Origin of the sequence: Rhizobium sp. BT04 (assembly GCF_030053135.1) — a bacterium.
GTDB classification, from domain to species: domain Bacteria; phylum Pseudomonadota; class Alphaproteobacteria; order Rhizobiales; family Rhizobiaceae; genus Rhizobium; species Rhizobium binxianense.
The window spans coordinates 781,065-1,004,140 of the sequence record NZ_CP125652.1 but is presented as its reverse complement, the minus strand read 5'-3'; the positions used below and the strand labels follow the sequence as shown (position 1 = coordinate 1,004,140).

216 protein-coding genes, 3 pseudogenes and 3 riboswitches (2 of these 222 cut by a window edge) are annotated in these 223,076 nt (G+C 61.7%); of the genes and pseudogenes, 114 read left to right on the top strand and 105 right to left on the bottom strand.

Translation table 11 applies throughout. The annotated features are described in order from the left end of the window. From QMO82_RS13490 to QMO82_RS13470, 5 genes and pseudogenes are all read right to left on the bottom strand, one after another. Window positions 1-486 (bottom strand): annotated as a pseudogene (locus QMO82_RS13490) (LysR family transcriptional regulator); it reaches 438 nt to the left of the window's first position. Window positions 487-616: 130 nt separating this feature from the next. Next, window positions 617-1,054 carry an EamA family transporter gene (locus QMO82_RS13485; protein WP_183607053.1) on the bottom strand — a complete coding sequence of 146 codons (438 nt, stop codon included), beginning with the start codon at window positions 1,052-1,054 and terminating at the stop codon, window positions 617-619. A 165-nt stretch (window positions 1,055-1,219) separates the two neighbouring features. Next, window positions 1,220-1,921, bottom strand: a complete 702-nt coding sequence (locus QMO82_RS13480; RefSeq protein ID WP_183607054.1) for a TIGR02281 family clan AA aspartic protease — start codon at window positions 1,919-1,921, stop codon at window positions 1,220-1,222. Further along, window positions 1,918-2,133 carry a DUF1289 domain-containing protein gene (locus tag QMO82_RS13475; RefSeq protein WP_183607055.1) on the bottom strand — a complete coding sequence of 72 codons (216 nt, stop codon included), beginning with the start codon at window positions 2,131-2,133 and terminating at the stop codon, window positions 1,918-1,920. Before QMO82_RS13475 ends, QMO82_RS13480 begins: the two co-directional genes overlap by 4 nt. Before the next feature lie 18 nt (window positions 2,134-2,151). Beyond that, window positions 2,152-2,934, bottom strand: coding sequence for an adenosylcobinamide-GDP ribazoletransferase (locus tag QMO82_RS13470; RefSeq protein ID WP_183607056.1), 783 nt, complete (start codon window positions 2,932-2,934; stop codon window positions 2,152-2,154). 168 nt (window positions 2,935-3,102) lie between these two features. Here QMO82_RS13470 and cobT point away from each other — a divergent pair, with 168 nt between their 5' ends. Together cobT and QMO82_RS13460 are read left to right on the top strand one after the other, a co-directional pair. Beyond that, window positions 3,103-4,119 carry a nicotinate-nucleotide--dimethylbenzimidazole phosphoribosyltransferase gene (cobT, locus tag QMO82_RS13465; RefSeq protein ID WP_047610212.1) on the top strand — a complete coding sequence of 339 codons (1,017 nt, stop codon included), beginning with the start codon at window positions 3,103-3,105 and terminating at the stop codon, window positions 4,117-4,119. Window positions 4,120-4,278: 159 nt separating this feature from the next. After that, window positions 4,279-4,662 (top strand): diacylglycerol kinase, encoded by a 384-nt coding sequence (locus QMO82_RS13460; RefSeq protein ID WP_183607057.1) that lies wholly within the window; start codon window positions 4,279-4,281, stop codon window positions 4,660-4,662. A gap of 1 nt (window position 4,663) precedes the next feature. Here QMO82_RS13460 and QMO82_RS13455 read toward each other — a convergent pair whose 3' ends face one another. Further along, window positions 4,664-6,199 (bottom strand): HAMP domain-containing sensor histidine kinase, encoded by a 1,536-nt coding sequence (locus tag QMO82_RS13455; protein ID WP_183607685.1) that lies wholly within the window; start codon window positions 6,197-6,199, stop codon window positions 4,664-4,666. A gap of 106 nt (window positions 6,200-6,305) precedes the next feature. On the opposite strand from QMO82_RS13455, the gene QMO82_RS13450 reads away from it, so the two are divergent. The 5 genes from QMO82_RS13450 to QMO82_RS13430 all read left to right on the top strand — a co-directional run bounded on the left by QMO82_RS13450 (window position 6,306) and on the right by QMO82_RS13430 (window position 11,113). Continuing rightward, the gene (locus tag QMO82_RS13450) at window positions 6,306-6,860 is read left to right on the top strand and encodes a thermonuclease family protein (RefSeq protein ID WP_183607058.1); all 555 of its coding nucleotides are present in this window, start codon (window positions 6,306-6,308) and stop codon (window positions 6,858-6,860) included. Between the two features lie 4 nt (window positions 6,861-6,864). Beyond that, window positions 6,865-7,497, top strand: a complete 633-nt coding sequence (locus tag QMO82_RS13445) for a uracil-DNA glycosylase family protein (RefSeq protein ID WP_183607059.1) — start codon at window positions 6,865-6,867, stop codon at window positions 7,495-7,497. Window positions 7,498-7,567: 70 nt separating this feature from the next. Next, entirely contained in the window at window positions 7,568-8,056 is a 489-nt protein-coding gene (locus QMO82_RS13440) for an Lrp/AsnC family transcriptional regulator (RefSeq protein ID WP_004678404.1), read from the top strand. A 693-nt stretch (window positions 8,057-8,749) separates the two neighbouring features. Beyond that, window positions 8,750-9,772, top strand: coding sequence for a porin (locus tag QMO82_RS13435; RefSeq protein ID WP_183607060.1), 1,023 nt, complete (start codon window positions 8,750-8,752; stop codon window positions 9,770-9,772). 444 nt (window positions 9,773-10,216) lie between these two features. Next, window positions 10,217-11,113: a LysR substrate-binding domain-containing protein gene (locus tag QMO82_RS13430; RefSeq protein ID WP_183607061.1), complete on the top strand. Its 897-nt coding sequence runs from the start codon at window positions 10,217-10,219 to the stop codon at window positions 11,111-11,113. Between the two features lie 40 nt (window positions 11,114-11,153). On the opposite strand, the gene QMO82_RS13425 is transcribed toward QMO82_RS13430, so the two are convergent. Beyond that, window positions 11,154-11,837, bottom strand: a complete 684-nt coding sequence (locus QMO82_RS13425) for a DNA alkylation repair protein (RefSeq protein ID WP_183607062.1) — start codon at window positions 11,835-11,837, stop codon at window positions 11,154-11,156. Next, on the bottom strand, window positions 11,834-12,703 hold the full coding sequence (locus tag QMO82_RS13420) for an NAD(P)-dependent oxidoreductase (RefSeq protein ID WP_183607063.1): 870 nt from the start codon (window positions 12,701-12,703) through the stop codon (window positions 11,834-11,836). The genes QMO82_RS13425 and QMO82_RS13420 overlap by 4 nt, the downstream gene beginning before the upstream one ends. Window positions 12,704-12,863: 160 nt before the next feature. Between QMO82_RS13420 and QMO82_RS13415 the strand changes: the two genes are divergently transcribed. The 10 genes from QMO82_RS13415 to QMO82_RS13370 all read left to right on the top strand — a co-directional run bounded on the left by QMO82_RS13415 (window position 12,864) and on the right by QMO82_RS13370 (window position 19,711). Continuing rightward, complete coding sequence (locus QMO82_RS13415) at window positions 12,864-13,076, top strand: hypothetical protein (protein WP_183607064.1); 213 nt, start codon at window positions 12,864-12,866, stop codon at window positions 13,074-13,076. Between the two features lie 175 nt (window positions 13,077-13,251). Beyond that, window positions 13,252-14,217, top strand: coding sequence for an aliphatic sulfonate ABC transporter substrate-binding protein (locus QMO82_RS13410; protein ID WP_183607065.1), 966 nt, complete (start codon window positions 13,252-13,254; stop codon window positions 14,215-14,217). A gap of 377 nt (window positions 14,218-14,594) precedes the next feature. Then, a complete protein-coding gene (gene ssuD / locus QMO82_RS13405) occupies window positions 14,595-15,770 on the top strand; it encodes an FMNH2-dependent alkanesulfonate monooxygenase (protein WP_171377659.1) in 1,176 nt (391 codons plus the stop codon). 78 nt (window positions 15,771-15,848) lie between these two features. After that, window positions 15,849-16,685: an ABC transporter permease subunit gene (locus tag QMO82_RS13400; protein WP_183607066.1), complete on the top strand. Its 837-nt coding sequence runs from the start codon at window positions 15,849-15,851 to the stop codon at window positions 16,683-16,685. 10 nt (window positions 16,686-16,695) lie between these two features. Continuing rightward, window positions 16,696-17,511 carry an ATP-binding cassette domain-containing protein gene (locus tag QMO82_RS13395; RefSeq protein ID WP_183607067.1) on the top strand — a complete coding sequence of 272 codons (816 nt, stop codon included), beginning with the start codon at window positions 16,696-16,698 and terminating at the stop codon, window positions 17,509-17,511. Between the two features lie 229 nt (window positions 17,512-17,740). Next, window positions 17,741-18,064, top strand: coding sequence for a helix-turn-helix transcriptional regulator (locus tag QMO82_RS13390; protein ID WP_183607068.1), 324 nt, complete (start codon window positions 17,741-17,743; stop codon window positions 18,062-18,064). Beyond that, window positions 18,061-18,471 (top strand): SRPBCC domain-containing protein, encoded by a 411-nt coding sequence (locus QMO82_RS13385; RefSeq protein ID WP_183607069.1) that lies wholly within the window; start codon window positions 18,061-18,063, stop codon window positions 18,469-18,471. The genes QMO82_RS13390 and QMO82_RS13385 overlap by 4 nt, the downstream gene beginning before the upstream one ends. Before the next feature lie 20 nt (window positions 18,472-18,491). Beyond that, on the top strand, window positions 18,492-18,764 hold the full coding sequence (locus QMO82_RS13380) for a hypothetical protein (protein ID WP_183607686.1): 273 nt from the start codon (window positions 18,492-18,494) through the stop codon (window positions 18,762-18,764). Then, on the top strand, window positions 18,745-19,215 hold the full coding sequence (locus QMO82_RS13375; RefSeq protein ID WP_183607070.1) for a DUF1801 domain-containing protein: 471 nt from the start codon (window positions 18,745-18,747) through the stop codon (window positions 19,213-19,215). Before QMO82_RS13380 ends, QMO82_RS13375 begins: the two co-directional genes overlap by 20 nt. Window positions 19,216-19,258: 43 nt before the next feature. Continuing rightward, window positions 19,259-19,711 carry a DUF1801 domain-containing protein gene (locus QMO82_RS13370; protein WP_183607071.1) on the top strand — a complete coding sequence of 151 codons (453 nt, stop codon included), beginning with the start codon at window positions 19,259-19,261 and terminating at the stop codon, window positions 19,709-19,711. Window positions 19,712-19,723: 12 nt separating this feature from the next. On the opposite strand, the gene QMO82_RS13365 is transcribed toward QMO82_RS13370, so the two are convergent. From QMO82_RS13365 to QMO82_RS13350, 4 genes are all read right to left on the bottom strand, one after another. After that, on the bottom strand, window positions 19,724-20,200 hold the full coding sequence (locus QMO82_RS13365; RefSeq protein WP_183607072.1) for an SRPBCC family protein: 477 nt from the start codon (window positions 20,198-20,200) through the stop codon (window positions 19,724-19,726). After that, window positions 20,197-20,538, bottom strand: a complete 342-nt coding sequence (locus QMO82_RS13360; protein ID WP_183607073.1) for a helix-turn-helix transcriptional regulator — start codon at window positions 20,536-20,538, stop codon at window positions 20,197-20,199. The genes QMO82_RS13365 and QMO82_RS13360 overlap by 4 nt, the downstream gene beginning before the upstream one ends. Then, a complete protein-coding gene (locus QMO82_RS13355; protein ID WP_183607074.1) occupies window positions 20,535-21,221 on the bottom strand; it encodes a glutathione S-transferase family protein in 687 nt (228 codons plus the stop codon). The genes QMO82_RS13360 and QMO82_RS13355 overlap by 4 nt, the downstream gene beginning before the upstream one ends. A gap of 103 nt (window positions 21,222-21,324) precedes the next feature. Then, complete coding sequence (locus tag QMO82_RS13350; RefSeq protein ID WP_183607075.1) at window positions 21,325-22,143, bottom strand: class I SAM-dependent methyltransferase; 819 nt, start codon at window positions 22,141-22,143, stop codon at window positions 21,325-21,327. 115 nt (window positions 22,144-22,258) lie between these two features. Here QMO82_RS13350 and QMO82_RS13345 point away from each other — a divergent pair, with 115 nt between their 5' ends. Next, entirely contained in the window at window positions 22,259-22,984 is a 726-nt protein-coding gene (locus QMO82_RS13345; protein WP_183607076.1) for a DUF2270 domain-containing protein, read from the top strand. A gap of 15 nt (window positions 22,985-22,999) precedes the next feature. Here the strand turns inward: QMO82_RS13345 and QMO82_RS13340 are convergent, their stop codons facing one another. The 4 genes from QMO82_RS13340 to QMO82_RS13325 form a co-directional block, all read right to left on the bottom strand. Further along, entirely contained in the window at window positions 23,000-23,266 is a 267-nt protein-coding gene (locus QMO82_RS13340; protein ID WP_085737484.1) for an usg protein, read from the bottom strand. A 219-nt stretch (window positions 23,267-23,485) separates the two neighbouring features. Beyond that, window positions 23,486-24,316, bottom strand: a complete 831-nt coding sequence (locus QMO82_RS13335) for an ABC transporter permease (RefSeq protein ID WP_183607077.1) — start codon at window positions 24,314-24,316, stop codon at window positions 23,486-23,488. Then, complete coding sequence (locus QMO82_RS13330; protein ID WP_183607078.1) at window positions 24,313-25,119, bottom strand: ABC transporter permease; 807 nt, start codon at window positions 25,117-25,119, stop codon at window positions 24,313-24,315. The genes QMO82_RS13335 and QMO82_RS13330 overlap by 4 nt, the downstream gene beginning before the upstream one ends. A 217-nt stretch (window positions 25,120-25,336) precedes the next feature. Then, window positions 25,337-26,110, bottom strand: a complete 774-nt coding sequence (locus QMO82_RS13325) for a transporter substrate-binding domain-containing protein (protein ID WP_183607079.1) — start codon at window positions 26,108-26,110, stop codon at window positions 25,337-25,339. Between the two features lie 320 nt (window positions 26,111-26,430). On the opposite strand from QMO82_RS13325, the gene QMO82_RS13320 reads away from it, so the two are divergent. Continuing rightward, a complete protein-coding gene (locus QMO82_RS13320) occupies window positions 26,431-28,629 on the top strand; it encodes an OmpA family protein (protein WP_183607080.1) in 2,199 nt (732 codons plus the stop codon). A gap of 96 nt (window positions 28,630-28,725) precedes the next feature. On the opposite strand, the gene QMO82_RS13315 is transcribed toward QMO82_RS13320, so the two are convergent. Then, window positions 28,726-29,484, bottom strand: coding sequence for an alpha/beta fold hydrolase (locus tag QMO82_RS13315; RefSeq protein ID WP_183607081.1), 759 nt, complete (start codon window positions 29,482-29,484; stop codon window positions 28,726-28,728). Between the two features lie 52 nt (window positions 29,485-29,536). After that, a complete protein-coding gene (locus QMO82_RS13310) occupies window positions 29,537-31,312 on the bottom strand; it encodes a cytochrome c biogenesis protein DipZ (protein WP_183607082.1) in 1,776 nt (591 codons plus the stop codon). A gap of 357 nt (window positions 31,313-31,669) precedes the next feature. On the opposite strand from QMO82_RS13310, the gene QMO82_RS13305 reads away from it, so the two are divergent. The 6 genes from QMO82_RS13305 (at window position 31,670) to maiA (ending at window position 36,423) form a co-directional block, all read left to right on the top strand. After that, window positions 31,670-32,716: an alpha/beta fold hydrolase gene (locus tag QMO82_RS13305; RefSeq protein WP_183607083.1), complete on the top strand. Its 1,047-nt coding sequence runs from the start codon at window positions 31,670-31,672 to the stop codon at window positions 32,714-32,716. Between the two features lie 120 nt (window positions 32,717-32,836). Then, complete coding sequence (locus tag QMO82_RS13300; RefSeq protein ID WP_183607084.1) at window positions 32,837-33,577, top strand: response regulator; 741 nt, start codon at window positions 32,837-32,839, stop codon at window positions 33,575-33,577. After that, window positions 33,574-34,896, top strand: a complete 1,323-nt coding sequence (locus QMO82_RS13295; protein ID WP_183607085.1) for an ATP-binding protein — start codon at window positions 33,574-33,576, stop codon at window positions 34,894-34,896. Before QMO82_RS13300 ends, QMO82_RS13295 begins: the two co-directional genes overlap by 4 nt. A 191-nt stretch (window positions 34,897-35,087) precedes the next feature. Then, the gene (locus tag QMO82_RS13290) at window positions 35,088-35,504 is read left to right on the top strand and encodes an organic hydroperoxide resistance protein (RefSeq protein ID WP_183607086.1); all 417 of its coding nucleotides are present in this window, start codon (window positions 35,088-35,090) and stop codon (window positions 35,502-35,504) included. A 102-nt stretch (window positions 35,505-35,606) separates the two neighbouring features. Continuing rightward, window positions 35,607-35,768 carry a hypothetical protein gene (locus tag QMO82_RS13285; protein WP_183607087.1) on the top strand — a complete coding sequence of 54 codons (162 nt, stop codon included), beginning with the start codon at window positions 35,607-35,609 and terminating at the stop codon, window positions 35,766-35,768. A 19-nt stretch (window positions 35,769-35,787) separates the two neighbouring features. Further along, window positions 35,788-36,423, top strand: a complete 636-nt coding sequence (gene maiA, locus QMO82_RS13280) for a maleylacetoacetate isomerase (protein WP_183607088.1) — start codon at window positions 35,788-35,790, stop codon at window positions 36,421-36,423. A gap of 48 nt (window positions 36,424-36,471) precedes the next feature. Here maiA and QMO82_RS13275 read toward each other — a convergent pair whose 3' ends face one another. Both QMO82_RS13275 and QMO82_RS13270 read right to left on the bottom strand, forming a co-directional pair. Beyond that, window positions 36,472-37,461 carry an aldo/keto reductase gene (locus tag QMO82_RS13275; RefSeq protein WP_183607089.1) on the bottom strand — a complete coding sequence of 330 codons (990 nt, stop codon included), beginning with the start codon at window positions 37,459-37,461 and terminating at the stop codon, window positions 36,472-36,474. Window positions 37,462-37,475: 14 nt separating this feature from the next. After that, window positions 37,476-37,871, bottom strand: coding sequence for a cupin domain-containing protein (locus QMO82_RS13270; RefSeq protein ID WP_183607090.1), 396 nt, complete (start codon window positions 37,869-37,871; stop codon window positions 37,476-37,478). A 154-nt stretch (window positions 37,872-38,025) separates the two neighbouring features. Between QMO82_RS13270 and QMO82_RS13265 the strand changes: the two genes are divergently transcribed. The 3 genes from QMO82_RS13265 (at window position 38,026) to QMO82_RS13255 (ending at window position 42,725) form a co-directional block, all read left to right on the top strand. After that, window positions 38,026-38,919: a LysR family transcriptional regulator gene (locus QMO82_RS13265; protein WP_183607091.1), complete on the top strand. Its 894-nt coding sequence runs from the start codon at window positions 38,026-38,028 to the stop codon at window positions 38,917-38,919. Between the two features lie 154 nt (window positions 38,920-39,073). Next, complete coding sequence (locus tag QMO82_RS13260; protein WP_183607092.1) at window positions 39,074-40,585, top strand: ATPase domain-containing protein; 1,512 nt, start codon at window positions 39,074-39,076, stop codon at window positions 40,583-40,585. After that, window positions 40,560-42,725: a hybrid sensor histidine kinase/response regulator gene (locus tag QMO82_RS13255; protein ID WP_183607687.1), complete on the top strand. Its 2,166-nt coding sequence runs from the start codon at window positions 40,560-40,562 to the stop codon at window positions 42,723-42,725. Before QMO82_RS13260 ends, QMO82_RS13255 begins: the two co-directional genes overlap by 26 nt. On the opposite strand, the gene mobB is transcribed toward QMO82_RS13255, so the two are convergent. Genes mobB through QMO82_RS13240 form a run of 3 tightly spaced genes read right to left on the bottom strand, consistent with a single transcriptional unit; the run spans window position 42,657 to window position 44,722 of the window. Continuing rightward, entirely contained in the window at window positions 42,657-43,178 is a 522-nt protein-coding gene (gene mobB, locus QMO82_RS13250) for a molybdopterin-guanine dinucleotide biosynthesis protein B (protein ID WP_183607093.1), read from the bottom strand. The genes QMO82_RS13255 and mobB overlap by 69 nt on opposite strands. Next, window positions 43,175-43,804 carry a molybdenum cofactor guanylyltransferase MobA gene (gene mobA, locus QMO82_RS13245; RefSeq protein ID WP_183607688.1) on the bottom strand — a complete coding sequence of 210 codons (630 nt, stop codon included), beginning with the start codon at window positions 43,802-43,804 and terminating at the stop codon, window positions 43,175-43,177. Before mobA ends, mobB begins: the two co-directional genes overlap by 4 nt. A gap of 9 nt (window positions 43,805-43,813) precedes the next feature. Continuing rightward, window positions 43,814-44,722 carry a DMT family transporter gene (locus QMO82_RS13240; RefSeq protein ID WP_183607094.1) on the bottom strand — a complete coding sequence of 303 codons (909 nt, stop codon included), beginning with the start codon at window positions 44,720-44,722 and terminating at the stop codon, window positions 43,814-43,816. A 338-nt stretch (window positions 44,723-45,060) separates the two neighbouring features. Between QMO82_RS13240 and QMO82_RS13235 the strand changes: the two genes are divergently transcribed. Further along, window positions 45,061-45,828 carry an SDR family oxidoreductase gene (locus QMO82_RS13235; RefSeq protein WP_183607095.1) on the top strand — a complete coding sequence of 256 codons (768 nt, stop codon included), beginning with the start codon at window positions 45,061-45,063 and terminating at the stop codon, window positions 45,826-45,828. Window positions 45,829-46,065: 237 nt separating this feature from the next. Here QMO82_RS13235 and QMO82_RS13230 read toward each other — a convergent pair whose 3' ends face one another. From QMO82_RS13230 to QMO82_RS13210, 5 genes are all read right to left on the bottom strand, one after another. Then, on the bottom strand, window positions 46,066-46,848 hold the full coding sequence (locus tag QMO82_RS13230) for an SDR family oxidoreductase (protein WP_183607096.1): 783 nt from the start codon (window positions 46,846-46,848) through the stop codon (window positions 46,066-46,068). Between the two features lie 264 nt (window positions 46,849-47,112). Further along, on the bottom strand, window positions 47,113-47,901 hold the full coding sequence (locus QMO82_RS13225) for an SDR family oxidoreductase (protein ID WP_183607097.1): 789 nt from the start codon (window positions 47,899-47,901) through the stop codon (window positions 47,113-47,115). A gap of 22 nt (window positions 47,902-47,923) precedes the next feature. Continuing rightward, window positions 47,924-49,402, bottom strand: coding sequence for a sugar ABC transporter ATP-binding protein (locus QMO82_RS13220; protein ID WP_183607098.1), 1,479 nt, complete (start codon window positions 49,400-49,402; stop codon window positions 47,924-47,926). 130 nt (window positions 49,403-49,532) lie between these two features. Further along, the gene (locus QMO82_RS13215) at window positions 49,533-50,462 is read right to left on the bottom strand and encodes a sugar ABC transporter substrate-binding protein (RefSeq protein WP_003569108.1); all 930 of its coding nucleotides are present in this window, start codon (window positions 50,460-50,462) and stop codon (window positions 49,533-49,535) included. A gap of 117 nt (window positions 50,463-50,579) precedes the next feature. After that, the gene (locus QMO82_RS13210) at window positions 50,580-51,560 is read right to left on the bottom strand and encodes an ABC transporter permease (protein ID WP_097619495.1); all 981 of its coding nucleotides are present in this window, start codon (window positions 51,558-51,560) and stop codon (window positions 50,580-50,582) included. A gap of 209 nt (window positions 51,561-51,769) precedes the next feature. Here QMO82_RS13210 and QMO82_RS13205 point away from each other — a divergent pair, with 209 nt between their 5' ends. The 4 genes from QMO82_RS13205 to QMO82_RS13190 all read left to right on the top strand — a co-directional run bounded on the left by QMO82_RS13205 (window position 51,770) and on the right by QMO82_RS13190 (window position 56,039). Continuing rightward, on the top strand, window positions 51,770-52,579 hold the full coding sequence (locus tag QMO82_RS13205; protein ID WP_183607099.1) for a transketolase: 810 nt from the start codon (window positions 51,770-51,772) through the stop codon (window positions 52,577-52,579). After that, on the top strand, window positions 52,579-53,535 hold the full coding sequence (locus tag QMO82_RS13200; protein WP_183607100.1) for a transketolase family protein: 957 nt from the start codon (window positions 52,579-52,581) through the stop codon (window positions 53,533-53,535). Before QMO82_RS13205 ends, QMO82_RS13200 begins: the two co-directional genes overlap by 1 nt. A 68-nt stretch (window positions 53,536-53,603) precedes the next feature. Then, window positions 53,604-55,067, top strand: coding sequence for an FGGY family carbohydrate kinase (locus QMO82_RS13195; RefSeq protein ID WP_183607101.1), 1,464 nt, complete (start codon window positions 53,604-53,606; stop codon window positions 55,065-55,067). Between the two features lie 21 nt (window positions 55,068-55,088). Further along, entirely contained in the window at window positions 55,089-56,039 is a 951-nt protein-coding gene (locus QMO82_RS13190) for a sugar-binding transcriptional regulator (RefSeq protein WP_183607102.1), read from the top strand. 156 nt (window positions 56,040-56,195) lie between these two features. On the opposite strand, the gene QMO82_RS13185 is transcribed toward QMO82_RS13190, so the two are convergent. From QMO82_RS13185 to QMO82_RS13175, 3 genes are read right to left on the bottom strand one after another with little or no spacing between them, the layout of a single operon-like run. Then, window positions 56,196-56,948, bottom strand: coding sequence for an ABC transporter ATP-binding protein (locus QMO82_RS13185; RefSeq protein ID WP_183607103.1), 753 nt, complete (start codon window positions 56,946-56,948; stop codon window positions 56,196-56,198). Further along, window positions 56,942-58,012, bottom strand: a complete 1,071-nt coding sequence (locus tag QMO82_RS13180) for an iron ABC transporter permease (protein WP_183607104.1) — start codon at window positions 58,010-58,012, stop codon at window positions 56,942-56,944. The genes QMO82_RS13185 and QMO82_RS13180 overlap by 7 nt, the downstream gene beginning before the upstream one ends. Before the next feature lie 5 nt (window positions 58,013-58,017). Further along, entirely contained in the window at window positions 58,018-59,154 is a 1,137-nt protein-coding gene (locus QMO82_RS13175) for an ABC transporter substrate-binding protein (protein ID WP_183607105.1), read from the bottom strand. Between the two features lie 115 nt (window positions 59,155-59,269). Between QMO82_RS13175 and QMO82_RS13170 the strand changes: the two genes are divergently transcribed. After that, the gene (locus tag QMO82_RS13170; RefSeq protein ID WP_183607106.1) at window positions 59,270-60,055 is read left to right on the top strand and encodes a class I SAM-dependent methyltransferase; all 786 of its coding nucleotides are present in this window, start codon (window positions 59,270-59,272) and stop codon (window positions 60,053-60,055) included. Between the two features lie 276 nt (window positions 60,056-60,331). On the opposite strand, the gene moaA is transcribed toward QMO82_RS13170, so the two are convergent. Continuing rightward, entirely contained in the window at window positions 60,332-61,378 is a 1,047-nt protein-coding gene (gene moaA, locus QMO82_RS13165; protein ID WP_183607107.1) for a GTP 3',8-cyclase MoaA, read from the bottom strand. 136 nt (window positions 61,379-61,514) lie between these two features. Between moaA and QMO82_RS13160 the strand changes: the two genes are divergently transcribed. Together QMO82_RS13160 and QMO82_RS13155 are read left to right on the top strand one after the other, a co-directional pair. Continuing rightward, entirely contained in the window at window positions 61,515-61,889 is a 375-nt protein-coding gene (locus QMO82_RS13160; protein ID WP_097619646.1) for a gamma-butyrobetaine hydroxylase-like domain-containing protein, read from the top strand. Between the two features lie 62 nt (window positions 61,890-61,951). Continuing rightward, a complete protein-coding gene (locus tag QMO82_RS13155; protein ID WP_183607108.1) occupies window positions 61,952-63,142 on the top strand; it encodes a low temperature requirement protein A in 1,191 nt (396 codons plus the stop codon). A 20-nt stretch (window positions 63,143-63,162) separates the two neighbouring features. On the opposite strand, the pseudogene QMO82_RS13150 reads toward QMO82_RS13155, so the two are convergent. Beyond that, window positions 63,163-63,786, bottom strand: a pseudogene (locus tag QMO82_RS13150) (nuclear transport factor 2 family protein). Window positions 63,787-63,835: 49 nt separating this feature from the next. Beyond that, window positions 63,836-64,300, bottom strand: a complete 465-nt coding sequence (locus tag QMO82_RS13145) for a MarR family winged helix-turn-helix transcriptional regulator (protein WP_183607109.1) — start codon at window positions 64,298-64,300, stop codon at window positions 63,836-63,838. Window positions 64,301-64,347: 47 nt separating this feature from the next. Here QMO82_RS13145 and QMO82_RS13140 point away from each other — a divergent pair, with 47 nt between their 5' ends. Further along, window positions 64,348-65,316: an alpha/beta hydrolase gene (locus QMO82_RS13140; protein ID WP_183607110.1), complete on the top strand. Its 969-nt coding sequence runs from the start codon at window positions 64,348-64,350 to the stop codon at window positions 65,314-65,316. Between the two features lie 35 nt (window positions 65,317-65,351). Beyond that, window positions 65,352-65,963 carry a pyridoxamine 5'-phosphate oxidase family protein gene (locus QMO82_RS13135; RefSeq protein ID WP_183607111.1) on the top strand — a complete coding sequence of 204 codons (612 nt, stop codon included), beginning with the start codon at window positions 65,352-65,354 and terminating at the stop codon, window positions 65,961-65,963. A gap of 237 nt (window positions 65,964-66,200) precedes the next feature. On the opposite strand, the gene QMO82_RS13130 is transcribed toward QMO82_RS13135, so the two are convergent. After that, window positions 66,201-67,268, bottom strand: coding sequence for a GGDEF domain-containing protein (locus tag QMO82_RS13130; protein ID WP_183607112.1), 1,068 nt, complete (start codon window positions 67,266-67,268; stop codon window positions 66,201-66,203). 351 nt (window positions 67,269-67,619) lie between these two features. On the opposite strand from QMO82_RS13130, the gene QMO82_RS13125 reads away from it, so the two are divergent. Beyond that, on the top strand, window positions 67,620-67,799 hold the full coding sequence (locus QMO82_RS13125) for a hypothetical protein (RefSeq protein WP_183607689.1): 180 nt from the start codon (window positions 67,620-67,622) through the stop codon (window positions 67,797-67,799). Window positions 67,800-67,970: 171 nt separating this feature from the next. Here the strand turns inward: QMO82_RS13125 and QMO82_RS13120 are convergent, their stop codons facing one another. After that, window positions 67,971-69,578 (bottom strand): fumarate hydratase, encoded by a 1,608-nt coding sequence (locus QMO82_RS13120; protein ID WP_183607113.1) that lies wholly within the window; start codon window positions 69,576-69,578, stop codon window positions 67,971-67,973. 260 nt (window positions 69,579-69,838) lie between these two features. Between QMO82_RS13120 and QMO82_RS13115 the strand changes: the two genes are divergently transcribed. Then, entirely contained in the window at window positions 69,839-70,672 is an 834-nt protein-coding gene (locus tag QMO82_RS13115) for a VCBS domain-containing protein (protein ID WP_183607690.1), read from the top strand. 135 nt (window positions 70,673-70,807) lie between these two features. Here QMO82_RS13115 and fumC read toward each other — a convergent pair whose 3' ends face one another. Further along, window positions 70,808-72,199 carry a class II fumarate hydratase gene (gene fumC / locus QMO82_RS13110; RefSeq protein WP_183607114.1) on the bottom strand — a complete coding sequence of 464 codons (1,392 nt, stop codon included), beginning with the start codon at window positions 72,197-72,199 and terminating at the stop codon, window positions 70,808-70,810. Here fumC and QMO82_RS13105 point away from each other — a divergent pair. Both QMO82_RS13105 and QMO82_RS13100 read left to right on the top strand, forming a co-directional pair. Beyond that, complete coding sequence (locus QMO82_RS13105) at window positions 72,198-72,527, top strand: hypothetical protein (RefSeq protein WP_183607719.1); 330 nt, start codon at window positions 72,198-72,200, stop codon at window positions 72,525-72,527. The two genes, fumC and QMO82_RS13105, sit on opposite strands and share 2 nt — an antisense overlap. Before the next feature lie 73 nt (window positions 72,528-72,600). After that, window positions 72,601-74,511 (top strand): murein L,D-transpeptidase, encoded by a 1,911-nt coding sequence (locus QMO82_RS13100; protein ID WP_183607115.1) that lies wholly within the window; start codon window positions 72,601-72,603, stop codon window positions 74,509-74,511. 120 nt (window positions 74,512-74,631) lie between these two features. On the opposite strand, the gene QMO82_RS13095 is transcribed toward QMO82_RS13100, so the two are convergent. Then, the gene (locus QMO82_RS13095) at window positions 74,632-75,342 is read right to left on the bottom strand and encodes an HAD family hydrolase (RefSeq protein WP_183607116.1); all 711 of its coding nucleotides are present in this window, start codon (window positions 75,340-75,342) and stop codon (window positions 74,632-74,634) included. A 247-nt stretch (window positions 75,343-75,589) separates the two neighbouring features. Here QMO82_RS13095 and rpiA point away from each other — a divergent pair, with 247 nt between their 5' ends. The 3 genes from rpiA to QMO82_RS13080 all read left to right on the top strand — a co-directional run bounded on the left by rpiA (window position 75,590) and on the right by QMO82_RS13080 (window position 77,248). Next, window positions 75,590-76,288, top strand: coding sequence for a ribose-5-phosphate isomerase RpiA (gene rpiA / locus QMO82_RS13090; protein ID WP_183607117.1), 699 nt, complete (start codon window positions 75,590-75,592; stop codon window positions 76,286-76,288). A gap of 15 nt (window positions 76,289-76,303) precedes the next feature. After that, window positions 76,304-76,867 (top strand): DUF2059 domain-containing protein, encoded by a 564-nt coding sequence (locus QMO82_RS13085; RefSeq protein WP_183607118.1) that lies wholly within the window; start codon window positions 76,304-76,306, stop codon window positions 76,865-76,867. A 96-nt stretch (window positions 76,868-76,963) separates the two neighbouring features. Further along, window positions 76,964-77,248, top strand: coding sequence for an acylphosphatase (locus QMO82_RS13080; protein WP_183607119.1), 285 nt, complete (start codon window positions 76,964-76,966; stop codon window positions 77,246-77,248). 45 nt (window positions 77,249-77,293) lie between these two features. Here the strand turns inward: QMO82_RS13080 and QMO82_RS13075 are convergent, their stop codons facing one another. After that, window positions 77,294-77,512 carry a hypothetical protein gene (locus QMO82_RS13075; RefSeq protein WP_097619517.1) on the bottom strand — a complete coding sequence of 73 codons (219 nt, stop codon included), beginning with the start codon at window positions 77,510-77,512 and terminating at the stop codon, window positions 77,294-77,296. A 181-nt stretch (window positions 77,513-77,693) separates the two neighbouring features. On the opposite strand from QMO82_RS13075, the gene gor reads away from it, so the two are divergent. After that, window positions 77,694-79,079 carry a glutathione-disulfide reductase gene (gene gor / locus QMO82_RS13070; RefSeq protein WP_183607120.1) on the top strand — a complete coding sequence of 462 codons (1,386 nt, stop codon included), beginning with the start codon at window positions 77,694-77,696 and terminating at the stop codon, window positions 79,077-79,079. 15 nt (window positions 79,080-79,094) lie between these two features. On the opposite strand, the gene QMO82_RS13065 is transcribed toward gor, so the two are convergent. After that, window positions 79,095-80,384: a VWA domain-containing protein gene (locus tag QMO82_RS13065; protein WP_183607121.1), complete on the bottom strand. Its 1,290-nt coding sequence runs from the start codon at window positions 80,382-80,384 to the stop codon at window positions 79,095-79,097. Between the two features lie 257 nt (window positions 80,385-80,641). Here QMO82_RS13065 and QMO82_RS13060 point away from each other — a divergent pair, with 257 nt between their 5' ends. Next, window positions 80,642-82,015 (top strand): class II 3-deoxy-7-phosphoheptulonate synthase, encoded by a 1,374-nt coding sequence (locus tag QMO82_RS13060; protein ID WP_183607122.1) that lies wholly within the window; start codon window positions 80,642-80,644, stop codon window positions 82,013-82,015. A 75-nt stretch (window positions 82,016-82,090) separates the two neighbouring features. On the opposite strand, the gene QMO82_RS13055 is transcribed toward QMO82_RS13060, so the two are convergent. Beyond that, entirely contained in the window at window positions 82,091-83,926 is a 1,836-nt protein-coding gene (locus QMO82_RS13055; protein ID WP_183607123.1) for an ABC transporter ATP-binding protein, read from the bottom strand. Window positions 83,927-84,210: 284 nt separating this feature from the next. Here QMO82_RS13055 and QMO82_RS13050 point away from each other — a divergent pair, with 284 nt between their 5' ends. Next, the gene (locus tag QMO82_RS13050) at window positions 84,211-84,609 is read left to right on the top strand and encodes a GFA family protein (RefSeq protein WP_183607691.1); all 399 of its coding nucleotides are present in this window, start codon (window positions 84,211-84,213) and stop codon (window positions 84,607-84,609) included. A 94-nt stretch (window positions 84,610-84,703) separates the two neighbouring features. On the opposite strand, the gene QMO82_RS13045 is transcribed toward QMO82_RS13050, so the two are convergent. Then, entirely contained in the window at window positions 84,704-85,234 is a 531-nt protein-coding gene (locus QMO82_RS13045; RefSeq protein ID WP_183607124.1) for a DUF1003 domain-containing protein, read from the bottom strand. Between the two features lie 177 nt (window positions 85,235-85,411). Here QMO82_RS13045 and QMO82_RS13040 point away from each other — a divergent pair, with 177 nt between their 5' ends. Both QMO82_RS13040 and QMO82_RS13035 read left to right on the top strand, forming a co-directional pair. Further along, window positions 85,412-87,091: an NAD+ synthase gene (locus tag QMO82_RS13040; RefSeq protein ID WP_183607125.1), complete on the top strand. Its 1,680-nt coding sequence runs from the start codon at window positions 85,412-85,414 to the stop codon at window positions 87,089-87,091. A 44-nt stretch (window positions 87,092-87,135) separates the two neighbouring features. Further along, window positions 87,136-87,963, top strand: a complete 828-nt coding sequence (locus QMO82_RS13035; RefSeq protein ID WP_183607126.1) for a PD40 domain-containing protein — start codon at window positions 87,136-87,138, stop codon at window positions 87,961-87,963. Here the strand turns inward: QMO82_RS13035 and QMO82_RS13030 are convergent. Together QMO82_RS13030 and QMO82_RS13025 are read right to left on the bottom strand one after the other, a co-directional pair. Then, window positions 87,960-89,021: a 3-deoxy-7-phosphoheptulonate synthase gene (locus QMO82_RS13030; protein WP_183607127.1), complete on the bottom strand. Its 1,062-nt coding sequence runs from the start codon at window positions 89,019-89,021 to the stop codon at window positions 87,960-87,962. The two genes, QMO82_RS13035 and QMO82_RS13030, sit on opposite strands and share 4 nt — an antisense overlap. 670 nt (window positions 89,022-89,691) lie before the next feature. After that, window positions 89,692-91,095 carry an MFS transporter gene (locus QMO82_RS13025; RefSeq protein ID WP_183607692.1) on the bottom strand — a complete coding sequence of 468 codons (1,404 nt, stop codon included), beginning with the start codon at window positions 91,093-91,095 and terminating at the stop codon, window positions 89,692-89,694. A 448-nt stretch (window positions 91,096-91,543) separates the two neighbouring features. Beyond that, window positions 91,544-91,731, top strand: a riboswitch (cobalamin riboswitch). A gap of 41 nt (window positions 91,732-91,772) precedes the next feature. On the opposite strand from QMO82_RS13025, the gene bluB reads away from it, so the two are divergent. Continuing rightward, window positions 91,773-92,462, top strand: a complete 690-nt coding sequence (bluB, locus tag QMO82_RS13020; RefSeq protein ID WP_183607128.1) for a 5,6-dimethylbenzimidazole synthase — start codon at window positions 91,773-91,775, stop codon at window positions 92,460-92,462. A gap of 30 nt (window positions 92,463-92,492) precedes the next feature. Here the strand turns inward: bluB and QMO82_RS13015 are convergent, their stop codons facing one another. Both QMO82_RS13015 and QMO82_RS13010 read right to left on the bottom strand, forming a co-directional pair. Beyond that, window positions 92,493-93,584, bottom strand: a complete 1,092-nt coding sequence (locus QMO82_RS13015; protein ID WP_183607129.1) for a DUF2865 domain-containing protein — start codon at window positions 93,582-93,584, stop codon at window positions 92,493-92,495. Between the two features lie 173 nt (window positions 93,585-93,757). Next, window positions 93,758-94,348, bottom strand: coding sequence for a demethoxyubiquinone hydroxylase family protein (locus QMO82_RS13010; protein WP_183607130.1), 591 nt, complete (start codon window positions 94,346-94,348; stop codon window positions 93,758-93,760). A 162-nt stretch (window positions 94,349-94,510) separates the two neighbouring features. Between QMO82_RS13010 and QMO82_RS13005 the strand changes: the two genes are divergently transcribed. Next, window positions 94,511-95,047 carry a ribonuclease H gene (locus QMO82_RS13005; protein ID WP_183607131.1) on the top strand — a complete coding sequence of 179 codons (537 nt, stop codon included), beginning with the start codon at window positions 94,511-94,513 and terminating at the stop codon, window positions 95,045-95,047. A gap of 66 nt (window positions 95,048-95,113) precedes the next feature. Here the strand turns inward: QMO82_RS13005 and QMO82_RS13000 are convergent, their stop codons facing one another. Then, window positions 95,114-97,426, bottom strand: coding sequence for an NADP-dependent malic enzyme (locus QMO82_RS13000; protein WP_183607132.1), 2,313 nt, complete (start codon window positions 97,424-97,426; stop codon window positions 95,114-95,116). A 252-nt stretch (window positions 97,427-97,678) separates the two neighbouring features. Between QMO82_RS13000 and QMO82_RS12995 the strand changes: the two genes are divergently transcribed. Then, the gene (locus QMO82_RS12995) at window positions 97,679-99,118 is read left to right on the top strand and encodes an FAD-binding oxidoreductase (RefSeq protein ID WP_183607133.1); all 1,440 of its coding nucleotides are present in this window, start codon (window positions 97,679-97,681) and stop codon (window positions 99,116-99,118) included. A 182-nt stretch (window positions 99,119-99,300) separates the two neighbouring features. Here QMO82_RS12995 and QMO82_RS12990 read toward each other — a convergent pair whose 3' ends face one another. Further along, window positions 99,301-100,050 carry a histidine phosphatase family protein gene (locus tag QMO82_RS12990; protein ID WP_183607134.1) on the bottom strand — a complete coding sequence of 250 codons (750 nt, stop codon included), beginning with the start codon at window positions 100,048-100,050 and terminating at the stop codon, window positions 99,301-99,303. A gap of 287 nt (window positions 100,051-100,337) precedes the next feature. Between QMO82_RS12990 and QMO82_RS12985 the strand changes: the two genes are divergently transcribed. Next, window positions 100,338-101,150, top strand: a complete 813-nt coding sequence (locus tag QMO82_RS12985; protein ID WP_183607693.1) for a UDP-2,3-diacylglucosamine diphosphatase — start codon at window positions 100,338-100,340, stop codon at window positions 101,148-101,150. A gap of 189 nt (window positions 101,151-101,339) precedes the next feature. Then, window positions 101,340-102,560 (top strand): MFS transporter, encoded by a 1,221-nt coding sequence (locus QMO82_RS12980; protein ID WP_183607135.1) that lies wholly within the window; start codon window positions 101,340-101,342, stop codon window positions 102,558-102,560. Here the strand turns inward: QMO82_RS12980 and dgcA are convergent. Further along, window positions 102,512-103,495: an N-acetyl-D-Glu racemase DgcA gene (dgcA, locus tag QMO82_RS12975; RefSeq protein ID WP_183607136.1), complete on the bottom strand. Its 984-nt coding sequence runs from the start codon at window positions 103,493-103,495 to the stop codon at window positions 102,512-102,514. The two genes, QMO82_RS12980 and dgcA, sit on opposite strands and share 49 nt — an antisense overlap. Window positions 103,496-103,580: 85 nt before the next feature. Between dgcA and QMO82_RS12970 the strand changes: the two genes are divergently transcribed. The 5 genes from QMO82_RS12970 to QMO82_RS12950 all read left to right on the top strand — a co-directional run bounded on the left by QMO82_RS12970 (window position 103,581) and on the right by QMO82_RS12950 (window position 109,028). After that, window positions 103,581-104,765 (top strand): ABC transporter permease, encoded by a 1,185-nt coding sequence (locus QMO82_RS12970; RefSeq protein ID WP_246718265.1) that lies wholly within the window; start codon window positions 103,581-103,583, stop codon window positions 104,763-104,765. Window position 104,766: 1 nt separating this feature from the next. Next, window positions 104,767-105,612 (top strand): ABC transporter ATP-binding protein, encoded by an 846-nt coding sequence (locus QMO82_RS12965; protein ID WP_085737424.1) that lies wholly within the window; start codon window positions 104,767-104,769, stop codon window positions 105,610-105,612. An 8-nt stretch (window positions 105,613-105,620) separates the two neighbouring features. Further along, on the top strand, window positions 105,621-106,991 hold the full coding sequence (locus QMO82_RS12960) for an MlaD family protein (RefSeq protein WP_183607138.1): 1,371 nt from the start codon (window positions 105,621-105,623) through the stop codon (window positions 106,989-106,991). A 24-nt stretch (window positions 106,992-107,015) separates the two neighbouring features. Continuing rightward, complete coding sequence (locus QMO82_RS12955) at window positions 107,016-107,627, top strand: ABC-type transport auxiliary lipoprotein family protein (protein ID WP_183607139.1); 612 nt, start codon at window positions 107,016-107,018, stop codon at window positions 107,625-107,627. 147 nt (window positions 107,628-107,774) lie between these two features. Further along, the gene (locus QMO82_RS12950; RefSeq protein WP_183607140.1) at window positions 107,775-109,028 is read left to right on the top strand and encodes a sensor domain-containing diguanylate cyclase; all 1,254 of its coding nucleotides are present in this window, start codon (window positions 107,775-107,777) and stop codon (window positions 109,026-109,028) included. 9 nt (window positions 109,029-109,037) lie between these two features. Here the strand turns inward: QMO82_RS12950 and QMO82_RS12945 are convergent, their stop codons facing one another. Then, window positions 109,038-109,913 carry a D-alanyl-D-alanine carboxypeptidase family protein gene (locus QMO82_RS12945; protein ID WP_183607141.1) on the bottom strand — a complete coding sequence of 292 codons (876 nt, stop codon included), beginning with the start codon at window positions 109,911-109,913 and terminating at the stop codon, window positions 109,038-109,040. Between the two features lie 364 nt (window positions 109,914-110,277). On the opposite strand from QMO82_RS12945, the gene QMO82_RS12940 reads away from it, so the two are divergent. Together QMO82_RS12940 and QMO82_RS12935 are read left to right on the top strand one after the other, a co-directional pair. After that, the gene (locus tag QMO82_RS12940; protein WP_183607142.1) at window positions 110,278-111,027 is read left to right on the top strand and encodes an aminoacyl--tRNA ligase-related protein; all 750 of its coding nucleotides are present in this window, start codon (window positions 110,278-110,280) and stop codon (window positions 111,025-111,027) included. A gap of 146 nt (window positions 111,028-111,173) precedes the next feature. Beyond that, on the top strand, window positions 111,174-111,842 hold the full coding sequence (locus QMO82_RS12935; protein ID WP_183607143.1) for a hypothetical protein: 669 nt from the start codon (window positions 111,174-111,176) through the stop codon (window positions 111,840-111,842). Between the two features lie 187 nt (window positions 111,843-112,029). Here the strand turns inward: QMO82_RS12935 and QMO82_RS12930 are convergent, their stop codons facing one another. After that, complete coding sequence (locus QMO82_RS12930; RefSeq protein WP_183607144.1) at window positions 112,030-112,590, bottom strand: cysteine hydrolase family protein; 561 nt, start codon at window positions 112,588-112,590, stop codon at window positions 112,030-112,032. 123 nt (window positions 112,591-112,713) lie between these two features. Further along, window positions 112,714-119,706, bottom strand: coding sequence for a hypothetical protein (locus tag QMO82_RS12925; protein WP_183607145.1), 6,993 nt, complete (start codon window positions 119,704-119,706; stop codon window positions 112,714-112,716). A gap of 461 nt (window positions 119,707-120,167) precedes the next feature. Here QMO82_RS12925 and QMO82_RS12920 point away from each other — a divergent pair, with 461 nt between their 5' ends. Next, window positions 120,168-120,551: an Hpt domain-containing protein gene (locus QMO82_RS12920; RefSeq protein WP_183607146.1), complete on the top strand. Its 384-nt coding sequence runs from the start codon at window positions 120,168-120,170 to the stop codon at window positions 120,549-120,551. A gap of 261 nt (window positions 120,552-120,812) precedes the next feature. Then, entirely contained in the window at window positions 120,813-121,133 is a 321-nt protein-coding gene (locus tag QMO82_RS12915) for a 2Fe-2S iron-sulfur cluster-binding protein (RefSeq protein ID WP_085737415.1), read from the top strand. A gap of 321 nt (window positions 121,134-121,454) precedes the next feature. On the opposite strand, the gene QMO82_RS12910 is transcribed toward QMO82_RS12915, so the two are convergent. After that, window positions 121,455-122,081 carry a DUF922 domain-containing Zn-dependent protease gene (locus QMO82_RS12910; RefSeq protein WP_183607147.1) on the bottom strand — a complete coding sequence of 209 codons (627 nt, stop codon included), beginning with the start codon at window positions 122,079-122,081 and terminating at the stop codon, window positions 121,455-121,457. 101 nt (window positions 122,082-122,182) lie between these two features. On the opposite strand from QMO82_RS12910, the gene folP reads away from it, so the two are divergent. The 3 genes from folP to folK are packed head-to-tail and all read left to right on the top strand — an operon-like array spanning window position 122,183 to window position 123,925. Then, a complete protein-coding gene (gene folP, locus QMO82_RS12905; protein ID WP_183607148.1) occupies window positions 122,183-123,052 on the top strand; it encodes a dihydropteroate synthase in 870 nt (289 codons plus the stop codon). Beyond that, window positions 123,049-123,414, top strand: a complete 366-nt coding sequence (folB, locus tag QMO82_RS12900) for a dihydroneopterin aldolase (RefSeq protein ID WP_183607149.1) — start codon at window positions 123,049-123,051, stop codon at window positions 123,412-123,414. The genes folP and folB overlap by 4 nt, the downstream gene beginning before the upstream one ends. Further along, window positions 123,407-123,925 (top strand): 2-amino-4-hydroxy-6-hydroxymethyldihydropteridine diphosphokinase, encoded by a 519-nt coding sequence (gene folK, locus QMO82_RS12895; protein WP_183607694.1) that lies wholly within the window; start codon window positions 123,407-123,409, stop codon window positions 123,923-123,925. The genes folB and folK overlap by 8 nt, the downstream gene beginning before the upstream one ends. Before the next feature lie 68 nt (window positions 123,926-123,993). On the opposite strand, the gene QMO82_RS12890 is transcribed toward folK, so the two are convergent. The 4 genes from QMO82_RS12890 to QMO82_RS12875 form a co-directional block, all read right to left on the bottom strand. Then, window positions 123,994-124,545 (bottom strand): hypothetical protein, encoded by a 552-nt coding sequence (locus QMO82_RS12890; RefSeq protein ID WP_183607150.1) that lies wholly within the window; start codon window positions 124,543-124,545, stop codon window positions 123,994-123,996. Window positions 124,546-124,755: 210 nt separating this feature from the next. Beyond that, window positions 124,756-125,835: a YcjF family protein gene (locus tag QMO82_RS12885; protein WP_183607151.1), complete on the bottom strand. Its 1,080-nt coding sequence runs from the start codon at window positions 125,833-125,835 to the stop codon at window positions 124,756-124,758. Beyond that, entirely contained in the window at window positions 125,832-127,307 is a 1,476-nt protein-coding gene (locus QMO82_RS12880; protein ID WP_183607152.1) for a YcjX family protein, read from the bottom strand. The genes QMO82_RS12885 and QMO82_RS12880 overlap by 4 nt, the downstream gene beginning before the upstream one ends. Window positions 127,308-127,384: 77 nt before the next feature. Beyond that, on the bottom strand, window positions 127,385-127,879 hold the full coding sequence (locus QMO82_RS12875; protein WP_171602640.1) for a histidine phosphatase family protein: 495 nt from the start codon (window positions 127,877-127,879) through the stop codon (window positions 127,385-127,387). Between the two features lie 276 nt (window positions 127,880-128,155). Between QMO82_RS12875 and dksA the strand changes: the two genes are divergently transcribed. Beyond that, entirely contained in the window at window positions 128,156-128,575 is a 420-nt protein-coding gene (gene dksA / locus QMO82_RS12870; RefSeq protein WP_003569003.1) for an RNA polymerase-binding protein DksA, read from the top strand. Between the two features lie 104 nt (window positions 128,576-128,679). Here the strand turns inward: dksA and QMO82_RS12865 are convergent, their stop codons facing one another. Further along, window positions 128,680-129,315 (bottom strand): DUF1062 domain-containing protein, encoded by a 636-nt coding sequence (locus QMO82_RS12865; protein ID WP_183607153.1) that lies wholly within the window; start codon window positions 129,313-129,315, stop codon window positions 128,680-128,682. Between the two features lie 404 nt (window positions 129,316-129,719). After that, a complete protein-coding gene (locus QMO82_RS12860; RefSeq protein WP_277544872.1) occupies window positions 129,720-130,805 on the bottom strand; it encodes a flagellar biosynthetic protein FliO in 1,086 nt (361 codons plus the stop codon). Window positions 130,806-131,104: 299 nt separating this feature from the next. Here QMO82_RS12860 and cckA point away from each other — a divergent pair, with 299 nt between their 5' ends. Beyond that, complete coding sequence (cckA, locus tag QMO82_RS12855) at window positions 131,105-133,708, top strand: cell cycle histidine kinase CckA (protein ID WP_183607155.1); 2,604 nt, start codon at window positions 131,105-131,107, stop codon at window positions 133,706-133,708. Between the two features lie 267 nt (window positions 133,709-133,975). Here the strand turns inward: cckA and QMO82_RS12850 are convergent, their stop codons facing one another. Both QMO82_RS12850 and QMO82_RS12845 read right to left on the bottom strand, forming a co-directional pair. Then, window positions 133,976-134,902 carry a pseudouridine-5'-phosphate glycosidase gene (locus QMO82_RS12850; RefSeq protein WP_183607156.1) on the bottom strand — a complete coding sequence of 309 codons (927 nt, stop codon included), beginning with the start codon at window positions 134,900-134,902 and terminating at the stop codon, window positions 133,976-133,978. An 88-nt stretch (window positions 134,903-134,990) separates the two neighbouring features. Further along, entirely contained in the window at window positions 134,991-135,935 is a 945-nt protein-coding gene (locus QMO82_RS12845; RefSeq protein WP_183607157.1) for a carbohydrate kinase family protein, read from the bottom strand. A gap of 229 nt (window positions 135,936-136,164) precedes the next feature. Here QMO82_RS12845 and recA point away from each other — a divergent pair, with 229 nt between their 5' ends. The 3 genes from recA (at window position 136,165) to QMO82_RS12830 (ending at window position 141,299) form a co-directional block, all read left to right on the top strand. Further along, window positions 136,165-137,253: a recombinase RecA gene (gene recA, locus QMO82_RS12840; protein ID WP_183607158.1), complete on the top strand. Its 1,089-nt coding sequence runs from the start codon at window positions 136,165-136,167 to the stop codon at window positions 137,251-137,253. Between the two features lie 153 nt (window positions 137,254-137,406). Continuing rightward, entirely contained in the window at window positions 137,407-140,061 is a 2,655-nt protein-coding gene (alaS, locus tag QMO82_RS12835; RefSeq protein ID WP_183607159.1) for an alanine--tRNA ligase, read from the top strand. Between the two features lie 386 nt (window positions 140,062-140,447). Further along, on the top strand, window positions 140,448-141,299 hold the full coding sequence (locus QMO82_RS12830; protein ID WP_183607160.1) for a GyrI-like domain-containing protein: 852 nt from the start codon (window positions 140,448-140,450) through the stop codon (window positions 141,297-141,299). Window positions 141,300-141,351: 52 nt separating this feature from the next. Here the strand turns inward: QMO82_RS12830 and QMO82_RS12825 are convergent, their stop codons facing one another. The 3 genes from QMO82_RS12825 to QMO82_RS12815 form a co-directional block, all read right to left on the bottom strand. After that, on the bottom strand, window positions 141,352-141,978 hold the full coding sequence (locus tag QMO82_RS12825; RefSeq protein ID WP_183607161.1) for a glutathione S-transferase family protein: 627 nt from the start codon (window positions 141,976-141,978) through the stop codon (window positions 141,352-141,354). A gap of 76 nt (window positions 141,979-142,054) precedes the next feature. Beyond that, on the bottom strand, window positions 142,055-142,501 hold the full coding sequence (locus QMO82_RS12820) for a GNAT family N-acetyltransferase (protein ID WP_183607162.1): 447 nt from the start codon (window positions 142,499-142,501) through the stop codon (window positions 142,055-142,057). 71 nt (window positions 142,502-142,572) lie between these two features. Continuing rightward, window positions 142,573-143,784 carry an NADP-dependent isocitrate dehydrogenase gene (locus QMO82_RS12815; protein ID WP_065280120.1) on the bottom strand — a complete coding sequence of 404 codons (1,212 nt, stop codon included), beginning with the start codon at window positions 143,782-143,784 and terminating at the stop codon, window positions 142,573-142,575. 186 nt (window positions 143,785-143,970) lie between these two features. On the opposite strand from QMO82_RS12815, the gene QMO82_RS12810 reads away from it, so the two are divergent. The 11 genes from QMO82_RS12810 (at window position 143,971) to QMO82_RS12760 (ending at window position 154,977) form a co-directional block, all read left to right on the top strand. Next, window positions 143,971-144,498 (top strand): hypothetical protein, encoded by a 528-nt coding sequence (locus QMO82_RS12810; RefSeq protein ID WP_183607163.1) that lies wholly within the window; start codon window positions 143,971-143,973, stop codon window positions 144,496-144,498. A gap of 112 nt (window positions 144,499-144,610) precedes the next feature. Continuing rightward, window positions 144,611-146,659, top strand: coding sequence for an FUSC family protein (locus QMO82_RS12805; protein ID WP_183607164.1), 2,049 nt, complete (start codon window positions 144,611-144,613; stop codon window positions 146,657-146,659). Window positions 146,660-146,663: 4 nt separating this feature from the next. After that, window positions 146,664-147,494, top strand: coding sequence for an RNA methyltransferase (locus QMO82_RS12800; protein WP_183607165.1), 831 nt, complete (start codon window positions 146,664-146,666; stop codon window positions 147,492-147,494). After that, a complete protein-coding gene (murI, locus tag QMO82_RS12795) occupies window positions 147,475-148,275 on the top strand; it encodes a glutamate racemase (RefSeq protein WP_183607166.1) in 801 nt (266 codons plus the stop codon). Before QMO82_RS12800 ends, murI begins: the two co-directional genes overlap by 20 nt. A gap of 73 nt (window positions 148,276-148,348) precedes the next feature. Further along, a complete protein-coding gene (locus QMO82_RS12790) occupies window positions 148,349-148,795 on the top strand; it encodes a GNAT family N-acetyltransferase (protein ID WP_183607167.1) in 447 nt (148 codons plus the stop codon). Between the two features lie 149 nt (window positions 148,796-148,944). Further along, on the top strand, window positions 148,945-150,459 hold the full coding sequence (locus tag QMO82_RS12785) for an ATP-binding protein (protein WP_183607168.1): 1,515 nt from the start codon (window positions 148,945-148,947) through the stop codon (window positions 150,457-150,459). 224 nt (window positions 150,460-150,683) lie between these two features. Continuing rightward, window positions 150,684-151,301 (top strand): 30S ribosomal protein S4, encoded by a 618-nt coding sequence (rpsD, locus tag QMO82_RS12780; protein ID WP_004676212.1) that lies wholly within the window; start codon window positions 150,684-150,686, stop codon window positions 151,299-151,301. A 72-nt stretch (window positions 151,302-151,373) separates the two neighbouring features. Further along, window positions 151,374-152,303 (top strand): glutaminase, encoded by a 930-nt coding sequence (locus QMO82_RS12775; protein WP_097612827.1) that lies wholly within the window; start codon window positions 151,374-151,376, stop codon window positions 152,301-152,303. A gap of 60 nt (window positions 152,304-152,363) precedes the next feature. Beyond that, window positions 152,364-153,236 carry a tRNA 2-thiocytidine(32) synthetase TtcA gene (gene ttcA, locus QMO82_RS12770; protein WP_183607169.1) on the top strand — a complete coding sequence of 291 codons (873 nt, stop codon included), beginning with the start codon at window positions 152,364-152,366 and terminating at the stop codon, window positions 153,234-153,236. Window positions 153,237-153,284: 48 nt separating this feature from the next. Continuing rightward, the gene (locus QMO82_RS12765) at window positions 153,285-154,112 is read left to right on the top strand and encodes an inositol monophosphatase family protein (protein ID WP_183607170.1); all 828 of its coding nucleotides are present in this window, start codon (window positions 153,285-153,287) and stop codon (window positions 154,110-154,112) included. Between the two features lie 40 nt (window positions 154,113-154,152). Then, the gene (locus tag QMO82_RS12760) at window positions 154,153-154,977 is read left to right on the top strand and encodes an inositol monophosphatase family protein (RefSeq protein WP_183607171.1); all 825 of its coding nucleotides are present in this window, start codon (window positions 154,153-154,155) and stop codon (window positions 154,975-154,977) included. Between the two features lie 128 nt (window positions 154,978-155,105). Here the strand turns inward: QMO82_RS12760 and dapF are convergent, their stop codons facing one another. From dapF to QMO82_RS12730, 6 genes are all read right to left on the bottom strand, one after another. Continuing rightward, window positions 155,106-155,924, bottom strand: coding sequence for a diaminopimelate epimerase (gene dapF / locus QMO82_RS12755; RefSeq protein WP_183607172.1), 819 nt, complete (start codon window positions 155,922-155,924; stop codon window positions 155,106-155,108). Window positions 155,925-156,126: 202 nt separating this feature from the next. Next, window positions 156,127-157,407, bottom strand: a complete 1,281-nt coding sequence (locus QMO82_RS12750) for a multidrug effflux MFS transporter (protein WP_183607173.1) — start codon at window positions 157,405-157,407, stop codon at window positions 156,127-156,129. Window positions 157,408-157,441: 34 nt separating this feature from the next. Next, window positions 157,442-158,647 (bottom strand): multidrug effflux MFS transporter, encoded by a 1,206-nt coding sequence (locus QMO82_RS12745; protein WP_183607695.1) that lies wholly within the window; start codon window positions 158,645-158,647, stop codon window positions 157,442-157,444. Window positions 158,648-158,784: 137 nt separating this feature from the next. Next, entirely contained in the window at window positions 158,785-159,120 is a 336-nt protein-coding gene (gene grxD / locus QMO82_RS12740; RefSeq protein WP_183607174.1) for a Grx4 family monothiol glutaredoxin, read from the bottom strand. A gap of 145 nt (window positions 159,121-159,265) precedes the next feature. Continuing rightward, the gene (locus QMO82_RS12735) at window positions 159,266-160,084 is read right to left on the bottom strand and encodes a c-type cytochrome (RefSeq protein WP_183607175.1); all 819 of its coding nucleotides are present in this window, start codon (window positions 160,082-160,084) and stop codon (window positions 159,266-159,268) included. A gap of 66 nt (window positions 160,085-160,150) precedes the next feature. Beyond that, entirely contained in the window at window positions 160,151-160,381 is a 231-nt protein-coding gene (locus QMO82_RS12730) for a hypothetical protein (RefSeq protein ID WP_027684531.1), read from the bottom strand. Between the two features lie 164 nt (window positions 160,382-160,545). On the opposite strand from QMO82_RS12730, the gene QMO82_RS12725 reads away from it, so the two are divergent. Next, on the top strand, window positions 160,546-161,760 hold the full coding sequence (locus QMO82_RS12725; RefSeq protein ID WP_183607176.1) for a hypothetical protein: 1,215 nt from the start codon (window positions 160,546-160,548) through the stop codon (window positions 161,758-161,760). 176 nt (window positions 161,761-161,936) lie between these two features. On the opposite strand, the gene QMO82_RS12720 is transcribed toward QMO82_RS12725, so the two are convergent. From QMO82_RS12720 to QMO82_RS12705, 4 genes are read right to left on the bottom strand one after another with little or no spacing between them, the layout of a single operon-like run. Next, window positions 161,937-162,653 carry a transporter substrate-binding domain-containing protein gene (locus QMO82_RS12720; RefSeq protein WP_183607177.1) on the bottom strand — a complete coding sequence of 239 codons (717 nt, stop codon included), beginning with the start codon at window positions 162,651-162,653 and terminating at the stop codon, window positions 161,937-161,939. A gap of 13 nt (window positions 162,654-162,666) precedes the next feature. Continuing rightward, entirely contained in the window at window positions 162,667-163,431 is a 765-nt protein-coding gene (hpaI, locus tag QMO82_RS12715) for a 4-hydroxy-2-oxoheptanedioate aldolase (protein WP_183607178.1), read from the bottom strand. Between the two features lie 7 nt (window positions 163,432-163,438). Next, window positions 163,439-164,221 (bottom strand): 2-oxo-hept-4-ene-1,7-dioate hydratase, encoded by a 783-nt coding sequence (gene hpaH, locus QMO82_RS12710; RefSeq protein ID WP_183607179.1) that lies wholly within the window; start codon window positions 164,219-164,221, stop codon window positions 163,439-163,441. A gap of 21 nt (window positions 164,222-164,242) precedes the next feature. After that, a complete protein-coding gene (locus QMO82_RS12705) occupies window positions 164,243-165,136 on the bottom strand; it encodes an intradiol ring-cleavage dioxygenase (protein WP_183607180.1) in 894 nt (297 codons plus the stop codon). Between the two features lie 252 nt (window positions 165,137-165,388). Between QMO82_RS12705 and QMO82_RS12700 the strand changes: the two genes are divergently transcribed. The 10 genes from QMO82_RS12700 to QMO82_RS12655 are packed head-to-tail and all read left to right on the top strand — an operon-like array spanning window position 165,389 to window position 172,755. Continuing rightward, window positions 165,389-166,123, top strand: coding sequence for a GntR family transcriptional regulator (locus tag QMO82_RS12700; protein WP_183607181.1), 735 nt, complete (start codon window positions 165,389-165,391; stop codon window positions 166,121-166,123). Beyond that, window positions 166,123-166,944 (top strand): sugar phosphate isomerase/epimerase, encoded by an 822-nt coding sequence (locus QMO82_RS12695; protein WP_183607182.1) that lies wholly within the window; start codon window positions 166,123-166,125, stop codon window positions 166,942-166,944. Before QMO82_RS12700 ends, QMO82_RS12695 begins: the two co-directional genes overlap by 1 nt. Before the next feature lie 48 nt (window positions 166,945-166,992). Then, complete coding sequence (locus tag QMO82_RS12690; protein WP_183607183.1) at window positions 166,993-167,661, top strand: amino acid ABC transporter permease; 669 nt, start codon at window positions 166,993-166,995, stop codon at window positions 167,659-167,661. Between the two features lie 9 nt (window positions 167,662-167,670). Then, on the top strand, window positions 167,671-168,321 hold the full coding sequence (locus QMO82_RS12685) for an amino acid ABC transporter permease (RefSeq protein ID WP_183607184.1): 651 nt from the start codon (window positions 167,671-167,673) through the stop codon (window positions 168,319-168,321). A 43-nt stretch (window positions 168,322-168,364) separates the two neighbouring features. Continuing rightward, window positions 168,365-169,189: a transporter substrate-binding domain-containing protein gene (locus tag QMO82_RS12680; protein WP_183607185.1), complete on the top strand. Its 825-nt coding sequence runs from the start codon at window positions 168,365-168,367 to the stop codon at window positions 169,187-169,189. Window positions 169,190-169,196: 7 nt separating this feature from the next. Then, window positions 169,197-169,970, top strand: coding sequence for an amino acid ABC transporter ATP-binding protein (locus QMO82_RS12675; protein ID WP_183607186.1), 774 nt, complete (start codon window positions 169,197-169,199; stop codon window positions 169,968-169,970). A gap of 18 nt (window positions 169,971-169,988) precedes the next feature. Beyond that, window positions 169,989-170,849, top strand: a complete 861-nt coding sequence (locus tag QMO82_RS12670) for a shikimate dehydrogenase (protein ID WP_183607187.1) — start codon at window positions 169,989-169,991, stop codon at window positions 170,847-170,849. A 15-nt stretch (window positions 170,850-170,864) separates the two neighbouring features. Continuing rightward, window positions 170,865-171,233, top strand: coding sequence for a 5-carboxymethyl-2-hydroxymuconate Delta-isomerase (locus tag QMO82_RS12665; protein ID WP_180695018.1), 369 nt, complete (start codon window positions 170,865-170,867; stop codon window positions 171,231-171,233). Window positions 171,234-171,265: 32 nt separating this feature from the next. Continuing rightward, on the top strand, window positions 171,266-171,715 hold the full coding sequence (aroQ, locus tag QMO82_RS12660; protein WP_183607188.1) for a type II 3-dehydroquinate dehydratase: 450 nt from the start codon (window positions 171,266-171,268) through the stop codon (window positions 171,713-171,715). Between the two features lie 2 nt (window positions 171,716-171,717). Beyond that, the gene (locus QMO82_RS12655; protein WP_183607189.1) at window positions 171,718-172,755 is read left to right on the top strand and encodes a Gfo/Idh/MocA family protein; all 1,038 of its coding nucleotides are present in this window, start codon (window positions 171,718-171,720) and stop codon (window positions 172,753-172,755) included. 328 nt (window positions 172,756-173,083) lie between these two features. Here the strand turns inward: QMO82_RS12655 and QMO82_RS12650 are convergent, their stop codons facing one another. The 4 genes from QMO82_RS12650 to QMO82_RS12635 all read right to left on the bottom strand — a co-directional run bounded on the left by QMO82_RS12650 (window position 173,084) and on the right by QMO82_RS12635 (window position 177,929). After that, window positions 173,084-173,317, bottom strand: a complete 234-nt coding sequence (locus QMO82_RS12650; protein WP_007826248.1) for a BolA/IbaG family iron-sulfur metabolism protein — start codon at window positions 173,315-173,317, stop codon at window positions 173,084-173,086. 19 nt (window positions 173,318-173,336) lie between these two features. After that, a complete protein-coding gene (gene purL / locus QMO82_RS12645) occupies window positions 173,337-175,568 on the bottom strand; it encodes a phosphoribosylformylglycinamidine synthase subunit PurL (RefSeq protein ID WP_183607190.1) in 2,232 nt (743 codons plus the stop codon). 235 nt (window positions 175,569-175,803) lie between these two features. Further along, window positions 175,804-176,385, bottom strand: a complete 582-nt coding sequence (locus QMO82_RS12640; protein WP_183607191.1) for an acyloxyacyl hydrolase — start codon at window positions 176,383-176,385, stop codon at window positions 175,804-175,806. 125 nt (window positions 176,386-176,510) lie between these two features. After that, window positions 176,511-177,929, bottom strand: a complete 1,419-nt coding sequence (locus QMO82_RS12635) for a PLP-dependent aminotransferase family protein (RefSeq protein WP_183607192.1) — start codon at window positions 177,927-177,929, stop codon at window positions 176,511-176,513. Window positions 177,930-178,009: 80 nt separating this feature from the next. Here QMO82_RS12635 and QMO82_RS12630 point away from each other — a divergent pair, with 80 nt between their 5' ends. Then, window positions 178,010-178,267: a DUF1127 domain-containing protein gene (locus QMO82_RS12630; RefSeq protein ID WP_183607193.1), complete on the top strand. Its 258-nt coding sequence runs from the start codon at window positions 178,010-178,012 to the stop codon at window positions 178,265-178,267. Between the two features lie 15 nt (window positions 178,268-178,282). On the opposite strand, the gene QMO82_RS12625 is transcribed toward QMO82_RS12630, so the two are convergent. From QMO82_RS12625 to QMO82_RS12595, 7 genes are all read right to left on the bottom strand, one after another. Further along, window positions 178,283-178,675 carry a hypothetical protein gene (locus QMO82_RS12625; RefSeq protein ID WP_183607194.1) on the bottom strand — a complete coding sequence of 131 codons (393 nt, stop codon included), beginning with the start codon at window positions 178,673-178,675 and terminating at the stop codon, window positions 178,283-178,285. Between the two features lie 43 nt (window positions 178,676-178,718). Then, window positions 178,719-179,390: a phosphoribosylformylglycinamidine synthase subunit PurQ gene (gene purQ, locus QMO82_RS12620; RefSeq protein ID WP_105006267.1), complete on the bottom strand. Its 672-nt coding sequence runs from the start codon at window positions 179,388-179,390 to the stop codon at window positions 178,719-178,721. Then, entirely contained in the window at window positions 179,387-179,941 is a 555-nt protein-coding gene (locus QMO82_RS12615) for an RNA 2'-phosphotransferase (protein ID WP_183607195.1), read from the bottom strand. Before QMO82_RS12615 ends, purQ begins: the two co-directional genes overlap by 4 nt. Window positions 179,942-179,985: 44 nt before the next feature. Then, window positions 179,986-180,228: a phosphoribosylformylglycinamidine synthase subunit PurS gene (gene purS / locus QMO82_RS12610; RefSeq protein ID WP_097619592.1), complete on the bottom strand. Its 243-nt coding sequence runs from the start codon at window positions 180,226-180,228 to the stop codon at window positions 179,986-179,988. Window positions 180,229-180,263: 35 nt separating this feature from the next. Beyond that, window positions 180,264-181,028 (bottom strand): phosphoribosylaminoimidazolesuccinocarboxamide synthase, encoded by a 765-nt coding sequence (purC, locus tag QMO82_RS12605; RefSeq protein WP_003568927.1) that lies wholly within the window; start codon window positions 181,026-181,028, stop codon window positions 180,264-180,266. 295 nt (window positions 181,029-181,323) lie between these two features. Next, window positions 181,324-183,621, bottom strand: a complete 2,298-nt coding sequence (locus QMO82_RS12600) for a bifunctional diguanylate cyclase/phosphodiesterase (RefSeq protein WP_183607196.1) — start codon at window positions 183,619-183,621, stop codon at window positions 181,324-181,326. 98 nt (window positions 183,622-183,719) lie between these two features. Next, window positions 183,720-184,274, bottom strand: coding sequence for an alpha/beta hydrolase (locus QMO82_RS12595; protein ID WP_097619594.1), 555 nt, complete (start codon window positions 184,272-184,274; stop codon window positions 183,720-183,722). Between the two features lie 177 nt (window positions 184,275-184,451). On the opposite strand from QMO82_RS12595, the gene QMO82_RS12590 reads away from it, so the two are divergent. Then, a complete protein-coding gene (locus QMO82_RS12590; protein ID WP_097619595.1) occupies window positions 184,452-185,255 on the top strand; it encodes a DUF2189 domain-containing protein in 804 nt (267 codons plus the stop codon). Window positions 185,256-185,357: 102 nt separating this feature from the next. Further along, complete coding sequence (locus QMO82_RS12585) at window positions 185,358-185,837, top strand: low affinity iron permease family protein (protein ID WP_183607197.1); 480 nt, start codon at window positions 185,358-185,360, stop codon at window positions 185,835-185,837. A gap of 112 nt (window positions 185,838-185,949) precedes the next feature. Here QMO82_RS12585 and purB read toward each other — a convergent pair whose 3' ends face one another. The 5 genes from purB to QMO82_RS12560 form a co-directional block, all read right to left on the bottom strand. Then, the gene (gene purB / locus QMO82_RS12580) at window positions 185,950-187,257 is read right to left on the bottom strand and encodes an adenylosuccinate lyase (RefSeq protein WP_183607198.1); all 1,308 of its coding nucleotides are present in this window, start codon (window positions 187,255-187,257) and stop codon (window positions 185,950-185,952) included. Between the two features lie 70 nt (window positions 187,258-187,327). Further along, complete coding sequence (locus QMO82_RS12575) at window positions 187,328-187,813, bottom strand: hypothetical protein (protein ID WP_183607199.1); 486 nt, start codon at window positions 187,811-187,813, stop codon at window positions 187,328-187,330. 28 nt (window positions 187,814-187,841) lie between these two features. Continuing rightward, window positions 187,842-188,570, bottom strand: a complete 729-nt coding sequence (locus tag QMO82_RS12570; RefSeq protein WP_097619599.1) for a DUF2259 domain-containing protein — start codon at window positions 188,568-188,570, stop codon at window positions 187,842-187,844. Next, entirely contained in the window at window positions 188,567-189,244 is a 678-nt protein-coding gene (gene rpe, locus QMO82_RS12565) for a ribulose-phosphate 3-epimerase (protein ID WP_183607200.1), read from the bottom strand. Before rpe ends, QMO82_RS12570 begins: the two co-directional genes overlap by 4 nt. Window positions 189,245-189,311: 67 nt before the next feature. Then, a complete protein-coding gene (locus QMO82_RS12560) occupies window positions 189,312-190,394 on the bottom strand; it encodes an ABC transporter substrate-binding protein (protein ID WP_183607201.1) in 1,083 nt (360 codons plus the stop codon). A 183-nt stretch (window positions 190,395-190,577) separates the two neighbouring features. Here QMO82_RS12560 and QMO82_RS12555 point away from each other — a divergent pair, with 183 nt between their 5' ends. Together QMO82_RS12555 and QMO82_RS12550 are read left to right on the top strand one after the other, a co-directional pair. Continuing rightward, complete coding sequence (locus QMO82_RS12555) at window positions 190,578-191,072, top strand: flavin reductase (protein WP_183607202.1); 495 nt, start codon at window positions 190,578-190,580, stop codon at window positions 191,070-191,072. A gap of 31 nt (window positions 191,073-191,103) precedes the next feature. Then, on the top strand, window positions 191,104-191,421 hold the full coding sequence (locus QMO82_RS12550) for a TfoX/Sxy family protein (protein ID WP_183607203.1): 318 nt from the start codon (window positions 191,104-191,106) through the stop codon (window positions 191,419-191,421). On the opposite strand, the gene QMO82_RS12545 is transcribed toward QMO82_RS12550, so the two are convergent. From QMO82_RS12545 to QMO82_RS12525, 5 genes are all read right to left on the bottom strand, one after another. After that, a complete protein-coding gene (locus QMO82_RS12545) occupies window positions 191,422-191,847 on the bottom strand; it encodes an NUDIX domain-containing protein (protein ID WP_183607204.1) in 426 nt (141 codons plus the stop codon). 7 nt (window positions 191,848-191,854) lie between these two features. Further along, entirely contained in the window at window positions 191,855-193,372 is a 1,518-nt protein-coding gene (locus QMO82_RS12540) for a DEAD/DEAH box helicase (protein WP_183607205.1), read from the bottom strand. A gap of 157 nt (window positions 193,373-193,529) precedes the next feature. Next, window positions 193,530-194,843 carry a peptidoglycan DD-metalloendopeptidase family protein gene (locus tag QMO82_RS12535; RefSeq protein ID WP_183607206.1) on the bottom strand — a complete coding sequence of 438 codons (1,314 nt, stop codon included), beginning with the start codon at window positions 194,841-194,843 and terminating at the stop codon, window positions 193,530-193,532. A 105-nt stretch (window positions 194,844-194,948) separates the two neighbouring features. After that, window positions 194,949-195,776: a ferritin-like domain-containing protein gene (locus QMO82_RS12530; RefSeq protein WP_183607207.1), complete on the bottom strand. Its 828-nt coding sequence runs from the start codon at window positions 195,774-195,776 to the stop codon at window positions 194,949-194,951. After that, window positions 195,773-196,246 carry a peroxiredoxin gene (locus tag QMO82_RS12525; RefSeq protein ID WP_183607208.1) on the bottom strand — a complete coding sequence of 158 codons (474 nt, stop codon included), beginning with the start codon at window positions 196,244-196,246 and terminating at the stop codon, window positions 195,773-195,775. Before QMO82_RS12525 ends, QMO82_RS12530 begins: the two co-directional genes overlap by 4 nt. A 124-nt stretch (window positions 196,247-196,370) precedes the next feature. Here QMO82_RS12525 and QMO82_RS12520 point away from each other — a divergent pair, with 124 nt between their 5' ends. Continuing rightward, the gene (locus QMO82_RS12520) at window positions 196,371-199,769 is read left to right on the top strand and encodes an AsmA-like C-terminal domain-containing protein (protein ID WP_183607209.1); all 3,399 of its coding nucleotides are present in this window, start codon (window positions 196,371-196,373) and stop codon (window positions 199,767-199,769) included. Window positions 199,770-199,951: 182 nt separating this feature from the next. Further along, window positions 199,952-200,236, top strand: a complete 285-nt coding sequence (locus QMO82_RS12515; protein ID WP_183607210.1) for a hypothetical protein — start codon at window positions 199,952-199,954, stop codon at window positions 200,234-200,236. Window positions 200,237-200,313: 77 nt separating this feature from the next. On the opposite strand, the gene tyrS is transcribed toward QMO82_RS12515, so the two are convergent. Beyond that, window positions 200,314-201,570 carry a tyrosine--tRNA ligase gene (tyrS, locus tag QMO82_RS12510; RefSeq protein ID WP_183607211.1) on the bottom strand — a complete coding sequence of 419 codons (1,257 nt, stop codon included), beginning with the start codon at window positions 201,568-201,570 and terminating at the stop codon, window positions 200,314-200,316. 130 nt (window positions 201,571-201,700) lie between these two features. On the opposite strand from tyrS, the gene QMO82_RS12505 reads away from it, so the two are divergent. Both QMO82_RS12505 and QMO82_RS12500 read left to right on the top strand, forming a co-directional pair. After that, window positions 201,701-202,819, top strand: coding sequence for an anhydro-N-acetylmuramic acid kinase (locus QMO82_RS12505; protein ID WP_183607212.1), 1,119 nt, complete (start codon window positions 201,701-201,703; stop codon window positions 202,817-202,819). Beyond that, window positions 202,816-203,343: a GNAT family N-acetyltransferase gene (locus QMO82_RS12500; RefSeq protein ID WP_183607213.1), complete on the top strand. Its 528-nt coding sequence runs from the start codon at window positions 202,816-202,818 to the stop codon at window positions 203,341-203,343. Before QMO82_RS12505 ends, QMO82_RS12500 begins: the two co-directional genes overlap by 4 nt. On the opposite strand, the gene QMO82_RS12495 is transcribed toward QMO82_RS12500, so the two are convergent. Beyond that, a complete protein-coding gene (locus tag QMO82_RS12495; RefSeq protein ID WP_183607214.1) occupies window positions 203,340-204,515 on the bottom strand; it encodes an acyltransferase in 1,176 nt (391 codons plus the stop codon). The two genes, QMO82_RS12500 and QMO82_RS12495, sit on opposite strands and share 4 nt — an antisense overlap. 145 nt (window positions 204,516-204,660) lie before the next feature. Then, a complete protein-coding gene (locus QMO82_RS12490) occupies window positions 204,661-205,338 on the bottom strand; it encodes an alpha/beta hydrolase (RefSeq protein WP_003559715.1) in 678 nt (225 codons plus the stop codon). A gap of 216 nt (window positions 205,339-205,554) precedes the next feature. Here QMO82_RS12490 and QMO82_RS12485 point away from each other — a divergent pair, with 216 nt between their 5' ends. The 8 genes and pseudogenes from QMO82_RS12485 to sufA all read left to right on the top strand — a co-directional run bounded on the left by QMO82_RS12485 (window position 205,555) and on the right by sufA (window position 212,869). Further along, window positions 205,555-206,721 (top strand): cysteine desulfurase family protein, encoded by a 1,167-nt coding sequence (locus tag QMO82_RS12485; RefSeq protein WP_183607215.1) that lies wholly within the window; start codon window positions 205,555-205,557, stop codon window positions 206,719-206,721. A 167-nt stretch (window positions 206,722-206,888) separates the two neighbouring features. Beyond that, window positions 206,889-208,358, top strand: coding sequence for a Fe-S cluster assembly protein SufB (gene sufB / locus QMO82_RS12480; protein ID WP_183607216.1), 1,470 nt, complete (start codon window positions 206,889-206,891; stop codon window positions 208,356-208,358). 1 nt (window position 208,359) lies between these two features. Beyond that, window positions 208,360-208,604, top strand: a pseudogene (locus QMO82_RS12475) (hypothetical protein). Window positions 208,605-208,684: 80 nt separating this feature from the next. Further along, complete coding sequence (gene sufC / locus QMO82_RS12470; protein WP_183607217.1) at window positions 208,685-209,440, top strand: Fe-S cluster assembly ATPase SufC; 756 nt, start codon at window positions 208,685-208,687, stop codon at window positions 209,438-209,440. 24 nt (window positions 209,441-209,464) lie between these two features. Then, window positions 209,465-210,739: a Fe-S cluster assembly protein SufD gene (gene sufD, locus QMO82_RS12465; protein ID WP_183607218.1), complete on the top strand. Its 1,275-nt coding sequence runs from the start codon at window positions 209,465-209,467 to the stop codon at window positions 210,737-210,739. Window positions 210,740-210,751: 12 nt separating this feature from the next. After that, window positions 210,752-211,993 (top strand): cysteine desulfurase, encoded by a 1,242-nt coding sequence (locus QMO82_RS12460; protein ID WP_183607219.1) that lies wholly within the window; start codon window positions 210,752-210,754, stop codon window positions 211,991-211,993. A gap of 12 nt (window positions 211,994-212,005) precedes the next feature. Beyond that, window positions 212,006-212,386, top strand: a complete 381-nt coding sequence (locus QMO82_RS12455) for an SUF system Fe-S cluster assembly protein (protein WP_003559708.1) — start codon at window positions 212,006-212,008, stop codon at window positions 212,384-212,386. Between the two features lie 93 nt (window positions 212,387-212,479). Further along, window positions 212,480-212,869 carry a Fe-S cluster assembly scaffold SufA gene (gene sufA / locus QMO82_RS12450; RefSeq protein ID WP_183607220.1) on the top strand — a complete coding sequence of 130 codons (390 nt, stop codon included), beginning with the start codon at window positions 212,480-212,482 and terminating at the stop codon, window positions 212,867-212,869. A gap of 63 nt (window positions 212,870-212,932) precedes the next feature. On the opposite strand, the gene QMO82_RS12445 is transcribed toward sufA, so the two are convergent. The 3 genes from QMO82_RS12445 to QMO82_RS12435 form a co-directional block, all read right to left on the bottom strand. Further along, a complete protein-coding gene (locus tag QMO82_RS12445) occupies window positions 212,933-213,238 on the bottom strand; it encodes a flagellar basal body rod protein FlgC (protein ID WP_183607221.1) in 306 nt (101 codons plus the stop codon). Window positions 213,239-213,404: 166 nt separating this feature from the next. Continuing rightward, a complete protein-coding gene (locus QMO82_RS12440; RefSeq protein WP_183607222.1) occupies window positions 213,405-214,445 on the bottom strand; it encodes a GH25 family lysozyme in 1,041 nt (346 codons plus the stop codon). Window positions 214,446-214,632: 187 nt separating this feature from the next. Then, window positions 214,633-215,217 carry a TetR/AcrR family transcriptional regulator gene (locus QMO82_RS12435; protein WP_183607223.1) on the bottom strand — a complete coding sequence of 195 codons (585 nt, stop codon included), beginning with the start codon at window positions 215,215-215,217 and terminating at the stop codon, window positions 214,633-214,635. A gap of 134 nt (window positions 215,218-215,351) precedes the next feature. Here QMO82_RS12435 and QMO82_RS12430 point away from each other — a divergent pair, with 134 nt between their 5' ends. After that, a complete protein-coding gene (locus QMO82_RS12430; RefSeq protein ID WP_183607224.1) occupies window positions 215,352-216,320 on the top strand; it encodes an SDR family NAD(P)-dependent oxidoreductase in 969 nt (322 codons plus the stop codon). Window positions 216,321-216,466: 146 nt separating this feature from the next. Here the strand turns inward: QMO82_RS12430 and QMO82_RS12425 are convergent, their stop codons facing one another. From QMO82_RS12425 to gcvT, 4 genes are all read right to left on the bottom strand, one after another. Beyond that, a complete protein-coding gene (locus tag QMO82_RS12425) occupies window positions 216,467-216,712 on the bottom strand; it encodes a DUF982 domain-containing protein (protein ID WP_183607696.1) in 246 nt (81 codons plus the stop codon). 132 nt (window positions 216,713-216,844) lie between these two features. Further along, window positions 216,845-219,709 (bottom strand): aminomethyl-transferring glycine dehydrogenase, encoded by a 2,865-nt coding sequence (gcvP, locus tag QMO82_RS12420; protein ID WP_183607225.1) that lies wholly within the window; start codon window positions 219,707-219,709, stop codon window positions 216,845-216,847. Then, window positions 219,709-220,071: a glycine cleavage system protein GcvH gene (gcvH, locus tag QMO82_RS12415; protein ID WP_183607226.1), complete on the bottom strand. Its 363-nt coding sequence runs from the start codon at window positions 220,069-220,071 to the stop codon at window positions 219,709-219,711. Before gcvH ends, gcvP begins: the two co-directional genes overlap by 1 nt. A gap of 22 nt (window positions 220,072-220,093) precedes the next feature. Next, window positions 220,094-221,230: a glycine cleavage system aminomethyltransferase GcvT gene (gcvT, locus tag QMO82_RS12410; protein WP_183607227.1), complete on the bottom strand. Its 1,137-nt coding sequence runs from the start codon at window positions 221,228-221,230 to the stop codon at window positions 220,094-220,096. 77 nt (window positions 221,231-221,307) lie between these two features. Next, window positions 221,308-221,389, bottom strand: a riboswitch (glycine riboswitch). 3 nt (window positions 221,390-221,392) lie between these two features. Further along, window positions 221,393-221,481, bottom strand: a riboswitch (glycine riboswitch). A 157-nt stretch (window positions 221,482-221,638) separates the two neighbouring features. Between gcvT and QMO82_RS12405 the strand changes: the two genes are divergently transcribed. Further along, window positions 221,639-222,019 carry a hypothetical protein gene (locus QMO82_RS12405; protein WP_183607228.1) on the top strand — a complete coding sequence of 127 codons (381 nt, stop codon included), beginning with the start codon at window positions 221,639-221,641 and terminating at the stop codon, window positions 222,017-222,019. A 73-nt stretch (window positions 222,020-222,092) separates the two neighbouring features. Continuing rightward, a protein-coding gene (locus QMO82_RS12400; RefSeq protein WP_183607229.1) for a copper chaperone PCu(A)C crosses the window boundary here: on the top strand, window positions 222,093-223,076 show its 5' portion. It continues 36 nt past the right edge of the window; the window shows 984 of its 1,020 coding nt (coding positions 1-984); its start codon is at window positions 222,093-222,095; its stop codon lies off the right edge, out of view.

The following is a 223,076-nucleotide window of genomic DNA, read 5'->3' as shown; positions in this document are numbered from 1 at the left end:
GCAGATTCGGCGCGTCAAGAAGCGTTCATCCTGCTGTCCGCGATCGAAGGTGAAGGCGACATCGATCGAGCCGTGCTGCAGTTGCGCCAGCAATTCGTTGCTGTTACCGATCTTGATCTTGAGGCCGACGTCTGGGTTCTTCTTACGAAAGAGTGACAACCAGGGCGCCAGCCGCTCGGCGGCGATGGTCTCGAGCGTACCCAAGGTGACGGAATGTTCGGCATTGCCGGCTGCAGCACTGATGGCTGCCTTCGCCTCGTCGTTTAGCGCCAGTATCTCTTCGGCTTAGGCCTTGAGGACCGCGCCTGCGGCTGTCGGGACGACGCCCTGTCGGGAGCGGAGGAAGAGTTCTGCGCCCAGTTCCTCTTCCAGCGCCTGTATCTGGTCGCTGAGGCTCGACTGAGCGAGATTGACCTCGGCAGCGGCGCGCGTGAGATTTTCGTGCCGGATCACCGCAAGGAATGTCTGCAATTGTCGTGGGTTCATGTCGGGCTCCGGTACGGCGCGCAGAGGCGCTGTGACGCAGGATATCAACAAAGCAGAACGCGCTGCAATGCAGGAGCATTTGGCGGCGAACTGCTCATCTTGCGCTGCTGCGTATTGCGCCAGTTTCCCGTCAGGCGCTGCTGACGAGCAGGGCGCCCGAGATGATGAGGAGGGTGCCGGCGACGAGCTTCATTGTGTCGAGCTCGGAGGCTTCGCCGAGAAAGACGGCGCCGATTGCCAGCGTCACCAGGACGTTGCAGCTCCAGATCGGGGCGAGTTTTGAGACCGGGACACCATAAATGAAAAGCGCAAAGCTGATGAGGCCGGTGCCGACGGCAAAGCAGGCGCCTGATGTGGCGGCAAAACCGAGACCTTCGGCGGTCCAGGGGGCAGGGCGACAGATGAGTGCGGCGATCAGGCCGGCGAGCGCGCAGGCGGCGCCGAAGGCGATCAGATAGACGGCAGAACCGGTGGCGGCTACAGCGCTCTGCTTCTGAAAGATGGCGGTGATGCCCCAGAACAGGGCGGGCAGAATGCCGCCGATGACGATCGGCCAGAGTGAACTCATCGCGAAACTCCTGTCGCACCCATGGGTCAAGACCTCGCCGCGGGCAAAGGCCGGTCGAACATGCGGTGCCACCAGACTAGGAGTTTCTTTTTGCTCTTTGTGGTCTTGTTGTTCTTGCGCTCAAGCTGGCAGATCCGGTCTCCGCCGTAAAGCGGCGGGCCGCAATTAGTCGCGCATGCGGAGTTCGTCAGTCTGCATCTGCAGCGAGCCCAGGGTTTCCAGGAAGCTCATGCCGAGCAGGCTCTGGTCGAGCCGGCCGTCCTCGGCGACGCTGGCTGCGACATTGTTGCGGACGATCGGGCCGATCGCCACCTGGTCGAGTGTGACGGGTGCCGCGCGGCCGCGGCCGTTGGCGGTCATGACGGTCATGGAATAGGTGAGGCGGGAGAGGTCGATGCCGATCCGCTCGGCATCTTCGTGCGACAGCGCCACCATGCTGGCTCCGGTATCGACGAGCATCTCGATCGTCTGGCCATTGACCGCGACATCGGCTTCGAAATGGCCGTTCAGCAGCTTGTGCAGGATGATCTCCTGGCCGCCCTCGCTTGTCGTGACGACGACGGCGTGGCCGGGAACGAGGCCGGCCAGCAGCCGGTTGCCGACGCCGAGCGCTTCCTGGCGATAGAGATAGACAGTGGCGAGCGCCAGGATGAGGACCAGCCAGATCATCATCTGGCGCATTGTTTCGCCAACGCTGCGCCGGCTCGCCCAGATGCCGGCCGACAGCATCAGCGCGATCGGCAGGAGATAGACGACACGGCCGAAATCATCGCTCTGCAGGCCGAGGATACGGCCGCTGTCATTGTTGACGATCAGCACGGCAAGGCCGATGCCGATGACGACGAGGAAGACGATGAGACGGATCATAAAGACCGCTCCGGCCCGGCGAGAGTTGTTTTCATGTGGTTTGACGCGGCGGCAACGCCTGCAAGCCTTGCCGGCAGCAGCGCCATGATCCGCCTTCGCTCGGTGTCGGAGTAACTCATCCAGCTGCCGATTTCCTGAAGAGTCCGGCCGCATCCGGCGCAAAATCCGGTGGCTGAAACCAGGGAGCAGACGTGAATGCAGGGTGTTTGCATGAGCGATATATCGGAGTTTCAAAGAGCCGTGGCAAGGGCGCAAAGGGTGGCGATTTCACAAATCTGCTGCGTCGCGCCCAGCGTGTCGCCGGTGTGGCCGGCAAGCTTGCGGCGGATGAAGGTGGTGAAGGCAAACCCGGCGATGCCGGTGGCGAGCAGGCTGGCGACGAGCGGCTGCAGGCCGAAGGCAGGCCAGATCAGAACGGCCGCGACGAGGCCGGCTGCGGCGAGCGCAAGCTGCATTGCCGCCTCGTCCGGCTGGCCTGTCGAGGCAGCTACGCCATCGGCCTTGGCCGGCGGCAGCCGCTGCCAGTGCCAGGCGATGGCGCCGCGGCTGAGAGCCGCGATGGCGGGAATGGCAAGGGCGGCGGCAAACGGCGAGGAATGGCGGGCGATAGCGGCAAGGGCGGCTGCGCGGATCGCGAAGGAGAGGATCAGCGCTATCGCGCCATAGGTGCCGATCCGGCTGTCCTTCATGATGACGAGGCTCTGCTCGCGGCTCTTGCCGCCACCGATGCCATCGGCCGTGTCTGCCAGGCCGTCCTCGTGCAGTGCGCCGGTGATAAGGACCTGGACGGAAAGCGCGATCAGGGCGGCCATCAGCGGATCGGCGCCGAGCCCCAAAAGCAGCAGGAGGGCGAGCGCGGGAACGACGCCGATGACGATGCCGGCAAAGGGAAATGCGCGCACCAGCCGGCCGAGCCTGCCGTCATAGCCTTTGAACAGCGATTGCGGCATCGGAATGCGGCTGAGAAAGGCGACGGCGCGGGCGGTGTCGACCGCATAGTCCTTGATCTTCATTCTGCTTCGTTCTGCCGGAGGTTTCGGCTTGTGGTCTCGGCTTATGGTCGCGGCGGCGCTTTTGGAGTTGTTCGCCTCGTCCGCCCGCTTTAAGAGAGTTGCCACCCGCAAGGAAGCTGATTTGCGTGGAAAAGACAAGAATACCGGATTCATAGGAAAACCGCACAGATGAGCGTTTCAGGCCTGCCGTTCGACGATTTCCGTACTCTGCTTCGTGACCTGCCGGGGCCGGATGCCCGGGCGCTGGTGGCCGCGCGCGAACGCGACGCGCAGCTGACCAAGCCGCCAGGCGCGCTCGGGCGGCTCGAGGAAATCGCCTTCTGGCTTGCCGCCTGGACCGGCCGCACACCTGCCGTCAACCGGCCGCTGGTGGCAATCTTTGCCGGCAATCACGGTGTCACCAGGCAGGGCATCACGCCCTTTCCGCCGGCGGTGACACAGCAGATGGTCGAGAACTTCGCCGCCGGGGGCGCTGCGATCAACCAGATCTGCGTCGCTTATGATCTCGGGCTAAAGGTCTTCGATCTGGCGCTCGATTATCCCACCGGCGACATCACCGAAGAGGCCGCACTTTCCGAGCGCGATTGCGCCGCCACCATGGCCTTCGGCATGGAGGCGATCGCCGGCGGCACCGATCTGCTCTGCATCGGCGAAATGGGCATCGGCAACACGACGATCGCCGCGGCGATCAACTATGCGCTCTACGGCGGTTCGGCACGCGACTGGGTGGGGCCCGGCACCGGTTCGGAAGGCGAGATGCTGGAGCGCAAGATCGCGGCGGTGGAAAAGGCGGTGGCGCTGCACAGCGATCATCTCGACGATCCGCTGGAGATCATGCGCCGGCTCGGCGGCCGCGAGATCGCGGCGATGGCGGGCGCCATTCTTGCCGCCCGCATGGAGCGCATTCCGGTGCTGATCGACGGTTATGTCGCAACCGCTGCGGCGGCGATCCTGAAAGCCGCCAATCCGTCCGCGCTCGATCATTGCCTGATCGGCCATGTCTCCGGCGAGCCCGGACATTTGCGCGCCATCGAAATGCTCGGCAAGACGCCGCTTCTGGCACTCGGCATGCGGCTCGGCGAAGGCACCGGTGCGGCGCTGGCCGCCGGCATCGTCAAGGCGGCGGCGGCCTGCCATTCCGGCATGGCGACCTTCGCCCAGGCGGGTGTGACCAACAAACATTGAGGCCGCGGTCGGCGCCGCCTATCCCGCGGTCGGCACCGTTGATCCGCCTGCGTTCGCTTGCGCCACCCAGGGGGATTCGCTATTTGCGTATTCGCTCATCGAAGGGGAGACGGCAAGCCTTCCCGGGTCTGTGACGCAACGGCAAGAGGAGAGGGCGTCTTGACCAAGCCTGCGGTGACGAAAGAGACCGGATTTCGGCATTTCCTCGCCGCGGCCAGCTATTCCTGGGCGGGCTTCCTGCGGGTGCTGAAAGAGGCGGCCTTCCGTCAGGAACTCGGTTTCTTCGTCGTTTCCATCGCCGCGCTGGCGCTCGTTGGCGCAAGTGTCGGCGAGATCGTCGTCGCGGTGCTTCTGTTTCTCGGGCTGTTTTCGATGGAGGCGATGAATACCGCCGTCGAAGAGGTGATCGACCGGATTTCGCCGGAGATTTCGATCGTCGGCAAACATGCCAAAGATCTCGGCTCCTTCGCGGTGACCTGCATGATCGCCGCCTGCTGCCTCTATCTCGGCTTCGTGCTCGGCAAGCACCTGTTTTTCGACTGATTTAGGCAAAACTCTTGCGCTTGCGCGCGACGGCCTGAGCTTCTTCGACGGCCGGCAGGCTCTGCAGCACGCGTTTGGCGGGCAGGATGGCGATGACCTCGGTGCCTTCGCGCAGCTTCGATTTCAGCAGGAACTGCCCGTCATGCTTGGCAAGAATCGCCTGGACGATCGGCAGGCCGAGGCCGGTGCCCTGTTCGGCGCTCTTGATGGCGATCGAGCCCTGGCCGAAGGCCGACAGCACGACGGGTATCTCTTCTTCCGGAATGCCGGGGCCGTTGTCCTTGATCGAGATGTACTGTCCGCCGCCGGCCGTCCAGCCGACCTTGACGTGGATCTCGCCGCCCTGCGGCGTAAACTTGACGGCATTGGAGAGAAGGTTCAGCACCACCTGGCGCATCGACTTCTCGTCTGCCCAGATGGCCGGCAGTTGCCGCTCGAATTGATCCGAAATGGCGATGTTCTTGGCGCGGGCGCGCAGCTGGACCATGCCGATGCAATCTTCGGTGATATCGAGAAGAGAGATCGCCTCCTCGCTCAGCTCGTATTTGCCGGCCTCGATGCGGGAGAGATCGAGGATCTCGTTGATGAGATCGAGCAGATGCTGGCCGGAACGGTGGATATCGCCAGCATATTCCTTGTAGGTCGGATTGGCGAGCGGTCCCATGACTTCTGCCGTCATCACCTCGGAGAAGCCGAGGATGGCGTTGAGCGGGGTCCTGAGCTCGTGCGACATGGAGGCAAGGAAACGGGACTTGGCGAGGTTTGCCTCTTCGGCGCGGCGGCGCGCCTCATCCGACATCGATTTCGCCACTTCGAGCTCGGCGATCAGGTCGTCCTTCTCCGACTGGTAGGAGAGGATCCTGAGGTTCGACTTGAAGAGCCGGTCGCTGATATAGTTGAAGAAGACGAGGGTGGTGGTGAAAAGTCCCGTCAGGCTAATTTCGAGCAGGTCGCGCGACACGCCGCTCTTGGCGGCGAGCGCCAGGACCGCCGGCGAGAAGGCGGCGAGCACGGCGGGCGTCAGCATGAAGTTCGACATCGCCGTGACGGAGAGCGCGATCAGCAGCGTCGCACCCTTATAAAGAATGAAGCTCGACGGCTCACAGGTGTCGCAGCCCTGCAGCGCGAAGATGGCCCAGCAGCAGCCGAGCAGGAATTGGCCGGCGAGCAGCAGGCGGCGCCACTTGCGGGCGCTCTCGGGGGTGATTTCCTGCCGGCGCGCGCGCCGCGCAAGCAGGATATTGCCGGTGTGACAGGTGAGCGTCAGCAGCGCCCAGAAGAGCAATTGCGTGTTTTGAGTGAAATAGACGCCGAGCGCGGTGATGATGACGACGAAGAGCGGCATGATCGTCGCGCCCTGCAGCATCGACGCCACATACATGTTGAGCACGTCACGGTCGAAGGAGGAATTGGACGCATGTCCGGACTGAAGACGTTCGCGCGTCTGCCGCACGGCCTTGGAAACGGCCTTGTTGCGGTGGCTGCGCGACCTGTCGACGATAATCTTGTCGGTCGATGTGCTGACGCCGGTACTCATGTGCACGTTGAAACTTCATCCCAGGGTGGATAAGAGCTTAACCGGCAATTCTTAAGAAGATGTTTGCCATCTTTGCCAAGGATTTGTTTTTTAAGGAGGCGAAAGCGTGACACGGAGCCTGCGCCTGATTCGCGACGGCGTCACCGCTTTTGCTCTGCTGGCGCTCTTGGCGCTGATTGCCGCCAAGCTCAACGATGCAGCAAGAATTGAACGTGCGGGTGCTTTTCATGCTGCCGACGGCGACAGTCTGACATTGGGAGGCGAACGGTTGCGGCTCGAAGGCATCGATGCACCGGAGCTCAACCAGAGCTGCGAACGGGCGGGGAAGGCCTGGGCCTGCGGGCGGGCGGCGCGCGAGGCGTTGCAGGGCTTCCTGGCATCGGGAACGCTTTGCCAGGGCAGCCGGCGCGACCGCTATGACAGGCTGCTTGTCATCTGCCGGAGCGAGGCGGGCGTCGACATCAACGCCGCCATGGTGCGCCGGGGCATGGCCATCTCCTATGGCGGGTATGGCAAGGAGGAGGCCGAGGCGAGGGCCGCGAAGGCGGGCCTCTGGGCCGGAGCTTTCGAGCGACCGCGTGATGTGCGCGATCACGCGCGCCGGAATTCCGCTTTCGACGGCGTCCTCAGGTTCATCCGGCAGATCGCCGGGTGGGAGTAAGTGCATGACCGACGAAGCCACGCTGGAGACGCTACGGGGCCAGATCGCCTCCTGCCGCATCTGTCGTGACAGGCCAGCGAAAGGTCCTGAATATCGGCTGCCGCACGAGCCGCGGCCGGTGGTCGTGATCTCCTCAAGGGCACGCATCCTGATCGCCGGGCAAGCACCGGGGCTCCGTGTGCATGAGAGCGGCCTGCCGTTTGATGATGCCTCGGGTGACCGGCTGCGGTCCTGGCTCGGCGTTGACAGGGCAAGCTTCTACGACCGCGACCGATTCGCCATCGTGCCGATGGGCTTCTGCTTTCCCGGCTACGACGAGAACGGCGCGGATTTACCGCCGCGCCGCGAATGCGCGCCGTTCTGGCGGCAAAGGGTGATTTCGGCGATGCCGCAGATCGAATTGGTGCTGGTCATCGGCCAGTATGCGCAGGCTTGGCATATGGCTGACCAAAGGCAGGACAATATGACCGAGACGGTCCGCGCATGGCGCGACGCCCTTCTGTCCGGCCGGTCACCGGCGGTGCTGCCGCTGCCGCATCCGAGCTGGCGCAACAGCGGCTGGCTGAAGCGTAATCCCTGGTTTGAGAACGAACTGCTCCCGGTCTTGCGAGTGCGGACGAAAATACTGCTTTCCTGAAACAAAATTCTTTTCGTTGCGCGGAATCGCGTTATACAAAGAAAAATAATTCGAAAGGACTGTTGTGCGCATGGACCGCCTCGACCGCAAAATACTGCGTCTGCTGCAAGAAGATTCGACCCTTGCAGTCGCCGATCTCGCAAAGAAAGTCGGGCTTTCGACGACGCCCTGCTGGCGGCGCATCCAGAAGATGGAGGAAGACGGCGTCATCAAGCGGCGAGTCGCCATCCTTGATCCGGAGAAGGTCAACACCAAAGTCACCGTCTTCGTGTCGATTCGCACGGCCACACATTCGATCGAATGGCTGCGACGCTTTTCCGAGGTCGTTGCTGAATTCCCCGAGGTGGTCGAATTCTACCGGATGAGCGGGGATGTCGACTACCTCCTGCGAGTCGTCGTCCCCGATATTGCCGCCTATGACGCTTTTTATAAGCGGATGATCGCCAAGATCGAGATTCGCGACGTCTCCTCAGCCTTTGCAATGGAGCAGATCAAGTATTCGACGCAGCTGCCGCTCGACTACATGATTCTGGAGAATGCCAAATCCAACGAGGACTGAGACCACCATGCGGCCTGCGGCCGCATGGTGCAATCGCGCGAGGCCGCATGGCGCAATCGCGCGAGGATTGTGCCGGCAGATGCAATCCGACCACATTTGAGCGCCGATCTAGCGAGTGTAGCGGCAGGCAGAATGTGTTGCGACTGCAGAAAAGCCCTAGAAATAGCGAAAAAACGCTTGAATCGCGCCAAATTCTCAAAAATAAATAGCCTGGTAACAAATACGAGGCTATGTTGAGCAGAACCGGTGAGTGGTCTGTCATCATTTCGTCTCATTGGTATCGAATTCAGGACACCATGTTCTAAACTGCTGCCTTGTATGTGTTGATTAGCCGGCGGTAGAGTTTTTATGTACTTCACCATTATGTTCGACGGGGGTCGAGCGGTGGAGAATTTGACAAATGGGGCATAGGGTTTTGCGGCTTGCGAGGGAAGATTTCCGTCGCGGAGCCGTTTGTTGTGTTTTTTCGTATAAATAATTGAAATTGTTGTATAAAAATCACGCCTACGGGGAAAGTAGCGTCGGTAGCCCCATCTCACGTGTATCGAGAATTGCTTGATAAGGCGGTGTATGGGATGACGGTTTGGCGGTTCGATCGATCCGCACGCCGAGATGGCTGTTCAAACTGGGCCGGCTTCAAATCGACTACCCGATTGGAAGCCAGCCCCGATCGACAAAGGAATGGATTGGTAAATGAACATCAGAATGGTTTTGCTTGCATCAGCAGCAGCATTTGCTGCATCGACGCCGGTTCTTGCAGCTGACGCTATCGTTGCTGCTGAGCCGGAACCGGTTGAATATGTTCGCGTCTGCGACGCTTACGGCACCGGCTATTTCTACATCCCGGGCACCGAAACCTGCCTCAAGATCGAAGGCTACATCCGTTTCCAGGTCGACGTTGGTGATCAGCCCCTCAATGGCTCGGCCAGCAACGATTCGGATTGGGATGCCAAGACCCGCGGTCAGGTTCAGTTCACGGCCAAGAGCGACACCGAGTACGGTCCGCTGACCGGCGTCATCGTCATGCAGTTCAATGCTGACAATGCCACCGACCAGGATGCCATCCTCGACTCCGCTTATCTCGACGTCGCGGGCTTCCGCGCTGGTCTGTTCTACAGCTGGTGGGACGATGGTCTCTCGGGTGAAACCGACGACATCGGCTCCATCGTAACGCTGCATAACTCCCTCCGCTATCAGTACGAAAGCGGCACTTTCTACGCTGGTATCAGCGTCGACGAGCTGGAAGACGGCTTCTTCAAGTCGGATGAAGGCCCGAACAACGTCGGCGTCGCGTTCGGCCTCGGCGGCACTGCCGGCGCGTTCAGCTACCAGATCACCGGTGGCTATGACTTCGACAACGAAGAAGGCGCCGTCCGTGCAATGGGTACGGTTGACATCGGTCCGGGTACGCTTGGCCTCGCTGCCGTATACTCTTCCGGCCCGAACTCCTACTACTCCGCAGCCGAATGGGCTGTCGCTGCCGAATACGCAATCAAGGCAACCGACAAGCTCAAGATCACCCCTGGTGTTCAGTACTACGGTGACGTCTATACTGCTGGCGACGACTTCAGCGACAACGATGCCTGGAAGGTCGGTCTGACGGTTGATTACCAGATCGTCGACAACTTCTACGCCAAGGCTTCGGTTCAGTACCTCGATCCGGATGAAGGCGACGACTCCACTTCGGGCTACTTCCGCCTGCAGCGTTCGTTCTAATCCACTTAGTGGATGCCCCCGGTTTTCGGGCCGGGGGCACTTCAAATCAGTTTCTGATCCGAGTGACCTCCGATCAGCTACGGGGACGGGTCCGGTCTTCCCTGCCGGGCCGTCCTTGCAGCGTTTTTAGCACGCAGTCTTCAAGGCATCTTTCAGGATAGCCTTTTCAGGTGGGTAGAAGCGGCACGTTTGCGTGCACGTCGGCTTTTTGGCAACACCGTTTCTCGCTGAACTTCCTTTTTTAATTTTCAAGCGCGCTGGATCGATCGACAGCATCATCGTGCGGACGGCAGCTGTTGGCCGATTCTCCTGTTCGCCGTTTGCCGCAACAGGTCGGGAAAAGAAAATCCAATGCCGACAATGTGATTACAGCTTTTGGGGAGAGGGGATACAACCCTTGCGGGGGGGCTGGCATTCATTCCTTTGCTCGGATAGCTTGTTCTTATGGACGATCTCAACGATTACTATTATTTCGCCGCTGTCGTCTCCAGCGGCGGTTTTGCTTCTGCAAGTCGCGATCTCAAGATACCGCGTTCGAAGCTGAGCAGGCGTGTCAGCCGGCTGGAAGACGGGCTTGGCGCAAGGCTGATAGAACGCTCGACTCGTCACTTCCGGGTGACGGAGATCGGTCAAGCTTTCTACGAAAGATGCCAGACCATCCTGCAGGAGGCCGATCGCGCCAAGTCAATCGTCAGCGAAGCTCAGTCCGACCCGCAAGGCGTGGTTCGGATGGCTTGTCCGCTCGGTCTCGTCGACATTTCGGTCGGCGGAATCCTGCCTGAATTCCTGGAGCGTTATCCGAAGATCAAGCTGCAGATCATCGGCTCCGACCGGCGTGCCGATCTGATCAACGAACGCATCGATCTTGAGGTGAGGGCGACCAACGAGCCGGAGACGCAGACGAGCCTGACGATGCGCAAGCTCGACCGTATCAGGCGTATCCTGGTCGCCAGTCCCTCGCTCGTCGAGCGTACCGGCGACCTGAATTGCGTGGACGAGCTCGCCGACCTGCCGACGCTGGCAATGACGTCATGGGTGTCGTTCCACACCTGGGAATTGATCGGCCCGAATGATGCCAAACAGGTGATTCGGCATCAGCCGCGGCTCACCTGCCGCAGCATGACCGCCATCCTCGACGCGGCCCGTGCCGGTCTCGGCTTTGGGCTTCTGCTCGAAAGTGCCTGCGAGGCGGACCTCCAGGCCGGGAATCTGGTGCGGGTGCTGCCGGAGTGGCAATCAGAGGAGAGCCAGTTCTATATCGTCTTCACGACCGCCAAGGGCATGCCGCCGGCGGTTCGGGTGCTGATCGATTTCCTGGTCGAAAAATCCAGACATCATTGACACGCAGCACCAGGCATCTCTATTCGAGCCGGTATTCTCCTTATCTCAACCGTGCCAATAGCTTTTCGCTGGTCAGTTCCCTGGCGGCATCTTTGCCGATCCAGCGGGCGGTTTTGTCGGGGCTTTCCGCCAGGGCCTTTGCGAGCGCCAGTGCCGGCGCATGGCAGGCGAGATTGCGCTTGCCGATGCTGCGCAGCGCCCAGTTGACCGCCTTGCGCACGAAGTTTCGCGGGTCGCCGGCATGGGCCTCGATCAGCGGCAACCAAGCGAGGATGGTCGCATCAGGTTCCTTCTTCAAGTGAACCGCGGCACCGGCCATCATGGCGAAGGCGGTGCGCCTGATAAATTCACGCTCGTCGGCGGCGAAGTCTGAGATGAGTTCATCCAGCCGGGCTTCAACGAAGAGATCGGCGGCGCAATCGACGATCTCCCAGGAGCTGAAATCATCGGCCCAATTTCGGGCTTCTTCCGTCGTCAACCGCTTCGTCTCGGCCGTGTAGAGGGCAAGCAGGCGGGCTTCGCGGATATCACTTCGCCAGAGTTGCATTGCCCTGACGTGATCCTTCTTCGCCAGTCTGGCGACCGCCTTGATATCGGGATTGGAGATACCGAAGGCGCGATCGGTGACGATGCCGAAGCGCGCCATGCCGGCGATATTTTCCTCCGAACGCAGCGTTTCGAGATGCGCGATCAGTTCGGCTGCGTCGGAGGCGGGCGTGATCATTTTTCGAGGCGGGCGAGCAAGGAGGATGTATCCCAGCGATTGCCGCCCATCGCCTGGACGTCGCCGTAGAACTGGTCGACGACGGCGGTGACCGGCAGCTTGGCGCCGTTGCGGCGAGCTTCGGTGAGCACGATGCCGAGATCCTTGCGCATCCAATCGACCGCGAAGCCGAAATCATATTTGCCGGCGTTCATGGTCTTGTGACGGTTTTCCATCTGCCAGGAGCCGGCCGCCCCCTTGGAGATCACCTCGACGACCTTTTCGATATCGAGACCGGCGCGCTTGCCGAAATGCAGCGCTTCGGCAAGCCCCTGGACGAGGCCGGCGATGCAGATCTGGTTGACCATCTTGGTCAATTGGCCCGAGCCTGCAGGCCCCATCAGACCGACCATGCGGGCATAGGCGTCGATGACCGGCCTGGCGCGTTCGAAGACGGCCTCGTCACCGCCGCACATGACTGTGAGGATGCCGTTTTCGGCGCCGGCCTGGCCGCCGGAGACGGGAGCATCGATGAAGTCGACGCCTTTTTCCTTTGCCGCGGCATAAAGCTCGCGGGCGACCTCGGCGCTGGCGGTGGTGTTGTCGATCAACACCGAACCCGGCTTCATGCCGTGCAGGGCGCCGTCCTTGCCCGATGTCACCGATCGGAGATCTTCGTCATTGCCGACGCAGACGAAGACGAAGTCGGCCCCGGCGGCGGCCTCGGCCGGAGTAGGGGCGGATTTGCCGGAGAATTTCTCGGCCCAGGCGGCGGCTTTTTCGGCGGTCCTGTTGTAGACGGTAACATCGTGGCCGCCCTTCGTCTTCAGATGACCGGCCATGGGAAAACCCATGACGCCGAGACCGATGAATGCGACTTTAGCCATATGTCCTATCCTTTACCTCAAGTGCAGGCCCGAGGATTAACTGAAACGGCGGGAGCAGAAAAGCCCGTGCCGACACTTCCTTCCGATTGCTGCATATGAGGCTGGCCACCGTTCGGAAACCCTCGATCGGAGAGAGGGCGCAATGTTTCCGGACGGTGACATGAGCGAAATTCCGACGATCAAGCCGCTGCGCAAAGGGGAGCTGTCTTTCAGTGCGCTGGAAAAGGGCGAACCGGTTTCGACGGTCTCGCCCTATTGGCGCATGGTCGATCCCGCAAACCTGCTTGCCAAGCGTCTTGCCGGCGGCCCCACCTTCATCCGGGAGCGTCCGGCCGCCGAAGGTTGGGGCGGAGGCGGAATAGTAACGGCATAACGGATGCGCGAAAAAAATCCGCTTAAAGGCGATTTCCGGGCCGCAAAATTTCAACAAAGGCCGAATATCGCAAATAAAATTGTCGATATAAATTATAGATTTCATCATCATGCACTCATCGCTGACAGGTCGGCCAGCCGAAAACAGGCTCGGCACTATCAAAAAGGGGAAAGTCATGATTTCACGTCGACAAACGCTCGGGCTTTTCGCAGCCGCCGCGGCCACGGCAATCCTGCCAGCCGTCAGGCCGGCGCGTGCTGCCGCCAGCGAGTTCCGTATCGGCTGGCAGAAGAACGGCGTGCTGGCGCTCGCTAAGCGTCGCAGCGCACTTGAGAAGCGGCTTGCCGATCGCGGCATTACCGTCAGCTGGTCGGAATTCACCTCCGGCCCGCCGCTTCTTGAAGCACTGGGCGCCGGCGCCCTCGATTTCGGCGCGACCGGCGATGTGCCGCCGCTGTTTGCCCAGGCGGCCGGCGGGCGGCTCTATTATGTCGGTCTCTACAAGGGCAGCCCGGCAGCCTCGGCCATCGTCGTGCGCAAGGATTCGCCGATCAAGACGCTTGAAGACCTCAAGGGTAAGAAGGTCGCCTTCAAACGCGGCTCCAGCGCCCACAACGTCACTGTCAAGGTTCTGCGTAAGGCGGGCCTGAAGCCTGAAGATGTCGAGCAGGTCGACCTTTCGCCGCCGGATGCCGCCGCCGCCTTCAAGAACGGCAGTATTGACGCCTGGTCGATCTGGGATCCTTATCTGGCGATTGCCGAAGCCGATCCGGAGACGCGTATCCTGACGACCGCCGAAGGCATTGTCGACTCCTACAGTTTCTTCCTCGCCAACCGTGATTTCACCGAAGCGAACGGGCAGGTAATCGTCGACGTGATCGATGAGCTTGCAAAGGTCGGCAAGTCGGCACAAGGCAATCTCGAAGCGACGGTGAAGGAGCTTTCCGAAATCACCGGTGTGCCGGCTGAGGTGACGCGCGTGACATTAACGCGCAAGGGCGCCGATCTTGGCAGCGTCGCGACCATCAGCGATGCCGCAGCCGCTTATCAGCAGTCGCTCGCCGACGAGTTCTACGGGCTCGGCATCCTGCCGAAGAAGCTTACGACAGGCGATATCGTCTGGCGTCCTAAGGCGAGCTGATTTTTCGGCCGGGGCCAAGTTTTTCGCGCGGCGACATGGAGAGGGCCTCCATGTCGCCGATCCGGAAAAATATTCTCCAAAATGGACTACAATAGCAAATTGATATTGTCGATCTAATTAGTGGTCTATGTCACTATTCTCACGATCCGTGGGTGGATGCCGGGAAGGTATCCATCCGATCGACAGGAATATTTCAGATGTTCACGCACAGACAGCCACCCGGCCTTCTCACGACCTCCGCCGCCACCGCGATCCTCCCAAGCATCCGCGCGGCGGCGGCGCCGCGCAGGCAGACGGTTTACGTATGTCGTCGCTGGCCAGGGGCCATCTCGACCGCGTGAGTTGATTTTCGAATTCGCAGCAAAGGACCGTCTTCCATGACCGCCACCTCAAATCCCATCAATTTCCTCTGGTTCATCCCGACCTCGGGCGACGGCACCTATCTCGGCTCCTCCGAGCTCAACCGAGCGCCCGAGATCGGCTACCTCACGCAGATCGCTCAGGCCGTCGACCGGCTCGGCTATTCCGGCGTGCTGCTGCCGACCGGGGTTGCCTGCGAGGAATCCTTCGTGACGGCGGCAGCCCTCGCCGCCAAGACCGAGAAGCTGCAGTTCCTGGTGGCGATCCGCCCCGGCACGGCGTCGCCTGCTTATTACGCGCGTCTTGCGACGACGCTCGACCGCATCTCCAACGGCCGCTTGCTGCTCAACATCGTTGTCGGCGGCAGCCCGGCGGAGCTTGCCGGCGACGGCATCCATCTCGAGCATGACGAGCGCTACGCCCATGCCGAGGAGTTCTTCACCGTCTTCGAGGAGCTGCTGGAAAAGGGAACGGCAAGCTTCGACGGCAAATACATCAAGGCGACCAATGCGCGCCTCGGCTTCCCCTCGGTGCAGAACCCGCGCCCACCGCTCTATTTCGGCGGGTCGTCGGATGCGGGTATCGATTTCTCCGTCGGCCGCGTCGACAAGTACCTGACCTGGGGCGAGCCGCCGGCACAGGTGGCCGAAAAGGTCGCCAAGGTGCGCAAGGCTGCCGGCGAGCGCGGCCGCGAGGTGAGCTTCGGCATCCGCCTGCATTTCATCGTCCGCGAAACCGATGAGGAGGCATGGGAGGCGGCCGAACGGCTGATCCGCCATCTCGACGACGATACGATCCGCGAGGCGCAGGAGCGTTTCGTCCACGAGTCCGACTCGGTCGGCCAGAAGCGCATGGCTGCCCTTCATGGCGGGCGCCGCGACAAGCTCGAAGTCTCGCCGAATCTCTGGGCCGGTGTCGGCCTGGTGCGCGCCGGCGCGGGCACGGCGCTTGTCGGGTCACCGAAGACGGTGGCTGCGCGCCTTCGCGAATATCAGGAGATCGGCATCGATACGGTAATCGGTTCCGGCTATCCGCATCTCGAAGAAGCCTATCGCGTCGCCGAGCTGCTTTTCCCCGAACTCGGCATCACCCGCGAACAGCAGCGCCTGGGCTTCAACAATGAGTTCGGCCGTAAGCAGGTCTTCGCCGGCGGCAGCCATGGCGGCAATCTGAAGGTCGTCTCCGGTTCCTGAGCTCGAACAGAGCGTGACATCGTCGCAAGCCGCTTACGGCTTGCGACATCCTGCTTTCGATAAGCGCGAGGACAATGCATGTCGACTTTCGATACTCCGTTCGTAAGGCCTGTCGCTTCCGAAAAGGTCGGGAAGGCGGGTTTACGCCTGCCGCTGCCCGGGCTGGAGAAGCTGACGCCTTATTTGGTGCCGGTGGCGATCGTGGCGTTCTGGCAGCTTGCCTCCTCTGTCGGCTGGATCTCGTCGCGCATCATGCCGTCGCCGGCCGATGTCGGCCTCGCCTTCTGGTCGACGACGGTTTCCGGCCAGTTGCCGAACGACGTGTTGGTGAGTGCCGGCCGCGCCTTTGCCGGCCTTCTCGTCGGCGGCTCGATCGGCTTCCTGCTCGGCATCGCCAACGGCGTATCGCGCATTTCCGAGCAGCTGACCGATACGACGTTGCAGATGCTGCGCACCATTCCGCATCTGGCGATGATCCCGCTCATCATTCTGTGGTTCGGGATCGGCGAGGAATCGAAGCTGTTTCTGACCTCGCTCGGCGTGCTCTTCCCCGTTTATCTCAATACCTATCACGGAGTGCGCAATGTCGATCGCGATCTGATCGAGATGGGCAAGGTCTATGGCATGGGCAACTGGACGCTGTTCCGCAAGGTGATCTTTCCGGGCGCGCTGCCGTCGATCTTCGTCGGCTTGAGATATGCGCTCGGCATCATGTGGCTGACGCTGATCGTATCGGAATCGATCGCCGCATCCTCAGGCATCGGTCACATGGCAAACGAAGCCCGCGAATTCATGATGACTGACGTCGTCGTGCTCGCCCTCGTCATCTATGCCGTGCTCGGCAAGCTTGCCGATGTCATCGCCCGGACGCTGGAGAGGCGGATGCTCGTCTGGAACCCGGTCTATCAGAAATAGGAGAGACGCGATGACATCGATCGCGCATGAGCGTTTTCACGCCGCCGCCGCTGAGCCAGCCTATGCACCTGCGACGGAGCGCATCGCGCCAGCGGCGATCAGCCTGAAGGGGCTTGAAAAGAGTTTTGGGACCAACCGCGTGTTGCGCGGCATCAACCTGCATATTCCGGCCGGCCAGTTCGTTGCCGTGATCGGCAAGAGCGGCTGCGGCAAGAGTACGCTGCTGCGCATCCTGATGGGCCTCGACGAGCCGAGTGACGGCGAATTGCATTTCGAGGATGCTGACGGCGTACAGGCGAGCCCGAATGCGCGTATCGTCTTCCAGGAGCCGCGGTTGCTGCCCTGGCTCAGCGTCGCCGACAATGTGGTGGTTGGGCTTGGCGACGGCATCGACAGGCGGGCGGCGCTGAAGGCGACGGAGGCCGTGCTTGCCGAAGTTCAGCTTGGGGAGAAGGCCGGCGAATGGCCGGCGCGGCTCTCCGGCGGTCAGCGGCAGCGTGTGGCGCTGGCACGGGCATTGGTGAGCCGGCCGGGCGTGCTGGCGCTCGACGAACCGCTCGGCGCGCTCGATGCGCTGACGCGGATCAGCATGCAGGAACTCATCAATCGCGTGTGGCGCGAACTCGGATTCACTGCCGTGCTCGTCACCCATGATGTCAGCGAAGCGGTGCATCTCGCCGATCGGGTCATCGTGCTCGACGAGGGGCGGATCGCGCTCGATCTTCCCATTCCTTATCCGCATCCCCGCCGGCACGGCCATCCCGGCCTCGCCGAACTCGAAGGCCGGCTGCTTGCCGCGATCCTCGGCACCGACGGCGGCCATTGATCCCAGCGCTGTTGGCAAAGCCGCATGATCTCGGCATGTGTCGACGCGGGCCATGACCGAATGTGAAAATGCATATTCGTTTGGCTATGAGAGGCTTTCGTGTCTCTGCCAGGCCTGCCGTTGCATGCGCGGATTCGGCAATAATAGCCTCAAGTCGCCTTGGTCCAGCTTGACTCACTCATATCTTGATGGCTATACGTTAATCTATAGCCGCTGGGATATGGATTGGATGACGGACGCTCAGGACGTGCTCTTCAGAACACTCGCTGACCCAACCCGGCGAGCTCTTTTCGAGCGGCTGTGCCGGGAAGGGGAGAAGACGGTCGGGGCTCTGACCGCCGGAGCCGGGGTCTCGCAACCGGTCGTCTCAAAACATCTCGGTATCCTGAAGCAGGCCGGATTGGTGCGCGACCGCCACGAAGGCAGGCAGACGCATTATAGCGCGCAGCTCGGCGCGCTGGCACCGCTGATCGACTGGACAAGCGAGATGGCGGGCTTCTGGCAAAGCCGTTTCGATGCCCTTGAGGATTTGCTGAAGAGGATGGATCAATGACCGATATATCGACCGAAACGCGTTCCGTCGTCATCGAACGGGACATTCCTTTTCCGGCCGAGAAGATTTGGCGGGCGCTGACCCAGCCGCATCTGATTGAGGAGTGGCTGATGAAGAGTGACTTTAAGCCGATCGTCGACCATCGCTTCAACTTCAATGCCGATTGGGGCTCCGTCGACTGCCGGGTGCTGGAGGTCGAGCCGAACAAGACGCTCGCTTATAGCTGGGACGCCTATGGCCTCGAAACCGTCGTCACCTGGACGCTCACGCCGACGAGCGGCGGCACACATCTGCGCATGGAGCAATCGGGCTTCGGATGGGATCAGCGGCAGGCCTATGGCGGCGCCAGGAGCGGCTGGCCGCAGTTCTTCGAAAAGCTGGAGCAGGTGCTGGCGCGGCTGGCGTGAGGCTGTCGCGCGGATCGTCCATTTTCAAGAGGAGGAGGTCGCATTCAAGTGGAACCCGGTTTCGGCGGATCCACCGCTGGCTTTCCATTGCCTTTACGCTGGCCGCCATCACCAATATCATCGCCATGGTGCAGCAGAGATCGGCCGTCCGGATGGGGCTCCTGCTGGGCGGGGTCTTGGCAATGCTGCCGCTCGGCCTGCTTCTGGTGACCGGTCTTTACCTGTTCATGCTTCCCTTGGGCAGAGCGCAACGGCGGATGGGAGTGAAGGGCGATGACCGGCAAGACGCCTAAGATCGGGGAGAAAGTCACGAAGAAGGCCGCCGTCAGGCCGGCCAGTGGTGAACCACCCCTTCTCTCGGGCGGCAATCCTCAGATTCCCAAGGGCTATGGCGATGCTCCGGTGCAGGCCTATATCGCCGCCATGCCGGGCTGGAAGAGCGACATCGGTCGTCGTCTCGATGCGCTGATCACGCGCACCGTGCCCAATGTGTATAAGGCGATCAAATGGAACTCGCCCTTCTACGGCATCGAGGGTGAGGGCTGGTTCCTCGGTGTTCATTGCTTTACGAAATACGTCAAGCTGGCTTTCTTTCGCGGCACGTCGTTGCATCCCCTGCCGCCAGGAGAATCCAAGCAGAAAGAGGTCCGCTATCTCGATATCCGCGAGGAGGACCCATTCGACGAGGCCCAGATCGCCGCCTGGGTGGAGCAGGCCAGCCGATTGCCAGGCGAACGGATGTAAGCGGACGTTAGGTTTCAGCACCGGAGCGAGGGGCGGGACAATCATGAAGAAAGCGACGGTAACCATGAAGAAGGGTGAAGCCGGGGACGAAAACGAGGGAGCTTCTCCCTCTCAACGAATCGACGACCGGATCAAGGAACTCGGCGATTGGCGCGGCGCGATGCTCGCCCGGGTTCGAGTGCTCATCAAACAGGCCGAGCCGGAGGTGATCGAGGAATGGAAGTGGCGAGGGGTTCCGGTGTGGGAGCGTTCCGGCATCATCTGCACCGGCGAGACCTATAAGAGCGCGGTGAAGCTGACCTTCGCCAAGGGCGCCTCACTGGAAGACCCTTCGGGCCTTTTCAACTCCAGCCTCGAAGGCAACACCAGGCGCGCCATCGATTTTCATGAGGGTGACGAGATCGACGAGGAGGCGTTGAAGGCGCTTATTCGCGCCGCCGCAGGGCTGAATAGCTCAGCAAAGGCTGCCGGTTCCCGAAAGAAATCAAGCGGCTGAGGCCAAGATCGCCTAATGGATCGGGCCTGCCTCGCGCTCGAGAAAAAGTTCGAGATTATCGAGGCCGATCTGGGTGCCCTGGAGGCGGGCGCCATTGTCGGCGTAGCCGTCGAGGAAGACCGCCTGCTCGGTGAAGACCATCCTGGTGCCGGCGGGTTCGGCTTCGAAAGCGACGGTTGCGAGGGAGGCGGAGATGCGGGTTTGCCCGAGTTTCATCTCATAGGCATAGATGATGCGGGCATCGGGCACGATATCGATATAATGGGCGTCGTAGGCGTGCAGGAGGCCGTCGGTATCGGCGACGTGGTTCCTTTCCGTGCCGCCCGGGCGGAAATCGAGCCGGTAGTCCAGCTGCACCCATTCACCGTGGCAGGCGAACCACTGACGTTTGGCCTCCGGCGTCGACCAGGCGCGGAAGACCCGGGCGATCGGCACCTTCAGGCGGCGCTCGATGATGAAAGTGGCGTGTTCGGCGGATCGTGTCGTCATTCGGGAAGCGTTTCCTTTTCCTCAGCGAGATATTGATCCAGCCTGTCAAAGGCGGCGCTCCAGCGGGTTTTTCGCTGTTCCACCCAGCGTTCGACGGCAGCAAGCGCATCCTGCTGCAGGCGGTAGGTCCGCACCCGGCCGGATTTTTCCGAGAACACGAGGCCGCTCTCCTCCAGAACCTGGAGATGTTTCATCACCGTCGGCAGGGCGACCGCAAGCGGCGCTGCCAGCTCGGTGACCGAAGCCGGCCCGCGGCCGAGGCGGTCGATCATGCCGCGGCGGCTGCGGTCGGAAAGCGCGTGGAACATGCGGTCGAGATCGGCCTGGCTGTCGATCATCCCGCCGCATCCTGGAAGCGGGCCGGCAGCCTGTCGTGATAGGGGTAGAATTTGAAGTAGGGGCGAGCCTCTTCCAGCGCCCTTGCAAAGGACGGGCGCGCCAGCAGCCGATCGTAGTAGCCACGAAGGTTCGGCTGATCCCGTGAAAGCGGGACCAGCGTCTCGGCATAGAAGAGGGCGGGCGCTGCGGCGCAATCGGCCATCGTGAAGTCGTCGCCCGTGATCCACGGCTTGTCGGCGAGCTGTTTTTCGATCATCGCATAGGCGGTGGCGAGCATCGCCCTGGCGGCGCCGATCTCGATCTCGTCTGCGGTGCCCTCGGGGCGCCGGCGATTGCTGACGAGCGCCTGCATCGGCGTCTGGACATAGTGGTCGAAGAACCGGTCCCAGAGGCGGACCTGCAGCGCCCGGTCGAGCTCCAGCGGCAGCAGGCGAACGGGGCCGGGATAATAGTGCTCGAGATATTCGATGATGATCGAGGTCTCGGGAATGGTGCTGTCGCGCGCCTCGTCCCTGAGCAGCGGCATCTTGCCGATCGGCCAGAAGCGGAAGAGATCGGCGCGCGAGTTCTCGTCGGATAGATCGACGATGCGATTGTCGAATGGCGTGCCGTTTTCATAAAGCGCGATCAGCACTTTGTGGCAGAAGGAGGCGAGCGGATGTCCATAGAAAACGAGCGACATGCGGCGACCTTTCCTATCGTTGCGGTAAACTTTACCGATCGACTAAGTATCAGGTCGGAAGAAATTGCGCAACGGATACTTTGCCAATCGCGCAACTATTCCGTCAGCCGATATATCTGGCGATCACCAGATGGCCGGGAGTGGGCTGGCCGTCTTCCATGCGCACGTTGATATCGGTTATTTCGACAAGTTCGAAACCGGTGGCTGCCAGACGTTCTCTCACATAGGCGTCGGCATGGGCGAAGCGCTGGTGCGGGCCGACCATGTAGGCGCGGCCGGCGAGGGTCTCCTCGGGCAGGGTCTCCGACGAGAAGATGAACAGGCCGCCCGGCGCCAGATTCTCGGCGGCGCCGAAAAACAGCGGTTCGAGCGCGCCGAGATAGGGCAGCACGTCGGTGGCGGTGATGATGTCGAAGGCTTCCTCGTCGTTGTCGTCGAGGAAATCCTCGACCTCGGCAACGAAGAGCGTCTCGTAGAGATCTTTCTCATGGGCGATCTCGACCATTTTCTCCGATAGATCGATGCCGGTCATGTCAGCGCAGAGATCGCGCAGGGCGCCGCCGGTCAGGCCCGTACCGCAGCCGAGATCGAGCAGCCGCTTGAACGGCCCGAGCTTCAGCGCCTGCAGTCGCTGGCGCACCAGCATCGGCACATGATAGCCGAGCTGCTCGACGAGCACGTCCTCGAAAACCTCGGCATGCTGGTCGAACAAGGTCTCGACATAGGCGTCGGGCGCCCTGACCGGTGTTTCGCCGCGACCCATCGCGGCGATGCGCACGGCGGCGCCACCGTGATCGTCGGGGTCGATTGCCAGGACTTCCTCATAGGCTGCCACGGCCGCGTCGACATCGCCGGCCTTTTCCAGCGCCAGCGCGCGGTTATAGGCTTCACCGAGGGCTTCTTCGTCGATCTTCTTTGCCATCGCAATTCACCGTCTCTTTGTTTCAGGCATGGCTCTAAGGCCGCTTTCGATGTTTTGCAATGGCGCGTTTGCAGGCGCAGAATGGCCGAAAAGAAGACGAAGGGAGGAACGAGCCATGAAAATGGAGGAAGACAAGACGTCATCGGTACGGGAAGGAGAGGGGGCGCGGCCATTGCTACTGCCAAGTACACCGGGCGAGGTTACCAACACGCTCATTCACTATTATCGCGGCGAACTCGGACGGATGACGAGTTGGCGCGACCGCATCGACCGGACCTCCAACTGGGCGATCACCGTCGTCGCGGCGCTGCTCTCGGTGTCGCTGTCGACGCCGACCTCGCATCACGGAGTGCTGCTTTTCGGGATGATGCTGGTGACGCTGTTGCTGATGATCGAGGCGCGGCGCTACCGTTTCTTCGATATCTACCGCGCCCGCATCCGCCAGATCGAGCGTTGCTATTTCGCCGAGATTCTGGCGCCCGAGGCCAGGAACGGCGGCGAATGGGCGATGGTGGTCGCCCGCAGCCTGCGCAAACCGCGCTTCCTGCTCAGCTATCAGGAGGCGATGCATCGCCGGCTCAAACGCAATTACGGCTGGATGTATTTCATCCTGTTGCTCGCCTGGTGCCTGAAGATCTCGACGCCGAAACTGCAGACGGAGGGCATGCCGGGGCTTCAGGCGCAGTCATGGGCCTATGTCATCGACAATGCCGTGCTCGGGCCGGTTCCCGGCCTTGCCGTCATTGCCACCGTCGTCGTTTTCTATCTCGGCATGCTCGCTTTCGCGCTTCGCCCGGACCGCGACGAAGGCGAATTCGGTCATGGCGAGGCGCATGTCTGACGTAGCGAGCTCCGATCAGTGCAGGATGAACTCGCCTTTCAGCGCCCGCCACTCGGTTGCCGAGATCAGCTTGCGGTGGACGTAGCGCACCGAATGCAAGGGCCCGTCGAGCTTTTCTTCCCAGAATTTCAGGAAGCCGCGCATTTCGGGAAAATCGGGGGCGAGATCGTACTCCTGCCAGACGTAGCTTTGCAGGATCGCCGGGTGATCCGGCAGGTGGTAGAGGATCTGGGCTGTCGTTAGACCGTAGCCTTGCAGTTGTTTTTCCATGTCCTTGTGCATCGTATTCCGCTTCTTCTCGTTCCCACTCGCGCGCTTATCAGCGCCACGTGATATGGAAACATGCGAGTGGTTAACGGAAACTTTACAGATACCTCATGAAAGAACAATTGATTTTTAATATCAAAGGCTTGGCAGCACGATGGAGAGAGTGCTGCCAGTCGCTTCTTGTCAATACATGCCGTTATCCCGAAACCGCGACACACGTTTGGCTGTCACGCATCAGCGCTTGAGATGCCGGGTCAGGCGACGCTCGATCCAGGCCCAGAGATGGCGCAATGCCTCGACGATGGAGAGGTAGAAGATCGCCGCCCAAAGATAGGTCTGGTAGTCGAAGGTGCGGGAGAAGGCGTAGCGGGTTTCGCCCATAAGGTCGAGCACAGTGATAATGGCGACGACTGCCGAGCCCTTGATCAGCAGGATGATCTCGTTGCCATAAGGGCGAAGTGCGACGATGAGAGCCTGCGGCAGGATGATCTTGCGGAAGGCGATGAACTTGTGGATGCCGAGTGCCGCGGCCGCCTCGCGCTGGCCGTGCGGTACGCTTTCGATAGCGCCGCGCAGGATTTCCGCCTGGTAGGCCGCGGTATTGATGGTCATGGCAAAAAGGCCGCAATACCAGGCGTCGCGGAAGAACCACCAGATGCCGACGGCCTCCAGCTGCGGCCGGAATATGCCGAGGCCGTAATAGACCAGGAACAGCTGGGCAAGCAGCGGCGTGCCGCGGAAGAAGTAGATGTAGCCGTAGGCCAGCCAGTTCAGCACCCGGCTGCTCGACAGGCGCGCCATGGCGAGCGGCAGCGACAGCAGGGCGCCGCAGACGACGGAGATGGCAACGAGGCTCAGTGTTATTCCGAGACCGTGCAGGTAGCGCGGCCCGTAGCGGGTGAACTTCTCAAGATCCCAGCCATTGATGACGGTGTAGACCAGCAGCGCGGCAAATAGCGCCCAAATAGCAACGAAGATATAGCCGGCGAGGCGGGCGGTCGTTATCGGCTTGGCCACTTTACGGGGCGCGGGCTGCGGCGGGATCAATGTTTCAGCGTAGCTCATCGCCGGACCTCCGAACGCTTGGCCCAGCGGTCGACATAGACAAGCAGAAAGGAGGAGAGGACGGCGAGCACCAGATAGAGGCAACAAGCCAGGCCATAAAAGAAGAAGGGTTCCTTGGTAACACGCACTGCGACGCTCGTCTGGCGCAGGATATCGGCAAGACTGATGATCGAGACGTAGGAGGTGTCCTTCAGGAGCACCATCCAGAGGTTCGTCAGGCCCGGCAGCGCGATGCGCACGAGCTGCGGCAGGATGATCAGGCGCAGCGTGCGGCCGTGATGCAGCCCAAGCGCGTCGCCCGCCTCATATTGCCCCTTGGGAATGGCGCGAAAGGCCGAGAGCAGCACTTCCGAACAATAGGCGGAGAAGACCACCGAAAGCGCGATGACGCCGGCAAAGAAGGCGTTGATCTCGACCGGCGGTCCGTCATAACCGACGAAGGTCAGCAAAGACTGGATCAGCATCTGCATGCCGTAATAGATGATGAAGAGCGTCAGAAGCTCCGGCAGGCCGCGGAAGATCGTGGTGTAGATGCCGGCCGCCAGCCGCAGCGGCTTTTCCTCGGACTGCTGGCCCAGCGCCACGAGAAAACCGATGATGAGGCCGATCGGCAAGGTGACGATCGCCACGGAAACGGTAACCTGCAAGCCGAGCGCGATCTCGTCGCCCCAGCCGGTATCGCCACACGCAAGAAGCGTCGACTGACCAAACCAGGTAAAGATGCCAACGGGTCCGCATAGCGGATCGAAAATGTGCACAAGTGAGCTCCAGAAGGAGCCAAGCGCGGAAAACAATCCGCCCATGCGAGAATTCCCCTCACGGCTTTTGCCGTTTTGATCTTGCCACCTTTGTCAAACAAAAATGGCGGAAGAGCAAGCCTTCCGCCATTACACCGCCGCGCGTCTTTTCAGACGCGCAAAGGACGCTGTAACATTTTGAATGGCTGCATAATTTTATCCTTAAATCGATTCCGATTTAAGGAATTATGCAGTAGCTTTCATCGGCCAAATAACGAATTTCTTATTCGCCGTAAACGTCGAAATCGAAGTACTTGTCCTGGATCTTCTTGTACTCACCGCTGGCGCGGATCGCGGCGATCGCGGTGTTGAGCTTTTCCTTGAGCGGATCGCCCTTCCGAATGGCGATGCCTGCGCCGTTGCCGTTGATTTCCTTGTCGACCGGCAGGGTCGTCAGGATCTTGCAGCAGGCGCCGGCGTCGGATTTGACCCACTCGGACAGCACCACGACGTCGTCGATGACGGCATCGACGCGGCCGCTGGCAACGTCGAGCTTGTATTCGTCAGCCGTCGGATAGAGCTTCAGCTCGGTGTCGGCGAGATGCTTCTCGGCGTAGTTGGCATGTGTCGTCGAGGTCTGCGCACCGATCACCTTGCCCTTCAGGCCGGCAACGTCAGTGATCGTCGAATCCTTCGGCACGGCAACGGCCGGCGGGGTGTTGTAGTACTTGTTGGAGAAGTCGACGAGTTTGAGGCGCTCCGGCGTGATCGACATGGAGGAAACGATCATGTCGAATTTCTTGGCGTTGAGCGCCGGGATGATGCCGTCCCAATCGGTGCTGACGAAGGAGCATTCGGCCTTCATCTGGGCACAGAGTGCCTTGGTGATGTCGATGTCGAAGCCCTGGATCGTGCCGCTGGCATCGACGAATTCGAAGGGCGGATAGGTCGAATCGGTGCCGATCACATACTTCTCGCCATCGGCCATGGCCGAACCGGCGAAAAGGGATATCGCCGCGATCGAGGCTGCCGCGAAAATACGGGTGGAGATATGCATGAAGATCCTCTCTGTTGGTAGCCGTCGCTCTTTTTCTCGTGGGCTGACGGCCGCAGCTCAACGGTCCAAGACCGCCTTGCGGCGATAATCAGACTTTTTTTCATGGAATTGCAACACAAATCCCATCGCAATTGAGCGTGCAAATAGCGGACGAGATGAACGCCGGCAGATTGCAACATTCACGCGAGGTTAATCTCGGGCTTCCTAGAACCGGAACAAATCGGCGACTCGGCGATTGCCATTTCGCCTCATTGCAACGCTAGGGGCGGAACCAGGGCCTGTCGGCCTTCAGGAAGCTCAAACAGGATCGAGGAAACCCGATGGGCATGAAATCAAGATTGTTCGCAAGCGCAGCTTTTCCGCTGCTTTCCTTCTCGCTGGCTTTGCAGCCGGTCTCGGCGATGGCGGCTGCGCACGGCGTTGAGACGCAGGCTGCGGCTATGCGGCAGGTCGAACAGGGCAGCTTCGAGGTGGCGCAGGACGCGCCTTCCGAGGAGGAACTGCTGAAGAAAAAGAAGAAGCAGAAGGAAGAGGCTCCGGCTGAACAGGCGCCGGCCGCTGAGAAGCCGGCGCAGCAGGAAGCGCCCGCCGAAAAGCCGAAGGCCGAGCGGAAGGAAGCGCCTGAACCCAAGGCAGAGCCGGAAGCGCCGAAGGCGGAAGCACCCAAGGCCGCGCCTGCGGAGCAGCCTGAAAGCAAGCCCGAGCGGAAGGCCAAACAACAGGCCCAGCCCGAGGCAAAGCCGGAGGCCGCGCCGCAGCAGGAAGAGCAGCCGGTAACGCAGGAAAAGCCCAGGAAGCCGAAGAAGCCAGAAGCCCAGCAGGCCGAGCCGGAGGCTCAGCCGCAGCCCGAACAGCAGCCGGCAGCAAACAAAGCTCAGCCGGAAACGGAACAGACACAACCTGAAGCCAAGCCGGAAGGCGGCAAGCGGGAAAAAGGGCAGGATAAGGCCCAGGGCCGGGATAAAGGCAAAGGCAAGACCGAGACTGCCGCTCCCGACGCGGTGACGCCGAGCGAAGAGCAGGCCAAGCCTGAAGCCAAGCCCGAAGCCAAGCCGGAGGCAAAACCTGCCGCCGAGGCGCCGGCCGAAAAGAAGCCGACAAAGGGCGAGGCCGCAGCACCCGCGGATAAAACGATCGAAGGCAAGACGACCGAAGACAAGGCGGCCGCCCCGGAAGCCGCGCCCGCAGAGAAGCCGAAGGACGGCGCCGCGGCAAAACCTGCCGGTGAACAGCCCGCCGGCGAGCAGCCGGCCGCGCCGGCGACCGACACTGCCAAGCCGCTGCCGGATGCCAGCGGCGGCCAGCAGGTGGAGCAGGCCATTCCGGCGCCTGAAAAAGCATCGCCCGAGGAGCTGGAGCGCCGCAAGAAGATTGCCGCAGATCCGGCCAAGAGCAATGAGACCGTCGTGCTGCCGGTCGAGAACGGTGCTGCCGTACTCGATAGCGACAAGGATGCCGACCGCAGCAAGGGCCGGGAAGGCCGCCGCGACCGCGACAGGCAACGCGCCGACAGCCAGGACGTCAAGGTGCCGACCTCGGATGCCGATGCGCAGTCCGCTACCGGCGCCAAAGCGCCGGCGCCGGTCAAGCTCGAAGCTGTGACCAGCGAGAAGGGCAGGAAGCTCGATGAGCGGCCGCGATTTGCCCGCCCGGATGGTGCGCAGTTCAGCGACAGCCAAGACAACAGCCGGGTGATCATCCAGTACGATAACCGGGTGATCGTACGCGGCGACGACGACAGGCGGTTCCTGCGTGACGGCGAGCGGCCGACCTACGAGGAACTGTCGGGCGATCGCTACCGTGAGACGATCATGCGGCCGGAGGGCTACCGCATCGTCACGATCCGCAATCGCTACGGTGACATCATCCAGCGGTCGCGCGTCGATGCCCGCGGACGCGAGCACGTGCTCTATTACTCGCAGGACCTCTATGAGGATCCGGACCGCGACTATTTCGAGGATCCGGGCGCCGACCTGCCGCCGATGCGGCTGCGCGTGCCGCTCAGCGACTATATCATCGACACCCGCAGCGACCCGGACCGGGATTACTACGAGTTCCTGAGCGAGCCGCCCGTCGAGCCGGTGGAGCGTGTCTATTCGCTGGACGAGGTGAAATATTCCGCCCGTATTCGCGACAAGGTGCGCCGCATCGACCTCGACACGGTGACCTTTGCGACCGGCAGCGCCGAGATCCCGATGACCCAGGCGCGCACCCTGCGCAAGGTCGCCGACGCGATCAGCCAGGTGCTGAAGAAGGATCCGAGCGAGACCTTCCTGATCGAGGGCCATACGGATGCCGTCGGGACTGAACAGAGCAATCTGGTTCTCTCCGACCAGCGGGCCGAATCGGTCGCCAACGTGCTTTCCGACGTCTACGGCATTCCGCCGGAGAACCTGGCAACGCAGGGCTACGGCGAGCAGTATCTGAAGGTCAACACGGCAGGCCCCGAACAGGAAAACCGCCGCGTGACCATCCGCCGCGTCACCGCATTGGTCCGCCCGGTCGCAGCCAACCAGTAATAGCGTTGCCCCTCTCCATTCGTGGGGAGGGGCACTTTTCTTGCTCCCTCTTCTCCCGGCTGGGGAGGAGAGACTCGGAGCAGCGCTTCGTCTCCTCTACTCACCGGCCTGCTTGGCTGCCTTTTCGATTACATTGGCGACCTTTTCCGCTTGGGAGGCGAAGACGGCGTGGCTGGCCTTGATCTCGGTCACGTCGCTGCCGGCGCGTTTTGCCATGTCACGCTCCAGCTCGGGATTGATAGAGCGATCCTCGGTGGCAACGATCGACCAGCTTTTCTTTGTCCGCCATGCCGGCTGGGTGATCTTGGCCGAGAAAGCCTGCTTCGAGGCGAAGACCTGTGATCTTGCCATGAAAGCGGCTTCGGCTTTCGGCAGGTCGGCGGCGAAATCCGCGGCGAAGGCGCCCGGATCGAGATAGAGATACTTGCCGTCCTTGGTTTCCTTGATATCCATGCTGCCGGCGGGCTTCGAGCTGGCGAGACCGAGCAGGCTTTCGCCCTTGTCGGGCTGGAAGGCCGCGACATAGACGAGGCCTGCGACATTGGGATCGTTGCCGGCTTCGGTAATGACCATGCCGCCATAGCTGTGGCCGACGAGCAGGCTCGGTCCTTGCTGGAGGTCGAGAACGCGCTTCGTCGCCGCCACATCGTCGTCGAGCGAGGTGATGGGCTGCTGGACAATGGTGACGTTGAAGCCGCGCTTTTCGAGAATCTCGGTCGTCTTGCGCCATCCCGAGCCGTCGGCCAATGCGCCGTGGACGATCACGATGTTCTTCACCGCGGCAGCCTCTGCTGCACAGGCGATGGCGGTGGTGGCGAAGGCAAGGGCTGCCGTGAAAAGAAGACGTCTGCTCATGGGTATGACTCCTTTGGTCGTTGTTGAGGGTCGGAATTGATCAGTCTGCGGCTCAGCCGAAGGTGAAGGCGTAGGCTTGCACCCCGGAATCGAGGAAGTGGATCTCGAAATTGCGGGCGCCGACCGTGCCGGACTGGCGGACGAGCTGGTAAAGCCTTGTGGCGATCACCGTGCCTTTGCCATCGGCATCGATATCGGAGCCGTGGTCCGGCCCGGGCGCCTTGCCGTCGACCGTCACCTGGAAGCGGATCGGTTTGCCGTTGGCGCCGGGTCCGAGAACGAGATGCAGATCGCGGGCGCTGAAGCGATAGGTAATGCCGCCGCCGGCCTGATCAAGCGTCGCCTGATCCTTGCCGACGGTCCAGGTTCCGGACAGGCCCCAGCCGTTGAGGCCGGGTTCGGCGATCGAATAGTTATGGGGCGCGTCGGCTTGCAGCCCTTCGGGCGAGGCAAAATTCGCCGCCTGTTCGTAGCCGAGATAGGTTTCGCCGGAGCGGATGTTGCCAAGGTCCGGACCTGCCTCCACGCCTTTGGCATCCGGTGCGACCGGCGCACTTGAAGGCATATGGCTGCCGGCCTCGCGCAACAGGTCCTGAATGGCTTTTTCGGTCCTGACATAGTTGCCTTCGCCGAAATGGCGATAGCGGATATGGCCCTCGGCGTCGATGAGATAGCCGGCCGGCCAGTAGCTGTTTTCGAAGGCCCGCCAGATTTTGTAATCATTGTCGATCGCGACGGGATAACTGAGCTTGAAGTCGCTGACCGCCTTCCTGACGTTGTCGATCTTCTTTTCGAAGGCGAATTCCGGAGCGTGGACGCCGATCACGACGAGACCCTGATCGGCATATTTTTCCGCCCAGGCCCTGACATAGGGGATCGTGCGAATGCAGTTGATGCAGGAATACGTCCAAAAATCGACGAGCACCACCTTGCCGCGCAGCTGCTCCGTGGTCAGCGGTTTGGAATTCAGCCACTCGACGGCACCGTCAAGCGAAGGCGCAGAGCCTTCGACGGGCAAATCGCTGCGGAAAGGCCTCTTCGCATCGGCCGCGGCGATCACCATGCCGTTGCTCGCCAGCTCGGAGGATGCGCCACTCAGCGGCTTTGCGTGTAGCCTGTCAAGCACGGCCTGTTCCAGCGATGCGGTGCTGGCATAGGAGAGCCGGGCGAGCAGGCTGGTATCGAGGCCGAGCGCGATGATGGCGACGCCCGCCAGCACGGCAGCGCCGAGCGCTTTACGAATCCGGTCGCCGAGGCCCAGCGAACGCTTCATGGCGGTGAATACCCTACCACCGACCAGCAAGGCGACGGCAAGTGAAGTCGCAGCACCGGCGGCATAGGCGATCAGCAGGAAGGTTGTCTGTAGATTGGCGCCCTGCGAGGCCGCCCCCGTCAGAACAAGGCCGAGGATCGGCCCGGCGCAGGGCGCCCAGAGCAGGCCGGTAGCAACGCCGAGTATAAGGGCGCTCTTGACCGTCGGCGCGGTTTGTCCGTTGCCCGTAGCGTTCACAAGGTTGTTGCCGAGATCGACGACCGGCCGGGCAAGCGTGCCTGCGATGCGCGGTGAAAGCAGGCTTGCGCCAAAGAGGGCAAGCAGGACGATCGCAGCAAGCCGGCCATACTCATTGGCGCGAATGGCCCAGCTGCCACCGACTGCGGCAAGTGTGGCGACCAGCGCGAAGGTGGCGGCCATGCCCGCCAGCATCGGCAGCGTGCTTCTGACGAAGGGCTGTCCGGCGCGGGCGAAGACGAAGGGGAGGATGGGCAGGATACACGGGCTGAGGATCGTCAGCGCGCCTCCGAGATAGGCAATGATCAGCAGTGTCATCATCGTTTCCTTTGAAACCGATTGATCGGGCTCTGGACGGCGATGGGGCCTGAACCAGCAATGGCGGGGATATGCCGGGCGGACGTATCCTCGATGTGTCCGGTTTGGCGGGGAAATGTACCGAACTATTGCGGCCGGGGCGGGCGATACAAAGCGATACAAACTGCCGCCCGGCGGTGGCCTGTGGCGAAAGCGCCGTGGCCGGTGAGAGGCTTTGCTCGGTCGGCACGATTGTATCAGAATGTATCGCGGCGGCCGGAAGCTACATGCGCATTCAAAAACCGACGGCCCGCGACATATGGGGGATACAAGCGCCAACTCATATCAGCACCGTGATCCATTCGACAGGAGAGACCGATGTCAGAGCAAATCAACCATCACCGCCGCCGCTTTTTCGGGATGACGGCAGTCGCCCTTGCTGCGGTCGAGTTCGGCGTGGCCGGCACGGCCGCCGCGCAATCGGCGCCTGCCATATCTCTGCCTGCCGCGAAGGCCGGAACCAATACATCCTTCGAAGCGCTGAAGCAGGTGAAGGCCGGCGTGCTCGACATCGGCTATGCCGAGGCGGGGAAGGCGGATGCCCCTGTCGTATTGCTGCTGCATGGCTGGCCCTATGACATCTACAGTTTCGTCGATGTCGCACCGCTGCTTGCCTCGGCAGGCTATAGGGTGATCGTGCCCTATCTGCGCGGTTACGGGACGACCCGCTTCCTGGACGACCAGACGCCGCGCAACGGCCAGCCGTCAGCGCTGGCTGCCGATATGATCGCGCTGCTCGACGCGCTCGATATCGAGAAGGCGGTCATTGCCGGCTACGACTGGGGCGGGCGAACCGCCAACATCATGGCGGCGCTCTGGCCGGAGCGTTGCAAGGCGATGGTCTCGGTGAGCGGCTACCTGATCGGCAGCCAGGAGGCCAACTTGAAGCCGCTGCCGCCGAAGGCCGAACTTGCCTGGTGGTACCAGTTCTATTTCGCTACCGAACGCGGTCGTCTGGGTTACGAGAGCAATACCCATGATTTTGCAAAGCTCATCTGGCAGACGGCTTCGCCGAAGTGGAACTTCGACGATACGACATTCGACAGGTCGGCCGCCGCCTTCGACAATCCCGACCACGTCGCCATCGTCATTCACAACTATCGTTGGCGCCTGGGACTTGTCGAAGGTGAGGCCAAATACGATGCCTATGAGAAGACGCTTGCCGCATTGCCGATGATATCAGTGCCGACGATCACCATGGAGGGCGATGCAAACGGTGCGCCGCATCCGGAGCCCTCCGCCTATGCCGGGAAATTCTCCGGCAGATACGAGCATCGCACGATCGGCGGCGGCATCGGCCACAACCTGCCGCAGGAGGCGCCCCAGGCCTTCGCACAGGCTGTCATCGATGTCGATCGCTTCTGATCGATGAGGCGGCCGCAGAGCCTCGTTGCTCCGGCCGGCCGAATATGCGTAGGTCGCGTCAGCCGCCTCGATGTCGAGGAGGAGGGCGCGGCGCTTCTATCGGTAAGGGAACATGGACATATGGATCATGTCGATCACATCCTGATCGTCGACGACGATCGCGAAATCCGCGAGCTGGTCTCGGGCTATCTGCAGAAGAACGGTCTGAGGACGAGCGTTGCCGCGGACGGGCGCCAGATGCGCAGTTTTCTCGAGGCCAATGCGGTCGACCTGATCGTGCTCGATGTGATGATGCCCGGCGACGACGGGCTGGTGCTGTGCCGCGAACTGCGCTCCGGCCGGCACAAGGCGATCCCGATCCTAATGCTGACGGCCCGCACCGACGAGATGGACCGGATCCTCGGCCTGGAGATGGGCGCCGACGACTATCTTGCCAAGCCCTTTGCCGCGCGTGAGCTGCTCGCCCGCATCAAGGCGGTGCTGCGGCGGACGCGGATGATGCCGCCCAATCTGCAGATCAGCGAGGCTGGACAGTTGCTGAGCTTCGGCGACTGGCGGCTCGATACGGTCGCCCGGCACCTTCTCGACAAGGAAGGGACCGCGATTGCGCTCAGCGGCGCCGAATACCGTCTGCTTCGCGTCTTCATCGACCACCCCCAGCGGGTGCTCAATCGCGACCAGCTTCTGAGCATGACACAGGGCCGCGACGCCGATCTGTTCGATCGTTCCATCGATCTCCTGGTCAGCCGGCTGCGTCAGCGCCTGGGCGACGATGCACGCGAACCGACCTACATCAAGACGGTGCGGAGCGAAGGTTATGTGTTTTCGGTTCCGGTCGAAATCTCGGAGCTGCGCCAATGAGGGCGGGGATACCCTTGTTCTCGGGTTTGATGTGGCCGAGCACGTTGCGGTCGCGGATCTTCCTGATCCTGCTGATCGGACTGGCGCTGGCCTACGGCCTGTCCTTCAGCGTGCTCTATATGGAGCGCTATATGTCGGCCAAAGCAGTGATGCTCGGCACGCTGGAGAACGACGTCGCGACCTCGATTGCCGTTCTCGACCGGCTTCCGCCAGGCGAACGCGGCGGTCTCCTGGACCGGCTTGGCCGCGGCAACTATCGTTTCGTGCTCGGGCCCGGCCTTCCCGGCGTGCCTGACACATCAAGCAAAGGGGCGGAAATCTCAGGGAAGATCGAGGAGGCTATCGGGCACCGCTTTCCGATCCGGATCGAACGAATTCCTGGCGATGTGAACCGGTTGCAGGCGCATCTGACGCTGAGCGACGGAAGCCCCTTGACGATCGACGTCACGCCTAAGGGCGTCATGCCGATCGCCGCGTGGCTGCCCTATGTCTTCATCGTCCAGATGGCGCTGCTGATCCTCTGTACCTGGTTTGCGGTTCGCCAGGCGATCCGGCCGCTCGGCGAGCTTGCCGCCGCCGCCGATGCTCTCGACCCGAACAAGGACGGTCCGGCCTTGAGCGAGGCGGGGCCGAGCGAGGTCGCGCATGCGGCAAGAGCGTTCAATAAGATGCGGGAGAGGATTGCCCACTACCTCGAAGAGCGCGTCCAGATCCTGGCGGCCATCTCGCATGATCTGCAGACGCCGATCACCCGCATGCGGTTGCGCGCCGACATGGCGGAGGATTCGCCGGAGAAGGACAAGCTGGTGCATGATCTCGGCGAGATCCAGCGTCTCGTTCAGGACGGAATAGCCTATGCGCGCAGCGCGCATGGCAACGGCGAGAAGAACGCCCGGATCGATCTCGCCTCGTTCATCGACAGCATCGCCTATGACTACCAGGATACCGGAAAGGCCGTCACCGTCGTCGGCCTGGTTCAGGGTGCGGCCTTCACCAAGCCGCATGCGCTTCGTCGCATCCTGTCGAATTTCGTCGACAATGCGCTGAAGTTTGCAGGCGCTGCCGAGATCAGCGTCGAGCGTAGCGCCGAAAACGATATCGTCATATCGGTCATGGATCGCGGCCCGGGAATTCCGGACGATATGCTGGAAGCCGCCATGCAGCCTTTCTTCCGGCTGGAGCAATCCCGCAACCGGGAGACCGGCGGTACCGGTCTCGGTCTTGCTATCGCCCAGCAACTGACGGCCAAGATCGGCGGATCGCTCCGGCTCTACAATCGCGCCGGTGGCGGTCTGGCGGCGGAAGTCACCATTCGTTGACGTCGGCAGTCACCGCAAAATTTCGAGATGTTTGTATGTAAAGATGTCTTCGATCTCGGATGCTACGTTTTGTGACATTTCGGGCGATTTCGGAAACATGGCGGATATATCCGTCGGTCAAACCACACTCCGTCAACCCGGCCGCGCAGCGCGGCCAGTCGCCTGGAGCGACGCAACACAAGGAGTGTTCCATGACAAAGATCGACAAGGTTCTCTATACCGGCAAGACCCACACGACGGGCGGGCGCGACGGCGCGTCGCACAGCGACGACGGCCAGCTGGAGATCAAGCTTTCGCCTCCGGGCAGCAACCGCGCCGGCACCAATCCCGAACAGCTTTTTGCCGCCGGCTGGTCTGCCTGCTTCATCGGCGCGATCGGCTTTGCCGCGGCCAATCAAAAGGTCAAGCTTCCCGCCGATCTTGCCGTCGACACCGAGGTCGACCTGGGAACGGCCGATGGCGGGTATTTCCTGCAGGCCCGTCTCAAGGTCAGCCTGCCGGGGATCGAAGCTGAGCTGGCACGAGCCCTCATTGATGAGGCGCACCAGACCTGCCCCTATTCGAAGGCCACGCGCGGCAATATCCATGTCGAATTGAGCGTTGCCTGACGCACTCTCTGCCCGCCGAAGGCCATAGGTTACGGCGGGTAGAGAACAGAAGCCGAAAGCAAACAGGACGAGGCCGACCGGGCCTCGCCGATGGAGGATCTGATGAGACTGATGATCATCTGCATTCTGGGCGCGATGGTTTTCGCCGCGCCCTGCATCTACGACGTAAGCTCGCAGGAGCCTTCGCCGCTTGCGGGCCTCGTGACGGCGGCATCCGCAGCGTCGTCTTCAGGGGAGCAACGGCCGTTCCAAGCCCTCTTTTAAGTCACCAGGGAGAAGACCCGTGAAGCTCTATCAGAATGAAATTTCCTCGGCGACGTCGAGAGTCCGCATCGCGCTCGCCCTGAAGGGATTGACGGCCGAGACACTACCTGTGACCATCCTCGGCGAAGAGGCCGAGAGCCGCCAGGCCGGATATCGCAGCGTCAATCCGCAGGGGCTGGTGCCGGCGTTGCTGACGGATAGCGGCGTCCTCATTACCCAGTCGCTGGCGATCGTCGAATATCTCGATGAGGTCCAGCCGCAACCACCGCTGCTGCCCGACACGGCGGAGGGCAGGGCGCTGGCGCGGTCGATCGCGCTGGCGATCGCCGCCGAGATCCACGCGCTGCTGCCGCCGCGAATCGGCCTGCATCTCAAATCGGCCTTCCAGGCCGATGCCGACGCCATTGCCGCCTGGAGCCGTCACTGGGTGGGCGAGGGAATGGCCGCTGTCGAGACGATGATCGCCGGCCGCAGGCAAGGCGCCTTCGCCGTCGGCGACCGGCCCGGTACTGCCGATATTTTTCTCTTCCCGCAGGCGATCAGTGCCCGGCGCATGGGCTTCGATCTCGCCCGTTGGCCCAATATCGCGGAGATCGTCGGCAGACTCGAGTCGATCCCGGCTTTCCAGGAGAATGCGCCGGCGCCAAGACGATGATGCGATCAATGAAGAAGCGGCCGCAAACGATAGCGGCCGTTTCTTTTCTCAGCGGTTGACCCTTGCCTGCAGATGTGCGGGATAACGATCGCCTTCCACCTTGATGGTGGCAAGCGTGTTTTCGATATTACCGAGATCCTCGGCCGTCAATTCGACCGCGGCGGCCCGGATGTTCTCCTCCAGGCGATGAGGCTTGGTGGTGCCGGGGATCGGCGCGATCCAGGGTTTTTGCGCCAGCAGCCAGGCCAGGGCGATCTGGGCCGAGGTGGCGTTTTTGCGCCTGGCGATCTCTACGAGAAGATCGACGAGCGCCTGGTTGGCTTTTCGCGCTTCTGGTGAAAAGCGCGGCACGATGTTGCGGAAGTCCTTGCTGTCGAAGGTGGTCGTCTCGCTGATCGCGCCGGTGAGAAAGCCTTTGCCGAGCGGGCTGAAGGGCACGAAACCGATGCCGAGTTCTTCGAGCGCCGGCAGGATTTCCTGCTCGGGTTCGCGCCACCACAGCGAATATTCGCTCTGCAGCGCCGTCACCGGCTGGACGGCGTGGGCGCGGCGGATCGTCTGGGCGCCCGCTTCCGAGAGACCGAAATGCCCGACCTTACCCTCGGCGATCAGCGCCTTGACCGTGCCGGCCACATCTTCGATCGGGACATCGGGGTCGACACGATGCTGATAGAAGAGGTCGATGACATCGGTCTTCAAACGCTTCAACGCCTGGTCGGCCACCGCGCGGATCTGCTCCGGCCGGCTGTTCATGCCACTCTGGCCGCCGTTGGCATCGAAGTTGAAGCCGAATTTCGTGGCAATCACCACCTCGTCGCGGAAGGGCGCCAGGGCTTCTCCGAGAAGCTCTTCGTTCTTGTAGGGACCATAGGTCTCGGCGGTGTCGAAGAAGGTCACGCCGCGTTCGAATGCGCGGCGGATCAGCGCGATCGCTTCCGGAATCGCTGTTGCCGGGCCATAACCATAACTCAGTCCCATGCAGCCGAGACCGATGGCCGAGACACGAAGTCCGCTCTTTCCGAGTTCACGTTTCTGCATTGCCGTTTCCTTTTCTAACCTTGGTACTGCGTGTCGATGACGTGCTCCATCCAGTCGACGACCTTGCCGTCGAGCTGTTCCTGAATGGCGATATGGATCATCGCCGTCGTCGGCGATGCGCCGTGCCAATGGCGTTCACCCGGTGCGAAGCAGACAACGTCGCCGGCGCGGACCTCCTCGACCGGGCCACCTTCGCGTTGCACGCGACCGCAGCCCGATGTGACGATCAGCGTCTGGCCGAGCGGATGGGTGTGCCAGGCGGTGCGAGCGCCGGGCTCGAAGGTGACGCTGGCGCCAGCCGCACGTGCGGGGCTGGTCACGGCAAACAGCGGGTCGACACGCACGCTGCCGGTGAACCAATCGGCCGCTCCCTTGGCCGAAGGCTGCGAACCGTTTCGCTTGATGTCCATTTGTCTTCCTTTCCAGTGTCGGGGCTGGTCCGCCCGGGGCAGACAGGTCCGCCCGGGGCAGACAGGTCCGCCGGGGATGACAGGATATTTAGCGCCTGCGTGTGGTCGCGATTAGATGGTATAAACGGCAAGAACCCATGAGAAAGTTTCATAAATGCCACGCCCCGCCGTCAACGACCTCATTGCCTTCCTCGCCGTTGCGCGTGCACAGAGCTTCACTAAGGCGGCGGGCAAGCTGGGTGTGTCGCAATCGGCGCTCAGCCACACCATCCGCGGGCTCGAGGAGCGGCTTGGGCTGCGATTGCTGACACGCACGACGCGCAGCGTCTCGCCGACGGAGGCCGGCGAACGCCTGCTCGTTTCCATTGGACCGCGGCTCGACGAGATCGAGAGCGAACTGGCTGCCTTGAGCGCGTTTCGGGAGAAGCCGGCAGGCACGATCCGCATCAATGCCGGCGAGCATGCGGCCGATGCCGTTCTCTGGCCCGCCCTGGAAAAGCTGCTGCCCGATTATCCCGATATCAATGTCGAGATCATCGTCGATTACGGTCTGACCGACATCGTCGCGGAACGTTACGATGCGGGCGTGCGGCTGGGGGAACAGGTGGCGAGGGACATGATTGCGGTGCGCATCGGCCCCGACATGCGCATGGCCGTGGTCGGCACTCCCGCCTATTTCGCCACCAGGCCGAAGCCGCTGACGCCGCAGGATCTTACCGATCACAATTGCATCAATCTGCGCCTGCCGACCTATGGCAGCGTCTATGCCTGGGAGTTCGAAAAGGACGGGCGCGAGCTCAGGGTTCGCGTCGAAGGCCAACTGGTTTTCAACAATATAGCCCTGCGGCTGAACGCAGTGCTGGCTGGTCTTGGGCTGGCCTATATGCCGGAGAACCTGGTCGAGGCGCATCTTGCCGATGGACGGCTGGTGCGGGTCCTCGAGGACTGGTGCCCGCCGTTTTCCGGCTACCATCTCTACTATCCAAGCCGCCGGCATACGTCGCCAGCCTTCGCCCTCGTTGTCGATGCGCTTCGCTATCGGGGATAGCCGCCCATCGCTCGAGCTGCGCAGACCGGCAGATATCCGAGCCATTGCGACGTTCAAACGATCGGCTCTTGCCGGAAGCGAAATCATGCCTGCCAGTGATTTGACATTCGATCACTCGCCGCTAATTCACACTTGAAATTGAAGGAAACAGTGAATGAATACTGCGGCACCTGCCACGAAAGCTCGGACCGGCGTGTCCGGTTTGGATACAGTTCTGGCGGGGGGCCTTTCGCCGGGGCACGTGTTTCTCCTGGAGGGAAATCCGGGGGCGGGCAAGACAACGATTGCGCTGCAGTTCCTGATCGAAGGTGCACGGCTCGGCGAGCAGGGGCTCTACATCACTCTTTCGGAAACCGAGAGCGAGCTTCGGGCCGGTGCTGCATCGCATGGCATGGTGATCGACGGCAATATCGAGGTCTTCGAGGTCGTGCCTCCGGAAAGCCTGCTGGACGCCGACCAACAGCAGAGCCTGCTTTATTCGTCGGATCTTGAACTCGGAGAGACAACAAAGGAAATCTTTGCCGCTTTCGAGCGGATCAAGCCACGTCGCGTGGTTCTCGATAGTCTGTCGGAGATAAGGCTGCTCGCGCAAAGCTCGTTGCGCTACCGCCGACAGATCCTCGCGCTCAAACATTATTTTGCCCGACAAGGAGCGACAGTGCTTCTGCTCGATGATCTGACGTCCGAGGTGCTCGACAAGACGGTGCACAGCGTTGTGCACGGTGTCATCCATCTCGAAGAGATGGCGCCGAGCTACGGCTCCGAACGCCGACGTCTCAGGGTCATAAAATATCGCGGACAGGCCTTCCGCGGCGGCTATCACGATTTCATTATCCAGACTGGCGGCGTGATCGTCTTTCCGCGGCTCGTCGCCGCCGAACACAGGTCGAGTTACGCCCGCGATCAGATTTCCTGCAATATTGCGGAACTGGACCTTCTTCTGGGAGGTGGCCTCGAGCGAGGTTCCAGTACACTCATCCTTGGTCCTGCCGGCACTGGCAAAAGCACGTTCTCGTTTCAATTCCTGGTGGCTGCGGTCGCGCGCGGCGAGAAAGTGGCGGCCTTCATTTTTGACGAGGAGCTGGGCCTGCTCTTCACGCGGCTGAAGGCGCTCGGAATGGATCTCGAAGCCATGCGGAACGCGGGTCATATCCACATCGAACAGCTCGATGCCGCCGAACTGTCGCCGGGCGAATTCGCCCACCGCGTGCGCAACTGCGTCGACAAGTCGGATGCGAAAACCGTGATCATCGATAGTATCAACGGTTATCAGGCTTCGATGCCAGATGAGAATTCGCTGATCCTTCATATGCATGAGCTGCTGCAATATTTGAACAGGCAGGGTGCCAACACCTTTCTCACCGTTGCCCAGCACGGGCTGGTTGGTGACATGAAGGCACCTGTCGACGTTACCTATCTCGCCGATACCGTCATTCTGCTGCGTTACTTCGAGGCGGCGGGAAAGGTGCGGAGGGCAGTCTCGGTGATCAAGAAGAGGACCGGCTTTCACGAGGATACCATCCGGGAGTATCGGATAGACGCTTCCGGCTTGAGGTTCGGCGATCCTCTCGTCGGGTTTCAGGGCGTGCTTCGCGGCGTTCCCGAATTTGTCACGACCTCAACGCCGCTCCTCGCGACCGATAGCGGGGATAGCGGCAATTCCTAATTCCAGCAAACCGAAAGCGTTGATCTACGCCCCCGCAGGTCGCGATGCCTGGGTGGCAAGATCGCTGGTCGATGAGGCCGGGTTGACGTCGATTGCCGCCGCCGATCTGTCTATGTTCGCGTCATCGCTCAGCGAGGACATCGCGCTTGGTGTGCTGACGGAAGAGGCCGTTCGCTCGAGCGATCTCAAGCCGATCGCCGCCTGGGTTTCGGCCCAACCGAGCTGGTCAGATCTGCCATTCATCGTGCTCACCATACGTGGCGGCGGGCCTGAACGAAATCCGGCCGCTGCCAGGCTTTCCGAGGTTCTTGGCAATGTCACCTTTCTGGAACGGCCGTTCCATGCGACCTCCTTCATCAGCGTTGCCCGGACTGCCTTAAAGGGGCGCCTGCGCCAATATGAAGCGCGAGCCCGGCTTGAAGCTCTCGGCGAAGGGGAGCGACGGTTGCAGACGGCGCTCGCTGCCGGTCGTCTGGGAGCCTGGGAGCTGGAGCTCTCCTCGATGGCCTTGTCCGCCTCGGCGACCTGCAAGGCAGTCTTCGGCCGAGGAGCGGATGATGATGTGACGCGCGACGATCTGATCGCAAGCATCCACCCCGATGACCGGGACGGTGTGCTCGCAAGTCTGCGCCGGACCATCGATACCGGGCACGACTATTCGATCGAGCACAGGACGATCTGGCCGGATGGATCACTGCATTGGACCGAGGTTCATGCGCAGCTCTACACCGACAGATATGGTTCCGCCAGGAAGCTCGTCGGCGTCTGCTCCGATACCACTGCCCGCAAGACCATCGAGGAAAATCTGCGACGGCTCAATGAAAACCTCGAAGAGCGCGTCAGGGAACGGACCAGGGAGGTCAACGCCGCTCACCAGACCTTGCTTGAGGAAGTCGCCCAGCGTGAAAGAGCCGAGGAGCAGCTTCGTCAATCGCAGAAGATGGAGGCAATCGGCCAACTGACGGGCGGCGTCGCCCATGACTTCAACAACCTGCTGATGGTCGTTCTCGGAAATCTGGAGCTGCTCGGCAAGCACGTGGCCGGAGATGCCAAAGCGATGCGTCTGATCGACGGGGCGCTTCAAGGCGCGCGGCGCGGGGCGGCGCTGACCCAGCGGCTGTTGGCTTTTGCCAGGCAGCAGGATCTGCAGGTCAAGCCTGTCGACCTGGCCGAGCTGGTCTCCGGCATGAACGACCTGCTGCGGCGTTCGGTCGGATCCTCGGTCAGCATCGAGACTATGCTGCCGGCGACCCTGCCGCCGGCGCTGGTCGATGCGAACCAGCTCGAATTGGCGCTGCTCAACCTTGCGGTCAATGCCCGTGATGCGATGCCGGACGGGGGGACGCTGTCTATTTCGCTGCGCGAGGAACAGGTTGCCGGCAATGGCGGCGATCTCGGCGAGGGAGCCTATCTCGTATTGGCGGTGGCCGACAGCGGCACCGGCATGGATGCGGAGACGCTGAAGAAGGCCGTCGATCCGTTTTTCTCGACCAAGGAACTCGGAAAGGGCACGGGCCTGGGTCTATCGATGATCCACGGACTTGCCGTTCAGCTCAATGGCGCACTTCTTCTGACAAGCCAGCTTGGGGTGGGAACGACAGCCGAATTGTGGCTTCCGGCGACCGAACGGCGCCCCGAGCGGCTGGCAGAGGCGGAGTTTACCGTCCCGCAGGCTGCATCCAGACTGAAGATCCTTCTGGTCGATGATGATGCCTTGATCGCTATGAGTTCAGTCGACATGCTCGAAGATCTCGGCCACGAGGTGGTCGAGGCAAATTCCGGCTCGGAGGCGCTCGAGCTGATCAGGGGCGGCCAGCATTTCGACCTTGTCATCACCGACTATTCGATGCCTGGTATGACCGGTGCACAGCTCGCTGAGGCCGCGCGGGACATTTTGCCAGCGCTGCCAATCGTGCTGGCCACCGGCTATGCCGATCTACCCGCCGGCACCGATATCGATCTTCCGAGATTGGGAAAGCCCTATAATCAGGCGCAGCTTGCCAGGGAAATCAGCAAGGCGATGGCAGGCGAAGCGGTTCCGGTTCCCAGATCAGCCAGCGGCGGCGGCGCTTCAGGACATCGCCTCTCCAAGCCCGACGATATCAGCGATGAAATCGGCGATGGCGCCTGTGTCGTCTAGATCGAAGACCGGTAGGGCCGTATCCGTGACGGCATGATCGGCGGCGATGGCGCAGATACGGGGATCGCTCGGCGCCAGCGGTTGACGATTGGCGGCCTCCAGGCGGCGCGCCTCGATCTTCGGGATCGGTTCGCGCTTGTAACCTTCGATGAGCACGAGATCGCAGGGGGCAAGACGGGCGAGGATCTCCTCGAACGCAGGTTCGGGCGCGCCGCGCAGCTCGTGCATGATGGCGTAGCGGGTGCCGGAAACGATCGTGACCTCGTGGGCGCCGGCCTGCCGGTGGCGGTAGCTGTCGGCGCCCACCTTGTCGATGTCGAAATCATGATGGGCGTGCTTGATCGTCGAGATCCTATAGCCGCGGCGGGTGAACTCCGTCACCAGCCGGACGGCGAGCCCGGTTTTGCCCGAGTTCTTCCAGCCGGCAATGCCGAAGATTTTCGGTGCGGTCATGCGCGAAGGGCCTCCAGCCAGCGTTCCGCCTCGACAAGATCGTCAGGCGTGTTGATGTTGAAGAAGGGATCGAGCAGGCTGGCGCGGGTCGGATGCAGCGGAAACACTACTTCCGTAACGTCATGCCGCAACAGGAAGTCGCGCACGCGGCGCTTCTCGTCGGTGGCGATCCAGGCTTCGAGATCGGCGGCGAGCGTCACCGGCCACAGCCCGAAGACCGGATGGCTGCGGCCTTCGGAGGCGGCGATGGCAATCTGCGACGGGCGTTCGAGCGATGCCGCCAGCCGGGCGACGAGATCGGTCGGGAAGAACGGGCAGTCGACCGAGACGGTGACGACATGGCTGATCGCGGGAAGGCCGGCGGCATAGACCATGGCCGCATGAATGCCGGCCAGTGGCCCCGCCTTGCCGGGAAAACGGTCGGGGACCACAGGCACATCCTCGGCGGCGGCATCGGCATTGACCGCAATGAGGGCAACCTGCTGCGAAAGGCGGGTCAGCACATGGCGCAGCAGGCTTTCGGCCCCGAGCATTGCGCCCGCCTTGTCGTGGCCCATGCGTTGCGAGCGGCCGCCGGCCAGCACGACGCCTGCTATATCGGATGTGTCGAGCGGGAATTCAGTCATCATCCTGCCTCAAACCGGTGAGCGCGGCGCGGATTCCTGCGCGATCGGGGGTACGCGGCGCTTGGCTTCACGATAGAACGTATAGAGGCCGGAAGCGATGACGATTGCAGCGCCGAGGAGCGTCCAGTTGTCGGGCACTTCGGCGAAGAAGAAAAAACCGAGCAGCGAGGAGAAGATCAGGCTGGTATAGCGGAACGGTGCGACGAAGGAGATTTCGCCGGTGCGCATGGCGAGGATGACCGACTGGTAGCCGACGAGCACCAGCACCGAAGCGAGCAGCAGATGCCCGAGCGAAGTCGCACTGACCGGCTGCCAGCCGCCGAGTACCGGGATCAGCAAGGCGCCGAAGAAGGAGATGGAGATGGCGGTGATGACGGTGATCATCAGCGAGGGAATCTCCGGGTCGATCGAGCGGGTGGCGAGATCGCGGCCGGCCGTCGTCAGCACGGCGCCGACGCAGAGCAGGGCGGCGGCGGTGAAACCTTCCGGTCCGGGGCGGATGATGATCATCACGCCGACGAGGCCGACGAGGATCGCCGACCAGCGCCGCCAGCCGACGGGCTCGCGGAAGAAGAGGGCGGCACCGAAAGTGACGACCAGCGGCAGCGATTGCAGGATCGCCGAGGCATTGGCGATCGGCATCATGCCGAGCGCGGTGATATAGGTGACGGCGGAAAACATCTCGCAGATGATGCGGACGAGGATGATCGGCTGCAGCACGACGCGCCAGGAGCGCAGAGCGCCCATTTTCCTGGCGATCAGATAGACGAGCAGGCTGGTGAAGAGGCCGCGCAGGAACATGATCTCGCCGGCGTTCATATAGGCGACCACCGATTTGGACAGAGCATCGCTTGCGGAAAAGCCGGCCATCGCCATGCTCATATAGATGGCGCCCTCAGTATTGCGTGACCGCGGCATGAAGAGATTCCCGTTACCTGTGCGCCCCTTCTTAGTCGGGAAGATACATGAAGGGAATCGGATGAATGTCACACCCGGGATAAATCGATGATGCGGCGCACAACGGTGCTGACGCAGCGGCAGGCGCGTGTTTGGAGGCCACGGCAAGGCACCGTTTTATAATGTGAATTCCGATTTCTCACGGACGATCCAGGCTTCCATCCGCCCTCGGCTGGCGAACGGATCGCCGGCCGAAGCATCGACTGTCGGCGGTTTTCGGCTGTCCACGCGGGAAACGGGTGGCTGCACGGCCCGATCTTTGAGATCTCGGATGCCTCGACAACTGAGGAGAAACGGACATGACACTTCTGAACGACAAGGTCGCGATCATCACCGGCGCAAGCTCGGGCATCGGCCGCGCGGCGGCGAAGCTCTTTGCGCGAGAGGGCGCGAAGCTCGTGGTCACCGCAAGGCGACAGCAGGCGCTCGACGCCGTCATCGCCGAAATCGAGGCGGAGGGCGGACAGGCTGTCGCCATATCGGGCGACGTCAGGGACGAGGCGCTGCAGGCAAGGCTTGCCGACATGGCGGTCTCGCGCTTCGGCGGGCTCGACATCGCCTTCAACAATGCCGGCATCCTTGGCGAGATGGGGCCGGTTGCCGGCCTCTCGCTGGAAGGCTGGCGCGAGACGATCGAGACCAATCTCACCGCCGCTTTCCTCGGCGCCAAACACCAGTCGGCAGCGATGGGAAAAGGCGGCGGATCGTTGATCTTCACCTCCAGCTTCGTCGGCCACACCGCCGGCATGCCCGGCATGGCCGCCTATGCGGCTGGTAAGGCGGGGCTGATCGGCTTCGTGCAGGTGCTCGCCGCCGAACTCGGCCGACAGAACATCCGCGTCAACGCCCTGCTTCCCGGCGGCACGGACACACCCGCCAGCATCACCAACGCGCCTGATGCCACGCCTGAGGTGCTCGCCTTCGTCGAGGGGCTGCATTCGCTGAAGCGCATGGCGCAACCGGAAGAGATCGCCAATGCGGCGCTGTTCCTGGCGTCCGACATGTCGAGCTTCGTCACGGGGACGGCGATGCTGGCGGATGGCGGGGTGTCGATCAGCCGGACGTAAAGTGTGAGGAAGAGGCGGGGATCGGCAGGCATGAGGTCGAGCCACTGGTAGCTCCTCCGGCGACGGATGTGATCGCGGGTGCCCAACCACCCGCCCTCATCCTTCGAGGCTCCGGCCTCCACACCTCAGGATGAGGGCTGATCGGGGGTGCCGCCGGCTGCGACCTCTCTCCAGCCTCGTCCTGGCCCCCCCGAAGGAGCCCCGAAGACGGGACTGGCCACCGTTGCTCCAGAAGGCTCAGGACATGATCAAACCACCGTCGACATTGATCGTCTGGCCGGTGATGTAGGCGGCGTCGTCGCTGGCGAGGAAGGTGACCAGGCCGGCGACGTCTTCTCCGGAGCCGGCGCGCTTCATCGGAATGCCCTCGACCCATTCCTTCATCAATTCGCCGGGAGCGTAGTTGCCGAGCAGTTTGCCCCAGGCCTGGTCGTTATAGGCCCACATATCCGTTTCGATGATGCCGGGGCAGAAGGCGTTGACGGTGATCTTCTCGGTGGCGACTTCTTTGGCCAGGCTCTGGGTGATGCCGACGACGCCCATTTTCGAGGCGGCATAGTGGGGCGTGTAGATGAAGCCGTCGCGGGCCTGGCCGGAGGCGGTGTTGATGATGCGGCCGCCGCGCTTGTGTTTGCGCATCCGCAGAATGGCCTCCTGGGCGCAGAGGAAGACGCCCTTGGTGTTGACGGCCATGACCTTGTCCCACTCGTTTTCGGTCAGATCCTCGATGCGGGCGATGGTGATGACGCCGGCATTCTGGATCGAGACGTCGACCGCGCCGAATTCCTTCTCGGCGGCATCATAGAGGGCAATGACGCCCGCCTTGTCGGTGACGTCGCCGATGAACGAGATCGCCGTGCCGCCTTCGGCCCGGATCCCATCGGCAACGCCATGGACCAGCTCCTCGTTGGCCGAGACCACGAGATTGGCGCCTTCGCGCGCAAAGCGCCTGGCGATCGCCGCGCCGATGCCGCGGCTAGCCCCGGTAATGACGACAGTCTTTTGCTCAAAGCGTTTCATGCTCTTTCCTTCCCAGTATCCGTCAACAAACAGCAAATCTGGGTGCGATCTGCGCTGTGATGCTTATTGGAGCTCGAACGGCTGCCCGAGATAATCTCGGGGAATTCAGGCCGTCTTGAGCGCCGATGACGACGCCCGACTCCTCTACCCGTTCTATCGGCGTGAAGGGCGGGCAAGACGACGATATCGCACGCCGTCTTGCCCGTTCCTTCAGCGCCTCGATCTCAGCCAGGGAGGAAGCGAGACCGTTCATTTTTTCAGTTATCACCAGCAGCAGAAGCCGCCGTCGACGAGAAGATCGACGCCGGTCACGAAACTTGCTGCATTCGACAGCAAGAACACCGCCGGTCCGACCATCTCGTCGACCGATGCCATACGCTGCATCGGCGTCTGCTCTTCGAAGAGCTTGGTCTGATGAACCATCTCCGGACGGGTGTTCATCGGCGTTGCCGTGTATCCGGGGGAGATGGTGTTGACGCGGATACCGCGGTCGACCCATTCCATCGCCAGAGACTTCGACATATGGATGACGCCCGCCTTGGAGGCGTTGTAATGCGCCTGGCTCAGCCCCCGGTTTACGATCACGCCGGACATGGAGGCGATGTTGACGATGGAACCGCGTCCATTCTTCAGCATGGCGCGGGCCTCGGCCTGGCAGGAAAGGAAAATGCCTTTGAGGTTGATGTCCATCAACGTCTGATATTGATCCTCTTCCATCTCTTCCGCCGAGTTCGCGTTAGCGATGCCTGCAGCGTTGACTGCAAGCGTCAACGCGCCGAGATCCGCTTCGGTACGGGCGACGGCCTCTGCAAGGGACGATTTGCTTGTGACGTCAGCTGCGATCTCAATCGAGCGGCGGCCGGCGGCGCGAATGTGTTCGGCCGTCCTGGCCAATCCGTCGTCGGTCCGGCGGTCGAGCAGCGCCACGTCGGCGCCGCATTGCGCAAGGCCGATGGCAATGCGCTGCCCAATGCCGCTCCCGGCTCCGGTAACGATGGCGACCTGGCCGCTGAGATCGAAAAGCTTCGGGGCGTTCAGAGTGATGTCGGACACCGCTCTTCCTTTCTCTGTCTGTTTAGATGGTGGCTAGCTCCATGACCGAAACGTCATTTGCCTGGTCACGATTGAGGATCCCCGCCTGCTTGCCTTGGGCAAGCACGAGAATGCGATTGGAGACTCCGAGAACTTCCTCGAGGTCCGAGCTTACGACGATGACCGCCACGCCCTGTTTGGCAAGATTGACGATGATGTCGTAGATGCCCGCCCGGGCGCCGACGTCGATGCCTCTCGTCGGTTCGTCGAGCACGACGACCTTGGGATCGCGCATAAGCCACTTGGCGATCACGACCTTTTGCTGGTTGCCGCCGGAAAGGTCCGAGGCGTATTGCTCTGCGCGGCCCTTTACGCCGAACTTGGCAACTGCCTTTTCTGCAAACGAGCGCTTGATGCGCGGCGTAATCCAACGCCCGCCCAGCTTGTCGAGATTGGCGTAGATAATGTTCTCGCTGATCCGGTGGCCGACGATCAGGCCCTGCTCCTTGCGGTCTTCCGGAACCATCACGATCCCCTTGGCGATCGCGTCGGCCGGATCGTGCAGCCTGAGTTCTTCGCCTTCCAGCTTGATCGAACCTGCACTGATTGGGTCCGCGCCCGAAATGGCGCGCACCAGTTCGGTGCGGCCGGCGCCGACCAATCCGGCAATCCCGAGAATTTCCCCGGCCCGCACCTCGAAGTTAACGTCACGGAACGCGTTATCAGGCGAGCTCAGCCCGGATACCTCAAGGACCGGACGGTCTGTCGGAACGGGCAGGGTGGGGAACAAGCGGTCAAGCGGGCGTCCGACCATGCTCTCGACGATCGTGCGCACCGGGGTCGCGCTGTCTGAGAATTCCTGCACGCGCTCACCGTCGCGAAGAACGACGATCCGGTCGGTGATCTGCTTGATCTCTTCCATGCGGTGGGAGATGTAGACGATGCCGACGCCCTCCGAGCGAAGCTTCCGCACCTGTTCGAAGAGAGCTTCCGTCTCCGCGCCGCCAAGCGCGGCTGTCGGCTCATCGAGGATCAGCAGCTTTGCGTTGAGAGCCAGCGCCTTGGCGATCTCGATGAGCTGCTGATTTGCTGTCGAAAGGCCGGCGACCGTTCGCGTTGCGGGTATGTGAAGGTTCAATCGCGCGAGCTGGTCCTGGGCCCGGCGAACCATTTGGGCACGGTCGACGACACCGTTCTTCATCGGCCAGCGTCCGATGAAGACGTTTTCCGCGATCGACAGCTGCGGCAGAAGCTGCAGTTCCTGGTGGATCAGGACGACGCCCTTGTCGATCGCTTCCCTAGGGGTGGCCGGGGCATAAGGCTGCCCCAGCCATGTCATTGATCCTTCGGACGGTGTGCGGGACCCGGCGATGATGCCCGATAGCGTCGACTTGCCCGCTCCGTTTTCACCGAGAAGTGCAACCACTTCGCCCGGATAGACGTCCAAGCTGACATTCTTCAGAACCTGGAGCGGCCCATACCACTTGGATATGCCCCTCAGGGAAAGAACCGGGTCAGTCATGGCACACCTCCTCAAGACCTCGACTTATTAGAGCGCCGTGCGTCCGTTTGGACGCACAAAGGACGCTCTAACGCTTTGAATCTACGCATCGTGCTTTCCGAAAATCGATTCCGATTTTCGGGCCGATGCGTTACGGATGGTTGGCGATGAAGCCTGCGACGTTTTCCTTGGTCGTCAACGTGGCATCCATGAGCTGGACCGGCGGCACCTTTTCTCCGGCGACAAGCTTGGCGGCATTTTCAACCGCATCGCGGCCCATTTTCTGTGTCTGCTGGGTCGCAGTTACGTTGAAGACGCCCTTGCTGAGGGCTTCGAGAGCTGCGGTGTCGCCATCGAAACCACCAACCACGATCTTCTGCGATGGATTGGCGACCTTGATCGCCTGGGCGGCGCCAAGGGCGAGACCGTCGGCCTGGGCGAACACGATCGAAACGTCCGGATTTGCCTGCAGCATATTCTGCATGATCTGGAAGCCTTCGTCCTGGCTCCAGATGTTCGAGAACTGCTCGGCGACAACCTTGACATCAGGATATGCTTTCAGAGATTCAGCACAGCCCTTCGAGCGATCGACCTCCGGCGTCGTGCCCTTCTGGCCGTGGATGATGACCATCTTTCCCTTGCCGCCGGCTTCCTTCAGGATGTAGTCGCACACCGCCTTGGCAGAGGCGACGGAATCCGTTGCAAGGAAGGTATCGCCGGGCGCTCCCTCGGCGTTGCGGTCAACGTTGACGACCGGAATACCAGCGCTCTTCGCGAGTTTGACCGGAACGGTCGCAGCCGCCGCACCTGCCGGAATGTAGATCAGCGCGTCGATTTTCTGAGTCAGGAGGTCCTGGATCTGGTTGACCTGTGTCGGGCCGTCGCCCTTGGCGTCAACCGTGATGACTTCGATGCCGCGCTTCTTGGCTTCGGCTTCGACCGATTGCTTGATCTGGTTGAAGAAGTTTGCCTGAAGGTTGGCAACGGCCAAGCCGAGCTTCTTCAGTTCCGCCGCGTGTACGGGGCCGAGCATGAGGCCGAGCAGTGCAGCAGACGCGAGCATGGTGCGCGCTATTTTCATTGTATTTCCTCCGTTGTTTGATGGAACCCTCGGGTATGTCCTCCCCCTCGGGGTATTGATCCGCCCCAACATTCTGGGGCGGAATTCCGGGTCCGCCAACACGGCGGACCCCGCTCGTCAGGCGCGACGCCGACGAATGGTCTCCGCGCCGACCGCGAGCACGATGACGATGCCGATGATCACCTGCTGAAGAAACGGTGAGACGTTGAGAAGGTTGAGGCCGTTGCGAAGCACACCGATGATCAGAACGCCGATCAGCGTTCCCCCGATGCCGCCCGCGCCGCCGGAGAGCGAAGTCCCGCCGATGACGACCGCGGCGATGGTGTCCAGTTCATAACCCAGGCCACTGGATGGCTGGACGGAATCCAGTCGGGCGGCGAGCACGACGCCGGCAAGTCCCGCAAGAACGGCACTCATGACATAGACGCCGATCGTCACGAGCGGGACGTTGATGCCGGCCAGGCGCGCGACTTCGGAGTTTCCGCCCACCGCATAGAGCATGCGCCCTTCGGATCGGAAGTGCAGGAAAAGCCAGGCCGCGAGAACAACCGCAAGCATCAGAAACACCGTGGCTGTCATGACGCCGAAATGGCGATCGATCGCCAGCATCATGAACCAGTCGGGGAATCCGACGATCTGCTGGCCGTCCGTGATCATGTTTGCAACGCCGCGAGCTGCAGACATCATTGCAAGCGTGGCAATAAAGGCTGGAACCCTGAACTGCGTCACCAGAAGTCCGACGATCAGGCCTGATACCGCCGAGGCGATCAGCGCAAAGGCGATGCCGACAGGCAGCGGCAGGCCGGCGACATTGGCGGTCCAGCCCATGACCATCATCGCCAGGGCAAGTGCCGAGCCGACAGAGAGATCGATGCCGCCGATGAGGATGACGAACGTCATTCCCACGGCCATGATGCCGAGAACAGTGATCTGGTCGAGGATGTTGAGGCCGTTTCGAACCGAAAGAAACGTGTCTGTGCTGAAGCTCAGAAAGACGCACAGCACGAGCAGTCCCACGAGTGGACCGGTCGCTCCCTTGAGCTTGCTCAACCACGCACCGGAGGAAAGCCTGTGTTCATTGATATCGAGCGCCACCATTGCTCCTCCCTCTGCGTAGGCTTGTATCCGATATTCGTTCAGGAGGGAATAAATATTCACACCTGCTGGAAAATTCATTAACAACTTGCTTTCCGGCTGTCAATAGGATTTGCTCTGGCGTCAGCTGCCGTCAGGCTCGCTTAAGGGCTTGACTAATCGGCTTCTTGTGCAAAAATATTGATGAATGAATATTTATGCAAGAGGAACTCATGGATACGACAGAACTTGAGCGCATCGCCCGCGAAATCCGATTGCGCGATCTTCAGGCGGTCTTCGAAGCGGGCGCCGGCCATATTGGCGGGGAAATGTCGGTCATCGACATTTTGACGGCGCTCTATTTCAGGGTGCTGAATGTCTGGCCGGATCAGCCCAAACATCCAGGCCGCGACAGGTTCGTTCTTTCAAAGGGACATACGGCATGCGCTCTGTATGTGACGCTCGCCAAACGTGGCTTTATCCCGGAGGAGGAGATTTCCACCTTTTTGCAGCCGTATTCGAGGCTGAACGGGCATCCAAATTGCAACAAGGTTCCGGGCGTCGAAACGAATACCGGGCCGCTCGGTCACGGTCTTCCGGTCGCCATAGGAATGGCGAAAGCCGCCAAGCTCTCAGGCGCGAAATATCACACCTATGTCGTCACCGGGGACGGTGAGATGCAGGAGGGTTCCAACTGGGAAGCGATCATGGCGGCCGCCCAGTTCAAGCTCGACAATTTGACGCTGGTCATCGACCACAACAGGTTCCAGCAGGGCGCGGCGCTGGCCGAAACCAATGATCTCGCGCCGCTGCGTCCGAAGCTGGAGGCGTTCGATTGGGAGGTCACCGAAATCAACGGGAACAATATGAGCGAAGTCGTTCCCGCTCTCGAACGCCGGGGGGCAAGACCACATTGCATCGTTGCCCATACCAACAAGGGCCATGGAATCTCGTTCATGCAGGACCGGGTCGACTGGCACCACAAGGTACCGAGCAAGGAACAATACGAAATCGCATTGGCAGAATTGTCGGAGGCCCTGTAATGAACGCGCCAATAAACCCACCCAAGCTTTACGATTGCCGCGATGCATTCGCTGCCACGCTTGAGCGGCTGGCTGCTGAAAACGAAACGATCGTTGCAGTCTGCAACGACTCGGTCGGTTCCTCCAAGCTCGGCGGCTTCAAGTCGAAATTTCCGGATCGCCTCGTAAACGTCGGCATCGCCGAGCAGAACATGGTCGGCGTTGGAGCAGGCCTTGCCAACGGCGGACGTCTTCCATTCGTGTGCGCCGCTGCTCCGTTTCTGACGGGGCGGTCCCTGGAGCAGATCAAGGCCGATATTTCCTATTCGAATGCCAACGTCAAACTGGTCGGCATTTCTTCCGGAATGGCCTATGGCGAACTCGGTCCGACCCATCACTCGATCGAAGACTTCGCCTGGACGCGGGTCCTGCCCAATCTGCCGGTGATTGCACCTTGTGACCGCATCGAAACCGCTGCCGCTGTTGCCTGGGCAGCGACCTATGACGGGCCCTGTTTCCTGCGTCTGTCGCGGGTAGGGGTGCCCGACCTCCTTCCGGAAGGCCATAAGTTCGAACTTGGCAAGGCAAATCTCCTTCGCCAGGGTTCCCAAGTCACCCTTATCGCCAACGGCACTTTGACTCATCGAATTTTGAAGGCTGCCGAAATCCTCGCAGGCCGCGGCATCGATGCCAGAGTGCTCAACCTTGCAACGGTGCGTCCGATCGACGAGGAGGCTATCATCGCCGCGGCGAAGGAAACCGGAGCGATCGTCACGGCCGAAGAACATTCGATCTTCGGCGGGCTCGGCTCCGCGGTCGCCGAAGTGGTGGTCGACAATGCTCCGGTCCCGATGAAACGTCTCGGCGTTCCCGGCGTCTACGCTCCGACCGGTTCGGCAGAGTTCCTGCTCGATGAATTCGGGATGGCGCCGTCCGCAATTGCCGACGCGGCGGAGTCGCTGATCAGGCGCAAGTAACTGGGATCGCGTGACCAGCCGGGACGCTTTTTCGCCGTCCCGGCCGGCACCGATCTGAGGAGGATGGAATGCGGGCAATTCTGGCAATCGACCAGGGCACGACCAATTCAAAGGCAGTTCTCGTTTCCGAAAAGGGAGAGATCGTCGGCAGAGGTTCGGCTCCTGTCGGCATCTCCTATCCGAAGCCGGGCTGGGTCGAACAAGACCCACGCCGGCTCTACGCATCGGTCTGCGAAGCGGTCGACGCCTGCCTGAAAGCCGGCCCCGATGTGGTTATCGAGGCCGTGGCCATTTCCAACCAGCGCGAGTCCGTCACGGCCTGGGATGCCGACACGGGAGAGGCGCTCGGGCCGGTGGTAAGCTGGCAGTGCCGCCGGACGGCACCGGATTGCGAAGCTCTCATAGCCGAAGGCCACCTTGACCGGGTGCAAGCGCTGACGGGCCTGCCATTGGATCCGATGTTCCCGGGTTCGAAATTCCGATGGCTGCTCGACCGTATTCCGGCCGGGCGATCGGTGCGGCTGGGAACGATCGACAGCTGGCTCGTCCACTGCCTGACGGGCGGGCGCCGGCATGCCTGCGATGCTTCCAATGCCGCCAGGAGCCAGTTGTTCGATCTCCGGGAGCAGAGATGGAGCGAGGAGCTCGGCGAGATTTTCGGCGTCGATATCGCGCTGCTGCCCGAGGTGCTCGACAGTTCTGCCGATTTCGGCAGAACGCTGGGATTGCCGGGAGTGCCTGATGGCACTCCCATCATGGCCGCGATCGGAGACAGCCATGCCGCCCTGTTCGGTCACGGAGCATTCAAGCCGGGCGACGGCAAGGTGACCTTCGGAACCGGCTCCTCTGTCATGACGACGCTTGCGCGATTCATTCCCCCGCGCAACGGCGTCACAACCACCATCGCCTGGCGTATCGGGGGAAGACCGACTTTCGCTTTCGAAGGCAATATTCTCGTCTGCGCCGCCAGTCTTCCCTGGATGGCTGATATTCTCGGCCTTGCGGATGTGGCGGCCCTTGTCGAACTTGCGGCGAGCGCCGAGCCGGGCGGACCCGGCTTCGTGCCGGCATTCGTGGGACTGGGCGCACCCTATTGGAACTCCGACGCCCGTGCCCTGTTCTCTCAGATCAACTTCAACACGACACGTGCGCAAATGGCTCGGTCGGTAACCGACTCCATCGCCTTCCAGGTGCATGACGTGATCGCGGCCATGCGGACGCAGAGCGGCGGCGCGCTCGGCGCACTCTATGTGGACGGCGGACCAAGCCAGAACCGCTTCCTGATGCAGTGTGTCGCCAACCTCATCGACCATCCGGTGATCCAATGCGAAGCACCCGAGGCGTCGGCTTTGGGCGCTGCTTATCTGGCGGGGCTGTCACTCGGCTTGTGGAGCGATCTCGATGTCGCGGAGCTGCCGCGAAACACGCAAACCATCGAGCCGCAACCCGTGGATCGCGCGGTCCTTCTCGATACCTGGAATGATGCGCTCGCCCGCTCGACGTCCCGCGAAACAACGGCTAAAGGTGAATAAAAATTCACTCTGGGATTAGCGATGACTCGCCTCAACGAACTCCGCCTCATTTCAAGGGTCGCCCAGATGTACCATATGGAGGGACGGCGACAGGCGGATATCGCCCAGCATCTTCGCCTGTCGCAGGCGACGGTGTCGCGCATGCTCAAGCGTGCCGAGGCTGAAGATATCGTGCGAACCAGCGTGATCCCTCCCGTCGGCACCTACAGCGAGCTCGAGGGCGCGCTTCGCGAGAAATACGATCTGCCGGAGGCGATCGTCGTCGAGTGCACGGAAGATCGGGACGGAGCCATCATGGCCCGTATCGGAGAGGCCGCGGCTCATCTCCTGGAGGTGACGCTTGCGCCAGGGGAGATCATCGGCGTTTCGAGCTGGAGCCAGACCATTTTCAAGATGGTCGAGAACATTCATCCTCAGAAGAGCGCTCAGGTGAAATACGTCGTCCAGACCCTTGGCGGCATGGGCGATCCTTCCGTGCAGACGCATGCGACGCAGCTGACCACGCGACTTGCGCGGTTGACTGGCGCCGAGCCGAAGCTGCTGCCTGTGCAAGGCGTTACGTCGTCCAGAGAGGCAAAACTTCTGATGCAGGCCGACCCGTTCGTCCGCGAGACGATGGACCTGTTCGGCAGCATAACGCTTGCGATCGTCGGAATCGGCGCCGTCGAACCGTCCGAACTTCTGGCACGCTCCGGCAACATCTTTTCATCTCGCGAACTGTCCGATCTCGCGGAAGCGGGAGCCGTCGGTGATATCTCGCTTCGCTTCTTCGATAAAAACGGCAAGCCGGTCAAGACACCCCTGGATGACCGGGTCATAGGCCTTCCGCTTGAGGATCTCGAACGGGTGGACCGGGTTATTGCGCTTGCCGGCGGATCCAAAAAGACCGAAGCCATCGCCGGCGCGCTCCGCGTGGGGGTCATCGACATGCTGGTTACGGACAAGTTTACCGCGCAGCGATTGATCGACTGACGGGGCAGGGTGGAGCCCCCGCCTCGTCCTTCGAGGCTCCGCCATCTGGGCTGCGCACTTCAGGATGAGGCTCTCTCGGGTGTCGGTACCTCGGGATAAGGTTCTCTTGGGCATGGCGCTTCAAGATGCGCTTCTTTCACGTTGGCCCTGCCAACCTCAATGCGCCGTTCCATCCACAATCACGTGATCATGGTCCATCGAGCATTTCTCCACCCGCGCCTCGACCCTGTAGATTTCCCGCAGCATCTCGGCGGTGACGACGTCCCTTGGGGTGCCGCAGGCGCGCATGCGGCCGTTGGCGATGACGAGGACTTTGTCGGCGAAGCGGAGCGCCTGGTTGAGGTCGTGGATGGCGATGAGGACGAGCATGCCCTTGGCGCGGGCCTGGCGGCGCATAAAATCGAGAACCTCGACCTGGCGGTGCAGGTCGAGCGCGCTTGTGGGTTCGTCCATCAGCATGATCTCCGGCTCGCGGACCAGCGCCTGGGCGATCGAGACGAGCTGGCGCTGGCCGCCGGACAGCGCGCCGAGATCGCGGAAGGCAATGGCCGTGATATCGAGCGCTGCCATGATCTGGTCGATGAATCGCAGATCGCTGTCGCCGACGACCCAGGACTGGCCCTGCTTGCGGGCGAGCAGGATTGATTCGTAGACCGTCAGCACCGCATTGGCCGAGATATCCTGCGGCATGTAGCTGATGGCGTTTTTCGTCTTCGAGCCTTCGACGACGACATGGCCCGGCCCCTTGAGCAGGCCGGTGATGCGCTTGAAAAGCGTCGACTTGCCGGCGGCGTTCGGACCGATCACCGCCACGACCTCACCTGAGGTCATGACAGGTGTCGTCACGTCTTCGACGAAGAGCTTGCGGCCGTGATAGGCGCCGACCGACTGCAACTGAAGCGCTACCATGACCGGCTCCTGTTCGAGAGGATGAGCGAGAAGAAGAAGGGTACGCCGACCAGCGCGGTGATGATGCCGATCGGAAAGACGACGCCGGGGATGATCGATTTCGAGACAATCGAGGTTAGCGACAGCAGCAGCGCGCCCGACAGGATCGAACCCGGCAAGAAGAAACGCTGATCCTCGCCGAGGATCATGCGCGCGATATGCGGCCCGACGAGACCGACGAAGCCGATCGTGCCGACGAAGCTGACGGGGACGGCGGCAAGCAGCGAGACGACGAGCATGGTCTCCAGCCGGATGCGGCGGACATTGACGCCGAAGCTGGCGGCCTTGTCTTCGCCGAGGCGGATCGCGGTCAGCGCCCAGGCATTGCGGGCAAAGAGCGGCAGTGCTGCCAGCAGAACGGCAAGCGTCACCCAGATCTTCGGCCAGGTGGCCTTGGTGAGGCTGCCCATCGTCCAGAAGACCACGGCCGACAGCGCCTGTTCGGAGGCCAGATATTGCAGGAAGGCGAGAGCCGCATTGAAGGTGAAGACCAGGGCAATGCCGAGCAGCACCACTGTCTGCACCGAGACGCCGCGGGCCTGCGAGATGAAATGGATGAAGAGGGTGGCGATCAGCGCCATGACGAAGGCGTTGACCGGCACCAGCAGCCCGGCCGCGACAGGCAGAAGCGGAACGCTGGTGACGATCGCCAGCGCCGCGCCGAAGCTTGCCGCCGCCGAAATGCCGAGCGTGAAGGGGCTGGCGAGCGGATTGGCGAGAATCGTCTGCATCTGCGCGCCGGCAACGGAGAGCGAGGCGCCGACGACGATCGCCATCCCGGCGACAGGCATGCGGATGCCCCAGACGACGGCGCGGATCTGATCCGAAACGGAGGAGGGGTCGAGGAGGGCGGAGACGACCTCGCCGAGATTATAGCGGGCCGGCCCCCAGGCGAGATCGACGGCGAAGGACAGACAAAGCGCTGCCGTCATGGCAAACAGGATCAGAAGCTTGCGCCGGGCAAGCGCGCGGTAGCGCTCTCTCCCGGCTTCCACTTCGATCGATCGTGCGGCGATCTCGGCCATCCCGATTACTGACCGGCCTTGGCGTCGACCCAGTAACCCGGCTGATAGGCGACTGGCAGGAATTTCTCGTGGAATTCCCTGAAGGTGGCATCGGGATCCAGATCGGCAAAGAGGTTCGGGTGGAACCATTTGGCCAGCTGCTGGACGGCGACGAACTGGTAGGGGCTGGTGTAGAACTGGTGCCAGATCGCGTGGACATTGCCGCCGGCAACTGCCTTGGAGCCGGTGAAGGCCGGGTTTTCCATCAGCGTGTTCAGGACCTTGCGGCTGTCATCGAGGGTCGCGGCGGCGTTCGGGCCGACATTCACATAATCCTTGGCGTTCTTGGTCTGGCTCCAGTTGGAACCGGTGACGACGACGACCTCAGGATTGGAGGCGACGACCTGCTCGGCGTTGATGGAGCCGGTGTAGCCGGGCAGGAAATCGGAGCCGAGATTGTGGCCGCCGGCCCAATCGACCATCAGGCCGAAATTATCGGGACCGAAGGTGCCGCAGCATTCCACGAGACCGGCGGCGCGGTACATGAAGACATTGGGCTTGGGCGGATTGGCGGCCTTTAGTCTGTCGGTGACGCGCGCCATCTGCTCTTTCCAGAAGGCAGCGACCGCTTCGGCGCGATCCTCATGGCCGAAGAGCTTGCCGAGTATCTCCAGGCTCGGTTCGGTGTTGGCGAGAATGTGCTCGCGGAAATCGATATAGACGATCTTCACGCCGATGCCGGCGAGCATCTCTTCGAGCTTCACCTCGTCGGCCGCCGTCTTGTTGCCGATCGGCAGCAGCAGCACGTCGGGATGCAGCTTGACGACCGTCTCAGTCTGCAGCGTGCCATCGGTCAGGTTGCCGAGGAAGGGCAGGTCCTTGCCCTTCGGAAACTTCTCGACATAGACGTTGAAGCCATCCTTGTCGGTGGTCCATAGATCGTTGCGCCAGCCGACGATCTTGGCGAAGGGATCTTCCTTCTCGATCGGGGCGACAGCGTAGAGCATGCGGCCTTCCCCAAGGATCACACGTTCGACCGGCTTGTCGAAGGTCACTTCACGGCCCGCCACATCCTTGATGGTGAAGGACTGCGCCCATGCCGAAAGCGGCATGAGGGCGGCAATCGCAGCCGCGGAGACTGCGAGCATTTTCACGAAATTCATCTGGAAATTCCCCCGATGTCTGAATAATGTCCGCAGCCATATGAAATATGACTTTGTGAATCAAGTTTTATGTTTTAGAGCTTTTCCAAAGTGATCCAAAGCCGGGATGCCCAAGATGAATTCTATGAATACGAACTACTCCATCCGCGACGAAATTCGCGACTTCTGGTCGGAAAGGGCAGCGACCTTCGACCAGAGCGTCGGCCATGAAATCTTTTCGGAAGCCGAGCGCAAAGGCTGGCAGCGGCTGATCAGAAAACATCTCGGCGAAGGGCAGGGACGCGCGGCCCTCGATCTCGCCTGCGGCACGGCCGTCATTTCGCATCTGATGCATGATGCCGGCTTTGCAGTCACCGGCCTCGACTGGTCGGATGCGATGCTGGCGCAGGCGCGCGCCAAGGCGAAGAAGCGCGGCACCGATATCCGCTTCGTTTCCGGCGATGCCGAAAACACCATGGAGCCCAAGAACAGCTACGACGCCATCACCAACCGGCATCTCGTCTGGACGCTGGTGGACCCGGCGTCTGCCTTCAAGGAATGGTTTTCCGTGCTGAAGCCGGGCGGCAAGGTGCTGATCGTCGACGGCAATATGGGCAGGGAAACCTGGGTCAAGGACCTGCAGAAGTTTTGGACGAAGCTGACCGGCAGGCCGGCGGCGAGCCACATGTCGCCTGAAATGATGGCGCGGCACCAGAAGATCCGCTCACGCGTGCATTTCGCCAAGGAGATGCCGGCCGAAGCGGTTGTCGATCTTCTGCGTAAGGCGGGCTTTACGGATATTGTTGTCGACCGGAAGCTTAGTGACATCCATTGGGCGCAAGCTCGGAAGATGCCGTTTCTGCGTGGGCTCGAGCGGTTGGTGCAGGATCGGTTTGCGATTTTTGCGCGTAAGCCTGGGTGATGGGGTTTCCCCTTCTCCCCAGCGGGGAGAAGGTGGCCCCGCAGGGTCGGATGAGGGGGCCGCACGGCACACCATCCATTGTTGCCCTTCGCTTACGCTCAGTGCATTCGCGGCGTTGCCGCTCACCCCCTCATCTGCCCTGAAGGGCATCTTCTCCCCGCTGGGGAGAGAAGAGGGAGCAAGCCGCACCGTATCCCGGCCCTTCGCGGGGCTCAGGGCGTTCGAAGCTGCAATCGATTCACTGGATCGATTGCTCCCGCTGTGCGGGACCGCTTCTCACCCACCCGTAACACTCATATGCCTGGCCACCGCCGGCCTGTTATGCGTGCGGTCGATGATGAAATCGTGGCCTTTGGGTTTGCGGGTGATGGCTTCGTCGATGGCGGCGTGGAGGAGGGCGTCGTCTTCGGTGGCGCGCAGGGCCGCGCGCAGGTCAGCGGCGTCGTTCTGGCCGAGGCACATATAGAGCGTACCGGTGCAGGTGAGGCGGACGCGGTTGCAGCTTTCGCAGAAATTATGGGTCATCGGCGTGATGAAGCCGAGGCGGCCGCCGGTTTCTTCGACCCTGGCATAACGCGCCGGGCCGCCGGTGTGGTAGTCGATATCAGTCAGCGTGAACTGCTTCTCCAGATCGGCGCGAAGCTCGGAGAGCGGCAGGTATTGATCCGTGCGGTCTTCTTCGATCTCGCCCATCGGCATGGTTTCGATAACGGTCAAATCCATGCCGCGGCCATGGGCGAAGCGCAGAAGCTCCGGCATCTCGGCATCGTTGAAATCCTTCAGCGCCACGGCGTTGAGCTTAATTTTCAGCCCGGCTTTCTGCGCCGCGTCGATGCCTTCCATGACCTTGGCGAAATCACCCCAGCGGGTGATCTTGCGGAATTTGTCGGGGTCGAGCGTATCCAGCGAGACGTTGATCCGGCGCACGCCGCAATCATAGAGCTCCTCGGCATGGCGTGAAAGCTGCGAACCGTTGGTCGTCAGCGTCAATTCGTCGAGGCCGGAGCCGATCTTCTGGCCGAGCTGGCGCACCAGATACATGATGTTCTTGCGCACCAAGGGCTCGCCGCCGGTCAGCCTGATCTTGCTGACACCCTTGGCGATGAAGGCGGAACAGAGCCGGTCGAGCTCTTCCAGCGTCAACAGATCCTTCTTCGGCAGGAAGGTCATATTCTCCGCCATGCAATAGGTGCAGCGGAAATCGCAGCGGTCGGTGACGGAGACGCGGAGATAGGTGACCGCCCGCCCGAAAGGGTCGATCATGGGGTGCGCATCCGCCGCCAGCGGCGATGCATCGCCTATCGTTCCAACTCTGCTGTTCACCTGTATCTCCGTACTCCAGTCAATGTGGGCATATGCTATTGTCGCGTCAAGGGAAACAGCCCATACGCGCATGCCAATTTCAGCTTGCGCTGAAAAAGATCAACGCCTACTCCTCGCATGAGAAGAGGACAAAATGATGAGCGATATCTGGCCGAGCGAACTCCGCGTTTCGAAAGACCGGCAGCGGCTGGCGGTGACCTTCAACGACGGTCAGAGTTTCGACCTGTCTGCCGAACTCCTGCGCGTGCTGTCGCCCTCGGCCGAGGTGCAGGGCCACGGACCGGGGCAGAAAGTGACGGTACCGGGCAAACGCAATGTCGCGATCATCTCGATGATGCCGACCGGCAATTATGCCGTCCGCATCGGCTTCGACGACATGCACGACACCGGTATCTACACCTGGACCTATCTGCGCGAACTCGGCGAACGGGGCGCTGAGCTGTTTTCGGCCTATGAGGATGAACTGAGGGAAAAGGGCATGAACCGCGACACAGCGGAAAAGCCGCGCTGACGGTCAGCTGATCGTCGCTATCATTTTCAATCGACGCATAATTCCAGCTATCGGGGGGCCATATGGCGAAGACGAACGGAAAGAACTGGCTGCGCGCCAAGGGCAGCGCTGGCGGCAGCAAGGTAAGCTTCCTCGAACTGTTCTTCGACCTGGTTTTCGTCTTTTCCATCTCGCAGCTTTCGCATGCGCTCGCCGCCCACTACACGCCGCTTGGCGCGGCCGAGGCGGCGCTGATGACCTTCGCCGTCTGGTGGGTGTGGATCTTCACCACCTGGGTGACGAACTGGCTCGATCCCGAGAAAATGCCGGTGCGCGGCATGCTGGTGGCGCTGATGATGCTCGGGTTGCTGTTGTCTGCCTCCATTCCTGAGGCCTTCGGCGACAAGGGGCTGCTGTTTGCCGGCGCCTACGTGGCGATGCAGGTCGGGCGCTCGCTGTTCACGACCTATGCGATGACCCGCGTCGACCGCGCCAACACCTTGAATTTCGTCCGCATCACCGCCTGGCTCGTGGCGGCAGGCGTCTTCTGGATCGCCGGCGGGCTGCTCGAGCACGAAGCCCGGCTGATCGCCTGGGTGATCGCGCTCGCAATCGAATATATCGGGCCGGCCGCGGGTTTTGCCGTGCCGGGGCTCGGCCGCTCGAGGCCAAGCGACTGGGATGTTTCCGGCGCACACATGGCCGAGCGCTGCGCGCTCTTCGTCATCATCTGCCTCGGCGAAGCGATCCTCGTTTCCGGTCGCACCTTTTCCGAGCTGCCGTTTTCGGGGCTGACCAGCATCGTCTTCGTCACCGCCTTCATCGGCACGGTCGCCATGTGGTGGCTGTATTTCCGCTTCGGCCACGGCCGCGCCGCCCACCGCATCGAACATGAAGAGACGCCGGGGAGCTTGGCGCGGCAGGCCTTCACCTATGGGCATATTCCCATCCTGGCCGGCATCATCGTCCATGCGGTCGCCGTCGAGTTCATGTTCTCGCATCCGCATGAGACGGGCGATCTCGGCATCGCCGCGGCGGTGCTCGGCGGTTCCGGCCTGTTCCTGCTCGGCAATCTCTGGTTCAAGGGCGCAACCAGCGGCCAGCTGCCGCTCTCGCATCTCGCCGGCCTCGTACTGCTGCTCCTGCTTGCCTTCGTTGCGCCGTTCATCGAGGTCTATCTGATGGGCGTGCTGGCAACGCTGGTGCTGATCGTCGTCGCGGCTTGGGAATATCGCTCGCTGACTGGTACAGAGGCGGGACCGGCGCTGCATTAGAGAGTCGGCGTCGCTAAAGATCATGTATCAGACAGAAACTCCTGCGGCGTAACGGCAAGCCCTTCCAGCCAGCGATTGCCGCGCTCATAGAGAGCTTCCACCTGCTTGCCCTTGAGACCCGGCATGTCGCGCTTTACGCGATAGCCGATCTGTTCCTATATATAGGCGAGATGCCGATATCCTTCGGGAAATGCCTGCAGCATCTCCCGGTCGATCTCGGGTATATCAGCGGGCGAAAGAGGATCGATCCTGTCTTTCTCATAGATCGGCTGCCGGATGACGATTGCCCAGCGGCCATTTCTCTTTTCGAGGAAATCATAGAAGCGCCCGGTGCAAACCACGTCGCAAGGGCAACCGTGAACCGATGCCCGCTGTGAGATCGTCATCTTGGTCTGAGCTATCGCCCGGTGCGCTCTGATGTCGATCGAACTGCCTCCGAGAAAATGGAGGATGCTGACGCTTTTGTTCCAGCCCTCCCTGCTGACACGGATAAACTCCGTCGCCGGCCCCTGGAACCAGGTCGCCATCATCCAGGCATCGTCGTGCCATACGGTCTGGAAACGTTCCCAGTTACCGGCATCCCGCCAGACCGCCCAGTTCTGAAGAAGCTCGCTTATTGCAAGTTTGTCATCCCATGCCGGCATCGTCGCCACCCCCGCTTGTGTGCTGCAGGCCTCGAAGATAGCTCCAGTCTCAATCGTCGCGCAAATCTCTCAGCAGCACGGTAATCAAGCGCTCCATCGATTGGGCAGTTGCCATGCATTGTTCGATCGGCTCTTCGGACAGCGTGCGTTCGATGAGGTCGGTCTGGATAGCCATGGCCGCCTCGGTCAGCTTGCGGCCCTCGGGACTGAGATGGAGGCGCAGCACGCGCTTATCCCGCTCGTCGCTGCGCCGTTCGATCAGGCCGCGCTTTTCCATCTGCGGCAGCAGCATGCTCATATTGGAGCGGCCGACCAGCAGCTTGCGCGCCAGCTCCTGCTGCGAGATGCCTTCGAAGCGGTAAAGATTGACCAGGATATCGAGATGCGGCGGCTTGATGTCGAGATCGGCGAGCGACCGGGCGAGTGATTGCTGCATCAGCTGGCAGGCGCGCGCCACCGCGATCCAGCTGCGAAAACGCGGATGATCCCAGGGAAGGGATTGATTTTTGTTCATCGTTGCACTTTATTGTTCAGTGTTGAACAGATTTTTGGATTCCCACTATGGCAAATTTCGCGCTCAAGGTCACCCGCCTCGGATTCTCGGCTCTGCAGGCGGTTTCGCCTGAACTGGCGGGCAGGGCGGCATTCCGGCTGTTCTGCCGGACGCCATCGGCACGGCCGAAGGGAGAGAAGGCGAAGGCCGCACTTGCTGCGGGTGCAGCCCGGCTTGCCCATGCCGAGCGCTTCACGCTGACGCTTGCCGGGGGACGCAAGGCGCATGCCACCCGGCTGAACGGCGGGGCGAGGGGCAGGCGCAAGCGCTATCTGGTGACGCATGGCTGGGGCTCGAGCGCCGACTATATGGCCGATCTCGTTTCGATGCTGGCGGCAACGGGGGCGGAGGTCGTGGCGCTCGATTTTCCCGGCCACGGCCGCTCGGGCGGGCGCTTCCTGCATATGGGGCTTGCGGTGGAAACCATCGCGGCGGCCGAGGCGCGGTTCGGCGCATTCGATGCGGCGATCGGCCATTCCTTCGGCGGTGCGGCGCTGATGGTCTCGGCGGCGGGCATGCTGCCCGACGCGGCACCCGTCACGGTCAGGAGACTTGCACTGATCGGCGCGCCGAGCGAGATGCGCTGGCTGTTTACCGATTTCGGCCGGATGATCGGCCTTCGCCCTGCGGCGCAAGCGGCGTTGGAAAATGTAGTCCATCTTGTCGCCGGGCGGAGACTTGAGGATTTCAATGCCGGCGAGGCGGCGGGTGCGATCGGCCGGCCGGTGCTCGTCATCCATGCCGAGGACGACAAGGAGGTGCCGCCTCTCCATGCCAGGCGCTATGCTGCTGCGGGCGAGAGTGTGCGGCTTCTCTGGGCCAATGGCTTCGGCCACCGGCGCATCGTGAGTGCTGCCCCTGTCTTTGCCGCGATCACGGCGTTTCTGGAAGAGGGTGACGCCAACGACGAACGCATCAAAAAAGATGCGGAGATCATTCCACTTTTTGAGCTTCCGGCGAGGCGCGCGGCATTGTAGCGTCCGCCCGGATATCAGCCGCGGCGGGACGCTTCATGAAAATCATCAGCAGTATTGAAGAGCTCAACACGATCTATGGCGCCGGGCTGTCACCGGCCTCCGTCAGCAAGGTGACGCAGCGGCTGACGCCGCTCTATCGTGAGATGATCGAGATCTCGCCCTTCGCGGCGCTGGCGACCGTCGGGCCGGAAGGTCTCGACTGTTCGCCGCGCGGCGATCTCGGCGGCGTGGTGCGCGTCGTCGATGACGAGACGCTGCATCTGCCGGACTGGCGCGGCAATAACCGCGTCGATTCGCTTTCCAACATCGTGCGCGATCCGAGGCTTGCGCTGATGTTCCTGATCCCCGGCTCGAACACGACGATGCGCATCAATGGCCGCGGCGTCGTCTCCGATGACGAGGCGCTGCTTTCGAGCTTCGTGATGGACGGCAAACATCCGCGCACCGTCGTCGTCATTTCGATCGACGAGGTCTATTTCCAGTGCGCGCGCGCCGTGATGCGGGCCGAGCTCTGGAATGGAGAACACTTCGCCGATCCGGCCAAACTGCCGACCCCGGGGCAGATGCTGAAGGCGGCAGTGGGGGATTTCGACGAGGAGACTTATGATCGGGAATGGCCGGGGCGGGCGGCAAAGACGATGTGGTAGAGGGTGTGATGTTGAGAGGTGGCCGTCCACCTCTCCTCCCTCATCAAGTCAGTTCAGCCGATGGCCGACATTGCGGTTTCGCTGGCGGATAGTATTCCCGACATGAGTGTCTGCGCCATGATCGGCTCCTTCCGCCACCCCGCATGCTCGGCCTTGAGCCGAGCATCCACGCGGCGTCCATCAGCAGGGGCTGGATCCCAGGCTCAAGGCAAACTCGCTGCCTGCGACCGATTACGCTCAGGTCTTATAAATCAGCCAGCTCTTGGTGAAATCCTTCTGCATGCCGTCCTGATAGAGGATGGTGCAGTTGCGGCCGGCATTCTTAGCGCCGTAAAGGGCGATGTCGGTCTTGCTGTAGAGTTCCCCTGCATCCTCGGCGCTGGAAGCCATGCAGATGCCGATCGAGACGGTAATCGGGCCGTAGTTCACCCGCGTGCGGGAATTCTTGAACGGGGTCGTTTCCAGCGTCCGGCGGATGCGTTCGGCGATCGCCGTGATTTCCTCTGATGTATTGCCGTCGATGATGAGAGCAAATTCCTCGCCACCGGCGCGGGCGACGAAGACGTCGCGTCGGACGTTGCTGCGGATGACGGAGGCGACGGTGGCAAGGATCTTGTCGCCGACCGGATGGCCGTAGGTGTCGTTGATCTTCTTGAAATTGTCGATGTCGGCGAGCAACAGCGCCGTCACCGGCCGCATGCCGGGATTGTTGAAGACGGCGGCGAGGCGCTCGTCGAAGGCGCGCCGGTTGGAAAGGCGCGTCAGCGAATCGGTATTGGCGATACGCTTGTATTCGTCGAGTTCCTTGCGGACCTGGTCCATCTCCTGCGAGCGTTGGACGACATCCTCGACAGTGCGTTCGCCATGCGCCATGGTGTCGCCGGTCGCCTGGCTCAAAAGTTCGATGGCGTTTTCGATCAATTCGACGCTGGCATTGCTCTTGGAGGTGATGCGCTTATGAGTCTCGCCGAGCAGCCTTGTATAGCTTTCCAGCGAGCTTTGCTCCTGTCGCAGGATCCGCAACAGGCCATCCAGCTCGCCTGATATGCGCGAATGGGCGTCGTCGAAGACGCGGACCGGGCTGTTGGTGAAATATTTCGCGCCGAGCGCGTCGAGTTCGGCCTGCGTCACCTGAGCGCCGAGGGCTGCAAGTTCCCGAGTGAGCGCCGGATTGGAGCCGATGTAGGCCTCGTAGAACAGTTCGTAATTGCGGGGTATCGGCGCAACGCCCATCGAGCGCATGGCATAGGTGATCTGTCCCGCTACGTCGGGAACCTGCACCTTGGGCGCGACAGCCGTATTCATCCGGCGATACTCCTCATATATTCAAAGGCAATATTCCATTTGGTAGCTTAAATTTCTTGGGAAAAGATTAAAGCGACATATACCAAAGATTACATACGACAACTGCACCATAGGCCAATACCTCAGGCAGACCTATGATTCTCCACGGAAAAACGTATCTTTGGCGGGACAGTGCATGCTCGTTACGCGGGAGCGGTGTCTGAAAAACTTACAGTTCTTGTCTGCGCCGGGGATCATATTCATCTTGTCGACAGTTGGTTTTGGCCGCCTGGTATTTCAGAACGGGTATTTTGCAACGATATTTCCTGGCGGCGGGACCCGATCACAGCCTGCAAAATCAGCCGTGAGATCATGAAAACGCCGCGTCATATTTCCTTTGCCATCCTCGCCGTCGCCGTCATGGCCTTAAGTGCCTTGCTGCTGGAACATACCGGCGTCTTCGCCGGAGCTTTCCGCACGGAGATCCTGGCGAGGGTGGATGACGGGGATGTGGTGAATGCTGCGGATATCGTGGACGGGGCGATACGGTAGGGACCGGCTGCGGAGGGGTGGCTTGGTTGGTGCGGTTGCCACTTGGCGTCGTTGTGCCGTGCGGCCCCCTTCATCCGACCCTGCGGGCCACCGACCTGGGTCGAGCCGCGGGTCTCGACCCGTCCTTCGGACCCTCCCCGCTGGGGAGAAGAGGGAGCAAGCAGCCACCAATCACCCCAGATTCAGTTCCTGGAAAAAGTCATTGCCCTTGTCGTCGATGACGATGAAGGCGGGGAAGTCTTCGACGTCGATCTTCCAAACGGCTTCCATGCCGAGTTCGGGATATTCGAACACTTCGACCTTGCGGATACAGTCCTGGGCGAGGCGGGCGGCGGGGCCGCCGATCGAGCCGAGGTAGAAGCCGCCATGCTTCTTGCAGGCCTCGCGCACGGCGCGCGAGCGGTTGCCCTTGGCGAGCATCACCATCGAGCCGCCGAAGGATTGGAACTGGTCGACATAGCTGTCCATGCGCCCGGCCGTCGTCGGGCCGAAGGAGCCGGAGGCGTAACCGGCCGGCGTCTTGGCGGGGCCGGCGTAATAGACCGGGTGGTTCTTGAGGTAATCGGGCATGCCTTCGCCCTTTTCCAGCCGCTCGCGGATCTTGGCGTGCGCCAGGTCGCGGGCGACGATGATGGTGCCTGACAGCGACAGGCGCGTCTTGACGGGATGCCTGGAAAGCTCGGCGAGCACGTCCGTCATCGGCCGGTTGAGATCGATGCGCACCGTCGATTCCGACAGTTTCGCTTCATCGATCTCGGGCATGTATTTCGACGGATCGGTTTCCAGCTGCTCGATGAAGATGCCGTCGCGGGTGATGCGGCCCTTGGCCTGGCGGTCGGCGGAACAGGAGACGCCGAGGCCGATCGGCAGCGAAGCGCCGTGGCGGGGCAGGCGGATGACCCGGACGTCATGACAGAAATACTTGCCGCCGAACTGGGCGCCGACGCCCATCTGTTGCGTCAGCTTGTGGATTTCCTTCTCCATCTCGATGTCGCGGAAGGCGTGGCCGCTGTCCGAGCCCTCGGTCGGCAGCTCGTCGAGATAGCGGGTCGAAGCGAGCTTGACGGTTTTGAGGTTCATCTCGGCGGAGGTGCCGCCGATGACGATCGCCAGATGATAGGGGGGACAGGCTGCCGTCCCTAACGTCAGGATCTTCTCCTTGAGGAAGTCGATCATCCGGTCGTGGGTCAGAAGCGAGGGCGTGCCCTGGAAGAGGAAGGTCTTGTTGGCCGAGCCGCCGCCCTTGGCGACGAAGAGGAATTCATAGGCGTCGGTGCCTTCCTCATAGATGTCGATCTGGGCCGGCAGATTGTTCTTGGTGTTCTTCTCTTCGAACATCTTGATCGGCGCCAGCTGCGAATAACGCAGGTTCTTCTTCTCATAGGCATCCATGACACCGCGGGCGAGGGCGGCCGAATCCCCGCCTTCGGTCCAGACCCTGCGGCCCTTCTTGCCCATGATGATCGCCGTGCCGGTATCCTGGCACATGGGCAGCACGCCGCCGGCAGCGATATTGGCGTTCTTCAACAGGTCGTAGGCAACGAAGCGGTCATTGTCGGTCGCTTCGGGGTCGTCGAGGATCGAGGCGAGCTGCTTCAGATGGCCGGGGCGCAGGAGATGGTTGATGTCGGCAAAGGCGGTTTCGGCGAGCAGGCGAATGCCCTCCGGCTCGACGGTCAGGATCTCCTGGCCCTTGAACGTATCGACCGAGACATGGTCGCCGCTGATCTTGCGGTAAGGGGTGGCATCCTTGCCGAGGGGGAAGAGATCGTCAGCCATCGAAGTGACCTTTCTGCTGGGCGTGCGTCGCTAGATTGGAACCGGTCTAAATCCGGCGCGGGGCAAATGCAATCGGGATGCGGCCGGAGTTCGGCCGGTTGAGACCATGGTCGCATGTGCTTTCGCAGCTGGTGCGGCACGTGCGGCGGATGAGGCGAAATAGCGAAATCGGCACGAGCCTCGATAAAAGACGACTCAAAGTTGCCTTCCGGTCGAGGCCAGTTCATATTCCCGGCAGCGTTAACCTGCCGGGGCTTCCAATGACAAATGCAAAGCCAACTGCTGTCGACGACCTTCTCGTTTTTTTCGAAGACAATTGGATCCGCGGGAATCTGCTGCGTCTGTCCAGCGATCCCGAGGGAGCGAACATGTATGCTCGCTTCGTCAATGGCGTGCGTATCGACGCCAAACATGGACCTGACCATGAAACGATCATCAAGGGCGAGTACGGAACCTTCAGAGTGAAGCCAGACGGCCACTTCGAATATGAGTTGGACTACACGCTCGACGTCGTGAAAAATTTAGGGAAATACGATCAGCTCATCGAGACGCTGAGCTTCAAGATGTCCGATGGCTCAGGGGGCACGGACGTCGGCGTGCTGACCCTTGCGATCGACGGCGTCGACGTAGGCGAAAAATACCACGAAGTCCTGGATTTCGACGACATGGGCGTCACCTCGAGGGCGGATAATTTCTCTCTGCCTGACTACCGCAACTTTGCACTTTCGGTGAACGGCAGCCACGACCTGACGCTTCTGAACGGGTATGTCTATGATACCATCCCGGGCGTCGACGCCATCACCGAGGACGGTTTCAGCGATACGGTCCTATCGCCCGGTTCTGCGCCCGTAAGCTTGAAAATGCTCGATGGCGGGGAATTCACCTTTCAGAGCGTTTCGATTGCCGAATTGTCGGCAGCGCCCTTTCACCTGACGCTCACCGCCCTGAACGATGGCCAGATCGTCTATCAACAGGAGCTTGAGGTCACCGGCCCCAATCTCGAGGTCAATCTCGAAGACATCGAAGAAATCCGTTTCGACTTCATGGGCAATTCTGTCGTGATGGACAATTTTTCGCTGTTTGCCTTGCTATAGGCTGGAGGGAGTCGAGGCGTTGCGGCATATCACCTTCTCCCCGCGAGCGGGGGGCCGAAAGACGGGTCGAGACCTGTGGCTCGACCCCGGTTGGTGGCGGCAGCCGGATGAGGGGCTGTGGCCTATGCGACCTTCCTACTTCGGCCCGATCATCGTTTCCGGCCGCACGATCGCGTCATACTCTTCCGACGTCACCAACCCGCTGGCGAGCGCCTCTTCTTTCAGCGTCGTACCGTTCTTGTGCGCGGTCTTGGCGATCTTGGCGGCTGCGTCGTAGCCGATCTTCGGGGCGAGTGCTGTCACCAGCATCAGCGAGCGTTCGAGGCCGGCCTTGATGTTGTCCTCGCGCGCCTCGATGCCGACGACGCAATTGTCGGTGAAGGAGACGGCGGCGTCGGCGAGCAGCTGCACCGACTGCAGGAAATTATAGGCCATCATCGGATTGTAGACGTTGAGCTCGAAATGGCCCTGGCTGTCGGCGAAGGTGAGTGCCGCATTGTTGCCGAAGATGTGGATGCAGACCTGCGTCATCGCCTCGCACTGGGTCGGGTTGACCTTGCCGGGCATGATCGAGGAGCCGGGTTCGTTTTCCGGCAGCGCCAGCTCGCCGAGGCCGGAGCGCGGGCCGGAGCCGAGCAGGCGGATATCGTTGGCGATCTTGAAGAGAGCGGCGGCGGCGGCATTGATGGCGCCGTGGCTGAACACCATGCTGTCATGCGAGGCGAGCGCCTCGAACTTGTTCGGCGCGGTGACGAAGGGCATGCCTGTTATATTGGCGATCTCCTGGGCGACCTTTTCGGCAAAACCAACAGGCGCATTGAGGCCGGTGCCGACGGCGGTACCGCCCTGGGCGAGTTCACAGAGGCCGGGCAGCGTCATCTCGATGCGCTTGATGGCGGAGCCGACCTGGGCGGCGTAACCCGAAAATTCCTGGCCGAGCGTCAGCGGCGTCGCATCCTGGGTGTGAGTGCGGCCGATCTTGATGATGTGGCTGAATTCGGTGACTTTCATGTCGAGGGCGGCATGCAGGTGCTTCAGCGACGGCAGAAGGTGATGAGCGATCCGTTCGGCGCAGGCGATGTGCATCGCCGTGGGATAGGTGTCGTTCGACGATTGGCTCATATTGACGTGATCGTTCGGATGCACCGGCTTCTTGGAACCCATGACGCCGCCGAGCATTTCTATGGCACGATTGGAGATCACCTCATTGGCATTCATGTTGGATTGCGTGCCCGAACCGGTCTGCCAGACCACCAGCGGAAAATGTTCGTCGAGCTTGCCGTCGATCACTTCCTGGGCGGCGTCGACAATGGCTTTGCTGAGGGCCGGATCGAGCTGGCCGAGCGACATGTTGGCACGGGCCGCCGCCTGTTTGACGATGCCGAGCGCACGTACGATCGACAGTGGCTGCTTTTCCCAGCCGATCTTGAAATTGCCGAGCGAACGCTCGGCCTGGGCGCCCCAATATCGGTCGGCGGCGACGTCGATGGGGCCAAAAGTATCTGTTTCGGTGCGGGTTGCGGTCATGAGCTTTGCCTTCCCTTTACATGCTATTTTCTGGCATCTTCGACAGGTGAGGTCTTATAGGTCGGAAACACCTACAAGAAAACCGTATGTCGCGTTAAATATTGAGGGATTATGTCATGTTTTTGCCGGTCCAGCGGCGTGCCTTTTAGGCCACTTTCAAAATTTTATGCGTCCGGGCGTTTTCGCCTCACTGGTCTGGCGGCGAAAATTCGGTAAAAAATTAACTAATAATTTCATAATTTTGTGTGAACTGCTGTGCGGCGCCGCGCAGGATCTCCGTCACACAAAATTGAGTCCGCCGGCGCTGGCGGCGCAGCCCGGTTTCTGATCAATGAGGCCCTACGCTGCTTGAGTTTCGCGGGATTTGATCTGAGAACAGCATGACCGGGACTGGAAGATATATGACGTTCGTTTTGAAAAGCGCGGCATCCGCATTGGCAATTTCCTGCGGATTAGCAGTGATGAGTGCCGTACCCGCGCATGCTTATACGCTGATGGATATGCTGCGCGGCGACAGGCAGCGGAGCCAGAGCACCATCTTTATGGATCAGGCGCCCGGCCGTCCGGTGCCGCGCGGCGCCGTCGGCGGCTCGCTCGGCGGGCTCGATCCGGAAGCGCCGCTGCCGAAGGTGAGCGGCCCGCGTTACTACACCTATAAAACCGAAACGCTGCAGTTCGTCGATACCGGCAAGTTCGCCGATCCCGTCGTCACCGGCGCGGTCGCCGACGTTTCGGCGAGCGGCGATGCCAACGCCGAACCCGCGGTGCAGCGCCGTTTCCTGGCGCAGGCCAAGGTGCGTGCCAATGCGGACGTCGCAAAGGCACTCGAAGCCTATTACAGCGACAGCCGCAATCCGCTCGTCTGGATCGAGGGCAACCAGATCAACGAACGCGCAAAGGCCGCGATGGCGGCCCTTGCCGGTGCAGCCTCCGTCGGTCTCGACCCGGCGGATTACGCCGTCCAGACGCCTGATATCGATCCGGCCAATCCCGATCCCGCCTTCCGCGACCGGGCGCTGACGCAGTTCGAGCTCGAACTCTCCGCCAAGGTTCTGGCTTTCGTGCAGGACACTGAGCGCGGCCGCATCGATCCGAACAAGATCTCCGGCTACCACGACTTCCAGCGCAAGGCGGTCAATCTGGCGCCGGTGCTGAAGCTTGCCCGCATGAGCCCCGATGTCGGCGCCTACATCGCCAACCGATCGCCCGATAGCCCGCAATTCCAGACGCTGAAGGCGGAGCTTGCCAAGCTTCGCGCCGCCGACGGCGGCAATGAGGAGCGAATCGTTGTTTCGCTCGACAAGCTGCTGAAGCCCGGTGAAAGCTCGCCGGAGATCGCTAATATCGTCAAGGCGATCGGCAAGCACGGTTCCGAAACGCTGAAGACGGATCACGCGGCAACGCTTGCTGCTTATGCAGGCAGCATCGACTATTCGCCCGATATCGTCTCGCTGGTCGAGGATTTCCAGAAGGAGCGTGGACTGAAGGCCGATGGCGTCATCGGCCAGGCGACGGTGCGCGCCATGACAGGCGGCGATACCAATGCCTCGAAAATCGACAAGCTCGTCGTCGCCATGGAGCAGGCGCGCTGGCTGCCGGAGGATCTCGGTTCCCGCTACGTGATGATCAATCAGCCGGCCTTCATGGCCTACTACCACAATGACGGCAAGGAACAGCTGTCCATGCGCGTCGTGGTCGGCGGCAAGAACAACCAGACCTATTTCTTCGACGACGAAATCGAGACGGTCGAGTTCAATCCGTTCTGGGGCGTGCCGCAGTCGATCATCATCAACGAGATGCTGCCGAAGCTGCGCTCGGATCCGAACTATCTCGACCAGCTCGGCTATGAAGTCGAGGTGAATGGCCATGCCGTCGCCTCATCTAGCGTCGACTGGTACGGTTCGACCGACAATGTTTCGGTGCGCCAGCCGCCGAGCAGCGACAATGCGCTCGGCGAACTGAAGATCCTGTTCCCGAACAGCCACGCGATCTATATGCACGACACGCCGTCGAAGAGCTTCTTCAAGCGTGACATGCGGGCTCTGAGCCACGGTTGCGTGCGCCTGTCCAATCCGCGCGCGATGGCAGCCGCGGTACTCGGCACGACGGTCGACGACGTCGCCAAGCAGATCGCCACGGGGCAGAACCATGCGGTGAAGGTGCCGCAGAAGATCCCAGTTTACGTCTCCTACTTCACCGCCTGGCCGAACAAGGACGGCGTGGTGGAATATTTCGACGACGTCTATGGTCGCGACGCCTATGTCGACAAAGCTTTCGACGCGACGAGCAAGGCGCGCGGCGCGCAGATCTGACGCAAGGTTTATCCGCTTATGGAGCGGGCGGTCTTCGGGCCGCCCGTTTTGTTTGGCGGTGTCTGCGTGCAAGAAATAAGAGGAGAGGACCACAATCGCAAAGGCATCGGCCTGGTCGTCTCAGACCGCGACCTTCGCCGCAAATTCCCGCAACAGTCTCTCCACCAGTTCCGGCGTCAGCTCATCGTAATGCATAATGATCTTATCCGGATCGAGGCTTGAGACCGGCACATCCGAATAACCAAAGGGCACGGCAATCGACGGGACTCCAGCATTCCTGGCGACGGCGATGTCGTTGATGCTGTCGCCTATCATCACGGTGCGGGCGATGTCGGCGCCGGCGCGGTCGATGGTGCCGGTCAAGTGGCGGGCGTCGGGTTTGCGCACCGGGAAGGTGTCGCCACCTGATATGGCGGCGAAATAGCCCGTGAGATCCAGCTTGTCGAGCAGACCGAGCGCCAGGCTCTCCATCTTGTTGGTGCAGACGGCGAGGCGGTAGCCGGCAGATTTAAGCCGGTCCATCGCGGCGACCAGGCCGGGATAGGGCTCGGTACGGCCGGGCATGTTGCCGGCATAATGGGCGACGAAACGCTCGACCAGCATCGGCAGGGCGTCACCTTCGAGCGGGTGGCCGCGCAGCCGGCAGGCGCGCTCGATCATCACGCGCGCGCCCTGGCCGACGAGATGGGTGAGGTCGTCATAGCTGACCGGTGCGAGGCTGAGGGCTGCGATCGTGTGGTTCAGGCTCTCGACCAGGTCCGCGTGGGTGTCGAGAAGGGTACCGTCGAGATCGAAGACGATGAGCGCCGGGCGAACGGGAGCAGGGGTCAAGGCTTGCCTCTTTGAGCGATGGGGCGTCCTGGGGATGGATCGCCCCAGGAGGAGGACGACGTGTCGTCCTTGGAATGATCGTTTCTGAGGTAAGCGATCGCGGGCCGGAAAGCAACGACCTGTGACGGCCGGGGAGGCCGCAGGCCTCTGTTTCGGCTTTTCATTTTCCGTGATGATTTTGACTTTCGTTTGCCAGGCGAGCCGTGTAAACAGCACATCCAACGCAACAATTCGGAGCTGGCGGCGCATGGATGCCCGCGAAATGAAGATCAAGGCCGCCGAGGCCGCACTCGCCCATGTCGAAAGCGGGATGCGTCTCGGCATCGGTACGGGCAGCACGGCGGAAGAATTCGTTCGTCTGCTGGCGGAGAAGGTTGCGGGCGGCTTCAAGGTCGAGGGCGTCCCGACGTCTGAAAGAACGGCGCGGCTCTGCGTCGAACTCGGTGTGCCGCTGAAGTCGCTCGACGAACTGCCGGCACTCGATCTGACGATCGACGGCGCCGACGAGGTCGATCAGGCGCTTAGATTGATCAAGGGTGGCGGCGGCGCGCTGCTGCGCGAAAAGATCGTCGCGGCCGCTTCCGAGCGGATGATCGTCATCGCCGACGAGAGCAAGCTGGTCGACACGCTCGGCGCCTACGCGCTGCCCATCGAGGTCAATCCGTTCGGACTTGTCTCGACGCGGATGGCGATCGAGAAGGTCGCGGCCCGGCTCGGTCTTTCCGGTGAACTCACCCTGCGCCAGTCCGGTGACGGAGAGTTTACCACGGATGGCGGCCATCACATCATCGATGCATCTTTTGGCCGCATTCCTGATGCAGAGGCGCTTTCGAGCGAGCTGAATTCCATACCCGGCGTCGTCGAACACGGGCTCTTTATCAATATGGCGGCACTTGCGATCATTGCCGGTCCTGCGGGTGCGCGCACGCTGCAGGCAAACAGATAACAGGAGCATACACTCATGATGAACATTGCAGGTCTTGGCCGTTTTGCCGCTGCGACCGTCGTTCTTTCCGGGCTTGCCTTCGGCTCCGCCGTCAAGGCGCAGGAGGTCTCCGAGGAGCAACTGAAGGCGTCTCGCGCGGCGATCGACGCCATCGGCGCCACGGCCCAGTTCGACAACATCCTGCCCGGTCTCGCCGAGCGCCTGAAAGCCGGCCTGATCCAGGATTCGCCGAACTATCAGGACATCATTTCCTCGACGGTCGACGCACAGGCGCTGAAGCTGGCGCCGCGCCGCGGCGATCTGGAGAAGGAGGCGGCACTCACCTATGCCAAGACCTTCACCGCCGACGAGCTGAAGGCGATCGCCGACTTCTATAATTCCGACGTCGGCAAGAAGCTGCTGCGCGACGGCCCGGTCGCCTCGCGCGAGACGGCGAAGGCTGCCGACATCTGGGCGCAGGGCATCTCCCGCGACCTGGAAAAGCAGAGCAACGCCGAGCTTTCCAAAGTCATCAAGGCGCCGCCGCCGGCACCCGACAGCCCGGCCGCTCCGGCTCCCGCACCGGCTGCCCAGCAGTAAGGCCTACCCCATCAAATTGCGAAAGCCCGGCATCGTCCGGGCTTTTTTGTTATGATGTGGCAAATACTGTCGGTGAGGCTTCAGGTGACTGCAGATATGCCCGATCGTTACAAGGCTGTCCGAGTGCGGATATCAGGCAAGGTCCAGGGTGTCGGATTTCGCATGTGGGCGCGCAACGAGGCGGTACGGCTCGGTTTGACGGGCTGGGTTCGCAACGAAGAGGACGGGGCCGTCGTCGCTTTGATCGCCGGATCCGATACCGCGATCTCGACGATGATCGAACGTTTCAACCACGGGCCTGCGGGATCCTGGGTCGCGGGCGTCGAGACTGAGGCAGCCGAGTCTGAGAAGAACCTGACGGATTTCAGCATCACCGGTTGAAAGCGGCAATCCGCCAAGGATGCGCATCTCGGATGCGGCGGACGCTCAGCCCCAATCCTTCGAGCTCTTGGCCAATTGCCATACGCCCGTTTCATCCGGCTCGACGCGCTTGTTGCCGCGGTAGAAGATCGGCAGTCCTGTTTTCTTGTCCATCGCGAAGCGGCTCGGCGTGAATTTTTCGTCCTCGTGGCCTTGGATGGCGAGGCCGAGCGCTTCCTTGAATTTGCCAGCCTTGCACAGGTTGGCGAAGAGAGTTTGATCCATCTTTTGCTCCGGCTTCTGTTCTACTCAGTGGATTGCCTGCCAGCCTCAGGCGATCGGGTCAACCGTTTGCCGGGAAGATTCGGCGAGGGGAACGGGATGACGCAGGAGTGGGCTTTTGTTTTCAGGGCGATCGCCCCTATATCAGGAGCATCCTTCCTGCGATTCCCTTCCGGAGCTCCTCATGTCTTCCTACGACTACGACCTCTTCGTCATCGGTGGCGGTTCCGGAGGTGTGCGCGGCGCACGTGTCGCCGCCTCGCTCGGCAAAAAGGTGGCGATCGCCGAGGAGTATCGCTATGGCGGAACATGCGTTATCCGCGGCTGCGTGCCGAAGAAGCTTTTCGTCTATGCCTCGCAGTTCCATGAACATTTCGAGGATGCCGCCGGCTTCGGCTGGACGGTCGGCGAAAGCAGCTTCGATTGGAAAAAGCTGGTGGCGGCAAAAGATGCCGAGATCGCCCGGCTGGAAGGCCTCTACAAGAAGGGGCTCGCCGGCGCCAAGGCCGAGATCCTCGAAACGCGCGCCGAACTCGTCGATGCTCATACGGTGCGGCTCGTGAAAACAGGTCAGACGGTGACGGCAAAGACGATCGTGATCGCCACCGGCGGACGACCGAACCCGCACGCAGCCCTTCCCGGCCACGAGTTCTGCATCTCCTCCAACGAAGCCTTTGATCTCGAAGAACTGCCGAAATCGATCGTCATCGCAGGCGGCGGTTATATCGCCGTCGAGTTCGCCAATATCTTCCATGGCCTCGGCGTCGAGACGACACTGATCTATCGCGGTGCCGAGATCCTGTCGCGCTTCGACGAAGATCTCAGGCGCGGGCTGCACGAGGCAATGGTCGCCAAGGGCATCCGCATCCTCTGCCACGACACGCTGCAGAAGGTTTCGAAGGAGGAGGACGGGCTCATTCTGGAGACGCTGAACAGCGGCACGCTACAGGCCGATGTGGTCATGCTGGCGCTCGGCCGCGATCCGAACACCGAGGGTCTCGGCCTCGAGGCGGCCGGCGTCGCCGTCGACGAGCGCGGCGCGATCATCGTCGACGAATATTCCCGCACCAATGTCGAAAACATCTATGCGCTTGGCGATGTCACCAACCGGGTACAGTTGACGCCGGTGGCGATCCACGAGGCGATGTGCTTCATCGAGACCGAGTACAAGAACAATCCGACCCGGCCCGACCACGAGCTGATCCCGACCGCCGTCTTCTCGCAGCCGGAGATCGGTACCGTCGGCCTTTCGGAAGAGGAGGCGGGCAAGCGTTACGGCGAGCTCGAAGTCTACCGCGCCCAGTTCCGGCCGCTGAAGGCGACACTTTCCGGCCGGCCCGAGCGGATGATCATGAAGCTGCTCGTCGATGCGGCGAGCCGCAAGGTGGTGGGCGCCCATATCCTCGGCCATGATGCCGGCGAGATGGCGCAGCTGCTCGGCATCACGCTGAAGGCCGGCTGCACCAAGGACGATTTCGACCGGACGATGGCGCTGCATCCGACGGCGGCTGAAGAGCTCGTCACCATGTATGCGCCGAGCTATCGCATTCGTGACGGGCGGCGCGTCTGAGCCCTCTCGGCGCGCTCAGCTGGTGATGCGCGGCGCACGGATAACCTTAAGGAAAAGCGCCTTCATCGCGTCGGTGATACCTTGGGTCGGCGTCACCTCGAAATAGAGGCCGGGCGAGGCGCATTCCTGCATCTTCGTCGGGATCTGGCTTTGGAAGGGGCTGATCCACGTATTGTACCAGCTGTTTTTTGGCAGAGGCAGGTAGGTGGTGTAGAGCACCGCGATCCTGACACCCTTGTCCTTTAGCGGCTGGCAGAAAGACGTGTCGATCGGCTCCTGGCAGCGGTTGCCGGTGAGCTTCTTGGTACAGCCCTTCGGCTTTTCGCTGTCGCCGACGCCGTCCGAAACGAAGAACAGGATTTTCTGCGGGGTCGCGGACGTGCTGCCGTCGCCGGGCGTCGTGATGATGGTTTTCATCTGCGTCAGCGCGTTGTCGAAGCTCGTCTGCTGGTCGTTGTTATAACCCTGCTTCGGGATGGTCATCAGGTCAACGGCGTCGGTATAGCTGCGCACCTGGTCGAGATCGTCCGTCGGATCGGATATGGTGGTCAGCCTTGCATCTTCGGCCTTAGTGCCGAAGGTATAAACGCCCATGCGGAACTGGTTGTTGGAAACCCGCGTGGACTTCGCGGTCAGCGTCAACTCCTTGGTCGCCTGGCGCACGACGTCGATGCGCATGCTGACGCCGAGCTTCTTGGCAAGATTGTAGTAGTTGTTTTTGTTTTCCGTTTCGTGGCAGGCGAAGGCGCAGCTATCGCTGGTGTTCTTTTCCATCGTCGCGACGTCGGTCGCGGTGGCGCCGACACCCATCGAGGGGGTGTTGTCGAGCAGGATGTAGAAATCCATGAAGGAGGCGGTCTGGTATTCGGCCGTTGCCGTGCCCGAGATCGTAATCGAATCCCTGCCGAGAACGCGCATGAAGGTGGTGGGCACGGTCGCCGTGAAGGAAACCTGGGAGCTCAGCCTGTTGGCGGCCTTGGTGACGTCAATGCCGAGATCGACCTTAACATCGGCCAGCTCGCCTGACATCTGCGACATGAAGATGTTGCGGGCGTCGGTCTTGCCAAGCGAGATCGTGCCGTTGCCGCTCATCGTCATGGCGGCGGCGACCGCGCCGGATTTTTCGGCGATCGAGCCGACGGCGGCGGCATCGGCGGCGGCGTAAAGCTGCGTCCTCAGGCTCAGCGCGTGGGCGAAATCCACCGCCATGCCTGCCGTACCGAGGAGCGGCACCATCAGCAATGCAGTCATGATACCGAAATTGCCCGAGCGGTCCGCTATGAAACCGGGCAGAAGGATCGCCATGACATGTCCCCAATGTTGAAACCCTTCTGCGGTTTTACATGCAAAGTCTAAAATATAGGGAAATCGACATAGTATATGTTGGTTTAATGGTAGAGTTGACGGCTTTTGCTACCTATATGCGAGCTTTCGCCGGCGGCGACAGCGCGGGCGATCGCGCTCTGGGTGATTGGCCTTTGCAAGGCCGATCTAAAGGTCTATAAGCCGCCGCAATTAAGGATAGGGGCATCCCGGGGACGGGTGCGAGTGAGGTGAGTGAAATGGCAGAGAATTGGACCCCGAGCAGCTGGCGGCAAAAGCCGATCCTGCAGGTTCCGGAATATCCCGACGCAGCCGCTTTGGCGGCAACGGAAGCCACGCTCGCCAGCTATCCGCCGCTCGTCTTTGCCGGTGAAGCGCGCCGCCTGAAAAAGCATCTTGCCAATGTCGCCGAAGGCAACGGCTTCCTGCTGCAGGGCGGCGACTGCGCCGAGAGCTTTGCCGAACACGGCGCAGACAATATTCGCGACTTCTTCCGCGCCTTCTTGCAGATGGCCGTCGTGCTGACCTTCGGCGCGCAGCTGCCGGTCGTCAAGGTCGGCCGCATCGCCGGCCAGTTCGCCAAGCCGCGTTCGTCGAATGTCGAGAAACAGGGCGATGTCACGCTGCCGGCCTATCGCGGCGACATCATCAACGGCATCGAATTCACCGAGGAGTCGCGCATTCCGAACCCGGAACGCCAGGCCATGGCCTACCGCCAGTCGGCAGCGACGCTGAACCTTCTGCGCGCCTTCGCGATGGGCGGTTACGCCAATCTCGAAAACGTGCATCAGTGGATGCTCGGCTTCGTCAAGGACAGCCCGCAGGGCGAGCGCTACCGCAAGCTTGCCGACCGCATCAGCGAAACCATGGATTTCATGAAGGCGATCGGCATCACCTCGGAAAATCATCCGAGCTTGCGCGAGACCGATTTCTTCACTAGCCATGAGGCGCTGCTGCTCGGCTACGAGGAGGCGCTGACCCGCGTCGATTCCACTTCGGGCGACTGGTACGCGACCTCCGGCCACATGATCTGGATCGGCGACCGCACGCGCCAGGCCGACCATGCGCATGTCGAATATTGCCGCGGCATCAAGAACCCGATCGGCCTGAAATGCGGCCCGTCGTTGCAGGCCGACGATCTGCTGCAGCTGATCGACATTCTGAACCCGGCGAACGAAGCCGGCCGCCTGACGCTGATCTGCCGTTTCGGCCACGAAAAGGTTGCCGAGAGCCTGCCGAAGCTCATTCGCGCCGTCGAGCGCGAGGGCCGCAAGGTCGTCTGGTCCTGCGACCCGATGCATGGCAACACGATCACGCTCAACAACTACAAGACCCGTCCCTTCGAGCGGATCCTGTCGGAAGTCGAAAGCTTCTTCCAGATCCACCGCGCCGAAGGCTCGCATCCCGGCGGCATCCATATCGAGATGACCGGCAAGGACGTGACCGAGTGCACCGGCGGCGCCCGCGCCGTTACCGCCGACGACCTGCAGGATCGCTACCATACCCATTGCGACCCGCGCCTTAACTCCGACCAGGCGCTCGAGCTTGCCTTCCTGCTGGCCGAGCGCATGAAGGGCGGCCGCGACGAGAAACGCCTGGTTGCCAACGGCTGAAACCAGCCGCTGAAGGAATGACGAAAAACCCGGCGCGATGCCGGGTTTTTTATTGCTGCGGAGGTGTCCAACCGCTCAGATGCTGGCCTGCACGCTGTGCAGATTGGCGTAGACTCCGTCCTGCGCCATGAGTTCGTCATGGGTGCCCTGTTCGACGATGCCGTCAGCCGTCAGAACCAGGATGCGGTCGGCATGGCGGACGGTCGACAGGCGATGGGCGATGACCAGGGTGGTTCTGCCATTCGCCAGGCTGAGCAGTGCCTGCTGCACCGCGCGCTCGCTCTCGTTGTCGAGCGCGCTGGTCGCCTCGTCGAAGATCAGGATTTCGGGATCTTTGAGGAAGGCGCGGGCGATGGTGATGCGCTGGCGCTGGCCGCCCGAGAGCTTGACGCCGCGCTGGCCGATATCGGTGTCGTAGCCCTGGGGCAGAGCCATGATGAAGTCGTGCGCGTTGGCCGCACGCGCAGCCGCTTCCAGTTCGGCCTCGCTGGCGCCGGCTCTGCCGTAGCGCAGGTTTTCCGCGACGGTGCCCGCAAAGAGGTAGACATCCTGCTGCACCACCCCGACATGGCTTCGGAGTGAGGCCAGCGTCACCTCGCGGATATCGGTGCCGTCGATACGGATGGCACCCGCCTCGACATCGTAGAAGCGCGGTATGAGCGCACAAAGCGTGCTCTTGCCGACCCCTGAAGGGCCGACCAGGGCAACGAACTCCCCGGGTGCGATGGTGAGCGACAGCGGTTCGAGCACGCGCGGGCCGTCGGCCTCATAGCCGAAGGCGACATCGGTAAAGCGGATTTCACCCCTTGGCGCCGGCATCGGCCGGGCTTCCGGCCGATCGGTGATATCGGGGGCGATCTCCAGGATCTCCATGGCTCTGATGAAGCCGGTATAGCCCTCTTGCCAGAGGCGCACGAAATTGGCGAGCCGCTTAACCGGATCGACCAGCACGGCGACGCAGAGCAGGAAGGTCAGCATATCGGGGACGGTCAGTTCGGCCGCCAGGATGCGTAAGCCCCCGACGATGATCACCAATATGGTGATGAGCTGGGCGAAGGTTTCGGTGCCGACCGAAAACCACGCTTCGCTGCGGTAGCCTTCGGCCCGGCTTTGCAGGAAGCGCCGGTTCTGCTCGGCGAAGCGTTCGCGCTCCAGTGCTTCGTTGGCGAAGGACTGGACGACGCGGATGCCGGCAAGAGCATCCTCCACCCGCTCGTTGACGGCGGCGATCTGCCGTTTGCTCGCCTCGAGCGCCCGGTTCATGCGCCGGTTGAAATAGAGCGCATAGGCCATCGCCACCGGGGTGAGCAGCAGGATGATGCCTGCCAATGGCGGATCGATGAAGAACAGCACAAGCATGGCCCCGCCGTATTTCAGCAGAGCGATCGAGAGATCCTCGGGGCCATGGTGAAAGAGCTCGCCGAGCCACAGAGAGTCATTGGTGATACGGCTCATCAACTGACCGGTGCGCTGGTGGTCGTAAAAGCTGAACGAGAGCTTCTGGCAATGCTCGAAGAGTTCCTGCCGGACCGTGGCCTCGATGCGGGCGCCCATGACGTGGCCGCGATAGTCGACGAAGAAGATCGCAGCGATCTGGACCGCGAGAACGGCCAGCATGATGCCGCCCATTGCCAGGATCTGTGCGAAGGCCTGCGGCGCGTCGGGCAGCGCCAGAAGCCTGCTGGTGACGATGTTGGCGCAGAGCGGCAGGGCGATCGCGGTGCCGGCGACGAGGATGGCGCACAGCAGATCCGCCAGCAGCAAAGGCAGATGCGGGCGGTAATAAGAGAGGAATTTGCGCATGCGCAACCAACGCCGGCCGCGGTCGGCGGCGGGATCGCCGCGGAAAAGGTTCAGGAAGGCGTTATGGCGTCGCGAGCTTTTCCTCGCGCGGGAGAACGAAATGTTCATGAAGCTGAATGTCCTTGTGGGGGATTTTTCCTTTCTGTTTGGACAGGGTCGCTCTCATGTCAGCCTCCCGGAGGTTGTATGAATAGATGCGGATTATCGCCGACAACGGCGATCGATTCAACCGGCGATGGGAGGAGGTTGCCGAGTGTTGTCGGCAGGCAACAGGGTGGCTCAAGCCAAAATCACCAGCGACCTTCAAGATTTCTGATGATTTTGTTGAGCGGTTTGGATTTGACGCCAGCGGTGATCGGCGGCAACGTTCAGTCGTAAACGGGAGAGCGATCATGACCGAACGGCATACAGGCGGCTGTCTTTGCGGCGCCGTGCGATTTTTGACTACGGCGAGGCCAGGACCTGTGGTCGGCTGCCATTGCTCGCAGTGCCGCCGGCAGACGGGGCTGTATTACGCCGCGGTCAACGTGCCGCGTCCCGCTCTTTCGATCGAAGGCGCTGAAGCGATCCGCTGGTACCGCTCGAGTGAAGAGGCGCAGCGCGGCTTCTGCGGGAATTGCGGCTCCGCGCTGTTTTGGCAGGGCGACCGATCGGCGGAGATTTCGATCATGGCGGGCGCTTTCGACGAACCGAGCGGGCTGGCCTTCGGCCACCACATCTACTGCGCCGACAAGGGCGATTTCTACGAGATAACGGATGGCCTGCCGCAATATGCGGTGAATTCGACTTAAGGCGCGTCGTATCGGATTGATGCTATGCGCTTTAAGTTTTTATCTGATGCATGTCGTGGCCCCAAAACCGCTGCACACTTTTGGGCGACATGCATTAGCCTTTGGCGGCAAGCGCAGCACTAAGGCGAGCCACGTCCTCGCGTAGCGCCGTGAGTTCGGTCAGCACGCTCATGTCGATCTTCTGGTGCAGGGAGAGCACTTCGAGTTCGGCCTTGAGATTGACTTCGTAATCCTTGGCGGCCTCGAAGCGGTCGCGTTCGGCCTGGCGGTTCTGCGACATCATGATGATCGGCGCCTGGATGGCGGCGATCATCGACAGGATCAGGTTCAGGAAGACGAAGGGATAGGGGTCGAAGGCGCCGGTCGCCAGGATGATGGTGTTGATCACAGTCCAGACGACGAGAAAGGCGAGGAAGGCGATGATGAAGGACCAGGAGCCACCGACGCGGGCGATGCCGTCGGCGACACGCTCGCCGAATGAGGCTTCGGCGGAGAAGGCGGCATTGACGTCGGTCGAGATGATCTTGCGCGCGTGCGCTTTTGCCAGCACGCGCTTCTCGATCGTGCCGAGCTCTTCGGCTGGCTTGTCGAAATGATGGTGCACGAAGTTCGAAAAGTTATTCATGGCTGTGTTTCCGATGCTGTCGCTTCCGGCGCAGTATTCCGCTCCGTCTGTAAATTGCAATGTGTATCGAGTCCCGCGGCGCTCTGGCGCACCCTTCATAAAAATTTCGTCACTGCCGGGTGGTGCTTTCGCAGCGAACATGTTGCCGTTGCGGAAGCTGCAGGCTAAATAAATGACATGACACAGGAAAACGCTCTCTCTGATATCTTCCGCATCGCCATCGGCCAGCTCAATCCAACGGTCGGCGACGTCGCAGCCAATCTCGCCAAAGCGCGTGAGGCGCGCGCTGACGCTGCCCGGGAGGGCGCACATCTGCTCGTCCTGACCGAGCTTTTCATCTCCGGCTACCCGCCGGAGGATCTGGTGCTGAAGCCGGCCTTCATCCGGGCCTGCTGGAAAGCGGTCGAGAGCCTGGCCGCCGATACCGCCGATGACGGGCCCGGCGTCCTCATCGGCTTTCCCCGGCAGGATGAGACCGGGCGCTACAATTCCGTCGCCGTGCTCGACGGCGGCAAGGTGATTGCTGTGCGCGACAAGATCGACCTGCCGAATTACGGCGAATTCGACGAGAAGCGGGTCTTCAACCAAGGCGCCATGCCGGGGCCGGTGAATTTCCGCGGCGTGCGGATCGGCATTCCGATCTGCGAGGATATCTGGGGCGATCTCGGCGTGTGCGAGACGCTGGCCGAAAGCGGGGCCGAGATCCTGCTGTCGCCGAACGGTTCGCCTTATTATCGCGGCAAGGTCGATATCCGCCATCAGGTGGTGCTGAAGCAGGTGATCGAGACGGGCCTGCCACTGGTCTACGCCGCACAGCTCGGCGGCCAGGACGAACTGGTCTTCGACGGGGCGAGCTTCGCCTTCAACGCCGATAAGTCTTTGGCCTTCCAGATGAGCCAGTTCGAGACCGCGCTTGCGGTGACCACCTGGAAGCGCGGCGAGGCCGGCTGGCATTGCGCCGAAGGGCCGATGGCGCATATCCCTGAAGGCGAGGAGGCCGATTACCGCGCCTGCCTGCTCGGCTTTCGCGACTACGTCAACAAGAACGGCTTCAAAACAGTCGTGCTCGGCCTTTCCGGCGGCATCGACTCGGCGATCTGCGCGGCCATCGCCGTCGACGCGCTAGGCGAGGAGCGGGTGCGCACCGTCATGCTGCCCTACCGCTATACGTCCGAGAATTCGCTGAAGGACGCGGCCGATTGCGCCAAAGCGCTCGGCTGCCGGTACGACATCGTGCCGATCGAAGAGCCGGTGACGGGATTCAGCGGTGCGCTCGCCAGCCTTTTCGAGGGCACGGACAGCGGCATCACCGAGGAGAACCTGCAGAGCCGTGCCCGCGGCGTCATCCTGATGGCGATCTCCAACAAGTTCGGCTCGATGGTGGTGACGACGGGCAACAAGTCGGAGATGTCGGTCGGCTACGCCACACTCTATGGCGACATGAACGGTGGCTTCAATCCGATCAAGGACCTCTACAAGATGCAGGTCTATGCGCTGTCGCGCTGGCGCAATGAGAATGTGCCGCCGGGTGCGCTCGGTCCCTCCGGCGAGGTGATCCCGCGGAACATCATCGACAAGGCGCCGTCGGCCGAACTGCGTCCCGACCAGAAGGATCAGGATTCGCTGCCGCCCTATCCCGTTCTCGACGATATCCTCGAATGCCTGGTGGAAAAGGAGATGGCGGTCGAAGAGATCGTCGCGCGCGGCCATGACGTGGCGACCGTCCACCGCGTCGAGCACCTGCTCTATCTCGCCGAATACAAGCGCCGGCAATCGGCGCCGGGCGTGAAGATCACCAAGAAGAATTTCGGGCGCGACCGGCGCTATCCGATCACCAACCGGTTCCGGGATCGCTAGCGCAATCGGGATCGCTGACGGCGTGGAGATTTTTGGGAGGAAACATGCGCAGCTCGGTCGAGATCTATAATGTCAGGACGGGCAGGGCGCGCGAAGTCTGGCAGACGGACAGGCTGGTTGAAGCGCCGAACTTTTCGCCTGATGGTTCCTATCTGCTGCTGAACGGCGACGGGCTGCTCTACCGGCTGCCGCTCGATGGCGGCGAGGTCACCAAGGTCGATACCGGCTTTGCCGTCAACTGCAACAATGATCACGGCATTTCGCCCGATGGCACTCAGATTGTTATCTCGGACAAGACCGAATTCGGCAAGTCGGCGATCTACGTCCAGCCGATCGAAGGCGGTACGCCGCGGCTCGTCACGCAAAACCTGCCATCCTACTGGCATGGCTGGTCGCCGGATGGCCGCCAGCTTGCCTATTGTGGCATCCGCGACGACCTTTTCGACATCTTTACGATCTCTGTCGACGGCGGCGCCGAGACGCGGCTGACGCATGGCGAGGGCCGTAATGACGGACCGGATTATTCCGCCGACGGGCAATGGATCTATTTCAATTCCAGCCGCACCGGTTTGATGCAGATCTGGCGCATTCACCCCGACGGCACCGGGCTGGAGCAGGTCACCTCGGACAATCAGGGCAACTGGTTCGCCCATCCGTCGCCCAAAAACGACAAGGTGCTGATCCTGTCCTACGACCCCTCGGTCTTCGATCATCCCCGCGATCTCGACGTGCGGCTGCGGCTGATGGACATGGACGGCGGCAATCTGAAGACGCTGTTCGAGCTGTTCGGCGGGCAGGGCACCATCAACGTGCCCTGCTGGTCTCCTGATGGCGAAGAATTCGCCTATGTGCGCTATTTCCCCACCGCCTAAACGCGAATCCGGCGCCGCTCGCGGGCGGATTGTGCCAGGTCTTCCAGCACCGCGACCGACATATCCCAGTCGATGCAGCCATCGGTGATCGACTGGCCGTAGACCAACGGCTTGCCGGGAAGGAGATCCTGGCGGCCGGCAACAAGGTTGCTTTCGATCATCATGCCCTTGATGTCGCGGTTTCCGGCGGCGATCTGCGCGGCGACGGATTTGACGACGCGCGGCTGGTTCATCGGGTCCTTGCCGCTGTTGGCATGGCTGGCATCGACGAGAATGCGCGGGGCAACGCCGAGCTTGACGGCTTCGGTGGTCACCGCTTCGACATCGGCCGCCTCATAGTTCGGCTGTTTGCCGCCGCGCAGGATGATGTGGCAGTCCTCATTGCCCTTCGTCGAGGCGATCGCCGCCTGTCCGTCCTTGGTGACGGCGGGGAAGTGATGCGGCTGCGATGCGGCCAGGATCGCATCGAGTGCGACGCGGGCGCTCCCGTCGGTGCCGTTCTTGAAGCCGATCGGGCAGGAGAGGCCGGAGGCGAGCTGCCGATGGATCTGGCTTTCGGTCGTGCGAGCGCCGATCGCGCCCCAGCTGACGAGGTCGGCAATGTATTGCGGCGTGATCGTGTCGAGGAATTCCACGCCGGCCGGAAGGCTCATGGCATTGATGTCGAGCAGCAGGCGCCTGGCAATCCTCAAGCCTTCCTCGATGCGATAGCTGCCGTCGAGATGCGGGTCGTTTATCAGGCCCTTCCAGCCGACGGTGGTGCGAGGCTTTTCGAAGTAGACGCGCATGACGATTTCGAGGTCGTCGGAAAAGCGATGTCGTTGCTCCTGGAGCCGCGCGGCATATTCCCGGGCGGCAACGGGGTCGTGGATGGAGCAGGGGCCGATGACGACGACCAGGCGATCGCCTTCGCCCTGGAGAATTTTATGGATCGCATCGCGATTGCTGGTCACGGTTTCGGTGACAACAGCGTCGCGGTGGATTTCCGCGAGGATATCGGCGGGTTTGGTGAGGGGCGTGATCTCGAGAATTCGCAGATCATCAATGGTATCGGACACGGTATGGCTCCTGTTTGGTCATACCGGGCGGAACAAAAAAGCCGCCAGGTAGACTAGCGGCTGTTCGGGTTGTCGTCGCGTCGACTTCAGTTACGCATAGACCCGCATCCGCTGGAAGCAGCGGTACCAATAAAATCGCGAGGCGTAGATCGAAGTGGTCGACATCAGGCGTATGTAGCGTCGCAACCGCATGATGTCACGCAGAATTTGCGGCCTGAAAATCCGGCTCCTGCGGGACGACCAATCGTTACCGCAGGAGGCAAAAAGCATATCGCCCAAAAGCGCGCAGCTTCTGGGCGATATGAACGCAGAAGCTGAGATCGAGAGCCTCGACGTTCAGGCCGACGGTGATGGCGCCGATCGGCCTTCCCTTGTCATCCGCTATTGCGACGCTTGCCTGCGACTGCAGCGTCTAGGTCGATTCGTCCTTTTCGATCTCATCGACGAAGACCATGTCCTTGCCGGCGCCGAAGGATCTTGGGAACTTGCTCGCCTCCTCCGTCAACAGTGCGTTGCGAGCCCGTTCGGCGTCGAACGAGGCGCTCTGCTCGGCAGCGGCCCGGGAAAGGCCTAGTCGCCTTTCTGCAAGGCGCTGAAATCATAAAGTAGAAGGGATGCCGGAGCACACGCGTGTTATTTCGCTATCACGCCCACTGGAGATCTGCCTCGATCAGCTGTTTTCCGCGATCGCCTCTTCGGGCTCGGCCTGCCGGTGTTTGCGGCGGCGCGTCGTCAGTTCTGCGCCGGCATCGCGCGGCAGGCGCAGGAAGGTGATGCAGGCCAGCGCCGAAATTGCCGAGACGCTGAAGAAGGCGATGTGGAAATCCAAAACCAGCAGCCTGCCGCCATGGAAGCTGCTGGAAATTTCGAGGATGCCGCCGGCAATCGCCACACCCATCGCCATGGAGATGCGCTGGGCAACGGCATTGATCGCGGTCGCCTGGCTGCTGTCGGCATTGTCGATATCGCCGAAGGCCATGGCGTTGACGCCCGAGAAAGCCATGGAGCGGAACAGGCCGCCGATCAGCAGGCAGGCCATGATCAGGAACAGCGGCGTTTCGGCGGTGAACAGGCCGTTGATGCCGAGGAAGATCGCCGCCAGCAAGGTGGTGATCGAGATCACGGTGCGGAAGCCGAAGGCATTGAAGGTGCGTGAAGCCGCGAATTTCGATCCCATCGAGCCGAGCGCGCTGACGAAGGTGACCGAGCCCGATTGCAGTGGCGTCAGGCCGAAGCCGAGCTGCAGCATCAGCGGCATTAGGAAGGGCAGGGCGCCGAGCCCCATACGGAAGTTCGAAGCGCCAAGGATCGCCGCCCGGAACAGGGGATAGCGGAACATTTTCGGATCGAGAAGCGGATAGGGCGCGCGGCCGGCATGCAGGAGATAGAGGAGGCCGGCAAGGACGCCGATCGCCACAGTGATGTAGCCGTAGACGACGGGCACGGCCGGCAGGCTGATGACCGACAGGCCGAAGACGAAGCCGGAAAAGCCGAAGCCGCAGAGGAAGAAGCCGGGAAAATCCATCGGCCGCGGACTGCGCGGCTCGACCGCCGGCAGGAAGCGCGTGACGAGGATGATGCCGAGCACGCCGATCGGGACGTTGATCCAGAAGATCCAGTGCCAGGTGAGATAGGTGGTGAGGAAGCCGCCGATCGGCGGCCCCATGATCGGGCCGATCAGTGCCGGAATGGTGAGCCAGGCCATGGCATCGACGAGTTCGTGGCGCGGCGTTCCCCGGACCAAAAGCAGGCGGCTGACCGGCGTCATCATCGAGCCGTCGGCGCCCTGGATCAGCCGTGAGACGACGAAGGCCGCGATCGAATGGGAAAAGGCGCAGGCAATCGAGCCGATCATGAAGACGAAGATCGCCAGGCGGAAGACATTGCGTGCGCCGAAACGATCGGACATCCAGCCGCTGATCGGAATGAAGATCGCCAGCGCCACGAGATAGCTAGTGACGGCCAGCTTCAGCGCGATCGGCGAGGTGCCGATATCGGCTGCGATCGCCGGCAGGCTGGTGGCGATCACGGTCGAATCCATCTGTTCCATGAACAGGGCGACCGCGAGGATCATGGGCGTCAGGCGGGGCACGGCAACCGGGATGCTGCGAGGGACTATATCGTCCATACGCCTTCGGTGGCGATAGGGCCATAGAAACTATCGATGAAGGGGTTTGCCGAGCCGCTTCAAACCGACGCGGGGCGGGCGGTGCGTTGGAGACAGACGCTTCAAGGGCAAGCAACAAAACCAGGCAGCCGCACGGTCATCTTAGCCGGGTGCACCAACGCCCAAGAGAGCCTCATCCTGAGGTGCGCAGGCCAAAGGCCGGAGCCTCGAAGGGCGAGGCGGGTGCACCGGCGTGGACGCGAAATAGTGAACGACGAAAGAAGCGGCGCTGCGGCGTGTCCTTCGAGGCCCCTACGGGGCACCTCAGGATGAGGAATCGCGGCGGATGCCGCGCCGTCCTCTCGACCGCGTGCCGGCGCCGCCTGCTCGCGGCTTGCCGCCACCGCACTTTCCTGAAATACATGCGCTGTCAGGTGCCCGCCGATGAGGCGGGAGAATCGGGAATCCGGTGCAAGACCGGAACGTGCCCAACGCTGTAAGGCCGACGCTTGCCGCATCACTACGCCACTGGCTTTTGCCGGGAAGGCTGCGGCAGACGGATGACGCCAAGTCAGAAGACCGGCCTGGCAAGATAGACCCAACCCGCGCGGACGGCGGGCGGTTGCGTTGTTGGGGATTTGACGATGCGACCCTTTGATGAGGATGCCCTTTTGGCGGCGTCCGGTTTTTCGCTGGCCGAACGCGAGGCCGTTTATCACGCGATCATGACGCGGCGTGACGTGCGCAGTCAGTTCCTGCCCGATCCCTTGCCCGACCATGTCGTGGAGCGGCTGCTGACGGCTGCTCATCATGCGCCCTCTGTCGGCTTCATGCAGCCGTGGAATTTCATTCTGGTGAAAAGTCCAACCGTGCGAGCGCGCATCCAGGATGCTTTTTCGAAGGCCAACGAGGAAGCGGCTTTGATGTTTGAGGGCGAGCGGCGGCAGGTCTACCGTTCCCTCAAGCTCGAAGGCATCGTCGAGGCGCCGCTCGGCATATGCGTAACCTGCGATCCCACCCGCAGCGGCAGCGTGGTGCTGGGGCGCACGCACAATCCCAGGATGGATAGCTATTCCACAGTCTGCGCCATACAGAATCTCTGGCTTGCGGCCCGCGCCGAAGGGATCGGTATCGGCTGGGTCAGTATCTTTCGCGAGGGTGACCTGAAGAGCATTCTCGGCATACCCGAGCATGTCGAGGTAGTCGCCTGGCTCTGCGCCGGTTTCGTCGACAAGCTCTACGACGAGCCGGAACTCTCCGTCAAAGGCTGGCGGCAGCGGCTGCCGCTCGAGGAGCTCGTGTTTCACGACGGTTGGGGACGGCGGGAGCGCTGAACAGCGTCGCCTCAAACCCGGCTCCGCCAATCACTGCTGTTGCGGCTGCGGGCCCGGCGATGCCGGATTGGCGAGGTCGATCGAGCCCTGATCTCCGGCGAGGAATTGCGGGCCGACCTGGCGGACCTTGTTCTGCGTGGGGTCATAGGGACGATCGGGAACGGATGGCTGCGGCGCGGCAGCGGCAGCATCCTTCGCCGGCGGATTGGTACGGATTGATGTGATCGAGCCCTGTTGCGGCGGTTCGCTCAAGGCTTGCTTGCCGCGCATCTCGTCGTAATAGGCGGTGAGATTGCAGGCGCAGGAGGACTTTTCGCCGGGCGTGCGGTTCTTGTAGGCAAAGGCGTTCTTCATGGCGCTGTAGGGCGTGCCGGTTGCGACCGAGATCATGTTCGAGGCTTCGGTGCTCGTCACGTCACGATAAAACAGTTCCGTCTCGATCCCCGGGCACATCTTGGCGCAAGTCTCAGCGTCGCGGCCGAAATCGACCGAAGTGGCGTTCGAGCTGATCGGGAAGAAGCCGCCGTCGCAGCTGCGCACGCACATGGTGCTGACCGGCGAGAGCATCTCGGCTCGCGGCAGGCCGTAACGCGGATCGACCTCTTCACCGCCGCCGAGCGGAATGAAGGTATCGGTGCGCATCGCCTGCTCCTCGACACTCGGGGCGGGGTCGGCGGCGCTGCGGTCGGCCGGGGGATAGAAGTTTTCGCTGTTGCAGCCATTGCTGTCGAGAGCGGCAATCAGTTCGCGGCGCTCGCCATCATCGCCGTTCTGGCCGGCCAGCTCGTTGCGGCGGTCCTGGAGATAACCGATATTGTCGATCATGCGGGCTTCGGCCTGCGACAGCTCGGCGCAATAATCGTCATTCTCGCCGCCGATCACGACCATGCTGCCCGAGGTGCAACCATTGCTGCGCAGCTCGGAGCGGACCTTGCGCAGCTCGAGGTTCTGCTCGGCCATGGCGCTGGCATATTGGCGCGCTTCCCGGCCGTTGCTATTGCCGATCGTTCGCGGCAGGTCGGCGAGGCGGCCGCGCAGGTCCTCGCAGACAGCACTCGTCTGCGCGGCGGCAGGCGTCGCGAAGGCAAGGAGGAGGGCAAGAGACAGGTTTCGGCGTTTCACGGCTCGTCCCGGAATGAACAAACGGTAGATGATCGAATGCGGCCTCGATCGCCGCACGTTGTCTCTTAACGTGTTTCTCTTAATAAGCTTGGAGAAAATCCTAGCGCATTTTCGTGATCTTATCCAGCAGACGCGGGCAATCTTCCGTAAGGGGAGGTCGGGACAGCTTCCCGCTAGATCTGCCTGGAGCGCGCCATTTCGGCGCGCATCCAGCTTGAGTCTCCCCATGTAGAGAGCCAGATCATCAGATCGGTGAGCGCGGCGACGATGGGCAGAAGCAGCGCATAGCTGACGCCGTGCCGTGTCTGATTTTTCTCGGCTTCGCTAAGGTGAGCCAATTCCTCTTCCTGAATCGAGGCAATAAGGCCATGCAACTGTGGATCGCGGGTGTCCAGGGATGCCAATTGATCTTCCAGATGACGGTGAACCGTGCTTTCAACCGCCTCGGTACAGATCCAGACCATGTTGCGCCCACCGAGGGCTGTCAGGAAACCGAGCAGATACCCTCCGAGGCTCCAGAATGCCATGACGCGGCATGGCTTGGCATGCCTTGAAGGCATTGCGTCGCGAAACAGGCGGCAATGCTCGATTTCGTCGTTCCGCATGTCACAAAGCGCCGGCACGATGTCAGGAAACAGCCGGCGGGCCATCCAGATCTGTGCCCTGTAGATACGAATTGCGCCGAACTCGCCGGCATGATTGACCTTGAGAATACGACGAACGGTTACTGCGCGCTTACCGGCACTGCTTGACGGATTGTCCATGATCCACGTTGCCCCACAGTTCCCTGTCGGCAATAGGCACTGTTGCCGCCACCATCGTCAATGGTTGACACAACGGATGAGGTACAATTCGAATGTCCGCTTCGGGGCGGGCAGGCAGTCGCAAATCGCGCTGGCGCAGCGAAGGCGAAAAGAGCGGAGAACATGACGAGCATTTCCAACGAGCTTCACGTCCCCGCGACAACAGTCGGAATATCGGAAGCCCAACGCGGCCTCCACCTCTTCGTTGACGGTTGCTACGAACCCGGTTCCGGGCAGGGGGGCTGGGCTTTTGTCGCTTATCGCGATGCCGTGGAAATCGCGTGCGGATTTGGTGGCGTCGAAGATTCCGCCAATAATTCAATGGAATTGATCGCCGTGCTTAAGGCAGTCCTGTGGATCAATAGTGAAGCAACGGGCGAAGCCGTCATCATCTGGTCGGATTCCATCTATGCCGTCAAAGGCTGCAATGTCAGGCGACATATCTGGAAGAACAACGGCTGGAAGAAAAGCAGCCCGAATGGGAATGCCCGGAGCCGAACGATCGCCAATGCGGAACTGTGGAAGTCAGTCGATCGTCAGCTATCCCGGAACGCCCTGGTGACCGTTGCCTGGTGCAAGGGTCATTCCGGCGTTGCCGGCAACGAACGCGCGGATACGCTTGCGGATAAAGGGCGCCTGTCGATGCAGGGCGCCCGATAACTGTTGCATATCAACCGGTTGCAGATGCTCGGGACAAGCCCGAGCATGACAAGATGAGGAACCTGCTTATGCCGGCTGCGATGCTTCGACGACAGCGAGGGCTGCCATGTTGACGACGCCGCGGGAGGTGACCGAGGGGGCGAGGATGTGGGCGGGCAGGGCGGCGCCGAGCAGGATCGGGCCGACATGCAGGCCGTCGGTCATCGACTTGACGACGCCGAGCGTGATGTTGGCGGCGTCGAGGTTCGGGAAGACCAACAGGTTCGCCTCGTCGTGCAGCGTCGTGTGCGGCATGACGCGTTTGCGCAGCGCCTCGGTGATGGCGCTTTCGCCATGCATCTCGCCGTCGACCTCAAGATCGGGCGCGGCGTCGCGCACGAGCTGCAAGGCATTGCGCATCTTCGTGGCGCTTTCGGATTCGCGCGAGCCGAAGTTGGAATGCGAGACGAGGGCAGCACGCGGGGTGATGCCGAAACGGCGGATTTCCTCGGCCGCCAGTACCGTCGACTCGGCGACTTCCTCGGCGCTCGGATTGAAGGTGACGTAGGTGTCGGTGAAGAAGGTGGCGCCGCGCTGCGAGATCATCAGGCTGAGTGCGGAGAAATCACGGACATCCTTGCGCTTGCCGATGATCTGGCGGACATCGCGCAGATGTTTTTCATAGCGGCCTTCCAGGCCGCAGATCAGCGCATCGGCCTCGCCGCGCCGCAACGCCAGCGCGCCGATGACGGTGGTGTTGGTGCGCACGATGGTGCGGGCCGCTTCCGGAATGACGCCGCGACGGCCGACGAGGGAGAAATAGAGATCGACATATTCGCGGAAGCGCGGATCGTCTTCCGGGTTGATCACCTCGAAATCCTGCAGCGGGCGGATGCGCAGGCCGTAGCGCTTGAGGCGCGTTTCGATGACCTGCGGACGGCCGATGAGGATCGGGTCGGCGAGACCTTCTTCGAGCAGCACCTGGGCGGCGCGCAGCACGCGTTCGTCTTCTCCTTCCGAGAAGATGACGCGCTTGCGTTCGGCGGCCTTGGCTGCCGTGAAGATCGGCTTCATGACGAAGCCTGAGCGGAAGACGAAGCGGTTCAGCTGGTCGAGATAGGCGTCGAAATCCTGGATTGGGCGGCGCGCGACGCCGCTCTGCTCGGCGGCCTTGGCGACGGCGGGCGCGATGCGCAGGATAAGGCGAGGATCGAAGGGCGAAGGGATCAGATAGTCAGGGCCGAAGACCGGGGTCTCGCCGGAATAGGCCCGGGCGGCGACGTCGGAGGGTTCTTCGCGGGCAAGCGCGGCGATGGCGCGCACGGCCGCCATCTTCATTTCCTCGTTGATCGTCTCGGCGCCGCAATCGAGCGCGCCGCGGAAGATATAGGGAAAGCAGAGGACGTTGTTGACCTGGTTGGCGAAATCCGAACGGCCGGTGCAGATCATCGCGTCAGGGCGGGCAGCACGGGCGAGATCCGGCATGATCTCCGGCGTCGGATTGGCGAGCGCCATGATCAGCGGCTTGTCGGCCATCTGCGCCAGCAATTCCGGTTTCAGCACGCCGGCGGCCGACAGGCCGAGGAAAACGTCGGCGCCGCCTATATTTTCAGCCAGCGTGCGGGTGTCGCTCTTCTGGGCATAGACGGATTTCCATTCGTCCATCAGTTCGGTGCGACCCTCATAGACGAGGCCTTCGAGATCGTGGACCCAGATGTTTTCGCGTTTTGCCCCGAGAATCACCAGCAGGTTGAGGCAAGCGAGGGCGGCAGCACCCGCGCCGGAGGCGACGATCTTGACGTCGGCGATGTTCTTGCCGGCAAGTTCCAGCCCGTTCAGGATCGCCGCGGCGACGATGATCGCCGTGCCGTGCTGATCGTCGTGGAAGACGGGGATCTTCATCTTTTCGCGCAGGCGGCGCTCGACCTCGAAACATTCCGGCGCCTTGATGTCTTCGAGGTTGATGCCGCCGAAGGTCGGCTCCAGCGAGGCGACGGTCGAAACCATCTGGTCGACGCTTGCCGCATCGATCTCGATATCGAAGACGTCGATGCCGGCGAATTTCTTGAAGAGCACGGCCTTGCCCTCCATAACAGGCTTGGAGGCCAGCGGGCCGATATTGCCGAGGCCGAGCACGGCGGTGCCGTTGGAGATGACGGCGACGAGATTGGCGCGCGAGGTATATTCTGCCGCCATCTCGGGATTGTCGCGGATAGCGAGGCAGGGGGCGGCAACGCCGGGCGAATAGGCGAGCGCCAGGTCGCGCTGGTTGCCGAGCGGCTTGGTCGCCTGGATCTCCAGCTTGCCGGGGCGGGGATAGCGGTGGAAGAAGAGCGCCTGTTCGTCGAGATCGCCGCTCGTCAGATTCTTTTCCGTCTTGGATTTTTCCGGGTGATCCATCGCCGCCTCCGTGCACGTCTTTTTTGGAGTTTCCTCCATACATCAATCGGGTACGGGGGACAGTATGGAAATGGGGGAAGGGCGAAGTTTTCATGAGGTGGGCAGAGGGGGTATCCACGCCATGGCCATTCGGCTTTCATGCCAAGCAGCAGCCGCAGTGAGCTAATCCTTTTGGGGAAACTTGTTTGACGACCTCAACGGGCGCAGGATGCCGCCGCGACGGTGCGGGGCGCCGGTCGCATGGAGGAAATCATGGACAATTTGAACCTGACGACCCTGCAAAGGGGTCAGACGATGGTCAATGACGTGGCCATCGATGCCTTTGCCGCCGGATTTCGCGGCAGTCTCCTGACCAGCAAAGATATGGATTACAACGAGGCGCGGGCGATCTGGAATGCGATGATCGACCGCCGACCCGGGCTTATCGCGCGTTGCGCCGGTGCTGCCGATGTCGTGCGGGCGGTGCGGTTTGCGCGCGACAACAATCTGCTCGTTTCGGTACGCGGCGGCGGGCACGGCATTGCCGGCAACGCCGTCTGCGAGGGCGGTATCGTCATCGACCTGTCGGCGATGAAATCGGTGCGGGTCGATCCGCAGACCAAGCGCGCCAGGATCGAGCCGGGCGCAACGCTTGCCGATGTCGACAAGGAAACGCTGGCTTTCGGGCTGGTGTTGCCGACCGGCATCAATTCCACCACCGGCATTGCCGGCCTGACGCTCGGCGGCGGTTTCGGCTGGCTGACCCGCAAATTCGGGCTGACGCTCGACAATCTGCTTTCGGTCGATGTGGTGACGGCCGATGGCGAGTTGGTGAAGGCGAGCGAGACGGAAAGGCCGGACCTCTTCTGGGCGTTGCGCGGCGGCGGCGGCAATTTCGGCGTCGTCACCTCCTTCGAGTTCAAGCTCAACCCGCTCAACCCAGAGGTTCTGGCCGGGCTGGTCGTGCATCCCTTTGCCGATGCGGAAAAGGTGCTCCGGGAATATCGGCAGGCGCTGGAAGCGGCACCCGATGAACTGACCTGCTGGGTGGTGATGCGCCAGGCGCCGCCGCTGCCTTTCCTGCCGGCCGAATGGCACGGCAAGGAGATCCTGGTGCTTGCCATGTGCTATTGCGGAGACATTGCCGCGGGAGAGAAGGCTGCGGCCAGATTGCGTGCGATCGGAAATCCGATTGCCGACGTCGTCGGCCCGGTGCCGTTTACCGGCTGGCAGCAGGCATTTGATCCGCTGCTGACGCCAGGTGCGCGCAATTACTGGAAAAGCCAGGATTTCGCTTCCCTCTCGGATGCGGCAATCGACGTGCTGCTCAACGCCGTGCGCAAATTGCCGGGGCCGGAATGCGAGATCTTTATCGGCCATGTCGGTGGTGCGGCCGGGCGCGTGCCCACCGAGGCTACCGCGTTTCCGCAGCGCAGTTCGCATTTCGTCATGAATGTGCATGCGCGCTGGCGGGAGACCGGGATGGACGGAAGCTGCATCGACTGGGCGCGGGAGCTGTTCGAGGCAACCAAACCGCATTCCGTCGGCACTGCCTATATCAACTTCATGCCGGAGGACGAGACCGATCGGGTCGAAAGCGCTTACGGCGCCAATTACAGCCGCCTTGCCGAAATCAAACGGCGTTACGATCCGAACAATCTGTTTCGGATGAACCAGAACGTCAAACCCACGGCGGCCGTGCGGGCCGCCTGAGGGGATCGATAGGGAACCCCGGCGGTCATCAAAATCCCTCCCCCTTGTGGGGAGGGCCTATCCGGGTCCGAACCGGCTACATATTGGACAGTATGGACCGGTGACATGGTCGACAGGTTTTGTGGTCGGCATTTCCGGGATTGTCGCAGCGCTTGAACCAATCGACGTAACCCGCCGAAGACCTATCCACCAGTCTTCGGCGTGATCGTCACGTCGGCGCCATAGGCATCGCGCAGTTCACCTTCCTGTCCCGGCAGCCGGTCGGCGGCCTGGTGCAGCAGGATCGACTCGTATCCTTGCGAGCGCGTCCCCTCGATCAGGGTGATATCCGCATTCCCAGGGTTGTCGGAGCGCTCGAACCACTCGACCGGGCGGTGCAGAAAATTCATTTCGACCGCCCGGTTGGTGACGCCATGACCGACGATGACGACGTTGTGGTCGCTATTTTCGGCGTCGTGCATGACGGTCTGCAGGAACAGGCGCACCCGCTGGGCCACATCCGCCCGGCTCTCGCCATCCGGCGGACGTGCGTAAAATTTGCCGCTGTTGCTGCGCAGCCTCGCCCATTTTTCGAATTCCTCGGGAAATTTCTGTTTCTGTTCGGCGTGGTCATAGATTTCGGTGAAGAGACCGAAATCCTGCTCGCGCAGCAGATAATCCTCCCTGACATCGCCGACAACGCTTTCCGGCAGGGCCGAGAGCAAGGCATCCTTGCTCTGCCGCGTCCTGAGGAACGGCGAGTACCAGATCTGCAGCCTGCCGAAATCCGCGCTCGGCAACGCCTTCAAATAGGAGGCGATTGCGCCGCCGGCTTCTACAGCCTGGCGATGGCCCCATTGCGTCAGCGGCACGTTGTGATCGCCGAATTGGCGATAGGCCTGTTCGTTGATGTTGCCGAGGGATTCGCCGTGGCGAACGAGAAAGAGACGCATCAGCCATCCCGCATGGTCGGATATGGAATCGCCGTCATCATGAACGCGCTCGATGCGGAGGGCAACATCGCCGTCGCACCGGACGGCGACACGTATTCTGCCCACGTGGCGACAGGCATTCTGCCTGCGCGACGACGGGCATGCTGCCCGCGCGACGACGGGCATTCTGTCCGCGTGGGATGAACAGTTTGCGGGGCTTTTCCCCGGCTTGTCATCTTCCTGAAACACGAGTCTGGTTTTGGAAGGCTAGATGAAAGATGGGGCATGAGCCGTAGCTCATGATAGACATGATGGAACCCAGACATTTCCGCACGCTCTTCATTTCCGATGTCCATCTCGGCTCGAAGGCCGCGAAGGCCGATTTCCTCTTGGATTTCCTGCGCCACCACGAGGCCGATACGATCGTGCTCGTCGGCGACATCGTCGACGGTTGGCGGCTGAAGCGCAGCTGGTACTGGCCGCAGGTCTGCAACGACGTCGTCCAGAAGCTGCTGCGCAAGGCGCGCAAGGGCACGCGTGTGGTCTATATTCCCGGCAATCACGACGAATTCCTGCGCGACTTCCCGGGGATGCATTTCGGCGGCATCGAGGTCGTCGAACGCATGATGCATGATGGCGCCGACGGCAAGAAATACCTGATCCTGCACGGCGACGAGTTCGACGTCGTCGTCCGCAATGCCCGCCTGCTCGCCTATCTCGGCGACTGGGCCTACGATACCGCGATCCGCATCAACATCCTGCTGGCGGCCGTGCGCCGCCGGCTCGGCATGCCCTACTGGTCGTTCTCGGCCTGGGCGAAGCTCCAGGTCAAGCATGCCGTCAACTTCATTGGCGAGTTCGAGCGCGTCGTGGCGGAGGAGGCCCGCAAAAGCGGCGCCGACGGCGTGATCTGCGGACACATCCATCATGCCATAATCCAGGACATGGACGGCATCCGCTACATCAATACGGGCGATTGGGTGGAAAGCTGCACGGCAGTCGCCGAGCATGAGGATGGCACCTTCGAGCTGATCACCTGGCGGGCGCTCGCCAGCGGCGTGCCGGCGGTTGCCGCCATGGAAATGCATAACGAAGGCGAACTGGCCCCCCAAGCTGCTTGATTTTGGCTGCTTGATTTTGACCGCCTGATTTTGCCGTCAGCGCATCGCCCGCGCTCTCGCGAATTTAGCCGTTACCGTCGGGGCGACCGCCCAATTTATTTTCTAAAACGTTACAGGACGGCTATTTCTCGCAATAGTCGCCTCCAGGGTGGTGTGTTAGGACAACGTCGAGTTTCCTTCAGGTCCCCCATGATTCCCGTTCAACATTCTCCGACAGGTGAGGGAGCGCCGCCGCGCTTCCGGCTGCTCAGCGCGCTTTCCTATTGCGCGCCGCTGCTCGTCAACGGCATCGTTCTGCCGTTCTTTCCCGTCTGGCTCGCAACCCACAGCTTCAGCGACCATGAGATCGGCATCATCCTTGCCATACCGATGGTGGTTCGCGTGCTGGTGGCGCCTGTCGTCGCCATGATCGCCGACCGTTTGAAGGAGCGCGCCGACGTGCTGCTCTGGTCGGGCGGCCTGTCGCTGCTGACGGCGATCGCGCTCTTCTGGACGACGAGTTTCTGGCCGGTGACGATCGTCTATGCGCTGCAGGGCGCCACTTTCGCGCCCTATCTGCCGGTCGTCGAATCCATCGTCATCTCGGGCGTGCGCCGCTGGGGGCTCGATTACGGGTCGATGCGCGTGTGGGGCTCGATCGCCTTCATCGTCTCGACGCTGGTCGGCGGCCAGCTGATCAGCCGGTGGGGCGGCGAGATGGTGCTTGATATCATGCTGTTCGGCTTTGCCATGACCGTGGTCATGGCGATCTTCTGTCCGCGCATCGGGCCGACGCGGCGCCGCGGCCAGCCGGTCAATATTCCAGCCGCCACCGGCAGCGGGTTGCGGGAACCGCACCTGTTGCTGCTGCTGATCGGCGTCGCCATTCAGCAGTCGAGCCATGCGGTGCTCAACGCGTTTTCGTCGATCTACTGGCACCATCTCGGCTTTTCCGGCACTGAGGTCGGCCTGCTCTGGAGCGCCGGCGTCGCTTCGGAGGTGACGGTATTCTTCCTGTCGAAGCGCCTCAACCGGCGCTTCAGCGCCTGGACGCTGATCCGCTTCGGCTGCGCCGTCAGCGTCTGCCGCTGGATACTGTTTCCGATGAATACCGGCTTTGCCGGTTTCTTCCTGCTGCAATGTTTCCACGGCTTCACCTACGCCTTCGTGCATACCGGGGTGCAGCGGCGGATCGTGGCGACGGTGCAGGAGACACAGGAATCCTCGGCGCAAGGCGCCTATTTCTTCTATGTCGGCATGGCGATGGCGCTGATGACGCTGGCATCGGGTTATCTCTATGCCTGGCTCGGCGTCGTCAGCTATTACGTCATGGCGCTGGTGGCGTTCTCCGGCCTCGGTCTTGTCATCTCGGCCTACTACCTTCAACCCCAGAGCGCGCTTTCGGGCGGAAAGACCAGGGAAGCGGCGTAGCGCAGGCCGAGCTCTCGGTCGCGGGCCAGCAGCAGCGGGCCATCGAGATCGACGAAATCGGCATTCTGGGCGAGCAGCACGGCGGGCGCCATGGCGAGCGAGGTGCCGACCATGCAGCCGATCATAATGCTGAACCCGAGCCGTTCGGCCTCGGCCTTCATCACCAGCGCCTCCGTCAGCCCACCCGTCTTGTCGAGCTTGATGTTGATCGCGTCGTACCGGTCGGCAAGGCTTGCGAGATCGCCGGTATGGTGGACGCTTTCGTCGGCGCAGACCAGCAGCGGCCGGCGGATTTCGGCGAGCATTCCATCGCGGCCGGCCGGCAGCGGCTGCTCGACGAGGGTTACACCGGCTTGCGCGGCGATGTGGAGATGGCGTTCCAGCACCGCTTCCGGCCAGCCTTCATTGGCATCGAGGATGATGGCGGCATCGGGCGCCGCGGCTCGGACGGCGCGGATACGGCTTTCATCGTCGCCGGTTCCGACCTTGACCTTGAGCAGCGCGCGGCCGGCATGTTCGCGCGCCTGGGCGGCCATTACCTCCGGTTCGCCGAGCGAGATGGTGTAGGCGGTGGTGAGCGGCCTCAATTTGGCAAAGCCGAGACGAGCCGCGACGCTTTCACCCGTTCGTTTCGCTTCCAGGTCCCAGAGGGCGCAGTCGACGGCGTTGCGGGCAGCGCCCGGCGGCATTGCCGAGAGCAGGTCGTGGCGCGAGATGCCGGCTTCAACAAGCGGACGCGTCGCCTCGATCTGGGCGAAAACGCTCTCCATGGTCTCGCCATAACGGCGGTAGGGCACGCATTCTCCGAGCCCCCGCGCACCGTTTTCGATGAGCATACAGGTGATTACTTCGGCCTCGGTCTTTGCGCCGCGCGAGATGGTGAAGGTCCCGGCAATCGGAAAGGAATTCATCTGGATATCAAGGGTGCGCGGCATTATTGCTGTCCTGCGAGCATGGAAATTGCAGTTTGCTTCTGTATATTGGCGCGTCGGCGTCGAACGATCCGTTCGCGATTCGGCAATGTCGCCGCAAGCCTTGAAAGACATAAGTATCTTGAACGCAGAGAATCGCAACGCTGCCTCGCTTGACGTGGACGACCAGGCCGATGGTTCGGGGCAGCATGTGCATCTCAGCGGCAATTGGCGCAGCGCCTATATCCATCTCGTGCTGCGCGACTTCGAAAAGCTCCTCCATCAGAAGACCGGCGACCTGACGGTCGACCTCTCTGATATTTCGGATATCGACACCGCCGGAATCTGGCTACTGTGTCGGCTGAAGAAGGAAGCGGAGGCGGCTGGACGGACGGTTCGCTTCGAAGGCACCAATCCGCATATCGACGAAATGCTTGCGATGTTTTCCGAGGAGCCGGCCAAACCCGAACCGGAGCAGCAGGAGAAGGTCTCGCTTGTCGCGCGCATCTTCGCGCCTGTGGGCAGGATGACCTACGACCTCTGGGACAATTTCGCCGCCTCCATGTATATCCTCGGCTCGGCGGTGCGCGGGGCGCAGATGAAGTTCGGTCGCGGCAGCGGCGTTTCGCCCGCCTCGATCGTCAACCAGATCGACCATATGGGCGTTCGCGCCGTTCCGATCATTCTTTTGATGTCGTTTCTGATCGGAGCGATCATTGCCCAGCAGGGCGCCTTCCAGTTGCGCTACTTCGGTGCGGAGGTCTTCGTCGTCGATCTTGTCGGCATCCTGCAATTGCGCGAAATCGGGGTGCTGTTGACCTCGATCATGATCGCCGGCCGTTCGGGCAGCGCGATCACCGCCGAAATCGGCTCGATGAAGATGCGCGAGGAGATCGACGCGCTGAAGGTGATGGGGCTGAACCCGATCGGTGTGCTGATCTTCCCGCGGCTGGTAGCGCTGACCATCGCGCTGCCGCTTCTGACGGTGCTCGCAAATTTCGCCTCGCTTGCTGGCGCGGCCGCCGTCGCCTGGGGTTATTCCGGCATCACCTTTGCCAACTTCCTGTCGCGCCTGCACGAGGCGGTGACGCTGTCGACGGTGCTCTCAGGCATGATCAAGGCGCCGTTCATGGCGCTTGTCATCGGCATCGTTGCCGCCGTCGAAGGGCTGAAGGTCGGCGGCAGCGCCGAATCGCTCGGCCAGCACGTAACGGCCGCGGTGGTGAAGGCGATTTTCGTCGTCATCCTGATGGACGGGCTTTTTGCGATGTTCTATGCAGCGATCGATTTCTAGCATGGCGGACCGCGTGGACGAGCAATCGAACGAAATCGAGAAAGACGGCGAGGGCAGGGACATCGTGCTTTCGGCGCGCGACGTCACCGTCGCCTTCGGCTCCAAGGTCGTGCTCGACAATCTCAATCTGAATATCTACCGCGGCGAGATCCTCGGTTTTGTCGGTGCGTCGGGCACCGGCAAATCGGTGCTGATGCGCACGGTGCTCCGGCTCTTGCCGCGCCGCTCCGGCACGATCAAGATCCTCGGCCAAGATTTCGACGAGCTCGACGAACCGCAGCGCAACGCGCTGGACATGCGGCTCGGAGTGCTGTTCCAGCAGGGGGCGCTGTTTTCGTCGCTGACGGTCAAGGAAAACATCCAGGTGCCGATGCGCGAATATCTCGACCTGCCGCGCTCGCTGATGGACGAACTGGCGCATCTGAAAATCCGCATGGTGGGTCTGGCGGCCGATGCCGCCGACAAATACCCGTCCGAACTGTCAGGCGGCATGATCAAGCGCGCCGCCCTTGCCCGGGCGTTGGCGCTCGATCCCGAACTCGTCTTCCTCGACGAGCCGACCTCGGGTCTCGATCCGATTGGTGCGGCCGAATTCGATGAACTGATCGCCAACCTGCGCGATAGTCTGGGACTGACCGTGTATATGGTCACACATGACCTCGACAGCCTGTTTTCGGTCTGCGACCGTATTGCCGTGCTCGGAAAGAAACGGGTAATGGTGGAAGGCACGATCGACGACATGCTGGCCTATGACGATCCGTGGGTGCAAGCCTATTTCAAGGGTAAGCGGGCGCGCTCGATCGTGCCGCAGGACGATGGCGCGCGCCACGGCGTGAGCGGGAAGTGACCGGATAAATGGAAACCAAAGCCAATTACACAATTGTCGGTTTTTTCACGGTGCTGGTGATCGCGGCGGCCTTCGGCTTCGTCTACTGGATGGCCGAATATGGCCGCGGCGGCCCGATGACGGAACTGATCGTGCGTATTCCGGGTTCCGCCAACGGCCTCAGCGTCGGCTCACCGGTGCGCTTCAACGGCATCCAGATCGGCTCGGTGCAGACATTGTCGATCGATGCCGACGATCCGCAATATTCGCTGGCCTTCACCCAGGTGCGCACCGATGCGCCGATCTACCCCTCCACCAAGGCCGCCCTAGAAATCCAGGGCCTGACCGGAGCTGCCTATATCGAACTGTCGGGTGGCCGCAAGGGCGAGGAAAGCATCCTTCAACATGCGATCGACAACGGCAAACGCGCCGTCATCGTCGCCGACCAGTCGAGCGTCACCAACCTGCTGGCGACCGCCGACAAGATTCTCGATCGGGCCAATGACGCGGTCGGCGAACTCCAGGGCTTCATCCAGGATTCACGCGCTCCGCTGACCGAGACGTTCAAGAATGCCGAGACGTTTTCGGATGCGCTGGCCAAGAATTCCGGCAATATCGATGCCTTCCTGCAAAGCGTCGGTGAGCTCTCCAATACGGTGAAAGCAGTCTCCGGCCGTGTCGATTCGACGCTTCAAGCTGTGGAATCGCTGGTCAAGGCTGTTGACGCTCAGAAGATCAACAATATCGTTTCCAACGCCGAGAAGATCACCGCCAACGTCGCCGATGCCTCGGGCGACCTCAAGGGGGCGATCCAGAAGTTCGACCAGACGGCCACCACCTTCAACGATTTCGGCAAGCAGGCACAGGCGACGCTCGACCGCGTCGACACGCTCGTCGCCCAGATCGACCCCGCCAAGGTGAAGGGTTCCGTCGATGACATCGCGCAGGCGACCAAGGATGCGCGCACCGCCGTCGCCTCGATCCGCGATGTCGCCGATACGGTTTCGGCCCGCAAGAAAGATATCGACCAGACGATCCAGGACGTCTCGCAGCTTACCAACAAGCTGAATTCGGCCTCGACCCGCATCGACGGCATTCTTATCAAAGTCGATGCGCTGCTCGGAACCGATAACACACAATCGCTGTTCGCCGAGGCGCGCGATACGCTGGAATCCTTCAAGAAAGTCGCCGACAACCTGAATGCGCGCATCGGGCCGATCGCCGACAATCTGCAGAAATTCTCGAGCGGCGGCTTGCGCGACGTGCAGACGCTCGTCAACGACATGCGCGGAACCGTGAATAATCTGAACGATACGATCACCAATTTCGACCGCAATCCGCAACGCCTGATCTTCGGCGGGGACACGGTCAAGCAATATGACGGCCGGACGCGGCGTTAACTGGGAAGTCAGGGGTAGCCTAATATGGTCGCATCGCATCTGTTGTCGCGCCGTTCATGGATCAGAGGAACGGTGATCGCGCTGCCGCTGACGGCGCTGATCCTTTCCGGGTGCGGCACCGCGGCCAAGAACGATACCTATGACCTGTCCGCTGCCGTCGACGGCGACGGACCCGCGGCCAAATCCCGCCAGGTCCTGATCGCCAGCCCGACGGCGCTGAAGGCGCTCGACAGCGAGCAGATCGTCATCCGCGTCTCGTCCTCGGAAATCCAGTATCTGTCGCGGGCGCAGTGGGGCGACAAGCTGCCGCGCATCGTGCAGTCGAAGCTGGTCGAGGCCTTCGAGAATTCCGGCAAGCTCGGCGGGGTCGGCATGCCGGGGCAGGGGCTGGCGATCGATTACCAGGTCGTCACCGATATCCGCTCATTCGAGATCGACGCTTCCAATGGCAATCAGGCGGTGGTCGAAATCTCCGCCAAGATCCTCAACGACCGCAACGGTTCGGTGCGTGCCCAGAAGCTATTCCGCGCCACGGCGCCGGCCGGCGGCGACAATGTTGGCTTCGTCAAGGGTCTCGATCGCGCCTTTTCCACGGTGGTTTCCGAGATCGTCAGCTGGACACTGCGCTCAATCTGAGATGGCGTTTCGCGACCGCTGCGTCGACATCAAGGGTTGCTGATTTCGAAAAATATTTGGTCCCGTCAGAATGGGGCTGCCATCGTATTCAATTTTTTCACGAATTTGTGGAACGCATCATGTTATCGCTGTCAGGAGGCATGCTGCATGGTGGTCGCACGAGTATTCGGAAAGTCGTCATCGGAAGCGCTCCAGCGCGAAAATGCTCGCCTGGCCGCGCTGCAGCAACTCGACCTTCTCGACACGCCGAGGGACGAAGGCTTCGAGCGGATCGTCCGGCTGATAAAGCAGATATTTTCCATCGACATCGGCATCGTATCGCTGATCGATGGGCACCGGCAATGGTACAAGGCCTGCTCCGGCCTGTCGGCCGACGAGGTGTCGCTCGAAGACACGTTCTGCCGCTGCGTGGTGGATTGTGACGAGCCTGTTATCGTCCAGGATGCCACCAAGGATACACGCTTTTCAAAACATTCCGCGGTGACGGGCGAGGATCATATCCGCTTCTATGCCGGCGTGCCGTTGAGGACGAAAGCCGGGCACATGATCGGAACGGTCTGTGCGATCGACCGCCGGCCAAGATCGTTCGGCACCAGAGACCTCAGCATTCTCGAGGAGCTGGCGGGAGCGGCGATGGACCGCATCGAGCTCATGCAGTCGGCCGCCACCGACAGCCTGACCGAGGCGATGACGCGGCGCGCCTTCAAGCAGGAAGCCGATCAGCTGATTTCGCTTGCTCTGCGGCACCAGCATGACCTGTCATGCATCGTCTTCGATATCGACCATTTCAAGCGGGTGAACGATACGCATGGACACGCTGCGGGGGACGAGGTTCTCAAGGCGGTTGCATCAATCTGCAAGACGACCCTTCGCGCCGGCGATCTGTTCGGGCGGATCGGAGGCGAGGAATTCGCCGTCGTCCTGCCGCATGTCGATCGGGAGGGGGCTGTCGCTGTCGCCGAAAAACTCAGAACCGCTATCGCCTCACAGCCGATCCGCGGTGATCATGGCGTTCTCCACGTGACGGCTAGCTTGGGAAGCTCGGCGCTCTCGATCGTCAGCAAGGAGATCGAGACCCTGCTGGCTCAGGCGGATGCCGCGATGTATCAGGCCAAACATGCTGGCCGGAATCGCTGCGTATCATGGAGTTCCATTCATGCCGATCACGCCATCGGCGCTCGGCGGCGTGTCCTGAAGGCGGGTTCGATATTGTTCAACGATCGCCGCTCGACCATCGACTGCACTGTCAAATCCATCGGCTCGGAGAGTGCGGGCATTTCGGTCTCCAATACGGCAGGTATTCCTTCGGAATTCATCCTTGCCATCAAAGGAGAAGGGTTCGAAACGAATTGCAGGGTAATCGCCCAAGACCGGCAGCACCTGGAAGTAGCCTTTAGATAGAAAGCAGCCCTACTTCGTCGGCTGCGTGTCCGTCATCGTCGCTCCGGGCTGTTTGACTGGCGTGGTGGATGCTGTGGCGGTCGAGGACGACGGCAGCGCGCTGTCCAGCAGGCTTGCCATCTTGTCGTCGCGCAGGCTCGCGGTCTTTTCGCCCATGACGACGCCGACAACGCGGCGGCCGTCCTTCAGCGCCGAGGTCACGACATTGTAGCCGGATGCATCGGTATAGCCGGTCTTGATGCCGTCGACGCCGTCATAGCGATACATCAGGTTGTTGTGGCCGCGCAGCTTCATGCCGCGGAACTGGAAGCCGCGCATCGAGAACAGCTTGAACTCCTCGGGGAAGTCCCGCATCAGCGAAATGCCGAGGGTCGCCATATCACGCGCCGAGGTGACCTGCTCCGGATCGGGGAGGCCCGAAGGATTCTTGAAGACGGTATTCGTCATGCCGAGCTGGCCTGCCTTGTCGGTCATCGCCTTGGCAAAAGCCTGTTCGGAGCCACCGAGCTGTTCGGCGATCGCCACGGCAGAGTCGTTGGCAGACAGAACGACGATGCTTTCGACCGCTTCGCGCAACGTCACCTGGCGGCCGGCGCCGACGGCGAGTTTGAAGGGCTCCTTGCTCTCGGCGTTTTCCGACATAGTCAGCTTCTGGTCCCAGGTGAGGCGTCCCTCGTGCAGGGCTTCGAAGGCGAGATAGAGCGTCATCATCTTGGTCAGCGATGCCGGATAGTTCAGCTCATCCTGATTGGAGGCTTCGAGAACCTGACCGGATTGCGCATCGACGACGAAACTTGCCTGGCCGGCTTGAGCCAACGTGAAAGCGCCCATCAGCAAGGCGGAAGAGAGCGCGGTGGCAAGGAGCCGGGAGGTCGTCTTGATCATCAATTGCGCTCTCTGTCGTTGGACGGTGTTGTTGGCCTAAACGCAAGCCGATCTAGAAAGTTTGTGACGGAATGAAGGACAAGGGGCAATAAAAAGAGGCCTATCCACAACTGATTGCTTTTGTCTCACCGTCGTCGGTTTTGACAATGGGACGCATCGCACTTAGAAAATTCCCATGAGCACGAAAAGCGCGCCTTTCTTTCGTTATATCCGCACCTGCGTGCAGGTTGCGATTGCGCGCGCTTTTGGCGGACGAGGTCTCCACGTCCAGCCGTGACGTCAGGGCGCTATCGGCGTCCGGCGCGCTGCTGGACGTAAAGCCCCCTCACCAGGTCAATCAAGGCTGCCCAAGGAGACAGGCACCGTGCTCAATCTTTATCATGTCAATTCGCTCGTCCATTGGGAGGAGCGCGAGATCCATCTGCGCGACCATATGATCGGCTTCTTCTCGCAAGAGGTCCGCGGTTTTCTGAGATCGGTCAATCCCGCCTGGGATGTGCGAAGGGTCGAGGCGCCGGCGCTGATACCGCGGTCGCTGGTCTCAAACGCCTATTCGAATGCCGATATCTGGGTGCAGGAACAGCTTTCCGCCGGCGATACCGCGCTGGTGCTGAGACCGGAGACCACGCCGTCGACCTATGCCTATATGCAGCATATTCTCGGCAATCACTCGAAGACGCAGCTGCCGCTCTGCGTCTGGCAGGCGGGCCGGTCCTACCGGCGTGAACAGGAGCAGCCGACGAAACATGTGCGGCTGAAGGAGTTCTGGCAGCTCGAATTCCAATGCGCCTTCACGGCCGACAGCGGCAACGACTATCATGCCGTCTGCCTCGAACCGGTGCGCCGGATGATCGCCTCGCTGATCCATCTGCCGACGCGCATCGTGCCCTCCGACCGGCTGCCGGCCTATTCCGAGGTGACGATGGATATCGAGGTCGACAATGGCTACAAATGGATGGAGGTCTGCTCGATCTCGCGGCGCACGGACTTTCCGCAGCGCTACCGGTCGCAGCCGAAGAAGGGAGCGGCCGTCGACCATGACGTTCTCGTCCTCGAAATCGCCATCGGCCTCGATCGCTGCGTTTACAACTGGGGCATAGCGGCCGATCGGTAGATGGGAAGCCGGGGCCGCATTGCGGTCCCGGTTTTCGCCGCTACAGTTGTTCACGAATTTCCGCAGCACTTTGAATTGCTGCATAATTCCGATTTAAGAAATTATACGATAGGAGACAGCGTTACGCTGCGAGGGGTGGGATTTCTATGATGCGCTCGGCAATGGTTTTGGTCGTCGGCATATGTGTGCTCGTTTTCTCACCCTTTTCCGCCTTTGCGTCATCCGGACGCTCCGTTCCGCGTTCGCTAGTTCCTCAGATGTTTCTGTATGAGGAGAAACCGGAGAAGGCACAGCCGACGACGGTTCCCGGTTCTGTCACCTGGTCAATCGATATGCGCACCGACGCCAGCGGACATTCCGATCCTGTTATCCAAGCGCACATCGCGGTGCCGAAGCGTCACCTCACTGCAGTGCTGACACTGGAACGGAATGCAGATCCCTCCGTTTCCGCAAGCCACCTCGTTGAATTGTCGTTTCGGATCGCGCCGGGATTTAAGGGAGGCGGAATTTACAGTCTCCGGTCCATGTCAATGAAGGCGACGGAAGGCGATCGCGGTGACACATTGATAGCCGTCCCCGCCAAGGTCACGGACAATCTTTACATGCTGGCGCTCAATGATCTGCCTGAGGCTCGTGCCAAGAACCTTGAACTGCTTGAACGCCAATGGATCGATTTGCCGATTTCCTATCAGGACGGCAAACGAGCACTGCTGACGCTTGAAAAGGGCGCCGACGGTGAACGTGTGTTCAATCAGGCCATCCAGGCTTGGGCGTCGGATGATCTTGCCGGGACTGCTGCCGGCAATGCACAATAGAAGATATCAGCAGTAAAATGACCTGCGCCGGCCTCTGAGGCAAAGACAGTCGTATCTCCTTGCCTGACGTGCATTCATTGAACAAGGGGGGAGAAGCTATGTGATTGTCTTCGGAAAAACGACTGTTGCCCGCGCGCTCGCGAGACGGCCTGCTTCCGATTCGATGTCGGCTGTTGCTGCTGGAGCTCTATGAAAAGACGATCTCGGCGGTGGGGCGGATTTCTACCATCGCCTTGCCCGCGTCAAAACCGTCGAGCGTTTCATTGTGGTGGGCGATAATCTCTGAGAAGGTCAGGGTCGCAGTATCGCCGGTGGTGTGACCATCGGCAATCAGCGTCACGTCATATCCGAGGGAAACGGCGCGTCTGACCGTCGTGTCGACGCAGAATTGAGACATGCAGCCGCCGATGACGAGGTGGGTGACCGACTGTTCGTTCAGACGTTCGGTGAGATCTGTCTCGAAGAAGGAGTCGGCGCTTTTCTTGCGGATGACGACCTCGCCCTGTTTCGGTGCGATCTCGTCGCGCAGCGCCCATCCTTCCGTGCCGACGGCCAATCGATGGCCCCTGTCGCCGTCATGTTGCACCAGCACGACCGGCGCGCCTGTCCGCCTCGCCTTTTCCTGGAGCGTTGCGAGCCGAGCGACGGTCTCGTCAATTGCGGCATCGACATGCGGCTGGCGCTCCGGCGTGGCTTTGCCGGAGAAAATTGCATTCTGCACATCGATGATCAGCAAGGCCTTGGTCATTTCGAACGCCGCACGATGAGGGTTTCTCGGTCGCGCCCTTCCGACAAACGAAAGCCGCTCGACATGTGTGGCGGTGGCTTCCCGTCCAATTCGGTCAAGTGCGATCGATGGTTACAAGCAGGCTCAGCCGAGCCTGCCTGCTGCATGGGCGAGCATGGTGTAGACCTTGCCCGTATCCGAGGTGAGGTAGGATTGCGTCACCGTCTGGTTCGGATCGGTGCGGGCGACGTCGGCGAGCAGCTTTTCGAAATCACCGATGTAGCGGTCGACGGCGGTGCGGAATTCCGGTTCGCGGTCGTATTTACGCTTGATCTCATCGAAAGTCTGCTGGCCCTTCAGCGTGTAGAGGCGACGGGTGAAGACGTCGCGCTCGCCGCGCTGGTAACGGCGCCACAGATCGACCGAGGCGTCATGATCGATGGCGCGGGCGATATCGACCGAGAGGGAATTCAGCGATTCGACGACGTGGCGCGGATTGCGGCTGTCGTTGCTGCGCGCGGCCGGTGCGGCGGTTTCCACCGGCCGGGCCGGGGCACGAGCAGACGCCTCGTCGGCGGCCTCCTCACGCGATGCGCCGCGCAGCAGATCGCTGATCCAGCCGCCGCTTTCCGGGCGAGCAGGCTCTTGGCGGACTGCTTCCTGGCGAGCGGGGGCAGGCTGCGGGGCGGCGCGCTGAGGGGCGGCAGCGGGTGCTGCCGGCGCGATCGTTCCGCGCAGGCCCGTCGCTTCGATCGAAGGGGGCACTACCGGCTGCTGCGGCTGAGTTGCGACTTGCTGGGTGACAGCCGGTTGCGCGGGACGCGGGGCCGGCTGCGCCTGGGCGAGGGTGCGGGCGACGGGCTGGGAGATCTCAAGCTGCTGGCTGGAGCGCCCGACAAGCTGGGAGATATCCTGCAGCGCCTTGATCTGCTCGGCGACGGCCCGGCGCATGGCCGAAGCGCTTTCCTTGGCTTCCTCGGGAAGATCGAAGGCGCCGCGCTTCAATTCGGCGCGGGTGGCGTCGAGCTCGTTGCGGATATCGGCGGCGGAGCGGCGAATATCATCGGTGGCGCCGGAGAAGCGGCCGACGGCTTCATCGATCGCTTCGCGCAACGCTTCCCGCATGTTCTGGGCGGCACCATCGGAAGCGCGGCCGGCTTCGCCGAGCATGCGCTCGACTTCCGACAGCGAGGCCGTCAGACCACCGCGAATGCGGTTGGAGAGATCGCCGGAGCGACGCTCGACATTGGCGAAGGTGCCGTCGATCGTCGTATTGGCCTCGTCGCCGGCCCGCGTGATCGCCTCGCGCATCGTCTCCGCCGCTTCCTGGGCGCGCTTCTCGGTTTCGGTGAGAATGCGGCCGATATCCGCTAGGGAGGACTGCACGCCCTGGCGCAGATTGCCGGAGACCTGGTTGGAGCGTTGCTCTGCCTGCTCGAACACAGTCTCGATCATGCCGCCGAGGCCTTGCATGGTCTTTTCGATCTCGGCGGAACGCTGGACGAGGCCGACGGAGAGCGTCTGCAGAGCGCTCTCGCGCTCCTCGAGCGTCGAGGCGAGGTTGGACTGGGCAGCACCGAGAAGCTGCGAGGCCTGGGTCAGGACCTTGGAGTGTTCGTCGAAGCGGCCGATGATGCCGCCGACCTGCGACAGCGTCTGGCCCGAAATGTCGGAGAGGCGGTCGACCTTGCCTTCGAGCAGCCTGGTCGAGGCGGAGACCATTTCAGCGGCCTTGGTGGCGGAGTCGGCAAAGCGCGTGGTCGTGTCGCCGAGACGGCCGTCGACGCTGGCCAGCTGCTCGGCGGCGCGGTTCATCATCATCGCCATTGCCGCGCTGCTTTCCGACATGCGCTGGACGAGGCCGTTGACGTTGCCGACCAGGCTGTTTTCGATGGCGCTTACGGCATTGGCGACGTTTTCGGTGCGGGCGGCAACGGCGCTGGCGAGCGCTTCGTTTTCGGCCCGCAGACGGTCGGCGCTGAGGTTGGCCGCGGCGGTGATGCGGGCGGCTGCCTGCTCGCCGGCATCGGTGTAGCGATCGATGATCGGGCGAGCCGTTTCGTCGAGGATGCGCGTCAGTTCGACCGAGCGTCCTGATAGCATCGAATTGAGATCGCGGGTGCGTTCTTCGAGCGTCGAGCGGATCGAATTGCCGCGCGCTTCGAGCGCCCGGTCGATCTCGGAGAAGGTCGTGTCGATCTCGCGGGCACGCTCCTCGAGATTGGAGCGAATGGCGCTGCTGCGGGCTTCGAGCGCCCGGTCGACATCCGCCATGGTGGCGGAAATCTCGCTGCCGGCTCCCGACAGCGTCGAGCGGATGGCATCGCCGCGTGCTTCCAGCGACTGGCCGGCATCCGACAACGCCTTGGAGATGGCGTTGACCTGGGTACCGACGATGGTCTCGGCTTCGGCGACCTTGTTGACGATGGCGTTGCCGGCTTCCGAGAAGGTCTGGGCGACGGCAGCGGCCTGGCTCGCCAGCCGGTTCTGGGCTTCGGCGACGCGGGTGACGATCTGCGACGAGCGCTCATCCATGGTGCGCGTGAATTCGTCGCTTTTCGTATTGAGATCCTCAGCGAATTGCTGGCCGGTCTTGCCGAGCAGTTCGGTGGTTCTCGTCGCTTCGCCTTCCATTCCCTGGGCTGCTTCGGCTACGGCGCTGCGCAACGTCGAGGCGAGGCCGGCGGCCTTGCCTTCGATGGTGCGGTTGACGGCTTCGAGGCCGACGGTCAACGCGCGGTCCATGGTGGAAAGGCGTTCCTCGATGCGTTCATTGCCGCGGTCGAGGGTTTCGCCGAGGCGCGCCGTGCGGCCTTCGATGGCGCCGGTCAGGCTCGTGGCCCGGCTGTCCAGCGTCTCGGCCAGATTGGCGGTGCGGCTATCGATCGCCTCGGTGAGGTTTGCGGCGCTGCCTTCGAGCGTCGCCGAGATGCGCTGCGTGGCGTCGTTGCTGAGCGCGCCGAGGCGGGAAATGCCGTCGGCGAGCACGCCGGAGAGCTGGCTGCTGGCCGTTTCGACCTTGTCGGCAACGCCGCCGACGCCGTCGCGGATGCGGGTCTCGATCGCCGCAAGGCCGGCTTCCACCCGCGATCCGGTTTCTTCAAAACGGCCGGTCAGGCTTTCGACCGACCGATCGAGATGAGTGGAGAAGTTCTGGGTGGAGCTTGAAATCGCGTTTGCCGCCTCCTGGAAGCGACCGGCGATCTGGCCGGCGCCGGCATGCATGCGATCTTCCAATGTCTGGGCGCCGGCATCGATGGCCTGGCGGATCGCCGCTTCGCGCTCCTCCAGCGACATCTCGAGCATGCTGACGCTGGTCGCCACCGAGGTGCCGATGCTGGTCGCCTGCTCGGTCAGCGTATCGCTGATCAGCGCGTGGGCCTGGTTCAGCGACAGGTCGATGGCGTTGGCGCGGTCCTCGAGCGTCGTGCGAATGCGTTCATGGGCGGAGTCGAGCCCGCGCTCGATGCGTGCGGCGGCCTCGTCGGCGAGGCCGCCGAGTCGCGCATGGGCATCGCTCAACCGGCCTTCGATGCGGCTGGTCAAGCCGCCGACGATATCTTCGAAGCGCGAGCCGCCGGCATCAAGAACGCCGGAGAGGGCAGCGCTATGCTGGGAGAGTGCATTCTCCAGCCGCTGCTGATTATCGGTATAGGCGGTACGGATCGCATCAGTCTTGTCGGCGAAGGCGCCGGCGACGCGCGTCTCGGCATTGGCAACGGCTTCCATCATGGAGTTGCTGCGGGCTTCAAGTGCGCTGTCGAAGCGGCTCTGGTTATCGTCGAGCGAAATTGCGAGCGCCATGGTCTTTTCGTCGAGCGCATCGGTGAGCCGGTCGTGACTTGCCGTTACGGCGCCGATGATCGCAGCCGTGCGGTGCCCCAAGGCTTCCTCGAGGCGGGCCTGGCCTTGGCTCAGCGAGGTGGCAAGGGCGGCGGCCTTCTGGTCGAGCACACCGTTCAGGCCTTCATGCGTGCCGGAGACCGCATTGGTGATCGCATCGGCGCCCGTCGTCAGCGTCTCCTCGAGACGGCTCTGGCTCTCGTTCAGCGAAATGGCAAGCGCCATGGCCCGGTCGTCGAGTGTCTCGGACAGGCGGTCGTGAGTGGCGGCCACCGCGTTGAGGAAGGATTCCGAACGGCTCTCCAGCGTGTCCTGCAGGCGGCTCTGACCCTCGTTCAGGGAGGCGGCAAGCGCCGCCGACTTTTCGTCGAGCGTCTGCGAAAGGCGGTCATGCGTGCCGGACACGGATTTGAGGAAGGCTTCGGAGCGTGCTTCCAGCGTGTCTTCGATTCGCGACTGGCTCTCATTGAGCGAGATGGCGAGCGTCATCGCCTTCTCGTCCAGCGTTTCGGACAAGCGCTCATGGGTGCCGGAGACGGCATTCAACAGGGCTGCGGAGCGGGTTTCGAGCGTCTCCTCGATGCGGGCATGGCCTTCACTGAGCGAGGTGGCAAAAGCTGCCGCCTTGCCGTCCAGTGTCTCGGACAGGCGGTCATGGGTGCCGGAGACCGAGTTCAGCAGGGCCGCGGAACGGGTTTTGAGCGTATCTTCGATGCGAGCCTGGCTCTCGTTCAAGGACGTGGCAAGCGCCGTCGTCTTTTCGTCGAGGGTCTCGGCAAGACGGTCGCGCGTGCCGGAAACAGTGTTCAGCAGCGCCTCGGCACGTGTTCCAAGCGCATCCTCGATGCGGGCATGGCGCTCGTCGAGTGAGGTCGTCAGGGCCGCCGCCTTGCTGTCCAGTGTTTGGGACAGGCGGTCATGGGTGCCGGAGACGGCATTCAGCAGGGCCGCGGAGCGGGTCTCGAGCGTATCCTCGATGCGGGCCTGGTTTTCATTGAGCGAAATGGCGAGCGCCATCGCCTTTTCATCGAGCGTCTCGGAGAGGCGGTCATGGGTGCCGGAGACCGCATTCAGTAGCGCTGCGGAACGGCTCTCGAGCGTATCCTCGATGCGGGCCTGGCTCTCGTTCAGGGAGATAGCGAGCGCCATCGCCTTTTCGTCGAGCGTCTCGGCAAGGCGGTCCTGGGTGCCGGAAACGGCGTTGATGATGGCGTCGGAACGGGACGTCAGCGCTTCCTCGAAGCGGCCGTGATGGCTGGTGAGCGCCTCGATCAGTGCGCCGCCGCGCTCGGCCATGACGCTGTCGATGCGGCCGTGGGCCGTGCCGAGCGCCTCGGTGATCTCAGCTGCACGCGCTGCAAGCGCGCCGCTCAGCTCCTCGGCGCGACCGCCGAAGGCAGCGGTCACCTGCTCGGTGCCTTCGGCAACGGCGGTCGTCAACTCAGTGGTGGTGGCGCGCAGCGTGTCGCGGAATTCGGCCGAGCGTGTCTGCAGATTGTTCTGTAGATCGGAGGTGCCGGATGCAAGCGCCAGCGCGATTTCGGAGGTAGCGCTCTGCAACGCCGAGGTCAGTTCACCGGTGCGGCTGGTGAGCGCGGTGGTGATTTCTTCCGCCCGGGCACCGACCGTGCTTTCCAGCATTTCATGGCCGGTGGCGAGTGCCGTGGCGAGCGCCAGCGACTGGTCTGTTATCGACGACCCGAGCCGGTCGATGCCGGAACTCAGGATGCCGTCGATCGAATCCGAACCGCCGGTCAGCGTCTCGTTGATGCGGGCGAGGCTCTCCATCAGCTTGGTGTCGAGCGAGCCGGTGCGTTTGTCGAAAGCGCTGGTGAATTCGGCGACGCGTTCGTCGAAGGCGGTCGACAGCTGGGCGACAGTCGTCTGCAGCCGTTCTTCGAAGAAACCGGAGCGCACGTCGAGATCCATGACGGCGTCGTCGGCGCTGGTCTGCAGGCTCTGGCGGAAGCTCGCGCCCTTTTCGTCGAGCGCGCTGTTCAGCTTCGACAGCACATCGTCGAGCGTCCCGCCGATGGTGCGTCCGCCTGACGTCAGGCTCTCATTGATCTCGCGGGTGCGGGCGATCAGGATCTCATTGAGCTGATGGGTGCGCTCGTTCAGCGCCGCGTTCAGCTTTTCGGTGCTGCTGTCCATAGTCGAGGCACGCGTCTCGAACTGGCTGAGCAGTCTTTCGCCATGGTCGTTGAGATTGACGGAGAGGGCTTCGAGGCGGTTGTCGAATTCGGTGGCGAGCGCGAAACCGGAAGCGTTCAGCGTCTGCAGCAGGCTGTCGGTCTTGGCGGCGAGCAGGCTGCCCATCGACTGCAGGGCGCTGTCCGATTTCTCCAGGATCGTCGCGGCGCGCGTATCGATCAGCGAGGCGAAGGCTTCGCCCGATGTGGCAAGCCGCACCGCGATCTCTTCGGTCGCAAGCGACAGCTCTTCCTTCAACTGATCGTGGACGCTGCCGATCGAGGTGCGGATGCGGTCGGCATGGTTGACGATCGCCTCACGCTCGGAACCGAGTTCGTGGACGAGACCGCGGACGCGCAACTCGTTGTCGGCATAGGAACGTTCAAGTGCATTGACTTCGGAATGGACGAGCGTTTCCAGCTCGGAGGCACGTGCGATGGTGCGCTCGATGCCTTCATTCATGGCCGAGACCTCACGGCGCACGGCCTGGCCGACGGTCATGATGCGCTCGGAAGCGATGGTTTCCGGCTCTGCCAGGCGCAAGGCCACCTCTGCCATGGAACGGGCAGCGTTGCGCATGTCCTGGGCGCGCGAGATCATGATGGCGAAAGCATAGAACATCATCACGGGAATGATGATGCCGACGAGGCCGGCGATGACGCCGGGCAGGGCGACGAGATCGGCGACTGAACGGATCTGCCAGATCTCGGGAGCATAAAGCAGCGACATCAGGCCGAGACCGGCCATGACCCAAAGCACGGAGAAGAGCGTGGCGGTGCGCACCGCCGAGCGGCTGGAGGCGCCGTCGAAGGATTTCAGGATCGAGGCGGGCGTATTGCGGCTGGCATCGTTGGCGGGCGCAAAGGTCGGCCCCCTGGACGCCTGCTCGCCGGCGGCACCGCGGCGGCTGCGGCGTTGCGCTTCTTCCTGGGCCTGCTGGTTGCGCGCATTTACTGGATCAGACACATTAGCCTCCGGAGCCCCTGGCGCGTCGCCGCGGCGAGACGGCACGTTATCTTTGCCGAAGTCGATTTGGAGCGCTTCGTCCAATGCCTTGAACGCTTTGTCCTCAATCGACTCGTTATATTTGTTGTTCGCCATTCGGTATGCCTCGTTACATCCGGCCGGTCCGGTAGCACATCCCGGGCTTCCGCCTCACCGGGGGACAACTTTGCCGTTCCAGCCTTCCATCCCAATGACGGACGGATAAGCATGTCATTTCAGAGTAGATAGCCGCTTTTTCAAACGGAAGGTATCAAAACACTACCATTATCCACTCGCTCGGCAAAGGCGCGTACCATAAACCCGCTCCACCAGTATCGTAGTGACACATCTGGGCTCTTCACACAATTAATGAAGGCTTGAGATTCACGGCTCGTTAACCTGTTGTTAACACCTTTGAATCTGCGACACCGGTTAAAAACCAATAATTTAGGGATATTTAACGGACGTTAACCATATGGCGAGATTTCCGCTCCGAATGTGCCGGAATTTAACGGGATGGCCACCCTCCTGACGCAGAACTGTTGCAACTGCGGACGATAGAGACGGGAGAATTGGCAATGGCAGCTCAGATGGCAGCATTGAACATCGTATTCGAGGCGCCGGATAATGCAAAGGGACCCTGTCCCTCAAAGGTCCGGCCGATCGATCTGGTCCATCTCGCAAAGCAGACCATGGGCGACAAGACGCTGGAAATCGAAGTCCTTCAGATGTTTGCGCGTCAGGCGCGCGCATGTCTGCAGGATATTGCGAGCGGTGAAACCATCCGCGTCGGCGCGGCCGCGCACCGCCTGAAGGGCGCGGCAAGCTCGGTCGGCGCGTTCCGCGTGTCGCAGACGGCCGAGGTCGTCGAGGAAACCGGCGGCGATGCCGGCGCGACGGCAGCGCTGGGTGCCGCCGTCATCGACGCCGAGAATTTTATCCTGAAGCTCTGCCGCGGCTGATCTCCAAGTCTTTCGTCTATGCATGTCGTTGTCCCAAAACCGATGCGCAGTTTTGGGCGACATGCCTAAGATGCCGTTCGAACGAGGCCCGTTGTTCCATTGCGGAACCTCGGGTCTTTTTGCGACCTGCTCCATGACGCTTTGAAGACGGCGGGCGAAAGCCCGATCTGCGACGCTATGACGAATTTCCGCAATGTTGACTGATGCGTCGAATTGTCGGAAGAAGATCCGCCCATCATTTGAAGACCGGAAATAGTCCTGATGCCAAAACTTACCATCGTTGCTTTCGACGGCACGCGCTTCGACCTCGACGTCGACCAAGGCTCCACCGTAATGGAGAATGCCGTGCGCAATTCGGTGCCCGGCATTGAGGCCGAATGCGGCGGCGCATGCGCCTGCGCGACCTGTCATGTCTATGTCGACGAGGCATGGACCGAACAGGTCGGTCAGCCGGAAGCGATGGAAGAGGATATGCTCGACTTCGCCTTCGATGTGCGCCCCACCTCGCGGCTGTCCTGCCAGATCCGCATGAAGGCCGCCTATGACGGGCTCGTGGTGCACGTGCCGGAACGTCAAGCCTAAGCGCGCTGCGCTTTGCTGACAGAAAATCTGCAGATGTGGATCTCACAAAAAAGACGCCTCGCGCGCTAGAGCGAGCGAGGCGAGGCGGGCGCATTACCTACGGATGAGGGAGGAACATCCGCGGCTTCGGAACGCGCCAGGAGAACCCAGCGATGAAAGTCCAGTTGCCGTAGCTGCACTTTCGAATGTGTTCATATTAACGCGTTCCGGTTGAGTCTGCCAGGATGAAAAATGACCATTCAATCGCTGGGGAGGGGGCAGGTTTCGCACAAGTTTCGTTGGGCAGCTAAGGTTTTCGCTCGCGTCCCGACTGAAAAAACCTTATTTTTCGCCGGCTCGGCCGTTGATTCGATTGTTCAGCAATCTCAGCATGCGCTTCTGGAAATTGACCGCCTCGACCCGGTCGAATCGGGCCTGCTGCCGATCGTGCTCTTCTATACCGCGAGCTGATTCGTCGGAGACGAGTTCCTGCATGGCTTCGCAACTGCGCTGTTGCGGCAGCGCGCGAATGGCGCGTTCCATGGCGCGGGCCTGATCGCGGGCGATTTCGGCATGACGCTCCTCGTGGCGCTTGATATCGCTCGACAGGGCATCCCAGATCATCGACAGCTCCTTGCTGGCGCCCTTGCGGCTGCTCCATCGCGGCAGGATGATCTGGGTGTGGACCGTGACCTTGACGTTGCCAACGCGGCAACGCCCGTTATCCTGGATATAGGTGGCTTCACCGCCAAAGCGGATCTTCGTTGCGCCGGGATGGCGTGCCGAGGAGCCGCTCGACGTCGGGCCGCGCCGGCTGAGTTCACGGTCGAGCTCATCGGCGGTTTTGCCGCTGATGCTGAAATAGGAATAGCTTTTCGATGCGATCACTTCTGCCGCCACCGGGCTGCAGACGGAAAGAGCAATGGAAAAGGCAATAAGAAGGACCATATAACGCACTGCAAGCGGCATTCTGAACGCAACCCGTGTTGAAATCGACAGGAGCTTGGGGCATAGCCACCACAAGCGCAATATCGGATGGCGCTTTTTTCGCGATCAATAGGATAAGTCTGGTGACAGGGCGCGAAGGCAGTTTATGGCGTGTCGGCCATGGCCGGGAGATCGAACTCGGCCGCCGTTCGGTGATCATGGCGATCATCAACGTGACGCCGGACTCCTTTTCCGACGGCGGACGTTTTGAAACCGTCGATGCGGCGGTCGAACAGGCGCTCCTGGCGGTGGACGAGGGCGCGGGGATTATCGACATCGGCGGCGAATCGACCCGGCCGAACGCTGCAACAGTCAGCCCTTCCGAGGAGCAGGCCCGCGTGCTGCCCGTCATCGAGGCGCTGCGCGGGCGCACCCGGGCGCTGATCTCGATCGATACCTATCGTGCCGAGACGGCACGGCTTGCGGTTGGCGCCGGCGCCCATATCGTCAACGATGTGTTCGGGCTGCAGAAGGAGCCCGATATCGCCGACATCGCCGCGGCCACCGGGGCCGGGCTCTGCATCATGCATACCGGCCGCGACAGGGCGAAGCTTCCCGATGTCATTGCCGACCAGGTGCATTTTCTCAAACGGTCGCTGGCGATCGCTGCGGCATCAGGCGTCAACAGCGACCGTATCGTGCTCGATCCGGGCTTCGGCTTCGCCAAGGAGACGGCGGAGGAGAACTTGGAACTGATGGCGCGGTTTTCCGAACTTTCCCGCTTCGGCCTGCCGCTGCTCGCCGGCACCTCACGCAAGCGCTTCCTCGGCGCGGTGACGGGACGTGAAGCGCAGGACAGGGATTCAGCGACGGCTGCATCAAGCGCTCTGCTCAGGCTTCAGGGGGCTGCGGTTTTCCGGGTGCACAATGTCGCAATCAACAGGGATGCGCTCGACATCGCCGATGCTATGCTGAATGCGCGCCAGGAATTCGAGAGGAAGCGGCCGACATGACCACCTACACGATCACGCTGCAGAACTGCGCCTTCTTTGCGCGCCACGGCGTGCATGACGAGGAGGAATTCCTCGGTCAGCGCTTCTTCGTCGATGCCGAGCTCGACGTCGTTGCCGGCGAGGCGCTGGAAAGCGATTCGATCAACGATACCGTCAATTACGGCATCGCCTTTGCCGTGATCGAGCAGATCGTCACGGGCAAGCGGCGCTACCTGATCGAGGCCCTGGCGCTTGATATCGCCAAGGGGCTTTGCGAGACATTCCCGCAGGTCCGGCGGGCGAAGATCACGGTGCGCAAGCCGAACGCGCCAGTGCCCGGCGTGCTCGATTTCGTGCAGGTGAGCATTGAACACTTTGCCTGAGGCTACATCGCAATCGGCCACACTCGGCCTCGGCGGTAATATCGGCGATCCCGTCAAGGCGATGGCGGCCGCACTGCAGCGGCTGGACGAACGGGATGACTGCAGGGTGACGGCGGTCTCGCGGCTCTATCGCACGCCGCCCTGGGGCAAGACGGACCAATCCTTCTTCTTCAACGCCTGCGCTGCCGTCGAAACCAAGCTCGATCCGGAAGCGTTGCTCGATGTCTGCCTGTCCATAGAGCGCGAGATGAAGCGTGAGCGTATCGAGCGCTGGGGACCGCGCACGCTCGATATCGATGTGCTGACTTATGGCGACGTCGTCCAGGAGGCGCCGCGGCTGGAGCTGCCGCATCCGCGCATGACCGATCGCGGTTTCGTGCTGATGCCGCTCGCCGATATCGCGCCGGGCCTGCTCGTCAGGGGCAGGGCGGTCAATGACTGGCTTAATGATGCCGAGGTCACCGGCATCGAGGTCGCCGACGACAGCCGCGACTGGTGGCGGAACGCCTGAAGCAGAGAAGCTGAAACGGAAAACGGCGGGAAACCCGCCGCTTCAGGAAAATCCGCTGTGCGATTTATCTACTGGATGGAGCCGACGGCCATCTCGTCGACCTGACGGGTCAGCGTCAGGCCGATGACCGGGATCATCTGGCTTTCGACCTTGACCGAAACGGTGACGTTCATCGTCTTGTCGTCGCGCACGCGGGCGATCATCGCGCCGTTCAGCTTGGCGCGGTTGATGCCGACGACGACGGTATCTTCGCTGACGGCGCCGGAGACGACGTCAAGACCCTTGCCGGCCGCGCCGTCGAGGAACTTGCCCTTGTAGGTCGAGCCCGACTGCGAGATGACCGCGGTCATCGGCTGCTTGAAGACACCGACGCGGCAGGTGCCGTCGAGCTTGATGCCGGCGCTGCTGTCGCCTGTCGGCTCGCCGATCAGGTTACAGGTGAACTTTGTGCCCTTGTATTTGCCGGCGACGATTTCGCCCGGGCCCTTCCATGAACCGGCGACGGAATCGAAGAACGCCTTGTCACGGGTTGCGGCAGTGGCTGCCGGAGCGACATCTGCGACGGGAGACAATGCCGCGGCGGCCAGACCGCATATAATGAGAAACTTGCGCGAATACATGGATTTTCCTTGGCAAACACCAGTCACGAACTGGCTGCAAGTTTTGCCGAATAATGGTTAATCCTTCCTTTCGATTGTGCCGAAATGCTCGGCGATACAGGGTTTTCGCGCGGCGACAATTTCAAACTGTCATCGCTATATCCTTGAATTTGCTGTAAGTATTTCGGCATTACGCGGGGGAAGGTGAAAGCTGCGGAATCGCGTGGTCGGTCAAGGATTGTTGTTGCGCGGTGACATGGAGGGCGTGAGATCGCCGATGAAATCACCGATTCCCGGCCGCTTTAGGGCGTGGAAGGCGAGCGGGCGGCAGAGATCCATCGCCGCGATTCCAATGCGGGCGGTCATCAGACCGTTGATGACGCCTTCGCCCAGCCGGGCCGAGAGCCTGGAGGCCAGCCCATGGCCGAGCACCTGCTGGACCAGGCTGTCGCCGACGGCGATCGAGCCGGTGACGGCGAGATGCGCGAGCACATCACGCAGTAGACGAAACATGCCGAGCGTACCGGGGCGGCCGCCGTATAGCTCGGCCATGGCGCGGATCAGGCGCACGGCCTCATAAAGCACGTAGAGCAGGTCGACGACGGCGCGCGGGCTGACGGCGGTGACGATGGAGACGCGCTTCGAGGCGTTGACGATCAGGGCGCGAGCCTTGCGGTCGAGGGGAGCGAGCAATTCACGCTCGGCCAAGGCGATCAGATGCGGGGGATCGATGACCTCGCCCTCGGTTGCCTTCAGTGTCGCACGGCCCTTCGATGTCTCGGGATTGGCGGAAAGCAGAGTGGAGAGCCGCACGACGACGGCGCGGGCCTTGGCCGGCCGGGTTTCGGCAATCGCAGCTTCCGCTTCGGCCTTGATTGCCTGGACGGCGGCAAGGCGCATCATGCCTGCTGTCTCGCGGATGACGAGGGCGAGCACGGCGAGGATGCCGACCGCGAGCATGGCAAGGGCGGCGTAACCTAGCCAGTCGGCGCGGGTGAAGAGATCGCGGATCAGGCTGTCGGTCCAGAGGCCGATGGCGAGAGACAGCAGGATGCCGAAGGCGCCGGCGGCGATCTTGCCGAAGGAGGTCCGGCGCTTGCGCGGCGCGGCAACGGGAACTGCGCTCAGATCCTTGTCGGGATTGAGGAAGGGATCGTCCTCATCTGCCGTGACGACGATATGTTCAGCGAAGCTTTCCGGCTTGCGCCGCTCACCTCCGTGGCGGCTGCTGTCGCGCCGCTCGGTGGCCTGATCCTCATAGGTGAAGGCGGCAGGTGGCCGGCGCGGCGGATCGGACGGGGGCTTGCTCATGCGAGACGGTCTCCGAACAGGAACTGCATGGCGCGATCGAGGCGGATATGCGGCACCGACAGTTTGATGCCGCCGCCGGTTTCCTCAAGCTGCGGCGGGCGGAATCTGACGACATTGACATCCGGCAGCTGCAGGCCTGTTGCACCCGAGGCGATGCGGTCGAACAGGCTCTCCGGATCCTCCGGCAGGTCGCCGGGGAAGATCGCGGTCTTTCTCAGGCCGTCGAAGCGCTCGGCCCCGATGGTTTCGCCCTCCATTGGCGTGCCGACGATAACAGGCAGGTCATGACCGTCGCGCTTGACGGATGCCTCGCGGGTGGCGCGCACCGAGGCGAGCGCCATGACGTCGATGCCGGCGCCGGCCATGCCGATTCGCTCGATGGCGCGATCGACGAGGCGGCGGGTCAGCGCGTCGAGCCGGTCGTGGCTTTCATGGTGGAGATGATCGGCTTTGGTGGCGGCGACCAGCACGCGGTCGATGCGCCGCCCGAGCAGCGAGGAGAGCAGCGAATTGGTGCCGGGGCGGAAACAGGCGAGCACATCGGTCAGCGCCCGCTCCAGATCCTGCACGGCTTCGGGGCCGCGGTTCATCGCCTGCAGCGCATCGACCAGCACGATCTGGCGGTCGAGGCGGGCGAAATGCTCGCGGAAGAAGGGTTTCACCACGACCGATTTATAGGCCTCGTAGCGCCGCTCCATCATTGTCCACAGCGAGCCGCGGCCGGGACGCCCGTCCGGTGGCAGCGCCAACGGCGCGAAGGTCAGCGCCGGCGATCCGTCGAGATCGCCGGGCAGAAGCAAACGGCCGGGCGGCAAGGTGGAGAGCGAGCGTTCGTCGGCCTTGCAGGCCTTGAGATAATCGGCAAAGGCCACGGCGAGGTCGCGGGCGACCATCTCGTCGGCGCCGGCCTGGATATCGGCAGCACGCGTCAGCGCCAGCCACCCCCGCGACAGTTCGGAACGGACGCCGGATTCGGCAAGCGCGATCGTTTCCTCGCTGAAGGTGCGGTAGTCCTTGCCGAGCAGCGGCAGGTCGAGCAGCCATTCGCCGGGATAATCGACGATGTCGATCGACAGGCGGCCGGGCGAAAACAGACGGTTCCAGCCGCTGGCGCTCTGATAATCAAGCGTGATTCGCAGTTCCGATATGGCGCGGGTCGAATCCGGCCAGATACGGTCCTTCACCAGCGCGCGGATATGATCCTCGTACTGGAAACGCGGCACGGCATCATCGGGCTGCGGCTCCAGCCGTACCGCCGAGACGCGGCCCGACTGCACCGGCTCGAACAGCGGCAGGCGGCCGCCATGCAGCAGATTGTGGACCAGCGAGGAAATGAAGACCGTCTTGCCGGAGCGGGAGAGGCCGGTGACGCCAAGCCGCACGGTCGGATTGACAAGGCCGCTCGCCCGGTCGGCGAGATTGTCGAAGGCGATGCGGGCGTCATCGGCAAAGGATGTCAGGCGTGGCGGCAAGGCACGATTCCGGTTGGTGACTGCCGGCAATATAGGAAGGGTCCGCCGCCCGCAAAAGAAGAGCGGCGCGAAAGACTTCAGACGACCACGAAATCCGTGAGGCGCCAGGCGGTGGCGGAAGCGTCGTAATCGACGACGGCAAGGCCCGCCGTCGGGAAGCCGCCGGGAAGGGCGCGGACCATAGCCTCATGGCCGATCAGCACCTCCAGCGCCTGTTCCATGGTCGGATTGTGGCCGACCAGCATGACGGCGGCCACCTCCTGCGAATCGACGATCTCGATATAGTTATCAACAGTGGCGTTGTAGAGCGCGTCGACATAACGAACCTCGAGCGAGAGGCCGATCGCCCTATACACCGCATCGGCCGTATCGCGGCAGCGCAATGCCGTTGAGCTGATCAGAAGATCGGGGCGATAGCCCTTGTCGGCAGCCTTGTCGGCGATGATCTCGGCATCGCCAAAGCCTTTTTCGTTGAGCGGCCGGTCGAAATCGCGCTGTCCGGGTTCGGCCCAGGCGGCCTCGGCATGGCGCAGGAGATAGATGCGGTTGGGCGGAGGCAGCGGTACGGTCATGGGCAAAATCCAGGATCGGGCGGGTCTTTTCAGTAGCGGTTGCGATCGGCTGCCGTCAATCGCCAGCCGTGCCATAGCTGCCTAAAACCTGGCCGATAACACGGCGTTTTGAAGGCGAAGAGAAAAACGGTGGCCGGAATAACCATGACAAAATAGATCGTTAGCCGAAAATTGTAACAGATTTAAAAATCTGTTTACCTGTCGTATTTGGCTTGAATCGCGACTAGCGCTTGGGATATACACCCGCCAGATGAGATGTTCTTCAGGAGAATCGCGTTGAGTGAGAAGATCGATCTTAGCAATTACGTTCCCTCGGAAGAGGAAGAGTTCATGAACGTAAACCAGCGTGCCTACTTCAGGACCAAGCTGGTTGCATGGAGAAATGATATCCTTAGAGAAGCGCGCGAAACGCTCGACCATCTGGCCGAGGAAAGCGCAAACCATCCCGACCTCGCCGACCGGGCGTCGTCGGAAACCGACCGGGCGATCGAACTTCGCGCCCGTGATCGGCAGAGAAAGCTGATTTCCAAGATCGACGCAGCACTGCAGCGCATCGAAGACGGCACCTACGGCTATTGCGAGGAAACCGGCGAACCGATCGGCCTCAAGCGTCTCGACGCCCGCCCGATCGCGACGCTGTCGATCGAGGCGCAGGAGCGCCACGAACGCCGCGAAAAAGTCTATCGCGACGAATAATGGTTTTCATGCAGACATGAGCAGAACAAGCGCCGCGATCTGATCGCGGCGCTTTTTCGTTGAGCCATCATCCGGTGTACCGGAGAGGAAGGTGGCTTCCGCGATTACAGCGGATCTCCTGTCGCCAGAGGTTTCCACGATTGCTCTCGCTCGGCCTCCATGGAGAGGTCGATCACCACAAGGGTGCCATTCCTGATCCGTCGCCGCATGATGTCTACTCGCTCAGGATCCGTCCGGACCATGCCTTCCGCGTGCAGGGCCTGCAGTCTCGAACGTGAAACCGTCAGCTCGGACGCCAGCAGACGGTCGAGGCGTGTGCTTGTTGGGAACGGGACCGCCAGTTCGATTGTTAGTCTCGTCCAATCTGCAGCTTCGTGTTGCATCTCCTTTGCGATTTCAAATTCGGCAAACTCATCCACACGCAGCGATTTGTGTCGGAGAGCATCGAGGTTGAAGGTCTCTGCCCGGATCCAGTCCGGATCGTTGGATTGCAGCGCCTCGAGGATTGCAGGATCGATGTCGCGGACATTCCGGCGCTCGAGGATCGGCCGGTTCCATGTCCTTTCGCAGGTCAGGCATTTGTAGATAAGCCAAGCGTCCAGCTTGCGGCCGTTGGCGTTGAGCCGGATCTTGCCGCTGGACTGGAAGGCTCTCATGCCTCCGCATCCACCGCATGCAATCCAAGGCTGGGGAGCTGTTTTGGGAATAATGGTCCATCGGACCCGAAGCGTATCGCACATATCGTCTTGGTCTTCCGTTCGGAAGTCCACCAAGATGGTGCGTGAGAAAACCCCTGCGGGCGCGGTGTGGCGATGTTGTGGGCGGCTGAAGAGCTGAGACAGCGGAGCTGCACATGGCACATTGTAACAATGCCAAACCGGTCTCTCGCCACCACCCGATGAACATGTTCGCATGCCGCCAGCGTGTCGCTATGCGGCAGGGGTGAAACTGGACTGAGACCGGTATTTACTTAGGCAAAGTGTAACCTCGAATGCGCCAACGCTCTTCACCCTGACCGATACCAGATGATCGGCATGATGGGGAGGCCCAGGGCATCCTCGATCTGAAAAGCCGCGGCATTGCGGCTTTTATGCAACTTTATGATGAATGCGACGGCGCGGCAACCCGACGAGCGCGGTTTTCCTCATTTATCGCGATTGACGCTCATTTCGCCGAAAATCCGGGCGACTTCCTTCTGCAGTTCCGTATCGGCGCCGGTGATGGGAGCAAGCTCGGGATCGCGGCGCGGCAGGTTGCCCGGCTGCGATACGGCTTGGCGGGGCGCCTGGTTCGCCGGCGGCGGCACGATGCGCTCGGCTGTCAGATTGTTCGACATCTCCTGTTCCAGCACCCGCTGGAAATCATGGCGGATCCCCGCTGCCGACTGCGTAGCCACATCGTCTTCGGCCGTACCAGGTGCGGCGCGCGCGGCCGCAGGCATGTGCTGAACAGGCGGGGTGGAGACCTCGGGTTCGATGCGCTGCTGCGGAAGCACACGCTGGCGGGCGGCATCGAGTATCTCGGCCGCACTTACGGTATCGTGAAACGGTGCGGGCTGCGCGGCTGGGGGAACGACGGGGCGCTCCGGCGGGCGCGGGGCGGCAGGCAGAGGAATGTCGCGTTCGGCCGACAGCGGCGCTGTCGCAGGGGTTGCCGGAAGGGGGCTCGTGGCCACCGGCGGTGCCGCGGCCGGCGGGGCAGGCGGTTGGGCTAACGGTTCTGGGCGCGGGCGCGGCTCTGGCGAAGCCGGCGCGGAGAAGGAAGGCTCGGCGGCCGGCTCGATTCGGGCTGCACCAAGGGCTGCAACTGGAGCGGCAACAGGGGCTGCGACTGGGGCGCGGGGCGGAGAAACCGGTGGCGTTTCCGGCCGCGCTGGGGATATCGGACGCTGCTCGACCGGTTGCGGGCGATTGACGCTTTCCGGCTGGTCAGCCGCTTCGGGCAGGATGCGGCTTTCGATGACGATATCGCTCGGGCCGCCGATCATGATCAGGTGTTCGACGTCATCGCGGCGGACCAGCACCAGCCGGCGACGGGCATCGACAGCTGCGGCATCCAACACCTGCAGGCGGGGCTGGCGGTTGCGGCCGCCGCGCACGAAGGGCGAGGGCGCCCGGCGGCGGATGACCCAGAGCACGAGGATGAGGAGGAGAAGCGCCAGACCGACGCCACCGGCGGCAAGCAGGAAACGGCTGCCATAAGCTCCGACAACATCATCCAACATAGTCACTCACTCCATTTCGCATTCGGCACATATTGACGACTTTTCCGTTCCTTAGGCAAGGGCCGCCGGCGCTGTCCAGTGACGGGAGAACCCGATTTCGTGTTCCGCTGCCTGGCGCGCGGCGATCTTGCTCACGGGCGCCGCGTCGGGCTTCAGGGGCAGATGGCGCTGTTGCCTGTGAATTCAAGCAGTCTTGCCGGCCACCGGTGTTTTTGCCGACGCGGCAAATTGCTAAGAAGGAAAGAGTGCCTGATTCCCGCTTCGTGTTCGTGCTAGGAAGTGGGAGGGGCTTATGCGAGGAATACATGACGAAACCGCGTCAGGCCGACGACTATAACGCACCGCTTGTGGATCGTGGGGGGCGTTCTGGCACGGTTTTGCGCATCCTTTTGCTGGCGCTCGTGTTGATCGCAGCCGCCGGCGGCTTCGTCTTCTTCAAAAAATCACTCGACAACGAGATCGTGCTCGGCGGCCTTGGTGTGCTTGCCATGGTCGGCATCTTCTTTCTGGTATCCTCAGTCATCGGCTTCATCGAGGTGATGCCGCAGCGCCAGTCCGACAGCCTGGCGCGCGCCTTCCTCAACAGCCATCCCGACGGGACTTTGATCACCGACGAAAAGGGTCGGATCATCTATGCCAATGCCGCCTACGGCGCCCTGACCGGGGCGCGCAAGGCGACCGAGGTGCAGACGCTGGAAACGCTGCTGTCGCGCCACCGCGAATCGAACGAGGCGCTCTACCGGCTGGTCAACGGCCTGCGCGAGGGCAAGGAAGGCCGGGAAGAGTTCCGCCTGCTGCGCGCCGTCGGGCCCGGCAGCAACAGTTCCGGCGCCCATTGGTACCGGCTGAAGGCGCGGCTGTTGCAGCCGGAGGAAAACGGCGGCAAGCCGCTGCAGATCTGGCAGATCACCGATATCACCACCGAGCGCGATGACCAGGAGCGGTTCTTCAAGGAGTTGCAGAACGCGATCGACTATCTCGACCATGCGCCGGCCGGGTTCTTTTCCGCCGGCCGGAAGGGCGAGATTTTCTATCTCAATGCGACGCTTGCCGAGTGGCTGGGTCTCGACCTCACCAAGTTCGTGCCGGGCTCGATGACGATCGGCGACGTCGTGGCGGGCGAGGGGCTGGCGCTGATTCAGTCGGTGCAGGCCGAACCGGGGCTGAAAAAGACGGTGACGCTCGATCTCGATCTGCGCAAGACCAACGGCCAGAGCCTGCCGGTGCAGATCATCCACAGCGTCACCTCGATGCGCGACGGCGCACCCGGCGAAAGCCGGACGATCGTGCTGGCGCGTGAAAAGAGCGATGCCGGCGGCCAGTCCGCTTCGGCCGCTGCCATGCGCTTTACCCGCTTCTTCAACAACACGCCGATGGCGATCGCCTCGGTCGACGGTGACGGGCGTATCCTGCGGACCAATGCGCCGTTCCTGAAGCTGTTCTCCGGCGTCGTCTCGCGTGACGACCTCGAAAAGGCGCCGCATCTCGAAACCATCGTCCAGGAGAGCGACCGGCCGCAACTGGCCGAGGCGCTGGCGGCGGCCAAGGACCGGCAGGGCGACATCGCGCCCCTCGACACCCGTACGCCGACCGACGAGGCGCGCTATTTCCGCTTCTATGTCAATGCGGTCATCGATCAGAGCGACGAGGCGCCCGAGGAAGCGGCAATCGTCTATGCCGTCGAGGTGACCGAGCAGAAAGCGCTGGAAGCACAGATGGCGCAGACACAGAAGATGAATGCAGTCGGCACGCTTGCCGGCGGCATCGCGCATGATTTCAACAACGTGCTGACGGCGATCCTGCTTTCCTCCGATCATCTGCTGCTACAGGCACGGCCCGCCGATGCCAGTTTCGCCGACCTGATGGAGATCAAGCGCAATGCCAACCGCGCTGCCGTGCTGGTGCGCCAGCTTCTCGCCTTCTCGCGCAAGCAGACGATGCGGCCCTCGGTGCTGAACCTCACCGATGTCGTCGGCGACCTGCGCATGCTGGTCGACCGGCTGCTCTCCGGCACCAACGTCAAGCTCGACGTGCAATATGGCCGCGACCTCTGGCCTGTCAAAACAGACCTCTCGCAATTCGAGCAGGTGCTGATCAATCTGTGCGTCAATGCGCGCGACGCGATGCCGGAGGGCGGCACGCTGACGTTGCGTACCAAAAACCTGACCGCCGCCGAAGTCTCCGCCTTCAACTATTCCTACATGCCGGCCGAAGACATGGTGCTGGTCGAAGTTGCCGATAACGGCACGGGTATCGCGCCGGAGATCATGGACAAGATCTTCGAGCCCTTCTTCACCACCAAGGATGTCGGCAAGGGCACCGGCCTCGGCCTCGCCATGGTCTACGGCATCGTCAAGCAATCGGGCGGCTACATCCAGCCGGAATCAGAAGTCGGCAAAGGCACGACGTTCCGTGTTTTCCTGCCGCGCCACATCCCGGAGCCGGCGGTGACCGCAGAAGCGGGTTCGATCGACGGTGCCATCGCCGGGGCCAGCCCGCAGCCCGCAGCCCAACAGCCGCAGCAGCCGGAGGACCTGACGGGATCGGCAGTCATCCTTCTCGTCGAGGACGAGGAAGCGGTGCGCCGCGGCGGCAAGCGCATGCTGGAAACGCGCGGCTATACCGTGCATGAGGCGGGCTCCGGCGTCGAGGCGCTCGCCATCATGGAAGAATTGGAAGGCAAGGTCGATATCGTCGTTTCCGACGTGGTGATGCCCGAAATGGACGGGCCGACGCTGCTTCGCGAGCTGCGCAAGACCTATCCCGACATGAAATTCATCTTCGTTTCCGGCTATGCCGAAGACGCCTTTGCCCGCAACCTGCCGCCGGAGTCGAAATTCGGGTTCTTGCCGAAACCGTTTTCGCTGAAGCAGCTGGCGGTGGTGGTGAAGGAGACGTTGGAAGGGTGAGTGACGCTTGTCCGAGGGTGAGCGTGGGTGTTGTGCCGTGTAAGCCCCCTCTGCCCTGTCGGGCATCTCCCCCACAGGTGGGGAGATCACAAGCGGCGACACCTTCGCATCAAATCAACGTTTCGCCGAGCTGCAACGGATATTGTTGGGGAAGCCAGCGCACCCAGCCAATCTCCCCACCCGTGGGGGAGATGCCCGGCAGGGCAGAGGGGGGCTGGAACGGCACCACCTATCTGGTAAGGCGATTCCGTTCGGCCCCGTCAACCCTCACTCACCCAGCGCCACCGCAATCTCAGCCGCAAGCCGCGCGTTATTCTCAACCAGCGCAATATTCGTCTTGAGGCTCTGGCCGTCCGTCAGGTCGAAGATGGTCGAGAGCAAATACGGCGTTACCGCCTTGCCGGTGATCTCGTCGCGTTCGGCGCTATCAAGAGCCCGCTCGATATAGATTTCCATCTCCTCGCGCGCGATCTCGTCGGCCTCCGGCACCGGATTGGCAACCAGCATGCCGCCGTCGATGCCGAGCTGTTCGCGTACCGTCTGGAAATTGGCGATTGCCGCCGGGCTGTTCAGCGCCAGCGGGCTACGGATGCCCGAGGAGCGCGACCAGAAAGCGGGGAATTCTTCGCTTTCATAGGTGACGACGGGAACGCCGCGGGTTTCCAGCACCTCAAGCGTCTTCGGAATATCGAGGATCGCCTTGGCGCCGGCGCAGACGACGATGACGCCGGTGCGGGCGAGCTCCTCGAGATCGGCCGAGATATCGAAGCTTTCCTCGGCGCCGCGATGCACGCCGCCAATGCCGCCCGTGGCAAAGACGCGGATACCGGCGCGGGCGGCCGCAATCATCGTCGCCGCGACGGTGGTGGCGCCGGTGCGGCGCTCGGCGATCGCGAAGGCAAGATCAGCGCGCGACACCTTCATCACTTCGGTCGCCTTGGCGAGCTGCTCCAGTTCGCCGGCTTCAAGGCCGATATGCAGCGTGCCGTGGATGACGGCGATCGTTGCCGGCACCGCACCCTGTTCGCGAATGATCGTCTCGACGCTACGGGCCATCTCGATATTGCCGGGATAGGGCATGCCGTGGGTGATGATCGTCGATTCCAGCGCCACCAGCGGCGCGCCGCGCTGCTTGGCGCTCGATACCTCCTTCGAATAGGCGATCGGCAGAAGAGGAGAGATGGGTTTGGTCATGGTCTTGTCCTGTGATCGACAGAGCATGATGCCGAAAAGTGCGAGCGGTTTTCGGACGACATCATGCTCAATTCTTCAATTCGCCGTTTCAATGCAGAATTCTGACCTCGGGAACAAGGGCAAGCGCCTCATTCAAGAGATCTGGCGTCAGATTTTCGTTGACGGCGTGCCGCGACTGCACCGTCAGCGTCGCGGCCGCGGTGCCGTGGCGCACGGCTTCTTCGAGCGGCAGGCCGAGCATCAAGGCGGCAATCGTGCCGGCGGCAAGAGAATCGCCGGCACCCGTGACATCGGCGACGGTCTCGGCGATCGGCGGCTGCAGCGTCACAGCGCGGCCGTCGCATAGTGCGACCAGTTCACGGCGGCCGCGGGTGACGACGGCGTTCTTGATGCCGATCTCGTTCAGAAGCGGCGGCCAGCCGGCGGCATTCTCCGGCTGCTGCCCGGTCAGAGCCCCCGCTTCTGCCTCGTTCAGGAAGAGGTAGTCTATATCCCCGATGCAGGGTTTCAGCCTGACGACCTTGGCCGGCGAGATGGCGATTGCCGCAGCGGGCTTCGCAAGGGAACGCGCCTTGGCGACGATTTCCGCGATCGTCTCTTCCGGCAGGTTGGCATCGAAAAGAATCAAATCATGGGCGGCGAAGGCCTCTCGCACCCAGCGGATCGAGAGACGCCGCGGCACGAAGAAGCGGTAAAGATCCATGTCGGCAAGGGCGATCACCAGATTGCCGTCCCTTTCGATGATCGCCGTGTAGCTCGGCGTCTTGCGGTCGAGGAAGACGAAGGGGCGGTCGTCGATACCGGCGACATCGGCGGCTTCGCCGACCATCTCGCCGATGGGATCGCCGCCGCGCGGCGAAATCATCGTTACCTGGAAACCGAGCCTTGCAAGGTTGCGCGCCGCATTGAAACCACCCCCGCCCGGCTCCTCGAACCATGTGCCGGGATTGCTGGCGCCAGGCGCCGTCTCGCCGGAGATGCGGCCGCGCCGATCGATATGGGCACCACCGAGAACGAGAATCTTTCTGTTCATTTCAGCCGCTCTCCTGAGGCTCGAAGCGCGAATCGATGCGATGGGTTTTGGCGCGCGCGTGTCGGTGCTTCAGACCTAAGTCGTTGCTTTTCATCGATAAAACAAATACAGAACACGGGCCATTTTACCTTTTTCTTTCAATTGTTTGATCGCCTATTGCGAGAATGGAACAAATAGGGTACAAACTCGACATTGCTTGAGCGGCTTCAATAACCTAAAGGTGGATCGGATGTCTCAAAATTCATTGCGGCTGGTAGAGGACAAATCGGTGGACAAAAGCAAGGCGCTTGAAGCGGCACTCTCACAGATAGAGCGGTCGTTCGGCAAGGGCTCGATCATGAAACTCGGCTCCAACGAGAATGTTGTTGAGATCGAGACGATCTCGACCGGCTCGCTTGGTCTCGATATCGCCCTCGGCGTTGGCGGTCTGCCGCGGGGCCGTATCATCGAAATTTATGGGCCGGAAAGCTCCGGTAAGACGACGCTTGCGCTGCAGACCATTGCCGAAGCGCAGAAGAAGGGCGGCATCTGCGCTTTCGTCGATGCCGAACATGCGCTCGATCCCGTCTATGCCCGCAAGCTCGGCGTCGATCTGCAGAACCTTCTGATCTCGCAGCCCGATACCGGCGAGCAGGCGCTCGAAATCACCGATACGCTGGTGCGCTCCGGCGCCGTCGACGTTCTCGTCGTCGATTCGGTTGCCGCACTGACGCCGCGCGCCGAAATCGAAGGCGAGATGGGCGACAGCCTTCCCGGCCTGCAGGCGCGCCTGATGAGCCAGGCGTTGCGCAAGCTTACCGCTTCGATTTCCAAGTCGAACACCATGGTGATCTTCATCAACCAGATCCGCATGAAGATCGGCGTCATGTTCGGTTCGCCTGAGACAACGACGGGCGGCAATGCGCTGAAGTTCTATGCCTCCGTGCGCCTCGACATCCGCCGCATCGGGGCGGTCAAGGAGCGCGAAGAGGTGATCGGCAACCAGACCCGCGTCAAAGTCGTCAAGAACAAGATGGCGCCGCCCTTCAAGCAGGTCGAGTTCGACATCATGTATGGCGAGGGTGTTTCCAAGACCGGCGAACTGGTCGATCTCGGCGTCAAGGCCGGCATCGTCGAAAAATCAGGCGCCTGGTTCTCCTATAACAGCCAGCGTCTCGGCCAGGGCCGCGAAAATGCCAAGACCTTCCTGCGCGACAATCCGGATCTTGCGCGCGAGATCGAGCTGTCGCTGCGCCAGAATGCCGGGCTTATCGCCGACCGCTTCCTGCAGAACGGCGGACCGGATCCCGATGACGGTGATACCGCCGCCGAGATGTGAGTTTTTCTGCCAGTCCCTTTGAAAGTCCAAGCCGGCCGCATTCCTGATGAGAATGCGGCCGGTTTTGTTTGTCTGCTGGACAGTGGCGGAGGCGAACGTTAAAAGCCGATGAATTTAAATTTACCTGCCTTCGGCAGCATTGAAGGGCATAGCATGAGCGGTGTGAACGATATCCGGTCGACCTTCCTCGACTATTTCAAGAAGAACGGCCACGAGATCGTTCCGTCGAGCCCGCTCGTGCCGCGCAACGACCCGACGCTGATGTTCACCAATGCCGGCATGGTGCAGTTCAAGAACGTCTTCACCGGCCTTGAGAAGCGTCCTTATTCGACTGCGACAACCTCGCAGAAATGCGTGCGCGCCGGCGGCAAGCACAATGACCTCGACAATGTCGGCTATACCGCCCGGCACCTGACCTTCTTCGAAATGCTCGGCAACTTCTCCTTCGGCGACTATTTCAAGGAGAATGCGATCGAGCTTGCCTGGAAGCTCGTCACCGAAGGTTTCGATCTGCCGAAGAGCCGCCTGCTGGTGACCGTCTACTCCGAAGACGAAGAAGCAGCGACGCTGTGGAAGAAGATCGCCGGTTTCTCCGACGACAAGATCATCCGCATCCCGACCTCGGACAATTTCTGGCAGATGGGCGATACCGGCCCCTGCGGCCCGTGCTCTGAAATCTTCATCGACCAGGGCGAGAATGTCTGGGGCGGCCCTCCCGGTTCGCCTGAGGAAGATGGCGATCGATTCCTGGAGTTCTGGAACCTCGTCTTCATGCAGTTCGAGCAGACCGCACCCGGTGAACGCACGCCACTGCCGCGCCCGTCGATCGACACCGGCATGGGCCTGGAGCGCATGGCCTGCATCCTTCAGGGCGTCCAGAGCGTATTCGATACCGACCTCTTCCGCACGCTGACCGGCACCATCGAGGATACGATAGGCGTCAAGGCGGAGGGCAGCGCCAGCCACCGCGTCATCGCCGACCACCTGCGCTCCTCTGCCTTCCTGATCGCGGACGGGGTGTTGCCGTCGAATGAAGGCCGCGGCTATGTGCTGCGCCGTATCATGCGCCGCGCCATGCGTCATGCGCAGCTTCTCGGCGCCAAGGAACCGCTGATGTACAAGCTGCTGCCGACACTGGTGCAGCAGATGGGCCGCGCCTATCCGGAGCTGGTGCGTGCCGAGCCGCTGATCTCGGAGACGCTGAAGCTTGAGGAAAACCGTTTCCGCAAGACGCTGGAGCGCGGCCTGTCGCTTCTCTCCGACGCGACCGCGGACCTTGCCAAGGGCGACATGCTGGATGGCGAGACCGCCTTCAAGCTCTACGACACCTATGGTTTCCCGCTCGATCTGACGCAGGATGCGCTGCGCGCCCGCGAGATCGGCGTCGACATCTCCGGCTTCACCGATGCGATGCAGCGCCAGAAGGCCGAAGCCCGCTCGCACTGGGCCGGTTCCGGCGAGAAGGCGACCGAAACCGTCTGGTTCGAGCTCAGGGAAAAACACGGCGCGACCGAATTCCTGGGCTACGACACCGAAATGGCTGAAGGCGTCGTCCAGGCGATCGTCAAGGACGGCGCGGTTTCGACCGAGGCCAAGGCCGGCGACAAGGTGCAGATCGTCGTCAGCCAGACGCCGTTCTACGGCGAATCGGGTGGCCAGATGGGCGATACCGGGGTGATCTCGTCCGACCACGGCAAGGTTGAGATTTCAGATACGCAGAAGAGGGGCGAAGGCCTGTTCGTGCATCTGGGTACTGTCATCGACGGCGTGGTCAGGGATGGCGATGCTGTCGCGTTGACGGTCGATCATGCTCGCCGTTCGCGCCTGCGCGCCAATCACTCGGCAACCCACTTGCTGCATGAGGCGCTGCGCGAAGTGCTCGGCACCCATGTGGCACAGAAGGGTTCGCTGGTCGCACCCGAGCGCCTGCGTTTCGACGTCTCGCATCCGAAGCCGATGTCAGCCGAAGAGCTGAAAATCGTCGAGGATATGGCCAACGAGATCGTGCTGCAGAATTCGCCGGTTACCACGAGGCTGATGAGCGTCGACGATGCGATCGCCGAAGGCGCGATGGCGCTGTTCGGCGAGAAATACGGCGATGAAGTGCGCGTCGTGGCGATGGGCGAAGGTGTGCGTGGCGCCAAGGCCGGCAAACCCTATTCGATCGAACTCTGCGGCGGCACGCATGTGGGAGCGACCGGCCAGATCGGCCTGATCCGCGTTCTCGGCGACAGTGCCGTCGGCGCCGGCGTTCGCCGTATCGAAGCCGTCACGGGCGAATCGGCGCGCGAATATCTGGCCGAACAGGACGAACGTGTGAAGGCGCTTGCCGCCTCGCTCAAGGTGCAGCCGGGCGAAGTGCTGTCGCGCGTCGAAGCGTTGATGGACGAGCGCCGCAAACTGGAGAAGGAACTGGCTGACGCCAAGCGCAAGCTCGCCATGGGCGGCGGGCAGGGTGGTTCGGGCGATGCCGTGCGCGAAGTCGCCGGCGTCAAGTTCCTCGGCAAGGCGATTTCAGGCGTCGATCCCAAGGACCTGAAGGGCCTTGCCGATGACGGCAAGACCAGCATCGGTTCCGGTGTCGTAACGCTCATCGGCGTTTCCGAGGATGGCAAGGCAAGTGCGGTCGTCGCGGTGACGCCGGATCTGGTCGACCGCTTCAGCGCCGTTGATCTGGTGCGTGTCGCTTCTGCCGCGCTTGGCGGCAAGGGCGGCGGCGGGCGACCGGACATGGCGCAGGCTGGCGGCCCTGATGGCGCCAAGGCAGATGAGGCGATCGAGGCGGTGGCCTTGGCGCTTGCCGGGTGATCTGTCGGTTTATCAATGCGTTTCGAAAGGCGGAGGCTTAGCTTCCGCCTTTACTTTGTTGATATTTACTGGGCTTTCCCCCCAGCCTCCCTCATTCCCTGTGCTCGTCACAGGAATCCAGCGCGCCCAAGTCCTTGGGCGCGAAAGACTTTTTCCTCTTTGGGTACTGATTCATTCACGGCGCGGACGCGCCGTGGCTGGATTCCTGTGACGAGCACAGGAATGAGGGAGGTTGGAATGATGCCGGAGCACCCGCCCCGTCCTTCGAGGCCCTTCGGCCCCTCGGAATGAGGCTCTCTTGGGCGATGCTCGGAAGCCAATTTCCGCAGGATTTGTCAAATCGGGATATGGTTCTCTGCGGTCGATCGATTTGCACGAGGTTTGGCATGAACGGCGAAACGGCATGGGCACTTTATGAAAACCGTCTGAGGCGGGTTTCGGCCTATATTCACGACCACCTCGACGAGGAGCTGGATATGGAGCGCCTTGCCGAAATCGCCTGCATGTCGAGCTATCACTGGCACAGGATCTACCGGGCGATTTACGGCGAGACGCTGGCGGCCACCGTCAAGCGGCTCAGGCTGCATCACGCGGCGGGCGAGATCGTCCGCACGGACCTTGCCGTCAGCGAAATTGCCAAGCGATCAGGCTATCCCAATCTCCAATCCTTCAATCGGATCTTCAAGTCGGTCTACGGCATGCCGCCGGCCCGCTACCGGAAAGAGGGAAGCCACACAGCCTTTGAACCCTCACCTAACGGAAAGACCAAAGTCATGTTAGACGTTACCATACGCGAGATCGGGCCGATCGAGCTGATCGGCGTTCCCCATACCGGTTCCTACATGCATATCGACAAGGCCTTTGAGACGCTGTTCGGCACGCTTTATGCCCGCGGCCTCGCCAAGCCCGACATGCGGATGATCGGTATCTATCTCGACGATCCCGACATCGTGCCGGAGGAAAAGCTGCGCTCGATCGCCTGCGTTACCGGCGCTGCCGACGTGCCGGCCGATGCGCCGTTCGAGCGGCGCACGATCGACGGCGGCGATTATGCCGTGCTGCGCCACAAGGGCCCCTATGCGAATATGCCCAAGTCCTATCAGTGGCTGTTTGCCGAATGGCTGCCGAAGTCCGGCCGGCAGTTGAAGGACAGGGTCATGTTCGAGGAATATCTCAACAATCCGCGTGAAGTGTCGCCGACCGAGCTTCTGACGGACATTCACATGCCGCTTGTCTGACGGCGGATATCTCCCGGGGCGGCGGCCTGGCCGCCGCGCCGTGTTTTACAGACTAAGCAGCCTGCATCGTCTTGCCGGCCTCGTCGTCCAGTGCATTCGCGCGCTTATAGGCCTCACGCTCGCTGATGCGGCCGAAATAATCGACGAAGGCCTGGCGTTTTTCGATGCTGCCGAAGCCGAGGCCCCAGCCGACATGGGAGCCGACATAGACGTCGGCGGCGGTGAAACGCTCGCCGGTGACGTAGGTCGAGCCGGAGACCGCCATTTCAAGCGTGTTCATGACATCGCCGAAACCGCCGCAGCCGGCCATGCGCAGGCGTTCCTGCGGAATTTCGAAGCCGAGGGCCTTCATCGTCACCGCCGACTCGAGCGGACCGGCGGCAAAGAACATCCAGCGGTAATACCGGGCGCGCTCCTCCGGCCTCGGCGCCAGCGCCTTGTCAGGGAAGGTCTCGGCGAGATAGGCGCAGATCGCCGCGCATTCGGTGACGACGGTATCGCCGTGGCGGATCGCCGGCACCTTGCCCATCGGATTGACCGAAAGGTATTCCGGCGCCTTCATCGTTTCGCCAAAGGTCAGGAGTTCGGTGCGGTAGGGCTGGCCGATCTCCTCCAGCATCCAGCGCGCGATGCGGCCGCGCGACATCGGGTTCGTATAGAATACCAATTCTTCGGTCATGACGTCCTCCTCGTGTTGCCTTTTTTGGTCCCACGGAATCAATAGCGCAGCGATGGTCGCCTGCAAGTCCCGACCGTTAGAGCGCCTTGCGGTACTGAATGAAGCCCGAGCGCTCGGCGATCCTGTCGTAAAGCCGCCGTGCCGTCGCATTGGTTTCATGAGTCATCCAATAGAGCCGGCCTGCACCATTGGCGCGGGCGAGATCGGCGACAGCCTCGATCAGTGCGGCACCGGTGCCGAGCCCGCGTTGGCTGTCTTCGACATAGAGATCCTGGAGATAGCAGGTCCATTGCGGCAGCCAGCAGGAGCGGTGAAAGATGGCATGGACGATGCCGACAAGACGGCTGTCTTCGTCGAAGGCGCCGAGCGCATGCATCGGTTCCTCAGGATCATGGAAGCGAGCCCAGGTGAGATCCGTGGTTTCGGGCGGGATGACCACTTCGTAGAAGCGCTGATAAGCCTCCCACAGAGGTTCCCAAGCGGCGCGGTCCGAGGGTTCAAGCGGTCGCTGGATGGCCGTCATCGGTTCATTCTCCCAAAATGAAAACGGCGGGGAAATCCCCGCCGCTTCGATGCTATCTCGGAAAGACCGGCTTATGCCATGGCCTTCTGCAGGTTCTGGTCGATCTTGTCGAGGAAGGCGGTGGTCGAGAGCCACGGCTGGTCGGGGCCGATCAGGAGCGCCAGGTCCTTGGTCATGAAACCGGATTCGACGGTGTCGACGCAGACCTTTTCCAGCGTGGAAGCGAACTTGGCGAGCTCGGCATTGTCGTCGAGCTTGGCGCGATGCGCCAGGCCACGGGTCCAGGCGAAGATCGAGGCGATCGAGTTCGTCGAGGTTTCCTGGCCCTTCTGGTGCTGGCGGTAGTGGCGGGTGACCGTGCCGTGGGCGGCTTCGGCTTCGACGGTCTTGCCGTCTGGCGTCAGCAGAACCGAGGTCATCAGGCCGAGCGAACCGAAGCCCTGGGCAACGGTGTCGGACTGGACGTCGCCGTCATAGTTCTTGCAGGCCCAGACGTAGCCGCCAGACCACTTCAGCGCCGAAGCGACCATGTCGTCGATCAGGCGGTGTTCGTAGGTGATGCCGGCTTCCTTGAACTGATCCTTGAATTCGGTCTCGTAGACTTCCTCGAAAATGTCCTTGAAGCGGCCGTCATAGGCCTTGAGGATGGTGTTCTTGGTCGACAGATAGACCGGCCACTTGCGCATCAGGCCGTACATCATCGAGGCGCGGGCGAATTCGCGGATCGATTCGTCGAGGTTGTACATGGCCATGGCGACGCCGGCGCCCGGTGCGTTGAAGACTTCCTTCTCGATGACGGTGCCGTCTTCGCCGACGAACTTGATCGTCAGCTTGCCCTTGCCGGGGAATTTGAAATCGGTGGCGCGGTACTGGTCGCCGAAGGCGTGGCGGCCGACGACGATCGGCTTGGTCCAGCCGGGAACCAGGCGCGGTACGTTCTTGCAGATAATCGGCTCGCGGAAGATGACGCCGCCGAGAATGTTGCGGATCGTGCCGTTCGGGCTCTTCCACATTTCCTTGAGGTTGAATTCCTTGACGCGGGCTTCGTCCGGCGTGATCGTCGCGCACTTGATGCCGACGCCGTATTTCTTGATGGCGTTGGCGGCGTCGACAGTGACCTGGTCGTTGGTGGCGTCGCGGTTTTCGACCGACAGATCGAAATAGTCGATGTCGAGGTCGAGATACGGATGGATCAGCTTATCCTTGATGAGCTGCCAGATGATGCGCGTCATTTCATCGCCGTCGAGATCGGCGACGGGATTGGCGACCTTGATCTTGTTCATGTATCTGCCTCGTTCGAGCTTAAATGGGGACGGGGTCCCGGTGGGTGACGTGATGAGGAGCGCTATAGCATTGTGAACCGGGAACGCAAAGCTGCAACGGGTTTGAGAATGCGTTTTTGCCGGCATTGCCAAGCGCTGAAATCCGGCTAGTGTCCGCCTTGATTTGCCCGCCCGGAACATTCGACCATGAAGACAATCGCCGCTGTTATCGCAAGCCTTATCGCCTTTTCAGGTGCCGCCCGTGCCGCCGATGCCACTGCGCCGGTGAAGGAGATCATGGACGCGACCAGGAGCAACTGGGCCGACAACAACGGCGACTGGACCGACATCTTCGATGCGAGCCGGCTCGCCCATCTCTACAGCAAGGATTTCGTCGCCAAGTACCAGGCCGCCGCGCAATTTCCCGCGGTCGATGACGATGGCATATCGCCGTTCGACTACGACGTCATCATCAACGGTCAGGATGCATGCCCGCTGGAGGATCTGACGATGGCGGCGGCGCCTGTGGTCAACCGGACGGCTGAGGTGACGGTGCGCTTCAAGAAATCCGCCTGCTCGGATGCGCCCGATGCCAAGGACTACACGACCGTTCGTTTCGAAGTGATCGAAGAAGACGGTACACCAGTGATCGACGATATCGTCACCGAGAATATCGAAACGCAGGGCCGTGATTCCCTGAAGGCGACGATGGCGCTGATTGCCAAGGGCCAATAGGCGCGCGACATTCGATCGATACCGGGGAATCGATCCCGGGCGATTGTTCCGATCGGTTCTGCGATGGTTTGATTTCCGCTCTTGCGGCGGTATCTGTCGATCCTTCCGTGGCATGAGGGCTCCGCATTTGTTTTCCGGTTTTCAGCTTCGCGACTGGCTGCTTGCCAACGATCCGGCGCTTTCGCGCCTGCGCATGGCCTCGCGGGTGACGCTGACGATCGTCCTTTCGTTCTTGATCCTGCTTGCCATCCACGCCCTTGTTCTGTCGCTGCCGACCGCGGCTTTTGGCCTCGGCATCGTGCTGTCGATCGAAGGTGGGATCGCTGTGCGCGACAAAGGCAATGCGCGCCAGCTGGTGACGCGGCTCTTCGGCTGCGGCGCAAGCCTTGCCGTCGTCGCCGTCGCGGCGGGGCTCGAGGACAGCCGTTTTCTCTCCGATCTCGTCTTCCTGGTGGTGATCGCGCTTGCATCGGCGGCACGCGTGTTCGGGCCGCGCGGTTTTGCCATCGGCATGTTCGCCTTCACCTCCTATTTCATGGGCGCCTATTTCCGGCCTTCGTTGGCCGATCTGCCGGAGGTGGCAATCGGCCCCGTCGTCTCCGTGCTCCTCGGTCATCTGGTGCGGGCGGTGCTCTTGCCCGACGATTGGCGGCGCGACCTGCTGCGCTCGCTCGAAAGCGTCAGGGGGCGGATCAACCAGATCCTCTTCAAGCTTGCGGCGCTGGCCGGCGGCGCCGAGATCGGTGAAGCCGACCGGCAGGAACTGCGCCAGCTGGAAGACCGGCTGAAGGAGGTGGTGCTGATGGCGGAGACCTTCATCCCGCGCCCGCCGGCCGGCGTCTTCGACGGTGCCGCCGACCCTGCCGCCGAGCTGGCGATCCGGCTTTTCGATGCACATCTAGCCGCCGAGAGCGCGATCGTGCTGAGCCTCCAGAGCCCGGCGCCTTTTGCGCTCGTCCATGCCGTGATCCAGGCGGATGCGGCGGAGCTTGCAAGATTTGAGGGAATGGCGGAAGCCATCAAGGACCAGCCGCAAGGCGAAACCGTGCGGGCACTGCTTTGGCTCGGCGAGGCGCGGCAGCAACTGACGCAGGCGATCGATGAGGGACAGGTTTCCAGTTTCTCCGGCATCGACGCCGGCAAGGACACGGCGCAATCCCAGCCGATCGACTTTTCATTCGGCAATCCGCTGCTGCGCTCGGCGCTGCAGATCACGCTCGCCTCGGCAATCGCCATGGGCTTCGGCCTGCTCTTGTCGCGCGAGCGCTGGTTCTGGGCCGTGCTTGCCTCTTTCCTGGTCTTCACCAACACAAATTCGCGTGGCGATACGGCGATGAAGGCGCTGTCGCGCTCACTCGGCACGGTGTTCGGCATTGCAATCGGCCTTGGGCTGGCGACGCTGATTTCGGGCGAGCCTGATATCGCCATTCCCGTTGCGGCGGTCTGCATCTTCCTCGCCTTTTATTTCCTGCAGGTCTCCTACGCGACAATGACCTTCTTCATCTCGATCGTGCTCTGCCTGGTCTACGGCATGACCGGCGTGCTGACACTCGACCTGTTGAAGCTGCGCATCGGCGAGACCGTGATCGGCGCGGTCGCCGGAACGGCGGTCGCCTTTATCGTCTTCCCCACGCGCACGCGCGGCGCGCTCGATGTCGCACTCGCGCGCTGGTTCCAGGCGCTGCGCGAGCTGCTTGGCGCGCTCGGCGAGGGCAAAAGCAGTTTCGAGCTGATTGCGCTGTCGCAGAAGATCGATGCCTGCTACCGCGATGTGACGGTGACGGCGCGGCCTCTCGGCTCCTCCTGGTCGGTGGTGACGCGGCCCGGTCAGATCCGCCAGACGCTGGCGATCTTCCTGTCCTGCACCTATTGGGCGCGTATTTTGGCGAAGAGTTACGAAACGCCGGTCGCTGACGACAATCTGAACAGGCTGATCGCGGCGGATCTGGCGCTGATCGACAGCGCCGCGCCGCGCGGTTCGGCTTGTTTCCTGATCAGGCGCAAGGCGTCACGGACAACGGGACGACACCTGCCGCTGTTGCGGGAGGGCGCGAGACTCGGGCTTGAAATGATCGGTTCGGCGCTGGAAAGGCTCTATCCGCAGGCCGATGTCTTGCCGTTTGCAGCGGGCGAGGCTATTGCGCGCTCGAAACAGGGATAGGACCATGGCAGGCACGAACAGCGAACGTCAACTTCTGGCCGAAGGGCCGGCCATCATACTGGTCGAGCCGCAGATGGGTGAGAATATCGGCATGGTGGCGCGCGCCATGGCGAATTTCGGCCTCGCCGAACTGCGGCTCGTCAATCCGCGCGACGGCTGGCCGAATGAGAAAGCATTGGCGACCGCCTCCAAGGCCGATCACGTGATCGAGGCGACCAAGGTCTACGACACGCTGGAGCAGGCCGTCGCCGATCTCAATTTCGTCTATGCGACGACGGCGCGCGAGCGCGACGGTTATAAGCCGGTGCGCTCTCCGGTCGTTGCCGCGGAAACGCTCAGGGCGAGGTTCCGGGCGGGCGAGGGCACCGGCATCCTCTTCGGGCGCGAGCGCTGGGGGCTGACCAACGAGGAGGTGGCGCTTGCCGACGAGATCGTCACCTTTCCCGTCAACCCGGCCTTTGCCTCGCTGAACATTGCCCAGGCCGTGCTGCTGATGTCCTATGAATGGATGAAATCCGGCATGGAGGATGTCGGCGCCGTGCCCTTCCAGGCGATGGGGCAGACGCCTTCGACCAAAGAGCAGCTCTTCGGCCTGTTTGACCAGTTGGAAGAGGCTCTCGATGCGCGCGGATATTTCCATCCGGCCGGGAAAAAGCCGAAAATGGTCGACAATCTGCGCGCTGTTCTATCTCGCCGGGCCTTCACGGAGCAGGAAATCAGCGTGTTGCGCGGCGTCATCTCCTCCCTCGACCGCTTCTCGCGCAAGAGCCCGCGCGGCGGCCGGTTCCCGACAGCGGCCAAGGAAACACCGCCAGATGACAGCGCCGACGCATGAACTGAAGCCTATTCTTCTCTTCGATTCCGGCATCGGCGGGCTGACCGTCTTGCGCGAGGCGCGTGTGCTGATGCCCGAACGCGGCTTCATCTATGTCGCCGACGATGCCGGCTTTCCCTATGGCGGCTGGGAGGAGCAGGCACTGAAAGAGCGGATCATCGGGCTTTTCAGCAAACTCTTGGCGGATCACGATCCCGAGGTCTGCATCATCGCCTGCAACACCGCCTTCACGCTTGTTGGCGCCGACCTGCGCGCCGCCTTTCCGCAGATGACCTTCGTCGGCACCGTGCCGGCGATCAAGCCGGCGGCGGAGCGCACGCGCTCGGGCCTGGTCTCGGTGCTCGCCACCCCCGGCACGGTGAGACGGGCCTATACGCGCGATCTCATCCAGTCCTTCGCCCAGCAATGCCATGTCCGTCTTGTCGGATCAGAGAACCTTGCCCGCATGGCGGAGGCCTATATTCGCGGTGATGCCGTCTCCGACGATGCCGTGCTTGGCGAAATCGACCAATGTTTCGTCGAGAAGGATGGTCAGAAGACCGATATCGTCGTGCTCGCCTGCACCCACTATCCTTTCATGGCCAACCTCTTCCGCCGGCTTGCGCCCTGGCCGGTCGATTGGCTCGACCCCGCCGAAGCGATCGCGCGGCGCGCCCGCACGCTGGTGCCGCTGGTCGCCGATGCTGTGCATCCTGACAATTTCGACTTCGCGGTCTTTACATCAGGCCAGCAGGATTTCGCAACGCGGCGGCTGATGCAGGGGTTTGGCTTGCGGGCGTAGCGCCGCGATTTGACGCTCGGATTTGTGGACACGTTCTGGCCGACACGTAATCGCGCGGAAGAAAGGGAGCAGCATGTCCATTGTTATCAGACAGATGCAAGCAAGCGACGGTCCGCTTTGGGCTGAGATGCGCTTCAAGCTATGGGATAGCCTTTCTGTCGATGAACATCTTGGCGATATAGGCAGAATGCTCAAGAACAAGAGACGGACCGGCTATCTTGCGCTGAGTCCAGAGAACGCGCCCCTTGGTTTTGCCGAGATATGCATACGGGAATACGCGAACGGCTGTACTGCACAGCCCGTCCCATTTCTCGAAGGCATCTGGATCGATCCCAAACATCGCCGGCACGGCGTCGGCCGCACATTGGTCGAAAAAATGACCGCTGATCTGATCGAGCAGGGATTTCAGGAGCTTTGCTCCGATGCAGGCATCAGAAACAGACGCTCTCACCGGGCGCATGAGAATTGGGGTTTTGCTGAAACCCAGCGGGTGGTCTATTTCCGCAAGATTCTTCGATAGGTTGGGGCAGCATCTCAGATCCTGGAATTGTCCTGTGGGTTGGCGAAATCCGGTCCTGAAAGCTGGCGCATTCTTTGATAGACGGGGCGCTGCCGTTTCGGAAGAATGGCGCTTCGTTCATGTGAGTCTCTTCGCCGCGAGGATCAGCATTGCAGGTTGGCATCGATATGGGATTGGCGTCCGGCAGCCCGGCGACGCTCGATATCGAGGAGCTGCTGGCGACCCGTCTGCTGGTGCAGGGCAATTCCGGATCGGGCAAGTCGCATCTTTTGCGCCGTCTGCTCGAGCAATCGGCGCAATGGGTGCAGCAGGTCATCATCGATCCCGAGGGTGATTTCGTCACGCTCAGCGACAGGTTCGGCCATGTCGTCGTCGACGGCGAGAGGACCGAGGCGGAGCTTGCGGGCATTGCCAACCGCATCCGCCAGCATCGGGTTTCCTGCGTACTGACGCTCGAAGGTCTCGACATCGAGCAGCAGATGCGTGCTGCAGCCGCCTTCCTCAACGGCATGTTCGATGCCGATCGCGAATATTGGTATCCGGTGCTCGTCGTCGTCGACGAGGCGCAGATGTTTGCGCCGTCGGTCGGCGGCGATGTCTCGGAAGATGCGCGCAAGATGTCGCTCGGCGCGATGACCAACCTGATGTGCCGCGGCCGTAAGCGCGGCCTTGCCGGCGTGATCGCGACACAGCGGCTTGCCAAGCTTGCCAAGAACGTCGCCGCCGAGGCCTCGAACTTCCTGATGGGCCGCACCTTTCTCGATATCGACATGGCCCGCGCCGCCGACCTGCTCGGCATGGACCGGCGCCAGGCCGAGATGTTTCGCGACCTGAAGCGCGGCAATTTCGTCGCTCTCGGACCGGCGCTGTCGCGCCGGCCGCTGCCGATCCAGATCGGTGCGGTGGAGACTTCGGCGCGCTCCTCCAGCCCGAAGCTGATGCCGTTGCCGGATGCGCCACAGGATGTCGAAGACCTGATCTTCACGCCCGATCCGGAAGAATTCCAGCGGCCGCTGGTGCGCCGCGCGCCGCCGGCGCCGCGGCCGACCACCGATATCCTGGCCGAACTCTCGCGCTCGACGCCGGCGGCGTCACCCGCACCTGCCGAGGCGAGGGCGAGCCAGGTGGAAGTCTCCGCCGAGGAGCGGGAGGAGCGCCTGGCCGGCGTGCTTGCCGAAATCCTCGACGATCCCACCGCCGCCTTCCGCACCGATTCGGTGCTTTACCAGGATTTTCTCGTGCGGTTGCGCATGCGACGCGTGCCGGGACCGCCCATCGCGCTGCCGGATTTTCGCCGGCGCGTGGCGATCTCGCGCTCGGGCGTCGATGCGGAAACGGCCGCGAGCGATGCCTGGACGACGGCTCTGTCGCTGTCATCAGGTGTCACCGACGACCTGCAGGGTGTCTTCCTGATGCTCGCCAAGGCTGCCGTCTGCGGTGAGCCTTGTCCGTCGGACGCCCGCATCGCCCGCGCCTACGGCACCCATTCCGCCCGCCGTGCGCGGCGCCTGCTCGGCTATTTCGAGGAGCAGGGGATCGTCGTCGTGCACACCGACTTTGCCGGCAAGCGCATCGTGGCTTTTCCCGATATGAATTGCCAGACGGCGCCGGGCGACGCCAACGCGCCTGATACAGGCGGCGACCAGCCCTTGGCGGCGGAATAGTGGCGCGTTCAGGCTTTGCCGCTGTTGACATTTTCATGACGGCCCTCTAAAAACCGCGCCAAGCACCGGGCAGCAATGTCCGGTGTTTCATTTGACATGTCCCGTGGATCGTTCCTGTTCGCTAACCGGAACATCCTGTCAGATCTCGGCAGAGATCAGAGGAGGGCGTGTTTCCTTCGTGCGGTTTGGTAACAAACCGTCATAAACCTTTGAAAGGAAATACGATGAGCAAGCGCGAATCGTCCAAGTACAAAATCGACCGCCGCATGGGCGAAAACATCTGGGGCCGTCCGAAGTCCCCGGTGAACCGCCGCGAATACGGCCCGGGCCAGCACGGCCAGCGCCGCAAGGGCAAGCTTTCGGACTTCGGTGTGCAGCTGCGCGCCAAGCAGAAGCTCAAGGGTTACTACGGTGACCTACGCGAAAAGCAGTTCCGCGCGATCTTCGCCGAAGCCGACCGCCGCAAGGGCGACACCTCTGAAAACCTGATCGGCCTGCTGGAATCGCGTCTCGACGCCATCGTCTATCGCGCCAAGTTCGTTCCGACGGTCTTTGCTGCCCGTCAGTTCGTCAACCATGGCCACGTGACCGTCAACGGCGTGCGCGTCAACATCGGTTCCTACCGCTGCAAGGCCGGCGACGTCATCGAAGTTCGCGAGAAGTCGAAGCAGCTGGTGACCGTTCTGGAAGCCGTCAGCCTCGCCGAGCGCGACGTTCCTGATTACATCGAAGTCGATCACAACAAGATGGTCGCCACCTTCGGCCGCGTTCCGACGCTCAGCGACGTTCCGTTCCCGGTCGTCATGGAGCCGCATCTGGTCGTCGAATTCTATTCGCGTTAAGAAGAACCAGGCGTTTTCGCTTATGGAAAAGCCGCTCTTTCGGGCGGCTTTTTTGTTATCCGGAGAGAAGCGATGGCGGATTTGCAGGCGACCCTCGATAGCATCTACACCGATATCCTGCCGCGGATCGGCGAGGGTAAGGTGGCCGACTATATTCCCGAGCTCGCCAAGGTCGATCCGCGGCAGTTCGGCATGGCGATTGTCACCGTCGACGGCAAGGTCTATCGCGTCGGCGATGCCGACATCGCCTTCTCGATCCAGAGCATATCCAAGGTCTTCATGCTGACGCTGGCGCTCGGCAAGGTCGGCGAAGGCTTATGGAAGCGTGTCGGGCGCGAACCGTCCGGATCGGCTTTTAACTCGATCGTCCAGCTCGAACACGAGAGCGGCATCCCGCGCAATCCCTTCATCAATGCCGGCGCCATCGCCGTCAGCGACGTGGTCATGGCCGGCCATGCGCCGCGCGAGGCGATCGGCGAATTGCTGCGCTTCGTGCGTTATCTCGCTGATGACGAATCGATCACCATCGACGACAAGGTGGCGCGCTCGGAAACGCAGACGGGTTACCGCAATGTCGCGCTTGCCAATTTCATGCGCGCCTACCGCAATCTCGACCATCCCGTCGATCACGTGCTCGGCGTCTATTTCCATCAATGCGCGCTGTCGATGAGCTGTGAGCAGCTGGCACGTGCCGGGCTGTTCCTGGCGGCGCGCGGCAGCAATCCGATGACCGGCCATTCGGTGGTCTCGCCGAAGCGGGCGCGGCGCATCAACGCGCTGATGTTGACCTGCGGCCATTACGACGGCTCGGGCGATTTCGCCTATCATGTCGGCCTGCCCGGCAAGAGCGGCGTCGGCGGCGGCATCTTCGCGGTTGCGCCCGGCATCGCCTCGATCGCAGTGTGGTCACCGGGGCTCAACAAGGTCGGCAATTCGCAGCTCGGCGCGGTGGCGCTGGAGATGCTGGCGGCGCGCACCGGCTGGTCGGTTTTCGGCGATTGAGACTGTGTTGGCGAAGGGCTTTCTGCTAAGGCAAGCATGAATCCTCGATAGGACGAAGCAATGAATATCGCAGCCAATATCGCTGACGACCTGGATAGCGGGGAAGCCGACAGCGGCATCGGCCATGCGCTGTTTGCCGATGCACCACGTTCCGTCTCCTTCAACAAGCTGCGCAAGCGGTTGCTGCGGCAGGTGCGCCAGGCCTTTGACGATTTCGACATGCTGAAGGGGCAGAAGCGCTGGCTGGTGGGCCTTTCCGGCGGCAAGGATTCCTACGGGCTGCTGGCGCTGCTGCTCGATCTGCAATGGCGCGGCCTGCTGCCGGTCGAGCTCGTGGCCTGCAATCTCGACCAGGGGCAGCCGAACTTTCCCAAGCACGTGCTGCCGGATTATCTGACCAAAATCGGTGTGCGGCATCGGATCGAATATCGGGATACCTATTCGATCGTGAAGGAGAAGGTGCCGGAAGGCGCCACCTATTGCTCGCTCTGTTCGCGGCTGCGGCGCGGCAACCTCTACCGTGTCGCCCGGGAAGAGGGCTGCGATGCGCTGGTGCTCGGCCACCACCGCGAGGACATTCTCGAAACCTTCTTCATGAATTTCTTCCACGGCGGGCGGCTTGCCTCGATGCCGGCGAAACTTCTGAACGACGAGGGTGACCTGATGGTGCTCCGGCCGCTCGCCTATGCCGCCGAGGATGACCTCGCAAAATTCGCCGCCGCCATGCAGTTTCCGATCATCCCCTGCGATCTCTGCGGCTCGCAGGACGGGCTGCAGCGCAATGCGATGAAGGATATGCTCGCCGACATCGAGCGGCGCATGCCGGGACGCAAGGACACGATGCTGCGGGCGCTTTCGCATGTGAACCCGTCGCATCTGCTCGACCCGAAACTCTTCGACTTTTCCACCCTTGGTGTCACCGATCCTTCATGAAAAGCCGGCTAAGCAGGCTGGCTATTTGCATGAAGAGCAGGAATTCGCATGACAATTTCAGATCAGGATATTCTCTTTCTCGGCGACTGCATCAGGGAAGCGGCGCAAGCCGAGATCATGCCGCGTTTCCGCAATCTCGGTGCTGCCGACGTTTCGGAAAAGACCTCGGCAACCGACCTTGTGACGCAGGCGGATCTGCTTGCCGAACACCGGATCACCGCGGCGCTGAAAGAGCGCTTTCCCGCAGCACTCGTCGTCGGCGAGGAGGCCTATGATGCCGACCGGTCCGTCGTGCCGGCACTTGCCGATGCCGAACTTGCCTTTGTCATCGACCCTGTCGATGGGACCTTCAATTTCGCCGCCGGGCTTCCGGTCTTCGGGACGATGCTGGCAGTGACAGTCAAAGGCGAGACGGTCGCCGGCATCATTCACGATCCCGTTCTCGGCGATACCGTGACGGCGATCAAAGGCGCGGGCGCTTTCCTGACGCGCCAGGACGGGCAGTCGACAAAGCTGAAGGTGGCGGAGCCTGCTAACCTGAACCAGATGGTCGGCGGCATGTCATGGAGCCATATGGACGAGCCGGATCGTTCGCGCATCTGTGCCAACATGGCGAAGATCCGGATGACCTTCGCCTTCAACTGCTCGGCCTATGAATATTGGATGGTCGCCTCGGGCAAGCTGCATTTCATCGGCCATGCGAAGCTGATGCCCTGGGATCACCTGGCCGGCGTGCTCGCACATCAGGAGGCCGGCGGTCATACGGCGAAATTCGACGGCACGCCCTATCGCCCCGGCGAGACGACGGGCGGCATCATCTCCGCACCCGATAGGGACAGCTGGCAGCTGATCCGGCGCGAGATCGTCGGCATCTGATTCAAGCTTCTCCTGAGAGACCTAAGCGTGGGGATTTGACATGACTTCGACCGTTGACTTGACCGTTCTTGCCGATCTGCTGCGGCGTGCGGCGAAGGCGGAGATCCTGCCGCGCTTCCGCCGGCTTGGCCAGGATGACGTGCGCGCCAAGAGCGAGGCGACCGATCTCGTCACCGAGGCCGACGAGCAGGCTGAGCGGATGATCAAGGCGGAATCTCAGCGGCTCTGGCCGGGTGCGCTGTTCCTTGGTGAAGAATCGGTCGCAGCCGAGCCTGCCTTGCTCGGAAGCCTCGAACATGCCGATCTCGCCATCGTCGTCGATCCTGTCGACGGCACGTTCAATTTCGCCGCCGGCATCCCGGCCTTCGGCGTCATGGCCTCCGTCGTTTCAGGCGGTGAGACCATTGCCGGCATCATCTACGATCCGATGGGCGACGACTGGGTGATGGCGGAAAAGGGCGGCGGCGCCTGGCTGCGCCGGCCGGATGGCGAAGCACAGCGGCTGCGCACGGCCGAGCCGGTTGCCCTCGACCAGATGGTCGGCATGGCCTCGACCGGCTACCTGCCGCAGGAGAAGCGGGCCGAGATCCTCGGCAATCTCGCCAAGGTGCGCTTCCTCACCAATTACCGCTGCGCCGCCCATGAATACCGCACCTTTGCCGGCGGCCATGTGCACTACCTCATGTATAACAAGCTGATGCCCTGGGACCACCTTGCCGGCACGCTAATCTCGCAGGAGGCAGGCGCCTATGCGGCGCGCTTCGACGGCTCGCCCTACCTGCCCCATCATCTCGATGGCGGGCTGCTGATTACCCCTGACAAGGACTCGTGGGAGGTGCTGCGGCACGAGGTGTTTACAGTTTGAACTTATGCACCTGACTGATCGGGCCGGACCTATCGTCGAAAAGTCGGTCGCAGAACTCAGATTTTGCGGCCGAATTCTACGACAACGAAATTCCTGCACTGCCGACGACGTTCGCGTCGCCTTGAAACTTATGAATTACGCGACGGCCCCTCAAACCAGACACCGCTGAAATTCGGTTCGACCGGTCCGGTAAGAAACACGCTTCCGGTACCATCCCATCTGACCGTAACCGTTCCGCCATCGCATTCGACTTCGACAGAGTCGTCCAACAAACCGCGCCGGATCCCATTTACAGCTGCGCCGCAGGAACATGATCCCGAGCCAAGCGGAATCCCGCCGCCGCGTTCCCATATGCGGAGACGAATCCGTGTCGGGCTAAGTACCTGAACGAAATGGACATTGGTCTTTTGCGGAAACAAAGGGTGCGATTCTATCTCAGGTCCAAGCGCCTCCACGTCCACGGCTTCCAAATCTTCGACAAAGAACGTGCAATGTGGATTGCCCATACTGCAAGCAGTTGGGGTGCCCGGTAAAGGCAGCACTAAAGTGTCCACCTCCTGGGCGATCGGCACATCGCGCCAATGTAGAAACGGTTCACCCATATCAACCGATATCAGGCCATCCGTTTCCAGAGAGCAATTGAGAAGCCCACGGTTGGTCCTGACTATAACTGAGGAAGAGCCGGTTTCACGCAGCAGCTTCCAAGCAACACCTCGTGTGGCACTACCGCATGCATCGAGCATTGAACCGTCCGGATTCCAGAACGTAAGCCGAACCGCAGCATCATCGCAATCCGACATAACCGCGAGTTGATTGAAGCCTATTCCGCGGTTCCGATCTCCGAGCCGCTTGGCGATGTTTTGATTGATTTTGTTCGCTTGCCCACGCAGATCGACAACGACGAAGTCATCTCCATTTGCGTGCATTTTCTGAAAACTGAAAGACATCGTTGCTCCAATGTACAATTCATTGCGAAAACCATATCGCCGCAAAATTCCCGATCAAAACAACAGCTTTGCGACTGATTTTCACAACATCGCAAAATCAGTCCTTTGCGGAGCCAAATTTGGAGAATGCGCTGCGAAGATATTTTCGTCGAGCATGCTCCATATTTTGACTAGGGGCTCGGCCGGTCCGGCACGCTTCATTTCAGAAATGCGCCGCACCCGGATCGAGCTGCGGGCTGTCGCCGGGGTGGGTGAAGAGCTTGCCGTTTTCGGCCCAAAGGGTGGCTGCGATCGTCACCGCGCCGAAGAGCGCGAAGCCGCCGAAGAGCGGCTGCACCGTGCCATTGAACATCTGGCCGACGAGACCGCCGAGGATGGCGCCGAATGTGGTGGAGACGAAGCCGGTGATGGCGGTGGCCGTTCCGGCGAGATTGCCCATCGGCTCGAGGCTGATGGCCGTGAAATTGGTGGCGATCACGGCAAACATCATCAAGACGATTGAGAAGATGCAGTAAGCGATGGCGAAATCCGGTTTGCCGGCCAGCGAATAGAAAAAGCCGATCGCCGACAGCGCCGTGAAGATCAGCAGGGCTGTGTGCGAGATGCGGCGCATGCCGAATTTGCGCACGAAGAATCCATTGGCGAAATTGGCGACGGCGATGCCGCCGGCGGTGGCCGCAAAGGCGATCGGCAGCCAGTCGCCAAGGCCATAGACCTCGCCGAAGACCTGCTGCACCGAGATCACATAGGCGCTGATGACGCCGGTGAACATGGTGAGGCCGACCATGTAGCCGCAGGTGATGCGGTTGGTGAGCACGGTCTTGAAACCATCCATGACAGAGCCGAACGACAGCGGCAGCCGCTCTTCCGGCGGCAGTGATTCCTTCAGCCGCAGAAGAGCCCAGACGAACAGGATGGTGGCGATGATGCCGAGCAGGATGAAGATCCAATGCCAGTCGGCATAGGTGATGATGAGCTGGCCGATGGAGGGAGCAACGATCGGCACGATCATGAAGACGATCATCACATAGGACATCACGCGGGCCATTTCGCGGCCGCCGAAGCAGTCGCGGACGATGGCCATGGTGGTGATGCGCACCGCCGCGCCGCCCACACCCTGAACGAAACGCATGACCAGCAGCATTTCGAAGCTGCCGGTCGCTGCGGCGGCAAACATTCCGACAATGTAGCAGGCCATGCCGCCGAGCAGGATGTTGCGGCGGCCGAAAGTATCCGAAAGGCTGCCGAAGAAGATCTGCGAGACGCCGAAGCCTAGGAAGAACACGCCGATGATGAGCTGGGCGTCGTTGGTATTGGTGACGCCGAGGGAATGGCCGATATTGGGTAATGCCGGCAGCATGCTGTCGATCGCCATGGCGATGCTGGCGGTCATGATGGCGATGGTGACGACGAATTCGCCAAAGCCCATGCCGATGCGGCGGGAGCCCTGGTTTTCCTGGTGCGGTTTATGCGGCGGCGTCATGTGGTGAATCCTGGATGCGAATGAGGCCGGCCGTTCAGACGGCCGGATTCTGCTGTTGGAAGAGGCGGCCCTTCTCGGCGATCAGGACGAAGACCAGCCCGATGAGCGACACAGTGAAATAACCGGCGACCATCGGCAGCGCGGTGCCGTCGAAGGCTTGGCCGATGCCGGCGCCGATCAAGGCGCCGCCGACCGTGCTCATGAAGCCGAGCACGGACGAGGCGGTGCCTGCGACATGGCCGAGCGGCTCCATGGCGAGCGAATTGAAGTTCGAGCCGATCCAGCCGAACTGGAACATGGCAAGGCCGAAGAAGGAGATGAACAGGGCGAAGGGCATCGGCTCGGTGCTGGCCATCTGGACGATCAGCCAGATCGTGTTGATGGCGATAAAGCCGATGAGCGAACCGTGCGACAGGCGGCGCATGCCAAGCTTGCCGACAAAGCGCGAATTGAAGAAGGACGACAGCGACATGAAGATCGCCACGCCGGCGAAGGCGAAGGGGAAGTAGACGCCGAGATCGTAGATGCCGACATAAACCTGTTGGGCCGAATTGATGAAGCCGAACAGCGCGCCGAAGATGAAGGTGCTGGCAATGGTGTAGCAGAGCGCCACGCGATTGGTCAGCACCAGCTTGAAGGCGCCGAAGATCGAGCGGGCGGTGAAGGGGCGGACATTGCCGGGATGCAGGGTTTCCGGCAGACGCAGATAGGCCCAGACGGCGATAGCAGTCGCCATTGCAGCGATGAAGAGAAAGATCAGATGCCAGTTGCCGAAGAACATGACGATCTGGCCGGTGCCGGGCGCAATCACCGGTACGATCATGAAGACCATCATGATCAGCGACATGACTTCGGCCATCTGCCGGCCGCCATAGATATCGCGGACAATGGAGACGGTGATGACGCGCGTTGCCGCCGAACCGACGCCTTGCACGAAGCGCAGGGCGAGCAGGCCTGCGAAGGAAGGCACGAAGACGATACTGATGGCGGAGAGAATGTAGATGACGAGACCGATCAGAAGCGGCGTGCGGCGGCCGAAACGGTCAGACAGCGGTCCGTAGAACAACTGGGCGCAACCGAAGCCGAGCAGATAGGTGGAGACGACGAATTGGCGGTGATTCTCGCTCTCGACGCCCAGGCTCGCGCCGATCTGCTGCAAGGCGGGCAGCATGATATCGATCGCCAGAGAGTTGACGGCCATCAGGAAGGCGGCGAGCGCGATAAACTCTCGCCTGCCCATGGGCAAGCGGCCCGCGGACACGGCTTGTGATGAATCTGTCACAATGAATTCCCACAAACAGGCTAAGGCGCTGCTGGCCGCAGCGCCTCGGACTCAAGATTACAGATTTGGAAACCGGGCGGACGCCCGGTGACCGGTCAGGCGGCGCCGCGCACGGTGATGCCGTTTTCCTGGAGATGCTGCTGCAACTCACCAGCCTGGAACATTTCCCGGACGATGTCGCAGCCGCCGACGAACTCGCCCTTTATGTAAAGCTGCGGGATCGTCGGCCAGTTGGAATAATCCTTGATGCCCTGGCGGATTTCCGAATCGGCGAGCACGTTGACGCTCTTGTAGTCGACGCCGATGTAATCAAGAATTTGCACCACCTGGCCGGAGAAACCGCACTGCGGAAACTGCGGCGTGCCCTTCATGAAGAGGACGACGTCGTTGGTCTTGATTTCGTTGCCGATGAATTCGTGAATGCCGCTCATGGGACCTAATCCTTTCAACAGGCGGGTTAAAGGCCCACCGTTTCAATCGTTGCCTTTAGATAGCATGCAACAGCAGGAATTCCAGCCGCCCGAACCAAAAAAAGACCAGTTCGCGCAGGCCGTTGCCGGGGTTGTTGCCGTCGCGTTACGGTCGATTGGTGAGATAGGTCTGAATCTGCTCGATTTCGGCATCGGTGAAATGGCTGAAATCCCATTGTGAAACCTGTGTCATCACGCCGAGATCGCGGCCGCCGACACCCTTGCCGGTGCGCAGCAGCGTCTTGAAATCGGCAGCCGAATAGGATTGCGCCAGGGGCTTAAGCGCCGGCGCCAGGAAGGCTTCCGACTGCTTTGCCGTATCGAGATTATGACAGTGGCTGCAACCGGTCCTGAAGGCATATTCGCCGATATCGGCCGGACGCGTCGCGGCAGGGGTGATGAGGGCAGGCACCAGATCGGCCTCGAATGGGATCTTGTCGAGCGCCAGGCCGATTCGCCCGAGCGGCCCCCATTGCGTCGTTCCTGCCACCGCATCTGGAAGCTGCTTCAGGCTGCGCATCCAGGCAATGATCGCTGCCATGTCATCATCGGTGATATTGGCCAAGTTGCTAGCCGGCATGATGAAGGCGCCGGTACCGTCCTTCTTGACGCCATGGCGGATGAGGCGCACGAGCTCAGCATCGCTGTACATGGGTACGAAGCGGGTCAGGTTCGGCGCGACGATGCGGCCGACGCCCGGCTCGTCGATGAGCACGTTACCGGCATCGTGATGACAGCCGCCGCACATCAGCGTGCGGGCGCGACGTTCGGTTTCCGCGGCAGGCAGCGTCGTCTTGACGGTGAAATCGGCAACCGCAACGTCGTAGGTCCTGGAAAGGCGCATCTCCGACAGGGCGTAGACGCCGGCAACGGCGATGAGACAGATCGCGACGACGGCCGCGATAATGATTTTCAAAATGCGCATCGTCGGTTCATAACTCCCCAAGAGCACCGCAGAATTCGTCCGAAACCGCTCACATTTGATCGTGCCTTAGCTGCGTCGCTGGCGGCTGCGGCCAGCGGCGGTGCGGCGCTTACTGACCTGTTTGCGGGCAGGCTTAGGCTTGGCCGAGGTCGTCTTGCGCGCAACCTTCGTCGTCGCGGCGGGGCGTGTCTTACGCCTCCTGCGCTTCGTCGTGGCGCGGCCGGTGGTTTTTTTCAGGATCTCCTTCAGCACGCTGTCGACGACGCCTGATATCAATTCTTTGACTAGGTCGGCCACAAAACCCCTCCGTTCGTGATGCAAACGACATGGATGCTATTGAATTCCGGAAGAGTTCGGTTAGCAAGACAGCTTCGAGACCATGGCTGCTTTTTTGCCCCTATCAGGGCGCAGCAGCCGGATCGCAGGAACATGCCGGCCATTCGTCCGGCCGGAAGAGTGGAATGAAACTGATCGAGAAGCGGGTCGTCCTGCATTTTACGGGCTTCGAGCCGCTCGATGGCGTTGCCCACAGAGCACGCTACGAGCGTTCGGCCAGGCAGAGTGCCGCCGTCTGGGGCTATTCGGTTGAAACGGGCGCGCCGGAGGCAGGAAGTGATCCCCTCAGTTTCGTGGTCACGACGGGCGAACGGGCAGCCGCAAAAGCGGCGCCCGTGGGCGCCGACAAAGCGGCGGCCGGCGAAGAGACCGGTTCCCCTGGCTGGCAGACGAAGAGCCGGATCCACATGGTCGATCATGATGCGCTGGTAAGCAGGCTGCGCGACGGCAACACGCTGAGCCAGATCATGGCAGGCTTCAGAAGCTGCGTTGAGATCATGCTCGAAGGCGGGATGCGGGGATATTTCCGCCATGCCTGGCGCTTCGGCCTGTTCTTCCTCTTTCCGTTCCTGTTGACAGCGCTGGCGATCGTGGTGACGGCACAGATCGCCATCCTGCCCTATGTGCTCGGTTTTTCAGCTTGGCACTTGCTCTGGAGCGGGCCGCTGGGGCTTTGCTTCTTCATCTTCGCCTTCCTGCCGTTTTCCGAACGCTTCCATACGCTGCATCTCTTTGCCGATTGGGAAATGGCAGTGGCGCTCGGCCGGATGGACCGGGCCGATTTCAACGACTGGCTGGAGGATCGGGCCACTGCCGTGCGTGCAGCACTGGACGAAGAGGCGGACGAATATGTGATCTCCTCGCATAGCATGGGATCGAGCGTTGCCGCCCATGTCGTTGGCCTATTGCTCGAGAGGGAGCCGGAGATATTCAGGGGCAAGCGCGTGGTGTTCGCCACGCTCGGCAGCGCGATTCTGCAATGCGCACTGCTGTCGTCGGCGAGCGTGCTTCGCGCCCGCGTCGGCTTGATCGCCCGCTGTCCGGAGATCTCCTGGCTCGACGTGCAGTGCCTGACCGATTCGATCAATTTCTATAAGGTGCCGGTCGTTGCCGTCTCGGGCCATGCAGATGCGCCTCCGGCGAAGATCCTGCTCATTCGTGTCAAGCAGATGCTGACGCGCGAACATTACCGCAAGATTCGCAAAGACCAGCTGCGCGTTCATCGGCAATATGTGCTAGGGCCTGATCTGAAGGCGCCGTTCGATTTCACACTGATGACCTCGGGGCCGATGCCGGCGTCGGTCTTTGCCTCTCCGGAGCAGAACAAGCTGCCGGCTTGAGGGCTGGGTTCCGTCGGCAGCGTAGATTGAGGGCGATGTGGTGGTGTTGAATTGCTACGTGAAAGAGAGGAAGGAAACGTCGTTCTGGTCGAAGATCTGAACTTGTTGTAGATATTGCAGAGTTTTTGCCGCTCGGAGAGCGCGGGATCAAGCTCGACCCATTTCGCACGCCGCCATCATGGGAGATTCTCTTCACCGTCGCCGGCCAAGTCAACGTCTCCCGCAGCAGTTTCGCTCAGACGGCGTATGAAATCCGCAAAGAAGGCCGAGGCATGAACGGATCTTCGGTGCACGGCGATCGTCTGGGGAATTTCGGAGAACGCTCCCTCCACTAGTCGGAAGCCGGAAATCCGCTCCGAAGTCTGAACGAGGAATTCGGTCAACCCCGCAGCCGCGTCGCATTGCGACCCGACAAGGAGATCGATGGCAGCTGCCGGGCTGTCAGTATGCGAGACAGTGGCCTTTTCAAGGATACGTTCGAGCTGCTTCGTATAGGCGGCACTTCTTGCGGAGGCGATTTGCACGCTTTCAATGTCGAGGTCTCCGACCGTCCGGAACGCTGAAGCCTCAGCCACCATATAGGTCGCTTTGACGGACATATAGGGGGGTGAAAAGGAGAACCGGTCGGCTCTGGATGCATCCGAGGCAATGAAAGCAATGTCCCACTCGCCGCGATCCGCAGCGGCGAGGATGTCGGCGGCCGAGCCGTGCTGGATCAGCGACAGTCCGCAATCCAGTTGCTCGGCAATTTTGTGTCCGATCAGAGCGCTTGGACCGATCAATGCGGCCGCCTGATCGTCCCACCGGACCAAGGCTGCATTCGACATGTTGACGGCGGCCCGGATTACGCCCGCGGGCGCTATCTCGGACAGAACTTTCTTCCGCGTCGACATCGGCGCGAACTCCCTAAGATGCAAACCGGGCTGCCAGCGCCTCGGATCCTCTCGCAAGAAGGGCGACGTCTACGCCAACGGCGGTGAACAACGTCCCGAGCGAAATGCTGCGGGCTGCAAACGTCTCGTCCGGCGTGAGGATGCCTGCCGGCTTTCCAAGAATTTTCAGGCGTCCGATCGCGTCTTCGATCGCCGCGACCACCTCAGGATGCCCCGGTTGGCCGGGATGACCGAAGCTGGCCGCCAGATCGGCGGGGCCGATGAAGACGCCGTCGACGCCTTCGGTCGCTGCGATGGCCTCTAGCCGACCGAGTGCCTCTCGGGTCTCGATCTGCAGAAGCAGGCAGATCTCCTGTTCGGCAATCCGCGCGTAGTTCGGCACGCGCCCGAAGCGGGTGGCGCGCGTCAAGGCGGAGACCCCGCGAACGCCGTGCGGCGGATACCGTATGGCGGCGACCGCTGCCTTCGCTTCCTCTTCGTTCTGCACATAGGGAACGAGGAGCGTCTGAACGCCGATGTCCAAAAAGCGTTTGATCAGCACGGGATCGTTGAATGCCGGGCGTACGACTGGGGAAACGTCGTAAGGCGCGACCGCCTGCAATTGCGGTAGGACGGTGAGGACGTCGCTTGGAGAGTGCTCGGTATCGAACAGCAGCCAGTCGAAGCCCGACGGCGCGACGATTTCTGCCGCGTAGCTTCCGGGAAGGCCGCACCAGAGACCGATCTGGCTTTTACCGGCTCTCAGTTTCCGTTTGAAGTGATTGACGGGAAGTTCCATCGGCGCCTCACACGAACGAGACGCCGATGGAGCCGACCGGACCGTAGTCGGCTTGGATGACATCGCCCTTGACGATGTCCACGGGGCGGGTGAACGAGCCGGCAAGCACAATCTGGCCCTTCTTCAAGCCGCCTCCGATGGCATGGAGCTTGTTCACGAGCCAGGCGATACCCGCGGCCGGATGCCCCATTATAGCTGCGGAAACACCCGATTCCTCGATGATGCCGTTTTTCGAAAGGGTCGCGCCGACCCAGCGGATGTCAATATCCATTGGCCGGATGATACGACCACCCACGACGATCGCTCCAAAAGCAGCGTTGTCGGCGATCGTATCGGTGATCGCTCTGGGCACCTCGGTTCGGTAATCGATGATCTCAAGCGCAGGGACGACAAGCTCCGTCGCGCGCATGACATCATAGATCCGAGTGCCCGGTCCCTCGAGATCCTCACCCATCACGAAGGCGAGTTCGACTTCGAGGCGAGGCTTGATAAAGAGCTCCGCCTTGATCTGCGCTCCGTCGTTAAAAAGGGCGTCGTCGAGAATGACGCCGTAGTCGGGCTCGGTCATTTTCGAGGCCATCTGCATCGCCCGCGATGTCAGTCCGATCTTATGACCCGCGATCCGCGCGCCCTTTGCAATCCGCGCCTGCGCCCAAAGTGCTTGGATCTTGTAAGCGTCTTCAAGTTCCAAATTCGGATATGTCCTGCTCGGCTGGACGATGGGCTTGCGTTCGGTTTCTGCCTTCAGCAGTGCGTCGGCTGCCGCCTGGCGTTCTTTTTCCGTAATCATGATGTGGCTCTGCTGGTTTCGTTACTTGATCGGGGGACGCGGCAGAATGGCCTCGCCCGGCTCCATGACGTAGGTGTAGTCGAGCGAGAACCACGGGCCACTGACGTCCATGTCGGATGGGTGCGGCTCGTCATGACGGACAAAGTCGCCTGTCAAAGCCGCGGTGACGCCAAACTGCACATCGGATTCAATGTTCGGATCGCTCGGGTCGAAGACCTGGGAAATAAGGGTTTTGTATCCCTCTTTGAAGATCAGCGCGTGCAGATGAGCAGGTCGGTAGGGGTGGCGGCCTTGCGCTTGGAGAAGCCGACCTACGACTCCGTCGACAGGGATGGGATAGCCGACCATCTTGACCGTTCTAAACCAGAACCGACCCTCGTCGTCCGTAGTGAACTTGCCGCGCAGGTTCATTTCCGCCTGATCAGGATCCTGGTTCTCGTAAAGGCCGACAGGAGAGGCGTGCCATACGTCTATCTCGGCGCCTGGGATGGGCTTACCTCCCCGATCAACCACCTTCGCGTGGACGAACAAGGGTGTTCCCGGAGTTTCCGACCGGATGATGGTTCCGCCGTTTTCGACCCGCGGAGAGTTGAGCCGCCAGAACGGCCCGAGCAGCGACTGTGAAGTCTCTGTCTGCCCGTTGTCGCCGTTGTTGAGCAGGCATACAAGCGAGGAGACGCCAAGCGATCCTGCCATGAGCACGAATTCGTTGTGGCTGTCGGTCTTCAGCTGGCCAATTTCGTTGAGGATGGCGGTCGCTTCGCGAAACTCGACTTCCGACAGCCTGACTTCCCGCACGAATGCGTGGAGATGCTTCACCATCGCAACGAGTATATCTCGCAACCGTGGATCTTCGGTGCGGTTCATCACGGCGAGGACGGCAGGCGTCAACTCGCTTTCGGTCCTGATTGCCATAAGGCTACCTCCCAATGAGGCTCGACTATCAGAATAATCGATTATCGGTCAAGCCACTCATTGAATTTTCAACGCTCATGGCAGAGACGGAATCGTGCCTGATGGCAAATAACTAACTGTAATAACTTGATTAACACGAATTTCCACAGGCAAAGACGTGGGCATTCAGTGCTTTTTGACCATATCAAGTTGACATAGATAATCGTTTATTATATCGATCATCGAAACTTGGTTGAATTGCTTGGAGGAAAGATGGACTCGGCCGACGACAGCTCTCTTGGGCCGTTGACAGGAGACGGGCCGTCAGCCGGCTTCCTCGACGATGGCAAGAACACCATCGGCAGTCAGCTCGCATCGCGTCTTCGGGAGGCGATCATCTCCGGTGAACTGGAAGCGGGCAGCAAGATCAATCTCGACAAGGCGCGGAAGACTTTCAATGTCAGTCTGAGCCCGTTGCGGGAGGGCCTAGCCCGGCTCATTTCAGACGGCCTGGTCGAGTTTCAGGACAACAGAGGCTACCGCGTCGCGCCGATCTCGCTGGCTAATCTCGAAGAGGTCACGAGCCTGCGCGAGGAGCTCGAGGTTTTCGCGCTGCGTGAATCCATGCGTCTTGGCGACGTCGAATGGGAGGGCAACATTATGCGTGCGCTTCATCGTCTAAACCGCACGGAGCGCGACGCCGCGCGTCCGGAAACGCTGGAGCACTGGGAAGCGCTTCACCGCGAATTCCACCTCACCTTGATCTCGGGCTGTGGCAAACCTCTGCTACTTCACTTCTGCAGTCTTCTGCTGAATCTCAACGACCGATATCGCCGGGTCTTCCTGATCCGTACGTCGGGGGACCGCAATGTAGGGCAGGAGCACAGCGAGATTGCCCAGGGAGCGGTCGCGCGTGATGTCGACTATGCCTGCGAAAAGCTCCGCCAGCACATTCATCGCACCGGCACCAATCTTCGCAACCATCTCGCGACGAAGGGAATCGCGTGATGGCCCCCGCAACATCGAAATCGGCGCGCCTGATTGGCGTCGCGCACTTCTCATCAATATTGCTGTCTCCCGTGGAATTTGCGAAGGCCGCAGCGCGCGCGGGATTTTCCAGGATCGGGCTCAGACTGAATCCGGCGTTCCCTGGTGCGCCTTACTACGAATTGCCTGTCGGTAGTTCAGCTGCAGGCGAGCTGAAATCCGTGCTTACGGGTGAAGGCGTCGAGGTTTTCGATATCGAGTTCTTCGTAATCGACCCCTCCTTCGACGCGGCGTCGGTGGAGGCCACAGTCGCCGCGGCTGCGAACATTGGAGCACGCCGGCTCAGTGTCTGCGGAGATGATCCTGACCAAGCCAGATTGGCATCGAACTTCTCGGATCTCTGCGGCCTTGCGGACCGCTACGGGTTGGCTGTCGACATCGAGAACATGGGTTGGCGGGTGATTAAAACCTTCCAGGACAGCGTCGGCCTTGTGAAGGCGAGTGGTGCCCGCAATGCCGGCGTCCTTGTCGACGGAGTACATTTCTTCAGGAATGGCGGCACGCTCGCCTCGCTCCGAACCGAGATCGGCTGGGTAAAGCACGTTCAGTTGTGCGATGTCGCTGGAGCGGCGCCGGTGACACCAGAGGAGATGATCGCTGAAGCTAGAGGCGGGCGGTTCGCACCGGGGGAGGGCGAATTGCCGTTGAAGGAACTCGTCGCAGCGGTCGCTAGCTCCGCGGCGATCTCGGTGGAAGTCCCACTCGCAGGGTCCGCCCCGCATGAGACGCATTTGAAACAACTGTACGACAAGGCCGAAGGATTATTCGGGCCGGTTCGCTGATCCGGCGCCGGCGCGGCGTGAGCCGCGTCGGAGGGAGGAAGTCAACATATGGGTTATACGTTCGATTTTGGTGCGGTCTTCGACCGCGCCCCAGAATTGTTTTGGGGTTCGCTTGGGACGCTCGGTCTTGCGGTTGCCGGAATGATCCTTGCGCTCGCGATCGGTATTCTCGGCGTCGCTGCAAGAACATCCAAGAACAAACTCGTTCGAGCTCCGGTGATTACCTTCGTCGAGATTGTCCGAAACACACCGTTCCTGGTGCAGATATTCTTTATCTACTTCGCACTTCCGCTCATGGGCATCCGACTGAACCCCACCGCTACCGCTATCATCGCGCTGGGGATCAATGGCGGCGCCTATGCGATTGAGATCATTCGAGGCGGCGTCGAAAGCGTGAACAAGGGACAGGTTGAGGCAGGCTTTGCGTTGGGCTTGCATAAGGCCGATGTGTTCCGGCTGATCGTTCTGAAGCCGGCTCTGCGGGCGATCTATCCGTCCCTGACCAGCCAGTTCGTGATGCTGACCTTGACGACTTCGGTCTGCACTTCGATCGCCGCCTACGAGTTGACCTCGGCGGCCCAACGGATCGAATCCGACACTTTCCGAAGCTTCGAGGTCTATTTCAGCGTGACCGCAATCTACCTCGTCATCTCGAGCCTGATGATGGGCATCTTCGCCCTCATCTCCCGTTACTACTTCAACTACCCAACCCGATAGGAGGCGTTCATGGGTCCCATCGGCGAAAACGAGCTGTTCTTCCTCTTGCAGGGTCTGAAGTGGACTGTGCTGCTGGCCATCATCGGCTTCGTCGGCGGAGGTGTATTTGGAATCCTGATCGCTCTGGTGCGCACGTCGAAGAACCGCTTCGCACGTTTCGTATCGTCGGGCTACATCGCGCTCTTCCAGGGCACGCCGCTCCTGATGCAGCTCTTCGTCGTCTACTACGGCGTCGCGCTATTGGGCGTCGACGTCAATGCATGGATCGCTGTGGCAATCGCGTTCACCCTCCATGCGAGCGCCTTCCTGGGCGAGATCTGGCGGGGCTCGATCGAAGCCGTTCCGAAGGGCCAGACCGAAGCCGCGAACGCACTCGGGCTGCATTACATCTCCCGAATGAGGGACGTTATCCTGCCGCAGGCGCTGAAGATTTCCATGCCTGCAACCATCGGATTTCTCGTTCAGCTGATCAAGGGAACATCGCTCGCCGCAATCGTCGGCTTCATAGAGCTGACCCGTGCCGGACAGATCATTTCGAACCAGACCTACCGCCCGCTGCTCGTCTTTGGGATCGTCGGAATAATCTACTTCATCATTTGTTGGCCTCTCTCCCACATCGGGAGCGGCCTCGAAAAACGGATGGCGAAAGCTGTCCGATAACCTTGCTTCGCCCGAAGCAAAGACCACAGAGGAGGAGAATGGAATGTATAGCAATCGCAGACAAATTCTTGGAATGGCCCTGGCTACGGCCGCCTTCGCCACGGTCGGCGCGGCTGCAGCTTCCGCAGCGACTGTCGAGGAGATCAAGGCCAAGGGCACGATCGTCGTCGGCATTCAGGGCGACAACGCGCCATGGGGCTTCGTCAACACGAGCGGCAAGCAGGACGGATTCGACGCCGATGTCGCGACACTCTTCGCCAAGGAGCTCGGAGTTAAGGTCCAGTTCCAACCGCTTGCCGTCGCCAACCGCATTCCGGCCCTGACCACCGGCAAGGTCGACATCCTGTTCGCCACCATGGCCATGACGGAAGAGCGCGCCAAATCAATCCAGTACAGCAAGCCATACGCGGCGAACACGATCTCACTTTATGCGGCAAAGGCCGATAGCGCAAAAACGCCTGCCGATGTTGCCGGCTGGGAAATCGGCGTGCCGAAGTCCAGCTCGCAGGACAAGGCCATTACCGACGCGATGGGGTCGACGGCCACCATCCGCCGCTTCGACGACGACGCCGCAACCATTCAGGCGCTGGTCTCCGGACAAGTCAAGGCCGTCGGGGGCAACATGTTCTACGGACAGCGGCTCGATGCTGCCAGCGCCGGCACCTACGAGCGCAAGATCGACTTCCTGACGACTTACAATGGCGTTGGGACGCGACTGGGCGAGAAGGACTGGAACGAGGCCGTCAATGCCTTCCTCGACAAGATCAAGGCTAATGGCGAACTTGCAGCCATCACCAAGAAGTGGATGAACATCGATCTGCCGACGTTCCCGGAATCCATCCCCAACATCCCGTTCACCGTCAAGTAAAGCATATATGGAGGGCGCCGTGCTCAGTTCCGCTAATGATCAGTCGACATTGATATCTCTTGATAGAGTGGAGAAATGGTACGGCTCCTTCCATGCGCTGAAAAACATCAGCCTGTCGGTTCGCAAAGGCGAGAAGATCGTACTTTGCGGACCTTCGGGTTCCGGCAAGTCGACGTTGATACGCTGCATCAACGCTCTCGAGCTGATCCAGGAAGGCAGGATTGTCGTCGAGGGACAGTTGCTCGACGGCACAAGCAAGGCGGTTGATGCCATTCGGCGCGAAGTCGGGATGGTGTTCCAGAACTTCAATTTGTTCCCGCACATGACCGTTCTGCAGAACTGCGCGCTTGCGCCTATGAGGGTCCGCGGAACCAGCCGGGCCAACGCCGAGAGGCTGGCGAGAAAGTACCTCGAACGGGTTCGAATCCTTGATCAGGCGGAGAAGTATCCCGCTCAGCTCAGCGGAGGGCAGCAACAGCGTGTCGCCATTGCCCGGGCGCTCTGCATGGAACCCAAGGCGATGTTGTTCGACGAACCGACATCGGCGCTCGATCCGGAAATGGTGAAGGAAGTGCTGGACACGATGATCGGTCTCGCACGCGACGGCATGACCATGATCTGCGTCACCCATGAAATGGGCTTCGCCCGTCAGGTTGCAGACAGGGTCATCTTCATGGCTTCCGGCGAGATCATAGAGGAGGCCGAGCCCGAGGTCTTCTTCAAGTCTCCGAAGCATGAGCGCACCAAGGCTTTCCTTGGCGAGATCCTCGCACATCACTGAGCTGATGGGGCTATCGAAATGAACAACAACAAATTCCTCGTCGGTCTGATCGGGGCCGACATCCAGATGTCGAAGTCGCCCGCACTGCACGAAACCGAGGCGCGGCACTTGGAACTGGATTACCATTACGAGCTCGTCGATTTCGCCGTGCGCAGTTTACCCGCTTCTGCGCTGCCTGAATTGCTCGTAGAACTCGAAGACCGCGGCTTCGCAGGAAGCAACATCACGCACCCGTGCAAGCAGACGGTCATCGCCCATCTTAGCAGCCTGTCCGAGGACGCCGAGATGCTCGGAGCAGTCAACACAGTCGTGTTTCGGGATGGAGAGCGGATCGGGCACAATACGGACTGGTATGGCTTCTACAAGAATTTCGAGCGCGGTATGCCCGGTGTCGCCAAAACTCATGCCGTCCTGCTCGGCGCAGGCGGCGCAGGGGTCGCCGTAGCGCACGCGGCAATCAAGCTCGGTATCGCGATGCTCTCGATCTTCGACCAGGACACAAATCGCGCCGCCGCGCTTGCCGATCAGCTCAACCGACGCTTTTCAAGAACCTGCGCGCAGCCGGTCAGGGAAGTCGGTGCGGCGCTCGCTTCGGCCGACGGGCTGATTCACGCTACGCCGACGGGCATGCGAAGTCATCCGGGTCTCCCGATCGAACCGGAATGGCTTCATCCACGTCACTGGGTCGCCGATATCGTCTACATGCCGCTCGTGACCGAACTTCTGGCCCTGGCAGAGAAGAGGGGGTGCAGGACCTTGCCGGGCGGCGGCATGACCGTGTTCCAGGCCGCGGCGGCCTTTGAACTGTTCACGGGTGTAAAACCGGATGCGGAACGCATGTCGCGTCACTTCGAAGAATTGTGCCGAGCTCCAGCCTGACCGGGAGAACATGCCTTGCCGCACATCATTATCGACTATAGCCAGGGTGCTGCCGAACGGGTGGCGATCGATGAATTGACCAGAGCGGTCCACCATCGGGTGCGCGACGGAGGCCTGGTCAAGCCCACTGCCGTGCGGACCTTCGCCAGGGAGGCGACCTTCTCCTGCGTCGGGGACGAACATCCGGACAATCACTTCATCCAGATAGTCGTCCGCGTGGCGCCTGGCCGGCCGGCTGAGACGAAGCGGGAGTTGTTGAAGGCTGTCCTCGAAGCGGCGCGCGATGTCGCGGCCCCCGCGCTGCAAGCGGGCCGGCTGGGGCTGCGGGCCGATCTTTACGAATCCGATCCGGATTTCGCATTCCAGGAAATAGCGTTTGCCTGAGCTTGGCAACGCCCCTCACAAGGACAATTGCAATGAGCCTGATCTACGTTCTCAACGGCCCAAACCTGAATTTGCTCGGCAAGCGTCAGCCTGACATCTATGGTCACGAGACGCTGGCCGACGTCGAGGCAGACTGCCGGAAACTGGCCTCGGAACTCGGCCACGAGATCCGTTTCCACCAGAGCAACCGTGAATATGAAATCATCGACTGGATCCACGAAGCGCGCGAAGACGGAGTCGGCATCATCATCAATCCGGCTGCATTCACGCACACGTCGCTTGCCATCCTCGACGCCTTGAACACGTTCGAGGGTCCCATCATCGAGATCCATATCTCCAACGTGCATAAGCGCGAAAGCTTCCGTCATCATTCCTTCGTTTCCCACCGCGCCGACGGCGTCATCGCCGGTCTTGGTACGGAAGGCTATCAGCTCGGAATCCGCCGCATCGCGACGATGCTCAAGGCGCCGAAGAAGGACTGACAATGGCTCCCGCAGTCAAACTGGCGGTCCTCGGCGCGGGGCTTATCGGAAGGCGTCACATCAAACACGTGCTGGACGAACCGATGGCGGAGCTTGTCGCGATCGTCGACCCGACCCCGGTTGGAAAGGTGATCGCAAGTGAGGTCGGCGCTAAATGGTTTTCGACCTTCGCTGAAATGATCGCCGCAGCTCGCCCTGACGGCGTCATCATCGCGACGCCCAACCAGATCCATGTCAGGAACGGCTTTGAGGCCGTAGAGGCCGGCATCCCGGCATTGATCGAGAAGCCAATCGCCGACGACATTGCCGCCGGCGAAGAGCTCATCGCGGCGGCGGCGGCCAAAGGAATCCCGTTGCTGACCGGACATCATCGCCGACATAATCCGATGATGCAAAAAGCTAAACAGATCATCGAAAGCGGAAAGCTCGGGCGGATACTGGTCGTGAATGCGATGTTCTGGCTATTCAAGCCGGACGAATACTTCGATATTGCCTGGCGGCGCGAACGCGGAGCGGGGCCAATCTTTCTCAACCTGATCCACGACATCGACAACCTTCGCTACCTATTCGGGGAGGTCACTGCGGTCCAGGCACGCGAATCCAACGCGGTTCGCGGAAACGCCGTTGAGGAGACCGCGGTGATCCTCATCGAGTTCAAGAACGGAATTCTCGGTTCTGCTTCCGTTTCGGATTCCGTTGTCGCGCCCTGGAGTTGGGAGATGACGACCGGCGAAAACCCCGCTTATCCTAAAACTGAGGAGGCCTGCTACATGATCGGCGGCACCCACGGGTCGCTGTCGGTGCCGTCACTCAACATGTGGAGCAATCCCGGCAACAGGGGCTGGATGGAACCGTTCGAATGTAATCGCGCCAAAATTGAGAACGAGGATCCGCTCGTCCTGCAGATACGCCAGCTTTGCAGGGTCATCAGAGGCGAGGAAGCACCGCTGGTGAGCGGACGAGAGGGACTGGAAACCTTGAAGGTTATCGACGCCGTGAAGCGATCCGCCGCAGCGGGTCAGCGTATCAGCCTGATCTAAATGGTTGCGCGCCAGCTTAAGGCGGTCGCAACTCGCGCGAACGATCTTACGCCATCTCGCGTGAGGTGATGCTGGACCTCTCTGGAACACGGCCACAGGTCCGTCATCCTTATGGACGGGCGCGACGCCGCGAGGACACCCTTGAGCATAAGGACACGCGCGCGCTGTGACAGGCACAGGAACGGGGAGGTTGAAGTACGGCGCACAACGAGTCCGGACGCCTTTGTCATCTGGAACCGCTTTGCAGAGAACCAAAGACCCGGCAGGAAGGAATCCTTCCACCCGGGTCTGTTTCATTTCAAAGCGTCAACCGGCCGAAGCTGGCATGTCAATCCGGCGCGGAGGTCTGCAACGCCAGCGCGTGCAGTATGCCGCCCATATTGCCCTTCAGCGCCTCGTAGACCATCTGGTGCTGCTGCACGCGGCTCTTGCCGCGGAAGGCTTCGGCGACGACTTCGGCGGCGTAGTGATCGCCGTCGCCCGCCAGATCGCGGATCGTCACCTTGGCACCGGGAATCCCAGCCTTGATCATGTCTTCGATATCGCCGGGTTTCATGGCCATGATCGTTACTCCTTGCGCATCATTCCGCGGCCAATTCGCCGCGGCCTTCCATGAAATCAGGGAACCACGATTCATGGGCATCGCGCAATTGCTGAATCGGCAGCGAGATGAGATCGCCGACGATGAGCGCCGTTCCCCCGACCGTGCCGAGACGGCGGAAGGGAACGCCGCCACCTTCGGCATTGACGCAGACGAAATCGGCGACATCGGCAGGCAACGTCAGCACGTAGCGGGCCTGATCCTCGCCGAAGAGCAGCGCATGCGGCGCGCCCTTGCCTTCGCTCAGATCAATCGTCAGGCCTTTGCCCGAGGCCATCGCCATTTCAGCGAGCGCCACGGCAAGGCCGCCAGAGGAGATGTCGTGGCAAGCGGTCGCCTGGCCGTTGCGGATGACGGAGCGGACGAAATCGCCGTTGCGGCGCTCGGCAAACAGATCCACCTCCGGCGCCGGACCTTCGCGGCTGGAAAGCACGTCTCTGACATAGACGGATTGGCCGAGATGGCTGCCGTCGACACCGATCATGATGACCCTATCGCCATCGTTGGCGGCGCCGATGCGGGCCATCTTGCGCCAGTCCGGCAGCAGGCCGACGCCCGCGATCGTCGGGGTCGGCAGGATGGCGACGCCGTTGGTCTCGTTGTAGAGCGAGACGTTGCCTGACACGATCGGGAAGTCGAGCGCGCGGCAGGCCTCGCCGATGCCCTTCACCGCCTGAACGAACTGGCCCATGATCTCGGGCTTTTCGGGATTGCCGAAATTGAGGTTGTCGGTGGCGGCGAGCGGTTCGGCGCCTGTTGCGGTGATGTTGCGCCAGCATTCGGCGACCGCCTGCTTGCCGCCTTCGAAGGGGTCTGCCTCGACATAACGCGGAGTGACGTCGGAAGAGAAGGCGAGCGCCTTGGAGGGATGGCCGTCGACGCGCACAACGCCGGCATCGCCGCCCGGAAGCTGCAGCGAATTGCCTTGGATCAGCGTGTCGTATTGCTCATAGACCCAGCGGCGGCTCGACTGGTTGGCGGAGCCGACGAGCTGAAGCAGCGCCTGGCCGTAATCCTCAGGTGCGGCGACGAGATTGGCGGGCAGGGGCGCCTGCTTGCCGGATTCGCGCCAGGGGCGGTCATATTCCGGCGCCTGGTCGCCGAGATCCTTGATCGGCAGGTTGGCGACTTCCTCGCCCTGATGCATGACGCGGAAGCGCAGATCGTCGGTCGTCTTGCCGACGATGGCGAAATCGAGGCCCCACTTGACGAAGATTGCCTTGGCTTCCTCTTCCTTCTCCGGCTGCAATACCATGAGCATGCGCTCCTGGCTTTCCGACAACATCATTTCGTAGGCCGTCATTCTCTCTTCGCGAACCGGCACCTTGTCGAGCTCAAGCAGGATGCCGAGATCGCCCTTGGCGCCCATTTCGACGGCCGAGCAGGTGAGGCCGGCCGCACCCATGTCCTGGATGGCGATGACGGCGCCGGTTTTCATCAATTCCAGGCAGGCTTCCAGCAGGCACTTTTCGGTGAAGGGGTCGCCGACCTGAACGGTCGGGCGCTTTTCCTCGATCGATTCGTCGAATTCGGCCGAGGCCATCGTCGCGCCGCCGACGCCGTCGCGGCCGGTCTTGGCGCCGAGATAAACCACAGGCAAACCGACGCCCTTGGCTTCGGAGAGGAAGATGGCGTTGGATTTGGCAATACCGGCGGCAAAGGCGTTAACGAGGATGTTGCCGTTGTAGCGGGCGTCGAACTCGACTTCGCCGCCGACCGTCGGCACGCCGAAGGAATTGCCGTAACCGCCGACGCCGGAGACGACGCCGGAGACCAGATGACGGGTCTTGGGATGATCCGGCTCGCCGAAGCGCAGGGCGTTCATCGCCGCGATCGGGCGCGCACCCATGGTGAAGACATCGCGCAGAATGCCGCCGACGCCGGTCGCAGCACCTTGATAAGGCTCGATATAGGAGGGGTGGTTGTGGCTCTCCATCTTGAAGACGACGCAATCGCCGTCATCGATATCGACAACACCGGCATTTTCACCCGGGCCCTGGATGACGCGCGGCCCCTTGGTCGGCAGCGTGCGCAGCCATTTCTTCGAGGATTTGTAGGAGCAGTGCTCGTTCCACATGGCCGAGAAGATGCCGAGCTCGGTGAAGCTCGGTTCGCGGCCGATCAGATCCAGAATACGCTGGTACTCGTCTGGCTTCAGGCCATGGCTTGCAATGAGTTCCGGCGTGATCGGGATGGTGTTTGGAATGGTCATGAGCTCTCGAAAGTCCCTGCCGTTGCGCGTTTTCCGCTCTTTAACCTATGTAGGGACGGCGCGCGACAGGAAAATGCCCGCCGTCAACAGCGGGCAGGCAACTTCTTCCTTACGATGAAAAGCGGTCGCTGCCTAAAGCATGTCGCGCAAAAGCGTGCAGCGGTTTTGCGATAACGACATGCGCAAAAGCAAGACCTAAAGCGTAAGGAGCGAATCTGAAAGATTGCGACACGCTTTAGAATTTGTAGCCGATCTGCAGACCGGCGCGCGTCATGCCGTCGTTCGGCCCATCGCAGAGATTGGCATGCGAGGAGTGGGCGACCTGGGCCATGACGTTCCAGTGGGTGCTGAAACGATAGCCGGCGCCCAGATATTCGTGGAAGAGGACGCGACAGCCGAGTTCCGGGCCGTCATCATCGCCCTCGAGATCGCCGGTATGGATGACGCCGCCGAAACCGGCTTCGGCAAAAAGCTTCTCGTTGAAATCGACCGTCCAGGTGAAGCCGCTGAAGAACTGGCTGGCCTCGCCTGACGTGCCGATCGAGGTGCCGAGATGCACACGAGGATGCAGTAGCTGTTGCTGCCAGCCGACCGCCGTATCGTAGCCGAAGGGATCGAAGAGAGCGGTAATCTCCGGAAAGACGCCGTCTTCCCTGGAATGGCCCGATTGTACCGAGGTCGAGGCGCCGAAGCGCAATTCATCGAATATCTGCTCGCCGGCATTTGCCGAGCCGGCCATTGTCGGCATGCCGACCACCACTGCCACTGACGCAATACCCAACAAGCGCAGAGCGACCCTTCCGAAGTCGATCCTCATCTGCTGTCCTTATGATTCCGTTCACCCGGCGGAATGACAAAGAGCTAACACGAAGGTCCGATTCGCGACGTATTCGGGGCAGGCTCAGGCATTTTTTTCGATTTATGACGTGTATTTGCAACAGGTCATATTTCACCGTCATAGGCGGAGCCGCCGTTTTCCAATAGCCGGCGCAGGATCATCAGGCCGGAGACCAGCTCCTGTCCCGTCTTCGGAGAGGAAAAACCGATGCGAACGCGGTGATAGGTCTTCTCGCCGCGCGCCGCCTTGAACTCGTCCTCGTCGTCGACCAGCACGCCGTCGCGGTAGGCGGCGTTCTTGAAGGTGCCGGACATCCAGGGTTCCGGCAGTTTCAGCCAGAGGAAGGGCGCATGCGGGTGCGATTCGAATTCGAAGCCCTGCAACTGTTCGCGGGCGAGCCGGACGCGCCTGGAGAGCTCCTCGACACTTGCCTTGCGGATCTCGTGCGCCATGCCGCTTTCGACCAAGCGGGCGCAGGTCTCGGCCAGGATGAAGGGCAGGCCGCCGGTGATCATCCTGTGCGTCACCCTGATGCGCTGGGCAAAATGCGGCGGGCAGGCGACCCAGCCGCCGCGCACGCCGGCGGCGACCGATTTCGACAGTCCGTTGACGAGGAAGGTGCGGTCGGGCGCCAGCGAGGCGAGAAGCGGTGTGTCGTCGCCGGCCATGCCGCCATAAAGGTCGTCCTCGATCAGCCAGACGCCGTGTTTCCTGGCGATTGCCGCGATTGCCGCGCGCCGCTCATAAGGCATGATCGACACCGTCGGATTGTGGACGGTCGGCATCAGGAAGGCGATCTTCGGGTGCTGCTGCTGGCAGAGCCGCTCGAAATCCTCGGGGATGACACCGAGCTCATCGGAATCAACAGTCAGCGTGCGCCGGCCGATAAGGCGGGCGCTGCGGCTGACCTGGGTATAGGTGAGATTCTCGAAGACGATCTTGTCGCCGGGCGCCGAGACGGCGGCGATGACTGATATTGCCGCCGCATGGGCGCCGAGAGTCGGTACGATGTTTGCGGCCTCCGGCGTCCAGCCGCTGCGGGCAAGCCAGAGGCGGCCAGCCTCGAACCAATTCTGCGGAAAATTGCGCGAATAGGAGGAGATCTCGGAGAAATGCTGCTCGCCGATCTCGGCAAGGATACCCGCGATGACCTTGCCCTGGCCGAGATCGGGGGCGGCTGTCGTATCGAAGCGGATCTTGTTTGGCGGCGCATCCTGGACGCGGGTACCGCCAAGCGAGATGGTCAGCGGATCGATCTGTTCGCCGGGCGGCGTCTCGGAGCGGTTCAGCACATAGGTGCCGCGCCCCACTTCGCCAGCGACCAGGCCGCGCTCGTGCACCAGCGCGTAGGCGCGGCCGATCGTGCCGATCGTCACGCCGATATCATAAGCGAGGTTGCGCTGCGGCGGCAGTTTGCTGCCGGCGGGCAGGGCGCCGCTTGATATGGCGGTTTCGATGCTGTCCGCCAGCCGGAGATAGACCGGCCCGGACCCTCGGGAAATATCGGGAAGCCAATTTGTCATGGTGACAATTGCATATATTGTCACATTGTACCTGTCAAGAGTAAGAGACAATCCAACGGACGAACCAAGAGGATTCTGGAATGTCTGCCTTACCTGAGATGAAAATGCCGATTGTACCGATTGTTTCCTACGAAGACAGGAGACAAATTGTCCTGCCGACCACGCCTGCCGAGGAGCCGACGCGTCTCGGTCGGATCTGGGCCGCCATTCTTCTCTGGCATCAGAAGCGGGAAGGCCGGCGCGCACTGAGAGGCCTGACGGCGACCGAGCTCAAGGATATCGGGGTGTCGCAGTCGGATGCGGCACGCGAAGTCAGCAAGTCGTTTTTCTGGGATTGATCGTGATCGGAGCGATCAGCTGCAGGCCTTGTTGCCTGCCGACCAGCGATTGACGTCGGCGGTGATGCGGCCGGCGACCGGCTCCTGCATCATCGGACCGAAAGCCTGCAGGTGCGACGGGCTTCCCTCGGCCTGCACGACGAGCAATGGCCGGCTTTCCGGGCTGCCCTTGTGGACGAGCAGGATGCGCGGCCGGCCGGAGAAGGAATTGAGCTCCGGCGCGAGCTTATAGGCAGCAAAAGCCGGATCGCCCGATTTGAACCAGCAGGCATTGGCGCTGAGCGCCACGCGTTCCATCGTCGGCAGCGCGCTGCGGTTCGGGCCCGTCGTGGGCGCCGGCGTCTGGCAGGCTGTCACCGTGGCTGCGAGAGCGGTCAGCAGGGCGGCGTTTGCGAGGCGAGGGCGCATCGATCTTGCTCCAGATCCGGATGAGAGATTTTGAGTTCAGGGCTCAGGCGGCGATGACGTCGAGCGCCGAAGCAAAGAGGCCACGGCCGTCCGAACCGCCATGGGCGGCCTCGATCAGGTTCTCGGGATGCGGCATCATGCCGAGCACGTTGCCCTTTTCATTCATGACGGCGGCGATATCGTTGATCGAGCCGTTCGGATTGGTGCCCTCGGCATAACGGAAGACCACCTGGCCATTGCCTTCGATCGCAGCCAGCGTCGCTTCGTCGGCGAAATAATTGCCGTCGTGATGGGCGACCGGGCAGCGGATGACCTGACCCTGCGCATAGGCGCGGGTGAAATCCGTCTCGGCATTGACGACTTCCAGCTTGATCTCGCGGCAAACGAATTTCAGCGAGGAATTGCGCATCAGCGCGCCGGGCAGCAGGCCGGCCTCGACGAGAATCTGGAAGCCATTGCAGACACCGAGCACCTTCACGCCCTTTGCAGCCTTGTCGATGATCGCCTGCATGACCGGCATGCGGGCGGCGATCGCGCCGCAGCGCAGATAGTCGCCGTAAGAGAAGCCGCCGGGGATGACGATCAGGTCGACATCGGGGATCTCGGTCTCCGTCTGCCAGATCGTCACCGGTGGCTGGCCGGAGATCTTGGTCAAGGCGGCGATCATGTCGCGGTCGCGGTTGAGGCCCGGAAGTTGAACGACGGCTGATTTCATGGGGTCCCTGCGTCTAGCGAAAGATATTGAACTGGAACGCTTTCGGCGAGCCATACTCCATTGTCGGAGACAAAGAAAGAATGACCCTCAGAAAACATGCGGGCCGCATCGACGCGCAGGATGAGATGTTCACCCTTGCGGCGCATTGCGACGATTTTCGCGGTTTCGACATCCGCTGAGAGATGAACGTGGTGCCGTTGCATCTTCTTCAAGCCTTCGCGCTCGATCGACGGCCAGCTCGTCAGAGACGTGCCGTGAAAAAGAGCGGCAGGCGGCTCAACCCGGTTCAATGCGAGATCGACGTCGACACTATGACCTTGGTTGGCGCGAATTCTGTTATCGGCGAGGGTGAAGCGCTTCTTCGGATTGTTTTCGACAATCTCGATAATATCGGCGCGGGAAACCTCATATTTCGACGTCAGAGCTTTTTCGAGCGCATCGAACGACACCCAGCCCTCGGCATCAAGCGTCAAGCCCGCAGATTCCGGCGCATGACGCAAAACATAGCTCATATATTTCGAGACTTCCGTCTCCAGCTTTGCTTCCATCATGACGCCAAATCCTCAAAGTCCGCCGGACGACGGGGCTGTGATCGTCAATCGATCGCGATCGCGTAATTCTCGATCACCGTATTGGCGAGCAGTTTTTCGCACATGGCCTTGAGGTCGGCTTCCGCCTTGGCCTTGTCGGCGCCCTCCAGTTCAAGGTCGAAGACCTTGCCCTGTCTGACATGGCCGACGCCCGAGAAGCCGAGGGCACTGAGCGCACCCTCGATAGCCTTGCCCTGCGGATCGAGAACGCCGTTTTTCAGCGTGACGGTGACACGAGCCTTGATCACTTTGTCTTTCCTGCCTTACTTGACCAGACGATCTTTTACTTAACCAAAACGGGACCGGTGCCGCGCACAGGCTCGTTTTCATTGATGATGCCGAGACGGCGCGCAACTTCGGAATAGGCTTCGAGCAGCCCGCCGAGATCGCGGCGGAAACGATCCTTGTCCATCTTCTCGTGGGTCTCGATATCCCAGAGCCGGCAGCTGTCCGGCGAGATCTCGTCGGCGAGGATGATGCGCATCAGATCGCCTTCGAACAGGCGGCCGCATTCGATCTTGAAGTCGACGAGCTGGATGCCGACGCCGAGGAACAGGCCGGTCATGAAGTCGTTGACGCGGATGGCAAGCGCCATGATGTCGTCGAGCTCGGCGGGGTTAGCCCAGCCGAAGGCAGTGATGTGCTCTTCGGAGACCATCGGATCGTCGAGCGCGTCGGACTTGTAATAGAATTCGATGATCGAGCGCGGCAGGACCACGCCTTCATCGATCCCGAGGCGCTTGGCGAGCGAACCGGCGGCGACGTTGCGCACGACGATCTCCAGCGGGATCATCTCCACTTCCTTGATCAGCTGCTCGCGCATGTTGAGCCGGCGGATGAAATGAGTAGGGATGCCGATCTTGTTCAGATGGCTGAAGATATATTCGGAAATGCGATTGTTGAGGACGCCCTTGCCATCGATGACTTCGTGTTTCTTCTTGTTGAAGGCAGTGGCATCGTCCTTGAAAAACTGGATCAAAGTGCCCGGTTCGGGGCCCTCATACAGAATCTTTGCCTTGCCCTCGTAGATACGGCGGCGACGGTTCATCGTGGTCATTCTCTGTTGTTGGCGCTCTTGGGATAGCGCGAGTGGATCGATCTCGTGGCGTCCCCTTAAAGGAAAAGAGTGGGTTTCACAATCCGCCTGTCGCTCCTTCCCCGGTTTCGGATTCTCTTGGCCCCGGTTTCGGATTTTCTTGGCCCCGGTTTCCGAATTTCCTGGCCCCGGTTTCCGATTCTACGGAATACCGCCAAGAGAATCGAATGAATTCGCAAGATGAGTCTAGCGCCTTTTCCTCTACGGTGAAATGACGGCGAAATGGCGGGCTGCTTGTGGCAGGTTTTTATTTGGCAGCTCTGCTTCGCAACGCGCGACGAAGCTGCGTCTGCAAGGCGCGAGCGGCGGTTTGCCCGTGGCGCCAACTTCCGCCGCGGATGAAGGAGGGGATCTGCATGGCCGGCATCGGCCGGGCGAGCGCGTAGCCCTGCAGCGTGTCGCAGTCGAGCTCTTCGAGAATGCGGATATGATCCGCCGTCTCAACACCCTCGGCGATGACGAGAATGCCAAGCGAGCGGCCGATATCGATGATCGAGCCGACCAGTTTGCGCTGCTCGGCCGATTGCGGCAGCATGCGGATCAGCTCGCGGTCGATCTTCAGCGTCTTCGGACTCAAGCGCAGCAGGCTGACGATCGAGGCGTGGCCGGTGCCGAAATCATCGATCTGGATGTCGATGCCGAGTTTGCGCAGCTTTTTCAGATTGGCGGCCACCGCCTCATCGCAATCGTCGAGCGAGATCGATTCCAGCAGTTCGAAGGAGATGGTGCCAGGCGTGATCTTCAGGGCGCGGAGCTTCTTGCCGAGATCGGGATCGGCAAGCCGCCTGGCGGAAACGTTGACCGATATTTTCGGCACCGGCAGCCCGTCCTTGATCCAGGCGCGGCGGTCGGCAAGGGCGCGCTCCAGGATCAGGGCATCGATGGTCGAAACGACGTCGAGATCCTCGGCGATATCGAGGAAGCGATCGGGCGTCAGCAGCCCGTGCACTGGGTGCTGCCAGCGGGCAAGTGTTTCGACGCCCACGACATCGAGCGTGCGGGCATCGAACTGCAGCTGATAGAAGGGCACGAATTCATTGCGCTCGAGGCCGATCAGGATCTCGTCGGCAAGGTGCTTGGCGGAGATGATGTCGCGGCGGGCAGCGGCCGAGAAAAACTCGAAGCGGTTGCGACCGAGGCCCTTGGCGCGATAAAGCGCGATATCGGCATCGAGCAGCGTCTGCTTGGCATCGAGCTTCGGCCCGCTGTCGATGGCAATGCCGATACTGGCGCCGAAACGGCAGTCGTGCCCCTCGTACCGGACGGGTTTGCGCAATTCGCGAATGATACGTTGAGCAAGGCCGGCGATCTTCTTCGACCCGGGATCGACGATGCAGAGGATGACGAACTCGTCACCGCCGATGCGGGCGACGAAATCGGCGGCGCGGACGGAATTTCCGAGCACGCTTGCGGCATGCTTGAGCATGGCGTCGCCCGCCCGGTGGCCGAGCGTGTCGTTGATCTGCTTGAAACGGTCGAGATCGATATGCAGGATCGCCAGCCCAAGGCCCTTGGCCCGGCACTCGGCCGAGCGCTCATCCAGCATCTTGTCGAGATAGCGGCGGTTCGGCAGGCTGGTGAGATAATCGTGCAGCGCCAGGTGCTCGATGCTCTCCTTGGCGGCTTCGAGTTCGCGATTGCGGGCCTCGGCCAGATCCTTGGCGCGCTGCAACTCGTTTCGGAGCGCGACCTCCGCGGTGACGTCCCAATTGGCGCCGATCAGCTTGCGGTGGCCGTTGCCGTCGATGAAGAAGGCCGAGCGGGCGCGGATGACACGTTCGACGCCGTCGCCGCGAATGATGCGGTATTCCTGCTGGAAATCACTGCCGCTTTCGACGCTACGGTCGGACAGGCCCAGCACGCGCTCGCGGTCCTCGGGATGCAGACTTTTCGCCCAGGCGTCGCTGGCGATCTGGCGCGCGGCGCCCTGCAGTCCGTAAATGGCGATGAGGCGGTCGTCCCATTCGACCGTATCATTGTCGATATCCGCCTCGAAAACGCCGATGCGGGAAATCTCCAGCGCCAGTTCGAGCCGGCGCGACAGACGCGACAGCGTCTCCTCGGCCTCCTTGCGGGCGGTAATATCGGTATCCGTGCCGACGATGCGCGTCGGCACGCCGTTCTCGTCCCATTCCACGCAGGCGCCGCGGCAGTCGATCCAGATCCAGTGGCCGTCCCGGTGGCGTTCGCGATATTCGAAAATCTGGAAATCCCGGTCGCCGGCATTTTGCCGCTCGATGGCATGGACGACGAAATCGCGATCATCGGGGTGGACGAGCTGCAGCCAGGCCTCGTAATCGCCGGCGGTCTCCTCGTCGGGCGCCATGCCGCGCATGGTCTTCCACGTCTGCGAGTAATATTTTCGGCCGAGACGAAAGTTGTGATCCCATACGCCGAGGCCCGAGCCGACGAGCGCATGGTTCCATCGACTTTCCCGATCCGCCAGATCGGATTCGTCGGCCGCCCCGTTGCCGACGCCTGTCTCAGCCGTTGCGGCCTCGCCATGCGGATCCTCGGCCTTTGGATGGGCTTTCTTCACGGGCATTCTCGCTTATTTCAATCTTCGTGCAGTCTGCTGTCATTCCATTAAGAAAGACTTAGAAAGCACTTGCTGAACTAGCGAGGAGGCGGGTTTTCCTTCAATCAGATGGAGAGCCGGCTGAGGAACTGGGCGAAGACCATCGTGCCTTCCGGCCAGGGGCCATGACCGGAATCAGCGTTGATATGACCGGCTTCCCCGGCATCGACGAGGAAGGAGCCCCAGCTGCTGGCGATTTCGTCGGCATGTTCGTAAGAGCCGAACGGATCGTTGCGGCTGGCCACCGTGATCGAGGGGAAGGGCAGCGGATCGCGGGGATAGGGTCCGAAGGTCATCAGGTGCTTCGGGCGGATGTTGGGATTGGCGACATCCGGCGGGGCAACGAAGAAGGCGCCCGCCACCGGCTTGCGGAAATGCGGGATGGCATGAATGGCCGAGGCCACGCCGAGCGAATGGGCGACGAGGATGACCGGGCGGGTCGAGGCGTTCACCTCCTCGGCGATACGGGCGATCCAGTCTTCGCGGACCGGCTTCGTCCATTCGGCCTGTTCGACGCGCCGCGCCGTGCTGAGTTTTGCCTCCCAGCGGCTCTGCCAGTGGCTCGGGCCGGAATTGGTGTAGCCGGGGATGATGAGGATATCTGCGTCTGAGGCTTTCATAGTGCCGCCGATGTGAGAAAGCTTGCCCAAGATGTCAAGAGGGGATGTGAAAGCGAGAGAGCGACACGGGCGCTGAGCTTTGCTATATTGCTCCAGTGCCGGTTGCGGATTTCGTGTCGGCTTGCCCGCCGATGCGCGTCCGCCGCCGACCAGGTCTCGGCTGAGGAGGAGAAAGCCATGGCGGCATTTCATGTCATGACGGGTGCTGGCGAAAGCTTCGCGCGGCCCGTGGTCAATCGCATCGGTATCGCCGACGTCTTCGACGCGCTGAAGCGCGGATACGAGGATTTTATGGAGAAACCGTCCCACTACGTGTTCCTGTGCCTGATGTATCCGATCGCCGGCGTCTTCCTGACGCTGTGGACCTCGGGCGCCAACCTCCTACCGATGGTCTTCCCGCTTATGGCGGGTTTCGTGCTGATCGGCCCGATTGCAGCGATTGGCCTCTATGAAATCAGCCGCCGGCGCGAGGCCGGCCTCGACACGTCCTGGACGCATGCGCTCGACGTGCGCCATTCGCCGGCGCTGCCATCGATCATCGCGGTCGGGCTGATGCTTTGCGGCCTTTTCGTCGTCTGGCTGGTGACGGCGCAGACTCTCTACAGCAATCTGCTCGGCGAAGTGTTTCCGCGCAGCATGGCGGATTTCTTCCGCCAGGTCTTCGGCACGCCCGAAGGCATGCAGTTGATCATCTGGGGCAATCTGATCGGCTTCGTCTTTGCGCTCGTCGTGCTGGCGATTTCAGTCATCACCTTTCCGCTGTTGCTCGACCGTGATGTCGGTGCCGTTTCCGCCGTCGTCGCCTCGATCCGCGCCACGGTCGCCAATCCGGTGCCGGTGCTGCTCTGGGGCCTCATCGTCGCAGCGCTGCTCGTCATCGGTACGATCCCGGTCTTTGCCGGGCTTGCGCTCGTCATCCCGATCCTCGGCCATGCGACCTGGCATCTCTATCGCAAGCTGATTGCGCGGGAAGCCGCGTAATCGCAAGTACGTGCCCCCGGGAATCTCGGATCCCCGGGGGAACCTCAAGCCGGCCTCGGCGTTTTTAGAAAGCGGAGTTCGAGGAAGGATTCAGAGGTTACGATGAAGCATCTGTTCGCCCACTTCGCGACCAAGACATCGGAATGGGCGGGCAAACCCGTCATCTTCATTCTGGCGCTGACCGCCGTCATCCTCTGGGCCTTACTTGGCCCTTTCTTCGATTATTCGGAAACCTGGCAGCTGGTCATCAATACCGCCACAACGATCGTCACCTTCCTGATGGTTTTCGTGCTGCAGAACGCCCAGACGCGTGACACAAGGGCGATCCAGGCCAAGCTCAATGAAATCATCCTGACGAGCCATGCCGAGAACCGTTTCATCGGCATCGAAAATCTCGATGAAGAGGAGTTGAAGCGTCTCGACGAGTTGGTCGCCAAGGCCGCCAAGGGCCGGGGCGAGACGGAGGTATGTAGGACAGAGGAAGTGGTGAAAGCGGCGCCGTTGAAAAAGGCGGAGGCACGCAAACGTTCTGTGGTTGCTAAAGCGCCGAAGCAAAAACAGCGGCCGCTTGAGAAAAGCTGAACATCAGGCTGCGACTAAGGGGAAAAGCCACCCGACAGATTCTGACGGAGAGGTATGCCGGCAGAAAAACGGCGCCTGCAAGGGCGCCGCCGTATCGTTTATTGCAGATCGTTCACGCCTCGCCAAACACCCGCCGGAAGATCGTGTCGACGTGTTTGGTATGGTAGCCGAGATCGAACTTCTCCCGGATGTCATCCTCCGAAAGCGCCGTGCGGACCTCCGCATCCGCCAGCAGCTCCTCCAAAAAATCCTTGCCCTGTTCCCAGACCTTCATGGCATTGCGCTGGACGAGGCGATAGGCATCCTCGCGGGAGGTGCCGGCCTGGGTCAGCGCCAGGAGGACGCGCTGGGAGTGGACGAGGCCGCGGAACTTGTTGAGGTTCTTCTCCATATTCTCGGGATAGACCAGCAGCTTCTCGATGACGCCGGCAAGCCTGGACAGGGCGAAATCGAGGGTGACTGTGGCATCGGGGCCGATCATGCGCTCGACTGAGGAATGCGAGATATCGCGCTCGTGCCAGAGGGCGACGTTTTCCATCGCCGGCAGGGCGTAGGAGCGGACCATGCGGGCAAGGCCGGTCAGGTTTTCGGTCAGAACCGGGTTGCGCTTGTGCGGCATGGCCGAAGAGCCCTTCTGGCCGGGCGAGAAATATTCTTCGGCCTCCAGCACCTCGGTGCGCTGCAGGTGGCGGATTTCGGTCGCCAGGCGCTCGATCGACGAGGCGACGACGCCGAGGGTGGCAAAATACATGGCGTGGCGGTCACGCGGGATGACCTGCGTCGAGACCGGCTCGGCCTTCAGGCCCAGTGCTGCGGCGACATGTTCCTCGACGCGCGGATCGATATTGGCGAAGGTGCCGACGGCGCCCGAGATGGCGCAGGTCGCGACTTCCTCGCGGGCGGCGACGAGGCGCTGGCGGCAGCGCTCGAATTCGGCATAGGCCAGCGCCAGCTTGACGCCGAAGGTCGTCGGCTCGGCATGGATGCCGTGCGAGCGGCCGATGGTGACGGTGTCCTTGTGTTCGAAGGCGCGGGTTTTCAGCGCTGCGAGCAGGCGGTCGAGATCGGCGATGAGGATGTCGGTGGCGCGTACCAGCTGGACGTTGAAGCAGGTGTCGAGCACGTCGGACGAAGTCATGCCCTGATGGACAAAGCGCGCATCCGGGCCGACGATCTCGGCGAGATGGGTGAGGAAGGCGATGACGTCATGCTTGGTGACGGCCTCGATCTCGTCGATGCGGTTGACGTCGAAGGTGGCGGCGCCGCCTTTTTCCCAGATCGTCTTTGCCGCCGATTTCGGGATGACGCCGAGCTCGGCCAGCGCGTCGCAGGCATGCGCCTCGATCTCGAACCAGATGCGGAACTTGGTTTCGGGAGACCAGATGGCGACCATTTCAGGCCGGGAATAACGCGGGATCATGGGCGGCTGCCTTCACTTCAAAGAGGATTCATCGAGGTTAGCGCCCCTGTAGCAAAGACCGGCGGCAATCTCAACGCATGCGTTTGGCAAGATGATAGCTGCTAACGACAAGGCAGACGAGGCCGAGCGGCAGGAAAAGGCGCAGGCCGATCACCAGGAACTGGTAGACGGCGCTGATACTGGTGAAGACGAACTGGAAGGCCCAGACGAAACTGCCGAAGGGGGCGTGCCAGCGCGAATAGAAGAGCCGGTATTCCATGGCGAAGAGAAAGGCGGTCATCAGGATCGTCGCCGCGGTCAACGTCACGAAAAATGCGGCAAAACGCGCTTCCGGCGCTCGATCATAGGCAAAGAAGCGGGCGACCGGCAGGGCGAAGGGCCAGGAGAGCAGGCCGCCGAGGAAATAAAGGGCGGCGATCTCGGCCAGCCGGCTCGTCTGCAGTCCGTTGCGGAGATAAAGGCCGAGCATGGCGGCGGCGAGCATCTGCATGCCCCAAAGCAACGCGCCGGCAATCAGATCGGGGTAGGGCGGCTTTGCAGCTCTTAGACGATCCATCCTGGCAATCCGTCTCCGGCATCCGGGTTCAGGGATGAACCGGAACGGCGATCCAGCGTCCGTTTCTTGCCGCATCGAAGGCGAGGACCAGGGCGATGTGAACCGGGTTTGCGCCCTCCGGCTGGTAGACCATGGCGCCGCCGATCCGGTATTCTACCGAACAGATGCGCTCGGCCGGAACCGTCGTTGCCTGGCGCGCGGCCTGGCGGTTCGGAGCGCCTTCCTTCTCGATCATCTGCAGGCTGAAACCGATGACGCGCTTGTCGAGCGCCGTGCAGTCCTTCGATGTCGGCACCGGCATCTCACCCAGCGAGAGCGTATAGGGCGATTTCGGGGGACCATCGGTCGCAAGTGTGGTGTAGCGGATCGTCTTCGTCGGCGAGCCGAGTTCGGTCGGCGGATTGAAGGCCGCGATCAGGCCGGGATTGGTCAGGAGATCGTATTTGTCCATCTGGCTGCGCGCCGCCGTCAGGTTCTGCCGCCGCGCCTTGGAAAGATTGGCATCCTTATCGGTCAGTTCGGTGCGGAAGGGCGTGCCCTCGATATACTGACCGCTGTCGGTATCGACGAAATAGGTGTTGGAGTAGGGGACATTGCCGCTCTCCTCCTTGATGCCGAATTCCTGAAATCCGAAGACCTTGCCGTCGGCCGAGAAGCCTAGCGGCTGGATATTGGCGATGTCTCCGGCAAGTGACAGGCCGGGCAGGCCGGCAAGTGTGGCGGCAAACACGCCGCCGATAATCAGACGTTTTATCATGTTCGTGCCCCTTCGGCTGCCTGACGCAGATCGGCGACGGTCCGGCGATAATCCTCGACCGTATCGCCCTTGAAAATGGCCGAGCCGGCGACGAGGACGTTGCCGCCGGCGCGCGCAATCGCCGGCGCCGTTTCCACCGTGACGCCGCCGTCGACCTGAAGTTCGATCGGCCGGTCGCCGATCAGTGACTTCGCCGCGGCAATCTTGGCCGCCATCGCCGGAATGAACTTCTGTCCGCCGAAACCGGGATTGACCGACATGATCAGGATGAGGTCGACATCGTCGAGCACGTTCTCGATGGCGCTGAGCGGTGTCGCCGGGTTGATCGTCACCCCGACCTTCTTGCCGAGATTGCGGATGGTCTGCAGCGAGCGGTGCAGATGCGGCCCGGCTTCGGCATGGACGGTGATCCGGTCGCAGCCCGCCTTGGCGAAGGCTTCGAGATAATCGTCAACCGGCGAGATCATCAGATGGCAGTCGAAAGTGGCTGATGTATAGGAGCGCAGCGACTTGATGACGTCGGGGCCGAAGGAGATATTCGGCACGAAATGCCCGTCCATCACGTCGAGATGGATCCAGTCGGCGCCGGCGGCCGTCACGTCGCGCACCTCCTCGCCGAGCCTGGCGAAATCCGCCGCGAGGATCGAAGGGGCAATGCGAATGGGCAGCGTCATCAAATCTCACTCCGTATGGGCTGCCATTTGACCGTGGCGGCCGGATTCAAGGCTGGCGCGCCGCCGCTCATTGCGTCGGCCCGGCAGGTGGAAAAAAGCCGTTGCCCCGCCATTCGAGCAGGCGGTAGGGGTTTTGCGAAAGCTCATGCGCGCCGGTGAAGGCAATAGGGCCGACCGGCGTCTGGAATGTCGTGCCGAGAAGCGTCTCCTGCAGCGGCTTGCCTGCCTGAGCGGCGGCTTCCGCAGCCTGGCCGGCAATGCGGGCCGCGGCCAGCGACGGCAGGACATAACCTTCCGGCTCGATGCCTTTGCCGCGCAGCGTCTCGGCCGCAGCTGCGCCCTCCTGAAGCAGGGCATATTCCGGCAGGGCGACGGCGCGCACGCCTGTACCAAGCGGCAGCGGCTGGTCGGCGGCGCGCATGGCATCGCCGCCGAGAATGGAGAGCGGGATGTTCTCTGCCTTGGCGTCGCGGGCGATGACGGCGACATCGTTGCGGTCGCCGCCGATGAAAACCCTGGTAGCACCGGCCCGTTTCAAACGGCGGACAAGGGCAATCTGCTGCTCCTGTCCCGGCCGATAGGTGTCGGTAAAGACCGGCTTCAGGCCGTTCTGCTCCAGCGCATTGCGCACCGCTTCCGTCAGTTCGCGGCCATGGATGGTGCCGTCCTCGATCAGGGCGATCGGATCGGCCGCCCAGTCCTTGAGGATCACCTCGATGACCTTTGCCGCCTCGGTGCCGTCGGCGGGCGCCAGGCGGAAGAGCGGCCAACCGTTTTTCAGCGCATCCTCCATCAGGATGCGGGAGCGCACCGAGACGGTGATGGCGGGGATGCCGGCGTCCTTCAGCTTCGGCAGCGCGCCTTCCAGCGTCTCGCTGCAGAGAAAGCCGACTGCGACCTGCACCTTGGCATTGACAAGCGCATCGGCAACCGCGGCACCGCTATTCTCCTCGCAGGTCTCGTTGACGGCGACGAGGGTGTTTCCGGACTGCTGGATCTCGAAACCGGCGCCGGCGGCAATCTGGCTGCCGAGCAGGGCGAGCGAACCGTTCTGAGGGGCGACAACGCCGATCGTCACGCCGGCCGCATGGCCCGGCACCGCCGCTCCAAGCAGCGTCAGAAAAGCTGCTATGCCACGCAGGTTGATCATGAAAGGCGGAGATCCCTAGCCATCGTCCATGCCCTTTTATCCGCAAGGCCGCAATCGTCAAAGAAAAACAAGCGTAACGCAGCGCTTTTCACCCCTCCTATTGTAGAAAAGGTAACCGATGCTCGCCATATTGGCGCGATAGCAAGACGCTGCAGGCATGTAAAACCGCGGACGGAGAAGCAGGTGTTGAACAGGCAGCATATCGACCCCGGCCTTTATCGCGACGCCATGAGCCGTTATGCCGGCCATGTGCAGCTCGTGACGACGGCTATGGAAGGCTTGCGCCGCGGCGTCACCATCACGGCCGCCTGCTCGGTCTCGGACAATCCGGCCTCGGTGCTGATCTGCCTCAACAACACCAATCCGAAGAACGAGATCTTTTTCCGCAGCGGCATCTTCGTGCTCAACACGCTGGGCGCCCATCATCAGGGCGTTGCCGACGCCTTTTCCGGGCGTACGTCGCTTGCCGATGACGAGCGTTTCGCCAGCGCCCGTTTCGAGACGCTCGTCACCGGCGCGCCGGTGCTCGCCGATGCGCTCGCTGCTTTCGATTGCCGGGTGACCGACATCAAGGAAATGCCGACGCACAATGTCATCTTCGGCGAGGTTGCGGCCGTCCGCTTCAGCGAAAAGCATCCGGCGCTCATCTATATGAACCGGGATTATCACGCGCTTTGATCGGGGCGGCCGGAATTTCGGGAGGAAAAGAATGGACAATGCCGGGATCGAGGAAATGTTTCAGGGGCTTGGCCCCGTCACGGTCAAGCGCATGTTCGGCGGCAAGGGCATCTATCATCTCGGGCGCATCATCGCGCTCGAAGTGCGCGACGAGATGCTGCTGAAGGCGGACGAGACGAGCGCCCCGGAATTTGTCGCCGCCGGCGCCACGCAGTGGACCTATGAGGGCAAGAAGGGCAAGCCGGTGAAAATGCCCTACTGGTCGATCCCCGACGAGGCCTACGACGATCCCGATCTGATGGCGAAATGGGTGCGGCTTGCCTATGAGGCATCGCTTCGCGCCGAATGACTATTCGCTTCGTTTGCTCGCCGGCAAGGCTGCTATTGCGGCCTTGGTGAAGGCTGACAGCGGTTCCGGCAAATCCGTCAGGGGAAACCAGCCGAAATCCGACAGCTTGTCCGGTTCGGTCAATTGCGGCTCACCTTCGACATCGCGGGCGAGATAGAGAAGCGAAATCCAGTGCTGGCGGTCAGGATCGATGATCTGCTCGGTCATGCCGATGCGCTCGATGCGGCCGATCTTGAGGCCGGTTTCTTCTTCGGCCTCGCGGCGTGCGGCTTGCTCGGCCGGCTCCATATGATCGACCTTGCCGCCGACGATATTCCAGTAGCCGGCTTCAGGCGGGCGCATGCGCTTGTAGAGAAGGATCCTGGCGTCGCGCAGAATCACCAGACCGACGCCGAAGCCCGGAAAATCGAGACCGGGCCTGGCCATTGGATGCTCAGACCTTGGCGCTGCCGGCGATCAGCATGAAGGCGGGGATATCGTCGCCGAAGCCGACCGGGGTCGGGCCGTCATCATGGTCGCGATGGCGGCGGCGGTCGCGGCTGTCGTCGTTGGCCGGATAAGGCCGGCTGTTGCGCGCATTGTTTTGCGGCTTCTGCTCTGCTTTGCGCTCGTTCTTCACGATGTCGGCCTTTACTGGTGCTGCCTGAATCACTTGGACGTCATTATCCTGTATGTCGTTATCAGATTTATGACCCGCGGCGCTGCGATTGCCGCGCCCGCGTGCGCGATCCCGCTCGCCTCGTTCACCCTTTGCGCCACGCTCGCGGCTGTTGCGCCGCGGGCGCTCGCTGTCGGCGCTTTCTTCTGCCGGCGGCAGGGAGTTCACATCGCCGCTCAGCCATTCGACCTTTTCGCCGATCAGCTTTTCGATCGCATCGACGAATTTGGTGTCGCGCTTGGTGACGAGCGTGAAGGCGGCGCCTGAGCGGCCGGCACGGCCGGTGCGGCCGATGCGGTGAACGTAATCTTCCGAATGGATCGGCACGTCGAAATTGAAGACGTGGCTGACATCGGGAATGTCGAGGCCGCGGGCTGCGACGTCGGACGCAACCAGCAGCTGGAGATTGCCGTCACGGAAGCTCTGCAGCGTCATGGTGCGGGAGCGCTGATCCATGTCGCCATGCAGGGCGCCCACCGAGAAGCCGTGGCGCTCCAGCGACCGGAAGAGATCGGCCACATCCTTCTTGCGGTTGCAGAAGACGATGGCGTTCTTGAGTTCGGTCTGGGCCCGGACGAGTTCACGCAGAACCGCGCGCTTCTCGTAATCCTTGCCGTGCGAGGCGACGAAGCGCTGCGTCACGGTCTTTGCCGCCGATGCGGGCTTTGCCACCTCGATGCGCTCGGGATTCTGCAGGAAACGGTCGGCGAGCTTCTGGATCTCAGGCGGCATGGTTGCCGAGAAGAACAGCGTCTGGCGGGTGAACGGGATCATCTTGGCGATGCGCTCGATATCGGGAATGAACCCCATGTCGAGCATGCGGTCGGCCTCGTCGATGACGAGGATCTCGACGCCGCTCATCAACAGCTTGCCGCGCTCGAAATGGTCGAGCAGGCGGCCGGGCGTGCAGATCAGCACATCGGCGCCGCGCTCGAGCTTGCGGTCCTGGTCCTCGAAGGAAACGCCGCCGATCAGCAGGGCAACGTTGAGGCGGTGGTTCTTGCCGTATTTTTCGAAATTCTCGGCGACCTGGGCGGCGAGTTCGCGCGTCGGCTCGAGGATCAGCGTACGGGGCATGCGGGCGCGGGCGCGCCCCTTCTCCAGAAGCGACAGCATCGGCAGAACGAAGGATGCCGTCTTGCCGGTGCCCGTCTGCGCGATGCCGCAAATATCGCGACGCTCGAGCGCAAAGGGAATGGCTCCCGCCTGAATAGGCGTGGGGATCGTGTAGCCCGCGTCGGTAACAGCGGATAGCACTTTTTGGCTCAAGCCAAGGTCAGCGAATGTCGTCAAAGGGAAAACTGTTTCCGTTCCGGTTCGGCCGAGCTCTGAACGAGTCGGCGGGATTGCATGCCGCAATGCAGCGCGACATAACCCTGAATGGCCGGCAAGTCAAGAAATAGAGAGGCCGCACCCCGTGTAGAGTGAAGCGATGGTTACCTGACGGCCATTACTTGATATAGGTGGCGAGTTTAAGGCCGGCATTCATGAAATATACTGGATCGACGGCGTGGCCGTCCTGGCGCACTTCATAGTGCAGGTGCGTCCCCGTCGAGCGGCCGGTGCTGCCGGCAAGGCCGATGACGTCGTTGCGGCCGACCGTGTCGCCGACCTTGACCAGCACCTCTGACATATGCCCGTAGCGCGTCGAGATGCCGTTGCCGTGATCGACTTCGACCATGTTGCCGTAGCCGCCGGTCCAGCCGGCCGCAATCACCTTGCCGGGGGCGGTCGGGCGAATCCTTTCGCCCGGCGAAAAGCGGAAGTCGATTCCGGAATGGAGCGCGAGGCGGCCGAGGAAAGGATCACGGCGATTGCCGAAGGGGCTGGTCACTTCCTTGCCGACGGCGGGATTGCGGAAGGGCAGGGATTCGGCAGCGCTGCGCACCGCTTCGAGCCTCGTCAGGGCGCCGTCGAGCGCAACCAGAGAATTGTTGAAGTCGTCGTTGCTTTCAGGCTCGACATAGGGGCCGCCGACGGCATCATCATCGTCTTTTCTAGCAGCGGTCTCTGCCGGCATCGGGATCTTGAAGCGGGTCAGCACGGTCGCAATGGCATTGGCGGCATTGCCGGCATCGCTCGTCAGCTGCTCGACGCGGTTGCGCTGGTCTTGTTCGACACCCTTCAGCGACAGCGTCACCTTGGAGAAGATCCGGTCGGCGCGGTCGCCGACGGTTTCAGCGGACGGCACGTAGGCAAGCGTCGAGTTGTCGGGCGTCGCATCGGCGGGTGGGCCGCTCGCCAACTGTTTCTCGATCGCCTCGATGCCGCCGCCGCTCAGCGAAGCGCGTTTGTCTTTGATGTCAGGGGCAAAGGACTGGACGGGTGAAGACGGGGCGCTGTCCTTGTCGGTCAGGCCGGAGCTTTCGGCCCGGTCGAGCAGATTGTCGAGCTTGCCGTGGCGCGAGGTCAGCGCCATTTGCTGTTCCATCAGCTTGTCCACCTTATCCTCGACCACCTGCTGGTCGAGAAGCTGGCGGGACGTGATGCGGTCGACCTGAGCGCGAAGGGCGGCGATGCGATCCTCATAGTCGTGCTGCATGCGGGCTTGCCGCGCCATGGTGGCGCCGATCAGATCGTCGCGCAGCACGAGATAGGAGGTGGCCAAGAGGTAGCCGATCGAGAAGACGCCGACGAGGCAGAAGGCAAGGGCTGCCATCCATGGCCGGACCGTCATGTGACGGACCTTGTCGCCGCTGGCCAGGATGAGGATATGTTCCTGCGCCCGCCTGCCGAATACCCGGTGCTGATGTCCGCTGTTCACGCAGGCTCTCCCGATTGATGCTCTACGCCTCTTTCGGAAAATTAGACACGCTTATGGTTAATGAATGCTTTCATTGCGCTCGCCGGATCATAAATTTCAGGGACTTCACGCGTGGCTGATCGATGCCAGCGCGCGGTAGAAGGACGGCGTCAGCCCGGCCTCGGCGCGGGCGAGATCATTGAAGGGCGGCTTCAGCGGCCCGCGGAAATTGGCGCGCACCAGCTCCTGGAAGGCCTTTGCCGGGTCACGCTTCTCTCGCGCGCAAAGAAAGCGGAACCATTTGGCGCCGACGGCGACATGGCCTTTCTCGTCGTTGTAGATGACGTCGAGAACAGCGGCACTTTCGAGATCGCCGGTCTGGCGCATCTTTGCCTGCAGCGACGGCGTGACGTCGAGGCCGCGGGCTTCGAGAATCAGCGGCACGACGGCGAGCCTTGCCGTCAGATCGTTGCGCGTCGAATGGGCCGCCTGCCAGAGCCCGTCATGGGCGGGAAGATCGCCGTAATCGGCGCCGAGATCCTTGAGGCGGGCGCGCACCATGCGGAAATGCTTTGCCTCTTCGAAGGCGACCTGCATCCAACCGTCGAAAAAGGAGTTCGGCACCTGCTCTGTCGCGAACCGGGCAACGATATCGAGCGCCAGATCGACGGCATTGAGCTCGATATGGGCGATGGCATGGAGCAGGGCGATCCGGCCTTTCAGCGTATGCAGCGAGCGCTTTTCGACCTGGGTCGGCGGCGTCAGCACCGGCCTGTCAGGACGGCCGGGCCTCTCGGGCAGGGCGGGATCGAGCGGCGAGCGCAGCGACACCCGGCGTTCAAACCAGCGGGTGGCGCTTTCCTGCGCAAGCGCCGTCTTGTGGTCGAGATCGGCGGAAGAGATCGCCTCGATGGCGCCGCCGCGCAGCGATGTTATCGCGAGATGCCCGGTCACGCCGCCAGATTCCGCACGGCCTCGAGCACGGTTTCGGCATGACCCTGCACCTTCACCTTCTGCCAGATGGTGGCGATCGTGCCGTCCTGGCGGATCAGGAAAGTGGTGCGCTCGACGCCCATGAAGTTGCGGCCGTACATGCTCTTTTCCTTCCAGACGCCATAGGCCTGCAGCGTGGTCTTTTCCTCGTCCGACGCAAGCGCCACCGAAAGGCGGTGCTTCCTGATGAACTTGTCATGGCAGGCAGCCGAATCGGGTGACATGCCGATGACAGCAGCACCCGCCGCCTCGAACTCGCTTGCCAACGCGGTAAAAGCCAATGATTCAGCGGTGCAGCCGGTCGTGTCGTCCTTGGGGTAGAAGAACAGGACGAGCGGCCTGCCGTGGAATTCGGCCAGCGAGACACGGCCGCCGCCGTCGCGGGGAAGGTTGAAATCAGGAGCCGTGGCGCCGATGCCGGGAACCGCCATAGGGAAAACCTTTCTTTTGCCGGGTTTGTGGATGACACTTTCTCTCCCCGAATTATATAGTGGATGGAAACCCGTCCAGCATGGCCGGGTTCAATTCTCACTTAAAGGGAGAGCCCGAAGGCGCATGTCAGCCATCCGCGGCGAAAAGGTCACGTTTCGCAAGAAGGATATCGTTGCGCTGGACCGCTTGCCGTCCGCCCAGGCCGAGGATCCGATCATCGTCCATTGCCCGCCGCCGCGTTCGCCAATGCGACGCACGGCGAAGCTGACGCTCGGATTTCTGGGGCTGATTCTGCTTATTCTCGCGGCGATCGTCTTCACCGTCGAGAGCGGCATGTTCGACAAGCCGCTGTCGCAGCAGGCGCAGGCGGCGCTGAATAGCGTGGCCGGACCGCGCTACCGTGCCGAGGTCGGCTCCACCGTCATCCGCTTCACCTCGGACTTTCGGCTGGCGCTTGAAGCGCGCAACGTTAACATGATCGACCAGGAGAGTGGCCAGCACCTGTCGACGACGGGTTCGGTGCGCCTGGGGCTCGATCCGCTGCAGCTTTTCCGCGGCCGTATCGCCGTCGCGGACATCGAAGCGGAGGATATCGCGCTCGATACCGCGCTTCTGCCGTCCGGCAATCCCGTCAAGCTCGACGACCTGCGCATCGACGCTATGCCGGCGGCGATGGAGAAGATCTTCTCGCAGTTCGACATATTCGACAGTATCGTGACCCGCGGCTCGACCAATTCGGTGCGCATCTCCGGCATCGACATCAAGCTTGCCGATACCGCCAACGGTCCGCTGTCGCTCGTCATCGACAATCTCGTCTTTGCCCATGCCGGCCCGTCCTCGTTGCAATTGACCGGCGAAGTCGCGCTCAACGGTGAGGTGGCGGAGCTCGACGTGCTGGCCGAGAAGGAAGGCGGCCACGTGTCGAAGGTCGTGGCGACGCTGAGGCATGCCGACCTCACGCCCTTCGGGCTGAAACGCAACGATCAGGGCGCCATACGCCAGGGGCTCAACGCCTTTGCCGACCTCACGGTGTCGGCCACCCGGGGGCGCGATGGCGTGCAGCCGGCGCTGGCGACGACGGTCGACATCGGTGCCGGCCTGATCTATGCGGATGGCGATCCGCAGGAGCTGTCGGGCGGGCAAATCAACCTCGTCTACGATTTCGACAAGCAGACGCTCGAAATCGCCCGGTCGAACGCCCGGTTCGGCGCGACCACGGTCCCGATCAACGGTGCGCTCATCGATCTCGACAAGCTCGATCCGCAGGCCGGCAAAGGCTTCGGCATCGACCTCCTCGTCAGCGGCGGCACGGCAGCCCCAGGCGGCTCCGGCGAGCAGCCGCTCTCCTTCGACATCCAGGCGACCGGTCGCTACATGGTCGCTGGGCGGGAATTCCAGTTTCCCAACATGACTGTCTCCAGCCCACTCGGCGCGCTTTACGGATCACTTGATGTCAAGCTCGGGGACAAATCGCCGGAGATCAGCTTTGCCGGCCAGTCAGCACAACTGCAGACGACGGCGATCAAGCAGCTCTGGCCCTTCTGGATGGCGCCCAAGGTGCGCACCTGGGTACACGGCAACCTCTTCGGCGGCACCGTCACCAACGCCGCCATATCAGTCTTCATTCCCTTCGGCAGGCTGGACGAGGCGGCCGGCGGCAGGGGGTTGAAGCTCGACGCCAACCAGATCCGCATCGGCTTCGACATCGCGGGCGCGCGGATGAACGTCGCCGGCGACATTCCGCCGATCCGCGACACGTCAGCCCATTTCGACCTGACCGGCCCCGTCGCGACGATCGCGATCAAGAGCGGCACGTCCTATTTCCCCTCCGGCCGTTCCGTCGGTCTCGGGCAGGGGACGTTCATAATGCCTGCCACCTACGACAAGCCGCTGATGGCGGATATCGATCTCGCGGTCTCCGGGGCAGCGGACGCCGTTGGCGAGCTTCTGACCTACCGGCCGGTGCGGGTGCTGCAGCGCGCCGGCTTTACGCCCGACGATCTCAAGGGGCGGATCGAGGCGCATGTGAAGGCGCATTTCGGCCTGCTCTCCTCGCAGAACCCACCGCCGGCCGAATGGACGGCGGCAATGAAGCTCACCGATATTGATCTTGCCAAGCCGTTTTCCGGCCGCACGATCAGCAATCTCGACGGCACGCTGAACGGCAATCCGAAACAGATCACCCTTGACGCCAAGGCCCAGATCGATGGCGTCCCGGCCGATATCGATCTTACTGAGCCGGTCGAGGCATCCGACAGCGCGAAGCGGCAGCGGGTGATCACCGCGACGCTGTCCGAAGACCAGCGCAACAAGCTGATACCCGGCCTTTCCGGCATCATCGGCGGCAGCGTGAAGATGGTGCTGACGCGGATCGACGACGACCGGCAGGACGTCCAGCTCGACCTCACCAAGTCGCAACTCGACCTGCCGTGGATCGGCTGGTCGAAGGGCAGCGGCATTGCGGCCACGGCCGAATTCGAAACCTCCGGCCCGGCCGACAATACCGAGATCAAGAACTTCCGGCTGAAGGGCGACGGCTTCGGTGCCAACGGATCGCTGAACATTGGCAAAGGCGGGCTAATCTCGGCTGATTTCGACAGCGTCAAGCTCTCCTCGCTCGACGATTTCGCCCTGTCGGTGAAACGCAGCAAGGGCAATTTCGACGTCTCGGTCTCCGGCGACAGCGCCGATGCACGGCCTGTCATCGCGCGGTTGAAATCGGGCTCTGACGGCGATGGTGGTGGCGATGCCGGCGACACCGGCGTATCGGTGCGCGCCAGGCTGAAAAACGTCATCGGCTTCAACGACGAGAAGATCGGCAATTTCCAGGCGCAGATATCACTGCGCGGCGACAAGCTGCAGACGCTCAATTTCTCCGCCGTTACCGACAGCGGCGAGGCCGTGGTCAGCCAGATGAAGGACGGCGGCGTCATCAACATCACCAGCGGCGATGCCGGCGCGGTGTCGCGTTTCGCCGACCTCTACCAGCACATGCAGGGCGGCCTGCTCAATCTGGCGATCCGGCTGGGGGCAGAGGGCGGCTGGGATGGTTCGCTCGACGTCCGCCGCTTCGCGATCGTCAACGAACAACGCCTGCGCTCGATCGTTTCGACGCCTGTCGGAAGCGAGCAGCGCAGCCTCAACGAAGCCGTCAAGCGCGATATCGATACCTCGTCGCAGCGCTTCCAGCGTGGCTTTGCCCGTGTCGTCTCGCGCAATGGTATGGTCGGCATCGAGAACGGCGTGCTGCGCGGCGACCAGATCGGCGCAACCTTCCAAGGCATCGTGCGTGACCGCAAGGGCAATATGGACATGACCGGCACCTTCATGCCGGCCTACGGCCTCAACCGGCTCTTTGCTGAACTGCCGCTGATCGGCGTCATCCTCGGCAACGGCAGCGACCGCGGCCTGATCGGCATCACCTTCAAGCTGACGGGCAAGTTCGACCAGCCGAACCTGCAGATCAACCCGTTGTCGATCATCGCGCCCGGTGTTTTCCGGCAGATCTTCGAATTCCAGTGAAGCAGCCAAGAGCTTTCTTGCGCATCCGTATCATCCGCTCGGTCCAGTTCAGCAAGGAGGCTGCGCTTGGCGGGCGGGGCTATTCCACCTGCCGGCAATTTCGTTATCGCTGAAGAGCGTATTTTAGTGCATTCTGATGTAATCTGCGGTCAGCTCGGAAACAACGGCCGTCGGAGAATGCCATGCAGTGCTCCCGGACAGTCTCTTTCGCATCGGCCGTCATGATCGTCGTCTCGATCGGCCATCAGGCTTCGTATTCTGCGGAGAAGGGCGCGCGGCCAAAGCCGCCCGAGAGCATCCGCTCCGGCCATATCCTTGCGGTTCCCCTCGACGCGACGGTGACGCCGCCGATCTTCTCGATCAGTTGGTGGTCGCGGGTGAAGCCGGCTTCAAACATTGATCCGCCGGGCTATCTTCTTCGAGAGACCAAACGGAATGACGCTGAAAACCAGCAAAGAGCTGAATGATCTCCTCGCCGCCGTGGCTAAACACAGAAAAGCCGGCGTGGACGCCGGCTTCGGTATCTGTTCGCAATTGAGGCCGCTTACGCCGCGCGGCGGATCAGGATGTGCTTCTTCTTGCCGAGCGAGAGCTTGATGATGCCGTCGGCGGTGATTTCGCCGCTACCGATCATCTTGCGTTCGTCGCTGACCGCCTCGTCGTTGATGCGGACAGCGCCGCCCTGGACGTGACGGCGAGCTTCGCCATTCGACGCGGCAAGGCCGGCACGAACGATCAGCGACAGCAGGCCGATGCCCGCGTCGAGTTCGGAGGCGGGCACGTCGACCGAAGGCAGGTTTTCCGAGAGGCCACCTTCCTCGAAGGTCTTGCGCGCCGTTTCGGCGGCCTGTTCAGCGGCCGGGCGGCCATGCAGGATCGCGGTGACTTCGGTCGCCAGGATCTTCTTGACCTCGTTCAGTTCCGACCCGCCGATCGCCGAAAGCCGGGCGACTTCATCCATCGGCAGAGTGGTGAAGAGCTTGAGGAAGCGCGGCACATCGGCGTCTTCGGTATTGCGCCAATATTGCCAGAAGTCATAGACAGGCAGCAGATCGGCATTCAGCCAGACCGCGCCGGATGCCGATTTACCCATCTTGGCGCCCGATGACGTCGTCAACAGCGGCGAGGTCAGCGCATAGAGCTGCTGCGTCCCCATGCGGTGACCGAGATCGATGCCGTTGACGATATTGCCCCACTGGTCCGAACCGCCCATCTGCAGGCGGCAATCGTAGCGCTTGGCAAGCTCGACGAAGTCGTAGGCCTGGAGGATCATGTAGTTGAATTCCAGGAAGGACAGCGACTGCTCGCGGTCGAGGCGCGTCTTCACACTGTCGAAGGACAGCATGCGGTTGACCGAGAAATGGCGGCCGACATCGCGCAGGAACTCCAGGTAATTCAACGTACGCAGCCATTCGGCATTGTTGATCATCAGTGCGGCGTTGCCGGGCTTGCCGTAATCGAGATAGTTCGAAAAGCAGCGCTTGATCGATGCGATATTTTCTTCGATCGTCTCGATCGTCATCAGCTTGCGGGCCTCCTCCTTGAAGGAAGGATCGCCGACCATGCCGGTGCCGCCGCCCATCAGCGAGATCGGGCGATGGCCCGTCGCCTGCAGCCAGTGCAGCATCATGATCTGCGTGAGATGGCCGACATGGAGGCTGGATGCCGTCGGGTCATAGCCGATATAGGCCGTCACGGTTTCCTTGGCGAACAGGTCGTCGAGGCCGCTTTCATCAGAGATCTGATGAATGAAGCCGCGCTCTTTCAGCGTGCGGAGGAAATCGGACTTGAACTCGGACATGGGTTTCGTCTCTTAGTGTCTGCGTTCGACCCGTGGGGCTCGCGCAAGTTCGTTGTTGTTGATCTGTCGCGGCGCGTTTAGCACTGTTTTTATAAAAGTGCATCCGGGAATCGCATGGGAGGCAAGCCTCATGGATGTCATCAGGACTGCGATCGGCCTGATGAGTGGGACGTCGATGGACGGAATCGACGTCGCGCTGATCAGGACCGACGGCCGCGGCTTCATCGAGCGCGGGCCGTTCATGGGCGTGCCCTATGATGCCGATTTTCGCCGGCGGCTGAAACGAGCGCTGGAACTGGCGCGGCCGCTTCGCGACAGGCGTGAACGGCCGGAGGAGCTTCGCCGGATCGAGCTTGAGCTGACCTTGCGGCATGCAACTGCCGTTACGGCATTTCTGGAGCGTTTCGAGCTTTCTGCCGATGCCGTCGATGTTCTCGGTTTTCATGGCCAGACCGTGCTTCATCGCCCGGATGAAGGATTGACGATCCAGATCGGCGACGGGGGGGAATTGGCGCGCCGGACCGGCATATCGGTGGTCTATGACATGCGCGCCAACGACATGGTTCATGGCGGGCAGGGTGCGCCGCTGGTGCCGGCCTATCACGCGGCACTCGCAGGAAAATTCCAGCAGGCGGGACAGGCGGTGTGTTTCGTCAATATCGGTGGTATCTCCAATCTGACATTCATTGGTACGGATGGCCGGATCGCGGCCTTCGACAGCGGGCCGGGCAATACGCTGATCGACCAGTGGGTGGAGATGCAGACCGGCAAAACTTATGATCCCGGCGGCGAGATCGGCGGGCGCGGCAAGGTCGTGGCCGCTCTCGCGGAACGGTATCTGCAAAGCCCGTTCTTCCGCGGCAATGTTCGCCGTTCGCTCGATCGCGGCGATTTCGCGCCGCTGCGGCCCGAGGAGGCGAGCCTCGAGGACGGCGCCCGCACACTGGCGCATATCGCCGCCGCCTCGATCATCAAATCTGCCGGCTTCCTGCCCGAGAACCCATCGATCTATATCGTCTGCGGCGGCGGGCGGCTGAACGCCACCGTGATGGCGGAGTTTTCGGCTATGGCCGAAAGGCTGGGCTCGAAGGTATTGACGGCCGAACAGGCCGGCTTTGACGGCGATGCGATGGAGGCCGAGGCCTGGGCCTATCTCGCCGTGCGCTCGCTGGACGGGCTGCCGCTGACATTTCCCGGCACGACGGGGGTGGGCGCCGCCGTCAGCGGTGGGGTGCTGGCAACGCCATGAGACAGCAGCAGGTCATACTGAAGACGCCACGGCTCAGCTTTGTCATGTGGGACGAAGGCGATGCGGCCCTGGTGCAGCAGCTGCATTCGACCATGGCGACGACCCGATATCTTCCCGGCCAGGCGCCATGGAGCCTGGAGAAGGCCGAAGAGCGGCTGCGGGGCTGGTTCGTGGAACAGGCACGCGACGGCACGACCAAATACAAGATCGTCGCCGAGGATGGCGGTTTCCTCGGCCGCGCCGGCATTTCAAAGTTCAGGGGCGAGCAGTTCGAACTTGGTTATTCCCTGCGCGAGGAAGCGTGGGGCAAGGGCATGGCAACCGAGGCGGCAATCGCGCTTTCCGACTGGTTCTTCGACAGGCAGTTGGCACCCGGCTTCATCGCCTTCACGCATCCCGAAAACATCGCCTCGCAGCGCGTCCTCCAAAAGATCGGCATGCGCGAACGCACGCCGATCCTGATCGATGGAGTGCTTGACACGGCTTTTGAACTCACCGCCGATATGCGGCTGGCGAAGCCCTAACTTTTGACGGCGACTGGCCGGACATTGGATCCGTGCCCAGCGTGATTGCCATCCTCGACTCCCCTGACCTGGGCGATGAACGAGAATTTCTTGCGAAGGCCGAGGATGGGTTTCTCGATGAAATGCCAGGACAGCACCGCGACGGCGAGAGCCGAGGGCAGGCCGACCAGATAGAGCGCCAGCGCACCATATTTCGGGTAGAGAAAGATTGAGGGGAACGCGCTGATCCAGATCTGCAAGAACGGATCATGGTAGAGATAGACGCCGTAGGAATAGTCACCTTTCCTGAAAAAGGCCGGAATGGGCACCTCCGACAGGCCGATGAAGACTGTGATGTAGACGAGCGAGGTGATGACGATCGGCCGGTTGATCACCGACTCGATCGATCGGCTGTCGAGGGTGAGGATGGCGACGATGCAAACCAGGCAGGCGGCGGCGAAAAGCCAGCGGGAATGCGGAACGACCGATTTGAACTGAAAGACGACGATGCCCATCATGAAGGCCGTTATCAGCTGGGAGCCGCGGCTCATGAACAGGAAGCGCGCGATCGGCTTGATTGAACCGGGCAACAGATAGGGCATCTTCTGTACGATGAGACCGATGACGATGTAGGCGATCGTCACGCCGAGCAGCTTGTAGCGCGTCTTCACGATGGCGGTGATCATCAGGAATGACATGATGATGTAGCAGAAGATCTCCCAGGGAACCGTCCAGAGAGCGCCGTTGACACGCTGGCTCGGATTATCCTGGAAGACGCCCGGCAGCTCGTAATGGATCCAGCCGACGATATTCAGGAAGTATTTGAAAAACCGCGGATCGGTAAAATATTCGGCGTGATAGACGATCGTTACGATCGGTCCGATGATCAGCGAACAAACGACGATATCGACGGCAAGTGCCGGAACGATGCGCAAGCCGCGATTGATCAGAAAATTCCCCAGGCTCAGGCGCTGGGCGCTGCCGGCAATCAGAAATCCGCTCAAAGCGAAAAACATCGGAACAAGAGCGTATTCGGTGAACCAGAATACCGACCCTCTGATGAAGGCATCATTCCGCGTCAGCAAAAACGAATGCGTTAATACGATAGAAAAGGCGAGTCCAATTCGAAGAAAGTCGAACCCCGGACCGATACCCCTATACTTATCCAGGACTTCCCCGAACGACTTGGTCATTGCGGACCTCGCTTTAGTTAGGATCGCGAGGACCCTACCGCACTGCAATATATATTGCAACACGATAGGTGATCTGTTCTGGCACAGCCGGCGGGGTTGTGTCCGGCCCGTCTCCACAGGGAGAAGACGGGCTCGTGTTATGGCGTCAGCGGATCCGCTTGGCGGCCGGTTCCGGCACCAATTCACCGTTGAGGCGACGGTCGAGGTAATCCTCGCATTCGCCCATCAGCGTTTCCACCTGGCCGTTGAAGAAGTGGTTGGCGTTGGCAACGGTGCGGTGGGTGATGAGGATGCCCTTCTGGGTCTTCAGTTTCTCCACCAGGCCGTTGACATCTTTTTCCGGTGCCACCTTGTCGGCCTCGCCGTTGATGATCAGGCCGGAAGAAGGGCAGGGCGCCAGGAAGGAGAAGTCGTAGGTATTCGGCTGCGGGGCAATCGACATGAAGCCCTCGATCTCCGGCCGGCGCATCAGGAGCTGCATGCCGATCCAGGACCCGAAGGAATAACCGGCGACCCAGCAGGTCTTCGAATCGGGATGCAGGCTCTGCACCCAGTCGAGCGCGGAGGCTGCATCCGAGAGTTCGCCGGCGCCATGGTCGAATTCGCCCTGGCTGCGGCCGATGCCCCGGAAATTGAAGCGCAGCGTCGTGAACCCGCGCTTCTGGAACATGTAGAAGAGCTGGTAGACGATCTGATTGTTCATCGTGCCGCCGAACTGCGGATGCGGATGCAGGATCAGGGCGATGGGCGCGCTTTTTTCCTTGGAGGGCTGGTAGCGGCCTTCAAGACGGCCGGCTGGGCCGTTGAAAATAACTTCGGGCATTGGTACTCCGGGTTTATTTCGCGTTCGCGCTGCGTTGGACGACAACATGACTTGACTAGTGTTGTCAGCTTTTCTAAAACGCAGTTTAGAACAATTCGAAACTTGCATGGCGATCCACGCATCGTGGAATGTGTCATAAGGCAAGCCCGGCGGAAATTTCAAGAAAAATGAGCCGCGGGTGCTGAAGCAAGCTCGTCAAGCGCAGGACTGAAGATCATGGCGCCGCCACGCCTTTATCTCGACTGGAATGCCACAGCGCCGCTGCACCCCGCAGCGCGCGAGGCGATCATGCGCGCCATCGACATTTTCGGCAATCCAAATTCGGTTCACGGCGAAGGCCGCGCCGCCCGCGCCGCGATCGAAGGCGCACGGCGCAAAGTGGCGGCTCTGGTCGGCACCGACGCCGGCAATGTGGTCTTTACCAGCGGCGCGACCGAGGCCGCCAATCTGGTGCTGACGCCGGATTTCCGCATGGGCCGGACGCCGCTTCAACTCGGCCGTCTGTATTTTTCGGCGATCGAACATCCGGCGGTGCGCGAAGGCGGCCGCTTCGCCAGAGAGAAGATGACGGAAATCCCGGTAACGGAAGCCGGCATCGTCGATCTCGATGCGCTCGCTACCCTGCTCGACGCTCATGATAAGGCCGCCGGCCTGCCGATGGTCGCCATCATGCTGGTCAATAACGAGACGGGTATCGTCCAGCCTGTCGAGGCAGCGGCTAAAATCGTTCACGCCCATGGCGGGCTCTTCGTCGTCGATGCCGTGCAGGCGGCCGGGCGCATCGGGCTCGACATCAACCGGATCGGCGCCGATTTTATGATCGTCTCCTCGCACAAGATCGGCGGGCCGAAGGGTGCGGGCGCGCTGATTGCGCGCGGCGAGGCGCTGATGCCGCGGCCGCTGATCCAGGGCGGCGGGCAGGAGCGAGGTCACCGCTCGGGGACACAGAATTCACTGGCGCTGATCGGCTTCGGCGCGGCGGCTGAGGCTGCGGTAGAGGAACTCGAGACGCGCAACGCGGCGATCGGTGCCATGCGCGAGCGGCTGGAAGCCGGCATGCGCCAGGTGGCCTGCGATGTGATGATCCATGGCGAGGGCGGCGAGCGCGTCGCCAATACCATTTTCTTCACCCTGCCGGGGTTGAAGGCTGAGACCGGGCAGATCGCTTTCGATCTCGAAGGCGTGGCACTTTCTGCGGGTTCGGCCTGCTCGTCCGGTCGGCTCGGCGAAAGCCATGTGCTGACGGCGATGGGCCGCGACGCCAAGCTTGGGGCGCTACGCATCTCACTCGGCTTTTCGACGACCGAAGAGGATGTCGACAGGGCGATTGCGGCTTTCGCGAAGATTGCCTGCCGGCGCAAGCCGGCGGGCGAGGCGGCCTGACCGCCTCACAAACTTGCGGAAACGCAAATTTCCGCTTGCCAATCGGGCTGAAAAGTCCCTTTTGGCCTCTTACATCAGGCTAAGTACTTGCCCGACGAGAAGGGCAAGTGAATTGCCCAGACGCTACAAGCTGCCGGACCTTGTATCCGGCGAGATTGGAGAATGAAATGGCTGCGGTGCAGGAAACAATCGACCAGGTCCGCCTGATCGATGTGGACCAGTACAAATACGGTTTCGAGACCGTCATCGAAATGGACAAGGCGCCCAAGGGCCTGTCCGAGGATATCATCCGCTTCATTTCTGCCAAGAAGCAGGAGCCGGAATGGATGCTGGAATGGCGTCTCGAGGCCTATCGGCGCTGGCTGACGCTGGAAGAGCCGACCTGGGCGCGCGTCAATTATCCGAAGATCGATTTCAACGACATCTATTTTTACGCCGCGCCGAAGAGCACGCCCGGTCCGAAGTCGCTCGACGAGGTCGATCCGGAACTGCTGAAGGTCTATGAAAAGCTCGGCATTCCGTTGAAGGAGCAGGAAATCCTGGCTGGCGTCGAGAAGCCGAGGATCGCCGTCGACGCCGTCTTTGACAGCGTTTCGGTGGTCACCACCTTCAAGGCAGAGCTGAAGAAGGCCGGCGTGATCTTCATGTCGATCTCGGAAGCGATCCGCGAGCATCCGGAACTGGTGCAGAAGTATCTCGGCTCCGTCGTTCCGACGAGCGACAACTATTATGCGACGCTGAATTCGGCCGTCTTCACCGATGGTTCCTTCGTGTTCGTTCCGAAGGGTGTTCGTTGCCCGATGGAGCTTTCCACCTATTTCCGCATCAACGAGAAGGGCACCGGCCAGTTCGAGCGCACGCTGATCATCGCGGAAGAGGGCGCCTACGTCTCCTATCTCGAAGGCTGCACGGCCCCGCAGCGCGACGAAAACCAGCTTCATGCCGCCGTGGTCGAACTCGTTGCGCTCGATGACGCCGAGATCAAATATTCGACGGTGCAGAACTGGTATCCGGGCGACAAGAACGGCAAGGGCGGCATCTACAACTTTGTCACCAAGCGCGGCGATTGCCGCGGCGACCGCTCGAAGATCTCCTGGACGCAGGTCGAAACCGGCTCGGCGATCACCTGGAAATATCCGTCCTGCATCCTGCGCGGCGACGATAGCCGCGGCGAGTTCTATTCGATCGCCGTCTCCAACGGCCACCAGCAGATCGACAGCGGCACCAAGATGATCCATCTCGGCAAGAACACGTCGAGCCGCATCGTCTCCAAGGGCATCGCGGCCGGTGTTTCCAACAACACCTATCGCGGCCAGGTCTCGGCCCACCGCAAGGCGTCGAACGCACGCAACTTCACCCAGTGCGATTCGCTGCTGATCGGGGACAAGTGCGGCGCCCATACCGTGCCCTATATCGAGGCGAAGAACTCGACGGCACAGTTCGAGCATGAGGCCACGACCTCGAAGATCTCCGAGGACCAGCTGTTCTACTGCCTGCAGCGCGGCATCCCGACCGAAGCGGCGATCGCACTGATCGTCAACGGCTTCGTCAAGGAAGTCCTGCAGGAACTGCCGATGGAGTTTGCGGTCGAGGCGCAGAAGCTGATTAGCATCTCGCTGGAAGGCTCGGTCGGCTAACATGAACGAGACGGACAAGAAGCGCATTCTTGGACGTCTGGAGAATATGCGCGGAGAGATATTGGCGAAAATTCGCCCCCGCGAGCAGAGATATGAAACCGAGAAGCCGCCGGAGCAGCCCTATGTGTTTCTCCAGCAGCGCATGGAAAAGCCGGGAAAGATCGTTCAGGGGACCCGGAATTTCTCGAATGGCTTTGGCTCGTAACGGTCGCGGTTTTCCGTGTCATCCGTTTCTTTTGGCGATAGCACCGAGCCCAACATGTTGATGTCCTTAGAAATTACGCGAGGCTCTGATGAGCTGCGCAGAGAAAACGCAGGAAACAAAGATGCTTGAAATCAGAAACCTTCATGCCCGCATCGCCGAGGACGGCACCGAGATCATCCGTGGCCTGAACCTGACGGTGAAGGCCGGCGAAGTTGCCGCGATCATGGGGCCGAACGGCTCCGGCAAATCGACGCTCTCCTATGTGCTGTCCGGCCGCAGCGACTACGAGGTCACCGAGGGCGACATTCTCTATAACGGCGAGAGCATTCTCGAGCTCGATCCGGCCGAGCGCGCCGCCAAGGGCATTTTCCTGGCCTTCCAGTATCCTGTCGAAATTCCGGGTGTCGCCACCATGCAGTTCCTCAAGGTGGCGATGAACGAGCAGCGCAAGGCGCGCGGCGAAGACGAGCTGACGACGCCTGACTTCATGCGCCGCGTCAAGGATGCCGCGGGCAAGCTGCAGATTAATACCGAGATGCTGAAGCGGCCGCTCAACGTCGGCTTTTCCGGCGGCGAGAAGAAGCGCGCCGAGATCCTGCAGATGGCGCTGCTGGAGCCGAAACTCTGCGTGCTCGACGAAACCGATTCCGGCCTCGACATCGACGCGCTGAAGATCGTTGCCGACGGGGTCAACGCGCTGCGCTCGCCGGATCGCGCCGTCGTGGTCATCACCCATTACCAGCGCCTGCTCGACTATATCGTGCCGGATACGGTTCACGTGCTCTACAAGGGCCAGGTGATCAAGTCGGGCGACAAGACGCTGGCGCATGAGCTTGAGGCCAACGGCTATGCCGACATCATCGGCGCGGCGGCCTGAGTTCGGGTGGAAAGGACGACGTCCATGAACATGCAGACGACGAGCCGCCTGACCGCGGCCGAAGCGGCGCTGATCGAGGCCTTCAACCATCAGATCGGCGATTTGCCGGGCAACGGTGCGGTGACGGCTCTGCGCGACCGGCTTCTCGACGACCTGAAGAAGGGCGGCCTGCCGACGCGCCGCATCGAAGCCTGGCACTATACCGACCTCAAGAATCTTCTGCGCACTGTCCCGCCGCAGGCGGGTGATGCCGGCTCGGAGGCTTTGGAGCCGCTCGTTGCTGATTCCGCAGTGCTGACGGTGATCCAGGGCCATTCCAACCAGAAGGCGACGGTCGACGGTCTTGGCGTTTCGGCCTATTCCGAACGTCTGCTCGACGGCTCCGCCGCGGACAGGCTCGATGCGCTCGGCAGCGACGACGCGGTCGGCCGCATCAACGGCAGCTTCGTGCGCGACGGCTATGTCGTCGACGTGCCTGCCGATACCGAGCTTGAAAATCCCGTTGAAATCCAGTTCGTCCATGCCGGCGGGCAGGCACATACGCGCCTTCCCGTGTCCTTCGGCGCCGGCGTCAAGGCGACCTTCATCGAGCGTCACCTTGCGGTATCAGGCGATGCCGCGCTCGTGTCTCACGTCAGCGACATTGCTGTCGGCGAAGGCGCCGAGCTGACCTGGATCATCCTGCAGCAGCAGGGGGGCGACGATACGCATCTCGGCCAGATCCGCGTCGATCTCGGCGCCGATGCAAAGCTCCGGCTGTTCGTCATCAACGCCGGCGGCAAGCTGGTGCGCCAGGAGTTGCATATCAAGGTGACGGGCGAGGGCGCTGATCTGACCCTGCGCGGTATCAACCTGCTTGGGGCAGAAAGCCATACCGACGTAACGATGGTGCTCGGCCACGACGTGCCGCATACCGGCTCGACAGAAGTGATCCGCAACGTCGTCTTCGACCGGGCCAAGGGCGTCTTTCAGGGGATGATCCGGGTTGCGCCCGATGCGCAGAAGACCGATGCTAAGATGGCCTGCAACACGTTGCTGATGTCCGACGATGCCGAATTCTCGGTCAAGCCCGAGCTCGAAATCTTCGCAGACGATGTGCAGTGCGGCCATGGGGCGACGGTGACCGATATCGACGCCAATCATCTTTACTATCTGATGGCGCGCGGTATTCCGGAGAAGATCGCGCGGGCCATGCTGGTCAACGCGTTCGTCGCCGAGATCGTCGAGGAACTGGAAGACGAAGCCCTGGTCGAAGCGCTGGAAGGCGTGATTTCGGCCTGGCTCGAAAAGCACGCCTGATCGGATACATCAATGGACAAGATCGTGCCGGCCACTGAGTACGACGTCGAAGCCATCCGCCGGGATTTTCCGATCCTGGCGGAGAAGGTGCACGGCAAGCCGCTGGTCTATCTCGACAACGGCGCTTCGGCCCAAAAGCCGCAGGTGGTGATCGACGCTATCTCGCATGCCTACGCCCACGAATATGCCAATGTGCATCGCGGCCTGCACTATCTCTCCAATGCGGCGACGGATGCCTATGAGGCAGCGCGCGAGAAAGTCCGCCGTTTCCTCAATGCGCCCTCGGTTGATGACATCGTCTTCACCAAGAACTCGACGGAAGCGATCAATACCGTCGCCTATGGCTGGGGCATGCCCAAAATCGGCGAGGGCGACGAGATCGTCTTGACGATCATGGAGCACCATTCCAACATCGTGCCCTGGCACTTCATCCGTGAGCGGCAGGGCGCCAAACTCGTCTGGGTGCCTGTCGATGACGAGGGCGCTTTCCATATCGAGGATTTCGAGAAGAGCCTGACGGAGCGCACCAAGCTCGTCGCCATCACCCATATGTCGAATGCGCTCGGCACGATCGTTCCCGTCAAGGAAGTCTGCCGGATCGCGCATGAGCGCGGTATCCCGGTGCTGATCGACGGCAGCCAGGGCGCCGTGCATCTGCCCGTCGACGTGCAGGATATCGATTGCGACTGGTATGTCATGACCGGCCACAAGCTCTACGGCCCATCCGGCATCGGCGTACTCTACGGCAAGAAGGAGCGGCTGCAGGAGATGCGTCCGTTCCAGGGCGGCGGCGAGATGATCTTCGAAGTCGCCGAGGACACCGTCACCTATAACGACCCGCCACATCGCTTCGAGGCCGGCACGCCGCCGATCGTACAGGCGATCGGGCTGGGCTATGCGCTCGACTATATGGAGAAGATCGGTCGCGAGGCGATCTCCAGGCATGAGGCCGATCTTGCGGCTTATGCTGTCGAGCGCCTGAAGTCGGTCAATTCGCTGCGGGTATTCGGGACGGCGCCCGATAAGGGCAGTATCTTTTCCTTCGAGCTTGCCGGAATCCATGCCCATGACGTCTCGATGGTGATCGACCGGCAGGGTGTTGCGGTCAGGGCCGGCACGCATTGTGCCATGCCGCTCTTGAAACGCTTCGGCGTCACATCCACATGCCGTGCATCCTTCGGCATGTATAATACCCGCGCCGAGGTCGATGCCCTGGCCGATGCGCTTGAATATGCGCGCAAGTTCTTTGCTTGAGGAGTGTCCGTGATGAGCCTGGACGAAAGCGAACAGAAGATCGACGTGCGCGAAGGCATCGTGCATTCCAGCATTCCGGCCGATGAGCTGGCTCGGCTCAGCGACGACGTCATCAGTGCGTTGAAGACCGTCTACGACCCGGAAATCCCCGCCGACATCTTCGAACTCGGTCTGATCTACAAAATCGACATCGAGGATGACCGGATGGTGAAGATCATGATGACGCTGACAGCGCCCGGCTGCCCGGTTGCCGGCGAGATGCCCGGCTGGGTCGAAAATGCCGTCGGCGCCGTCGAAGGTGTGTCGGGCGTCGAGGTCGCAATGACTTTCGATCCGCCGTGGACGCCGGACCGTATGTCCGAAGAGGCGCAGGTCGCGGTCGGCTGGTATTGATAGAGCCGGTATTGATCCGTTTACCTCGGAAGACTACATTTTGAATCACGAAGCACCGGATCTTGACCCCGGTTGTGGAAGGAGAATGAGCCGATGGGCTTTGCAATCATGAGCATGACGGACGGGGCTGCGGCCCGCGTCAAGGCGATCGTCGAAAGTTCTGGCCCGGAGGCCAAGGGTGTGCGCGTCGGCATCAAGAAGGGCGGTTGCGCCGGGATGGAATATACCATCGACCTGGTGACCGAGCCCAATGCCAAGGACGATCTGATCGAGCGCGACGGAGCCAAGGTCTGGGTCGAACCATCGGCCGTGCTCTATCTTCTCGGCACCGAAATGGGCTTCGAGCAGACCACGCTGCGCTCCGGCTTCACCTTCACCAACCCGAACCAGACATCGGCCTGCGGCTGCGGCGAATCCGTCGAGCTGAAACCTGCCGATCTCGCGGCCCTTGCCGCACAGCGCCAGGGTGAGCCGGCGCATTAACTGACAGCCTTCAGGCCGGCGGAAAATTTTCCGCCAGCACGTTTCCGGTGAAATCGGGCGAGTTCAGTCGCGCTTGATGCTCATGAGCATTTCCCACATGTCGGCGCCCGTCTCGAAGACCACGGCGTTTGCCTTGTAGCTCTGCTCGGCTTCGATCAGGTCGGTCAGTTCGGTGGTGGGATCGACATCCGACGCCGTCGGGCTGACGACCGCTTGGACGCCGCCTGGTTCAACGGAGGCAAGGCTGGTGTTCAGCCTGGCATAACCCGGCGTGCTGCTGTTTGCGATGTTGTTGGCAATCGCGCCGACCCGCGTCGTCTGTGCCCGCATTCCCGAAAGAGCAGTGCTCGCAATGCCCGATATGCTCATCAGCCGTTTCCCCAGAACTGGATGAAGTCTTGTACATGCAAGGGTTTAGAGAATGCTGAAGGCGTTGCGTTAGCAAAGACCTATCGGTGAGGGCGTATTGCTATCCATCTGTTCCGGATTGGCACGGAACAAGATAGGCGGGGCGCAGAACCATGAAGCAGCTTCGCTATCGCGACGCCACCCAGTCGTGCCAGTCGCTTTCATTGCCGTTGAAGACGTTGAGGTCGATCTTGCCGTCGACGCCATCGGAAAGGCCTGAGCCGGAATATTGCCAGAACAGCCACTTGCGGCCCGGATAGACCTTGGAGGGGTGAGCGGCCACCGAGCGCAGCCAGAAGGGATAGTCGAGCATTTGGCCCTTCAAATTGTCGCGGTAGAAGTCCGGCGCCGTGTAGATGATCGGGCGCTGGCCGTAATAGCGTTCCAGCTTGTCCATGAAGACCTGCATTTTTTCCCGGACGCGGGCGGGAGAAATGCGCCGCTTGCAGCTGGATTCGCCGTTCCATTCGACATCGATAACGGGCGGAAGTGCGTTGGCTTCCCTCGGCACGTTGCGGATGAACCAGTCGGCCTGCTCGCCGGCTGTCCGGCACCAATAGAAGAAGTGATAGGCGCCGTGTTTCAGACCGGCTTCCTTGGCCCGGCGCCAGTTCTTCTTGAACATCGGGTCGAGGTGATCGCCACCATCGGTCGCCTTGATGTAGACGAAGTTCGCGCCCTGCTGCCGCAGCGTTTCCCAGTCGATCTCGCCTTGCCAACGCGACACGTCGACGCCGTGCACGGCTAGCTTTCTGGGTGACGTGGAGCCGAAATTGATCGGCTTGGCGTCGCGGAAGCGGTGACCGTAAATTCGCGAGCGTGTCGGCGATTTCGTACCGACGTCGGGATCGATCCCCGGGTTGGCGGGCATGAGCATCGCCACCGGCCTTTCCGTCGGCATCGGCATCCCGACCGGCCTGTCTGCGGGCACGAGAGCCTGCGGCTCCGGAACCTGCCCAGCCCAACTCAACGGCTGCTGCGGCGGACTTGCCTGCGGCGTGGGATCACCCACGGCAGCAGCCGGTATCGGGCCGCTCGGCTGGGTGATGGCATTGGTCGTTTCCCGCGACGGCACAGGGGTCAGCACATCTTCGGCGCCGGAACTGGCGGCGCATCCCGAAAGGATCAGGGCGGCGAGGAGGATTGCTGGCACAGCCGATGGACGCATGAGAACCTGCACGCAAAACAAGGGATCGACGGTGATCCATGTTGATGGAAGCCGCCTTTATGAATTGCTAACAGAGACTTGCTAAGAAAGGTTAAATTTGACCGATGCCTCAAAACTGAGATGACCGAGTTCGCGCCGCGCATCGAAGTTTGGCGCGGAAATTCTCCATGTCGACGTCGCCACAGCCTCAGCGACCGGCTCGCATGCCCGCAATCAGAATATCGATGAGTTGCCTTGCCGCATCCCGCCAAGCGGGGCCGCAGCTGATGCTTGCGCCGCCCGCCAGCGCGCGCAGGATATCGAGCGGGTCCATGGCCAGACGGATTTCGCCGGCGGCGACCGCGCGATCCACCAGCAGATTGACGGCACCTATGATCAAATCGGCAGAATCGGCATAGAGCTCGGAGGTGCCGCCGACCAAAGAGTCCAGCACCTCGGACATGCCGCGTTTCGTCACGACATAATCGACGAACTGCACCAGCCACAGGCGAAGCGCTTCGACAGGCGGATGTGTCTCGGCGAGGCTTTTGGCGGTAGCGGCCAGTTGCGTCGTCTCGTTGCGGTAGATGGCGGAAACCAGTGCGTCGCGCGTCGGGAAATGGCGATAAAGCGTGCCGATGCCGACGCCGGCGATGCGGGCGATTTCCTCCAGGCTGGCGCTGGAACCCTTGTCGGCAAAGACGGTCTTTGCCGTTTCCATCAATAGAAGGCGGTTGCGTTCGGCATCCGCACGCGGCTTTCGGACGGTGGACCCGTCACTTTTTTCGGCCATTAACGAGAAGTCCCCTTGATAAACGGAGGAACCCTCCGTATTTATCTGGAGGCATCCTCCTTTTATTCCATTTGAGGCCGGTGGGCAATGGTTCACCAGTCCGGAGCGGTGCGTCCATGATCAAGGAGATAATCATGAGTGGAGTTTTTGGCGCGACATCGACCACCGACGAGGTGCTCGCCGGCGTCGATCTCAAGGGCAAGCGCGTGCTGGTGACGGGTGTTTCGGCCGGCCTCGGCGTAGAAACCGCGCGTGTGCTGGCAGCCCACGGAGCGCAGGTGGTGGGTACGGCCCGTGATCTTGCAAAGGCGAGAGCGGCAACGGAAGTCGTGCGCGCCGATGCGGCCAATGGTGGCAGCCTCGATATCGTCGCGCTCGATCTTGCCTCTCTGGCAAGCGTGCGCACCTGCGCCGATGCGCTCATCGCGGATGGCCGCCCCTTAGATGTCGTCATTGCCAATGCCGGCGTGATGGCTGCTCCCTTCGGGCGCACCGCCGATGGTTTCGAAACGCAGTTCGGCACCAACCATCTTGGTCATTTCGTGCTGGTCAACCGCATCGTACCGCTCGTCAAATCCGGCGGCCGTGTGGTGATCGTCGCATCCTCGGGCCATCGCATGGCGCCTTTCAGCCTCGAAGACCTCAATTTCGAGAGCAAGGCCTATGAGCCCTGGGCGGCCTATGCCCAGTCGAAAACCGCAAATATCCTGTTCGCGGTGGAACTCGACCGGCGCCTCCAGGAGCGCGGCATCCGTGCGACGGCACTGCATCCCGGCGGCATCCAGACCGAGCTTGGCCGTCATCTCGACCCGGGCATGATCGAAGGCATAATGGCGCAGATCAACGCGACACTCGCCGCCGACGGCAAGCCGCCCTTCCAGCGGAAGACGATCCCTCAGGGTGCGGCTACCTCCGTCTGGGCAAGTTTCGTCGCCCCGGTAGACGCGGTCGGCGGCAGATATTGCGAGGATTGCCATATCTCCGAAGTGACGGATGCGGAGGTCAGCCCGATTTCCGAAGGCGTGCGCAGCTACGCGCTCGATCCCGAGACCGCGAGAGCATTGTGGGCCAAAAGCGAGGATATGGTCGGCGAGCGCTTCTAGGCCATAAGCCCGCACACTTTGATGCTGAAAGAGAGCAGGGGACCGGGAAACCGGTGCCCCCCTGTCGAGGCATCGAACCTGGTTGAGCCACACGGGCGTCGCGTGTTCATCATCCATTGCAGCGGCTCTTTATCGATCGCCGCCGTTCAAGCCTTTATGTCGAGGTCCGCTTCGACTGCGGCGGCGATGAATGCCTTGCGTGCATCCTCGCCGGTGCGCTTGCCCTTGATGACGTCGGCGCAGATCAGTAGCGCCTGGTCGAGTGCGGCGCCATCTTCCGTCGGCCAATCCTCGATCATCGCCCAGGAGGCGGCCTGGGTGTTATCGATGGTCACGTATTGGCCTGGCTCTTCGAAAGCGATGAGCACAGGCTTCGACCAGGGCGCCTGCATTCTTGCTTCGCTTTGATCCTGGGGCATGAGGTGACCTTCTTTCGCACATTTCTATCAGAATTGGGAAAGCCCCTCCCATGACGGAAGGGGCTTGGATTGTCCAGCCTTTCGCTACAGCTTCAGGCTTGAGGGCTACTCGGCGGCCTCAGCGTAGGCCTCGACCGGCGGGCAGGTGCAGATCAGGTTGCGGTCGCCGTAGACGTTGTCGACGCGATTAACAGGCGACCAGTATTTGTCGACGCGGAAGGCGCCGGGCGGGAAGCAGGCCTGTTCTCGGCTATAGGGGCGATCCCATTCGCCGACGAGGTCTTCCACCGTATGCGGGGCGTTCTTCAGCGGGTTGTTGGCCTTGTCCATGCGGCCGTCTTCGATGGCGCGGGCTTCCTCGCGGATCGCCAGCATCGCCTCGCAGAAACGGTCGAGTTCGGCCTTGGTCTCGCTTTCCGTCGGCTCGATCATCAGCGTGCCGGCAACCGGCCAACTCATCGTCGGCGCGTGGAAGCCGCAGTCGATCAGCCGCTTGGCGACGTCGTCGACGGTGACGCCTGCGCTGTCGACCAACGGGCGGGTGTCGATGATGCATTCATGCGCGACGCGGCCGGTCTTCGACTTGTAGAGCACGTCATAGGCGCCCTTCAGCCGGGTGGCGATATAGTTGGCGTTGAGGATCGCCACCTTGGTTGCCTGCGTCAGTCCTTCGCCGCCCATCATCAGACAATAGCTCCAGGAGATCGGCAGGATCGAGGCCGAGCCGAAGGCTGCTGCCGAAACCGCCCCGGAACGGCCGTCGGTCTCGGGATGGCCAGGCAGGTGCGCCGCCAGGTGCGCCTTGACCCCGATCGGGCCCATGCCGGGACCGCCGCCGCCATGCGGGATGCAGAAGGTCTTGTGGAGGTTCAGGTGGCTGACGTCGGAGCCGATGTCACCGGGGCGGGACAGGCCGACCATGGCATTCATGTTGGCGCCGTCGAGATAGACCTGGCCGCCGTTGGCATGCACGAGATCACAGATTTCCTTGACGGTTTCCTCGAACACGCCGTGCGTCGAGGGGTAGGTGATCATGCAGCAGGAGAGGTTTGCCGCATGCTCCTCAGCCTTGGCGCGGAAATCGTCGAGATCGATATCGCCGTTTTCACGCACCTTGACGACCACCACCTTCATGCCGACCATCTGGGCCGAGGCCGGGTTGGTACCATGCGCAGAGGTTGGGATCAGGCAGACGTCGCGATGGCCCTCGCCGTTGGCGATGTGATAGTTGCGGATCGTCAACAGGCCGGCATATTCGCCCTGCGCACCGGAATTCGGCTGCATCGAGAAGGCATCGTAGCCGGTGACGGCGCAGAGCTTCTCGATCAGATCGTCGATCATCTCGCGGTAGCCGAGCGCCTGGTCTGATGGCACGAAGGGATGGATGTCGGAAAATTCCGGCCAGGTGATCGGCAGCATCTCCGCCGTCGCATTCAGCTTCATCGTGCAGGAGCCGAGCGGGATCATCGAGCGGTCGAGCGCCAGATCGCGGTCGGAGAGCCGGCGGATGTAACGCGTCATCTCGCTTTCGGCGCGGTTCATGTGAAAGATCGGATGGGTGAGGTAATCGCTGGTGCGGAGCAGGCCCTTCGGCAAGCGGTAGGAAGGCTCGAAATCGGCAATGGTAAAATTGCCGCCGAAGGCGCGCCAGACGGCTTCGAGCGTCGCGGGCCGCGTGCGCTCATCGAGGCTCATGCCGATCCTGGTTTCCCCGACCTTGCGCAGATTGACGCCTTCGGCGACGGCGGCGCGCAGGATGAGCCCCTGCATGTGGCCGACGTCGACGGTGATCGTGTCGAAGAAACTGTCCGGCTCGACCTTATAGCCGAGCTTTTCCAGGCCCTTGGCCATCAGCACGGCCTTCTGGTGCACCTGCTGGGCAATCGCCTTGATACCTTTCGGGCCGTGGAAGACGGCATACATCGAGGCCATGACGGCGAGCAGCACCTGGGCGGTGCAGATGTTCGAGGTCGCCTTCTCGCGGCGGATATGCTGCTCGCGGGTCTGCAGCGACAGGCGATAGGCGCGGTTGCCGCGGGCATCGACGGAAACGCCGACAAGGCGGCCGGGCATGGAACGCTTGATGGCGTCTTTCACAGCCATATAGGCCGCATGCGGGCCGCCATAGCCGACCGGGACGCCGAAGCGCTGCGAGGAGCCGATGGCGATATCGGCACCCATCTCACCGGGCGATTTCAGCAGCGTCAGCGCCAGGATATCGGCGGCAACGACGGCGACGGCGCCGGCCTGGTGCAGGCGGGCGATCAGGCCGGTGAAATCATGCACGTGGCCATGCGTGCCGGGATATTGGAAGATCGCGCCGAAGACATCGACGGGATCGAGATCGGTGAAAGGATTGCCGACGATGACGCTCCAGCCGAGCGGCTCGGCGCGGGTGCGGATGAGGGCGATGGTCTGCGGGTGGCAGTCGGCATCGACGAAGAAGGCCTTGGCCTTCGACTTGGAGACGCGCTCGGCCATCGCCATGCCTTCGGCGGCAGCAGTCGCCTCGTCGAGCAGTGAGGCATTGGCGACGTCGAGGCCGGTGAGGTCTGAGATCATCGTCTGGTAGTTCAACAGCGCTTCCAGGCGACCCTGGCTGATCTCCGGCTGATAGGGCGTATAGGCCGTGTACCAGGCGGGGTTCTCCAGGATGTTGCGCTGGATGACCGGCGGTGTGATCGTGCCGTAGTAACCTTGGCCGATCAGCGACACCAGCACCTTGTTCTTGTTGGCGGTGTCGCGCAGCTTATCGAGCGCCTCGCGCTCGGTCATCGGCGCGCCCCAGACAAGCGGTGCCTTCTGGCGGATCGAGGGCGGCAGCGTGGCGTCGATCAGCCTGTCGAGGCTGTTATAGCCGATCACCTTCAGCATCTCGGTCATTTCAGCCGGCGAGGGGCCGATATGGCGGCGATTGGCGAAATCGTAGGGCTGGTAGTCGGTGAACTGGAATTCTGTCGGCGTCGTCATTACGCAGTGAGCTCCTTGTAGGCCGCCTCGTCGAGCAGGCCATCGGCGTCGGCGGCATTGGCAAGCTTCAGCTTGAAGAACCAGCCGGCGCCCTGAGGATCGGAATTGACCAGCGACGGATCGGCAACGATGGCCGCATTGACCTCGGTGATCTCGCCATCAAGCGGACAATAGACGTCGGAAGCAGCCTTGACGGATTCAACGGTGGCGGCATTGCCGTTCTTGGAGAAGGTCGCGCCGACTTCCGGCAGTTCGACGAAAACCAGGTCGCCGAGCTGATCGACGGCATAATTGGTGATGCCGACCGTCGCAACGCCGCCTTCGATCTGCAGCCATTCGTGTTCTTCAGTGAATTTCAGCATTGTTCGTCCTCTCTGGAAAGATTTAGCGTTTGTAGGTCGGGGTAACGAAGGGCAGGGCGCTGACGGTGATCGGCAGATATTTGCCGCGCACCTCGGCGTAGACGAGGGTGCCGGCCGCAGCATGGGAGACCGGCACGTAGCCCATGGCGACGGGGCCTTCGACGCTCGGGCCGAAGCCGCCCGAGGTGACTTCGCCGATCTCGACCTTGCCCTCGGCATCGGCATAGAGCTTGGCATGGCCGCGCACCGGCGCTTTGCCCTCCGGCTTCAGGCCGACGCGGCGGCGGGCGGCGCCGTTTTCGAGTTCGGAAAGGATGCGGCCGGAGCCGGGGAAGCCGCCGGCGCGTGCACCACCGCCGCGCCTTGCCTTCTGCATCGCCCATTCCAGCGCCGCCTCGACCGGCGAGGTGGTGGTGTCGATATCATTGCCGTAGAGGCAGAGACCGGCTTCGAGGCGCAGCGAATCGCGGGCGCCGAGGCCGATCGCCTGAACATCGGGATGCTCGAGCAACCGCATGGTGACATCAACAGCCTTGTCCGATGGAACCGAGATTTCGAAGCCGTCCTCGCCGCTATAGCCGGAGCGCGAGACAAGACAAGAAACGTCGTGCAGGCGGCAGTGGCGCACATCCATGAATTTCATTGCCGCGACGTCGGCCCAGAGTTCGGCGAGCACCTCGACGGCACGCGGTCCCTGCAGCGCGATCAAAGCGCGGTTCAAGAGGGTAATGTCGCATTGGTCGCCGATATGGGCCTGCAGATGGGCGAGATCGGCTTCCTTGCAGGACGCGTTGACGACGACGAAAAGATGATTGTCGAGATGGGAGATCATCAGGTCGTCGAGAATGCAGCCGCTGTCGTCGGTGAAGAAGCCGTAGCGCTGGCGGCCTTCGGCAAGGCCTAATATGTCGACGGGCACCAGGCTTTCGAGCGCGAGGGCTGCATCCTCGTAGCTGCCCGACTTCGCCTTCACGATGACCTGGCCCATATGGGAGACATCGAACAGGCCGGCCTCGGTGCGGGTATGAAGATGTTCCTTCATCACGCCGGCGGGATATTGCACCGGCATGTCGTAACCCGCGAACGGCACCATGCGGGCGCCGAGCTGGAGATGCAGGCCATGCAGCGGGGTTTTCTTCGGGGCAGCAGTATCGTCCAAAAGACGCCTCCGGGGTTTGCGCCTTCTTCAGGAAGGCGCGGGCTCAAATCTGAAGGCGCGGCTGCGCACTTCTCTCCTGAGCCCCCTCTGTCCTTGATGCCTGAGATTGTTATCCCTTCGGCGAGCGTTTCGTAAACGCTTCTCTCCAGAGTTCCGTCTGCCCCTTGCTGGTCCTTTTGCCTGAGAGTTTCCGGGGCGGTTGCTCCTTCGGCACCGGTGGCGAAAGCACCGGATTCTCCCAACAAGGTTGGCGCAATTATCCGGCGGTTGCGGCAGTTGGCAAGCGCCAAATGTCGTCACCGAGCAAATTTTTGTCGTCTTATTCCAATCAGGCCTTAAACTGCGGCAAATCTGCTTTTGCATTCCTTGGGGAAACCGGCTATCGCGGCTGCTGTTGAAGGGGATCTCATGCGGCGGACCGAATTGAAAGCGACGCTCTTTCTGCGCATGCTTTGCGCATTGAGCCTGGCTTTGCTCGGTCTTGCCCACCAGGCGCCGCTGGCCGTTGCTTCCGAAGGCTACGATGCCGCCGCCTATCTGCTGCCGGACGGCAGCTTCGCCTCGCTCTGCGTCACGGTGAAGGACACAGACGGCAAGACCGTCGCTTTCAAGCCGAATTGCGAAGCCTGCCGACTGTCGGCCTCGGTTATTCTGCCGACGCCGGATGCGGGCTCCTGGCTCGAACGCAAGCTCGGCTCGCTCATCAATTCGCCGATCGAAACCTCAGCCGTTGCCGACGCAAGTGCGGTCATCCGGCCGAATTCCCGTGCGCCTCCTGTCCTCGCCTGATCTGCCTCCGTAACCCATGACGCAGCATGCCGGTCCGCCCGAGAGAAGTCCGCGGCCGGCGAGGAGATATCCGATGAAGACTATGAAGACATTTGGCAAGACATTCGGGCTTGCCGTCCTTATTTCCGCGACCGCCTTTGCCGGCGCCGAGGCACATGTGACCTTCCTCGACAAGCAGGCGACGCAGGACAGCACCATTCTCGCCACATTGCAGCTGCCGCATGGCTGCGACGGCAAGGCGACCACCGAGGTGCGGGTCAAGCTGCCGGAAGGTTTCGTCTTCGCCAAGCCGCAGCCGAAGGCCGGCTGGGAGCTCGAGGTGATCAAGGGCGATTACCTGAGGACCTATGATAATCACGGCGACAAGGTGAAGACAGGTGCGGTCGAGATCCGCTGGAAGAACGGCAATCTCTCCGACGATTTTTACGACACCTTCGTCATCCAGGGGAAAGTTTCGGGTGTTGAGGCCGGCACTTTGCTCGCCTTTCCGGTGACGCAGATGTGCGGCGATACCGTCCAAGCCTGGGATCAGCTGGCGAAGGAGGGCGGCGACGCGCATGGCCTGAAAAGCCCGGCGCCGCTCTTGAAGGTCGTCGCCGGCGAAGGCCATGGCCACGATCATGACGACATGGCCGGGATGGACATGACCGGTAAAACCGGCATGGACATGACCGGCATGGCGGGCGGTGCCGCTCCGGCCGGTGAAACGGTCAAGGCCGGCGATCTCGAAATCTCCGGCGGTTTCGCCAAGGCGATGCTGCCCGGCCAGCCGGTCGGCGGCGGCTTCTTCACGGTGAAGAACAATGGTCAGACGGACGATAGGCTGGTGTCGGTGACCTCGCCCGCATCAGGCGAGGTTCAGATCCACGCGATGGAGACCAAGGACAATGTCATGCGGATGCGCCAGCTGAAGGACGGCATCGCGATTGCCGCCGGCGAGACGGTCAAGCTCGAGCCCGGCAACCTGCATCTGATGTTCCAGAAGGTGAAGACGCCGTTCAAGCAGGGCGATACGGTTCCGGTGACGCTGACCTTCGAAAAGTCCGGTAAGGTCGAT

What these genes read in the sequence shown, in the direction of transcription:
- QMO82_RS13485 (WP_183607053.1), bottom strand. Translation starts at nt 1,054, where the DNA reads ATGAGTTCACTCTGGCCGATCGTCATCGGCGGCATTCTGCCCGCCCTG.
- QMO82_RS13480 (WP_183607054.1), bottom strand. Translation starts at nt 1,921, where the DNA reads ATGATCCGTCTCATCGTCTTCCTCGTCGTCATCGGCATCGGCCTTGCC.
- QMO82_RS13475 (WP_183607055.1), bottom strand. Translation starts at nt 2,133, where the DNA reads ATGCAAACACCCTGCATTCACGTCTGCTCCCTGGTTTCAGCCACCGGA.
- QMO82_RS13470 (WP_183607056.1), bottom strand. Translation starts at nt 2,934, where the DNA reads ATGAAGATCAAGGACTATGCGGTCGACACCGCCCGCGCCGTCGCCTTT.
- cobT (WP_047610212.1), top strand. Translation starts at nt 3,103, where the DNA reads ATGAGCGTTTCAGGCCTGCCGTTCGACGATTTCCGTACTCTGCTTCGT.
- QMO82_RS13455 (WP_183607685.1), bottom strand. Translation starts at nt 6,199, where the DNA reads ATGAGTACCGGCGTCAGCACATCGACCGACAAGATTATCGTCGACAGG.
- QMO82_RS13445 (WP_183607059.1), top strand. Translation starts at nt 6,865, where the DNA reads ATGACCGACGAAGCCACGCTGGAGACGCTACGGGGCCAGATCGCCTCC.
- QMO82_RS13440 (WP_004678404.1), top strand. Translation starts at nt 7,568, where the DNA reads ATGGACCGCCTCGACCGCAAAATACTGCGTCTGCTGCAAGAAGATTCG.
- QMO82_RS13435 (WP_183607060.1), top strand. Translation starts at nt 8,750, where the DNA reads ATGAACATCAGAATGGTTTTGCTTGCATCAGCAGCAGCATTTGCTGCA.
- QMO82_RS13430 (WP_183607061.1), top strand. Translation starts at nt 10,217, where the DNA reads ATGGACGATCTCAACGATTACTATTATTTCGCCGCTGTCGTCTCCAGC.
- QMO82_RS13425 (WP_183607062.1), bottom strand. Translation starts at nt 11,837, where the DNA reads ATGATCACGCCCGCCTCCGACGCAGCCGAACTGATCGCGCATCTCGAA.
- QMO82_RS13420 (WP_183607063.1), bottom strand. Translation starts at nt 12,703, where the DNA reads ATGGCTAAAGTCGCATTCATCGGTCTCGGCGTCATGGGTTTTCCCATG.
- QMO82_RS13415 (WP_183607064.1), top strand. Translation starts at nt 12,864, where the DNA reads ATGAGCGAAATTCCGACGATCAAGCCGCTGCGCAAAGGGGAGCTGTCT.
- QMO82_RS13410 (WP_183607065.1), top strand. Translation starts at nt 13,252, where the DNA reads ATGATTTCACGTCGACAAACGCTCGGGCTTTTCGCAGCCGCCGCGGCC.
- ssuD (WP_171377659.1), top strand. Translation starts at nt 14,595, where the DNA reads ATGACCGCCACCTCAAATCCCATCAATTTCCTCTGGTTCATCCCGACC.
- QMO82_RS13400 (WP_183607066.1), top strand. Translation starts at nt 15,849, where the DNA reads ATGTCGACTTTCGATACTCCGTTCGTAAGGCCTGTCGCTTCCGAAAAG.
- QMO82_RS13395 (WP_183607067.1), top strand. Translation starts at nt 16,696, where the DNA reads ATGACATCGATCGCGCATGAGCGTTTTCACGCCGCCGCCGCTGAGCCA.
- QMO82_RS13390 (WP_183607068.1), top strand. Translation starts at nt 17,741, where the DNA reads ATGACGGACGCTCAGGACGTGCTCTTCAGAACACTCGCTGACCCAACC.
- QMO82_RS13385 (WP_183607069.1), top strand. Translation starts at nt 18,061, where the DNA reads ATGACCGATATATCGACCGAAACGCGTTCCGTCGTCATCGAACGGGAC.
- QMO82_RS13375 (WP_183607070.1), top strand. Translation starts at nt 18,745, where the DNA reads ATGACCGGCAAGACGCCTAAGATCGGGGAGAAAGTCACGAAGAAGGCC.
- QMO82_RS13370 (WP_183607071.1), top strand. Translation starts at nt 19,259, where the DNA reads ATGAAGAAAGCGACGGTAACCATGAAGAAGGGTGAAGCCGGGGACGAA.
- QMO82_RS13365 (WP_183607072.1), bottom strand. Translation starts at nt 20,200, where the DNA reads ATGACGACACGATCCGCCGAACACGCCACTTTCATCATCGAGCGCCGC.
- QMO82_RS13360 (WP_183607073.1), bottom strand. Translation starts at nt 20,538, where the DNA reads ATGATCGACAGCCAGGCCGATCTCGACCGCATGTTCCACGCGCTTTCC.
- QMO82_RS13355 (WP_183607074.1), bottom strand. Translation starts at nt 21,221, where the DNA reads ATGTCGCTCGTTTTCTATGGACATCCGCTCGCCTCCTTCTGCCACAAA.
- QMO82_RS13350 (WP_183607075.1), bottom strand. Translation starts at nt 22,143, where the DNA reads ATGGCAAAGAAGATCGACGAAGAAGCCCTCGGTGAAGCCTATAACCGC.
- QMO82_RS13345 (WP_183607076.1), top strand. Translation starts at nt 22,259, where the DNA reads ATGAAAATGGAGGAAGACAAGACGTCATCGGTACGGGAAGGAGAGGGG.
- QMO82_RS13340 (WP_085737484.1), bottom strand. Translation starts at nt 23,266, where the DNA reads ATGCACAAGGACATGGAAAAACAACTGCAAGGCTACGGTCTAACGACA.
- QMO82_RS13335 (WP_183607077.1), bottom strand. Translation starts at nt 24,316, where the DNA reads ATGAGCTACGCTGAAACATTGATCCCGCCGCAGCCCGCGCCCCGTAAA.
- QMO82_RS13330 (WP_183607078.1), bottom strand. Translation starts at nt 25,119, where the DNA reads ATGGGCGGATTGTTTTCCGCGCTTGGCTCCTTCTGGAGCTCACTTGTG.
- QMO82_RS13325 (WP_183607079.1), bottom strand. Translation starts at nt 26,110, where the DNA reads ATGCATATCTCCACCCGTATTTTCGCGGCAGCCTCGATCGCGGCGATA.
- QMO82_RS13320 (WP_183607080.1), top strand. Translation starts at nt 26,431, where the DNA reads ATGGGCATGAAATCAAGATTGTTCGCAAGCGCAGCTTTTCCGCTGCTT.
- QMO82_RS13315 (WP_183607081.1), bottom strand. Translation starts at nt 29,484, where the DNA reads ATGAGCAGACGTCTTCTTTTCACGGCAGCCCTTGCCTTCGCCACCACC.
- QMO82_RS13310 (WP_183607082.1), bottom strand. Translation starts at nt 31,312, where the DNA reads ATGACACTGCTGATCATTGCCTATCTCGGAGGCGCGCTGACGATCCTC.
- QMO82_RS13305 (WP_183607083.1), top strand. Translation starts at nt 31,670, where the DNA reads ATGTCAGAGCAAATCAACCATCACCGCCGCCGCTTTTTCGGGATGACG.
- QMO82_RS13300 (WP_183607084.1), top strand. Translation starts at nt 32,837, where the DNA reads ATGGATCATGTCGATCACATCCTGATCGTCGACGACGATCGCGAAATC.
- QMO82_RS13295 (WP_183607085.1), top strand. Translation starts at nt 33,574, where the DNA reads ATGAGGGCGGGGATACCCTTGTTCTCGGGTTTGATGTGGCCGAGCACG.
- QMO82_RS13290 (WP_183607086.1), top strand. Translation starts at nt 35,088, where the DNA reads ATGACAAAGATCGACAAGGTTCTCTATACCGGCAAGACCCACACGACG.
- QMO82_RS13285 (WP_183607087.1), top strand. Translation starts at nt 35,607, where the DNA reads ATGAGACTGATGATCATCTGCATTCTGGGCGCGATGGTTTTCGCCGCG.
- QMO82_RS13275 (WP_183607089.1), bottom strand. Translation starts at nt 37,461, where the DNA reads ATGCAGAAACGTGAACTCGGAAAGAGCGGACTTCGTGTCTCGGCCATC.
- QMO82_RS13270 (WP_183607090.1), bottom strand. Translation starts at nt 37,871, where the DNA reads ATGGACATCAAGCGAAACGGTTCGCAGCCTTCGGCCAAGGGAGCGGCC.
- QMO82_RS13265 (WP_183607091.1), top strand. Translation starts at nt 38,026, where the DNA reads ATGCCACGCCCCGCCGTCAACGACCTCATTGCCTTCCTCGCCGTTGCG.
- QMO82_RS13260 (WP_183607092.1), top strand. Translation starts at nt 39,074, where the DNA reads ATGAATACTGCGGCACCTGCCACGAAAGCTCGGACCGGCGTGTCCGGT.
- mobB (WP_183607093.1), bottom strand. Translation starts at nt 43,178, where the DNA reads ATGACCGCACCGAAAATCTTCGGCATTGCCGGCTGGAAGAACTCGGGC.
- mobA (WP_183607688.1), bottom strand. Translation starts at nt 43,804, where the DNA reads ATGACTGAATTCCCGCTCGACACATCCGATATAGCAGGCGTCGTGCTG.
- QMO82_RS13240 (WP_183607094.1), bottom strand. Translation starts at nt 44,722, where the DNA reads ATGCCGCGGTCACGCAATACTGAGGGCGCCATCTATATGAGCATGGCG.
- QMO82_RS13235 (WP_183607095.1), top strand. Translation starts at nt 45,061, where the DNA reads ATGACACTTCTGAACGACAAGGTCGCGATCATCACCGGCGCAAGCTCG.
- QMO82_RS13230 (WP_183607096.1), bottom strand. Translation starts at nt 46,848, where the DNA reads ATGAAACGCTTTGAGCAAAAGACTGTCGTCATTACCGGGGCTAGCCGC.
- QMO82_RS13220 (WP_183607098.1), bottom strand. Translation starts at nt 49,402, where the DNA reads ATGACTGACCCGGTTCTTTCCCTGAGGGGCATATCCAAGTGGTATGGG.
- QMO82_RS13215 (WP_003569108.1), bottom strand. Translation starts at nt 50,462, where the DNA reads ATGAAAATAGCGCGCACCATGCTCGCGTCTGCTGCACTGCTCGGCCTC.
- QMO82_RS13210 (WP_097619495.1), bottom strand. Translation starts at nt 51,560, where the DNA reads ATGGTGGCGCTCGATATCAATGAACACAGGCTTTCCTCCGGTGCGTGG.
- QMO82_RS13205 (WP_183607099.1), top strand. Translation starts at nt 51,770, where the DNA reads ATGGATACGACAGAACTTGAGCGCATCGCCCGCGAAATCCGATTGCGC.
- QMO82_RS13200 (WP_183607100.1), top strand. Translation starts at nt 52,579, where the DNA reads ATGAACGCGCCAATAAACCCACCCAAGCTTTACGATTGCCGCGATGCA.
- QMO82_RS13195 (WP_183607101.1), top strand. Translation starts at nt 53,604, where the DNA reads ATGCGGGCAATTCTGGCAATCGACCAGGGCACGACCAATTCAAAGGCA.
- QMO82_RS13190 (WP_183607102.1), top strand. Translation starts at nt 55,089, where the DNA reads ATGACTCGCCTCAACGAACTCCGCCTCATTTCAAGGGTCGCCCAGATG.
- QMO82_RS13185 (WP_183607103.1), bottom strand. Translation starts at nt 56,948, where the DNA reads ATGGTAGCGCTTCAGTTGCAGTCGGTCGGCGCCTATCACGGCCGCAAG.
- QMO82_RS13180 (WP_183607104.1), bottom strand. Translation starts at nt 58,012, where the DNA reads ATGGCCGAGATCGCCGCACGATCGATCGAAGTGGAAGCCGGGAGAGAG.
- QMO82_RS13175 (WP_183607105.1), bottom strand. Translation starts at nt 59,154, where the DNA reads ATGAATTTCGTGAAAATGCTCGCAGTCTCCGCGGCTGCGATTGCCGCC.
- QMO82_RS13170 (WP_183607106.1), top strand. Translation starts at nt 59,270, where the DNA reads ATGAATTCTATGAATACGAACTACTCCATCCGCGACGAAATTCGCGAC.
- QMO82_RS13160 (WP_097619646.1), top strand. Translation starts at nt 61,515, where the DNA reads ATGAGCGATATCTGGCCGAGCGAACTCCGCGTTTCGAAAGACCGGCAG.
- QMO82_RS13155 (WP_183607108.1), top strand. Translation starts at nt 61,952, where the DNA reads ATGGCGAAGACGAACGGAAAGAACTGGCTGCGCGCCAAGGGCAGCGCT.
- QMO82_RS13145 (WP_183607109.1), bottom strand. Translation starts at nt 64,300, where the DNA reads ATGAACAAAAATCAATCCCTTCCCTGGGATCATCCGCGTTTTCGCAGC.
- QMO82_RS13140 (WP_183607110.1), top strand. Translation starts at nt 64,348, where the DNA reads ATGGCAAATTTCGCGCTCAAGGTCACCCGCCTCGGATTCTCGGCTCTG.
- QMO82_RS13135 (WP_183607111.1), top strand. Translation starts at nt 65,352, where the DNA reads ATGAAAATCATCAGCAGTATTGAAGAGCTCAACACGATCTATGGCGCC.
- QMO82_RS13130 (WP_183607112.1), bottom strand. Translation starts at nt 67,268, where the DNA reads ATGAATACGGCTGTCGCGCCCAAGGTGCAGGTTCCCGACGTAGCGGGA.
- QMO82_RS13125 (WP_183607689.1), top strand. Translation starts at nt 67,620, where the DNA reads ATGAAAACGCCGCGTCATATTTCCTTTGCCATCCTCGCCGTCGCCGTC.
- QMO82_RS13120 (WP_183607113.1), bottom strand. Translation starts at nt 69,578, where the DNA reads ATGGCTGACGATCTCTTCCCCCTCGGCAAGGATGCCACCCCTTACCGC.
- QMO82_RS13115 (WP_183607690.1), top strand. Translation starts at nt 69,839, where the DNA reads ATGACAAATGCAAAGCCAACTGCTGTCGACGACCTTCTCGTTTTTTTC.
- QMO82_RS13105 (WP_183607719.1), top strand. Translation starts at nt 72,198, where the DNA reads ATGAGCTTTGCCTTCCCTTTACATGCTATTTTCTGGCATCTTCGACAG.
- fumC (WP_183607114.1), bottom strand. Translation starts at nt 72,199, where the DNA reads ATGACCGCAACCCGCACCGAAACAGATACTTTTGGCCCCATCGACGTC.
- QMO82_RS13100 (WP_183607115.1), top strand. Translation starts at nt 72,601, where the DNA reads ATGACGTTCGTTTTGAAAAGCGCGGCATCCGCATTGGCAATTTCCTGC.
- rpiA (WP_183607117.1), top strand. Translation starts at nt 75,590, where the DNA reads ATGGATGCCCGCGAAATGAAGATCAAGGCCGCCGAGGCCGCACTCGCC.
- QMO82_RS13085 (WP_183607118.1), top strand. Translation starts at nt 76,304, where the DNA reads ATGATGAACATTGCAGGTCTTGGCCGTTTTGCCGCTGCGACCGTCGTT.
- QMO82_RS13080 (WP_183607119.1), top strand. Translation starts at nt 76,964, where the DNA reads ATGCCCGATCGTTACAAGGCTGTCCGAGTGCGGATATCAGGCAAGGTC.
- QMO82_RS13075 (WP_097619517.1), bottom strand. Translation starts at nt 77,512, where the DNA reads ATGGATCAAACTCTCTTCGCCAACCTGTGCAAGGCTGGCAAATTCAAG.
- gor (WP_183607120.1), top strand. Translation starts at nt 77,694, where the DNA reads ATGTCTTCCTACGACTACGACCTCTTCGTCATCGGTGGCGGTTCCGGA.
- QMO82_RS13065 (WP_183607121.1), bottom strand. Translation starts at nt 80,384, where the DNA reads ATGGCGATCCTTCTGCCCGGTTTCATAGCGGACCGCTCGGGCAATTTC.
- QMO82_RS13060 (WP_183607122.1), top strand. Translation starts at nt 80,642, where the DNA reads ATGGCAGAGAATTGGACCCCGAGCAGCTGGCGGCAAAAGCCGATCCTG.
- QMO82_RS13055 (WP_183607123.1), bottom strand. Translation starts at nt 83,926, where the DNA reads ATGAACATTTCGTTCTCCCGCGCGAGGAAAAGCTCGCGACGCCATAAC.
- QMO82_RS13050 (WP_183607691.1), top strand. Translation starts at nt 84,211, where the DNA reads ATGACCGAACGGCATACAGGCGGCTGTCTTTGCGGCGCCGTGCGATTT.
- QMO82_RS13045 (WP_183607124.1), bottom strand. Translation starts at nt 85,234, where the DNA reads ATGAATAACTTTTCGAACTTCGTGCACCATCATTTCGACAAGCCAGCC.
- QMO82_RS13040 (WP_183607125.1), top strand. Translation starts at nt 85,412, where the DNA reads ATGACACAGGAAAACGCTCTCTCTGATATCTTCCGCATCGCCATCGGC.
- QMO82_RS13035 (WP_183607126.1), top strand. Translation starts at nt 87,136, where the DNA reads ATGCGCAGCTCGGTCGAGATCTATAATGTCAGGACGGGCAGGGCGCGC.
- QMO82_RS13025 (WP_183607692.1), bottom strand. Translation starts at nt 91,095, where the DNA reads ATGATCCTCGCGGTCGCCCTGTTCATGGAACAGATGGATTCGACCGTG.
- bluB (WP_183607128.1), top strand. Translation starts at nt 91,773, where the DNA reads ATGCGACCCTTTGATGAGGATGCCCTTTTGGCGGCGTCCGGTTTTTCG.
- QMO82_RS13010 (WP_183607130.1), bottom strand. Translation starts at nt 94,348, where the DNA reads ATGGACAATCCGTCAAGCAGTGCCGGTAAGCGCGCAGTAACCGTTCGT.
- QMO82_RS13005 (WP_183607131.1), top strand. Translation starts at nt 94,511, where the DNA reads ATGACGAGCATTTCCAACGAGCTTCACGTCCCCGCGACAACAGTCGGA.
- QMO82_RS13000 (WP_183607132.1), bottom strand. Translation starts at nt 97,426, where the DNA reads ATGGATCACCCGGAAAAATCCAAGACGGAAAAGAATCTGACGAGCGGC.
- QMO82_RS12995 (WP_183607133.1), top strand. Translation starts at nt 97,679, where the DNA reads ATGGACAATTTGAACCTGACGACCCTGCAAAGGGGTCAGACGATGGTC.
- QMO82_RS12990 (WP_183607134.1), bottom strand. Translation starts at nt 100,050, where the DNA reads ATGCGTCTCTTTCTCGTTCGCCACGGCGAATCCCTCGGCAACATCAAC.
- QMO82_RS12985 (WP_183607693.1), top strand. Translation starts at nt 100,338, where the DNA reads ATGATGGAACCCAGACATTTCCGCACGCTCTTCATTTCCGATGTCCAT.
- QMO82_RS12980 (WP_183607135.1), top strand. Translation starts at nt 101,340, where the DNA reads ATGATTCCCGTTCAACATTCTCCGACAGGTGAGGGAGCGCCGCCGCGC.
- dgcA (WP_183607136.1), bottom strand. Translation starts at nt 103,495, where the DNA reads ATGCCGCGCACCCTTGATATCCAGATGAATTCCTTTCCGATTGCCGGG.
- QMO82_RS12970 (WP_246718265.1), top strand. Translation starts at nt 103,581, where the DNA reads ATGTCGCCGCAAGCCTTGAAAGACATAAGTATCTTGAACGCAGAGAAT.
- QMO82_RS12965 (WP_085737424.1), top strand. Translation starts at nt 104,767, where the DNA reads ATGGCGGACCGCGTGGACGAGCAATCGAACGAAATCGAGAAAGACGGC.
- QMO82_RS12960 (WP_183607138.1), top strand. Translation starts at nt 105,621, where the DNA reads ATGGAAACCAAAGCCAATTACACAATTGTCGGTTTTTTCACGGTGCTG.
- QMO82_RS12955 (WP_183607139.1), top strand. Translation starts at nt 107,016, where the DNA reads ATGGTCGCATCGCATCTGTTGTCGCGCCGTTCATGGATCAGAGGAACG.
- QMO82_RS12950 (WP_183607140.1), top strand. Translation starts at nt 107,775, where the DNA reads ATGGTGGTCGCACGAGTATTCGGAAAGTCGTCATCGGAAGCGCTCCAG.
- QMO82_RS12945 (WP_183607141.1), bottom strand. Translation starts at nt 109,913, where the DNA reads ATGATCAAGACGACCTCCCGGCTCCTTGCCACCGCGCTCTCTTCCGCC.
- QMO82_RS12935 (WP_183607143.1), top strand. Translation starts at nt 111,174, where the DNA reads ATGATGCGCTCGGCAATGGTTTTGGTCGTCGGCATATGTGTGCTCGTT.
- QMO82_RS12930 (WP_183607144.1), bottom strand. Translation starts at nt 112,590, where the DNA reads ATGACCAAGGCCTTGCTGATCATCGATGTGCAGAATGCAATTTTCTCC.
- QMO82_RS12925 (WP_183607145.1), bottom strand. Translation starts at nt 119,706, where the DNA reads ATGGCGAACAACAAATATAACGAGTCGATTGAGGACAAAGCGTTCAAG.
- QMO82_RS12920 (WP_183607146.1), top strand. Translation starts at nt 120,168, where the DNA reads ATGGCAGCTCAGATGGCAGCATTGAACATCGTATTCGAGGCGCCGGAT.
- QMO82_RS12915 (WP_085737415.1), top strand. Translation starts at nt 120,813, where the DNA reads ATGCCAAAACTTACCATCGTTGCTTTCGACGGCACGCGCTTCGACCTC.
- QMO82_RS12910 (WP_183607147.1), bottom strand. Translation starts at nt 122,081, where the DNA reads ATGCCGCTTGCAGTGCGTTATATGGTCCTTCTTATTGCCTTTTCCATT.
- folB (WP_183607149.1), top strand. Translation starts at nt 123,049, where the DNA reads ATGACCACCTACACGATCACGCTGCAGAACTGCGCCTTCTTTGCGCGC.
- QMO82_RS12890 (WP_183607150.1), bottom strand. Translation starts at nt 124,545, where the DNA reads ATGTATTCGCGCAAGTTTCTCATTATATGCGGTCTGGCCGCCGCGGCA.
- QMO82_RS12885 (WP_183607151.1), bottom strand. Translation starts at nt 125,835, where the DNA reads ATGAGCAAGCCCCCGTCCGATCCGCCGCGCCGGCCACCTGCCGCCTTC.
- QMO82_RS12875 (WP_171602640.1), bottom strand. Translation starts at nt 127,879, where the DNA reads ATGACCGTACCGCTGCCTCCGCCCAACCGCATCTATCTCCTGCGCCAT.
- QMO82_RS12865 (WP_183607153.1), bottom strand. Translation starts at nt 129,315, where the DNA reads ATGTGCGATACGCTTCGGGTCCGATGGACCATTATTCCCAAAACAGCT.
- cckA (WP_183607155.1), top strand. Translation starts at nt 131,105, where the DNA reads ATGACGAAACCGCGTCAGGCCGACGACTATAACGCACCGCTTGTGGAT.
- QMO82_RS12850 (WP_183607156.1), bottom strand. Translation starts at nt 134,902, where the DNA reads ATGACCAAACCCATCTCTCCTCTTCTGCCGATCGCCTATTCGAAGGAG.
- QMO82_RS12845 (WP_183607157.1), bottom strand. Translation starts at nt 135,935, where the DNA reads ATGAACAGAAAGATTCTCGTTCTCGGTGGTGCCCATATCGATCGGCGC.
- recA (WP_183607158.1), top strand. Translation starts at nt 136,165, where the DNA reads ATGTCTCAAAATTCATTGCGGCTGGTAGAGGACAAATCGGTGGACAAA.
- alaS (WP_183607159.1), top strand. Translation starts at nt 137,407, where the DNA reads ATGAGCGGTGTGAACGATATCCGGTCGACCTTCCTCGACTATTTCAAG.
- QMO82_RS12830 (WP_183607160.1), top strand. Translation starts at nt 140,448, where the DNA reads ATGAACGGCGAAACGGCATGGGCACTTTATGAAAACCGTCTGAGGCGG.
- QMO82_RS12825 (WP_183607161.1), bottom strand. Translation starts at nt 141,978, where the DNA reads ATGACCGAAGAATTGGTATTCTATACGAACCCGATGTCGCGCGGCCGC.
- QMO82_RS12820 (WP_183607162.1), bottom strand. Translation starts at nt 142,501, where the DNA reads ATGACGGCCATCCAGCGACCGCTTGAACCCTCGGACCGCGCCGCTTGG.
- QMO82_RS12815 (WP_065280120.1), bottom strand. Translation starts at nt 143,784, where the DNA reads ATGAACAAGATCAAGGTCGCCAATCCCGTCGCCGATCTCGACGGCGAT.
- QMO82_RS12810 (WP_183607163.1), top strand. Translation starts at nt 143,971, where the DNA reads ATGAAGACAATCGCCGCTGTTATCGCAAGCCTTATCGCCTTTTCAGGT.
- QMO82_RS12805 (WP_183607164.1), top strand. Translation starts at nt 144,611, where the DNA reads ATGAGGGCTCCGCATTTGTTTTCCGGTTTTCAGCTTCGCGACTGGCTG.
- QMO82_RS12800 (WP_183607165.1), top strand. Translation starts at nt 146,664, where the DNA reads ATGGCAGGCACGAACAGCGAACGTCAACTTCTGGCCGAAGGGCCGGCC.
- murI (WP_183607166.1), top strand. Translation starts at nt 147,475, where the DNA reads ATGACAGCGCCGACGCATGAACTGAAGCCTATTCTTCTCTTCGATTCC.
- QMO82_RS12790 (WP_183607167.1), top strand. Translation starts at nt 148,349, where the DNA reads ATGTCCATTGTTATCAGACAGATGCAAGCAAGCGACGGTCCGCTTTGG.
- rpsD (WP_004676212.1), top strand. Translation starts at nt 150,684, where the DNA reads ATGAGCAAGCGCGAATCGTCCAAGTACAAAATCGACCGCCGCATGGGC.
- QMO82_RS12775 (WP_097612827.1), top strand. Translation starts at nt 151,374, where the DNA reads ATGGCGGATTTGCAGGCGACCCTCGATAGCATCTACACCGATATCCTG.
- ttcA (WP_183607169.1), top strand. Translation starts at nt 152,364, where the DNA reads ATGAATATCGCAGCCAATATCGCTGACGACCTGGATAGCGGGGAAGCC.
- QMO82_RS12765 (WP_183607170.1), top strand. Translation starts at nt 153,285, where the DNA reads ATGACAATTTCAGATCAGGATATTCTCTTTCTCGGCGACTGCATCAGG.
- QMO82_RS12760 (WP_183607171.1), top strand. Translation starts at nt 154,153, where the DNA reads ATGACTTCGACCGTTGACTTGACCGTTCTTGCCGATCTGCTGCGGCGT.
- dapF (WP_183607172.1), bottom strand. Translation starts at nt 155,924, where the DNA reads ATGTCTTTCAGTTTTCAGAAAATGCACGCAAATGGAGATGACTTCGTC.
- QMO82_RS12750 (WP_183607173.1), bottom strand. Translation starts at nt 157,407, where the DNA reads ATGACGCCGCCGCATAAACCGCACCAGGAAAACCAGGGCTCCCGCCGC.
- QMO82_RS12745 (WP_183607695.1), bottom strand. Translation starts at nt 158,647, where the DNA reads ATGGGCAGGCGAGAGTTTATCGCGCTCGCCGCCTTCCTGATGGCCGTC.
- grxD (WP_183607174.1), bottom strand. Translation starts at nt 159,120, where the DNA reads ATGAGCGGCATTCACGAATTCATCGGCAACGAAATCAAGACCAACGAC.
- QMO82_RS12735 (WP_183607175.1), bottom strand. Translation starts at nt 160,084, where the DNA reads ATGCGCATTTTGAAAATCATTATCGCGGCCGTCGTCGCGATCTGTCTC.
- QMO82_RS12725 (WP_183607176.1), top strand. Translation starts at nt 160,546, where the DNA reads ATGAAACTGATCGAGAAGCGGGTCGTCCTGCATTTTACGGGCTTCGAG.
- QMO82_RS12720 (WP_183607177.1), bottom strand. Translation starts at nt 162,653, where the DNA reads ATGTCGACGCGGAAGAAAGTTCTGTCCGAGATAGCGCCCGCGGGCGTA.
- hpaI (WP_183607178.1), bottom strand. Translation starts at nt 163,431, where the DNA reads ATGGAACTTCCCGTCAATCACTTCAAACGGAAACTGAGAGCCGGTAAA.
- hpaH (WP_183607179.1), bottom strand. Translation starts at nt 164,221, where the DNA reads ATGATTACGGAAAAAGAACGCCAGGCGGCAGCCGACGCACTGCTGAAG.
- QMO82_RS12705 (WP_183607180.1), bottom strand. Translation starts at nt 165,136, where the DNA reads ATGGCAATCAGGACCGAAAGCGAGTTGACGCCTGCCGTCCTCGCCGTG.
- QMO82_RS12700 (WP_183607181.1), top strand. Translation starts at nt 165,389, where the DNA reads ATGGACTCGGCCGACGACAGCTCTCTTGGGCCGTTGACAGGAGACGGG.
- QMO82_RS12695 (WP_183607182.1), top strand. Translation starts at nt 166,123, where the DNA reads ATGGCCCCCGCAACATCGAAATCGGCGCGCCTGATTGGCGTCGCGCAC.
- QMO82_RS12690 (WP_183607183.1), top strand. Translation starts at nt 166,993, where the DNA reads ATGGGTTATACGTTCGATTTTGGTGCGGTCTTCGACCGCGCCCCAGAA.
- QMO82_RS12685 (WP_183607184.1), top strand. Translation starts at nt 167,671, where the DNA reads ATGGGTCCCATCGGCGAAAACGAGCTGTTCTTCCTCTTGCAGGGTCTG.
- QMO82_RS12680 (WP_183607185.1), top strand. Translation starts at nt 168,365, where the DNA reads ATGTATAGCAATCGCAGACAAATTCTTGGAATGGCCCTGGCTACGGCC.
- QMO82_RS12675 (WP_183607186.1), top strand. Translation starts at nt 169,197, where the DNA reads ATGGAGGGCGCCGTGCTCAGTTCCGCTAATGATCAGTCGACATTGATA.
- QMO82_RS12670 (WP_183607187.1), top strand. Translation starts at nt 169,989, where the DNA reads ATGAACAACAACAAATTCCTCGTCGGTCTGATCGGGGCCGACATCCAG.
- aroQ (WP_183607188.1), top strand. Translation starts at nt 171,266, where the DNA reads ATGAGCCTGATCTACGTTCTCAACGGCCCAAACCTGAATTTGCTCGGC.
- QMO82_RS12655 (WP_183607189.1), top strand. Translation starts at nt 171,718, where the DNA reads ATGGCTCCCGCAGTCAAACTGGCGGTCCTCGGCGCGGGGCTTATCGGA.
- QMO82_RS12650 (WP_007826248.1), bottom strand. Translation starts at nt 173,317, where the DNA reads ATGGCCATGAAACCCGGCGATATCGAAGACATGATCAAGGCTGGGATT.
- purL (WP_183607190.1), bottom strand. Translation starts at nt 175,568, where the DNA reads ATGACCATTCCAAACACCATCCCGATCACGCCGGAACTCATTGCAAGC.
- QMO82_RS12640 (WP_183607191.1), bottom strand. Translation starts at nt 176,385, where the DNA reads ATGAGGATCGACTTCGGAAGGGTCGCTCTGCGCTTGTTGGGTATTGCG.
- QMO82_RS12635 (WP_183607192.1), bottom strand. Translation starts at nt 177,929, where the DNA reads ATGACAAATTGGCTTCCCGATATTTCCCGAGGGTCCGGGCCGGTCTAT.
- QMO82_RS12630 (WP_183607193.1), top strand. Translation starts at nt 178,010, where the DNA reads ATGTCTGCCTTACCTGAGATGAAAATGCCGATTGTACCGATTGTTTCC.
- QMO82_RS12625 (WP_183607194.1), bottom strand. Translation starts at nt 178,675, where the DNA reads ATGCGCCCTCGCCTCGCAAACGCCGCCCTGCTGACCGCTCTCGCAGCC.
- purQ (WP_105006267.1), bottom strand. Translation starts at nt 179,390, where the DNA reads ATGAAATCAGCCGTCGTTCAACTTCCGGGCCTCAACCGCGACCGCGAC.
- QMO82_RS12615 (WP_183607195.1), bottom strand. Translation starts at nt 179,941, where the DNA reads ATGATGGAAGCAAAGCTGGAGACGGAAGTCTCGAAATATATGAGCTAT.
- purC (WP_003568927.1), bottom strand. Translation starts at nt 181,028, where the DNA reads ATGAACCGTCGCCGCCGTATCTACGAGGGCAAGGCAAAGATTCTGTAT.
- QMO82_RS12600 (WP_183607196.1), bottom strand. Translation starts at nt 183,621, where the DNA reads ATGCCCGTGAAGAAAGCCCATCCAAAGGCCGAGGATCCGCATGGCGAG.
- QMO82_RS12595 (WP_097619594.1), bottom strand. Translation starts at nt 184,274, where the DNA reads ATGAAAGCCTCAGACGCAGATATCCTCATCATCCCCGGCTACACCAAT.
- QMO82_RS12590 (WP_097619595.1), top strand. Translation starts at nt 184,452, where the DNA reads ATGGCGGCATTTCATGTCATGACGGGTGCTGGCGAAAGCTTCGCGCGG.
- QMO82_RS12585 (WP_183607197.1), top strand. Translation starts at nt 185,358, where the DNA reads ATGAAGCATCTGTTCGCCCACTTCGCGACCAAGACATCGGAATGGGCG.
- purB (WP_183607198.1), bottom strand. Translation starts at nt 187,257, where the DNA reads ATGATCCCGCGTTATTCCCGGCCTGAAATGGTCGCCATCTGGTCTCCC.
- QMO82_RS12575 (WP_183607199.1), bottom strand. Translation starts at nt 187,813, where the DNA reads ATGGATCGTCTAAGAGCTGCAAAGCCGCCCTACCCCGATCTGATTGCC.
- QMO82_RS12570 (WP_097619599.1), bottom strand. Translation starts at nt 188,570, where the DNA reads ATGATAAAACGTCTGATTATCGGCGGCGTGTTTGCCGCCACACTTGCC.
- rpe (WP_183607200.1), bottom strand. Translation starts at nt 189,244, where the DNA reads ATGACGCTGCCCATTCGCATTGCCCCTTCGATCCTCGCGGCGGATTTC.
- QMO82_RS12560 (WP_183607201.1), bottom strand. Translation starts at nt 190,394, where the DNA reads ATGATCAACCTGCGTGGCATAGCAGCTTTTCTGACGCTGCTTGGAGCG.
- QMO82_RS12550 (WP_183607203.1), top strand. Translation starts at nt 191,104, where the DNA reads ATGGACAATGCCGGGATCGAGGAAATGTTTCAGGGGCTTGGCCCCGTC.
- QMO82_RS12545 (WP_183607204.1), bottom strand. Translation starts at nt 191,847, where the DNA reads ATGGCCAGGCCCGGTCTCGATTTTCCGGGCTTCGGCGTCGGTCTGGTG.
- QMO82_RS12525 (WP_183607208.1), bottom strand. Translation starts at nt 196,246, where the DNA reads ATGGCGGTTCCCGGCATCGGCGCCACGGCTCCTGATTTCAACCTTCCC.
- QMO82_RS12520 (WP_183607209.1), top strand. Translation starts at nt 196,371, where the DNA reads ATGTCAGCCATCCGCGGCGAAAAGGTCACGTTTCGCAAGAAGGATATC.
- QMO82_RS12515 (WP_183607210.1), top strand. Translation starts at nt 199,952, where the DNA reads ATGCAGTGCTCCCGGACAGTCTCTTTCGCATCGGCCGTCATGATCGTC.
- tyrS (WP_183607211.1), bottom strand. Translation starts at nt 201,570, where the DNA reads ATGTCCGAGTTCAAGTCCGATTTCCTCCGCACGCTGAAAGAGCGCGGC.
- QMO82_RS12505 (WP_183607212.1), top strand. Translation starts at nt 201,701, where the DNA reads ATGGATGTCATCAGGACTGCGATCGGCCTGATGAGTGGGACGTCGATG.
- QMO82_RS12500 (WP_183607213.1), top strand. Translation starts at nt 202,816, where the DNA reads ATGAGACAGCAGCAGGTCATACTGAAGACGCCACGGCTCAGCTTTGTC.
- QMO82_RS12495 (WP_183607214.1), bottom strand. Translation starts at nt 204,515, where the DNA reads ATGACCAAGTCGTTCGGGGAAGTCCTGGATAAGTATAGGGGTATCGGT.
- QMO82_RS12490 (WP_003559715.1), bottom strand. Translation starts at nt 205,338, where the DNA reads ATGCCCGAAGTTATTTTCAACGGCCCAGCCGGCCGTCTTGAAGGCCGC.
- QMO82_RS12485 (WP_183607215.1), top strand. Translation starts at nt 205,555, where the DNA reads ATGGCGCCGCCACGCCTTTATCTCGACTGGAATGCCACAGCGCCGCTG.
- sufB (WP_183607216.1), top strand. Translation starts at nt 206,889, where the DNA reads ATGGCTGCGGTGCAGGAAACAATCGACCAGGTCCGCCTGATCGATGTG.
- sufC (WP_183607217.1), top strand. Translation starts at nt 208,685, where the DNA reads ATGCTTGAAATCAGAAACCTTCATGCCCGCATCGCCGAGGACGGCACC.
- sufD (WP_183607218.1), top strand. Translation starts at nt 209,465, where the DNA reads ATGAACATGCAGACGACGAGCCGCCTGACCGCGGCCGAAGCGGCGCTG.
- QMO82_RS12460 (WP_183607219.1), top strand. Translation starts at nt 210,752, where the DNA reads ATGGACAAGATCGTGCCGGCCACTGAGTACGACGTCGAAGCCATCCGC.
- QMO82_RS12455 (WP_003559708.1), top strand. Translation starts at nt 212,006, where the DNA reads ATGAGCCTGGACGAAAGCGAACAGAAGATCGACGTGCGCGAAGGCATC.
- sufA (WP_183607220.1), top strand. Translation starts at nt 212,480, where the DNA reads ATGGGCTTTGCAATCATGAGCATGACGGACGGGGCTGCGGCCCGCGTC.
- QMO82_RS12445 (WP_183607221.1), bottom strand. Translation starts at nt 213,238, where the DNA reads ATGAGCATATCGGGCATTGCGAGCACTGCTCTTTCGGGAATGCGGGCA.
- QMO82_RS12440 (WP_183607222.1), bottom strand. Translation starts at nt 214,445, where the DNA reads ATGCGTCCATCGGCTGTGCCAGCAATCCTCCTCGCCGCCCTGATCCTT.
- QMO82_RS12435 (WP_183607223.1), bottom strand. Translation starts at nt 215,217, where the DNA reads ATGGCCGAAAAAAGTGACGGGTCCACCGTCCGAAAGCCGCGTGCGGAT.
- QMO82_RS12430 (WP_183607224.1), top strand. Translation starts at nt 215,352, where the DNA reads ATGAGTGGAGTTTTTGGCGCGACATCGACCACCGACGAGGTGCTCGCC.
- QMO82_RS12425 (WP_183607696.1), bottom strand. Translation starts at nt 216,712, where the DNA reads ATGCAGGCGCCCTGGTCGAAGCCTGTGCTCATCGCTTTCGAAGAGCCA.
- gcvP (WP_183607225.1), bottom strand. Translation starts at nt 219,709, where the DNA reads ATGACGACGCCGACAGAATTCCAGTTCACCGACTACCAGCCCTACGAT.
- gcvH (WP_183607226.1), bottom strand. Translation starts at nt 220,071, where the DNA reads ATGCTGAAATTCACTGAAGAACACGAATGGCTGCAGATCGAAGGCGGC.
- QMO82_RS12405 (WP_183607228.1), top strand. Translation starts at nt 221,639, where the DNA reads ATGCGGCGGACCGAATTGAAAGCGACGCTCTTTCTGCGCATGCTTTGC.